Below are 230686 nucleotides of genomic sequence, written 5' to 3' on the forward strand. Positions count from 1 at the left end.
ATGACAATGGAACAGGATCGCTGGTCACGCGTGAAGGGTCGGCTGCGCTCGAGCGTTGGCGAAGACGTCTACACGAGCTGGTTTGCGCGCATGGATCTGGAAGGCGTGCAGGAGGAGAGCGTGCGGCTCTCGGTGCCGACGCGCTTCCTGAAGAGCTGGATCCAGGCCCATTATGCCGAGCGCGTGCTGTCGTGCTGGCAGGCCGAGATGCCGGAAGTGCATCGCATCGACCTCACGGTGCGTACGGCCGTGCGTCCGGTGGCGCAGAAGGAAGCCCCGGTGCCGGCCGAGACGCGGCGCACGCCGACCCCGGAGTTGCGCTCGACCGCGACTGCGCCGGTCTCGGCCAATCACGACGCGCTCGGCGGCTCGCCGCTCGATCCGCGCCTGACCTTCGCGAGCTTCGTCGTCGGCCGCTCCAACACGCTGGCACATGCGGCCGCGCGTCAGGTCGCGGAAGGTCGCCGCGGCGACCCCGTGATGTTCAACCCGCTCTACATCCATGCCGGTGTCGGCCTCGGCAAGACGCATCTCTTGCAGGCGGTGACCTGGGCCGGCAATTCCGGCAACGAGCGCAAGGTGCTGTATCTCACGGCTGAAAAGTTCATGTACGGCTTCGTCGCCGCGCTGAAGACGCAGACGGCGTTGGCCTTCAAGGAAGCGCTGCGCGGCATCGACGTGCTGGTGATCGACGACCTCCAGTTCCTGCAAGGCAAGTCGACCCAGGCCGAGTTCTGTCACACGCTGAACGCGCTGATCGACGCCGGCCGCCAGGTCGTGATCGCGGCCGACCGTCCGCCGTCCGATCTCGAAAGCCTCGACGACCGCGTGCGTTCGCGGCTCGCCGGCGGCCTCGTGGTCGAGATGGGCTCGCTCGGCGAGGAGCTGCGCCACGGCATCCTCAAGTCGCGCGTCGCCGCCGCCCGCACCCATCATGCGACGTTCGAGGTGCCGGAAGAGGTGCTGCATTATCTGGCGCGCACCATCACCCATAACGGCCGCGACCTCGAGGGCGCCATCAACCGCCTGCTGGCGCACTCCAAGCTCAACAACCGGCCGGTGACGCTGGAGATGGCCGAGCACGAGGTGCGCGACCTGGTCCGGCCGCAGGAGCCGAAGCGGATCAAGATCGAGGACATCCAGCGCGTGGTGGCGCGGCAGTATAATGTCAGCCGGTCCGACCTCTTGTCCTCGCGCCGCACCGCCAACGTGGTGCGCCCGCGCCAGGTGGCGATGTATCTCGCCAAGACGCTGACCCTGCGCTCGCTCCCCGAGATCGGCCGCCGCTTCGGCGGACGCGACCACACCACGGTGCTGCACGCCGTGCGCAAGATCGAGGCCCTGGTCTCCAAGGACACCGCGCTGTCGGAGGAAGTGGAGTCGCTGAAGCGCCAGCTTCAGGAATAAACGCCTAGGCGCTCCTGCCATTCTGCCGCCGCCCCGGCCTCGCCTGGGCGGCGGTTTTCGTTTTGGGCGGTAAATCGTGGGGAACTGCCTCCGATCTCTTGAATCCGGGGGCCATCCGAGCCACCTTGCGCGACCCTGACAGCTTTGGTCATATCGGCTGGATGATCCGGCTTTCCGGGGTCTTCGGTGCCGTGGCGCGCGTCCCGCCGCCCGGCGTTCTCAAATTTGTGTTTCCTTGGGGATCGGGCGAGTAGTGCAATGAAGGTTACGGTCGAACGCGCGCAACTCCTGAAGTCGCTGGGCCATGTCCACCGCGTGGTCGAGCGCCGCAACACGATTCCGATCCTGGGCAACGTGCTGGTCCGGGCCGAGAACGCCAAGCTGTCGCTGAAGGCGACCGACCTCGACCTCGAGGTCACCGAGACGTTGCCAGCGGAAACCGCGACCGCGGGCTCCACCACCGTGCCGGCGCACATGTTCTACGACATCGTTCGCAAGCTGCCGGATGGTTCGCAGATCGTGCTGGAGGCCGACGGTGACCGCGCGGTGCTGGCGATCCGCGCCGGCCGCTCGCGCTTCACCCTGCAGACCCTACCCGAGAACGACTTCCCGGATCTGGCCGCCGGCGACATGTCGCACTCCTTCTCGCTCGCCGCCAAGGACGTCAAGCGGCTGATCGACCGCACCCAGTTCGCGATCTCGACCGAAGAGACGCGCTATTACCTCAACGGCATCTATCTGCACGCGGCGGGCACGGCCAAGGCCGCAACGCTGCGCGGCGTCGCCACCGACGGCCACCGCCTCGCCCAGCTCGATCTGGTGCAGCCCAAGGGCGCCGAGGGCATGCCCGGCGTGATCGTGCCGCGCAAGACCGTCGGCGAGGTGCAGCGCCTGATCGAGGACACCGACGCCGAGATGACGATCGAGCTGTCGCAGGCCAAGATCCGCTTCACCATCGGCAACGTCGTGCTGACCTCGAAGCTGATCGACGGCACCTTCCCCGATTACGGCCGCGTCATCCCGCAAGGCAACGACAAGGAGCTCGTCGTCGACAAGAAGGACTTCGAGAACGCGGTCGACCGCGTTTCCACCATCTCCAGCGAACGCGGGCGCGCGGTCAAACTGTCGCTGTCGCCGGGCAAGCTGGTGCTGTCGGTGACCAATCCGGATTCCGGCAGCGCGACCGAAGAGCTCGAGGTGGAATACGCCTCCGACGCCCTCGATATCGGCTTCAACTCCCGCTATCTGCTCGACATCGCCGCCCAGATCGAAGGCGACGTCGCAACCCTCAAGCTCGCCGATCCCGGCTCGCCGACCCTCGTGCAAGACCGCGACGACAAGAGCGCGTTGTACGTGCTGATGCCGATGCGGGTGTGAGGGACGTGTTCCTCCTCTCGCGACACCTTCTGTGTGGAGACAATCCCTCACTCGGCTTCGCTGCGCGAAGCCACCCTCTCCCACAAGGGGAGAGGGTAAAGCTACAGTTTTCCCCGTCGAAACAAGCGCGATGCACGTTGCTGTGCCCTCTCCCCTTGTGGGAGAGGGCATCTCCGCAGGCGGATACACACTCAGTCGGGTGAGGGGTTCGTGCCGCAGGAGCCATCCCATCGGCCAGTCCCCAAACGTCTCCGCCAATTCGCGAAAAACATGCGGCACGAACCGACGGATGCGGAAGCAGCGATGTGGCGCCTGCTCAGAGACCGCCGCCTGTCGGCATACAAGTTCCGCCGACAGGTCCCATTCGGAAACTACATCCTCGACTTCGTCTGTTTCGACAAGCGTCTCGTGATCGAAATCGACGGAAGCCAGCATGCAGAATCGCGAAGCGATGCGGATCGTGACGCAGCTCTATTTACTGAAGGCTTTGCCATCGCGCGCTACTGGAACAATGACGTGCTTCAGCAGTCCACTTCCGTATTGGAGGATATCCTTGCAAAGCTTGCCGGGCGGTAAGATACCCCTCACCCGTCGCCTCACTGCGTGAGGCGCCACCCTCCCCCACAAGGGGGGAGGGAAGTAAAGCCCGGCAATGACGAGCTAGCATGACCCCCTCCCGCATTCATCGCCTGACGCTGACGCATTTTCGCAATTATCGGGCGGGGGGGCTCGAGACGGCGGCTGACCTGGTGGCGCTGGTCGGGCCAAATGGGGCGGGCAAGACCAATTGCATCGAGGCGATCTCGTTCCTGTCGCCGGGGCGCGGCCTGCGGCGCGCCACGCTGGAAGACGTCGCCGACAACCAGGGCGACGGCTCCTGGGCGGTGTCGGCGCAGGTCGAGGGCGCGCTGGGGCTGGCGACGCTCGGTACCGGCATCGATGCACCGCGCGCTGATGCCGCCGTCAGCCGGCGCTGCCGCATCGACCGCGAGCCGGTGGGGTCGGCGGCAGCCTTCGGCGACCACATCCGCATGGTCTGGCTGACGCCGGCCATGGACGGGCTGTTCATGGGCGCAGGCTCCGAGCGGCGGCGCTTCTTCGACCGCCTGGTGCTCGCCATCGACAGCGAGCATTCCAGCCGCATCAACGCGCTGGAGCGCTCCTTGCGCTCGCGCAACCGCCTGCTCGAGACCCGCAATTACGACGACCATTGGTGTGACGCCATCGAGCGCGAGACAGCCGAGCTCGCGGTCGCGGTCGCGGCCACGCGCGGCCAGACGGCGGCAAGGCTGACCGGCATGCTCAACGCGCGCGCGCAGGCGTCCGCGTTTCCGTCGGCGCAGATCGCGCTCGACGGCTGGATGGAGAATGCGCTGCTTCAGGAGACCGCGACCTCGGTCGAGGACCGCTACCGGCAGATCCTGCGCGACAACCGTCCGCGCGATGCCATCGCCGGCCGCACCACCGACGGCCCGCATCTCACCGACCTCCAGGTGATCTATGCGCCGAAGAGCATGCCGGCGCGCGACGCCTCGACCGGCGAGCAGAAGGCGCTGCTGATCGGCCTCGTGCTGGCGCATGCGAGCCTGGTGGCCGAGATGACCGGCATCGTGCCGCTGCTGCTGCTCGACGAGGTCGTCGCGCATCTCGATCCCAGCAGGCGCGCCGCGCTGTTCGACGAGCTGAAGAAGCTCGGCGCGCAGGTCTGGCTCACCGGCGCCGACCCGGCGGCCTTCGCCGAGATCGGCGCGGGAGGCGAAGTGTTTGACGTCGAGAGCGGACGAGTCTCCGCCCAAAGCTAAGCCGCCGCGTTGAACCCGCTCGTTTCCGCCGGCGACTAGCTGCTTGAGGCCGCGACACGCGGCCATCGCGCAAAGTATCTCGGACACGCGCGATATCTTTTGGAGCACAGGCATGGCGACGGTGGGGCATGGGGCGCGAGCTCCGGCACGATGGCAACCTATTGCGTGCGGCCTCGTTCTCCTCGCAAGCTGCCTGCTCGCCGCGAGTGCCGGCGCGTTCGTGTCGAATCTGCCGCCGTTGTTCTCGCCCGCGCTGACGCTGGACCCCGCCGCCAAACTGCCCGCGCCGGCCCGCTACAGCTTTCGCGGCACCCACACCACGGTGATGCCCGGCATCGAAGCCCCGCTCCGCACCAGGCTCGAAACCACGGTGCCTGCACAGCTCGGCGACGTCGTCAGCTTCTATCGCACCGAGCTCGGAAAGCTCGGCTGGCGGGAAAAGCCCGAAGGCGCGGTGATCGCAGCCGATCACGTCCAGCTCACCTTCGCTTCCCCGCTCGGGCCCGCCGCACTGCAGCTCGCCCGCAAGGACGGCAGCACCTCGATCCATATCGTGCAGAAGAACGCCGATGCGGCGAGCCGGGCGAATATCATGCCCGAGCCCGGCAAGGCGATGCTGGTGTTCAGCAATATCAGCGGGACGGATGCCACGCTCACGATCGACGCGAAAACCGTCAAGCGCGCTGCCGGCACAAACGCGGTCTCGCTGGATCTGGCGCCCGGCCGATATTCCTACGAGCTGCGCGTGCCGGACCGTTCGGCCACCACGAAGACCCTCGACATTGTGGCCGGCGATACCTGGGAGCTCACGGTCGGGCCCGACGGAGACGTCTGGCCGCCGCTCCAGCTGTATTGAGCGCTTCCGGAGCATCGGCGATCTTTGAACCTCACGGGTTCCTGTCGCGACTTCTGGTCAGAGGCCGCGCCGACGGTGCCGCAGCCTGCAATTGCGCGCGAGCCGATGCGCCGCGCCACGCCCCTTGGAGAAGTGACGATGTCGAGGATGACGCGCGGGACGAAGGTCCCGGCACGCTGGCGGCTGCTTGCATGCGGCCTCTTCCTGTTGGCGAGCAGCTCGGTTGCCGCCGCGGCCGATGCCGGCATCGTCGACGTCCACGCGCTGCCGCAGCTCGAGGGCGCGGTGGAAGACACTTCGCGCCCCGATCCCTACCGCGTCGAATATCGCGTGCCGACGCCGCCGGCCGTGACGTCACAGGCGGTGCGAAAACTCCTGAGTGCCGAGGGCTGGGTGCCCTATGTGCTGCCGCTGGAGGAGAAGAGCACCACGCTGAAATTCAAGAAGGGACGGCAGGGCCTTTCCGTTCACTTCACGCAGGCCGGCGGCCGGCCCGATCAGTCCGTGGTCTATTACACGACCGACCGGATCTATTCGAACGTACCGCTCCCCGACGGCGCGAGCGATCTCGTGTTCGACGGCACCAGGCCCTATCTCGGCTGCATCGCGCCGGGCGCGCTCGATGCGACGTCGGAATTCTACACTCGCCAGATGGAGGCGATCGGCTGGCGCAAGCTCACGGCTGAAACGGCGGCACGCTGGACGACGACGGGCCTCGACGAGGCCGTTCCGAACGGCATGCGCGCATTCTACGACCATCCCGAGGGCGACACGACGCAGTTCTACAAGCAGAAGCCGGTGATGCTGACGCTGACGAAGCGCAACGACGGCCGCACCGATGTCGATGTCCGGATCGCACCTTTCGTGCTGCCCGCCGACCTCACCGCCGATAGCGATGTTGCAGGCCTGCCGCGGCCGAATCCAACCAAGTCGGCCAGGGGCCTCGGCAGCGCGAGCTCCAACAAGCGCGAGATGAGCGCCGCCGCGATGGCCGAGCTGCCTGCCGTGCTCGCCTTCTATCATCGCGAGCTCGCTGCGCGAGGCTGGCAGGAGGATGGCAGCGCCCCGCTCATCCCCGGCGACGACGTTGCGCTCAAGATCTCCAACGCCGAGGAGACCGGCGTGCTGCGGCTTGGCCGCAAATATGACTTCACCATGGTCAGCCTGACCGCACAGGTGAAGGAATCCGCGCTTGCGGCCCGTGCCAAGGCGAAGAAGGAGGCCGACGAGAAATTCATGAAAGACGCCGAGGCGATGGCCAAGCAGGTCATCGCCGCCGACGAAGCGCGGCGCAAGGTGCAGGCGGCCGCGCTGTCCGATGCGCCGCTCGGTGCACTTGCCGACAGCAAGACGCCGGTGCCGCTGCCGGAGACCGCCGAAGACGTCAGATTCAAAGGCGACGACGGCAGCCTCGAATTCTCGTCCGGATCGAGCGTGAAGGCGCTGACCGCGTTCTACCGGGCCTCGCTGAAGCCGCTGGGCTGGAACGAGCGGCCTTCGGTCATCAACCAGCCCAACATGGCGATGCTGGAGTTTGCCAAGAGCGGCAAGTCGATCTCCTTCACCGTGATGCAGATGGGGCCGAAAGTGAGAGTCAGCGCCGAGGGATCGGGCCTCAAGGTGGCGACCGCCAAGCCCGTGGAAGCGCAGGCCAAATCGTCCGAGCCGCTCAAGCCCGACACCGAATCGCAGTTGCCCGTGCCGACGCAGCGGTCGTCGACCTCGCTCGCCACCACCAAGATGCCGGGCAGCGAAACGCCCTTCCGCCGCGAGCTCGAAGCCAGCATCCCGGCCCCGCTCGGCGACGTCCTGGCGTTTTACCGCACGGAGCTGTCCAAGCTCGGCTGGCAGGAAAAGGCCGACGGCGCCATCGTGTCGGCGGAGCGCGCGCAGATCGACTTCACTTCGCCGCAAGGCCCGGCGGTGCTGAAGCTCGGCCGTGCCAAGAGCGAGACCACGGTCAGTCTGGCGCAAAAGAATCCGGAAGCCGCCGTCAAGGCCGACATCATGCCGAAGGCGGGCCAGGCCAGGCTGATGCTCGGCAATATCGGATCGAAGGAAGCATCGCTCACCATCAACAAGCAGACCGTCAAGATCGCGGCCGGCGCCGGCGGCCCGCAATCGCCGAAAGGTCCGATGGTCGATCTGCCGCCCGGCAAGTACCAATACGCCCTGCGCGTGCCCGGACATCCCGCCCGCACCGAGAGCCTCACCGTTGCGGCCGGCGATGCCTGGGGCCTCGTGGTGGGCCCTGATGGCGCCGTGCTGCCGCTGCAGATGTATTGATCCCCTGTGCCTGTCCCGGCCGGTTGAACCCATCAGGTTCATGGGGCGACCAGTTGGTCGGAGGTGGCCGCGACAATGTCGCAGCCACCTTCATCGCGCGAAGATCGTGACGCGCGACCTTCCGGGAGAATGGACATGACGACGGCAAGACGCGGGACGAAGGTCCCGGCACGATGGCGACTGTTGGCGTGCAGCCTCACTCTGCTTGCGAGCTGCTCGCAGCAGCCGCTGACCGCAGCAGATGCCCACGCCGACATGCCCGTGCCGACGTGAGCCAGCCACTCGAGCTTCAGCCGCACCAGCGCGGACGGGGTCGAAGTCCCGCTCCGGCTCGAGCTCAAGGCCGAGGTGCCCGCCGAGCTCGGCGACGTCCTCGCCTTCTACCGCACGGAGCTTGGAAAGCGCGGCTGGCAGGAAAAGCCCGATGGCGCGGTGGTCACCGCCGATCGCGCCCTGCTCGTCTTCGCCTCTCCGAAGGGGCCGGGCACGCTGACGCTCGGCCGTGCCAAGGGCGAGACCACGGTCGGCCTGGTGCAGCGAAATACGGAGGCCGCGGCCAAGGCCAACTTCCTGCCAATGCCAGGACAAGCACGGCTGATCTTCGGCTATCTCGTGCCTGATGTGGCGTCGCTCGCGATCAACGATCAAATCGTCAAGATCGCGGGCGGCTTGAATCATCCGCAAACGCTGGATCTGCCGCCCGGCACATATTCCTACGCCCTGCACGTGTCGGGTCATCTGGTGCGCAGCGACACCATCACGCTGGCCGCGGACCAAGCGTGGTTCCTCAAGCTGCGTGACGGCGACGGCGAGTCCAACCAGATCTACTGAGCCGACGGCTGCTCCGCGGCGCCGAGGCGCCTTGGGAAGAGGCTCCGCGCCCCGCAAAATCCACGTCTTTGAGGACCCGGAACGGGGTCTCGAATCGGGCTTTTCACGGGCCCCGAAATCGGCCTCCAAAAACCTTGAAAACTCGCCAAAAAACCCTATCTCCTCAAAGGGTTGCGGCAGCATACTTTGCGCTAGGCGCAATCTCGCTTTCATGGCACAAATAGCCCGCAAATCAGCGCCTTTTGCGCCGCTGATTCGGGCGACATTTCGAAGGCCTCTCATGACAGAACCTGCTCGGCAGCCCGCTGCCGAAAACGAGCCGTCCAATCCGAGCGACTACGGCGCGGAATCGATCCGCGTGCTCAAGGGTCTCGATGCCGTCCGCAAGCGCCCGGGCATGTATATCGGCGACACCGACGACGGCTCGGGCCTGCACCACATGGTCTACGAGGTCGTCGACAACGCGATCGACGAAGCGCTGGCCGGCCACGCCACGCGTGTCGATGTCGTGCTCAACGCCGACAATTCCGTCACCGTGCGCGACGACGGCCGCGGCATTCCCGTCGACATCCACAAGGGCGAAGGCATCTCGGCGGCCGAGGTCATCATGACCCAGCTCCACGCCGGCGGTAAGTTCGACCAGAACTCCTACAAGGTTTCCGGCGGCCTGCACGGCGTCGGCGTCTCCGTCGTCAACGCGCTGTCGAGCAAGCTCGGCCTGCGCATCTGGCGCGACAACAAGGAGCACTATATCGAGTTCGCCCATGGCGATGCCGTCGCACCGCTGGTGGTCGTCGGCGACGCGCCGGGCAAGCGCGGCACCGAGGTGACGTTCCTCGCCTCGTCCGAGACCTTCAAGAACATCGAATATGATTTCGCGACGCTCGAGCATCGGCTGCGCGAGCTCGCCTTCCTCAATTCCGGGGTCAACATCGCGCTGTCCGACATGCGTCATGCGGTCGAGAAGCGCGAGGAGATGCACTATTCCGGCGGTGTCGAGGAATTCGTCAAATATCTCGACCGCAACAAGAAGGCGATCGTGCCGGCCCCGATCATGGTGCGCGCGGAAGCCAACGGCATCGGCGTCGAGGCGGCCTTGTGGTGGAACGACAGCTACCACGAGAACGTGCTGTGCTTCACCAACAACATCCCGCAGCGTGACGGCGGCACGCATCTGGCCGGCTTCCGCGGCGCGCTGACGCGCCAGGTCAACGGCTATGCCGAGGCCAACGCCAAGAAAGAGAAGATCGCGCTGACCGGCGACGACTGCCGCGAAGGTCTCACCGCCGTGCTGTCGGTGAAGGTGCCCGATCCGAAATTTTCCTCGCAGACCAAGGACAAGCTGGTGTCCTCGGAAGTGCGCCCCGTGGTCGAGAACGTGCTCAACGAGGCGCTGCAAGCCTGGTTCGAGGAGCACCCGTCCGAAGCCAAGATGATCGTCGGCAAGGTGATCCAGGCTGCCGCGGCGCGCGAGGCTGCGCGAAAGGCGCGCGAGCTGACGCGCAAGAGTCCCCTTTCGGTCTCCTCGCTGCCCGGCAAGCTCGCCGACTGCCAGGAGAAGGACCCGGCCAAGTCCGAGCTGTTCATCGTCGAGGGCGACTCCGCAGGCGGCAGCGCCAAGCAGGGCCGCAACCGCGAATTCCAGGCCGTCTTGCCGCTCCGCGGCAAGATCTTGAACGTCGAGCGCGTGCGCCCCGACAAGATGCTGGGAAGCGAGCAGATCGGCACGCTGATCACCGCGCTCGGCACCGGCATCAGCGACGAGTTCTCGATCGAGAAGCTGCGCTATCACAAGATCATCGTGATGACGGACGCCGACGTCGACGGCGCCCACATCCGCACGCTGCTGCTGACCTTCTTCTACCGGCAGATGCGCGACATCATCGACGGCGGCTATCTCTATATCGCCCAGCCGCCGCTCTATAAGGTCTCACGCGGCAAGTCGGAGCAGTATCTCAAGGACGAGCGGGCGCTGGAGGATTACCTGATCGACGCCGGCCTCGACGACTGCGTGTACATGCCCGGCAACGGCGGCGACCGCACCGGCCGCGACCTGCGCGCGCTGGTCGACGACGCTCGAATCGTCCGCAGCATCCTGCGCAACCTGCACAGCCGCTATAACCGCAAGGTGGTCGAGCAGGCCGCCATCACCGGCGTGCTGAACAAGTCGGTGTACGGCAACCCCGAGAACGCCGCAGCCGCGGCGCAGTACATCGCGACCCGGCTGGACAGCCAGGCCGAGGAGGTCGAGCGCGGCTGGGTCGGCCAATTCGTCGAGGGCCAGGGTTTTGTGTTCGAGCGCACGGTGCGCGGCGTCAAGGAAGCGGCCGTCATCGACGATGCGCTGCTCGGCTCCGCCGAAGCCCGCAAGCTCGACGAGTACGCGCCCAAGCTCCAGGACGTCTATGCCCGCTCCGGCAAGCTGCGGCGCAAGGACAGCGAGCACGTGGTCCACGGTCCGTCCGACCTGTTCGAGGCGGTCACCGACGCCGGCCGCAAGGGCATCTCGCTGCAGCGCTACAAAGGCCTGGGCGAGATGAACCCGGAGCAGCTCTGGGAGACGACGCTCGACACCGAAGCGCGCTCGCTGCTCCAGGTGAAGGTCAAGGAGGTCGACGAGGCCGACGACATCTTCACCAAGCTGATGGGCGACGTGGTCGAGCCGCGCCGCGACTTCATCCAAGAACATTCGCTGAGCGCGACGATCGATATCTGAGGCTTGTTTGGCCTCTCCCGCTTGCGGGAGAGGGGGCGCACCGCCCTCACGGCGGCTCCGCCGCCTGAACCTCATCCCCGGCCACCGCGACAAAATGGCGTAGCTGGCACTGGAAGAGGTCCAAGCGAATGTTGCCGATGTTAGCCGACCAGCACCGCATGTACGTGCAGCAGGTGTTCGAAATGGCCGAGCTGTTCGGCCTCGAAACCCGCAACAAATATCGCATTCGCGACGAAAATGGCCGCGATCTGCTCTATGCTGCCGAACAGCAAAAGGGAGTTCTCGGCTTCCTGTTTCGTCAGCTCTTCGGGCATTGGCGCTCCTTCGAGGTGCATTTCTTCGATGCCGCCCGACAGCCGGTCATGCGCGGCATTCATCCCTTCCGCTTTTTCTTTCAATGTCTGGAGCTGCGCTCGCGTGACGACCGCCTCATCGGAACCATCGAGCGTCAGTTTTCGATCTTCACCAAGCGCTTCCATGTGCACGATGCGCAGGGAAGAGTGGTGCTCGAAGTCACTTCGCCACTCTGGAAAGTATGGACCTTTCCGTTCATGCGTGGCGGGCGAGAGCAGGCGCGCATTGCGAAGAAATGGTCCGGCCTCGGATCCGAGCTGTTCACCGACCGTGATAATTTTCTGGTGGAATATCTGGAACGCAGCCTGACGGAAGACGAGCGCGCGCTGGTTCTCGCGGCTGCGATCTACGTCGATCTCATGTATTTCGAAGTCAAAGGCGAGGGCGGCGTCATCAATTTGCTCCGCAACTGAAGCACCGCGCCGTGACCGCATCCGCAACGACCAGCCCAGCCCTCCCCTCGCGCCGCCTTGGCGTGATCGGCAGCATCGTCGGGGTGCTGGCGTTGATCGCGGCCGTGCTGCCGCACTGGGTTGTACCGGTGCTGTATCCGCCGCCGCCGGCGGACAAGGTGATCGTCGACACTGGCCATCGCCTCAGGGATCGCCTGATCGCGCGGGTCAAGGGCGTCGAGTATCAGGCGCCGCCGCGGGAAAAGTCGACCGGAACCCAGCTGAGGGAGATGTCCTCGATCGGTGCGATCTCGCTCGGCCTGCTTGCCATCCTGTTCTCCGTGCTCGCGCTGGTGTTTCGCGAAGAGAGGCTTTTGGCGGGGGTCGCGGCCACGCTTGGCGCGGGCGCCATTGCCGTCGAAATCTCCTTTCTCGTCATGGGCGTCTTGATGCTGATCGTCATCCTTTATGTGGTGGCCAATATCATCGGCTTGTTCTAAACGCCTGGCGCAGCGGGCCTGTTCAGGGCCAATAAGCGGCTTCCGCCGCGACAAGTGCAGAATTGCTACCCTGCTCAATTCTCGGTAGTTTCCGCTCCCGAAGCAGCCCGCCCCAACGCAACAGGACAGCGAGAAACGCAAGTGGCGCCCATCCAATACATCGTCGAGGGCGGTCACCGGCTCTCGGGCTCGATCGAGCCGTCCGGCAACAAGAATTCGGCACTGCCGATCATCGCCGCCGCCCTGCTCACCTCGCATCCGGTGACGCTGGAGAACGTGCCGCGGATCCGCGACACCGAGACGCTGGTCGAACTGATCCGCTCGGTCGGTGCGTCCGCGGAATGGACCGCCCGTAACACGCTCCACATCCACGCCAAGAGCATCCGCGCCGCCGATCTCGACCCCGAGCTGTGCGTGCGGATCCGCGCCTCGATCCTGCTCGCCGGCCCCCTGCTCGCCCGCTGCGGCGAAGTGATGCTGCCGCCGCCCGGCGGCGACGTGATCGGCCGCCGCCGGCTCGACACCCATGTGCTGGCGCTGGAGCAGTTAGGGGCCAAGGTCACCGCGACCGACCGGCTCGAATTCCGCGCGCCCAGGCTGGCCGGCGCGGACGTGTTCCTGGACGAGCCCAGCGTCACCGCGACGGAGAACGCGCTGGTCGCGGCGGTCGCCGCCGACGGCGTCACCTATTTGCGCAACGCGGCCTCCGAACCGCACGTGCAGGACCTCGCCAACTTCCTGGTCGCGCTCGGCGCTCAGATCGAGGGCATCGGCACCAACACCATGATCGTCCACGGGCCGGCGACGCTGGGTGGGACGATTTACCGGATCCAGCCCGACCACATCGAGGTCGGCTCGCTGATCGGGCTTGCCGCGGTGACGCGCTCGCCCCTGCGCATCACGCGCGCCGGCGTCGAGCATCTGCGCTCGATCCGCATGGGGTTCGAGCGGCTCGGCATCGTCTGCCGCGTCGAGGGCGACGACCTGATCGTGCCGTCCAATCAAACATTGAAGATCCAGGACGATTTCGGCGGCCACGTGCCCAAGCTGGAGGACCAGCCCTGGCCGGCCTTCCCGGCCGATCTGATGTCGATCGCGATCGTCACCGCCACGCAATGCGAGGGCGTCATCCTGATGTTCGAGAAGATGTTCGAATCCAGGATGTTCTTCGTCGACAAGCTGATCGCGATGGGTGCGCGTATCGTGCTGTGCGACCCGCACCGCGCGATCATCGCCGGTCCCAGCCGCCTCCACGGCGCAACCATGACCTCGCCAGACATCCGCGCCGGCATGGCGATGCTGCTGGCGGCCGTGTGCGCCCAGGGCACCTCCACCATCAACAACGCCGACCAGATCGAGCGCGGCTACGAGCGCATCGAGGAACGGCTGAACGCACTGGGCGCGAAGATCAAGCGCGTGCCGGAGCGGAAGGGCTGAGGCGCTGCCTCTGCATCCGCGAATGGTCTCCTGCCCCGGACGCAGCGCAGCACGCGAGTGATGCGCTGCTGAGCCGGGGCCCATGTTGCCGAGATCTACGCCCGTGACTTCTGGGTCCCTGTGTATCGAAATTCTGTCATGGTGGAGTGGGCGGGAAGCCGTTGGGTCCTTGGCGCTTGACGCCGTGAGCCGGCTCGGTCTCCCGCCCGTTCCATCTATCAACCTGAACAGTTGCACGAGGCTGCGCCAACAGACCTCGCATCACAGGGACAGGCACCATGATCATACGCCCTCGTTACGTCGGAATCGACGTCTCCAAACGATATCTCGATATCTTCGATGAGAGCCTGGGCGTGCCGGAGCGCATCGCCAACGCGCCGCAGGCCATCACACAGATCGCGGCGCGTTGGCGATGCGATGTGCTGGTCGTCTTTGAAGCCACGGGCGTCTATGACCTTGAGCTTCGTGAGGCGCTCAGCCAGGCCGGCATCCGCTTTGCCCGGATCAACCCGGCCCGGGCCCGGGACTTTGCGCGCGCCAGCGGCCAGCTCGCCAAGACCGACCCGATCGATGCCCGGATGCTGGCGAGCTTTGCCCGGGCCATGCAGCCTGCCGCTGAGCAGGCTGCCAATCCTGCCCGCAATGCCCTGGCGGGGCTTGCAAAACGGCGGGATCAACTGGTTCTCATGCGTGCCCAGGAGAAGAACAGGCGCAGCGAGGCCGAGGACCGCGCCATGGCCGATCGCATCGGTCGGCTCATTGAAGTCCTCGACAATGAGATCGCCGAAATCGAGGCCGATATTAGCGCGCTGATCAAGACTGAGCCGGAGGTCTCCGATGATGCGCAGTTGATGCGGTCACTTCCCGGCGTGGGCCCCGTAACCTGCATGCAGCTGATCGCGCAGATGCCGGAACTCGGAAAAGTGGGACCGAAGCAGGTGGCCGCGCTCGCCGGCCTGGCTCCCTTCAACGTCGACAGCGGCGCTTACCGCGGCAAGCGGAAGATCGTCGGGGGCCGAAAGCGCGTCCGCGATGCCCTCTACATGGCCGCTCTCAATGCGGTCCGCCGGGCCGATCCATTCAAGGCCTTCTACGCTCGACTGCGACAGGCCGGTAAACCTGCCAAGCTCGCTCTCATTGCCGTTGCCAGGAAGCTGTTGACGGTCCTCAACGCCATCATGCGCGATCGAAAGCCGTACCTGTACACCAGACCAACATAACAGTTGCCGGCTCGCGCTTCGCGCGTCCGGGACACGAGAGCCATGTTTCCGTCGCCCGGCCATGCTATTGAGCCGCCATGCTCGACACCGTGCAACCTCGTCGGCAGCCGCAAGCCGGCGTGCCGCAAAACCATCTCGCGCAGGAATTTGTCGAGACGCTGCGGCTGGCCGTGCCGCTGATGCTGACGCAGCTCGGGCAGATCGCGATGATCACGACCGATCTGGCGCTGATCGGGCGGCTCGGCGAGGACGCGGTCGCCGCGGCGGCGCTGGCGCACACCGTCTATTTCGTCAGCTTCACCTTCGGCCTCGGCCTGATGTCCGCGGTATCGCCGCTGGCGGCGCAGGCCTTCGGTGCCGGCGACGTCAGGCTGATCCGGCGCTCCTTGCGCGTTGGACTGTGGGTCGCCTTCCTGATCTCGCTGCCGATGATGGCCTCGCCGCTCTATGGCGAGCAGATCCTGCTCGCGCTCGGCCAGGCGCCGCAATCGGCCGCGCTGGCGCAACGCTATCTCGACGGATTGGCCTTGGGCATCGCACCGGCGCTCGGCTTCATCGCGCTGCGCAGCATGATGAGCGCGGTGAACCGGCCGCAGCCGCCGCTATGGATCACGCTCGCGGCGATCCCGATCAATGCCGTGCTGGTCTACGCCCTGATCCACGGCCTGTTCGGCCTGCCCGAGCTCGGCCTGTTCGGCGCGGGACTTGGGACCACGCTCGTCAATCTCGGCACGTTCATCGCGACCCTCGCCATCGCGGGGCTGCGCAAGCCGTTTTCGGACTACCGCCCGCTCGCCCGGCTGTGGCGGATCGACTGGCCCCTGATGCGCCAGCTGATCGCGATCGGCGCGCCGATCTCGTTTTCCCTTCTGCTGGAATATGGCCTGTTCTCCTCGGCGGCGCTGCTGATGGGGTTGATCTCGACCACCGCGATTGCCGCGCATCAGATCGCGCTGCAGGTCACCGCGGTGCTGTTCATGGTGCCGCTCGGCATCGGCATGGCGGCGACGGTGCGGGTTGGCCACGCCTTCGGCCGGGGCGATCCGGCGGCGGTGAAGCGCGCGGGACTCGCCGCAGCCGTGCTCGGTATCGCGCTTGTCTCGGCCCTGACGCTCGCGATCATCCTCGCTCGCTATGAGCTGGGACGATTGTTCTTCGGCAGCAATGAAGCCAGCGCGCCTACGGTCGGGCTGACCGCCACGCTGCTGCTGGTCGGCGCCACCTTCTTCATCGCCGACGGCCTTCAGACCATCATGGGCGGTGCGCTGCGCGGCATCAACGACACCAGGATGACGCTGCTGTTTGCCGCGATCGGCTATTGGGGCATCGCCTTTCCCGTCGCCTGGGTGCTGGCCTTCCACACGGGGCTGGGCGCGGTCGGCATCTGGGTCGGGTTCTCGGTCGGGACGTTCGTGTATGCCGGGCTGCTGATCTTGCGCTTCCGGATGCTGACGCGCAGACTGGCGGGATGACGCCGACAGGTTACGAAGTCATGCTCTTCCAGAAACTCGTCCTCCGCGGCATGATGGGACCGATCGTGGAGCGGGCCCAATGACGCTGTCCGTCGACCTGTTCTTCTCCTTCCGCAGCCCCTTCAGCTACCTGGCGCTGCCCAAGACTCTGAAGCTCGTGGAGGACTATGATCTCGCCGTGAACCTGCGGCCGGTCTATCCGCTCGCGGTGCGCGTGCCCGGCTTCTTCAAGAAGGCCAGCCCGAATTTCATTCGCTATGTCGTGCTCGACAGCACGCGCGTCGCCCAGCACGAGGGCATTCCGTTCCGCTTTCCCCGGCCCGATCCGATCGTGCAGGACAAGACGAATTTCGATGTCGCGGCCGAGCAACCCTATATCCACCGCCTGACCCGGCTCGGCGCGATGGCGCAGCTCGAGGGACGCGCGCTCGCATTCACTCATGCGATCGCGCGCGTGCTGTGGGATGGTTCGGTCGCCGGATGGAACGAGGGCGACCATCTCGCGCGCGCGGCCGCGAACGCCGGCTTCGATCTCGCCGCGATGGACGCCGCGATCACCGCCGATCCGGATCGCTACGAGCAGGTGATTGCGGAGAACGAGAAGGACCACGCCGCGTCGGGCCATTGGGGCGTGCCGACCTTCGTGTTCGAGAACGAGCCGTTCTTCGGCCAGGACCGCATCGACCTCCTGGTCTGGCGCATGCAGGGCAAGGGCCTGGCGAAGCGCTAGGCCAGATTCCGCGCGATCTCGAAAAGCCGTCGCTTGACACGTCGGAGATACAAGCCGGCCACGCGTACCGACATAGGTCAACATGCCGCGGCCATCAGTGCGTCCCCGTTGACATCGGTCAAACGACTCATCTCAACGGCTGCATAGCGTCTGACATCCGGAAGGAGTCGCGATCATGCTGCCGTTCACGATCGAGCAATTCCTCGGCGTTTTTGCGAATTACAACCGGGCCATCTGGCCGGCGCAGGTTCTCGCATATCTGATGGGCGGGTTGGCCTTCTCGCTGGTTTTTCGCAAGGGCCGATGGTCCGATCAGATCATCGCCGGAATTCTCGCGTCGATGTGGGCGTGGACCGGGATCGTCTATCACCTGATCTTCTTCGCATCGATCAACAAGCTGGCCTATGTTTTCGGCGCGCTGTTTGCAATGCAGGCGGCGGCCTTCATTTATTTTGCCGCGTCTCGGAGCCACTTGAATTTCGGCTATGCGGGGAGACCGGCGGGATTCATCGGGGTCGCGTTGGTGGTCTACGCAGCGGCGATCTACCCGCTGTTCGGCCTCGAGATGGGTCAACTCCCCAACCAACTACCGATGTTTGGGGTCACGCCGTGTCCCGTCACCATCTTCAGTTTCGGGATGCTGTTGCTGACGAGAGCGCCGGTCTCGCGCTGGCTGCTTGTGATCCCATTCTTGTGGTCGCTTGTCGGAGGCAGCGCCGCGATATTTCTTCGCGTGCCACAAGACTGGGCGTTGCTGATGGCTGGAATTGTCTCTCTGGCACTGCTGATCGTGCGTGACCGGCGAATGGCACCGGCCGGATAGTTCCAGCACCAGCTCACTCCGCGAGCTTCGCCTGCCCACCTGCCGCCGCCTCCGACCATTCGCCGACGACACGATCGAGGTCGCAGAGATTCTGGTGCATCTGCTCCAGCGAGAAGCCGAGCGCGAAGAAGCGCTCGGCGGTGTCGCCGGGATGACCGCGAATCAAACCATCCTGGCGGACGGCGGCGACCGCCTCGGCATAGTGCTGGAGCGCGACGTGGACGGGGTGGATGGGCGGCGCGCCGGCGCCTTCGCGCAAGGCACTGGCTGCCGAACGCAGGAAGCGCGCGATCGCGGTCGACACTTCGGTCAGCGGAGCGGCAAGGCGCATCTGCACCTCGACCGGCAGCGGCACCACGGTGGCGCGGCCGATCATGACGACGTCGTGGCGCAGCCGCAGAACCGTTCGCAGCAGCGGGCCGGTGTCGGGCCCGCTCGACAGGCGGGCGGCGCGCTCGCGTTCGGCCTCCGCGCCGATGGCATTCATGCCCACCATCGCGGTGCCGATGCCGTCCTGGATCCGGTGCAGCGCGTCGTTGTCGCGGCCGCGCGTGAGGCCGGCGAGCAATTCCGTGAAGGCATCCGCGATCAGCTCGAGCAATTGTGCCGCAGCAGCACGAATCTGGCGCACCGCGCGCGAGGGCAGCACCAGGAACGAGACCAAGAGTCCCGTGACCGCGCCGACACCAACCTCGCTGACGCGGTCGATTGCCGACGTCATGGGATCGGAATGATGCATGGTCGGAACCAGCAGCACGATCACGGCGGTCACGGTGGCCGCGCTGAGGCTCGGATTGATCGCAGCGATGAAGGCGAGCGGGGCGACCGAGAGCACCAGGAGCCCGAGCAGGCCCACCTCGCTGGAATAGGGGATCAGGATCGCGATGGCGCCGCCATAGATCGCGCCGCCGATGGTGCCGAGCATGTAGTCGCGCGTTGCCTTCAGCGAGCGCCCGACGCTCATCTGGGTCACGATCAGCGAGGTCAGGACCGCCCAGAGCGGCAATAACAGATGCAGCGCGGTGGCGAGTGCATAGGCCGCGGTCGCCGCGACGGTGACCCGGATCGCCAATCCCAGTTGGGTCCGCCGCGACCTGATCCGGTCGAACAGCTCTTTTGCGAGTGCCATGGTCAGAAGTCCCGATCCTCTCGAGGCCAGGCAAAAGCATGGCTGCTGCCCGCGGCCGCAAGGCTGCTTGAAAGGCCAAATCAGCCCGCCTAACTTGCGCGCCAAAACGAGGAAACACGATGGCTCACGAAACCGCAACGCTCGCCGCCTATGTCTTCAATCTGAAATACGGGGATATTCCGGCAGAGGTGCTGGAGCGCGCCAAGGTGCTGACGCTGGACTTCCTCGGCAGCGCGATCCGGGCCCGCAGCGAAGCGGAATCGACCCCGTCGATCCTGAAGATGCTGGAGGCGCTGGCACTCGACACCAAGGGCGAATCCACCGTGTTCGGCGACAGCAAGACCTGGACACCGGCGGTCGCGGCCCTGCTCAACGGCGCGCTCGGCCATTCCCTCGATTTCGACGACACCCACGCTGATTCCTCGCTGCATCCGAGCGCGCCTGTAGTCCCGGCCGCCTTCGCCGTCGGCGAGATGGTCGGCGCGTCGGGGCGCGACGTGCTGACCGCGATCGTCGCGGGCTATGAGGTCTGCTGCCGGCTCGGCAATGCGCTCGACCCGACCTCGCATTACGCGCGCGGCTTCCACCCGACCGCGACCGCCGGCACCTATGGCGCCGCCGCGGCGGCCGGAAAACTGTTCGGCCTCAGCGAGAAGCAGCTGATCGCCGCCTTCGGCGTCTCCGGCAGCCAGGCCGCGGGCTCGCTGCAATTCCTGGTCAACGGCGCCTGGAACAAGCGCTATCAGGTCGGCGCGGCCGCGATGAACGGCGTGATCGCCGCGACGCTGGCGCGCAACGATTTTGTCGGCGCGACGGAATCGGTCGAGGGCAAGCACGGCCTGCTCGCCGGCTACACCGACGACGCGCATCCGGGCAAGGCGGTCGCCGAGCTCGGCAAGACCTATGAGACCATGAAGATCGGCGTCAAACCCTATCCGAGCTGCCGCTATACGCATGCAGCAATCGACGCGCTGATCGCGATGCGGCGTGAGCACAATCTGACGCCCGACCAGGTGAAGCGCGTCGAGATCGGCTTGCATCGCAACGGCATCACGCTCACCGGCGATGCCGCGACCAAGCGGCATCCGACCTCGATCGTCGGCGGCCAGTTCTCGATGTTCTTCACCGGCGCGCTTGCGCTCGACCAGGGTTCGTTCGGCTGGGACGATTACAACCGCCTCGGCGACGCCGCGATCGATGCGCTCGCCGACAAGTTCGACGTGGTGCAGGATGATCGGTTGGAGGTCGGCCGCACGCATCCGTTCGGCGCCCGGGTCAGCATCACCACGGACGACGGCGTGCACGAGCGGCTCTATGCCGATCCGTCCGGAGAGCCGAATTCGTTCCCGGATGCGCAGGCGATGCAGCAGAAGTTCCTGACGCTGGCGCGCCCGGTGCTGAACGCGCGTGCGGAGAAGTTTGCGGACGCGATCATGACGCTGGAGCGGTTCGATCGCGTGGCCAAGGCGACGGAGCTGGGGAGGTAGTCGTCATCTTTCCCTCTCCCCTTGTGGGAGAGGGTGGCTCGCCGCGCAGCGGCGAGACGGGTGAGGGGTATGCCTCAGCAGACGAATCTCTCTCATCTGTCGTGCGGATGGATACCCCTCATCCGGCGCTTCGCGCCACCTTCTCCCGCAAGGGGAGAAGGAAGAAGAAGCAACCCGCTCTTCTCAATCCGCCCCCGCCAGCTTTCCCTTCTCCCGCGTCGCGGCCACGACATCACGCACGAGCTCGAACACGCCGTCCGCTTCCGGCGGACCGTTCGGCGAGCGGCCAAGGCGGACGATCACCAATTGCTCCGACGGGATCACGATGGTGTATTGCCCGATGGTGCCCTTGGCGAAGAAGGCATCGCGCGGCCAGCCATGGGCGATGCGCAACTTCGCGCCAAAGCTGTCGCCCTGGTTGGTCCAGAAGCCGGCACCGATGCCGACCCACGCGTTCGGCGTTGCCGTCGCCGAATAGTTCGCCCATCCCTCAGGCAGAATGCGTCTGCCGCCGGCGATGCCGTCATTGAGATAGAGCTGGCCGAAGCGCGCCCAGTCGCGCGCGGGTGCGAGCATCTCGCTCGATCCTTCGATCGTGCCGGAGCCATCGAGCTGGAGGACGACACGGCGCATGCCGAGCGGGGCGAACAATTCGCGGCGCGCAAAGCGTAACGCGTCTTCGGGATTGCCGCCGGCCGCTTCGCGGATCAGATGCGAGAGGATGATGATGTTGCCGTCGTGATAATTCCAGGCAGCGCCTGGCGCGGTCTCGAGCGGGATGGTCTCGGCATAGGCGGCCATGTCCGATTCCATGAACTTCATCCGGTTGACCGGCTCGAAGGCTGAGCCGAGCGAGGCCTGCAGCGAGCTGCCGAGCGCAAGCCCTGCGGTATGGCGCAGAAGCTGGTCCACCGTGATGGCATGTCGGGGATCATCGGGGTCTTTCCAGGCCGCGACCGGCGCGGGCCCGTCGAGCTTCAGCTTGCCCTGGCGCACCAACACGCCGATCAGCGCCGAGATGATCGACTTCGTCATGGAGAAGCCGAGCAGCGGCGTCTCCGGTCCAATGCCCTCTGCATAACGCTCCGCGACGACGCGGCCCGACTTCATCACGACCACCGCGCGGGTGCGCCGGTAAGGCGGCTGCGTCGGCTCGGTGAAGGCGCGACCGAGCGCGGCTGCAAGTGAGGAGCTTTGCGGCGGCACGATCGCAGGGCCTGCGATCTCGGGCAGAAGCGCGGGCTGCCTGTCGTTCGCGGGCGGCTCGACAGCAGCAATCCCCGCGCCATGGTCGAGCGTGCAGCCGAGCCCCTCGCGATAGACGGCACGGCTGCGGCCGACGCCGAACAGCGTCACCGTGACGTCCTTGCGGACGCGATCGACCCGGGTGTCCATGGCCCAGGTGATCAGGCCCGTTCCGGGCATCGCATCGGTGGTCTCGGTGAAGTTGCGCTGCGGATCGAGGCCGGAGATGAACGTCTCCGAGCACAGGATGTCGGCGACGAAGCCGGTGGCGACCTTCGGCACATCGCGAGCGCGCGCGACGCCGAGCGCGAGGCCGGCAGCGGTGATGGTGGCGGTGAGGAGGACGATCTGGCGGCGGGTCACTGGCTTTCTCCGGCTTGGGGCGCGAGCCCGGGAGGAAGCCGGAGCGGGCAGAAGCATGCTCGCCGGATTTGGAAAATGGTCTGGTCAAAGTCGGAGAGGACTGGCTGATTCTGAAATCGCGTTGCGATTACAGCAGCTTAGGATTTAGGCCGCATTCACTTTCAGCCGGCGGTACTCCGTCGGTGTCACGCCCGTGACGGCCTTGAAGGCGCGGTTGAACGGGCCGAGCGACTGGAAGCCGGCGTCCATGGCGATGGTGATGACGGGGACCTCGGCCTGGGCGGGATCGGCCAGCGCGGCCTTGGCCTCCTCGATCCGGTGATTGTTCAGGAACACATTGAAGTTGCGATAGCCGAGGCGCTGGTTGATCAGCCGGCGCAGCCGGTATTCCGGGATCTTCAGCCGACCCGCCAGCACGCCGATGGTGATGTTCTCCTGGCGATAGACCCGCTCGTCCGCCATCAGCCGCATCAGGGCATCGATGAGCTTTTGATCGGCGGCGTCTTCAGCGGCTTGCGGAGCGAAAACGACCACCGGCGCGGCCTTCGCTTCGACCGGAAACAGATCGGCGGCATCGACGCGCATCATGGCGTAGGCGATGGCCGCGACGATACAGGCGAGCACGCCAGTATTGATCGCGTCGGCGACATCGCCGACTTTGCTGCCCGCGACGGCGATCTGGAGAGCCGCATTCACGCCGCCATAGAGCGCGCCCGCACAGACGATGAACACGCGAACGCGGCGGCGGCGCTCGACCAGATCGGCCGGCCACGAGGCGATCGTCTGCCCAATCGCAAGCGCGATGAAGCCAAGCACGATCAGATTGACCACCGTCACCGAGAATCGCACATGGCCGCCCGGCGCAATCCAGACGCAGCCGGCGAAGCTGAAAGCCGTCACCAGCGCCCAGACCCACCCGTGCCACCAGCGGAGGCGAAACTCGTCGTCGAACAGCGCGCGCGTGAACAGCCAGAATACCACGATGTTGCCGGTCGATAGCGCAACCAACGGCGCATGCGATACCGGGATCCGCGACGTGACACCCACTGAATAGCTCACCGCATGCGCGGCCAAGCCCAGTGCGAGAGCAGCACCGAGCCGCCCCGCCAGCACGTTGCGGAAATCGGCGATCAATGACGCCGCCAGCACCAGCAGCAGAGCGACGCTGGCGGCGCGAAAGGCGAGCTCGGTTGCGGCAAGGGTCATCGGCTGGGCGAACGGTCGCAGTTGAAAGCAGCCGAACATCGTTGGTTGCGCCGGCTTTTTCAAGGACGATCCGCATGCCACGCCTAGAGCCACTTCCACTTGTGCATTTGGCGCTGTTGCGGCCCGCGGCGTAGAGCGCCGCCTTTGCCGCGACGATGCTGCAAATTCCTGCTAGGCTCGCGTCCAAGAAAGTCAAAAAGGAGTCCCCTCATGAGCTGGCAGCCCTCGAACGATCCCGTGCTCGGCGATCCCATGTCCTGCGACGCGCTCGACCTCGTCATCGTGCCGCGCACGCGCGATCTCGGCGACGGATTCGCGGTGCGGCGCGCGCTGCCGCACGGCAAGCGGCAGATGGTCGGGCCGTTCATCTTCTTCGACCATTTCGGCCCGGTGCAGTTCGTCTCCGGCAAGGGCATGGATGTGCGGCCGCATCCGCATATCGGGCTTGCCACCGTGACCTATCTGTTCGACGGCGCGATCATGCATCGCGACAGCGAGGGCAACGTCCAGGAGATCGCGCCGGGCGCGATGAATTTGATGACGGCGGGGCGCGGCATCGCGCATTCCGAGCGGACGCCGGACGCGCAGCGCGCCTCGGGCCAGAAGATGCTGGGCCTGCAGAGCTGGATCGCGCTGCCGGCGGGATCGGAGGAGATCGCGCCGTCATTCCAGCATTACGCGGCCGGCGATCTGCCGATGATTTCCGAGCGCGATTTTACCGCGCGGGTGATCGCGGGTTCGGCGTTCGGCATCACCTCGCCGGTCACGATGGTGTCGCCCTGGTTCTACACCGAGGTCACGGCCGTCGCGGGCGCGAGCGTGCCGCTCGACCCTGACCATGAGGAGCGGGCGATCTACGTGGTGGAGGGCGAGGTCGAGATCGCGAACGAGCGCTATGAGGGGCCGCGGCTGCTGATCTTCCGCCCCGGCGACCGCATCACCGTGAAGGCAATCAAGGCGACGCGAATGATGTTTCTCGGCGGCGATGCACTGGAGGGGCCGCGCCACATCTGGTGGAATTTCGTCTCCTCCAGCAAGGAGCGGATCGAGCAGGCCAAGCAGGACTGGAAAACCGGCCGCTTCGCCGCAGTTCCGCAGGAACACGAGTTCATTCCGCTGCCGGAATAGGCTAATCCGGTGTCCGGCCGTACCATCAGGCGCGACCGGATTCCCCTGCCCTGCCCGCGAAAGCTCTGCCGATGACCACCATGCTCTCCAGCGACCTGCCCCTGCCCAAGATCGGACGCGGCAAGGTGCGCGACATCTACGCCGTCGACGACGACCGCCTGCTGCTGGTCACCACCGACCGCATCAGCGCCTTCGACGTGGTGATGGGCGAGACCATCCCGATGAAGGGCGCGGTGCTGACCCAGATCAGCGCGTTCTGGTTCAACGAGCTCGAAGGTGTGGTGCCGCATCACATGATCAGTGCCGACACCGACGAGATCATCGCCGCCGTGCCGGCGCTGAAGCCGCACCGCGCCGAGATCCTCGGCCGCGCCATGCTGTGCAAGCGCACCACCGTCTTCCCGATCGAATGCGTGATCCGCGGCTATCTCTCGGGCTCGGCCTGGAAGGAGTATGCCGCCTCAGGCACGCTCGCCGGCGAGACGCTGAAAGCGGGTCTCGTCGAGAGCGAAAAGCTGGAGCCTGCGATCTTCAGCCCGGCGACCAAGGCCGAGACCGGCCATGACGAGAACATCACCATCGCGAAGATGCGTGAAGTGGTCGGCGACGAGACCGCATACACGCTGGAGAGCATGACGCGCGCGATCTACACGCTCGGCGAGGAGCTGGCGCGTGAGCAGGGCATCATCATCGCCGACACCAAGTTCGAGTTCGGCCTCGACAAGGACGGCCGCATCATCCTGATCGACGAAGTCATGACGCCGGATTCCTCGCGCTTCTGGGCGGTCGATGCCTACAAGCCCGGCCAGCCGCAGGCGAGCTTCGACAAGCAGCCCCTGCGCGACTATCTCGACGTCGAGCGCCGCGCCGGCCGTTGGAACGGCGACGCTCCCCCGCCGCCGCTGCCGGCGAGCGTGGTGGAGGCGACCAGCAAGCGGTATCTGGAAGCGTATCGGCGGGTGACGGGAGCGGAGCTGAAGATCTAGCGCGCGGTTGCTGCCGCGCGATCTCGACTCATTGATCCAGATCAAGCCAGGCGCCCACGATCAAAGAAAGCTGATCCCCTCGGATTGGTACAACAACGAGGGAGATTGCCATGAGGCTGGTCGGCACGAAGCGAACGTTACTTTTTGCAGCCGCTCTGGGCTGCGGAATTTTTGGCTCGACCAACTGGTCAAACGACGCCGGCATCGCGTTCGGCGTTCCAAGCGCTGAAGCCAGAGTCGGCCGGCCGTTAACCCCCGTGAGCGTTGCCGGCGTCGCCCGTCGAACCACGCGCCGCGCGGTCGTAGGGGGCGCGGCTGCGGGTGCGGCAGCTGCCGGCACGGCGTGCGTCCGCGTCTATGTGAACGGCGCCTACGTCTGCCGCTGATGCCATTCGCGCCGGCGAACTCAAATCGCCGGCGCGCATCGTCGATCGTCGGGTTACACCCCCGCCATCATCACGTATTTGATCTCGACATATTCTTCCATGCCGTGGCGGGAGCCTTCACGGCCGAGGCCGCTTTCCTTGACACCGCCGAACGGCGCGACTTCCGTGGTGATCAGGCCGGTGTTGACGCCGACCATGCCTGACTCCAGCGCTTCGGCGACGCGCCAGACGCGGCCGAGATCGCGGGAGTAGAAATACGAAGCCAGGCCGAACGGCGAGGCGTTGCACATCGCGATGACGTCGGCCTCGTCCTTGAAGCGGATCACCGGCGCGAGCGGGCCGAAAGTTTCTTCCTGCGACACCAGCGAGTCCGACTTGACGTCGGCGAGCACCGTGGGCTCGAAGAACGAGCGGCCGAGCTCGCTGCGCTTGCCGCCGGTCACGACCTTGGCGCCGCGCTTGACGGCGTCGGCAATGTGGCGCTCGACCTTGTCGACCGCCTTCATGTTGATCAGCGGGCCCTGCGTGACGCCGGCTTCGGTGCCGTCGCCGATCTTCATCGCGGCGACTTTCTTCGAGAGCTTCTGCACGAACTCGTCGTAGATCTTGTCCTGGGCGTAGAGGCGGTTGGCGCAGACGCAGGTCTGGCCCATGTTGCGGTACTTCGAGACGATGGCGCCTTCGACCGCAGCGTCGATGTCGGCATCGTCGAACACCACGAAGGGCGCATTGCCGCCGAGCTCGAGGCCGAGCCGCTTCACGCCGACGGAGGCCTGCTGATAGAGGATCTTGCCGACCGCGGTCGAGCCGGTGAAGCCGACGAAGCGCACGGCCGGATGCTCGCACAGCACCTTGCCGATCGGCGGCGCGTCACCGGTGATGATGTTGAGCACGCCCTTGGGGATGCCCGCCTTCTCGGCGAGCACGGCCAGCGCCAGCGCCGACAGCGGGGTCTCGTTGGCGGGCTTCAGCACCACGGTGCAACCGGCGGCCAGTGCCGGCGACACTTTTCGCGTGATCATCGAGTTCGGGAAATTCCATGGCGTGATGGCGCCGCAGACGCCGATCGGCTGCTTGATCGCGAGCAGCCGCGCATCGGGCCGCTGCGTCGGGATGGTCTCGCCATAGACGCGCCTCGCTTCCTCGGCGAAGAATTCGATATAGGCCGCGCCAATATCGACCTCGCCGAGCGCCTCCGAGAGCGGCTTGCCCTGCTCCGAGGTGAGGATCAGTGCGAGGTCCTCGCGGTTGGCTGTGATCAGCTCGAACCATTTGCGCAGGATGTTGGAGCGCTGCTTGGCGGTGTGCTTGGCCCAGCCCGGAAAGGCGCGCTCGGCGGCTTCCACCGCCCTGGTGGTCTCGTCCGCGCCGAGCTGCGGAACTCTTGCCAGCTCGACGCCGGTCGCGGGATTGTTGACGGCGAACACCGGCGTGCCGACCCAGGCGCCGTCGATGTAGCAGGCCTCCTTCAGGAGCGAAGGGTCCTTCAACCGGTCGCGCAGGGTGGCGGTGGCTTGCGGGGCGCGTGCGGCGGCGGTCGGTGTCATGGCGTTACTCCCAGGGGCAATCGGACTTGGGCGATCGGATCGGCCCGGAATATAGGGGCAAGCGGTGCCCAATGCACCGCCCCGCAACGCACATCTGCCTGTAGCTTGGGAGAGAGCGGCCTTACGCCGCGCCGCTCATATAGGTCTCGCGGCGGCCAATCATGCGCTCGGCCGCGGCCTTAGCGTCGGCCTTCGAGGAGGTCGCGCAGGTCCGGTATTCGAGATCGGGCACGTCGGACGCGTTGCGGCGTCCGAACCACGACTTGGAGCCGACCGGCAGCAGCGCCAGGGATTGCGCCAGATTGTCGACCGCACCGAAGGAATAGAGCGCGCCGGTGCCGGCGACACGGACCTCGTAAATGCCGGGCGAGATCGGCGCCTCCAGGTTCTCGCCCCGTCCGGGACGGGGATAGCGCTTCCATTCACTCCAGGTCGAAATCATTTGAGGTCCCCTCGCGGCCGGTCAGCAGCCGCCAATTTGCATCAAGTCTTAACGTCGTCGGCCGATTGGCCGCGAGCTGAAACGCCGCAACGCACAAAATGTTTCAAGTGCTTTCAAACAGGTGAAACATATCGCCAGAGCCCATCCACGGTCACTGCGACGTGCGGCCATCCACCGCAGATTGTGACGGAGTGTTGCCGTTGAGCCCACCTGTCGTCCTGCGTGGCGCACGGACCGTCAAGTCACGACATCGCGACCGCAGCGGGCATCTGGACACGCTTGCCGCACAGAGCGTGCGGGAGGACAATCGATCACTGCCAACAATAATCAAACCCGAGGAAACGCCATGCAAAACAAAGCTGAGATCGACGAGATTTTGCGTCAGAAGAGCGAAGCCAAGGAGATTCCCGGCGTCGTCGCCATCGCCGCCAGCGGTAACGACGTGCTGTATCAGGGCGCGTTCGGCAAGCGCGACCTGTCGAAGCCCGATCCGATGACCGCTGACAGCGTGTTCTGGATCGCCTCGATGACCAAGGCGGTGACGACAGCGGGAGCGATGCAGCTGGTCGAGCAGGGCAAGCTGTCGCTGGATGCGCCGATCGGCGAGCTGTTGTCCGATCTCGCCAATCCGCAAGTGCTCGAAGGTTTTGACGCCAAGGGCGAGGCCAAGCTGCGGCCGGCCAAGCGGCCGATCACCCTGCGCCAGCTCATGACCCACACCGCCGGGTTCTGCTACAATATGTGGAACGGCGATCTCGCGGTCTATCTGGACAAGCACGGCATTCCCGCGATCACCACCTGCCAGAACGCGGCGCTGAAGACGCCCATCATGACCGACCCCGGCACGCGCTGGGAATACGGCACGAACATTGATTTCGTCGGCAAGGCGGTGGAGGCCGTCAGCGGCAAGCGGCTGGATGCCTACCTGCGCGACAACCTGTTCAACCCGCTCGGCATGAGCGACACGGCGTTCAAGATCACCGACAGCATGCGCAAGCGCCTCGTCGGCATGCATGCGCGCGGCGAGGACGGCCAGCTCGCAGCGATCCCGTTCGAGCTGGAGCAGGAGCCGGAATTCCACATGGGTGGCGGCGGCCTCTATTCGACCGCAGCCGATTACATCAAGTTCACCCAGATGATCCTGAACAAGGGCCGCGGCAACGGCAACCAGGTGCTGAAGGCCGAGACCGTGGCGACGATGGGCCAGAACCACATCGGCGATCTCGCCATGGGCAAGATGACGACATCGGCGCCGATGTACACCAACGACGTCGATCTCTATCCGGAGCAGGTGAAGAAGTGGGGCCTCAGCTTCATGATCAACACCGCCAAGACCGCCGAGGGCCGCAGCGCCGGCAGCCTCGCCTGGGCCGGCCTCGCCAACACCTATTACTGGATCGATCCCGCGCGCGACGTCACCGGCGTGATCCTGATGCAGCTGCTCCCGTTCGCCGACGGCAAGTGCCTGGAGGCGTTCGCAGGCTTCGAGCGCGGGGTCTATGCCGGGCTCGATGCGGGCAGCGGACAGAAGGCGGCCTAGCCACTTAGTATGAGGTGCGCGACGTCGCGCGCCTTCGCAGCAATCGATAACCTCGTGCCCAAAGCCATCGGCTTCAGGCACGAGGCACCAACTTTGAGGAGACGAACTTGGCGAGCGACCTGGCGGATAAAGCGGACAGCTACGTTTGCGGCATCTCGGACACGCCGCTGCTCGGCGACACCATCGGCCGCAGCCTCGACCACGCGGTGCGGCGCTGGGGGAAACGCGAGGCGCTGGTCTCGCCCAGCCACGGCGTCCGATGGACCTGGCGGGAATTCGCCGAGCGGGTCGACGCGCTCGCCGCGGGCTTTCTCGCACTCGGGCTCGAACGCGGGATGCGGATCGGCATCTGGTCGCTGAACCGGCCGGAATGGACGCTGACCCAGTTCGCCGCCGCCAAGGCCGGGCTGATTTTGGTGACGATCAACCCCGCCTACCGGCTCAGCGAGCTGGAGTTTGCGCTGAAGAAGGTCGGCTGCGCGGCGATCGTCACCGCCACCGCCTTCAAGACCAGCAATTACATGGAGATGCTCAACACGCTGTTGCCGGAGCTGGCAGGCTCAAAGCCCGGACAGTTGCACGCGGCACGCTTGCCGGCCTTGCGGATGGTGATTCAGATCGGCGGCCCCGCCGCGGCCGGCACGATCGCCTTCGACGAGGTTGCGCACATGGGCGGCGACCGGCATCGCCAGCAACTTGCCGCGCTCGGCGCTGCGCTTCAATTCGACGACCCCGTCAACATCCAGTTCACCAGCGGCACCACGGGATCGCCGAAGGGCGTCACGCTGACCCACCACAACATCCTCAACAACGGCTATTTCACGGGACGCGCGATGCGGCTGACGGAGCAGGATCGCATCTGCATTCCGGTGCCGCTGTATCATTGCTTCGGCATGGTGATGGGCAACCTCGCCTCGGTCACGCTCGGCACCACCATGGTTTACCCCGGCGAGGGTTTCGATCCGCTCGCGACGCTGCGTACGATCGAACAGGAGAAGTGCACGGCACTCTACGGCGTGCCGACCATGTTCATCGCGGAGCTCGATCATCCCGAGTTCAAGACTTTCAATCTGAAGTCATTGCGCACCGGCATCATGGCCGGCGCGCCCTGCCCGATCGAGGTGATGAAGCGCGTCAACACCGAGATGAACATGCGCGAGGTCACGATCGCCTATGGCATGACCGAGACCAGCCCGGTCAGCTTCCAGAGCGCAACCGACGATCCGCTGGAGCGGCGCGTCTCCACCGTCGGCCGCATTCACCCGCATGTCGAGGTCAAGGTCATCGATCTCGAGGGGCGGATCGTCAAGCGCGGCGAACGCGGCGAACTCTGCACCCGCGGCTACAGCGTCATGCTGGGCTATTGGGAGGAGACGGAGAAGACGGCCGACGTGCTCGACGCCAATGGCTGGATGCACACCGGCGACCTCGCCACCATCGACGACGAGGGTTATTGCAACATCGTCGGCCGCATCAAGGATCTGGTGATCCGCGGCGGCGAGAACCTCTACCCGCGCGAGATCGAGGAGTTCTTGTACCGTCACCCCAAGATCCAGGACGTGCAGATCTTTGGCGTCGCGGACACCCGCTACGGCGAGGAGCTCTGCGCCTGGATCCGCGTGAGGCCGGGCGAGACGCTGACCGCCGAGGAGGTCCGCGCCTTCTGCGACGGCCAGATCGCCCACAACAAGATCCCGCGCTACGTCGAGTTCGTCGACGAATTTCCGATGACGGTGACGGGCAAGATCCAGAAATTCGTGATGCGCGATGCGGTGGAGCAGCGGCTGGGGTTGAAGGCGGCGAAGACGGCGTGAGGGGCTTGCGCTGCCTCCCCAATCACGTGTCATTCCCCGCGAAAGCGGGGAAAGAGACGCGCTCTACGCCGTCAGCCCGCGCTGGCCGGCCAGCTCCTTCAGCGACACCAGCGGGCGGGCGCCGATGTGCTGGATGACTTCGGCGGCCGCGAGTGCGCCGAGTTCGCCGCACTGCTTGTAGGCAAGATTGCGCGCCAGGCCATACAGGAAGCCTGCGGCGAACAGGTCGCCGGCGCCGGTGGTGTCGATGACCTTGTCCACGGGGAAGGCCGGCGCAGCGACGGCATCTTCAGACGAGACCACCATGCAGCCCTTCTCGCTGCGGGTGACCACGCCGAGATTGACGTCGTTACGCAGCTGCTTCAGCGCCGTGTCGAAATCCGACGTCATGTAGAGCGAGTGCAGCTCGGACTCGTTGGCGAACACGATGTCGACGGTGCCGTTGCGCATCAGGGACAGGAACTCGTCGCGATAGCGATCGACGCAGAAGGAATCCGACAGCGTCAGCGCCACCTTGCGCTTGGCGTCATGGGCGATCTTGGCCGCCTTGACGAAGGCGTCCTTGGCGTTCTTGGGGTCCCAGAGATAACCCTCGAGGTAGACGATGCCGGCGCCGGCGATCTCGGCCGGATCGATATCGGCAGGCGACAGGTCCTGCGCCGCGCCGAGATAGGTGTTCATGGTGCGCTCGCCGTCATCCGTGACGAGGATGTAGGAGCAGCCGGTGGCGGGGCCGTCGGTCGCGGCCGGCGTGTTGAAGGCGACGCCGGCAGCGCGGATGTCGTGGACGTAGAGCTTGCCGATCTGGTCGTCCTTCACCTTGCCGACATAGGCCGCGCGGGCCCCGAGGCTGCCGATGCCGACGATGGTGTTGGCGGCAGATCCCCCCGAGACTTCCGTGGCCGGCCCCATGTCCTTGTAGATCGCGGCGGCCCGCGCCTCATCGATCAGGGACATGCTGCCCTTGGTCATGCCGTGCTTGGCCAGAAAGGCCTCATCGGTCCTGACCAGCACGTCGAACAGCGCGTTGCCGATGCCGAGAACGTCATATTTCACGTCAGCCATTCACCTTGATCCTGTTTGGCGGATTGCGAACCCTACGAAAATCCGCTTCCTGTCGGCCTGAAATCTGGCTCGCGGCCTATCACGACCGGCCCCAAGCGGGCAAGCAACGGTATTATAAAGAGCCGATGATCCGCTCCTTCCTGACAGTTTCGACGGGAACACTGGCCTCGCGGCTGCTGGGTTTTGCGCGCGATTCCCTGATCGCGGCGCTGCTCGGTACCGGCGCCGTGGCGGATGCGTTTCTGGCGGCGTTCCAGCTCGTCAATGTGGTGCGCCGCCTGCTCAGCGAGGGCGCGCTGAATGCGGCGCTGATCCCGGCCTGGCTGCGGGTCCGCGAGCGTGACGGCGAGAAGGCCGCCACCGCATTCTCAGGACGCGTGCTCGGCACGGTCAGCGCGGCCCTGGTCGCGATTTCGATCGTGATCGCGCTGGCGATGCCATTGATCATCACGGTCATCGCGCCGGGCTTTCTCGGCAGCGGCACGCTCGATCTTGCCGTCGCGAACGCGCGGCTGATGCTGCCTTATCTCGCCTTCGCCGGCCCGGTCACGGTGCTGATGGGCCTGCTGAACGCTCAAGGGCGCTTTGCGCTCACGGCATTTTCGCCACTGCTGTTCAATATTGCCTTGATCGCCGCGATCGCCGTACTGCTCGTCTGGCATGCCGATGCGACCTTCGCGGCGTGGCTGCTGGCGGCCACCGTCGGTATCGCCGGGCTGCTGCAATTGTTGATGCTGCTGTCGCAGCGAAGCGCGCGCCTCGCGACGCCGCTGCGCGTCAGCTTTGACAAGGAGATGCGCGGCTTCTTCGCCAAGGCCATCCCCGGCATGATCGCAAGCTCCGGGCCGCAATGGCTGATGGTGGCCGGCGCGATCATCGCCTCCGCGACGCCGTCCGCGGTGTCCTGGCTCTATTTCGCCAACCGCCTGATCGAGCTGCCGCTCGGCATCGTCGGCGTCGCGATGGGCACCGTGCTGGTGCCGGAGCTGACGCGCGCTGTCGGAAGCGGCGACCGCGAGGCGGTGGCGCATGCGGAGTCCCGCGCGCTGGAGCTGGCGGCCGGGCTGGCACTGCCGGCGACGCTCGGTCTCATCGTGCTGGCCGAGCCGATCGTGCGGCTGTTGTTCGAGCACGGCGCGTTCGGCGCGGATGACAGTGCGGCGACTGCACACGCGCTGATGTGGCTGGCGCTGGGCCTGCCGGCGCATGTATTGATCAAGGCGCTGTCGCCGGCCTTCTATGCCCGCAGCGACACGATGACGCCGCTTCTCGCCACCGCCAAAGGCTTTGGGGTCGCAATCGTGCTTGCCCTGCTGCTCGGCCATTTTTCCGGAGCGAGCGGGATCGCGGCGAGTATCGCGGCCGGCGCCTGGAGCAGCGCGCTCTCGCTGCTCCGCAAAGGCAAGGCCGAGTTCGGCTTCTCGGTCGATGCCGCCGCCCGCAAGCGATTGCCGCGCATCGTGCTGGCCGCAGCCGCCATGGGCGCCCTGCTCTGGCTCACCGCGCGCCTCTTGCCTTCCGAGGCGCACGGCCTCGTCCGCTTCATCGTGCTGGGCCTGCAGATCGGGGCCGGGATCGCGGTCTATGGCCTGCTGCTGCAAATCCTCGGCGCGGCCTCGTGGCGCGAGGCGGTTAACGCGTTGAAACGGTCCGCCTAAACCGCGAACGTGGAATTGCCCTTGACGGGGCAGCGCCGCTGTTGGAAACGACGGCCGAATACCTATGGGAAAGCTGACCATGCCATTCGTTGAACGGGTCTTTTCGGGCGTCCAGCCGACGGGCAATCTGCACCTCGGCAATTATCTCGGCGCGATCGTCAACTTCGTGAAGATGCAGGAAACCCACAATTGCATCTATTGCGTCGTCGACATGCACGCGATCACGCAGGGCATCGACGTCTGGGGCGGTCCGGCCGAGCTCACGCGCAACACCCGCGAGGTCACCGCGGCGTTCATCGCCGCCGGCATCGATCCCAAGAAGCACATCGTGTTCAACCAGAGCCAGGTCTCGGGCCATGCCGAGCTCGCCTGGATCTTCAATTGCGTCGCGCGCATGGGCTGGCTCGGCCGCATGACCCAGTTCAAGGAGAAGGCCGGCAAGGACCGCGAGAACGCCTCGGTCGGGCTGTTCGACTATCCCGTGCTGATGGCCGCCGACATCCTGCTGTACCGCGCCACGCACGTGCCGGTCGGCGAGGACCAGAAGCAGCATCTGGAACTCTCGCGCGACATCGCGCAGAAGTTCAACAACGACTTCGGCGATTCCATCCGCGCCCAGGGCGCCAATGACGGTCTGTTCTTCCCGCTGCCGGAGCCGCTGATCACCGGCCCTGCGACGCGCGTGATGAGCCTGCGCGACGGTACCAAGAAGATGTCGAAGTCCGACGCGTCGGACAATTCGCGCATCAATCTGACCGACGATGCCGACACCATCGCGCAGAAGATCCGCAAGGCGAAGACCGATCCGGAGCCGCTGCCGACGGAAGAAAAGGGCCTGGAAGCGCGCCCCGAGGCCGACAATCTGGTCGGCATCTTCGCCGCGCTCTCCGGCCGTGCCAAGGCCGACGTGCTGCGTGAATTCGGCGCCGGCCAGTTCTCCAGCTTCAAGAACGCGCTGGCGGAGCTGTGCGTGACCAAGCTCGCGCCGATCGCCGGCGAGATGAAGCGCCTCGTCGCCGACCCCGGCCATATCGACGCGATCCTGAACGACGGCTCCGACCGGGCCCGCGCGATTGCCGACGAGACGATGAAGCTCTCCAAGGACATCGTCGGCTTCATCCGCCCGCGCTGAAGACGGTCGGCGCTAGAAGCGCCGACCCGCTTCTCCCCTCCCCAAGCTTGCGGGAGTGTGGCAGCATGCCGTCCCTGCACATTCCGGGATAGGCATGACCAGCAAACGACTTTGCTACGAGCCGGGTCACAAGCCCAAATGCCTCGTCATCGTCGATGACACCGCCGAATGGGATCGCGCGGTCTATTATGCCAGCCGCTGGGCGATCCGTGCCGGCGGCGGCGTGGTGATGCTGCGCATCATCGAGCCCGAGCAGCAGAGCCAGGAATGGCTGGGGGTCGCCGACATCATGCGCGCCGAGGCGCAGGAAGCCGCCGAAGCCGCGCTCGACCGCGCCGCGGGCCGTGCCAACGGCATCGCCGCGATCACCCCGGAGCGGGTGATCCGGGAGGGCGTGCCGATGGAACAATTGCTCGCCGTGATCGACGAGGACCCCGACATCGCCATGCTGGTGCTCGCCGCCAATCCCGGCGCGGAAGGGCCGGGACCATTGGTCGCGCTGCTCGCGCATGCGGTGGGGACGTTCCCGATTCCCGTGACCATCATTTCCGGCGCGCTCAGCGACGAAAGCGTGGACTCGCTGTCGTAGGTACCCCTACTGGGATGCGGCCAGGTGTTTGCTCGTCAAGCTCGGCCACGACGCCGCGGAAATTTCGACACCCTAACCCACTGAAATAACAACGAAACGACCTCGTTTCCCCTTGATCGTGCGTTCCCCGTCGCCATCTGCTAGGGAATAGGGCAACGCGCCGGCCTTGAACCGGCGACGTCTGGAGAAAACCATGTTCATTCAAACCGAAGCCACCCCCAATCCCGCCACGCTGAAGTTCATTCCCGGCCGCGTCGTGACCGACGGCAACCCCATGGAATTTTCGAGCCGCGAAGCCGCTACGCGCTCGCCGCTGGCCGAAAAGCTGTTCGAGGTGCCCGGCGTCACCGGCGTGTTTTATGGATCGGATTTCATCACCGTGACCAAGGCGAGCGGTGAATGGCAGCAGCTCAAGCCCGCGATCCTCGGCGCCATCATGGAGCACTACATGTCCGGCGCGCCGCTGCTCGCCGACGGCGCGGCGGCCGATGATGCCGATCTCGACGACGAGGACGAGTTCTTCGACGAGGCCGATGCCGAGACGGTCGACATGATCAAGGATCTGATCGAGACCCGCGTGCGGCCGGCGGTCGCCAATGATGGCGGCGACATCACCTTCCGCGGCTTCAAGGACGGCATCGTCTATCTCAACATGAAGGGTGCCTGCTCCGGCTGCCCGTCATCGACCGCGACGCTGCAGCACGGCATCCAGAACCTGCTCAAGCACTTCGTGCCCGACGTGGTCGAAGTCCGGCCGATGTGATCGGTCCGCGAATGGCGAGTAGCGAATGGCGAATGGCATTCCGATCGGCTAGACTACTCGCTATTCGCCACTCGCCATTCGCTTTTCCATGCTGATCCTCGCCATCGATACTGCGCTCGACGCCTGCTCCGTGGCCGTGCTCGACACCGAAACGGCCGAGCTGCTTGCGCAAGAGCAGCTTCTGATGAAGCGCGGTCATGCCGAGGCCCTGATGCCGATGATTGCGCGCGTCATGCAGTCGGCCAGTCTCGCCTTCACCTCCCTCGACCGCATCGCGGTCACCGTCGGCCCAGGCAGTTTCACCGGCCTGCGCGTCGGCATTTCGGCGGCGCGCGGCCTGGCGCTTGCGGCCGGGCGCCCGGCGATCGGCCTCACCACCCTGTCGGCCTATGCCGCCACAATCGTCGGCCAGAGCAAATCGGCACCCGTGATCTCCGCGATCGACGCGCGGCACGACCACGTCTATTTCCAGATCGTCGCCGGCGACGGAAGTCAATTGGTCCGGCCGCGCGTCGCGCCGATCGACGAGGCGATCGCGGCCTCGCAGTTCGGCGCGCCGCATCTGGTCGGCAATGCCGCAAACATCCTCGCCGAGCGCTGGCCGAACGATGGCGAGCAGCCGGTCGCGGTCGACGCGCAAGCAGCGCCCGATATCGGCTGGGTCGCATGGCTCGGCGCGGCGGCCGATCCCGAGACAAATCCGGCGCGGCCGTTCTACCTGAAGGCACCCGACGCCAAGCCGGCCGCAACTCCGCCGCTCGCAGCACAAGCCGCAACCTCATGATGAGATGGCTGTCGCAATGGTGGCGCGGCGGCACCGCTGCCGTCGAGCCAGCCTCCGCGCGCGACGCCGCGCGGCTGGCGCAGATGCACGGCGCCTCCTTCGCACATGGCTGGGGCGAAGGCGAATTCGAGACGATGCTCAGTGAGCGCAACACGCTGGTGCACCGCTTGCGCCTCGGCCGCAAGACGATCGGCTTCGCGGTATCCCGGATCGGTGCGGACGAAGCGGAAATCCTCTCGATCGCGGTGGACGAGGCCTATCGCGGCCGCGGCCTCTCCCGCATGCTGCTGATGACCCATCTCGGCCACCTCGCCGGGCGCGGCGTGCGCAGAATATTTCTGGAGGTCGAGGAAAACAACCAGCCAGCGGGGCGGCTCTACGCCGGGTGCGGATTCGTGGTGGTCGGGCGCCGCGAACGCTACTATAAGCAGCCGAACGGGGAACAATTGAACGCCCTTCTGATGCGACGTGACTTGTCGTAACATTGGTGGCAGAAAGCGCCCCCGCCAGGCAGACAAACAATGACCGCTCTGAAACCTTCTTCCGCATCCAAGGCGTCCGGCATCGAGGCGCGCTGTGCCGCTACCGGCATGCGCATGACCGAGCAGCGCCGTGTCATCGCCCGCGTGCTTGCGGAAGCGATCGATCACCCCGATGTCGAAGAACTGTACCGGCGCTGCGTCGCCGTCGACGACAAGATCTCGATCTCGACCGTGTATCGCACCGTCAAGCTGTTCGAGGACGCCGGCATCATCGAGCGCCACGATTTTCGCGAAGGCCGCGCGCGCTACGAGACGATGCGCGACAGCCATCACGACCACCTGATCAATCTGCGCGACGGCAAGGTGATCGAGTTCACCTCCGAAGAGATCGAAAAGCTGCAGGCGGAGATCGCCCGCAAGCTCGGCTACAAGCTGGTCGACCACCGGCTCGAACTCTATTGCGTCCCGCTCGACGACGACAAGCCTACCAACTAAGTGCCCGTCGACCTCATCATCTTCGATTGCGACGGCGTGCTCGTGGACAGCGAGGTGATCTCCTGCCGCGCCCATGCCGACGTGCTGACGCGGCACGGCTATCCGATCAGCTCCGAGCAGGTGCTGGTCCGTTTCCTCGGCGTGTCCGAGAAAGACGCGCGGCGGATGGTGGAGCAGGAAATCGGCCGCAGCCTGCCCGACGATCTGGAGCAGCAGATCAATGCCGCCACACTGAAATTCTACGCCAGCGATCTGCAGCCGATCACCCATGTCGCCGCAGCGATCGCCGCGATCGATCTGCCCAAATGCGTTGCGTCCAGCGGGACGCCGGAGAAGATCCTTCATGGCCTGACCTGTGCCGGGCTGCATGACCTGCTCGCGCCGCACATCTTTTCGGCGAGCCAGGTCGCACGCGGCAAGCCCGCGCCCGACCTGTTCCTGTTTGCCGCCAAGCAGATGAATGTCGCGCCGGAGCGGTGCCTAGTGATCGAGGACAGCGTCCCCGGGGTCACGGGCGCGCACGCGGCCGGGATGACCGTGCTGGGCTTTCACGGCGGCAGCCACTGCCCGCCGGGCCATTCCGAAAGGCTGCGCGCCGCCGGGGCCGGATTGACGTTCGACGACATGCTGCAACTGCCGGAGCTGGTCCGGAAGGCTGGAGCAAAGGTCTTGACTGGCTGATTTCGTCTTTTTCGTCATTCCGGGGCACGCGCGATGCGCGTGAACCCGGAATCCAGAGGTTTTGGCGCGAGATTCCGGGTTCGTCCGCTTTGCGGGCGCCCCGGAATGACGGTCAGCGGCTCCATTCGCTGGCTTTTCGCCGCTCCAGCCTCTATTTGAAGGCCGTCCTCCACCGCCATTTTCGGGTTCCATGACGCCGCCGCGCAAGCTGCACATCAAATCATATGGCTGCCAGATGAACGTCTACGATGCCCAGCGCATGGTGGATACGCTGGCTCCGGAGGGATTCGTGGAGACGGCGAACGCCGAGGAGGCCGACCTCGTCATCCTCAACACCTGCCATATCCGCGAAAAGGCCTCCGAGAAGGTCTATTCCGAGCTCGGACGCTTGCGCGTCGCCAAGGACGAGGCCGCGCGCGGGGGACGCGCGATGCAGATCGCTGTCGCCGGCTGCGTGGCGCAGGCCGAGGGTGAGGAGATCGTGCGCCGCGCGCCTGCCGTGGATGTCGTGGTGGGACCACAGAGCTATCATCATCTGCCGGAGCTCCTGAAGCGCGCCGGCAACGAAGGCCGCGCGATCGAGACCGAATTCCCGGCCGCCGACAAGTTCGGCTTCCTCGCCCAGCCGAAGCCCGACGCGATCCGCGCGCGCGGCATTTCCGCGTTCGTCACGGTGCAGGAAGGTTGCGACAAGTTCTGCACCTTCTGCGTCGTGCCCTACACGCGGGGCTCGGAAGTCTCGCGCCCCGTGGCGAAGATCCTCGACGACGTGAAGCGGCTGGCCGACAACGGCGTGCGCGAGCTCACGCTGATCGGGCAGAACGTCAACGCCTATCACGGCGAGGGGCCCGACGGAAAAACCTGGCCGCTCGGCCGATTGCTCGAACATCTGGCGACGATCCCCGGCATCGCGCGGCTGCGCTATTCGACCAGCCATCCCCGCGACGTCGACGACAGCCTGATCGCAGCCCATCGCGATCTCGGTGCCCTGATGCCGTTCGTGCACCTGCCGGTGCAGTCGGGCTCGGACCGCATTCTGGCGGCCATGAACCGCAAACATACCGCCGATGATTACCGGCGGGTCATCGACCGTTTCCGCTCCGCGCGCCAAGACATTGCTTTTTCATCAGATTTTATCGTCGGCTTCCCCGGCGAGAGCGAGCAAGATTTTCTCGCCACCCTCGCGCTTGTCACGCAAATCGGCTACGCTGCGGCGTATTCGTTCAAATACTCCGCCCGGCCGGGAACGCCGGCCGCGGATATGCAGGAGACGGTATCCCCCGCCGAGATGGACCAGCGATTGGAGCGGCTCCAGGAACTGATCGACAGCCAGCAATCGGCCTTCAACAAGGCTGCGATTGGCTCAACGGTCGACGTGCTGTTCGAACGTCCGGCGCGCAAAGACGGCCAGATCGTCGGCCGCACCGCATTCCTTCAGCCCGCTCACGTGATGGCCTCGCCCGACATCATCGGGCAGATCCTGCCTGTCAGAATCGACAGCCTCGAGCGCTACAGCTTTCTCGGCGAGCTCGTGATGCCGCGTGGCGCGCGCGAGCCCGTTTTATCGCAAGCCACTGGAGCCTGAACCCTTGCCAAAAAGCGCATCGGATTCGTCTTCGTTCGCTCCCCGCAAATTTGACCGCGACATGCAAGTTCCGCCCGAGACCCAGGTCGTCATCGACTTCGACGACAATCGCGCCGCTTCGGCCCTGGTTGGCCCCTACGGCCAGCATCTGGCCCAGGTCGAGCGGCGGCTCGGCGTGGTCGTGGATTCCAAGGGCAACCACATCACGATCGGCGGCACGCGCGACGGCTGCGACGCCGCACGCCGCGTGCTGGAGATGCTCTACGCGCAAGCCGTGAAGGGACAGGATCTCGACCAGGGCGAGGTCGAAGGTGCGATCCGCGCCGTGATCGCCCAGGGCTCGCTGTTCGAGTTCGATGCCAAATCGACCAAATCGGCCTTCGACAGCATCAACCTGCGCAAGCGCCCGGTGCGCGCGCGCACCGCCGCGCAGGATTCCTACATCCGCGCGCTGAAGCGCCACGAGCTGGTGTTCGGCATCGGCCCGGCCGGCACCGGCAAGACCTGGCTCGCAGTCGCCCATGCCGCGCAGCTGTTCGAGCGCAAGGAGGTCGACAAGATCATCCTGTCGCGCCCGGCGGTGGAAGCCGGCGAGCGGCTCGGCTTCCTGCCCGGCGATCTCCGCGAGAAGGTCGATCCTTATCTTCGCCCGATCTACGACGCGCTCTACGACCTCATGGATGCGCGCATCGTCGAGCGCGCGCTGCAAACCGGCGAGATCGAGATCGCGCCGCTCGCCTTCATGCGCGGCCGCACCCTCACCAACGCCGCCATCATCCTGGACGAGGCACAGAACACGACCTCGATGCAGATGAAGATGTTCCTGACCCGTCTCGGCGAGAACAGCCGCATGATCGTGACGGGCGATCCCTCGCAGATCGACCTGCCGAACGGCCAGACCTCGGGCCTGGCCGAAGCGACCCGGCTCCTGGGTGGCGTCGAGGGCATTGCCCAAGTTCATTTCAAAGCCGAGGACGTGATCCGCCACGAACTCGTGGCGCGGATCGTTGCCGCCTACGAAGGTTCGCCGCAGCGGCCGGCCACCGGCCAATCCTGACGAGGCAACAGCTGGACCCCGGAGGGCGCGGACACGGCGCCTTGTCGTCCCAGACAACACAATGTCCCATCCGAACCTTCCCATGACCGAAGTCCTCGTCGTCGCCGATTGCTGGCAGCGCGAGCCCGATTCCGAAGCCGTGATCCAGCGCGCGGTGGCGGCTGCCGCCGAGAGCGTCGACGACGACGTTGCCGACGCCGAAGTGGCCGTGATGCTGACCGATGATGCCGGCATCCGCACCCTCAACAGCAACTGGCGCGGCATCGACAAGCCGACCAACGTGCTGTCGTTTCCCGCACTCCAGCCGGAAGGCGAGTGGAAGGAAGGTGATGCGCCGCGCATGCTCGGCGATATCGCGATCGCCTACGAGACCATGCGGCGCGAGGCGGACGAGGAACAAAAGCCGTTCGACCACCATTTGAGCCATCTCGCGGTGCATGGCTTCCTGCACCTGATCGGCTACGATCACGAGAACGACGGCGACGCCGAGGAGATGGAAGCGCTGGAGACGCAGATCCTGGCTCACCTTGGAATTCCCGATCCCTATGCAGACCGCGCAGGGACGCACTGAGATGCCTGACTCCGACCCCATCCAGGACAACCCGCGCAACACGGCCAATCTGCCGGCCGTGGTGACGCAAGGCGAGGTGATGCGCCCGACCGCGGACGGCTGGCTGTTGCGCGCCATCCGCACGCTGTTCGGCTGGAAGGCGGGATCGGTGCGCGACGACCTCCAGGTCGTGCTCGATGCGACGACGCCCGGCGATTCCGGCTTCTCGGCGGTCGAGCGCACCATGCTGCGCAACATCCTTGGCCTGCACGAGCGGCGCATCGCCGACGTCATGGTGCATCGCGCCGACGTCGTCGCGGTGAAGCGCGACATCCCGCTCGGCGAGTTGATGGACCGCTTCGAGAGCGCCGGCCATTCGCGCCTCGTGGTCTATAACGAGACGCTCGACGATCCCGTCGGCATCGTCCACATCCGCGACCTGCTCGCCTTCATGACCGCGCGTGCCCGCGTGTCGGAGGCCACCAAGACCAAGCGCAAGAAGCCGCTGCCGGCCGGGCTCGACCTGCGCGCCGTCGATCTCGCGCTGCCGCTCGAGGACGCACGGATCATCCGCAAGCTGCTCTACGTGCCGCCGTCGATGCGGGCGATCGACCTGCTCGCGCAGATGCAGGCCACGCGCATTCACCTCGCGCTGGTGGTCGACGAATATGGCGGCAGCGACGGGCTGGTTTCGCTCGAGGACATCGTCGAGCAGATCGTCGGCGAGATTGACGACGAGCACGACAGCGACGAGCCGCCGTCGATCGTGCGCCTGCCCGACAACGCCTTCATCGCCGACGCCCGCGCCAGCCTCGACGACGTCCGCACGGTGATCGGCGAGGATTTCGTCACCGGCGAAGCCGGCGAGGAGGTGGAGACGCTGGGCGGCTATCTCGTCAGCTTCGTCGGACGCCTGCCGGTGCGCGGCGAGGTGATCTCGGGCCCCGGCACTTACGAGGTCGAGGTGCTCGATGCCGATCCGCGCCGCGTCAAGCGGCTGCGCATCTCGACGCGGAAGGAGCGTCCCGCGCCGCGGACCCAGCGCGAAAGAAGCCGCCGCGAGGCCGCGCCGGATAGCAGCCAGCCGCCGGCCAACGATACGCCCAGCCCGCCGCCGAGCGACGGGACCAGCCAACAGTGAGTCCGTTCCAGCGACTTCGGCAGATCGCGCTTGCCATCATCCTCGCCTGGGGATGGAAGCGCGCCATCATCGCCATGGCGTGCGGCGCGCTGTCGGTGCTGGCGCTGGCGCCATTCAATGTCTTTCCAGTGCTGTTCATCACCTTTCCCGTGCTGGTCTGGCTGATCGACGGCGCCGGCGCCGGCCGATATGGCGGCGCTCCCGCTGCCGCGCTGACCGGCTACTGTTTCGGGCTCGGCTATTTCGTGCCCGGGCTTTACTGGATCGGCTACGCCTTCTTCGTCGACGCCGATGTGTTCGCCTGGCTGACGCCGTTCGCCGTGCTCGGCCTGCCGGCCTATCTCTCCCTCTTCACGGCCATCGGCTTCGCGCTGGCGCGCCTGCTCTGGACCAAGAACGCCACGCGCGTGCTCGCGCTCGCGGCAAGCCTCACCGTCAGCGAATGGCTGCGCGGCCACGCTCTGACCGGCTTCCCCTGGAACGCGTTCGGCTACGCGCTGTCCGAGCCGCTGCCGCTGGCGCAGACAGCCTCGCTGGTCGGCCTGTGGGGCATGACGTTCCTGACGGTTGCGATCTTCGCGAGCCCCGCGACGCTGATCGACCGCACGTCCGATCGCCGCCTGCCATGGCGCGTGCCGGCGACGGCCATTGCGCTCTTGATTGTCATGAGCATCTTCGGCGCGATCCGCCTGTCGCTGCACCCGACCACGATGGTGTCAGGCGCCAAGCTGCGCCTGATGCAGCCGAACCTCCAGCAGGACGCGAAATTCAACTACGCCGCCAAGCCCGAGGTGATGAAGAAATATTTGGCGCTGTCAGACCGCGCCTCCGGCCCGCAATCGACGGGCGTACGCGATGCCACCATCCTGATCTGGCCGGAATCCGCCTTTCCGTTCTTCCTGACCCGCGAAGCCGACGCGATGGCGCAAATCGCCGACCTCCTGCCGAAAGGCACCGTGCTGATCACGGGCTCGGTCCGCGCGCCCGATCTGCCGCGAGGCACGCCGATCACCCGTGCCTATAATTCGATCTACGTGATCGATCACGACGGCAGCGTGCTGGCCGTGTACGACAAGTTGCATCTGGTGCCGTTCGGAGAATTTCTGCCCTACCAGGGGCTGATGGAGAAGCTCGGCTTCGAGCAACTGACGCGTGTGCGCGGCGGCTTCATTCCCGGCACCGTGCGGCACGCGCTGCCGGTCCCCGGTGCACCACCCGCACTGCCGCTGATCTGTTATGAAGCCATTTTTCCCGGCGAAGTGGCCGGACGCGACGAACGTCCGGGCTGGATCGTGAACCTCACCAATGACGGTTGGTTCGGTATCTCGACCGGCCCCTACCAGCATCTGGAGCAGTCGCGAATGCGCGCGATCGAACTGGGATTGCCGCTGGTCCGCTCCGCTAATACCGGCATCTCCGCAGTGATCGATCCGGTCGGCCGTACCGTCGCGAGCCTCGGTCTCGGGATCGAAGGCATTTTGGATGCAAACCTGCCCGCGGCGATCCCGCCGACCGTTTATGCGCGGGTGGGCGATGCACCTGCGGCCATGTTCGTCGCGCTGGCGGTGATTTTGGCTGTCCGCCGACGTGTCACCAAGCGGCATGGCTGATTGCGCCGTCGCCGCGGAGGTAGCCGGAAACTTTTGACAACCGCGGTCCTACGGTTGACAGACTGCACACCGGCTCCCCATTCTGCACCGGCTGCAAAAGACAATGGTGCATTGCTAAATTTCTCCGCAATGTTTCCCAATAACAGGGTTTGATTTGACGTTGCTTGCACCTGAGGCACTCCGGTTGATTGCGCTGAAGGTGGTGTTTGGAGGGCTGAGGAAATGTCGAAAGCGCCCAACCCTGTTGACAAATATGTCGGCAGTCGCGTGCGTATGCGCCGCATCATGTTGGGCATGAGTCAGGAAAAGCTCGGTGAAGCTTTGGGCCTGACTTTCCAGCAGATTCAGAAGTACGAGAAGGGCACCAACCGGGTCGGCGCGAGCCGCATCCAGCAGATCGCCGAGATTCTGCAGGTGCCGGTGTCATTCCTGTTCGAGGGCGGTCCGAGCGGCGTGCCCGGGCCGGATGGCTTCGCCGAAGGCGCCTCGCCCTCTTACGTATCGGATTTTCTCGCGACCTCCGAAGGCCTGGCCCTGACCAAGGCGTTCACGCGAATCACCGATTCGAAGATGCGCCGCTCGATCGTCGATCTCGTCGAGCAGATTGCGGCTCGCGAAGGTCCCGACAAGCGCTGACGCGCCGCCTCAATGGCGATTTGAGACCGCGTCAAATCTGGCCTATGTCGTCATTTGTGGCCGCGCCTTGGCGTGCGTCCGCTTCGATGATGCGATTCAAAGGCACAGATGCGCCCATGACCAGCTCCAATTGGTTCGATACTCAAACTATTCTCGATGGCATCCGCCGCTGGGTGGAGATCGAGACACCGACGGAAGCGCCTGAACAGGTCAACAAGCTGATCTCCGTGGTCGCGGAGCAATATCGCGATTGGCCCGTCACGCTCGAGCGCATCGCCGGCACCGATGGCTGCGGTGATCATCTCCTGGCGCGCTCGAATTGGGGCCAGGACCAGCCCGGCATCCTGGTATTGAGCCACCTCGACACCGTCCATCCCATGGGATTCATCGAGCGCCTGCCGTTCAAGGTCGAAGGCGACGTCGCCTACGGTCCCGGCATCTACGACATGAAGGGCGGCGCCTACATCGCCCATCACGCGTTTGGCGCGCTGTGTACGACGGCCGATCGCTCGCCGCTCGGCATCACGCATCTGTTCACCTCCGACGAGGAGATCGGCAGCCCGACCTCGCGCGCGCTCATCGAGCGGGAGGGACGCAAGGCCAAATACGTGCTGGTGACGGAGCCGGCGCGGGACGGCGGCAAGATCGTCACCGGGCGCAAGGGCGTCGGACGCTTCCGCGTGTCCATCAAGGGCGTGCCGGCGCATGCCGGCTCGCGGCCCGAAGACGGCCGCAGCGCCGTTCGCGAGCTCGCCAACGTCATCCTGGTGCTGGAAGGGATGAACGACCTCGCGCGTGGCGTCTCTGTCAATGTCGGCGTGGTGCGCGGCGGCACGCGCCCCAATGTCACGCCTGAAGACGCCCATGCCGAAGTCGATCTGCGCGTTGTAAGCCTCAAGGACGCAGACGAGTTCGTCGGCAGGATTCTCGCTCTGACCTCGAAGACCGACGGCGTCACCGTCACCGTCACGGGCGAGCTCAACCGCCCGCCTTACGAGAAGAGCAATGCGGGCGCCTCGCTGTACGAGCATGCGAAGACGCTCGCCGGCGAGATCGGCTTCGAGCTGATCGACACCCACACCGGTGGCGGCTCGGACGGCAATTTCACCGCCCCGCATACCGCGACGCTCGACGGACTCGGCGTCGACGGCAAGGGCGCCCACACCCATTATGAGCAGCTCTATGTCTCCTCGCTCGCGCCGCGCGCGCGGCTGCTCCATCGCCTGTATCAGACGCTGCGATGAGCGAGCGCAAATCAGACCCCGATCGCGAGGACAGCGAGCGCGCCTTCTTCGGGCGCCGCAAGGGCCACAAGCTCAGACAGCACCAGGCCGAGCTGGTCGATCACCTGCTGCCGCATCTTGCGCTCGACATCCAAAGTGAGACGCCGGCAAACGCAAGCGAGATCTTTGGCCCCGAGACCGAAGATGTGCGGCTCGAGATCGGCTTCGGCGGCGGTGAGCATCTCGCAGCCGAGGCACAGAAATTCCCCACGACCGGCCTCATCGGCTGCGAGCCCTATGTCAACGGCATGGCGAAGATCCTCGCGCAGATCGAGGCCGCCAATATCGGCAACATCCGGCTGTTCGCGGGCGATGCCGCCGAGCTGCTGGCCTGGCTGCCCAAGGCATCGCTGTCGCGGATCGACCTGATCCATCCCGACCCCTGGCCGAAACGGCGGCACTGGAAACGGCGCTTCGTCCAGGACAGGACGATCGCCGCGATGGCGCGCGTGCTCAGGAGCGGCGGCGAATTCCGCTTCGTCTGCGATATCGACGATTACTGCGCCTGGACGCTGTCGCACCTTGCGCGTTCACAGGACTTCGTCTGGCTTGCCGAACGCGCCGACGATTTCAGGCAGCCATGGGCGGGCTACACCATGACGCGCTACGGCCGCAAGGCCGCGCGCGAAGGACGCAAGGCGGCTTATTTGCGGTTCAGGCGGGTGTAGACTTTTCGCGTGATCCTTCCGCTGTCGTCATGCCCGGGCTTGTCCCGGCCATGAGGAAGACTGTTCGGAATCTCAAATCGTCTGCCGGTTGCGCCAGAAATTCACGACGCGCTCGGCGGTCGTCGGCATCAGGCGCGTGAAGTTGACGCGCGCGGCCTCGATGTCGGCATCGGCCGGCGTGCGTTGCGGACCGTACCAGAGCAGGATGAGCGCGCGCACCGTGGGCCAGCCCAGATTCAGCACGCGGCCGACGATGAGGATCGGATCGTAGCGGTCGCCGGCGATCAGGCGGTCGAGAACCGAGAGGCGAACGCCGGACATCGCCGACAGCGAAGCGATCGATTCCTCGTATTTGTGCGCCTTGGCAAAGCCGAGCAGCGCGCTCTCGCCGAGATGGCCGTCACGATGCAAGGCGAGCACCGTGCGCTGGGCCGCAGAGAAATCGCGCCGCGGCCCCGGCGGCAGCTTGGCATCCTCGATCGCTGCCATCGCACGCTTGATCTCGACCTGGCGCGCGGGGTTGACCACGCTGGAGAGGCGCCGGCGGATGACATCGAGCGTGCCGTCGAGAAGCTCTTTCAGGTGCTCGCCCGAGAGGTCGTTGCGCTGGCCGATCTTGAGCGTCAGCACGCCGTCCTGCGACGCGCGCTTGATCATCTCGGAATAGCTGCTCGGCGAGAACACCGCACCGGCATTGCCGGCGGCGCGGCGCACCACGTCGCGATCACCGCGCTCGACCAGCACGTCGGTGATCTCGGCCGACAATACCGGGCGCTCCGTCATCGCCAGCAGATGGGCCTGGCCCTTCAGCCGCGCGATCTCGACCAGAGCGGAATCATCGAGCACCGGCGAGCGGCGCAGCACGGGGCCGGCCACCATGATCTCGTTTTCGCGCGCGAGTTGATTGACCAGATGCGGCGGCGCGTTGTTCAGGTGCGAGAAGCGCTCGGCGAGGTCGGCGCGCGAGGCAAGCTCCGCATGCGGGACGAGATCGATCAGCAGATTGTCGAACAGATCGATCAGCTCGGGACGAAGATTGGCGGAATCCTGGAAGAACAATTCGGAGATGGCGCGCGCGATTTCGCCGCGCCGCCGCGGATCGCCGCGTTTGACGATATCGTCCAGTCCGGGAATGAGCGACGTGGCAACGGTCATGAAACAACTCGATCAGGGCACGCCGCGGGTGCGCCCTTGGTCGAAGCCGCCCCACAATCAGGGAATTTAGCCGCCCGAGGTGAAAGAAGCGTTAGGCCCGGGACGGCGCGAACGACGGCGCGAATCGGGCGTAAAAAGCCTCGTCTGGCCCGCGATGGGCCTTGTCCGGGGGGATCAAAAGCGCTATATCAGCGCCAATTCATCTTCTCATACGATCCGCGTAGTGAGAGTGGGCCCGAAAGGACCCGCTCTTTTTTATTACCTGAACGCGGCTTGGCGGAAGATGCGGCCCGACGCGTGTCGGGAGAGTTCCGAAGCGGGCTTTGGAATCGTAACCAAGCCTTAACCATCGAGCGCCTGACCCTGGACATGACCGAACCGACCCCTGGTTCCACGGATGCCGAATTGCTGGCCGAGCCGAGACTCGTCGTCGAGCCCGGCGTGGCGGCACGGGTGTCCGCGGTCGCAGCACCGGTGCTCGAGGGCATGGGCTACCGCCTGGTGCGGATCCGAATTTCCGGCGAGGCCGGTTGCACCGTGCAGATCATGGCCGAGCGGCCGGACGGCTCGATGCAGCTCGAAGATTGCGAGGCGATCTCCCGGGCGCTGTCGCCCGTGCTCGATGTCGCCGACCCCATCGATCGCGCCTACCGGCTGGAAATCTCCTCGCCGGGGATCGACCGTCCGCTGGTCCGCCGCTCCGATTTCGAGCGCTATTCCGGCCATCTGGTGAAGATCGACATGGCGGTCGCGCATGAGGGACGCAAGCGGTTCCGCGGCACGCTCGGTGCCGTCGAAGGCGACCGCGTGCACCTGCGTCGCGACGACGTCAAGGCGGGCGCCGAGGCCGACGTGCTCCTGACCATGGAGGATATCGGCGAGGCCCGGCTGGTGCTGACCGACGAGTTGATTGCGGAATCGATGCGCCGTGGCAAGGCCGAGGAGCGCCAGATGCGCAGGAATCTCGGACTGGAGCCGCCGGCTGCGCCGCACGCGGAGATCAGCGCGAAGATCACCAAGAACACCAAGCCGAAAAAGAAACCGGCCCCGACCAACACCAAGAAACATCGCCTTGCCGCCGAACGCGCGCGGCGCGGCGAGATCGATCCTGACCAAGGAGACTAGCCATGGCAGTCAGCGCCAATCGACTTGAATTGCTCCAGATCGCCGACGCCGTTGCACGCGAGAAATCGATCGACCGCGGCATCGTCATCGCGGCGATGGAGGACGCCATCGCCAAGGCCGCGCGCGCACGTTACGGCAGCGAGACTGACGTTCACGCCGAAATCGACCCCAAGAAGGGCGAGCTGCGGCTGTCGCGCCACATGCTGGTGGTCGAGAAGGTCGAAAACCATTCCAACCAGATCTCGCTGGTGGACGCGCAGCGCGCCAATCCCGGCGCCCAGGTCGGCGACACCATCGCCGACACCCTGCCGCCGCTGGAATATGGCCGCATCGCCGCGCAATCGGCCAAGCAGGTCATCGTGCAGAAGGTGCGCGAGGCCGAGCGCGACCGGCAGTACCAGGAATTCAAGGACCGCATCGGCGACATCGTCAACGGCGTCGTCAAGCGCGTCGAATATGGCAGCGTGATCGTCGATCTCGGCCGCGGCGAGGCCATCATCCGCCGCGACGAGATGCTGCCGCGCGAAGTGTTCCGCAACGGCGACCGCGTCCGCGCCTACATCTTCGACGTCCGCCGCGAGACGAGAGGCCCGCAGATCTTCCTCTCGCGCACCCATCCGCAGTTCATGGCAAAGCTGTTCGCGCAGGAAGTGCCGGAGATCTATGACGGCATCGTCGAGATCAAGGCGGTGGCCCGCGATCCGGGCTCGCGCGCCAAAATCGGCGTGATTTCCCGCGATTCCTCGGTCGATCCGGTCGGCGCCTGCGTCGGCATGCGCGGCTCGCGCGTGCAGGCCGTGGTGAATGAATTGCAGGGCGAGAAGATCGACATCATTCCCTGGTCGCCCGACATCGCGACCTTCGTGGTCAACGCGCTGGCGCCGGCCGAAGTGTCCAAGGTCGTCATCGACGAAGATCGCGAGCGCATCGAGGTCGTCGTGCCCGATACCAACAACCAGCTTTCGCTGGCGATCGGCCGCCGCGGCCAGAACGTGCGTCTGGCCTCGCAGCTCACCGGCTGGGATATCGACATCCTGACCGAGCAGGAGGAATCGGAGCGCCGTCAGGCCGGCTTCGAGAACGCCACCCGCGTCTTCATGGAAACGCTCAACGTCGACGAGGTTGTCGGCCAGCTCTTGGCGACCGAAGGCTTCACCGCGGTCGAAGAAGTGGCCATGGTGGATCTCAGGGAACTCGCTAGCATCGAGGGTTTCGACGAGGAGACCGCGCAGGAGCTGCAGAGCCGCGCCCGCGAATATCTCGAACAGCAGGACGCCGAGATCGAGGCCAGGCGCAAGGAGCTCGGTGTCGAGGACGCGGTCAAGGACGTGCCCGGCGTCACCTCCAAGATGCTCGTGAAGTTCGGCGAGAACGACATCAAGACGGTCGAAGACCTCGCCGGTTGCGCGACCGACGATCTGGTCGGCTGGACCGAGCGCAAGGAAGGCGGCGAGCAGACCAAATTCCCGGGTGCCCTCGACGGCATCGATATCTCCCGCGACGATGCTGAAGCGATGATCATGCAGGCCCGCGTCAAGGCCGGCTGGATCACCGAGGCCGATCTCGCCAAGCCCGCTGAAGAGGCCGAGGCGACCGAAGATCAGCCGGCCTGAGGCGTTTTCGGCAAAAGTGGAGACCGGCCTTGCGTAAACACACGACTTAGAAGGCGAAGGAGGATGTCGCCCGGATGCTCGCCAATATTGACAGCGAACTCGACAATGGACCGCGGACCGAAAGGTCCGCGACCATGCGGATGTGCGCTGTCAGTCGGCAGGTCCGGCCGATCGACGAGCTGATCCGCTTCGTCGTTTCGCCGCAGGGCGACGTCGTTCCAGATCTCAAGCGCAAGCTGCCCGGACGCGGCATGTGGCTGACGGCCTCCCGCGGGGTGGTTGCGGAAGCGGTGCGGCGTCACCAATTTACCAAGGCCTTCAAGCGCGAGCTGCGCATCCCCCAGACGCTTCCTGCCGACATCGAGGCACTCCTGGTTCGGAGCGTGTCGGAAGCCCTTGGGATCGCCGCCAAGGCGGGCCAGGTCGTGGCCGGCTTCGGCAAGGTCGAAAGCGGCCTTCGGGAAGGCACGGTCGAGGTCCTGATCCACGCCAGCGACGGGGCCGCGGACGGAATCCGCAAATTAGACATGCTGGCACGTCAAAATGCCGGAAATCGCGGCTCCAAGCCGCCGATTCCCGTCGTCACCGCACTGAAATCGGTAGAATTGGATTTGGCACTGACCCGGTCAAATGTGATACATGCTGCCCTGCTCGCGGGCCCGGCGAGCAAGTCATTCCTGTCACGTAGCCAGATGCTGGTCCGATACCGGATGGCGGACGATGACAAGACTGCCGAAAAGCACGGCCAGGATTTCTGAGAGACAACGACGACCCGATTGGACGGTGCGGCAACGCACAACACTGATAAATCAGGATTAGGACTGCTGAATGGTTGATACCAAGACCCCTGGCGACAAGAAGCTGAGCGTTCCGAGCAAGACGCTATCGCTCAAGCCGCGCGTCGAAACGGGCACCGTGCGCCAGAGCTTCAGCCATGGCCGCAGCAAGCAGGTCGTGGTCGAGAAGCGCGGCAAGCGCCGTATCGACGGCACGCCCGAGCCGCAGGCTGCCGAGGTGGCGAAGCCCGCACCGGCCGCACCCGCGCCCGCTCCGTCGCGCCCTGCGCCGCCGCGCAACGCCGGCTCCGGCGTGGTGCTGCGCACGCTGACCGAGGACGAACGCTCCGCCCGCGCCAGCGCGCTGGCCGATGCCAAGGTGCGCGAAGTCGAAGAGCGCCGTCAGGCCGAGGAAGAGGCCCAGCGCCGCGCGGTCCGCGAGGCCGCCGAGCGCGCCGAGCGCGAGGCCGCCGAATCCCGCCGCAAGGCCGAGGAAGAGCGCCACCGTCACGAGGACGAGGCCAAACGCAAGGCCGAGACCGAGGCCAAGAAGCGCTTTGGCGAAGGCGAGCAACCCTCCGCTCCGCGCCCCGCAAGTGCGGCCCCGGCCGCTCCTGCGCCGCGTTCCGGCGCGCCCGCTTCACGTCCCGGCACCACGACCACGGCACGCCCGGGAACGACGACGGCTCGCCCCGGAACCAGCACGCAGCGGCCGGCTGGCGGACCTTTGGGTCGCGCGCCCGCGGTCGCGGCCGGACCCGACGAGGACGATGGTCCGCGCCAGATCCGTCGTGGTCCCGGCGGCGCCGCACGTCCCGTGGTGGCTCCCAAACCCACCCACAAGCCCGGCCCGCAGAAGGAGCGTGGCCGCCTCACCGTCGTCACGGCGCTCAATGCCGACGAAGTGCGCGAGCGTTCGATCGCCTCGTTCCGCCGCCGCACCCAGCGCCTGAAGGGCCACGCCTCGAACGAGCCCAAGGAAAAGCTCATTCGCGAGGTGACCATTCCGGAAGCGATCACCATCCAGGAACTCGCCAACCGCATGGCCGAGCGCGCGGTCGACGTCATCCGCATGCTGATGAAGCAGGGCGCGATGCACAAGATCACCGACGTGATCGATGCTGACACTGCGCAACTGATCGCCGAAGAGCTCGGCCACACCGTCAAGCGCGTCGCCGCGTCCGACGTCGAAGAGGGATTGTTCGACGTCACCGACGATTCCACCGACACCGAGACGCGCTCGCCCGTGGTGACCGTGATGGGTCACGTCGACCACGGCAAAACCTCGCTGCTCGATGCGCTCCGTCACGCCAACGTGGTCTCCGGCGAGGCCGGCGGCATCACCCAGCATATCGGCGCCTATCAGGTCACCTCGCCCGAGAGCGGCAAGAAGATCACCTTCATCGACACGCCCGGCCACGCCGCGTTCACCGCGATGCGCGCCCGCGGCGCCAAGGTCACCGACATCGTCGTGCTGGTGGTTGCGGCCGATGACGGCGTGATGCCGCAGACGGTCGAAGCCATCAACCACGCCAAGGCGGCGCGGGTGCCGATCATCGTTGCCATCAACAAGATCGACAAGCCCGACGCCAAGCCCGAGCGCGTGCGCACCGAGCTGCTGCAGCACGAGGTTCAGGTCGAATCGTTCGGCGGCGACGTCGTCGACGTCGAAGTGTCAGCCAAGAACAAGACCAATCTCGACAAGCTGCTCGAGATGATCGCGCTCCAGGCCGACATCCTCGACCTCAAGACCAATTCGGAACGTCCGGCCGAAGGCACCGTGATCGAAGCCAAGCTCGATCGCGGCCGTGGTCCGGTCGCCACCGTGCTGGTCCAGCGCGGCACGCTCCGGGTCGGCGACATCATCGTCGCGGGCGCGGAGATGGGCCGCGTCCGCGCGCTGATCTCGGATCAGGGCGAGACCGTCCAGGAAGCAGGTCCCTCGGTGCCGGTCGAAGTGCTCGGCTTCAACGGTCCGCCGGAAGCCGGCGATCGTCTCGCCGTGGTCGAGAACGAAGCCCGCGCCCGTCAGGTCACGAGCTACCGCGCGCACCAGAAGCGCGAGAACGCGGCTGCCTCGATCTCCGGCATGCGCGGCTCGCTCGAGCAGATGATGTCGCAATTGAAGACGGCGGGCCGCAAGGAATTCCCGCTGATCATCAAGGCCGACGTGCAGGGCTCGCTGGAAGCGATCCTCGGCTCGCTGGAGAAGCTCGGCACCGACGAAGTCGCAGCCCGCATCCTGCATGCCGGCGTCGGCGGCATCTCGGAATCCGACGTGACGCTGGCCGAAGGCTTCAACGCCGCGATCATCGGCTTCTCGGTTCGTGCCAACAAGGAAGCCGCCGCGGCCGCCAAGCGCAACGGCATCGAGATCCGCTACTACAACATCATCTACGATCTCGTGGACGACGTGAAAAAGGCGATGAGCGGACTGCTCGCGCCGACCTTGCGCGAAACCATGCTCGGCAACGCCTCGATCCTGGAGATCTTCAACATCTCCAAGGTCGGCAAGGTCGCCGGCTGCCGCGTCACCGACGGCACCGTGGAACGCGGCGCCAATGTGCGCCTGATCCGCGACAACGTCGTCGTGCACGAGGGCAAGCTGTCGACGCTGAAGCGCTTCAAGGACGAAGTGAAGGAAGTCCAGTCCGGTCAGGAATGCGGCATGGCCTTCGAGAACTACCACGACATGCGCGCAGGCGATGTCATCGAGTGTTATCGCGTGGAGACGATCCAGCGCTCCCTGTAAGTCCAAATCTTACCGAAGCGTTCGGATCATTTTGAACTGAAATTGCGGGAGTGCGATGGCCGGATTTTTTCCGGCCATCCACCCCTCTTCGTTTCAACAGGACAAATGGCAATGCCCGTGGCTCGAGCGCGGGCATGACGAGGTGATTTTCGACAATGCCACGCCATCATCAGAAAAAGAGTTCCGCACCCGGCGGAGGCTCGCAACGCCAGTTGCGCGTCGGCGAGCAGGTTCGCCACGCGATGGCCGATATTCTGGCGCAAGGCAATGTGCATGATGCCGACCTCGAAGGTCACATCATCACCGTGCCGGAGGTGCGGATGTCGCCCGATCTGAAGCTCGCGACCGTCTACGTGATGCCGCTCGGTGGCCGCGACACCGGGATCGTCATCGCTGCGCTCGAACGCAACAAGAAGTTCCTGCGCGGCGAAGTCGCGCGGCGCGTTAACCTGAAATTTGCACCCGACCTTCGCTTCCGCGTCGACGAGCGATTCGACGAAGCGGAACGGATCGAGAAGCTTTTGCGAACACCTGCGGTGCAGAAGGATCTCGAACAGGATTTGGAACAGGATCCGGAGACGGATCGGGAAGAAGAACGATGACGATGGACCCGGCTCACGACACGATCAGCGGCGAACAGGCCGATCAGCGCGACGTGCAGAAAAATAATTTCGCGGACAATAATTTCGCGGACATGGGCGGCAATTCGGAGCCGCATCAGGAGCCGCGCCGCGTCAACAACGATCCGCGCGCCAAGCAGCAGAAGGGCAACCAGTTTCGCCGCGACCGGCGTGACGTCCACGGCTGGGTCGTGCTCGACAAGCCGATCGGCATGACCTCGACGCAGGCGGTCGCAGTGCTCAAGCGCCTGTTCAACGCCAAGCGCGCCGGACATGCCGGCACGCTCGATCCGCTCGCTTCGGGGGGCTTGCCGATCGCGCTCGGTGAGGCCACCAAGACCGTTCCTTTCGTCATGGACGGCCGCAAGCGCTACCAGTTCACGGTGTGCTGGGGTGAGGAGCGCGACACTGACGACATCGAGGGCCGGGCGACCGCGACCTCCGACCAGCGTCCGACCCGGGAGGCCATCCTGGCCCTGCTGCCCCGATTCACCGGGGTGATCGAGCAGATCCCGCCGCGTTATTCCGCGATCAAGGTCCAGGGCGAGCGCGCCTACGACCTCGCCCGCGACGGCGAAGTCGTGGAGCTGGCTCCCCGCCCGGTCGAGATTCACCATTTAACCCTTTTGGATCAACCGGATAACGACCACGCCGTGTTCGAGGCCGAATGCGGCAAGGGCACCTATGTCCGCGCGCTGGCCCGCGATATGGGCCGGATTCTTGGCACTTACGGCCATATCTGCGCGCTCAGGCGGACCCTGGTCGGCCCATTTGGCGAAAACGACATGATTCCGCTGGATCAGTTGGAGGCTTTGTGCGATAGAGCCGCGTCCGGCGAGGGTAGCCTCGCGGACGCGCTTATGCCCGTTGAGACCGCGCTGGACGACATCCCGGCACTGGCCGTCACTCGGGCTGATGCGGCAAGGCTCCATCGGGGTCAGGCCGTTTTGTTGCGCGGACGGGATGCGCCCACTTGTAGCGGCACAGTCTATGTCACGGTGGCAGGCCGTCTTTTGGCGCTTGCTGAAGTTGGCAATGGCGAAATCATCCCCAAGCGTGTGTTCAACCTGACCGGCCTGACTGCCAGCCCCGGTCGCAACGAGAGAAATTGACGATGTCGATTGCCGCAGAACGCAAAGCGGAAGTCATCAAGACCAATGCCACCAAGGCCGGCGACACCGGCTCGCCCGAGGTTCAGGTCGCGATCCTGTCGGAACGCATCAACAACCTCACCAACCATTTCAAGACCCACGTGAAGGACAACCATTCGCGTCGTGGCCTCTTGAAGCTGGTCTCGACCCGCCGCTCGCTCCTCGACTATCTCAAGAAGAGGGACGAGGCGCGCTACAAGGCGCTGCTCGAGAAGCACAATATTCGTCGTTAAGAGTTCTTGCGCGCGCCCAACGGCGCGCGTTTTCGCGCGTGATTTCGACGAAAGCGTTTGTTTAAAGGTTTTTGATCGAGGCTGCGTGCACGTCGGATGCGGGCCGTTGATGGCCAGCATCCGGGGCATGATGGGCGAAGACCGAAGGTTCGGTGTTCGCATTCGTGCCGACTGACAGTCCAGCAGCAATCCGGCGGCTGGGCACAACGGGCAAGGCGCCCGTATGACCCGAAAGGATGGACGCCATCCGAAATCCGAAAACCATGGCAGGATCGCAGGACGCTGATCACCCGCTCCGATCAGCGTCCCGCAATCTTGCGCATGGTTTTTGTTTTTCGAGAGCCGTCCCCTCTTTCGAGAACCCATGAAAGAAGACCTCTATGTTCAATAAGCATTCAGTCGAGATCGACTGGGGCGGACGCCCTCTCAAGCTCGAAACCGGCAAGATCGCCCGCCAGGCCGACGGCGCCGTCGTCGCCACCTACGGCGAGACCGTGGTGCTCGCCACCGTCGTCGCGGCGAAGGCGCCGCGCGAAGGCGTCGACTTCCTGCCGCTGACCGTCGACTACCAGGAAAAGACCTACGCTGCGGGCCGCATTCCCGGTGGCTATTTCAAGCGTGAGGGTCGTCCGACCGAGAAGGAGACGCTGGTCTCCCGCCTGATCGACCGTCCGATCCGTCCGCTGTTCGTCGATGGCTGGCGCAACGAGACCCAGGTGATCGTCACCGTGCTGTCGCACGACATGGAGAACGACCCTGACATCGTCGCGCTGGTGGCCTCGTCCGCCGCGCTGACCCTGTCCGGCGCTCCGTTCAAGGGCCCGATCGGCGCGGCCCGCGTCGGCTTCGCCAATGACGAGTTCATCCTCAACCCGACCCTCGACGAGATGGTCGACACCCAGCTCGACCTGGTCGTCGCCGGCACCGCCGACGCCGTGCTGATGGTGGAATCGGAAGCCAAGGAGCTGAACGAAGACATCATGCTCGGCGCGGTGATGTTCGGTCATCGCCACTTCCAGCCGGTGATCAACGCGATCATCGAGCTTGCCGAGAAGGCCGCCAAGGAGCCGCGCGAAGTCACTGTGATCGACAATGCCGCGCTCGAGAAAGAGATGCTCGGCCTCGTCGAGCAGGAGCTGCGCGCCGCCTACGCCATTCCGGTCAAGCAGGATCGCTACGCCGCGGTCGGCAAGGTCAAGGAAAAGGTGATCGCCCACTACTTCCCCGAAGGGCAGGAACCGAAATACGACAAGCTGCGCATCAGCGCCGTGTTCAAGGAGCTCGAGGCGAAGATCGTTCGCTGGAACATCCTCGACACCGGCAAGCGCATCGACGGTCGCGACAGCAAGACCGTACGCAACATCGTCGCCGAAGTCGGCGTGCTGCCGCGCGCCCACGGCTCGGCGCTGTTCACCCGCGGCGAGACCCAGGGCCTGGTCGTCACCACGCTCGGCACCGGCGAAGACGAGCAGTACATCGACGCGCTGTCGGGAACGTACAAAGAGACGTTCCTGCTGCACTACAACTTCCCTCCCTACTCGGTTGGTGAGACCGGCCGCCTCGGCGGCACCAAGCGCCGCGAGATCGGCCACGGCAAGCTGGCCTGGCGCGCGATCCACCCGGTGCTGCCGCCGCATCACGAGTTCCCCTACACGATCCGCGTGGTCTCGGAGATCACCGAGTCCAACGGCTCCTCGTCGATGGCCTCGGTCTGCGGCGCCTCGCTCGCGCTGATGGACGCCGGCGTGCCGTTGAAGCGGCCGACCGCGGGCATCGCGATGGGCCTGATCCTCGAGGACAAGCGCTTCGCGGTCCTCTCGGACATCCTCGGTGACGAAGACCATCTCGGCGACATGGACTTCAAGGTGGCCGGCACCGAGCAAGGCATCACCTCGCTCCAGATGGACATCAAGATCGAGGGCATCACCGAAGAGATCATGAAGGTGGCGCTCGGCCAGGCCAAGGAAGGTCGTATCCACATCCTCGGCGAGATGGCGAAGGCGCTCACCAACGCCCGCGCCGAGCTCGGCGAATACGCGCCGCGCATCGAGACCTTCAAGATCGCCACCGACAAGATCCGCGAAGTGATCGGCACCGGCGGCAAGGTGATCCGCGAGATCGTCGAGAAGACCGGCGCCAAGGTCAACATCGAGGACGACGGCACCGTGAAGGTCGCCTCCAGCGACGGCGAAGCAATGAAGGCCGCGATCAAGTGGATCAAGTCGATCGCGTCCGATCCGGAAGTCGGCCAGATCTATGACGGCACCGTCGTCAAGGTGATGGAGTTCGGCGCCTTCGTGAACTTCTTCGGCTCCAAGGACGGCCTCGTCCACATCAGCCAGCTCGCGGCCAACCGCGTGCAGAAGACCTCCGACGTCGTCAAGGAAGGCGACAAGGTCAAGGTCAAGCTGCTCGGCTTCGACGACCGCGGCAAGACCCGCCTGTCGATGAAGGTGGTCGACCAGACCACCGGCGAAGACCTCGAAGGCAAGGGCGGCGAGGGCGAGAAGGCTCCGCGCGAAGCCGCTGGCGAGTAAGTCTCGCGACATCAGAAACACGAAGGGCGGCCGAAAGGCCGCCCTTTTTGCTTGTGTTCGCTCCGGGCGATCCGCGCTCCCCTCTCCCGCTTGCGGGAGAGGTTGCACCGACCACGCGGCGAAATCGCCTCACGCCACGATGTCGTAGCGGTCCAGGTTCATCACCTTGGTCCAGGCCTTGGCGAAGTCAGCCACGAACTTCTCCTTCGCATCCGAGGTCGCGTAGACTTCGGCGTAAGCGCGGAGCTGCGAGTGCGCGCCGAAGATCAGATCGACGCGCGTGCCGGTCCACTTCACTGCGTTGGTCTTGCGGTCGCGGGCCTCGTAGCTGCCGTCAGCCGCCGGCGTCCACTGCGTGCTCATGTCGAGCAGGTTGACGAAGAAGTCGTTGCTGAGCGTACCCACCTTCGCGGTGAAGACGCCGTGCTTCGACCCGTTCGCATTGGCGCCGAGCACACGCAGTCCGCCGACCAGTGCCGTCATCTCGGGGCCGGTCAGCCGCAGGAGCTGCGCACGATCGATCAGCGCCTCTTCCTGCTGCATGAACTGATGCCGCTTGCCGACATAGTTGCGGAAGCCATCAGCCCGCGGCTCAAGCGGTGCAAAGGACGCCGCGTCGGTCTGCTCCTGCGAAGCATCCATGCGGCCCGGCGTGAACGCAACCTTGACGTCGACGCCGGCATCCTTCGCGGCCTTCTCGACCGCGGCGGTGCCGCCGAGGACGATGAGGTCCGCGAGCGAGACCTTCTTCGCGCCTGATGAGGCGTTGAAGTCCTTCTGGATCGCTTCGAGCTTGCCGAGCACCTTGCTGAGCTGCGCCGGCTCGTTCACCTCCCAGTCCTTCTGCGGGGCAAGGCGAATGCGCGCGCCGTTGGCGCCGCCGCGCTTGTCCGAGCCGCGGAACGTCGAGGCCGACGCCCAGGCGGTCGAGACCAGCTCGGACACCGAAAGCCCCGAAGCCAGGATCTTGCTCTTCAGCGCAGCGATGTCCTGATCGCTGGCCAGCTCGTGGTTGACGGCCGGAATCGGATCCTGCCAGATCAGCGTCTCCTTCGGCACCAGCGGGCCGAGATAGCGCTGGATCGGACCCATGTCGCGATGGGTGAGCTTGAACCAGGCGCGGGCAAAGGCGTCCGCGAACTGAGCCGGGTTCTCCAGGAAGCGGCGCGAGATCTTCTCATAGGCCGGATCGAAGCGCAGCGAGAGGTCGGTCGTCAGCATCGTCGGCCGATGCTTCTTCGACTTGTCGAAGGCATCGGGAATGATCGCGTCGGCACCCTTGGCCGTCCATTGCTGCGCGCCGCCCGGGCTCTTGGTCAGCTCCCATTCGAAATTGAACAGGTTCTCGAAGAAGTTGTTGCTCCACTTCGTCGGCGTCGTCGTCCAGGTGACTTCGAGGCCGCTGGTGATGGCGTCGCCCGAGTGACCCGAGGCGTGCTTGCTCTTCCAGCCGAGGCCCTGATCCTCCAGAGCGCCCGCTTCCGGCTCCGGTCCAACCAGCGAGGGATCGCCCGCGCCATGGGTCTTGCCGAAGCTGTGGCCGCCGGCGATCAGCGCGACGGTCTCCTCGTCGTTCATCGCCATGCGGGCGAAGGTCTCGCGGATGTCCTTGGCCGCGGCGACCGGGTCCGGCTTGCCGTTGGGGCCTTCCGGATTGACGTAGATGAGGCCCATCTGCACCGCGCCGAGCGGCTCGGCGAGCTGGCGTTCGCCGCTGTAGCGCTCATCGCCGAGCCAGGTGCCCTCGGGGCCCCAATACAGCTCTTCCGGCTCCCACACGTCGGCGCGGCCGCCGGCAAAACCGAAGGTCTTGAAGCCCATCGATTCCAGCGCGACGTTGCCGGCGAGAACCATCAGATCGGCCCAGGAAATCTTGCGGCCGTATTTCTGCTTGATCGGCCACAGCAGGCGGCGCGCCTTGTCGAGATTGGCGTTGTCGGGCCAGCTGTTGAGCGGCGCGAAGCGCTGCTGTCCGGCGCCGGCGCCGCCGCGACCGTCGGTGGTGCGGTAGGTGCCCGCGCTGTGCCAGGCCATGCGGATCATCAGGCCGCCGTAATGACCGAAATCGGCCGGCCACCATTCCTGCGAATCCGTCATCAGGGCGGTCAGGTCCTTGATCACGGCGTTCAGGTCGAGCGTCTTGAATTCCTTGGCATAGTCGAAGCCTTGGCCCATCGGATCGGACTTGTCGGAATTCTTGTGCAGCACCTCGATATCGAGCTGCGTCGGCCACCAGTCGCGGTTCACGCGCGTGGGTTTTCCGCCCGAAAACGGGCACTTCGAAGTGTCGTCCATGAATACCTCCTCTGGTGGCGTCGAACTCGCGCCTTTGACCAGGTAGAACCACTCTAAGCGCCGCGTTCGATCAGGGGAAGTTGACTTTAGTGATCGCTGCAATAAGAATTCCTGATGCTCAACGTGACCCTGCGCCAACTCCGGTATTTCGATGCGCTGGCGCGTCACGGCCATTTCGGCCGCGCGGCCGAGTCCTGCTCCATCTCGCAGCCGGCCTTGTCGATGCAGATCAAGGAGTTGGAGGAGGCGCTGGGCGGGCTGCTGCTGGAGCGCAGCGCGCGCCAGGTGGCGCTGACCCGATTCGGCGAGGAGCTCGCACAGCGCGTCCGCGACATTTTGCGCTCGGTCGATGAGCTCGGCGATTTCGCCCGCGCCTCGCAGGATCGCTTCTCGGGCCGCTTACGCATCGGCATGATCCCGACCATCGCGCCTTATCTGCTGCCCACGATCACCAAGAATCTCACGCGCATGCATCCGGAACTCGACATCCGCGTCCGCGAGACCATGACGCCGCGGCTGATCCAGGAGCTGGTGGAGGGACGGCTCGACACCGCCATCGTGGCGCTGCCGGTGTCGGAGCCTTCGCTGACCGAGGTTGCGCTGTTCGAGGAGAAATTCCTGCTGGTCCGGCCGAGCACGGATGAGGGCACACCGGCGCCGTCGCGCGAGAGGATGCGCGAGATGCGGCTGTTGCTGCTCGAGGAAGGCCACTGCTTCCGCGATCAGGCGCTGTCGTTCTGCAACATGCAGTCAGCGCCGCCGCGCGAGATGCTGGATGCCAATTCGCTGTCGACGCTTGTGCAAATGGTCAGCGCCGGCATTGGCGTGACGCTGATCCCGGAAATGGCAGTGCCTGTGGAGACGCGATCGGCCTCGGTCTCGCTGGCACGCTTCCGCGACCCGCAGCCGTCCCGCACCATCGGCATGGTCTGGCGCAAGACCAGCCCGCTGGCCCGGCAGCTGCTGCAGATCTCCGAAGTGGTGTGCCTGTCGGCCGGCAAGGCGCGCCCGCGTTCGGCCGCGCGCGATCACCGCAGCTGAGCGCCAGATGTCGCATCCCGTCATTCGTCCCGCCCGCGCAAACGAATACGATGAGGTCGGCCGCGTCTGGATGGAAAGCTGGGTCTCGACCGGCCTCGGCGAGGCCAGCGACTTCCTGCTCGCCAACCTGCGCGCGCGCATCCGGCGCGAGATCGCGGACGGCTGGAGCCTGTTCGTTGCCGACGATCGCGGCACGATCGCCGCCATGCTCGCGCTGCATGTGCCGAAGCTCTATCTCGACATGCTGTTCGTCGCGCCCGCCTATCAGGGCCAATCGCTCGGACGACAATTGCTCGCCTTCACCCGCACGCAAATGCCGGATGAGATGCACCTGCGCTGCGTCCGCGAGAACGAAAAGGCCTGGCGCTGGTACGAGCGCGAAGGCTTTGTGTTCGAGAAGCAAGAGATCGAGCCGTCGAACGGCTTCGTGATGAAGTATTACCGGTGGAAGCGGCCCATCGGGTAGGCACCGAACTCCGCGCGCAGCTTGCGGTTGTCGCCTTGACAACCTAGTGTGACGCGTCCGCTGTCACGTTGCGTCTGATCCCACTTGGAATCCATGTTTCGACCTGCTGTCCCGGTGCTCATCCTGCTGTCCCTTCTGGGTCCGGCAGAGGCACAAACTACGCCTGCAACCAGTGCTCCCGCCGCTCAGTCCGCGCCACAGGCGAAGCCGGCTCCCAAGAAAGCGGCCGCGAAACCGAAGGCAGCAGCCAAGCCTGCGGACCCGGCGACGACCGGTCCTTGCGGCGTCGGCGTGATTGCGGGGACCGGCGACATCTTCGTCGTCCAGAGGATCGGCCTGACCGTGTTCGGCAACGACTATGCAGAAGTCCCGGTGTCCTGGGGCCTCGACGATCTCGTCTTTGCGCGGGCGCGGGCCGCGGCAGGCAACACGCCGGTACGACGTATCAGCTACGCCAAGGGCGCGCTCGATTCCTACTATCACCCCAAATCCGGCCTGTTCCGTAATCAGCGCCAGGAGTTGTCGAACCTGATCCGAAAGGTCGCGGGCAATGCCGGTTGCGAGCGTTATCTCGTCATCATGCGCAGCGAAGGACAGCTCGACGGGACCAATCAGTCGCTCAGCGGCGTCGGCATCTTCAGCCGGGGTGTCGGTCTCATCTCCTACGCCTACGTCTTCGCCTCTATCGGCGTGACATGGATCGACGGCCGCACCTTCGAAGTCATGAAAGGTCCGGCCGTGACGTTCGAAGGTGTCATGAAGCATATGGCGGACAACTTCACGTCGAACGAGCTGTTACAGAAGGTGGACAAGTCCATGTTTCCGGAGGCGGCCGCGGACTCCGCCAGCAACACCGCCCTGCGCGACACCACGCGCGACTTTCTGACAAAGCGGCTCGACAAGATCTTGCCGCAGTATTTCGCGCAGTGACGATGCTGAAGGGAAGTCGAGCTCGTAAGGAAACGACGGTCGGAACGATTCGGGCCTTTGCCATGATCGTCGCGACGCACCTGCTCTCGACGACCGGCGTCGAGGCTCAGGCTGCGCCAACGACGGGCATGGCCAATGGCAAGGTGACAACGCGGCGCGAAGCGACGGGCAGGCCCGTCTTCACTGGCGGCGGCTCGTGCGACTTTGGTGTCGTCGTCACCGCCGGCGATGAGTTCACCGTGCTGACGACTGGCCTGACCGTATTTCAAAACAAGAAGACGGTCATCCCGATCCCAGGCTGGGGACTCAACGATCTGATCTTCGCGCGGACTCGCGCCGCGATCCCTGCCGGCGTGTCCGTCCTGAGAATCCCCTATAACCCGGCGAAGTTTCCTCCCCGCGATGAGTCCAAGGACACCTTGAAGGACAGGTTGTTCCGCGATCTCAACGCGGAGCTGGCCGAATACATGCGCCAGGTCGCGAAAGGAACGAATTGCCGGCACTATATCCAGATCCTTAATTCAATCAGCCCTATCGGGTCATCCAATTACACGGTCCGCGGCTTCGGCATCCTCAACCAGGATGTGGTGCTTGGGCGGCGCATCTATCTTTACGCCCTGGCATTTATCCGCATCTTCGACGGCCGCGACTTCTCCGTCGTCAGACAGAGCTCTGCGTTGATCAACATGGATCATTCCCTGGCGGTGCAGAGGCTTCTGGGCAAGCACATCGGCGGCCCCTATCGCGAATTACCCGCAGAATCGTTCCCAACGCACCCTGAAGATGCCGCCGCCAATCCCGCATTGCGCGACGGCGTACGCTCCATGCTGGCGGAAAGCCTCGATAAGACGCTGCCTCTCCTGCTTGGACTTCGACCAGCAGCACGCCAAAGCGACACCAAACAACATTGACCCACATGTCGTTCAGGCTGGCCGGCTTCTACCCAGGCGTAGTGCGTTGCGAATGCGCTGCAAACGCGGCATGAATTGCGCGCCACCCGCCCCTCGCCGATGGAAGGTTCCGCGCATGATCAAGCTCTATTGGTCGCCCCGCTCGCGCTCGTTCACGACGCTTTGGCTGATGGAGGAGAGCGGCCTGCCCTATGAGCGCGTGCTGACCGACATCTCGACCGGCGCGCAGAAGGCGCCGGACTATCTGAAGATCAACCCTATGGGCAAGGTGCCGGCGCTGACCGACGGCGATGCCGCGCTCGGCGAAGCCGCCGCGATCTGCGCCTACATCGCCGACCGCTATCCCGAGACCAAGCTTGCGCCGGGGGTGACCGATCCACGCCGCGCGCGCTATCTGCAATGGTTGTTCTTCTCGCCGGGCTGCATCGAGCCCGCCATCATCCAGATCTTCACTAAGATCGAGATTCCGACCTCGACCGCGGCCTGGGGCAGCGCCACGCAGGTGTTCGACGTGCTGGAGACTGCGCTCGCCAAGGGACCGTGGATTCTCGGCGAGGAGTTTTCGGCCGCCGACGTCACGATCGGCTCGGGCCTGAATTTCGCGGTGCGCCAGTTCAAGATGGTGCCGACGCGTCCCGCCTTCGACGCTTATCTGGCGCGCTGCACAGCGCGGCCGGCGTTCCAGCGCGCGGAGAAGATCGCGGCGGGGTGAGACGGCGCGCTTACAATTTGATCTTGAGGACGGCGAGCCCGGACTGCTGCAGCAGTCCGGAGGACGTCATCGCAACATTGTAGCGGATACCGAGATCGAACCCCTTGCCGTCCGCCGCGACGAGGCCCAGCGCAGTCGAGTAGATCCATGGCGACAACGCAAGGCCGCCTGTCACGAAGCTATCGCCGCCGCCGGTAAACGCCGACTTGATCTGCAATCCCTGGTTCAACGTGTTGTAGCCGACACCGACATCGCCGGTGAGATAGACCTGCTTCGCGATCCGGTATGCGCTCTTCAGCCCTGCCGTCACTGTCAGCTCGCGATAGGTTTGTGAATCCACATGGAGGCTGAAGCCGCCCGCGCCGCCTTCCTGATAGGCGGGCGAGCGCACATGCCCATAGTCCAGCCGCAATGACGGAGCGATCGCAAGTCCGGGCTCAATCGGAATCAGCTTGCGAATGCCGGCGCCCGCATGACCGCTATAGGAGCGATAGCCGGCGCCAGCCGTGCCGTTGACGAAGGTCAGCGAACGGCTCTCGCTGCTGTCATTCAGCGCGCCGTCGAGCTGGCCGTCGAGCTGAACGCCATGGCCGAGGGCGTAGGCCCCGTAGAGACCCGCCTGATAGGAATCGATGGCGAGCCGGTTCGGGACGGCATCGTCGCTGCCGGTGATGGCTTGATGCGAATAGGCGAGCACGCCGCCGAGCATCGCGCGCGGCGAGATCGTCGCGTCGGCACCGAGGGCCATGCCGCCGCCGGTCGCGTTATAACCGGGCACGCCGTCGACGCTTGCCTGCCGAATGCTGCCGCCGATCGGCTTCATCCAAAGATTCCGTTCAGGCGCAACGCCCGTGTTCAGTCCGAGCACATCGTCCAGTCGCCCCGTCATCGCCTGCTGGAATACGCGCTGCGTGGCGTAGGTCGCCTGCGATGCCGCGCCCGTTATAACCGGCAAGGTCTGGTTGACCGCGTTGACGAGACCGGATCCGTTGAGATTGTCGAGCGCGGTGAAGCCGGTTGCCATGCTGCCGCTCCAGCCGAGCGATGTCGCCGACAGGCGATACAGCATGTCGGCCGCACCCAGGCCCACCCGGCTGTTCTGGGCCTGGAGCGTCTCGGCATAGGGGCGCACCAGGGAGAGATAGGCGACGCCGCCGGTCGGATTGCCCGAGAGATCGTAGGTGCTGACGAGCATCTGCGCGCCCGAGGCGTCGCCGCTGGCGGAGCCGTAGAGGCTGGCGAGCGTGCCGCGCGAGAGCGTGTTGAAGAGCACGTTGCCCTCCGGTGTCACGGATCCCAGCAGCGTGAAGTTGGCCGCATTGCTGCCCGCCGGCGCGACGCCCGCGCCCCAGAAATATCCGTTCTGGTAATTCGTGATGACGAAGCGGCCGGGCGCGGAGGTGCCGAACAACGAATTGCTGGTGATCCGCCACGGCGTGCCTGAGGTCCACGCCCATTGCGGGACCGAGTTGGCGGGAACGGGCTGCGAAGCCGGCGGCGTGAACGTAGTGGGATCGTAGGGCAGCATATAGGCCCAATGCGTCACCAGCAGGCTGTCGCCCGTGATCATCTGCATTTCCATCGCGGTCACGCCGTTGATGGTTCTCATATGACCGAGGCCGACCGTCACCGCGCCGCCCGATGTCGGCGTGAACTGCATCGTGATCTGGCCCGCGGTCGTGACGAAGCCCTGGATGGTCGAGGTGTCGGTCAGCAGCGCCGGCCCGAGCTTGAGCTGCGCCACGCTCGTTCCCGTGAACGAGCCGTTGGTCGCGGTCGCCAGCGGCCACAGGGTCTGGTCGCCGATCGGAATCGGATTGGAGAAGCCGGTCTTGGGCGCAGCATAGGCCAGCAGCTGCGCCGTCGGGACGTACCAATTCGTGTTGGAGAGGGTCGTGTCCCAGATCGTCGATTGTGCCAGCGCGTGCGAGCCGCCGCAAAGCAGCATCGCGCCGGCAACGGACGCCAGCGCGCTCGCGCGACACATCGCATGCAGCCTTATCGCATGCCGCCTTGGCACGATCACCCCTCCCGAACCGCAGGGAAAAACGACCCTGAAGCGCCACCGGGGAGCAGCAAGCATAATTCTGTGGGCGAGTCAGCCCCATGATCGTGGGGCGCGAAGCTACTCCGGAGACTTCAAATCGTCCGGCCGCGGCATCAGCACGATGTTGTAGCCGGAATCGACATAGTGGATCTCGCCGGTGACGCCGCCGGACAGATCAGACAAGAGATACAGCGCCGAACCGCCGAGCTCGTCGAGCGTGACGCCGCGGCGGAGCGGCGAATGCTTCTGCATGAAGGCGAACATCGCGCGCGCCTCGCCGATGCCGGAGCCGGCGAGCGTGCGGATCGGACCTGCGGAGATCGCGTTGACGCGGATGCCGCGCGGTCCGAAATCCGAGGCGAGATAACGCACCGAGGCTTCCAGCGCAGCCTTGGCGACGCCCATCACGTTGTAGTTCGGCATCGCGCGCTCCGAAGCGCCGAAGGTCAGCGTGATCATGCTGCCGCCCTCATTCATCAGCTCGGCGGCGCGCTTTGCGACTTCCGTGAAGGAGAAGCAGGAGATCACCATGGTGCGCGAGAAATTCTCGCGGCTGGTGTCGGCGTAGCGGCCTTTCAGCTCGTTCTTGTCGGCGAAGCCGATCGCGTGGATGACGAAGTCGAGCTTGCCCCATTTTTCGCGAAGCGCCGCGAAGGTGGCATCGACGCTGGCGATGTCCTCGACGTCGCAAGGCAGCACCAGATCGACACCAAGCTGCTCGGCCAGGGGCTTGACGCGCTTGCCGAGGGCCTCGCCCTGGAAGGTGAAGGCAAGCTCGGCACCGTGCGCATGCAACGTCTTCGCCATGCCCCAGGCGATCGAATGATCATTGGCGATGCCCATGATCAGACCGCGCTTGCCTTTCATCAAACCTTCCATCTCAAGACCACCTTCCGCTTTCGTCATGCCCGGGCTTGTCCCGGGCATCCACGCCCTTCGGAGCCTGAGGCCAAGACGTGGATGGCCGGGACGAGCCCGGCCATGACGAGAAAATCAACGGTGCACCAACAATGACGTCACACATCCATCCGGCTGAACACCAGCGTGGCGTTGGTGCCGCCGAAGCCGAAGGAGTTCGACAGCACGGTGCCGATTTTGACGTTGTCGATGCGCTTGCGCACGATCGGCATGTCGGCGAACACAGGATCGAGCTCCTGGATATGGGCGCTCTCGCAGATGAAGCCGTTGTTCATCATCAGCAGCGAGTAGATCGCCTCCTGCACGCCGGTGGCTCCCAGCGAGTGGCCGGTCAGCGCCTTGGTCGCCGAGATCGGCGGGCACTTCTCGCCGGCGCCGAACACCCGACGCAGCGCGTCGATCTCCGGCGGATCGCCGGCCGGCGTCGAGGTCGCGTGCGGATTGATGTAGTCCACCTTGGTCTTCACCGTCGACATCGCCATGCGCATGCAGCGCTCGGCGCCTTCACCCGATGGCGCGACCATGTCGTAGCCGTCCGAGGTTGCGCCATAGCCGACGATCTCGCCGTAAATGCGCGCGCCGCGCGCCTTGGCATGCTCGAGCTCCTCCAGCACGAGGACTCCCGCGCCACCGGCGATGACGAAGCCGTCGCGGTTGACGTCGTAGGGACGCGAGGCCGTGGCAGGCGTGTCGTTGTATTTCGAGGACATCGCGCCCATGGCGTCGAACAGCACGGACAGCGACCAGTCCAGCTCCTCGCAGCCGCCGGCGAAGATGACGTCCTGCTTGCCGATCTGGATCGTCTCATAGGCATTGCCGACGCAATGGTTCGACGTCGCGCAGGCCGAGGAGATCGAGTAGTTCACGCCCTTGATCTTGAACCAGGTCGCAAGCGTCGCGGAGGCCGTGGACGACATCGCCTTCGGCACCGCAAACGGTCCGACGCGCTTCGGCCCCTTGGTGCGGGTGATGTCGGCAGATTCGACGATGGTGCGGGCGGACGGACCGCCGGAGCCCATGATGATGCCGGTGCGGATGTTGGAGACTTCGTCAGGCGACAGACCGGAGTCCTGGATCGCCTGCTCCATCGCGACGTGATTCCACGCCGCGCCCTGACCGAGGAAACGCATGGCGCGGCGGTCGACCACAGTCGCGGGATCGAGCGTCGGCGCGCCTTGCACCTGCGAACGAAAGCCGAGCTCGGCATATTTCTCAGCCCGAGAAATGCCCGACTTCGCCTCGTGAAGGCTCGCAAGCACTTCCTGGGTGTTGTTTCCGATCGACGAGACGATGCCCATCCCGGTGACCACAACCCGCCTCATGACAGCCTCGCCCTGCTCGTTATCTTCTCGTTCTCTTCGTGGTGAATGCGCGTTAGCCCAGGCTCGTGCCCTGCTTGAACAGACCGACCTTCAGGTCCTTGGCGCGATAAATAATCTGGTCGTCGACCGAAAGCCACCCGTCGGCAATACCGAGCACCAGCTTTGAACGCATCACGCGTTTGATATCGACGTTGTACACAACCTTGCGTGCCTCGGGCAGCACCTGGCCGCTGAACTTCAGCTCGTTCAGGCCGAGCGCGCGACCACGACCTTCACCCCCGGTCCAGCCCAGGTAGAAGCCGACCATCTGCCACAGCGCGTCGAGGCCGAGGCAGCCGGGCATCACCGGATCGTTCTTGAAATGGCAGCCGAAGAACCAGAGGTCGGGCTTCACGTCGAGCTCGGCGCGCACCAGCCCCTTGCCGAACTCGCCGCCATTGTCGTTGATCTCGGTGATGCGATCGAACATCAGCATCGGCGGCAGCGGCAACTGGGCATTGCCCGGACCGAACATCTCGCCGCGGGCACAGGCCAGCAGATCTTCGTATTCGTAACCGTTGCGCCTGTTCAGCATGGACGAGCCTCTGTTTGAATTCCGGTTGAGCGGCGTTTTTTGGCGAAAATGGGCCCCGTCTCGGTCGGAGAGCAACGCCAATTGCCACCGTCAGGCGCAGCTCCCGCATGCCCCGGATGGACTGCCGGCCGGGCCTCCATGCCCGGCTGCGCCAAAATCGGCTAAGCGGAACCGCGGGCTCTCTAACACAGGCCATTTCCGGTGGCAAAGTGCATCCATGAAGGTAAAATGACGCGATGTCGGCCCGGTTCCAAGATTGATGAGAACCTTCAAGGCTGATTAGAACCTCTCTAGTTGCGAGAAACTTGCATCTGCATCTTTCTGTTCTTATATTGCAGAGAGATATTTGTTCACGCGTGCCCGAAATCTGGAAATGAGCGAGAATACTGCGCCCCATCACGACGACGACGTCCACGCTGCGGCCCTCTTGTCCGGCCGTCAGCCGGCTTTGACCGGCTGTCCCTGGCACGACGTCAACGAAATGCTCCAGTCCGCCGGGCTTCGTCCGACGCGCCAGCGCATGGCGCTCGGCTGGTTGTTGTTCGGCAAGGGTGCACGCCACCTGACGGCTGAAATGCTCTACGAGGAAGCGACCCTGGCCAAGGTCCCGGTGTCGCTGGCCACCGTCTACAACACGCTGAACCAGCTCACCGATGCCGGCCTGCTCCGGCAGGTCAGCGTCGACGGCACCAAGACCTATTTCGACACCAACGTCACCACCCACCACCACTACTACCTCGAGAACAGCCATGAGCTGGTCGACATCGAGGATCCGCATCTGGCGCTGTCCAAGATGCCGGAGGTGCCCGAGGGCTACGAGATTGCGCGCATCGACATGGTCGTGCGCCTGCGCAAGAAGCGCTGAGATCGATCCGAACTGCTGAATTCGTCGTCATGGCCGGGCTTGTCCCGGCCATCCATGTTTTTGGGCTGAACGTGGAAGTCCGTGGATGCCCGGGACAAGCCCGGGCATGACGGTGGAGCGGTAGCTCGCCCCGCCCTCGAACGTCAGTTCACCTGCTCGTCCGAATAGACGCCCCAGAGGCGCTCCTGCTGGATCCAGCCGTCGAAGCCGTTGCCGGTGACGCGGCACCAGTTTGCAGTGCACTTCTTCACCTGCGTGACGACGCCGGCCTGGAGCTTTGCTGCAACCGCGCTGTCGAGATCGGCACGATCGTAGATCGGGGCGAGATCGTCCTTGTGCTTCATGGTGACCACCGCGGTGCGGCGGCCCGACAGCAGCGAATGATAGACCCAGCCCTCGGCGCCCTCGGAATCGCGCACGCGGCGCCAATTCTCGAACTCGGCGGTAATTTCGACCGGCAGGCCGGCACGGGTGTAGACCCAGGCTACGTCATTGTCCTTGGTCGGGCCGGCGCGAACATTGACGTGATCCGACTTGAGGCTGACGTAACGCGGCACCGGCAGGCCGCTGGCGGTCTGCGGGGTATTATCCTTGGCCGAATGCGAGGGACCGACCGAGGCGCTCCACCAGGTGCAAACGAGCGCCATCACCGAACAAAAACGCCCCAACGCCATCAACCCGTCTCCTGTCGAAGACCCGGCCTTGCCGGACCCTCACCCCAAATCCAAATCCTGCCGCGTCAATCCCGACCCGCCCCACGCGGGTGTTCCCCAAGCCTGGCCCGTGGTTCTTGTCTTGGCCCGGCCTTCTGCTAGAGAGGACGGGCACTTGAACAACCAGTTTGCCCCGATTTTCCGGGCCGGAAATCTCGGGAGAGCTTGAAGGAAACGCCGGGGACGGACACGGCAAGGGCAGTGTCGAACAACCGGGTTAATGAGGCCTCAACGACCAGCCTTTGGCGACAGGGGCGGCCTGCGACGCCTCATGAGAGCAGGACATGTCGGTGAAGAAAAAGCCCCTCGTCGTGGTGACGCGCAAGCTGCCGGATTCGATCGAGACGCGGATGCGCGAATTGTTCGACGCGCGGATCAATCTCGAGGACACGCCGATGTCCGCCGAACAGATCGCCGAAGCCGCGCGCACCGCCGACGTGCTGGTTCCGACGGTGACCGACCATATCAGCGCCGACATCGTCAACCAGCCCGACTGCAAGCTGCGGCTGATCGCCAATTTCGGCAACGGCGTCGACAATATCGACGTCGAGGCCGCGCACGCGCGCGGCATCACCGTCACCAACACGCCGAAGGTTCTCACCGAGGACACCGCCGACATGACCATGGCGCTGATCCTCGCCGTGCCCAGGCGAATGATCGAAGGCGCCTCGATCCTGACCGAGGGAAAACCGTGGCCGGGCTGGTCGCCGACCTGGATGCTCGGCCACCGCATCGGCGGCAAGCGCCTCGGCATCATCGGCATGGGCCGCATCGGCCAGGCGGTGGCGCGCCGCGCCCGCGCCTTCGGCCTGCAGATCCACTATCACAACCGCCGTCCAGTCGCCCCGAAGATCGCCGAAGAACTCGGCGCGACCTATTGGGAAAGCCTCGACCAGATGCTGGCGCGGATGGACATCATCTCGGTGAACTGCCCGCACACGCCGGCGACCTATCATTTGCTCTCGGCGCGGCGGCTGAAGCTGATCCGCAAGGACGCCTATATCGTCAACACCGCGCGCGGCGAGGTCACCGACGAGGACACGCTGATCAAGCTGATCGAAGGCGGCGAGATCGCCGGCGCCGGCCTCGACGTCTACGAGCACGAGCCCGCGGTCAACCCGAAGCTGGTGCGGCTCGCCAAGGCCGGCAAGGTGACCTTGATGCCGCATATGGGCTCGGCCACGATCGAGGGCCGCGTCGAGATGGGCGAGAAGGTGATCATCAACATCCGCACCTTCCTCGACGCCCACAAGCCGCCGGATCGCGTGCTGCCGAGCATGCTGTGAGAGCCTATTTGCTTCGCGCTTCGCACTTGCGCCAGTCGGCGACGAAATCGATGAAGGCGCTGAGCGCCGGCGGCGTTTGTCGCCGGCTCGGGTAATACAGGAACGGGCCCGGGAACGGCTCGCACCAATCTTCCATCAAGCTGACCAGCGCGCCGGTTTTCAGGGCATCGCCGACATAGCCGTCGATCGTTGCCCAGATGCCGACGCCGTCGAGCACCGCGCGCATCGCAAGGTTCATGTTGGTCGAGATCAGCTTTGCGCGCGGATCGACCTTCACGACCTGGCCGGCCTTCTCGAACTCCAGATCGTGCATGACGCCGCTCGAGTAGCGCGCGCGGATGCAATCATGCTCGAGCAGATCCTTCGGATGTTTCGGCCGGCCGCGCCGCGCAAGATATGCAGGCGATGCGACGACGACGTAGCTCTGCGGTCCGCTCAGCGGGATCGCAACCATGTCCTGCGCGAGATGCTCGCCATAGCGCACGCCGGCATCGTAGCCGGCACTGACGATGTCGACGAAGCCGCTCTCCGAGACGATGTCGAGATCGACCTGCGGAAAGGCGCTCAGAAACGGCCCGACCATCGGCGCCAGCACGAGATCGACGGCCGGTGGCGGCGCGTTGATGCGCAGGCGTCCCGAGGCGACCTCGCGAAGGCCCCGGACCTGATCGAGCGCATCGCCGACATCGCGCAAGGCCGGCGCTACCCGCGACAGCAGCAACTCGCCCGCCTCGGTCAGGGCGACGCTGCGGGTGGTGCGGTTCATCAGGCGGACGCCAAGGCGTTCCTCCAGGTCCCGGAGCCGCTGGCTGAGGCTCGACACCGACACCCGCATTTCGACCGCCGCACGCCGGAAATTGCGGGTGCGGGCGACCGCCACGAAAACATCGAGATCGCGCAGATCAGGCTCAGGCATTGTTCGCTAATGTGAACAAGCTATTCTTGATTGTCCAGCTTATCGGCGCAATCGAACGGACGCATATCTCCCTCGTCACGCGGCGCAATCAACCGCCTTTTCGAGGAGAACCATCATGGAACAGCGCAAACTCGGTTCAGCCGGCCCCACCACCTCGGCCCTCGGCCTCGGCTGCATGGGCATGTCCGAGGTCTATGGCCCCGCCGACCGCGGCGAAGCCATCGCCACGGTGCATGCGGCGATCGACGCCGGCATCACGCTGCTGGACACCGGCGATTTCTACGCGATGGGTCACAACGAAATGCTGGTGCGCGAGGCACTGAAGGAGGTCGCCCGCGACAAGGTGCAGATCAGCGTCAAGTACGGCGCGCTGCGCGGTCCGGCCGGTGAGTTCGCCGGCATGGACACGAGGCCGGGCGCGACCAGGAACTTCCTCGCCTACTCGCTGCAACGTCTCGGCACCGATTATCTCGACATCTACCGTCCGGCGCGGCTCGATCCCAACGTCCCCATCGAGGAGACCATCGGCGGCCTCGCCGATCTCGTGAAGGCCGGATACATCAGGCATATCGGCCTGTCCGAGGTCGGCTCCGATACCATCCGCCGCGCGCATGCGGTGCATCCGATCGCAGACCTCCAGATCGAATATTCACTGATCGAGCGCGGCATCGAACGCGATATCCTCAAGACCTGCCGCGAGCTCGGCATCGGCATCACCGCTTACGGCGTGCTGGCGCGCGGACTGATCAGCGGCCATTGGACCAAGGACAGCGGCAAAGCCGGCAGAGACTACCGGCTGATGACGCCGCGCTTTCAGGGCGCCAACCTCGATGCCAATCTTGCGCTGGTGGAATCCCTCCGTGCGATCGCCACCGAGATCGGTGCAACGCCGGCGCAAGTCGCGATTGCCTGGGTGGCGGCGCAGGGCAAGGAGATCGTGCCGCTGGTTGGCGCACGAACCCGCAACCGTCTCACCGAAGCGCTCGGCGCGACCAGGCTCACGCTGACACAGGCGCATCTTGCGGCGCTGGCAAAAGCCTTCCCGCCGGATGTCGCTTCCGGCACGCGCTACGCCGCCGAGCAGATGGCGCATCTCGACAGCGAGAAATTGGCCACGGCGTAATCCCGGCGATCAGCTGCGATGGGCGCTGAGGTCGGCGACCACGGGCCCATCGCCGTTGAGCGGGTTGGCCGGATCGCGCCCATAGCGCAGCGTTTCGAAGCGCATCGCGCGCGCATCGATCATGAGGAGGCGGCCGACGAGGCCCTCGCCGAACCCGACGATCTCGCGGATCGCCTCCAGCGCCATCATCGAGCCGAGCACACCGGCGAGCGCCCCCATGACGCCGGCTTCCGCGCAGGCCGGCACGGTGCCGGGTGGCGGCGCCTCCGGAAACAGGCAGCGATAGGTCGGATTGAATTCGCCCTGCTCGTTCCTGTCATGCGCGCGGATGGTGGTGAGCGAGCCGTCAAAGGTGCCGAGCGCGGCAGTAATCAGCGGCCGCTTCGCGAAGAAGCACGCGTCCGAGACCAGATAGCGCGTCGAAAAATTGTCGGAGCCGTCGAGCACGAGATCGTAGTCGCCGATCAGGCTGAGCGCGTTGTCGGCATTGAGCCAGGTGGCATGGCCGACGAAGCGGACATGCGGATTGAGCGCCGCGATCCGCTCGGCGGCGCTCTCGACCTTGTGCCGGCCGATGTCGGGCGTGGTGTGAATGACCTGGCGCTGCAGATTGGACAGCGACACCACGTCGTCGTCGACCACGCCGAGCGTGCCCACGCCGGCCGCGGCCAGATACATCAGAACGGGCGCGCCGAGGCCGCCGGCGCCGACAACCAGCACGGAGGCCTTTTTCAGCGCGGCCTGGCCCGGGCCGCCGACGTCGCGCAGCACGATATGGCGGGCATAGCGTTCGAGTTCGTCCGGGCTCAGCATCGTCTTTCGTTCCTCTCACCCCTCATGGTGAGGAGGCGCGAAGCGCCATCTCGAACCATGCAGGCCCTGCTGCGGCAGCTCGGCCTTCATCCTTCGAGACGCCGCTTCCGCGGCTCCTCAGGATGAGGGTCAACAGCCTGAACCACCCCAACATTGTTCGCGACCAACGAGATGTGCTTCAATGGCATTGCGTTCAATGGGCTGGTTGGATTTGTCATGAGATCGATGCTTGCGGCAACCTTGATGTTTGCGGCTGCCACCGGCGCGCAGGCCCAGATGACGGCGCCGCAGATCCCCGGCACCAAGCCGAAGACGGTGCAGACCGTGCCGATCCAGCCTCCGGCCATGCAGACGCCGGCGGCGACGGCGGATGCCATGGCGAAGGCCGAGCGGCTGGCGCTGCAATCCGACCTCGCCTGGGTCGGCCAGTACAACGGCGCCATCACCGGCGACGTCAGTGAGCGCATGGTCAACGCCATCAAGGAATACCAGAAGGCCAAGGGCGGCAAGCCGACCGGCGTGCTCAATCCGCAGGAGCGTGCCGCGCTCGCCGAGACGGCGCGAAAGAAGCAGGACGGCGTCGGCTGGAAGATCGTGACGGAGCCGACCAGCGGCGCCCGGCTGGGCATCCCCTCGAAACTCGTGCCACAGCAGGCAAGCGACGCCAACGGCTCGAAATGGACCTCGCCGAGCGGAACCGTGCAGGTGCTGCTCAGCCGCCGCAAGGAGGCGAACCCGACCGCGGCAAAACTCGCGGAGCTGGAGAAGGAGCCGTCCGGACGCAAGGTCGATTACACCGTGGTGAAGCCCGACTTCTTCGTGCTGTCGGGCTTGCAAGGCCTGAAGAAGTTCTACGTGCGGGGCGCCTTCAAAGGAGACGAGGTCCGCACCATGACGATCCTCTACGACCAGGCGATGGAGAACACGGTCGAGCCGGTCGTGATCGCGATGTCGAGTGCGTTCAACGCGTTCCCGTCGGGACCGCAGGCCGGGCCGCCGCCGCGCAAGACCGTCGAATACGGCACCGGCATCGTCGTCAGCGACGACGGCGCGATTGTTGCCGACCGCCTCGTCACCGACAGCTGTCTCGCGATCACGATCGCCGGCCATGGCAGTGCCGACCGTCTGGCCGAAGACAAGGAGCGCGGCCTCGCGCTCCTGCACATCTACGGCGCCCGCGGCCTGAAGCCGTTGAGCCTTGCTGGCGGCGCAGCAAAGACCAATGTGGATGTCGTCGGCATCGCCGATCCGCAGAGCCAAGGCGGTGCCGGCGGCGTGTCAATCGTCAAGGCTGCGCTGGCGCCGGTCCCGAGCAGCGAGTCCATGCTGTCCCCGCCGCCGGCGGTCGGGTTTTCCGGTGCTCCGGCGATCGATGGCGATGGCAAGTTCGCCGGTATTACGCTGTTGAAGCCGGCCATGGTGGCGGGACCTGCGACATCGATTCCGGCCTCGCAGGCCGTGATGGTGTCCGCTGACGCGGTGCGCGATTTCCTGAAGGCGAACAATGTCGCAGCCAACGGCACCTCGACTGACGCAAAGGCCGCCGTCGTCCGCGTGATCTGCGTCAGGAAATAGAGCGAGAGATCATCATGCTCTCTCGTGTCCGATGCGGTGCGGCACGTGATGCGTTCCGCTCGGCCACGCCCATGCAGAGTCTCACGTGATATTTTGCGAAGTCCCGAGATTCTTAAGGGGCGCCGTCAGACGACATTTGAGCCCGGCCGAGCCGTAGGAAACATCGACGGAACCGCTGAAATCGTCTTTCAGCACGCGCGAAATAAGCCTGGAGCCGAAACCTGCGCCGACGGGCTCCGACACAAGCGGGCCGTCAATCTCCTCCCAGACAAAAACGAATTTGGACTCGCCATCCTCAGTCTCGACCGTCCATGTGATGGATACACAGCCTCCCGCCACGGTCAGAGCGCCGTATTTCAAAGCATTGGTCGCAAGCTCATGGAGCGCCAGGGACAGAGCAAGCGCTTGGCGAGACTTCACGACGAGTGGAGGACCCGACACCGTGAAGCGGCCTTCACCTGTCCGATAGGGTGCTAGAGCCGTGCGGATCACATCGTGGAGCGGCGCGGCCGCCCAGTTTGACGCGGTCAGCAGGTCCTGCGCGCGTCCAAAGGCGCCCAGCCGCGCCTGGTACTTTTCGAGGCTCGCTTTGCTCGTGGGATCGCGAAATGTCTGCGCAGCGACCGCGCTCAACACTGCAAGCGTATTCTTGACGCGGTGCTTCAGCTCCTCGTTGATGAGGTTGAGCGCTTCCCTTGCCATATGCTCGGACGTGACATCCCTGCAGACGACAAGCACGCCGCCAACCTCGCCTTCAAGATCGATGGGGCCGAAGCTATAGGTCCACCAAACGTCCTCGCGACGTCCGTGACGCGTGACCGGCACCAATTGGTCCTCATTCCAAGTCGCTCCCTTGCCGGACATGACGTACTCGATCTGAGGACCAATGATGTCCCAGATCTCAGCCCAGCACTCGCGGCCGCGGCTCCCCAAAGCGCTTGGGTGCCTTTCCGGCCCCATCGTCTCCCGGTATGCATCGTTGTAGAACTGGATGAGCTCCGGCCCCCACCAGATGAACATGGGGTGCCGCGAGGTCAGAACGAGCCGCACCGTCACCCTAAGACTTTGGGGCCAGCTTTCTGGAGCGCCCAGGGATGTGCTCGACCAGTCAAACGCTCGCGTCAAAGCGCCCAACTCGCCTCCGCCAGCCAAGAAGTCGCCGCCGATATCCCTGCCCATACGCACAGCCTTACTGAGACGTTGACAGACGCGCCTGCCGCCAGCCAGCCCCAGCATATACTGCCGGGCTCATGCCGTCATCCGCAGGGGATCGGGTCCGAGGTGACGTCGATGTGCACCGGCAAAGGCCATTGTTCGAATAATGCCGCGGCAGTCCGAGAACTGCCAAACGCTGGAACGAAGGCGATGCCGTCCGCAGGCGATTGGACGAGTTCAGTGGCCTCGACGGGCGAGCGAACCGGTCTTGTAATTTCCCGGTCAGCCCAACCTGAATCTGATTCCACTCCGCGCGAGACCACCCGATATCCCGACCGGCGTGCCGTCAGCACGCCAGCAGGCGGCCCCGGTCATGGTGCCGTCGTCGTCGAAAGCGATGCCGTTCATGCCGCCTGCGACCGTCGCAACGGGCTGGATCGTGTGGCCGAGGCTTTCGAGCTTGGTGCGCACGCTCTCCGGCACCGTCTGTTCGACCTCGAGCGCGTTGCCCTCGGTCCAGACCCTGGGCGCCTCGACGGCCTCCTGCAGGCTCATGCCGTGGTCGATCAGATTGACCAGGGCCTGCATCGCACTCGGAAAGATGCGCTTGCCGCCCGGCAACCCGAGCGCATAGCGGAGCTTGCCACCCTTCAGCGCCATCATCGGCGACATCGAGGTCGTGACACGCTTGCCCGGCGCCAGCGAGAGCGCGTGGCCCGGTCGCGGATCGAACAGGTTCATGTAGTTGTTGGCAATGGCCCCTAAGCCCGGGATCATGATCTTGGCGCCGAACAGATTGTTGATGGTCTGCGTTGTCGCGACCACGTTTCCGAAAGCGTCCGCCGCCGTCATGTGCGTGGTGTGGGCACCTTCGAGCTGCGACACGCCGGCGCCCCAATTCTGCGCCCGCACGGGGTCGATGGCGCGCCGGCGCTCTTCGGCATAGGCTTTGGAGGTCAGTTTCTCCACGGGGACGCCGACATAATCGGGATCGCCGCTGGCCGCAGCGCGGTCGGCAAAGGCGATCTTCAGCACCTCGGCGAGATAATGGATCGTCTCTGACGTGCCGAAGCCGAGGGCGCCGATGTCATAACCCTCCAGGATGTTGAGCATCTGCGCAATGTGCACGCCGGACGCGGCGGGCGGCGGAGGACCAAGGATGGTCCAGCCGCGATAATCGGCGAGGACCGGCTGCCGCTCGACGGTCTTGTAAGCCGTGAGGTCATTGCGGCGGATGAAGCCGCCGTTCTTCTCCATGTAGTTGGCGAGGATATCGCCAAGCGGCCCTTCGTAAAGAGCTTTTTCGCCATGATCGGCGATATAGCGCAAGGTCTCGGCATATTCGGCCTGCACCACGCGCTCGCCGACCTTCAGCGGCTCGCCATCGGGCAGATAGATCGCCGCAATCGGCTTGTCCTTGCGCATCTCGACGGCGCTCTCGCTGATGCATTCATGCAAGTAGGGCGTCGCCGCATAGCCGCGGGCCGCATGCTTGATCGCGGGCTGCATCACGTCGGCGAGGCTCATGGTGCCAAACCGACGCAGGGTCTCGCACCAGGCCTTGAGCGAGCCCGGCACCGCGACGGCCTTCGGCCCGTTGAGGTTCTCGTTGCCGACGGTGTCGAACACGTCGTGGGCCGAGCCCGGCTTGGACGTATAGGTCGTGTCGCGAACGGCCGACGGGACGGTGCTCTGGCCATCGATGAAGCGGTGGCTACCGTCGGCCAGCCGGATGTGTGCCATGCCGCCGCCGATGATGCCCACCATCATCGGCTCGACCACGGTCAGCGTGAACAAGGTCGCGATCGCGGCATCGATGGCGTTGCCGCCGGCGGCCAGCATCTCGGCGCCGGCGCTGGAGGCCAGGGGATGGTTGCTGACCACCATGCCGCGGCTCGAGACCGCCGGCATCTTCTGGCAGTCAAAGGTGGTTGTTGTCCGGTCGCGCCAGTTACCGCTCATCGCCTGCCCTTTCCATCACGGCAGCGAGCACATCACACGTACGAGTACTGGTCCAGTAATGGTACGGATTAGCTGGCATTCCCTATTCCGCCATCATCATGACTGCTGATTCGGACCTCCGCGATCCCCTTTGGATCGGGCCGGCACGTCCTGAGCGAGAAGAGCTCAGCATCGCAATTGATGCACGTTCGCGTGGCGTATTCCTGACCCAAGCACTCCAAAGGATTGACCTTCAAAATGCACACGATCGTACTGGCCACCCAAAAGGGTGGCAGCGGCAAGAGCACGCTCGCCGTCGGCCTCGCGCTCGCAGCCAAGCAGGCCGGCTTCACCGTCCGCCTGATCGAGACCGACCCGCAGGGTACCTTGTCCAACTGGCAGCGTCGCCGCACCGCCGACGATCTCGTCGTCGAGCCGATCTACCATGCCGCCGACATCGAGCCGCGCCTGAAGATGCTGGCTGACAGCGGCCTGCAGCTCGCGATCGTCGACACCGCCGCCGGTCTTTCCGCCGCCACCACCGCTGCGATCCGTCATTCCGACCTCTGTCTGATCCCGGCCCGCCCGAGCGTCGCCGACATCGAGGCGACCGTCTCCACCCTCAGCGTTGCCCGCGCCTGGAAGCGGCCCTACAGCTTCGTGCTCAACCAGACCCCGATCCGCGGCCAGCGCATCGACAACGCGGCCAACACGCTCGCCGAGGAAGCCGCACTCGATCTCGCTGACGTGCTGGCACGCCCACTGATCGTGATGCGCAATGATCACCAGGACTCGCTCGCGAGCGGCCTTGCGGTGAGCGAATTCGCGCCGAACGGCAAGTCCGCGGACGAGATCCGCAGCCTCTGGCGCTGGATCGAGACCCGGCTCGAGCTCGAAGCCACGACCAATGTCCTGATCGACCAGGTGATGTCGGCCGCAGACGGCATGCTGCACATCGCTGCCGAGCTCGCGTCGGACGAGACCACGACTCTGGCGTCCTGAGCGGGGCGATCGCTCAGACGACCGTCGGCCCTTCGCCATCCGGAAGGGCCGAAGCGACGAAGCAATCCGGCCACCAGCCCGGCCGGATTGCTTCGCTTCGCGTTTGTGGGAAGACGCCTTCGTGCCCGATCATCACTTCTGACATTTCGGACACCAGAAGGTCGACCGGCCATTCTGGGTGAAACGCTTGATCGTGCCGCCGCAGCGCGGCGTGGTGCATTTCTCGCCCTCGCGGTCGTAGACTTTAAACGAATGCTGGAAATAGCCGAGCTCGCCGGAGGTCTGGCGATGATCGCGCAGGCTGGAGCCGCCGGCCTTGATGGCGTCGTTCAGCACGGTGTGGATCGCACCGACCAGCCGCTTCGCATGATCGGTCGGCTCGCCCGCGCCGACGCCCTTGCGCCCCTTGGTCGCGAGCGTCGCCGCGATCCGGCGTGGCGACAGATGCGAGCGATGCAGGGCTTCGCAGACATAGATGTTGCCGAGGCCTGCGACCACGCGCTGGTCGAGCAGCGCCGCCTTCAGGCTCGTGAGCTTGCCCGCGCAGGCCCCCGCCAGCATCGCGGCATCGAATTCGTTGCCGAGCGGCTCGGGGCCGAGCCCACGCAACAACGGCTCCTCGTCGAGCGCACTGCGCGCGATCACTTTCATGTAACCGAAGCGGCGCGGATCGTTGAAGACGATGTCGGCGCCGGAGGACATCCGAAACAGCACGTGGTCGTGCGCCGAATCCTTGCCCTTCGGATAGTGAAACTCGCCCGGAGCGGCGTCGTTGTCCGGCTTGATGACGCGGAACGAGCCCGACATGCCCAGATGCATCAGGAGCACGTCACCGGAGGCGAGATCGGCCATGAGATATTTTGCGCGCCGGCCCAGCCCCGTGACGACCTGGCCCTGGAGCCGGGCCACGAAGTCCGGCTGGAACGGAAAGCGCAGGTCCGGCCGGCGAGCCTCCGCCTTGAGGATTTTCGCACCCTCCATGACGGGCTGAAGGCCGCGGCGGACGGTCTCGACTTCGGGCAATTCAGGCATGGTCAGGCATTCACCTTATGAGGGCGGTGTGATAGCGCCATTGCGGCGGGCGCGCTATGGTCCGCCCAGTGGAGTAGAGTAATGGATCGGCCGGGCGAAACCACGCATTTTGGCTTCAGGGACGTGCCCCTCGGGGACAAGCAGACGCTGGTGAACGACGTGTTTCACAGCGTGGCGTCGCGCTATGATTTGATGAACGATTTGATGTCCGGCGGCCTGCACCGGGTCTGGAAGGACATCATGATCACGGCGCTGGATCCGCCCCGGAGCGATCGGCCGTTCGCCTTGCTCGACGTGGCCGGCGGCACCGGCGACATCTCGTTCCGCGCCGCCAAGGCCGCAGGTGCGGGCTTCCATGCCACCGTCTGCGACATCAACACCGACATGCTGGCGGTAGGCCGCGAGCGCGCGGCCAAGCGGCATCTCGAAGCCAAAGTCGATTTCGTCGAAGGCAATGCCGAAGCGCTCGGCTTCGCGGACCGCAGCTTCGACGCCTATACGATCGCGTTCGGCATTCGCAACGTGCCCCGGATCGATCTGGCGCTGCACGAAGCCTATCGCGTGCTGAGGCCCGGCAGCCGCTTCCTCTGCCTTGAATTCTCCAGCGTCGAGATGCCCGGGCTCGATCGGCTTTATGACCTGTTCTCGTTCAAGGTGATCCCGCCGCTCGGCCGCATGATCACGGGCGATGCCGAATCCTATCAATATCTCGTCGAATCGATCCGCAAGTTTCCGAAGCCCAACGCCTTCGCCGACATGATCCGCGAAGCCGGCTTTTCCCGCGTCAGCTGGCAGACATTGTCCGGCGGCATCGTCGCACTGCATTCGGGCTGGCGTTTGTGATCTCTGCCTTCAACCACATTTCGCGCCTGATCCGCGCCGCGTTCGTCTTCGCGCGCGAGGGCGTGTTCGGCTCGGTCGATCCGAGCCTGGTGCCCCCGCCGGGACAGCTCGCGCTGAAGCTGGCGCGCCTCGTCGAACGCCGCGGCACCAAGCACGGTCCCCGGATCGCTCGCGCGCTGACACGGATGGGCCCCGCCTATCTCAAGCTCGGACAGTTCCTGGCGACGCGCCCCGACGTTGTCGGCGTCATCATGGCCCGCGACCTCGAAAGCCTGCAGGATCGCCTGCCGCCGTTTCCGCAGGACGAAGCCGAGGCCGCGATCGCGACGTCGCTGGAGCGGCCGCTGAAGGACGTGTTCGTGAGCTTCGGGCCGGCCGTCGCAGCCGCCTCGATCGCGCAGGTGCATCGCGGCGAAGTCCTGCACGACGGGATCCGCAAGTCGGTCGCGGTCAAGGTGCTCCGGCCGAACGTCGCCGCGCGTTTCCGCCGCGATCTCTCCGACTTCTTCTTCGTCGCACACAAGGCTGAGACCTACTCGGCGGAAGCGCGGCGGCTGCGCCTCATCGAAGTCATCAACACCATGTCGCGCTCGGTCGCCATGGAGATGGACCTGCGTCTCGAGGCAGCTGCGCTGTCGGAGATGGCGGAGAACACCCGCGACGACCCCGATTTCCGCGTGCCTGCAGTCGACTGGGACCGCACCACGCACAACGTGCTGACGATGGAGTGGATCGACGGCATCGCGCTGAACGATCACAAGCGCCTGGAAGAGGCGCAGGTCGACCTGCCAGATCTCGGCCGCAAGGTGATCCAGAGCTTCCTGCGCCACGCGCTGCGGGACGGCTTCTTCCATGCCGACATGCATCCGGGCAATCTGTTCCTCGACGACGCCGGCCGTCTCGTCGCGGTCGATTTCGGCATCATGGGCCGGCTTGGCATGAAGGAGCGGCGCTTCCTCGCCGAAATCCTGCTCGGCTTCATCACCCGCGACTATCGCCGCGTCGCCGAGGTGCATTTCGAGGCGGGCTACGTGCCCGCGCATCACTCGGTCGAGAATTTCGCGCAAGCCATCCGCGCCATCGGCGAGCCGATCCACAATCGCACGGCGGAAGAGATCTCGATGGCGCGGCTCTTGACGCTGCTGCTCGAGGTCACCGGCCTGTTCGACATGACGACGCGGCCCGAGCTGATCCTGCTGCAGAAGACCATGGTCGTGGTCGAAGGCGTGGCGCGCGGCTTCGATCCCCGGCTCGACATCTGGAAGGTCGCCGACCCCGTGGTGCGCGAATGGATCGAGCGCAATCTCGGTCCGATCGGCCGGGTGCAGGGCGCGCTCGCCGGAACCGGCGACATCGCGCGGGTGCTGATGCGGCTGCCAGAGATCGCCGAGCGGTCGGTGAAGGTGCTCGAGCAGCTCGAAACCATGACGCGGGAAGGGATCAGGCTATCGCCGGAGAGCATCGCCGCGATGGGACGGAGCGAAGGCCGCAAGAACCGCTGGCGCACCGTCGCGCTCTGGATCATTGCCGCGACCTTCATCGGAATCCTGATCGCCGTCCGGAATTTATGATTGCACTGCAATCATGCGAATGATAGCATCGCTATCATTTCGTGCTGGAGGGCGCCGTGGCAAGCCTCACCATCCGCAAGCTCGACGAACACGTTAAAACCTATCTGCGGCTGCGCTCGGCCAAAAACCACAGGTCGGTCGAGGAAGAGGTCCGGGTCATCCTGCGGGAGCTGATCGAGGGCCGCGAGGAGCCGCTGACGCCGTTTTCGGCACCGCCGGCCGCATCCACCACCCCGACGCCGCAGCGCACCGGCGCGGTCGCAGAGGCCAGCGTCACCCTGATCATCGGCGGCGGCATCGCGGCCTACAAATCGCTCGACCTGATCCGCAGGCTGAAGGAGCGCCGCATCGAGGTCCGCTGCGTGCTGACCAAGGCGGCCCAGCAATTCGTCACGCCGCTGGCGGTGAGCGCGCTGTCGCATGAGCGCGTCTACACCGACCTGTTCGACCCCCAGAGCGAGTTCGACGCCGGCCATATCCGCCTCGCGCGCGACTGCGACCTCATCGTGGTGGCGCCGGCCACCGCCGATCTGATGGCGAAGATGGCGAACGGCCATGCCGACGATCTCGCCAGCGCCATCCTGCTCGCAACCAACCGCAAGGTGCTGCTGGCACCGGCGATGAATCCGCTGATGTGGAGCAATGCGGCGACACGCCGCAACGTCACGCAGCTTCAGCGCGACGGCGTCGTCCTGTGTGGGCCCAATTCCGGCGAGATGGCGGAGGCGGGCGAGGCCGGCGTCGGCCGCATGTCGGAGGCGATCGAGATCGCCAATGCCGCCGAGCGCCTGCTGCGGCCCCCGATGCCAAAGCCGCTCGCCGGCAAGCGCGTGCTGATCACCGCAGGCCCCACGCACGAGCCAATCGATCCGGTGCGCTACATCGCCAACCGCTCCTCCGGGAAGCAGGGCTTTGCCATTGCCGCGGCCGCGCAGGCCGCCGGTGCCGAGGTGATCCTGGTGAGCGGTCCGGTCGATCTCAGCGATCCCCCGGGCGTGACGGTAAAGCATGTCGAATCGGCCCGGCAGATGCTGGAGCAGGTGCAGGCCGCGCTGCCCGCCGACATCGCGATCTTCGCTGCCGCCGTCGCCGATTGGCGCGTCGCCAATGAAGGCGAGCAGAAGCTGAAGAAGACGTCCGCCGGCATGCCGCCGCTGCAGCTGGTCGAGAATCCCGACATCCTCGCCACGATTTCAAAACTGACCGACAAGCGCCCGCCGCTGGTGATCGGCTTTGCCGCCGAGACCGAGCACCTCATCGACAACGCCAAGTCCAAGCTGGAGCGCAAGGGCTGCGACTGGATCGTCGCCAACGATGTCTCCCCCGCCACCGGCGTGATGGGCGGCGACCGCAACACCGTGCATCTGATCAGCCGCAAGAATGGTGAGAAGAACGGCGAGATGGCAGTTGATTCCTGGCCGGTGATGACCAAGGAACAGGTCGCCATCGAACTGGTCGCGCACATCGCAAAGAGCGCGACCGACAAATCCCTGGAGTCGGCGCCTTGAGCACGAAAGTCACTGTCGAACTGCAGCAACTGGCGCATGCCGACGGCCTGCCATTGCCGGCCTATCAGACCAGTGAGGCCGCCGGGCTCGATTTGATGGCCGCGGTTGCGGACAGCGAGCCGCTGACGCTCGCGCCCGGCCAATATGCGCTGGTGCCGACCGGGCTTGCGATCGCCTTGCCGCCCGGCTTTGAGGCCCAGGTGCGGCCGCGCTCGGGACTCGCGGCCAAGCACGGCGTCACCGTGCTGAACTCGCCGGGCACGATCGACGCCGACTACCGCGGCGAGATCAAGGTGATCCTGATCAATCACGGCACGGCCCCGTTCGTGATCAAGCGCGGCGAACGCATCGCCCAGATGGTGATCGCGCCCGTGGTGCAGGCGGCGCTGGTTCCAGTGGCGACGTTGTCGACGACCGATCGCGGCGCCGGCGGCTTCGGCTCGACCGGGCGCTAACGCACGGCAGATCCAGCCGAATCCTCCCGAAGAACTACGTGAGCTGGAACACCGCGCCCCGCATTTTTTTGGGGCCGCCTTTGCGTTCACGATCTGGACTCTTACCGGCGGAGTCACGGTGAGGGTATTGTCTTTTGATTCGCGCGCGACGGGGGTCGCCGCGCGTAGATTCGTGCGGTCTTGGGGCAACTATGTCAGGCGTGATCGTGTCGATGCGTCGGACGCTGCTGTCGTGCACATCACTTGCGCGCAACGGCTTGTTGGGAGGCGCTCTTGCAGCGCTGCTGCCGGCTGCGCCGGCCGAGGCCGCCGACCTCATCGACACCCTCTCCATCATGCTGGATTTCAACCGGCAGGAACTCGCGGTGCTCGCCACCGCGCTGGCCCTGCTCGGCTTCTCGGTAATGGCCGCGATCCTGTTGATGCGCACGCGCGTGCGCACGGCGAACAGCGAGGCGCGGCTGCGCGCCCGGATCGGGGAACTCCAGCTGCAGGCCGACCGCTTCGGCGCGCTGCTGTTCGCCGAGCCGCAGATCCTGATCTCCTGGCCGGCCGGCGACAATCGCGCGCAGATCTCCGGCGACGTCTCCATGGTGCTGCCGCGCGACTCCTCGCCGCAGCGCGTGCTCGCCTTCGGCACCTGGTTGCCGCCGGAACCCGCGCTGCAGATGGACCATGCGGTCGACGCACTGCGTGACCGCGGCGACGGGTTCCAGCTGACGCTGGGCACCGCACATGGCCATACGCTGGAAGCGATCGGCCGCGCCATCGGCGGCCAGGCCATCGTCCGGATTCGCGAACTCTCGGGCCTGCGCCGCGAGCTGGCCGAGACCCATCTGCGCTACAACGCGCTCTCCGACGAGACCGAGATGCTGCGCGGCTTTGCCGCCGCCGCACCCTGGCCGATCTGGGCCAAGAGCGAGAACGGTGCGCTGACCTACGCCAACCCGGCCTATGTCCGCGCGACCGAAGCGAACAGCGTCACCGACGCGCAGGAACGCAAGCTCGAGCTGCTGGACAGTGCCGACCGCACCGCGCTGGAGCGGGGCCTGAAGGACGCGGCCAGTTTCAACGCGCGGCTGCCGATCGTGATCGGCGGCGAGCGCCGCATCTACGACGTGCGCGCGGTCAATGTCGGCAGCGGCAGCGTCGGCGTCGCCATCGATGCCAGCGAGGCCGATGGCCTCAGCTCGGCGCTGGTGCGCATGGCCGAGGCGCATCGCCGCACCCTCGACCAGCTCTCCTCCGGCGTTGCCGTGTTCGACGGCCAGCGCCGCCTCGCCTTCTATAACGATTCCTACCGCCGGCTGTGGGACCTCGACCGCAGCTTCCTCGACGCCCATCCCGACGATTCCAGCGTGCTCGACCAGCTCCGCGCCGCGCGCAAGCTGCCGGAGCAGCCCGATTTCCGCGCCTGGAAAGCGAAACTGCACGAGGCCTACCGCGCGGTCGAGGCCGCGAAGGACACGTGGTATCTGCCCGACGGCCGCGCGCTCTCCGTCGTCACCACGCCGAACCCGGAAGGCGGCGTCACCTATCTGTTCGACGACGTCACCGAAAGCCTCGAGCTCGCCCGCCGCTTCGACGGCATGATCCGGGTCCAGCGCGAGACGCTGGACAGCCTCGCCGAGGGCGTCGCGGTGTTCGGCAGCAACGGCAAGGCGCAGCTGTTCAACCCCGCTTTCGTCCGGATGTGGAAGCTGTCGAGCGATGCCATGCGCGACGAGCCGCACATCCAGACGGTGGAGGGCTGGTGCCATCAGCTGTTCGACGACCCAGCGGTCTGGCGCCAGATCCGCGAGGCCGTCACCTCGATCGAGAGCCGCGCCGACGTGCCGCTGAAGCTCGAACGCAAGGACGGCAGCGTGCTCGACGGCATGATCCGCCCGCTGCATGACGGCGCAACCATGCTCACGTTCCAGGACATCACCGACACCGAGAATGTCGAGCGCGCGCTGCGCGAGCGCAACGAGGCGCTGGAGACGGCCGACCAGATGAAGGTGGATTTCGTCCACCACGTCTCCTACGAGCTGCGCTCGCCGCTCACCACCATCATCGGCTTCGCGCATTTCCTCAGCGATCCCTCGACCGGGCCGCTGACGCCGAAACAGGCCGAATATCTCGACTACGTCACCAAATCGACCAACGCGCTGCTGGCGCTGACCAACAACATCCTCGATCTCGCCACCATCGATGCCGGGGCGATGAAGCTGGAACTCGGGCCGGTCGACGTCAGCAAGACCATCGAGCTCGCCGCCGAAGGCATCCAGGACCGCCTCGCCACCGACCGCATCCGCCTCAAGGTCGAGATCGCGCCGGATGTCGGCAGCTTCGTCGGCGACGAGAAGCGCGTGGTGCAGGTGCTCTATAACCTCCTCGCCAACGCCGTCGGGTTTTCTCCACAGGATTCCACCGTCGGCATCAGCGCGCGGCGCACCGAGCGCAGCGTGGTCTTCACCGTGACAGATTCCGGGCCTGGAATACCTGCCGACATGAAGGACAAGGTGTTCAACTGGTTCGAAAGCCGCTCGCAGGGCTCGCGTCACCGCGGCGCCGGGCTCGGCCTGTCGCTGGTGCGCTCCTTCGTCGAGCTGCATGGCGGCAAGGTGCGGGTGGATTCGATCGTCGGCCGCGGCACGGTCGTGATCTGCGATTTCCCGACCGACCAGGCGGCGCATCGCGACGCCGCCGAATGACAGAACCCACCAAACTCTCCGTCGCGCTTCGCAACGAGACGGCCACTGCGCAATTGATGGCCGACCTCGCGCTGCTGGTCGGCCCTGGCGACGTCATCACCCTAACCGGCGATCTCGGCGCCGGCAAGACCGCAGCGGCACGCAGCCTGATCCGCTATCTCGCCGGCGACGAGGAGCTGGAGGTGCCGAGCCCGACCTTCACGCTGGTGCAGGGCTACGAGCTGCCGCCCTTCCCGGTGCTGCATGCCGATCTCTACCGCGTCGAGGACGAGAGCGAGCTCGAGGAGATCGGGCTGTCGCCACTGCCCGATGCCACGCTCGTCCTGATCGAATGGCCGGAGCGCGCGCCGTCGGCAATGCCGCAGGACCGCATCGACATCGCGCTGACGCATCGCCCGGCGCTGGGGTCGAATGCACGCGCAGCCGACATCACCGGGTATGGCAAGGGTGCTGCGACTGTGGCGCGATTGCAGGCGCTGCGCGAATTCCTCGATGCCTCCGGATACATCGACGCGACGCGCAAGCGGATGGCCGGCGATGCCTCGACACGGTCCTACGCGCGCCTGATCCGCGACGACGAGGTCGTCATCCTCATGAACTCGCCGCAGCGCCCCGATGGCGCGGCGCTCTACAACGGCAAGTCCTACAGCGCGGCGGTGCATCTCGCGGAAAACATCAAGCCGTTCGTTGCCCTCGACGAAGGCCTGTGCGAGGCAGGAATCTCCGCGCCGAAGATCCACCATTTCGATCTCGACCACGGTTTCCTGATCTCCGAGGATTTTGGCAGCGCAGGCGTCATCGAAGGCGATCCGCCGCGCCCGATCGCCGAGCGCTACGAGGCCGCAACCGATCTATTGGCCGCGCTGCACGGCAAGACGCTGCCGGAGACGTTGCCGCTGGACGGGCAGACCTATGCCATTCCCGTCTTCGACATCGAGGCGATGCTGATCGAAATCGGCTTGATGCCAGAATGGTATCTGCCCGACCGCAACGCGCCGCTGAGCGAGGCAGCGCGCGCAGAATTCTTCGCGATGTGGCGGGAGCTCTTGAAGAAGCCGCTGGCGGCACCGCGGACGTGGATCATCCGCGACTACCACTCGCCGAACTTGATCTGGCTCGCTGACCGCGACGGCATCCAACGCGTCGGCGTGATCGATTTCCAGGACACCGTGCTCGGTCCGCACTCCTACGACGTGGTGTCGCTGCTGCAGGACGCCCGCATCGACGTGCCCGAAAACATCGAGCTGACGCTGCTGTCGCGCTACATCAAGGCGCGGCGCGCGGCCGATGCCGGCTTCGAGGCGGCCGGCTTCGCCGAGCTCTACGCGATCATGTCGGCGCAGCGGAACACGCGGCTGCTCGGCACCTTCGCCCGCCTCAACCGCCGCGACGGCAAGCCGCATTATTTGCGTCACCAGCCGCGGATCTGGACCTATCTGCAGCGCTCGCTGGCCCATCCCGCGCTGAGTGCCTTGCGCGACTGGTATCTGGCCAACGTTCCGCCTCCTCAGGCCTGATTAATGGTCCGATTTACCGGCCGTTAGCCAAGATGTCGCTATTCTAACGGCGAGGGAGCCGGATGATTACGGGGCTGGAGCGGGGCAGATGGCGGCGAAAGCGGATCAGCGCGGAAATAGCAGGGTCGTTTTCGAGCGTGGGATTCCGGCCCAGATGATGGGTATCGACGGGACCTGGCGGCGCGAATGCACCATGGAGGATGTCTCCGATAGCGGCGCCAAGCTGACCATCGACGGTTCGGTCGAAGGCCTGCATCTGAAAGAGTTCTTTCTGCTGCTGTCGTCCACCGGACTGGCCTACCGGCGCTGCGAGCTTGCCTGGGTCAATGGCGACCAGATCGGCGTCAATTTCCTCAAAGTGGGCGACAAGAAGAAAAAGGCGCGTTCCACAGCCGTCGGGGCATGACGGCAACACCCGTCGTACAACCGTCACGGCGGGTGGCTAAGGCGGTTGAGATGCGGTGCGGCCAGTCGTGGCTCATGCTAGGATTGCCGCGAAAGCGAAATCAAGGGATTTGAGAAAGCGAAGGATGTCCGTCAAGCCGACCAAAGCCATGGTGCTCGCCGCAGGGTTCGGCCTGCGCATGCGTCCGCTGACGGACAAGATGCCGAAGCCGATGGTGCCGGTCGCCGGCCAGCCCCTGCTCGACCACGTGCTCGACAAGCTCGGCCAGGCCGGCGTGAGCGAGGCCGTGGTCAACGTGCATTACCTGCCGGATCAGATCATCGATCACACCGCCTCGCGCCAGCATCCGCGCGTCACCATCTCGGACGAGCGCGACCAGGTGCTGGGCACCGGAGGCGGCGTGGTCAAGGCGCTGCCGCTGCTCGGTGATGCGCCGTTCTACCATGTCAATTCCGACACGCTCTGGATCGACGGCGTGCGCTCCAATCTGACGCGGCTCGCTGAAAATTTCGACCCCGCGCGCATGGACATCCTGCTGCTGATGGCGCCGACCGCAACCAGCATCGGTTATAGCGGCCGCGGCGATTACGGCATGCTGCCCGACGGCGCCCTGCGCAAGCGCAAGGAAAAAGAGGTCGTCCCGTTCGTCTATGCCGGCGCGGCGATCCTGTCGCCCGCGATCTTCGCAGGCGCGCCGCAGGGTGAGTTCTCGCTGACCAAGATGTTCGACCGCGCCAACGAGCAGGAGCGGCTGTTCGGACTCCGCCTCGACGGCGTCTGGATGCATGTCGGCACGCCCGACGCGGTCCATGCCGCGGAAGAAGCGTTCCTGGAGAGCGTGGCGTAAGCGCGTCCGGGGCACGAGCGGTGGCTCGCACGAACAACGGGGACTATCTCCCCTCCGCCCATGACCATTTGACCCCGCCTCCCTATATTGGCGCCTGATCCACCGAATCAGGCAGCTCATGCGCGTCTTCAGCGTTCCCCTCTCAGTTCCGTTCCTGCGCACGGTCGTCACGGCCCTGCTCGAGGGGCGGCTGGTCGAGGGATTCGAGGCGCGCAAGGAACCGGCGCGGCTGGCGGACGCGACGCTGTATTTGCCGACCCGGCGCGCCATGCGCGTCGTGCGCGAGATCTTCCTCGACGAGATGAAGGCGGATGCGGTGGTGCTGCCGCGCATCGTCGCGCTCGGCGACATCGACGAGGACGAGCTGGCTTTCGCTGACGAGGGCGAGCAGTTCTCCGGCACGACGCCGCTCGAGATTCCGCCGCGGCTCGGCGAGCTCGAACGGCGGCTGACGCTGGCGCAGCTCGTCGCGGCCTGGGCCAAGGGCCCGGTGCTGGCGCCGTTGGTGGTCGGCGGACCCGCCTCGACGCTCGCGCTCGCCGGCGACCTCGCACGCCTGATCGACGACATGGTCACGCGCGGCGTCGACTGGAACGCGCTCGACGGCCTCGTGCCTGACAACCTCGATCGCTATTGGCAGCACTCGCTCGAATTCTTGCGCATCGCGCGCATCGCCTGGCCCGCTCATCTCGCCGAGATCAACCGGATCGAGCCCGCGGCGCGGCGCGATCTCCTGATCGCGGCGGAAGCCAAACGGCTGACCGCGCATCCGAGCGGGCCGGTGATCGCGGCAGGATCGACCGGCTCGATGCCGGCCACCGCGAAATTCCTGCACGCGGTCGCGCAGCTAGCCCATGGCGCCGTGGTGCTGCCGGGCCTCGACACCGATCTCGACGAGGACGCCTGGCGGACCATCGGTGGCGTGCGCGATGCGCTCGGCAAATTCGTGGAGCACCCGGCCTCGAACCATCCGCAATATGCCATGCACGCGCTGTTGCAGCGCTTCGGCATCAAGCGCAGTGACGTCGAGATCCTGCAGCCGCCGACTGAGGGCGGCCGCGACCTGCTCGCATCGGAATCGATGCGGCCGTCGGCCAAGACGGAAGTCTGGCACGACCGGCTGAAGCAGCCTGATGTCGCGGCGAAAATCACCGGCGGCATGAACAACCTTGCGGTCGTCGAGGCTCCCAATCCTGAAATGGAAGCGCTCGCCATTGCCATCGCGATGCGCGAGGCGCGACATCTCGACAAATCCGCCGCGCTGGTGACGCCCGACCGCGCGCTGGCGCGACGGGTGATGGCGGCGCTGACCCGGTGGGGGCTCAGTTTCGACGATTCCGGCGGCGATGTGCTGATGGAAACCTCGGCCGGAATCTTCGCGCGCCTTGCGGCAGAGGCGTCGACGAAGGGGTTGGAGCCACCGACGCTGCTGGCGCTGCTGAAGCATCCGCTGTGCCGGCTCGGACGCGCGGGCGGCGCATGGAAGGCGGCGATCGAAGACCTCGAACTCGCGGTCTTGCGTGGCACGCGTCCGCCTGCCGGCACCGCCGGCCTGCTGCGCGAATTCAACCGCTTTCGCGAGGAGCTTGCAAAACTAGGGCGCCGTGAGGTTTCCGCACTTCATAAATCCGAGCCCCGCGCGCGTCTCAAGGCCGAGGATCTCGATGGCATCCAGACGCTGATCGGTGTTTTGCAAAAGGTGCTGGCGCCGATCGAGAGCCTGGCCTCATCGAAACCATATGACTTTGCCGAACTGGCACACCGGCATCGCGAGATCATGATCGAGCTGTCGCGCGACGAGCAGGGCATCCCACTCGCTTTCGAGGACCGCGAGGGCCTCGCGCTCGCCAGCGCCTTCGACGATCTCCTACGCGGCGGCACGACCAGCGGATTGATGGTGCAGCTGCCCGACTATCCCGACGTCTTCCAGACCGCGTTCGGCGATCGCGCGGTGCGACGGCGCGACAAGCCCGGCGCGAGGCTGCAGATCTACGGCCCCCTGGAATCGCGCTTGATGCAGGCCGACCGCATCATCGTCGGCGGCCTGATCGAGGGCGTCTGGCCGCCGGCGCCGCGCATCGATCCCTGGCTGAGCCGGCCGATGCGGCACGAGCTCGGCCTCGATCTGCCGGAGCGCCGCATCGGCCTCTCCGCCCATGACTTCGCGCAACTGCTCGGCGGCGACGAGGTGATCCTCACCCATTCCGCCAAGGCCGGCGGCGCACCCGCGGTGGCCTCCCGCTTCCTGCACCGGCTCGAGGCGGTCGCAGGCGACGAGCTCTGGAAGGCCGCCATTCGCGCCGGTGAGACGTATGTGCGATTTGCAAACAGGCTGGATCAGCCCGACAAGGTCGAGCCGATCAAGCAGCCCGAGCCGCGGCCGCCGCGCGCGACGCGGCCGCTCAGAATGTCGGTCACCGCGATCGAGGACTGGCTGCGCGATCCCTACACGATCTACGCAAAGCACATCTTGCGGCTGGATGCGCTCGATCCCGTCGACATGCCGTTGTCGGCCGCCGACCGTGGCTCGGCGATCCACGAAGCGCTTGGTGAGTTCACCAAGTCCTATGCTTCGCGTCTGCCCGACGATCCCGCCCGCGTGCTGCGCGCGATCGGCGAAAAACACTTCGCACCCTTGATGGAACGTCCCGAGGCGCGAGCGTTGTGGTGGCCGCGCTTCCAGCGCATCGCGCGCTGGTTCGGTGAATGGGAGACCGCTCGCCGCGAGGCGATCGAGGCGGTCACCGCAGAAACCCGGGGCGAGATCTCGATCCCACTCGACAATGCGCGCACGTTCTATCTCTCCGCGCGCGCCGACCGCATCGAGCGGCGCCAGGGCGGCAGCTACGCCATCCTCGACTACAAGACCGGGCAGCCGCCGACCGGCAAGCAGGTGCGCATGGGCCTGTCGCCGCAGCTGACGCTGGAGGCCGCGATCCTGCACGAAGGCGGCTTCGCTGATATCGACGCGGGCTCGTCAGTGAGCCAGCTCGTCTATGTGCGCGTGAGCGGCAACAACCCGCCGGGCGAGGAGCGCATTCTCGAGCTCAGATATCGGCAGAGCGACGCACCGCAGCCGCCTGACACGGCGGCCGCGGAAGCGCGCGCCAAGCTGGAGGCGCTGATCCGGGCCTTTGAGGACGAGAACCAGCCCTACACCTCGCTGAACCTGCCGATGTGGACGAACCGCTACGGCGCCTATGACGACCTCGCCCGGATCAAGGAATGGTCGGCCGCCGGCGGATTGGGGATCGAGGAATGGTGAAGGCACCGCGCCCCATCCCCGACGAGGTACGTGCGCGGCAGGCGCGCGCGTCGGATCCGACCGCCTCGGCCTTCGTGTCGGCCAATGCCGGCTCGGGCAAGACCCATGTGCTGGTGCAGCGCGTGATCCGCCTCTTGCTGTCGGGCGTGCCGCCGGAAAAGATCCTCTGCATCACCTTCACCAAGGCCGCCGCCGCCAACATGGCCGAGCGCGTGTTCACCACGCTCGGCCATTGGGTGACGCTGGACGACCCCGCGCTCGACGCGGCGATCCGCGCGGTCGGCATCCCGCATCCCAATGCGAAGCTGCGCCGTGACGCACGAAAACTGTTCGCCTGCGCGCTGGAGACGCCGGGCGGCTTGAAGGTGCAGACCATCCACGCGCTGTGCACGCGCCTGCTGCAGCAATTCCCGTTCGAGGCCAACGTGCCTGCGCGCTTCTCCGTCATCGACGAGCGCGACCAGAACGACATGATGGAGCGCGCCAATCTGAAGGTGCTGCTGGAGGCCGCGCGCGATCCCGAGAGCGTCACCGGCCGCGCCTTGCTGACCGCGATGGCGAGCGCCGCCGACGTCACCTTCAAGGAGGTCGTGCGCGAGGCCTGTCTCAGCCGCGATCACTTCATGGCCTGGACCGACGGGGCCGGCAACGTGGAAGCTGCTGCCGCGCAGATGGCGGCGGCGCTGGGCGTCGACGCCGGGGACCGGATCGAGGATGTCGAGACGGAGATTCTCGACGGGCCCTATTTGCCGCGCTCGCGCTGGGACGACATCGCCTTTGCGCTGGAGGACGGCAGCAAGTCCGACAATGACCAGGCTGGCCGGCTCCGCGAAGCCAAGATATTTTCCGGCAGCGCGCAGGTTGACGCCTATCTCGGGGTCTTCCTCACCGACGAAAAGCTGCCGCGCAAGACGCTGCTGACCAAGAAATTTTGTGATCATAATCCCTCCGTCGCCCGCCTGTTCGAGGCGGAGGCGCAGCGCGTGAACGAATTGGTCGAGAAGCGCCGCGCCGTGACCATGCGCGACCGCACCGCGGCGCTGTTGCACATCGCGACCGCGGCCGCCGCGAACTATCGCCGCGAAAAGCAGGAGCGCGGCCTGCTCGACTACGACGATCTCATCGACAAGACGCTGGCGATGCTTGACCGCATCTCCTCGGGCTGGGTGCATTACAAGCTCGATCGCGGTGTCGACCACGTCCTGATCGACGAGGCCCAGGACACCAGCCCGCGGCAATGGGACATCGTGGCCCACATCATCTCCGAGTTCACCGCCGGCGAAGGCGCGCGCGAGGGACTGAACCGCACCATCTTCGCGGTCGGCGACGAGAAACAGTCGATCTTCTCGTTCCAGGGCGCCGCGCCGCACGAATTCGACGCGCGCCGGCGCGAGCTGCACCGCAAATTCACCGCCGCCGGACTGAAATTCGATCCCGTTGCTTTCACCTATTCGTTCCGCTCGGGCGCCACCATCCTGCACTCGGTCGACCACGTCTTCCGCGATCCCCAGATCTACAAGAGCATCCATTCGGTCGAGATCGGTCATCCCCTGCATAATGCACTCGCTGACGCCGGCCCCAGCGTGATCGAGCTGTGGGATCTTGCCGAGGCCGACGACCGGCAGGAGATCGAGGGCTGGCGCGCGCCGTTCGACGGCGTTGCCGCCACGAGCCCCGAGGTCAAGCTGGCGCGCCGCATCCAAGCCGAGATCAAGCGGCTGGTCGAGAGCGGCACGCTGACGGGGCACGAAGGCGAGCGCCGGCCTCTGCGTTACGGTGACATGCTGATCCTGGTTCGTCGGCGCGGCAATGCGTTCGACGCGGTGATCCAGGCGCTGAAGCACGCGGGCGTGCCCGTCGCCGGCGCCGACCGGCTCAAGCTCACCGAGCATATCGCGATCATCGATTTGATGAACCTCGCGGACGCGCTGCTGCTGCCGCAGGACGATCTCGCGCTGGCGGTAGCGCTGAAGAGCCCGTTGTTCGGGCTCGACGACGAGGACCTGTTCCAGCTGGCCCATGACCGCAAGGGGTCGCTGCGCCGCGCGCTCGGCGAGCGCGCAGTCGGCAACGAGAAATTCGCGACCGTGCTGCGTCGCCTGGAAGCCTGCGAGATGTGGGCGCGCGAGGAGACGCCGTTCGCCTTCTATGCCTGGCTGCTCGGCGGCGACGGTGGCCGCGCCCGCATCCTGCGCCGGCTCGGCCACGAAGCCAACGACGCGCTCGACGAGTTCCTGGAGCTGGCGCTGAACTACGAGCGCAAGGCGCCGGCCTCGCTGCAGGGCTTCATGGCGTGGCTGCGCTCGGCCGACACCGAGGTGAAGCGCGACATGGAGATCTCGCGCGACGAGGTGCGGGTGATGACCGTGCACGGCGCCAAGGGTCTCGAAGCCTCCGTCGTGTTCATGGTCGACACCACGTCATCGCCGGCGGACTCGCAGCGGGTCCGGTTGATCCACGTGCCGCGCGGCAATGGCGGCGAGGTCGTGGTCTGGGCCGGGCGCAAGGCGGATGATCCCAAGCCGGTCGCGGACGCGCGCAAGGCGATGATCGACGAGACCGAGGACGAATATCGCCGCCTGCTCTATGTCGCGATGACGCGCGCGGCAGACCGGCTGATTGTCGGTGGCTGCATGCCCGGCAACATGAAGACGGTCCGCAAGCTCAGTTGGTACGATTTGGTCGACACCGGGCTCGCCGGCTCCGGTCTGGACAAGCAGGTGATCGAGACGCCGCTCGGCAAGGTGACCCGATTCGCCCGGCCGGAGGATGTGGCGGCGCTCGGCACGCCGGCCATGTCCGTGGACCAGACCGTCGCCCTCCCCGATTGGCTGCGGGAGGCGGCGCCACGCGAGACCACCGACGATGACATGGTGCGCCCGTCGGGTCAGCCGGCCGAGGAAGGCCGCAGCGTGCGGTCCGGCGAATCGGTGCAGTCCCGCGCGCTCGCATTGCAACGCGGCACGCTGGTGCATCGGCTGTTGCAATCCCTCCCCAACATCGCCGTCGAGCGGCGTCGCGAGGCGGCACTCGGCTTCATGGCGCGCAATGCCGCGGACTGGACCGACGCCGATCGCACAGCACTGACCGGCAAGGTGCTCGCTTTGATCACCGAGCCGCGCTTTGCGCCTGTCTTTGCCCCCGGCAGCCGGGCGGAAGTCGCCATCGCCGGCCGGCTGGAGCGGCTGGGCCGCCCGCCGGCTTTGGTGTCGGGGCAGATCGATCGGCTGGTCGTGCGTTCGGATGAGGTTTTGATCGTCGATTTCAAGACCAATCAGGCGGCGCCTGCGAGCGCGGCTGAGGCGCCCGTCGCCTATGTCCGGCAACTTGCGCTGTACCGGGCGGTGCTGGCGCGGCTTTATCCCCAAAAGCCCATCCGGGCCGTCCTGCTCTGGACCGAGGCCCTTGAATATATGGAGATTTCAGCCCCCGCGCTGGACGCGGCGCTGGCATCCCTTCATCTCGGTGTGAGCGTCCTTGACCCGGCAAGAAGCCGTTCATAGGTTCACCCCATGATCCCGGGCGCGATTCCAGGTCGCGCCGATTCTTTCAACCCGTGTGAGGTACTCCCAATGGCCGTTAGCAAGGTTTCCGACGCCGATTTCGAAGCCGAAGTGCTCAAGGCGAACGGCCCCGTGGTCGTCGATTTCTGGGCCGAGTGGTGCGGCCCGTGCCGCATGATCGCACCCGCGCTCGACGAGATCGCCGGCGCGATGGGCGACAAGGTCAAGATCGTGAAGCTCAACGTCGACGAGAGCCCGAAGACCGCCTCGAAATACGGCGTGATGTCGATCCCCACCCTGATGATCTTCAAGGGCGGCGAGATGGCCTCCCGCCAGGTCGGCGCCGCGCCGAAGGCGAAGCTGCAGCAGTGGATCACCTCCGCGGTCTGATCAGTTTCGCGCAAGATTATTTTCGACAACGGCCGGCGAAAGCCGGCCGTTCTGCGTTGACGGGACGTGTTCAGCGTATGACGAGTCCCGTCCTTGCCAGCCCCTCCCCGAAAGCGCGCCCGAAGATCGACCTCGCTCGTCGCGATGGAGGCGCGCTCGGTCGACGAGATCCCGCGCGGCAAGGAGTGGCAGTACGAGCCGAAATGGGACGGCTTTCGCTGTCTCCTCTCGCGCGACGGCAGCCGGGTCGATCTGCGCTCGAAGTCAGGTGAGGACCTCGCGCGCTATTTTCCGGAAGTGGTGTCCGCTGCCCTGAAGCTCAAAGCGGATCGTTTCACGCTCGATGGCGAGCTCGTCGTGCCGCACGGCAGGGGCTTTTCCTTCGACGCGCTACTGCAACGGATCCATCCCGCCGCAAGCCGCGTGAAGAAGCTCTCGGAAGAAACCCCGGCGCTCTATCTCGCCTTCGATCTGCTCGCGACCACCAGAGACAAGCAGCTTGCTGAAAAGCCGCTGAGCGAACGGCGGCCGGCGCTGGAAGCATTTGCGAAAGCCAATCTGAAAGGCAGCATCTTTCGTCTCTCGCCGTCCACGACCAGCTATGCCACGGCCAAAAAGTGGCTGGCGCGATCCGGCGGCGGCTCGGACGGCGTCATCGCCAAGCGGATCGACCTGCCCTATCAGGCCGGAAATCGCGACGGCATGCAGAAGATCAAGAAATTCCGCAGCGCCGATTGCGTGGTCGGCGGCTTCCGCTATGCCACCAACAAGATCGCCGGCCGCAAGGTGGTGGGCTCGCTGCTGCTCGGGCTCTATGACGCGAAGGGACTATTGCACCATGTCGGCTTCACCTCGGCGATCAAGGCGGACGAGAAGCCCGAACTGACCGACCACCTGGAGGCGCTGATTGGCGAGCCCGGCTTTACCGGCAACGCACCGGGCGGACCGAGCCGCTGGTCGACCGAGCGCTCAGCAAAGTGGTGCCCGCTCAAGCCGAAGCTGGTGATCGAAGTCTGCTACGACCATTTCAGCGGCGAGCGCTTTCGCCACGGCACCTCGATCCTGCGCTGGCGCCCCGACAAGGCCCCGCGGCAATGCAGCTTCGATCAGCTGAAGCAGAAGGTCGCCGATCCGATGAAGCTGCTGAAGTGAGCGTAGTCCGGACAGCTACTTGATCCACCCCGTCGCGAGTGCATTCGCGAGCTCCGGCTGATTGTTGCGGCGCGCCAGCGCGGCCATCGCCTCGTGATCATACGCCACGTGGCGAAACGTCACCTGCCACGCATCGCCAGCGAGTTCGAGGATCGCATAGCGCGCGTGCGGCGTGCCGGCTTCGACGACATGCGGATACGGATGCTTGTCGCGAAAACCGGGGCAGCCGACGCTGCCGGGATTGACGATCAGCCGGCCGTCGCGCAGTCGCACGGCACGGGCGAGATGGGTGTGGGCGCAGAGGATCAGCGGTTGCGTAACACCTTGCGCGAGCTGCTCGATCCGATCGAGCGGTGATAGCGCGACCGTACCGTCGGGGTGCACGGTATCAAGCCAATAGACTTCATCGTTGTCCGGCGTCGCGTGGCACAGGAACACCTGGTCGCGATACACGCGCGTCATCGGCTGCGCACGCAGCCAGTCGAGTTGCGCGGCATTCAGCGCGTCATGGGCGGGACGGTCCCACGAGCCCATCTTCTCCGGCGGACGGTCGAGCAGATAGCGGTCGTGATTGCCGAGCACGTGCACGGCGTCGAGCGGCATCAGCATTTCGATCGTGCGGCGGGCATCGAGCGGGCCGCTCAGCATGTCGCCGAGATTGACGATGTCGGTGACGCCAAGCGCGCGGATGTCGGCGAGCACCGCCTCCAGCGCAAGGTAGTTTCCGTGGACGTCGGCGATGGCCGCAAAGCGCATTGTCGTGATCCCCTACTCTCGTGCCCCGGACGCGGCGCATCACGCAGTGGCGCGCTGCTGAGCCGAGGCCCATGGTGCGGTATTCCGAGTCCCGGCTCGCGCTTCGCGCGTCCGCGACACGCAACCTCATGCAGGAGGCGTGCCGTTGATCGCCAGCACGTGACCGGCCAGATACAGCGAGCCCGTGATCAGGATGCGCGGCGGCACCTCATAAGCGAGCTTCGACAGGGCCCGCAGCGCGGCCTCGACGTCGGGCGCGGGCTCCACGCGCATGCCGAGGCTGCGCGCGGCGTCGGCGAGGCGGTCGGCCGGCAACGCGTTCTCGGTGTCGGGGATCGGCACCGCGATGATGTGGCGGGTGAGGCCGGCGAAATTGGCAAGGAAGCCTTGCGCATCCTTGTTGGCCATCATGCCCGCAACGACGACCAGCGGCCGCGACACCCGCTCTTCGAGGTCGCCCAGCGCCGCGGCCGCGACACGCCCGCCTTCGGCATTGTGCCCGCCATCGAGCCAGATCTCCGAGCCCTGCGGACCCCAGGACAGCAGCTCGCCCGAGGTGATGCGCTGCATCCGCGCCGGCCATTCGGCACCCACGATGCCGGCCTCGAAGGCGGCCTGATTGATCTTGAAATCCGGAACCGCACGCAGTGTCGCGATCGCGAGCCCGGCATTGTCGAACTGATGGCGGCCGAACAGGCGCGGTGCCGGCAGATCCATCAGGCCACGATCGTCGGAATAGACCAGACGTCCGCGCTCGACATTGACGTGCCAGTTCTCGTTCGCGGCAAACAGCGGCGCACGCATGCGCCTCGCCTGCGCTTCGATCACCGCCATGGCGTCCGGCGATTGCTCCGCAGAGATCACGGGCACGCCGCGCTTGATGATCGCCGCCTTCTCGCCGGCAATCGATGTCAGGGTATCCCCGAGGAAATCCATGTGGTCCATGCTGACGGGGGTGATCACGCAGGCCGCAGGAGTATCGACCACATTGGTCGAGTCGAGCCGGCCGCCGAGGCCGACTTCGAGCAACACGACGTCAGCCGGATTCTGTGCAAACAGAAGGAACGCGGCTGCCGTCTTCAGCTCGAACAAGGTCGCGGCCTCGCCGGCATTGACGCGCTCGACCTCTTCCAGCGCCGCGCGCAATTCGTCGTCACCGACCAGCACGCCGCCGCCGGCGCGGCCGAGCCGGAAGCATTCGTTAATGCGGACGAGGTAGGGCGAGGTATAGGCGTGGACGCGCAAGCCCGCAGCCTCCAGCGTCGCGCGCAGATAAGCCAGCGTCGAGCCCTTGCCGTTGGTGCCGGCGATGTGGATCACCGGCGGCAGCTTGCGTTCGGGATGGCCGAGCCGCGCGAGCAGGCGGTGCATCCGCTCGAGGCCGAGATCGATGCGCTTCTGATGCAGGGCCGACAGCCGCCCGATCAATTCGCCGAGCGGCGTCTTCGTGCTGTCAGGGGACGCGTTCACGCGTGGGGCGCAGCCGGCGCCGTCTCAGCGGCCGATACGATCTGTGCCGGGCTCGTGACGGCCTGCGTCGGCTTCGATACGCCTTCCTGCGCCGGCGCCTTGGTCAGCAGGCGGCAGAGCCGCGCCAGCGTCGGGCGCAACTCATGACGATGCACGACCATGTCGACCATGCCGTGCTCCTTGAGATACTCGGCGCGCTGGAAGCCTTCAGGCAGCTTCTCGCGGATGGTCTGCTCGATCACGCGCGCGCCGGCAAAACCGATCAGCGCGCCGGGCTCGGCGATCTGCACGTCGCCCAGCATCGCGTAGGACGCCGTGACGCCGCCGGTGGTCGGATTGGTCAGCACCACGATGTAGGGCAGCTTGGCCTCGCGCAGCATCTGCACCGCGACCGTGGTCCGCGGCATCTGCATCAGCGACAGGATGCCTTCCTGCATGCGCGCGCCGCCGGAGGCGGCGAACACGATGAACGGAGACTTCTTCTCGACCGCGAGCTCGAGCCCGCGCACGATGGCTTCACCTGCGGCCATGCCGAGCGAACCGCCCATGAAGTCGAAATCCTGCACGGCGACGACGACGGCGGCGCCTTCGAGCTTGCCGTAGCCGACCTTGATCGCGTCATTGAGGTTGGTTCGCGCGCGGGCATCCTTGATGCGGTCGACGTATTTCTTCTCGTCGCGGAACTTGAGCGGATCGGGCGTCACGTCGGGCAGCGCCACGTCGTACCAGGTCTCGTTGTCGAAGATCGACTTCAAGCGCGCCACCGCGCCCATGCGCATGTGGTAGTTCGAGCCGGGGATGACGAACTGGTTGGCCTCGACGTCCTTGTAGAACACGAGCTGTCCGGAATCCGGGCACTTGATCCACAGATTCTCCGGCGTCTCCCGCCGCAGCATGTTGCGGATTTTCGGCCGGACCACATTGGTAAGCCAGTTCATGGTTTGCTCCGATGTGCGAGCCCCCGCTGGGGTTCGCCTGAAGGGATATATGGCCGCCGGACCTAGCCCCGGCAAGCCGTCGTCTCGGGCCTATTCGGCCGCCTGTTGCGCGCCCTTGACGCCCTGGGCCAGGGCTGCCGTCAACTCGGCGACGGCATTAACGGTCTTGGCCGTCGCGCGCCCTTCCGCATCGAGGCTGTTCTTGAGCGCATCCACCAGCGCGGTGCCGACCACCGAGCCATCGGCCTTCTCGGCAATGGCGCGTGCCGCCTCCGGCGTGCGGATGCCGAAACCGACGCATATCGGCAGCTTGGTGTGCCGCTTGATGCGCGCGACAGCGTCACCGACGACATTCGCGTCCGCCGCCGCTGCACCGGTGATGCCGGCGATCGAGACGTAATAGACAAAGCCAGACGTGTTCGCGAGCACCGCGGGCAGACGCTTGTCGTCGGTGGTCGGAGTCGCCAGCCGAATGAAGTTCAGGCCGGCCTTCAGCGCGGGAATGCAGAGCTCGTCGTCTTCCTCCGGCGGCAGATCGACGATGATGAGGCCGTCGACACCGACCGTCTTGGCATCGGCCAGGAACTTGTCGACGCCGTAAATGTAGATCGGATTGTAATAACCCATCAGCACCAGCGGCGTGACATTGTCGTCCTTGCGGAAGTCGCGCACCAATTCCAGCGTCTTCTTCAAGGTCATGCCGACCTTGAGCGCGCGCAGACCTGCAGCCTGAATCGAGGGACCATCCGCCATCGGATCGGTGAAGGGGATGCCGAGTTCGATGACGTCGGCGCCTGATTTCGAGAGCGCCTTGACGATCTCGAGCGACGTCGCCGGATCAGGGTCGCCGGCCATCACATAGGTGACGAAGGCCGCGCGGCCCTGCTTCTTCAGCTCGGCAAAACGGGTGTCGATACGCGTGGTCACTTCTTGCCCCTCAGGATGTCGCCGACCTGCGGGACGTCCTTGTCGCCGCGGCCGGAGAGATTGACGACCATCAGGTGGTCTTTCGGCCGCTTCGGTGCCAGCTCCATCACCTTGGCGATGGCGTGCGCGGGCTCGAGCGCGGGGATGATGCCCTCGAGCTTCGACAGCAGCTGGAACGCGGCGAGCGCCTCGTCATCGGTCGCCGAGAGATAGTTGACGCGGCCGACCTCGTGCAGCCAGGAATGCTCGGGCCCGATGCCGGGATAGTCGAGGCCAGCCGAGATCGAATGGGCGTCCTGGATCTGCCCGTCGGCGTCCATCAGGAGATAGGTGCGGTTGCCGTGGAGCACGCCGGGGCGGCCGCCCGCGATCGAGGCCGCGTGCAGTTGCGTCAGGCCGTGGCCTGCGGCCTCGACGCCAAAGATTTCCACGGAGGGATCGTCGAGGAACGGGTGGAACAGGCCCATCGCGTTGGAGCCGCCGCCGATGCAGGCAACCAGCGAATCCGGCAGGCGGCCCTCGATCTCCTGCATCTGCGCCTTGGTCTCGTTGCCGATGATCGACTGGAAGTCGCGCACCAGCATCGGATAGGGATGCGGGCCCGCCACCGTGCCGATGCAGTAGAAAGTATTGTGCACGTTGGTGACCCAATCGCGCAGCGCCTCGTTCATGGCGTCCTTCAGCGTGCGCGTGCCCGACTGCACCGGGACCACCGTCGCGCCCAGCATCTCCATGCGAATGACGTTGGGCTGCTGCCGCTCGACGTCGACCGCGCCCATATAGACCACGCATTCCAGGCCGAAGCGCGCACACAGCGTCGCGGTGGCGACACCGTGCTGGCCCGCGCCGGTCTCGGCGATGATGCGCTTCTTGCCCATGCGCCGCGCCAGCATGATCTGGCCGAGCACGTTGTTCACCTTGTGCGAGCCGGTGTGGTTCAGCTCTTCGCGCTTGAGGTAAATCTTTGCGCCGCCGAGATGCTCGGTCAGGCGTTCGGCGAAATACAGCGGCGAGGGCCGGCCGACATAGTTCTTGAGATAGCCGTTCATCTCGGCCTGGAACGCCGGATCGGCCTTGGCCGCTGTGTAGGCCTTCTCCAGGTCGAGGATCAGCGGCATCAGGGTTTCGGCGACGAAGCGTCCGCCGAAAATGCCGAAATGGCCGCGATCGTCGGGACCGCTGCGGTAGGAATTGGGTTTGGCGACGTTCATCGAACACTCAACTCTTGGCTGGCGCGCGCGGCGCGAATGAAGGCTTTGATCATCTCCGGGTCCTTCACGCCGGGAGCGCTCTCGACACCGGAGGAAACATCGACGCCGCCAGCGCGAGTGACGCGCAGGGCTTCGGCGACGTTCCCCGCATGCAGACCGCCCGAAACCATATACGGCAGCTTGAGCTCAAGGTTTCCGAGCAGGCGCCAGTCGAAGGGCATACCGAGGCCGCCGGGCCGCGTCGCGTCTTTCGGTGCTCGCGCGTCGAACAGGATGCGGTCGGCAACCGCCGTGTAGCCAGGCAGCACGGCAAGATCCGCAGCCACCTCGACCGGCACCACTTTCATCACGGGGCGGCCGAACCGCTGCTTGATGTCGCGCAGCCGCGCGACGCTTTCCTTGCCGTGGAGCTGGAAGATGTCCGGCGACAGCGCGTCCATGATGTTGTCGAACGTGGCATCGTCGGCATCGACGGTGAGCGCCACCTTGAGCGCGCGCCCCCTCACCTGGCGGCCGAGGTCGCGGCCGAGCTCCAGGGACAGGTGCCGCGGCGACGGCGGAAAGAACACGAACCCCACCATATCCGCACCCGCCTCAAGCGCCGTTTGAAGCGTCTCGGGCGTGGAAAGGCCGCAGATCTTGACGAGCAGGGACATGATCTCAATGCAAATGGAGGCCGCGGGTCCGCGGCCGGAAAACGGGGTTTTCGGTTGCGGCCGCTTCTACAACGTCGCGCGCTGCTTGTCTCGCCCGATGGGCCCGTAAAGCCCGACCCCGGAGGGAACGGGAAGGCGCTGGGGCTGTGGCCTTGCTGCAGCCGCCTGGGCCCGCAGATCGGCCAGTTCGCCCTTGGCGGCCCGGGCATCCGCCTCATGCCGGCGCGCGGAGCGCCGCCAGTGCCGCTGGCCGAACCAGACGGCGCAGCCGCCGGCGAAGACGCCGATAGCCGCCACCAGGATCAGCAGCAGGAACAGCGGCAAGGTGACCGACAAGGACGGGTCGTTCGCAATGAAGGGATCGAACGAGACCGTGACGAAATGCCGGTTGGCGACGGCGAAGGTCACCAGGATCAGGCCCAGCGGAATCACGATCAGCGCGGTCAGGAACTTTCGCATCTCGCTTTGCTCGCCTTGAATCAAGCTTGCGGCCGCATGCACGACCGCAAGACAAATCCCCATGCCAGCTCAGTCTGGGGCGCCCGGATCCGGATGATCGCGGTTCAGCCGCTCGCGCATTTCCTTGCCGGTCTTGAAGAACGGAACGCTCTTCTGATCGACGGGCACATGCGCGCCAGTCCGCGGATTGCGCCCTGCGCGTGCAGGGCGGTGCTTGACCGAGAAGGCACCGAAGCCGCGCAGCTCGACGCGGTCACCGCGTGCGAGGGCCGCTACGATCTCTTCGAGAATCGCATTCACAATGTTCTCGACATCCCGCTGGTACAGATGCGGGTTGTGCTCGGCGATACGCTGAACAAGTTCGGATTTGATCATCGAGAGATAGGACCCGGAAGCGTGCGGATGACCATTTCCGTGAAAATACCTTGATCTGTCAAGACGCTAAATGAAGGCTGAGCGTCGTGAAAATGCGTGACAAATGCCGAAAAAGCGGGCTGTCCCGATGCCCGTTAGACGAGAAAACCTTGGGAAGCTCGCCCGGCCCCTCAGTTTGAGGCGGCCGGTTGCCACAGAGCCAGCATTCCATCCATTCCAAACCGATCGACCGCCTGCGCGACGCCGGTTTGCCCGATTTGATGCGCAATCGAGCCTAAACCAAGCGCTTCCAGCGTGACGGCGGCCGCCGTCTTGAGGAACGGCAGATCGCCAAAGCGCGGCTCGAGCTTGTAGTTGCGTACCGGCAGACCCTTCTTGACGCTCTTGTTCTCGACGAGCCAGGTCACCGCCGTCTTCTCGTCGCCGATCTGGTCGATCAGCTTGAGATCGATCGCCTGGCGTCCGGTGAAGACGCGGCCGTCGGCCACTTTCTCGAGCTGCGTGTCATCCATGCCACGCCGTTCCTTCACCAGTCCCCTGAACCAGGCGTAGGAATCCTTCACCAGCGCGTCGAGGGCGGCGCGCGCCTCGGGACTGGTCGGCTCGAAACCATTGGGTGCGGCCTTCAGAGGCGACGACTTCACCTCCTCGACCTTGACGCCGATCGTCTTCAAGAGCTCGGAGACGTTGGGATATTGGAACAGCACGCCGATCGAACCGACCAGCGAGCTCTGCTGGGCGATGATGTGATCGCTGGCGATCGCCGTGATGTAGCCGCCGGAGGCCGCCAGGCCCTCGACCACAACCACCAGCGGCTTCTTCGCCTTCAGCCGGACCAGCGAATCGTAGAGCTGCTCGGAGCCGGCGGTGGTGCCGCCCGGCGAATTGATGTGAACGATGACGGCGGCGGCCTGCGAATTCTCGAGCCGCTCCAGCGCCTGCGTGCGATCGGAATCGCTGCGGATCAATCCCTCGATCTGGACCCGCGCGATCGAGCCGGCGGATGCGAAGGACCTCCGTGCGCCCGGTGTCGCAATCAACGCGACGCTTGCGATCGCCGCGATCGCGATCAGCGCGGCCATGACGCGCCAGAACGTCAGCTTGCGACGGATCCGCCGACGGTCGACGATGATGTCCGAATCGAGCGACATCGGAATATCTCCAAATGAAAGACTGGACGCGTTGTGCCGTCACGAGATGACCGACGGCTTATCTCGATACATCAATTGCGGCGCAATTTGAAGAAAACAAGGCTGTGAGTGGTAGCTGCGTAGCCCGGATGGAGCGCAAGCGTAATCCGGGGCCGTCACCGCGCCGAAGGACCTTCCCGGATTGCGCTTCGCTCCATCCGGGCTACGGGCAACAAGGCCAACAAAAAAGCCCCGGCTTGCGCCGGGGCTTCGATGTCAGCGAAAGCTGCGTTTCGCTTACTTGCTGTCGCGGTTCTTGAGCGCGGTGCCCAGGATGTCGCCGAGCGTCGCACCCGAATCGGAGGAGCCGTACTGCGCGATGGCTTCCTTCTCTTCGGCGACTTCGAGCGCCTTGATCGACACCTGGACCTTGCGGGCCTTCTTGTCGAACTGGATCACGCGGGCATCGACCTTCTCGCCGACGGCGAAGCGTTCGGCGCGCTGATCGTTGCGGTCACGGGCAAGCTCGGAGCGCTTGATGAAGGTCGAGAAGTCGGTCCCGGTGATCTTCACCTCGATACCGCTTTCCTTCACTTCGAGCACTTCGCAGGTCACGACCGCGCCCTTCTTGACATCGCCCGGCTCGGCGAAGGGGTCGCCTTCGAGCTGCTTGATGCCGAGCGAGATGCGCTCCTTCTCGACGTCCACATCGAGCACCACGGCCTTCACCATGTCGCCCTTCTTGTAGTTGTCGATCACCTGCTCGCCCGGAAGCTTCCAGTCGAGGTCGGAGAGATGGACCATGCCGTCGACGTCGCCCTCGAGGCCCAGGAACAGACCGAACTCGGTCTTGTTCTTGACTTCGCCCTCGACCACCGAACCGGTCGGGTGACCTTCGACGAAGACCTCCCACGGATTGCGCATGGTCTGCTTGAGGCCGAGCGAGATGCGGCGCTTGACGGAATCGACTTCCAGCACCTGCACTTCGACTTCCTGCGAGGTCGAAACGATCTTGCCGGGGTGCATGTTCTTCTTGGTCCACGACATCTCGGAGACGTGGATCAGGCCTTCGATGCCCGGCTCGAGCTCGACGAACGCACCGTAGTCGGTGATGTTGGTGACGCGGCCGGTGAAGCGAGCCTGCAGCGGGTACTTCGCCTCGATGCCCTGCCACGGATCGTCCAGCAGCTGCTTCATGCCCAGCGAGATGCGGTGCGTCTCGTGGTTGATCTTGATGATCTTGACCTTCACGGTCTGGCCGATCGAGAGCACCTCGGTCGGGTGGTTGACGCGGCGCCACGCGATGTCGGTGACGTGCAGCAGGCCGTCGATGCCGCCGAGGTCAACGAACGCACCGTAATCGGTGATGTTCTTGACCACGCCGTCGATGACCTGACCCTCTTCGAGGTTCTGCACCAGCTCCTGGCGCTGCTCGGCGCGGGTCTCTTCGAGAACCGTGCGGCGGGACACCACGATGTTGCCGCGGCGGCGGTCCATCTTGAGGATCTGGAACGGCTGCGAGTTGTTCATCAGCGGCGCAACGTCGCGGATCGGACGGATGTCGACCTGCGAGCGCGGCAGGAAGGCCACGGCACCGTCGAGGTCGACGGTGAAGCCGCCCTTGACCTGGTTGAAGATGACGCCGTTGACCTTCTCGTTGTTCTGGAACGCCTTCTCGAGCTTGCCCCAGCTCTCTTCGCGGCGCGCCTTGTCGCGCGACAGCACGGCTTCGCCGAGGGCGTTCTCGATGCGGTCGAGGAACACTTCAACCTCGTCGCCGACCTTCAGTTCACTGTCACGGCCGGGGCCGGAAAATTCGCGCAGGGCGACGCGGCCCTCGGTCTTCAGGCCGACGTCGATGACGGCCATGTCCTTTTCAATTGCAACCACCTTGCCCTTGACGACGGAGCTTTCCTGCAGGTTGCCGCCTGCGAAGGACTCGTCGAGCATCGCGGCGAAATCGTCGCGCGACGGGCTATAGGTATCAGCAGAAGTCGAAGCCATTTGTTCTCCAGTTGCGGATGTCGTGCCGGCCGTTGGGTTCATGGGCGCATCGCACGCGCAGTGTCGGAAGGTCCGCAGAACCTTCGAGCGACCGCTCGCTGCCCCGGCTTGACACCGGAACGGCGGAAGCGGGCCGGCTGAGGCCCGCGCGTTCGATACGTGGAAATCTTGTGTCCGGAGCCTGGATCGCGCTGGTCCCGAAACAGGGACCTGACGTATCGACCTCAAAGAGCGGGAGCGGGCACTTCCTCCAATGACGGCGGCGGCTTAACCCCGCGACCGGCCCGCTCGGACAGCCTCGATAATGTCGATGGCGGCCCGGACGCCGCCCTCTATATCCAGTTGGGAGTTATCTAGCAAGTAAGCATCCGGGGCAGGCTTTAAAGGCGCGATCGGCCGGTTCTTGTCGCGTTCGTCGCGCTGGATGATATCGGCGAGCACGGCGGCTTCGTCCGCCTCCTCGCCCCTCGCCTTGGCTTCCATGGTCCGGCGGCGGGCGCGGACCTTGGGGTCGGCGACGACGAAGATCTTCACGTCGGCATCGGGGCAGATCACGGTTCCAATGTCCCGGCCATCAAGCACGGCGCCGGGCGGATCGGCGGCGAATTGGCGCTGGAAATTGACCAGGACCTCGCGAACCCTGGGGATCGCCGAGACGATCGAGGCGCCCTCGCCGGCCTTCTGGGTCTTCAGGGCGGGATTGCCGAACTTTTCGGGATCGAGCTCCAGGGCGGCCTGCACCGCGGCCGCCTCGTCCCGGAGATCATGACCTGATTGCATCAGGGCATAGGCCACCGCGCGGTAGATCACGCCGGTATCGAGATGACGATAGCCGTAATGGTGCGCAAGACGCTTGCCGAGCGTCCCCTTGCCCGAGGCCGCGGGCCCGTCGATGGCGATGATCATGAAAACTCGGCCCCTAAAGAACGTATCATCGGAATGAAGTCCGGGAAACTCGTGGCGATGAAGGCTGTGTCGTCGACGGTCACGGGCTGATCGGAGGCGCAGCCCATCACCAGCGCCGACATCGCGATGCGATGGTCCATGTGGGTGGCGACGGTGCCGCCGCCGGGAACGTGGCCGCGCCCCTCGACGATGAGATCGTCGCCGGAAATGGTGACCTTCACGCCGTTGACGCGCAGCATGGCGGCGGTGGCCTCCAGCCGGTCGGATTCCTTGACGCGCAGCTCCTGGAGGCCGCGCATGATCGTCGTGCCTTCGGCGAAGGATGCCGCCACGGCCAGCACCAGATATTCGTCGATCATCGATGGAGCGCGTTCGGGCGGCACCTCGACCCCGCGCAGTTTCGAGGCGCGCACGCGCAATTGCGCCATCGGCTCGCCGGCGTCACATCGGACCTCGCTTTCCTCGATCGAGGCGCCCATTTCGCGCAGCGTCGTGAGAAGACCGGTGCGCAGCGGGTTGGTCATGACATCGGACAGGACGACATCCGAGCCCTCGACGATCAGCGCTGCGACGACCGGGAAGGCCGCCGAGGACGGATCGGCGGGCACCACGACGGTGGCGCCATGCAGTTCGGGCTGGCCCTTGAGCGTGATGCGGCGGCCGTGCTGGCCTTCCTGCGCCGAGGTGATGTCGGCGCCAAAATGCTTGAGCATCAGCTCGGTGTGGTCGCGGCTGGCCTCGCTCTCGATCACGGTCGTGGTGCCCGGTGCGGCGAGGCCGGCCAGCAGCACCGCCGACTTGATCTGGGCCGAGGCGACCGGGGTCGTGTAGGTGATCGGCAGCGGATCGCGCGCGCCCTGAAGGGTCAGGGGCAGACGACCACCCTCGCCACCGGAGATGACCTTCGCGCCCATCTTTTCCAAGGGATCGAGGATCCGGCGCATGGGGCGGCTGCGCAGCGAGGCATCGCCGTCGAAAACTGCCGAGATCGGGCAGCCGGCGACGGCGCCCATGACCAGCCGGCAACCGGTGCCGGAGTTGCCGAAATCCAGGGGGGCCTTGGGCGTGGCGAAGCCCGCGACGCCCACGCCGTTGACCTTCCAGGCAAAATCCCCGGTGCGCTCGACCCTGGCGCCCAGCGCCTGCATCGATTTGGCAGTGTTGAGGACGTCCTCACCCTCGAGCAGGCCCGAAATCCTGGTCTCGCCGACCGCGAGCGCGCCCAGGATCAGCGCGCGGTGGGAGATCGACTTGTCGCCGGGCACCCGTACTTTCCCGGTCAGGGGACCGCTGGCGCGAGACTGAAGCGGCCTCGGTTGGTCGGAATGAGTCAAGATTGTGTCCTTGGATGAGCCCTGAGGGGACTGCGGCGCAGGTACCACATGGTCCGCGCCCCGTCACGGGCATGTCGTTCTCCCGTAATGCGCTATTGACAGCGGGCCGCCAACTAGCCAAGTGAAACACCGCTTTTCAGACATTCCCAGGATTCCTGCCGTGGCCAAGTCCGAACTCGGAACCAAACGTATTTGCCCGACCACGGGCAAGAAGTTCTATGACCTCAACAAGAATCCGGTGATCTCGCCCTATACCGGCGAAGTCGTGCCGATCGCCCCGGTGGCGCCGGCGCGTATGCCCCGTGGCGCCGAAGCCCGACACGCGGCGACGGCGGATGCTACGCCCGAGCCCGCAGAGGTCGAAGAGGTCTCGCTCGAGGAGGCTGATGCCGAGGAGAACACCGGCAAGGTCAAGGCCGTGGTGCCCGAATCCGAGGACGATATCGAGGTCGACGAGACCCTCGACGACGACGATGACGATGATTCGACCTTTATTGCCGACGAAGAAGAGGGCGATGAGGACGTAACCGACATCATTGGTGATGTCGGAGGTGATGAAGAGACTTGAGATCAGTCCTGATCTGTGAAAAAGGGTGCACCGCGCGAGTCGCCAGGACTCGCCGGTTGGGGTGATCCACCAGATTTCACCCCGTTAAGGACTAAGGGGCCATAGCTCAGCTGGGAGAGCGCTTGCATGGCATGCAAGAGGTCGGCGGTTCGATCCCGCCTGGCTCCACCAGCCCTTCGCTCGCTTCGAAGGGCAAAGCCGGCTCTGGCGAAACGCTACTCCCCGATCACCGCATTCAGCCGATCCCTGAGCGCCACGATCTCGTCCTTCATCGCCACCAGCTCCGACACCGAGCAATCCGACGCCGCCAGGATCGATTGCGGCACGGCACGCGCCTTCTCCTTCAGGGCATGGCCTTGCGCCGTCAGCGCGATCAGGACCTGGCGCTCGTCCTCGCTGGAGCGGGTGCGCTTCACGAGATGCGCCGCTTCCAGCCGTTTCAGCAGCGGGGTCAGCGTGCCCGAATCCAAGAACAGCCGCTCGCCGATGTCCTTGACCGGCACGTCGTCGCGCTCCCACAGCACAAGCATCACAAGATATTGCGGATAGGTCAGGCCGAGCCGGTCCAGCAGCGGCTTGTAGACGCGGTTGAAGGCGTGCGCGGCCGAATAGACCGCGAAGCAGATCTGGTTGTCGAGCCGCAGCGGCGCGTCCGCTGCCGATGATTTTCGGGGCATGGGAATCTCTTTGGGACTTGTCTCATTCTGGCGCCGCGCGCCGGCACATTCAATTGCGAACAATTAAATGTGAGACGGCGAAATTTCAATTGCGCACAATCTAATTGTCTGCGATATAGATCACACCCCCACCCCAAGACACCAGGAAGACGACAATGTCCGTGAACGTCCTCTACAAGACCAGCGCCAAGGCCACCGGCGGCCGCGACGGCCATGCTGCAACCCTCGACGGCGCGCTCGACGTCAAACTCACCACGCCGAAGGAGCTCGGCGGCGGCGGCGGCGCCGGCAACAATCCCGAGCAGCTGTTTGCGGCCGGCTATGCCGCCTGCTTCATCGGCGCGATGAAGTTCGTGGCCTCGCAGGGCGGCCCGAAGGTTCCCGCCGACGCCTCCGTCACCTCGACCGTCGGTATCGGCCCGCGCTCCGAGGGCGGCTTCGGCCTCGATATCGACCTCGCGGTCTCGCTGCCGGGCCTCGCCCGCGCGGAGGCCGAAGCGCTGGTCGAAAAGGCCCACCAGGTGTGCCCCTATTCCAACGCCACGCGCGGCAATGTCGACGTTCGCCTGACGGTCGTCTGATCGGAACGGCGGATTGGCCGGCCCGAGATCCCCCTCGGGCCGGCCACTTGCGTTGATTTGCCACGCCGCGGGACTGACGCTCGGCGGCGCATACGGCCCTACGCGAGGGCCCATTGCTGGCGCAAACAAACCTCGCTAGGCCTGTGACCAAAGGTCGACACAGGGGAAGCGAAGGCAATGAGTTCTGAAGCCGCCACAGGTGCCATGAGCGGACTGCGCGTCATCGATCTCACGCGCGTGCTCGGCGGTCCCTATTGCACCCAGATCCTCGCCGACCATGGCGCCGACGTGATCAAGGTCGAGCCGCCCGCCGGCGACGAGGTGCGCGAATGGGGCCCTCCTTTCCACGAGGAGGACGCGGCTTATTTCGTCGGCATCAACCGCAACAAGCGCTCGATCGGCCTCGACCTCGCCTCCGAGGGCGGCCGCATCGTGCTGCTCAAGATGCTGGAGACGGCCGACGTCCTGATCGAGAATTTCAAGCCGGGCACGCTGGAGAAATGGGGCATCGGCAACGACGTCCTCAGTAGGAAATTCCCGCGTCTCGTGCATTGCCGGATCTGCGGCTTCGGCGCCGACGGTCCGCGCGGCGGCAATCCCGGCTATGACGCCATCATCCAGGCCATGACCGGCATGATCGCTGCGACCGGCTCGCCCGAGAGCGGGCCGATGCGGATCGGCGTGCCCTTGGTCGACATCACCACCGGCCTTTATGCGGCGATCGGCATCCTGATGGCGCTGTCGGAGCGGCAGCGTTCGGGCCAGGGCCAATTCCTCGAGACCACGCTGTACGAGACCGGCCTTGCCATCATGCATCCGCACACCGCGAATTATTTCATGCATGGCAAGCCGCCCTCGCTCACCGGCAACGAGCACCCGAACCTCGTGCCTTACGCGATCTTCCCGACGAAAACCGACAACATCTTCATCGGCGTCGGCAATGACGGCACCTTCCGCAAGCTCGCCAAGGAGATCGGCAAGCCCGAGCTGGGCACCGATCCGCGCTTTGCCCGCAACAAGGACCGCATCGCCAACCGCGAGGCGCTGCGCGCCGAGCTTGCTGCCGTGTTCCGCCAGCACGAGGCCGAGCCGCTGTGCAATCGCCTGCTCGCCGCGGGCCTGCCCGCGGGGCCCGTGCAGAAGATCGACCAGGCTCTGACCAATCCGCACACGATCGCGCGCGGCGATATCATCGAGAAGGACTGGTACAAGGGCGTCGCCTCCCCGATCCGGCTCGACCGCAGCAAGCCGAGCCTGCGCCGGCTGCCGCCGAAATTCAGCCAGCACGCAGCCGAGGTGCTGGGCGAGTTCGGCTACTCCAGGGCGGAGATCGACGCGATGGTCGAAAAGGGCACGGTCTGCGGCCCCGAGCGCAAGCGGTAGAGGCCACCTCCGTCCAACGAATGATGCCGCACTGCGGCGCGGGCACGATAGTGCACCGCGAACGGAGGAGGCTGGCTGTGGCGTCTTCGCCTATTTGACGACTTCCCATTTAGCAGCGCTTGCTGCTTTCGTTTCTCCCGCTTACACAGTCATGTGAACGTCATATGGCACTGCTAGCGCAAGCGCTTCTTTAGTGACGGGCAAGGGAGGTTTTCTTGATGGCTCTTCGACATTTTGGCACGGCTGCTGCTGTTGCACTCACGGTTGGTCTCGGCGCCTCGCCGGCATTGGCCGTGACCGAAATCCAGTGGTGGCACGCGATGACCGGCGCCAACAACGACGTCATCGTCAAGCTCGCCAACGACTTCAACGCATCGCAGAGCGATTACAAGGTGATCCCGACCTACAAGGGCAACTACGCCGATACGATGAATGCCGGCATCGCGGCGTTCCGCGCCGGCAACGCGCCGCACATCATGCAGGTGTTCGAGGTCGGCACCGCCACGATGATGGCCGCGACCGGCGCCGTGAAGCCCGTCTACAAGCTGATGGCCGAGGCCGGCGAAAAGTTCGATCCCAAGATCTACCTGCCCGCCATCACCGGCTACTACTCCACCTCGAAGGGCGAGATGCTCTCGTTCCCCTTCAACTCGTCATCGACCGTCATGTGGGTCAATCTCGACGAGCTGAAGAAGGCCAATGTCGCGATCCCAAAGACCTGGCCCGAAACGTTTGAGGCCGCCAAGAAGCTCCATGACAACGGTCATGCGACCTGCGGGTTCTCCAATTCCTGGGTCACCTGGGTCAATCTCGAGCAGCTCTCCGCCTGGCACAACGTGCCGCTGGCGAGCAAGGCCAACGGCCTCGACGGCTTCGACACCAAGCTCGAGTTCAATGGTCCGCTCCAGGTCAAGCATCTCGAGAAGCTGGTCGAGCTGCAGAAGGACAAGACCTACGATTATGCCGGCCGCACCAACACCGGCGAGGGCCGCTTCACCTCGGGCGAATGTCCGCTCTATCTGACCTCGTCGGCATTCTTCGGCAACGTCAAGGCGCAGGCCAAGTTCGCCTTCACCGCGGTGCCGATGCCTTATTACCCCGACGCGAAGGGCGCCCCGCAGAACTCCATCATCGGCGGCGCTTCGCTCTGGGTCATGGGCGGCAAGCCGGCCGAGGAGTACAAGGGCGTTGCAAAATTCCTGACGTTCCTCTCGGACACCGATCGCCAGGTCTATATCCACAAGGCCTCGGGCTACCTGCCGATCACCAAGGCGGCTTACGAGAAGGCCAAGGCGGAAGGGTTCTACAAGGACCAGCCATATCTCGAGACCCCGCTGCTCGAGCTGACCAACAAGGAGCCGACCGAGAACTCCCGCGGCCTTCGCCTCGGCAACATGGTTCAGCTGCGTGACGTCTGGGCGGAAGAGATCGAGCAGGCGCTCGCCGGCAAGAAGACCGCCAAGCAGGCGCTGGACGCGGCCGTCGAGCGCGGCAATACCATGCTGCGTCAGTTCGAAAAGACCGCCGTCAAGTAAGGTCACGGATGGCAGGCCGGGCAACCCGGCCTGCCACTCCTGCGGGCATCATGCAAAAGCAAGCCATTTTCCAATCAAAGCTGTTGCCGTATGCGCTCGTTGCGCCGCAGCTCGCGATCGTCCTGATTTTCTTCTACTGGCCGGCCCTGCAGGCCGTGATCCAGTCCTTCCTGCAGCAGGACGCCTTCGGTCTGTCGACCACCTTCGTCTGGTTCGAAAATTACGTCGAGCTGTTCGGGGATTCCGCCTATTTCGAATCGATCCTCCGCACCTTCTTCTTCTCGTTCGCCATCGCGGTCTCGTCGCTGTCGTTCGCGCTGCTGCTCGCGGTCATGGCCGACAAGCCGCTGCGCGGCTCGATGCTGTACCGCACGCTGCTGATCTGGCCCTATGCGGTGGCGCCGCCGGTCGTCGGCGTGCTCTGGATCTTCATGCTGCATCCCTCGCTCGGCGTGATCGCGCGTTATCTGCGCGCCCTGGGCATCGACTGGAATCCGCTGCTCGACGGCGACCAGGCCGCAACGCTGATCATCCTCGCCGCCGCCTGGAAGCAGATCTCCTACAATTTCCTGTTCTTCCTCGCCGGCCTGCAGAGCATCCCGCGCAGCGTGCTCGAAGCCGCCGCGATCGACGGTGCCCGCCCGATGCGAAGGTTCTGGACCGTGACCTTCCCGCTGCTGTCGCCGACCATCTTCTTCCTCCTGGTCGTCAACATCGTCTACGCCTTCTTCGACACCTTCGGCATCATCGACACCATGACCCGCGGCGGCCCCGGCAAGTCGACTGAAACGCTGGTCTACAAGGTCTATTCCGACGGCCTGCTCGGCGGCAATCTCGGCAGCTCCGCGGCGCAATCGGTGGTCCTGATGATCATGGTCATCGTGCTCACCGGCATCCAGTTCCGCTTCGTCGAACGCAAGGTGACGTACTGATGGTCGAGGAAGAGGGCTTTCGGCGCTATGTCGCCCACGTCATCCTCTGGATCGGGATCGCGATCGTCGCGTTCCCGGTCTACATCGCGATCATCGCCTCGACGCAGGAGAACGCGCTGATCGCGAACGGCCAGATGTCGCTGCTGCCGGGCGGCCATTTCTTCGAGACCTACTACCAGACCATCTTCGTCGGCACGAGCGGCTCGACCCGCGAGCCGGTCGGCCACATGATGCTGAACTCGCTGGTGATGGCGCTGATGATCGCGGTCGGCAAGATCGCGATTTCGATCATCTCGGCCTATGCGATCGTGTATTTCCGCTTTCCGCTCCGCATGCCGATCTTCTGGCTGATCTTCATCACCCTGATGCTGCCGGTCGAGGTGCGCATCTATCCGACCTACAAGATCGTCGCCGACCTGCACATGCTCGACAGCTATGCGGGCCTCGCGCTGCCGCTGATCGCCTCGGCCACGGCGACGCTGCTGTTCCGCCAGTTCTTCATGACCGTGCCGGACGAACTCCTGGAGGCCTCGCGCATCGACGGCGCCGGCCCCTTGCGCTTCTTCTGGGATACGCTGCTGCCGCTGTCGCGCACCAACATGGCGGCGCTGTTCGTGATCCTGTTCATCCTCGGCTGGAATCAATATCTCTGGCCGCTGCTCATCACCACCCGCGACGACATGCAGACCATCCAGGTCGGCATCCGCAAGATGATCACCACCACCGACGCGCTGACCGAATGGCCGATTGTGATGGCGACCGCCGTGCTGGCCATGCTGCCGCCGGTGTTCGTCGTCGTCGTGATGCAAAAATTGTTCGTGCGCGGGCTGGTCGAGACGGAAAAGTAAGAAGCGAGTTTTCATGGCTAACGTCACCCTGCGCAACGTCCGCAAGACCTATCCCGGCGGCTTCGAGGCCATCAAGGGCGTCAACGTCGATGTCGGCGACGGACAGTTCTGCGTGCTGGTCGGACCGAGCGGCTGCGGCAAGTCGACCTTGCTGCGCATGGTCGCAGGCCTGGAGACCGTCACCGGCGGCGAGATCGACATCGGCGGCAAGGTCGTCAACCAGGTCGAGCCCGCCGATCGCGACATCGCGATGGTGTTCCAGAACTACGCGCTCTATCCGCATATGAGCGTCTACAACAACATGGCGTACGGCCTGCGCAACCGCGGCATGGCGGAGGCCGAGATCAAGACCCGCGTCGAGGAAGCCGCGCGCGTGCTCGAGCTGTCGCCGATGCTGGAGCGCAAGCCGCGCCAGCTCTCCGGCGGCCAGCGTCAGCGCGTCGCCATGGGCCGCGCCATCGTGCGCCAGCCGAAGGTATTCCTGTTCGACGAGCCGCTGTCGAATCTCGACGCAAAACTGCGCATCGCGATGCGGGTGGAGATCCGCAAATTGCAGCGCCGGCTCAACACGACGTCGATCTACGTCACCCACGACCAGCTGGAGGCGATGACGCTCGCCGACATTCTCGTCGTGATGAATGGCGGCCAGGTCGAGCAGGTCGGCAATCCCCTGGCGATCTACGAGAAGCCGGCGACCACCTTCGTCGCCTCCTTCATCGGCGCGCCGCCGATGAATCTGATGTCGACGCGGCCCGAGGAAATCCGCGCGCAGCTCGCCGGCAGCAGTGCTGCCGATGCCGGCATTCTCGGCATCCGTCCGGAAGACTTCGTCATTACCGACCAGACCCCGGCCGGCGGCGTCGCCTTGCCGCTGACCGTGGAAGCGATCGAGCGCGTCGGCGCGGAAACTTTCGTCTATGGCTCCCGCGAGCAGGAAGAGCAGCACCTCGCGGCCACGCCCGGGGAGCTGCCGCCCGGCGAGATCATCGTCCGCATTCCCGGAACCGATGCCCCCGCCATCGGCGCGAAAATCCGAGTCGCTGCAGTACGCAGCAAGCTGCATTTGTTCACCGGCGATGGCCGGACGCGGCTCGAGGCCTGAGGGTTCCGAGGCCTCCCAACTCAAAAACGCGAAAACAACCCCATGCACAGTAGAGGGGGCTTTGTTTTCGTTGGGAAAAATCCGCGACGGAAAGCCATCACGCCGGGGCTTGTCGGCTCAGCCCGTACGACATCGCGGACAGGCGTTCGGAGACATGGCTGACACATGGGTGACAGCAGAATGGACGGGCGGCCGACATGCCCCCAATCCACAGCATCCCGGCTACCTGCTTGAACCAACACGGGAACGTGCCCATATTGCGTCTCAAGGGGCGCCTCTATGGGCCCCGACACACCAAAGTCGCTTCCGCGAGGACTTTGTAAACTATGTCTCGTGTTCCCACGTTATCCAGTCCGTTCCTTCTGGGCTTCGACGAGATTGAGCGCGTGCTCGATCGCGTCGTCAAAGGCGCCGACGGCTACCCTCCCTACAATATCGAGAGGTGCGACCGATCGGACGGCCAGCCCGAGCGCTTGCGCATCACGCTGGCGGTCGCCGGATTTACGCGCGACCAACTCGATGTAACCATTGAGGAAAACCAGCTCGTGATCCGCGGACGGCAGCAGGATGACAAGTCCCGGCAATACATCCATCGCGGCATCGCCGCGCGCCACTTCCAGCGCACCTTCGTGCTGGCGGAGGGGATGCTGGTGCTGGGTGCGGATCTGAAGAACGGGCTGTTGTCGATCGATCTGGCCCGGCCTGAACCGGAGAGGATCGTTAAGACAATCGCTATCAATGAGCACGAATAATGGAACGAGTAGCGGACTCGACCGCTTAGTGTTGCAGAGGAGTCGAGACCATGAGTGAAGGTCACGTTGCGTTCGAATACGAAGCCAAGAACGTCTCGCCCGAGACGCTGGCAACCCTCGGCGAAGGCCATATCGCCTATGTGAAGCAGATCCGCTCGGAAGACGTGCCGGGCCTGTTTCCCGAAGCGCCGAAAATCGCGCCGGGCCTCAAGCTCTTCGCGCTCCACGCCGCCGACGGCACGCCGATCATGCTGACCGACAGCCGCGAAGCCGCGGTCGCCAACGCCTGGAGCAACGAGCTGCAAGCGGTGAGCGTGCACTGAGCGCGCGAACGTCGCACGAAGATTAGGATTTTGAGCGGGCATGCCTTTTTGCGAAGGCGTGCCCGTTTTTATTTTGAGTCATGAAGTTTTCCGTTCGTCATTGCAAAGAACACTTGCGACGAAGCAATCCAGAATCCCTCCGCGGAAAGACTCTGGATTGCTTCTGCGCTCGCAATGACGGCGTATAAGTATCGCACGCTCAGCTCTCGTGCCCCGGACGCAGCGCAGCGTCCCTTCGACGGTGCGCTGCAGAGCCGGGGCCCATGCGGTTGACTGCAATCCGTGAGGCGCTGGGTCCCGGCTCTGCGCAGCAACGCTTAAGCGTTGCTGCTTGTCCGGGACACGCGCCACTCTCATTCACTTCAGAAGACCAAGCCCTTCGCGCGCGGTGTCGACCGCCCATTTGTCGTTCGGCGGCAGCGCGAGCACGTTGTTGAAATCGGCGCGCGCGTGCTTTGGATCCGACATCATCATGTAGAGGAGGCCGCGATTGGCCAGGGCGGCCTGGTTCTTCGGATCGAGCCGGACTGCGTCGTTGTAGTCGGCGAGCGCACGCGTGTGCTCTCCCATGTCGCGAAGCAAGGCGGCACGGTTATTGTAGGCCGCCGAATTTGCCGGCTCCAATCGAACCGCTTCGTCGCAATCGGCGAGGGCGCGCTTGTCGTCACCCTTCCTGTGCCAGGCGAGGGCACGAGCGAGATAGGCTCTCGCGAAAGCCGGGGTCATCCGCGTGACCTCGTCAAACTCCCGGATGGCCCCGTCGGCATCGTCCTTTTTCAGGAGGATGACCGCCCGGCAATAATGGCCGCCGGCTTTGCCCGGCTCGAGGCGAACGGCGCTGTTGCAATCGTCGAGCGCCGCGTCGATTTCGCCCTTCCCGACATGGATCGTGCTGCGCAGCTCGTAGGGCCAAGCGGCGGCGGGATTACGCCGCATCGCCTCGTTGTAATCGGCGACGGCGTGGTCGGTGTCGCCCTTCGCGGCGTAGGCTTCACCTCTCATGACGGTGGCAAAATAGGCCTGCTTGGGATTGCGTTCGATCGCCTCGGTGAAGCCGACGATCGCACCCTCGAAGTCGCGCTTGTTGAAATATTCCTGGGCACGCGAGGTGTAGGATGGCCCATAGCCGGGATCGAGACGAATGGCTTCGTTGTAGTCGGCCATGGCGTGATCACGATCGCCTTTGGCGGAATAAGCGCGGCCGCGGCAATTATAGGCCCGCCCGAAATTCGGATCGATCCGGATCGCGGCGCTGCAATCCTCGAAGGCGTGATTCCAATCGTGCTTGAGGTAGTAGGCTTCGCCACGCAGTTCGTAGGCGACCGCGTTGGACGGGTCGGCCGCGATGATCTCGGACTTCTCCGCGATGACGCGGTCGTTGGAGGCCTCGTCAGCATGCGCTGCGGCCGTGGTGATCACGGACACGGAGCAAAGCAGACCAAAAACCCGGCCGATCGAACCGCACATCATCTCTAAAAATTCCCGCGCCAAATCGGCGCCGGGACGCACAACGATCAGAGCTGACGGAGACATGTCATGGCGCCCGGCCTCGACATTAGGTCGCAGCCGGCGCGGCTCGGGTTCGAACCGGAAGACTTACGCCGCGGTCGCCGGCGGCAGGGCCAGCACCGAGTAGATCGCCTGGGCATCGCGCGAGGCGCGGAGCTTCTTGGCGATGTCCTGGTCGCGCAGGAGGCGGGCGATGCGGGCGAGGGCCTTGAGGTGATCGGCGCCGGCGCCTTCGGGCGCGAGCAGCAGGAAGACCAGATCGACCGGCTGGCCGTCCATGGCCTCGAAATCGATCGGGCGGTCGAGCCGCGCGAACAGGCCAAAGATCTTTTCGAGCTTGGGCAGCTTGCCGTGCGGAATGGCGACGCCATAGCCGACAGCGGTGGTGCCGAGCTTCTCACGCTGCAGCAGAACCTCGAAGACCGAGCGCTCGTTCTGCCCGGTCAGCTCGGCGGCCTTGGCCGCGAGCTCCTGCAAGGCCTGCTTCTTGCTGTTGACCTTCAATGCCGGGAGAATCGCCTCGGGTGCGACCAGATCGGTAATCGGCATGGAGGCTTTCCGAGGTGAATTAAACCGTCAGGTTCCGAATTGGCCAGCTTGATAGACCAAGCCGAGCCAGCGTCAATAACGTGAAGCAGGAAGGGGACTTAGCCCAAAGTCCTGCCAAGTCCAGATGTGGGGGGCTTCTACTCCAACGCAATCCCGGTGCCAACTCCCGCGTGCGGCTTTGCCACGGTCATTGTTAAGGGCCGGGATCGTACGGAGCCCCGCCCCGCCTAACCGCCCGCCTTGCCATCGACCTTGCCGTCCACCTTGGCCCCCGGCGGATCGATCCAGCCGACATTGCCGTCCGCCCGGCGGTAAATGATGTTCACCCGGCCCGAAGAGCCATGCTGGAAGACCAGGCACGGGGCACCGCTGAGGTCGAGTTCCATGACCGCCTCGCTGACCGAGAGCTGCTTCAACGATGTGGTCTGCTCCGCGATGATCACGGGACTGTAGCCGGTGACGTCCTCCTCGCCCTCGCCGGGCGCCTCCAGCACGTAGGCTGTCGCGTCGAGCGCAGCCATGGCCTCGGAGGCGACATGGGCCTTGCGGGCGGAGCGGTCCTTGAGCCGGTTCTTGTAGCGGCGCAGCCGCTTCTCGATCATCAGCAGCGCCTGGTCGGCACTGGCATAGGCATCCGGCGCGTTCGAATCGGCCTCGAGCGTGATCCCCGAATCGAGGTGCAGGGCGCAATCGGTGCGGAAGCCGAAGCCGTCCTTGCTGAGCGTGATGTGGCCGGAATAATTGCCGTCGAAATATTTGCGCAGCACCTCGTCGGTGCGGTCGGCGACGCGGCCGCGCAGGGCCTCGCCGACGCTGATGCTCTTGCCCGAAATCCGAAGAGTCATGGGATGCCTCGCTTGATTTGCTCATCAGCCGCGACGACGCGTCACCGCGGCTGAAGTCGTTCCCTGCGCATGATCTCCCCACGAACCCGTTCCGCGTTGGTCGCGAGAGGAGACCGCTGTGCACTTTTTCGAATCATGCGCGTGCTTGGATCGGTTGCAAAGGGGAGCCGAGAGTAGCGCGATTTCGCGCCAGTGCAATCAGGCCGGTTCGGGATTGCGCGAGCGATCGGACAAGGCGGTGGAGAGGACGTTACCAAGGGCGCTCTGCTTGTCGCGGCGGCGTTGCACCGAGGAAGGAATGCGCATGGCTTCGCGGTACTTCGCGACCGTGCGGCGGGCAATATCAATGCCCGAAGCGCGCAAGCGTTCCACGATGGTGTCGTCCGACAGGATCGCGCTCGGCTCCTCCGAATCGATCAGCTGCTTGATGTGATGGCGCACCGCTTCGGCGGAATGCGCCTCGCCGCCGTCGGCCGAGGCGATCGAGGCCGTGAAGAAATATTTCAGCTCGAACGTGCCGCGGTTGGTCGCCATGTATTTGTTGGCGGTGACGCGGGACACCGTGGATTCATGCATCTGGATGGCGTCGGCGACGGCCTTCAGATTCAGCGGCCGCAGATGCGCCACGCCATGGGTGAAGAAGCCGTCCTGCTGGCGCACGATCTCGGTTGCTACTTTCAGGATGGTGCGGGCGCGCTGGTCGAGCGCGCGCACCAGCCAGGTCGCGTTCTGCAGCGCGTCGGTGAAATAGGACTTGTCGCCGTCCTTGCCGATCTTCTTCGACAGCTGCGAATAGTAGGTCTGGTTGACCAGCACGCGCGGCAAGGTGTCGCTGTTGAGCTCGACATGCCAGCCGCCGTCGGGACCCGGGCGGACATAGACGTCGGGCACCATGGTCTGCAGGCGCGCCGAACCGAACTTCATGCCGGGCTTGGGATTGAGGCGGCGGATCTCGCCGATCATGTCGGCGATGTCCTCGTCGTCGACGCCGCAGAGCTTGCGCAAGGCGGCGATGTCGCGTTTGGCGAGGAGGTCGAGATGCTCGACCAGGGCCTGCATCGCGGGGTCGTAGCGGTCGAGCTCGCGGAGTTGGATCGCCAGGCATTCGCTCAAATTGCGCGCACAGACGCCGGGCGGATCGAACTTTTGCAGCACGGCAAGGACGCCCTCGACGTCGGCTTGCGATGCGCCGAGGCGCTCCGCGGCCTGGCCGAGATCGGGCGGCAGATAGCCAGCCTCGTCGACGAGGTCGATCAGGTATTGGCCGATCATGCGCTGCGCGGGCGCGGTGAAAGCCACCGAGAGCTGTTCGGCGAGGTGGTCGCCGAGTGTCATCTCGGCCGCGACGAAAGCTTCGAGATTGTAGTCCTCGTCACCGGAGGCGCCGCCGCCCCATTCGGTGTAGGTGGTCGGCGCGGCGTCCTGGGCGTTGCGTGCCGCGGCCTCGGCCGGCTCCTCGGAGAAGACGTTGTCCAGGCCCGTGTCCAGGGTCTGCTCGATCTCGGCGCGGGTGCCGAGATCCTTGCTCATCCACTCTTCCTGGCCCGGCTCGAACGCCTCGCCCGGACCGCCGCCGGGCTCGTCCGCGTTGCCGCCGCCGAAATCGTCGTTGTCGCTGAACTGGCCCGCATCCGTGGGGGTCTCACCCGCGGGGGCCTCGTCATTGGCCCGTTCCAGCAGGGGATTCCGCTCGAGTTCCTCTTCCACGAAGGTCGTGAGATCGAGATTGGACAATTGCAGCAGCTTGATCGCCTGCATCAGCTGCGGCGTCATGACCAGCGACTGCGACTGCCGGAACTCTAATCTCTGCGTGAGCGCCATGAAGCTAGAACCGATCCCAAAAAGTTGGTCCGATTTTTGCTTATCCTAGTCCGGGCCCGATGTACACGTCTTGACGAAACGCAAAAACGGGCTAGAGGCGGAATTCCTCGCCAAGGTAAAGGCGGCGCACGTCCGGATCGGCCACGATCTCATCCGGGCTCCCCTCGGTCAGGATTTCCCCGGCATAGACGATATAGGCGCGATCGGTGAGGCCGAGCGTCTCGCGCACATTGTGGTCTGTGATGAGCACGCCGATGCCGCGATTGGTGAGATGGCGGACGAGGTCCTGGATGTCGCCGACCGCGATCGGGTCGATGCCGGCGAACGGCTCGTCGAGCAGCATGTAGTTCGGCCGCGTCGCCAGCGCGCGCGCGATCTCGACGCGGCGGCGCTCGCCGCCGGACAGCGCGATCGACGGCGATTTGCGCAGCCGCGTGATGTTGAATTCGTCGAGCAGCGAGTCGAGCTGCTGCTCGCGCTTCTTGCGCGAGGGCTCGACCACTTCGAGCACGGCGCGGATGTTCTGCTCGACGGTGAGGCCGCGGAAGATCGAGGCTTCCTGCGGCAGATAGCCGATGCCGAGCCGCGCGCGCTGATACATCGGCAGTTTCGTGACGTCGTGGCCGTCCAGCTCGATCGCGCCGCGATCGGCCTTGATCAGGCCCGTGATCATGTAGAACACGGTGGTCTTGCCGGCGCCGTTCGGACCGAGCAGGCCGACGGCTTCGCCGCGGCGCACATAGATGCTGACGCCGCGCACCACCTGGCGGCTGCCGAAGGCCTTTTCCACGCTATGCACAGCCAGGAAACCCGGCCGCTTCAGGAGCTGAGGCGCGGTCGCGCCATTGGACCTGCCGGCAGCCCTGACCGGGTGAACCGCCTGTGGGCTAGGCTCGGCTTGATAATCGGCTTCGTAGCCGTCCTGATAGTCAGCCTGGAACTGATCGGGCGCACGCGCCGGGTCGCGGGCGAGCGGCGGCGCATCGCGGATCGGGCTGGCCACGAGCCCGCCGACACTGTCACCGAGCGCGGTGATGTCCTGGCGCGCAAATCCTGGCCGGCCGCGCTTGGCGGGGCCCCGACGGAACATGCTGAAGAGATCGACCATCCCCGCCTTCTAAGCCTTTCGCGACGATCCTGCGCGACGATCCCGCGCGAAGTTGCGCGATCTGCCGCATCGGGCTTTCGATTCGCCGATGCAGCATGAGTGAAGGGATGTCTCATGCCCAGTGAAACACGCCCGAAAAGCGGCGGACCCCGCTTCGAAAGCCCTGGGCGCTAGATACAGTCTCGCCCGCCAAGCTTCAACCTCGGTTCGGCTGCATCCGAACCAAGTCTTTGAATTTATTTCGGTTTACTTGCGCCAGGCAATTGCAGAGGCGCTGCTCCGCCGCCCTTGCCCGAACCGCAATCATTGCCGGCGCCCTGGGGCAGCAAGACCTGAACCCTCCCGCTATCAGATTCCACCCGCGACACGCCGGTCGTCATGTCGACCTTCAGCCGATCGCCACGCATCACGTTCTTGCACTGCGTCATGACCACCTGCCCAGCGCCGCCGCCGAACATGGTGATGAGATTGGTCTTGGTGTCGAATATGGCGGTCTCGCCCGTCACCACCTGGTCTTTCTGGGTGACGACGACATTGCCGTGCGCCTCCAGCCGCTTGATCGAGGAACTGCCGCCCGGGCCTGGCTGCGCCGACTGCATCGGCGCCGTCGACTTCGCGCCCTTCGCGGGCTGCGGCGGCGTGGCCGGCTTGTCGCCGCCGCCCGATTCGTAAAACACCACCAGCGTCTTCGAGGTCATGGTGGTGTCGCCCTGGATGACCTTCACATTTCCGGCGAAGGTCGCCTCCTTCTTCTTGTCGCGCATCTCGAGCGAAGCGGCCTCGATCTGAATCGGCTGATCGCGGTTCTGCGAGAAGCCCTGCATCGCGTTGGGCACGCCCTGCATGGTGTTCTGCGCGATGGCCGCACCTGTGGCGACCAGAACGATGCCGACCGCAAGTGCAGCCGCGCTGATGATGGCGCGCCGCTGGTCGTCGCTGCGCGAAAAGATCTTGGTCATGAAAATCATCTTGAGTTGGCAGACTTGTTCTGAGGCGGACGTGTCTTTGCCGGCGGCGCGGGCTCGACCGGCGCAGGCTGTGCGGCGGCGGGGTCATCCAGCTTGTCCAGATGCATCACCACATTGCCTTCGAATCGGATGACGTTGCCGCCTTCCGTAATTCGCAGGCGATCCGCGGTCAGCGTGCCGTTGGTCAGCTTGACGTCGACACGCTCGTCCGAGGAGACCGTGCCCTTGTTCATGTCGACGAAGGCGGAGTTCAGCCGCGCCTCGTAGCCGGTGGAGGTGCGCAGGAAAATGTCCTTGTGCAGATCGAGCTGCTGCTGCTTGTTGTCGAAGCGGCCGGTGCGGGCATCGAGGAACAGGGTGGATTGATCCTCCATCAGCACTTTCGCACGGAGGTCGTTGAGATCGACATGATCAGGATCGGTGATGTCCTGCGTCGCGGTCTTGGCCCAGAGCTCGTAGGGCCGCTGATCCGGCGTGAAGCCGGACAGATGCGGCGATTCCATCGTGATCTTGGTGCCCGACACCACCATGTTCTCGACGGTGAGCGGCAGCTCGGGAATCCGGAATTTGTTGAAGAACGCGATGTAGATGATCACGGCCATGGCCACGACCACCGTCGCGGGGACCCAAACCCTGAGAATCCGCACCAGGCGGCTGTGGCGCGCCGCGCTGGCAAACTTCGCCGCAAGCGCGGCGTCGTAGGTGGGATTATGGGCCGAATTCACCTGAGCTCCTGAGGTGTCGCTCGCCAAGCCGGATCGAGGGTCGTCCCATTGTACCCCTCACCGCCCCAATATGCAGCCTTGGACGTCGCTGGCTGGCGTTGCAGGCTTGGCGTGGCCTGGACAGACCGCGCGAAAGTGTCCGAAACGGGGCGCGGTCCAGAGTCTAACCGGGGACCGGGGGCTCAGGAATGCGCGAAAATGTCCTCCTCCGCCCAGCCCTGGAGGTCGAGCAGGGCACGGGTCGGCAGGAAGTCGAAACAGGCCTTGGCGAGCGCCGTGCGGCCTTCCCGGACCAGCATGGCATCGAGCCGTTCGCGCAAGCCATGCAGATGCAGCACGTCCGAGGCAGCGTAGGCGAGCTGCGGCTCGGTCAGGCTGTCGGAACCCCAATCGCTGGACTGCTGCTGCTTGGAGAGGTCGACATTGAGCACCTCGCGGACGAGGTCTTTCAGGCCGTGGCGGTCGGTGTAGGTACGGGTCAGGCGCGAGGCAATCTTGGTGCAATAAATCGGCCCGGTCATGACGCCGAAGGTCTGGTACAGCACCGCGACGTCGAACCGCGCGAAGTGGAAGATCTTCGTGATGGCGGGATTGGCCAGCAGGGCCTTCAGGTTCGGCGCGTCGGTGTGCCCCTTCGGGATCTGCACCACGTCGGCGCTGCCGTCGCCGGGCGAGAGCTGCACCACGCAGAGCCGGTCGCGGTGCGGGTTGAGCCCCATGGTCTCGGTGTCGATCGCCACCGCTGTGGTGTAGCGCGTGAGGTCGGGCAGGTCACCGCGATGCAGGCGTACGGTCATGGCGTTTCAAAACCTCGGGTCGAATCGGTTGCGTCGGGCACAATAGCTAATTCGGATTGCCCGCGATGTAGCCATTGCCGGCGGGCCGCGCAAGCACGCGGTTCGGTCAGATCGCCGCCAGCATGATGCAGATCATCGCCGCGACCGTGATGCGCCGCGCCCGTGCAACCCCCCTCAGGGCGTCTTCTTCTGCGCAGGCGCGGCCGGCTTGGCAGGCGTCGCCTGGGCATGCGGCTGTGCCGATGCAGCTTCCGGCGTCGCGATCGCGATCGCGAACAGGCGCCATTGCCCGGCCACGATCTGAAACGTCAGATCGAACTGGATCTGCTGCGGCCGGGTCGGAATGTAACCTGCGAGGCGCAGCATCCCGCGCTGATCGAGCGCGGGCGCTTCGCTGAATTGCGGCGCCAGCAATGCCGCAGCATAGAGATCGAAATTGCGGCGCCGCAGGTCGAGAAAATTCAGGGCGAGGTCTGCGGCGGTGTTGCGCGCCTGGAAGTCGGGCGCCGCGAGGTCGCGCAACACCGTGTAATTGCCGGTGCGGTTGGCATCATTGAGCGTGAGCAGCGTCGAGCGGATCAGATAGAGCGCCTTCTCGAGCGTGACGGGCAGCGACGGCTGCGCCGGGGCCGGTCCGGGCGTCTTCTGCTGCGCCATCGCCCCGCTGCCGCAGGACAGCAGCAGCGCCAGTGCAATCACGGCTCGCACGATCAATCGCATGGCACGGCCCTTTGCATGCAATGGCCCTGCGGCCTTCACCAGCCGACGCGCATGCCGACGCGACCGCCCAAGCCGCCGCCGTTCGTGCCATAGGTCAGCCCGCCGCTGGCCTGCACGTGCTCGCTGACACGCAGCGCCGCACTCATGGAGAGCGCATTGGTGTTCTGGAACGTGCCCCAGTTCATGCTCATCGCGATCTTCTCGGACGGCATCAGCCAGGGCGAGCCGGACATCGCGAAGGCCATCGCGACACCGTTGACCGCCTTGCCGGTCCTGCCGTCGAGGTCGTTGAGCCGGGCATTGATGCCTGCGAGCTGGCTGTTAATGCCTGCGATATCCGCGGGGCTCGCAAACCCGAGCGCGCTGAGCGAGGTGGCGGCGAGATTGCCGGCAGCGTCAGTGGTGACGAGCTGCACGGGCCCTGATTGCGCGGCCGTGCTCGCGGCCGAGGTGACGCCTGACATCGTGTAGGTATTGCTCGCCGTCCCGTAAACCTGCTGGTTCGCGCGCGTCGCGGTGGCGCCATTGCCGATCGCGGTCGAGTTCGCGAAGGTTGCCGATGTGCCATTGCCGAAGGCCGACGAGTTTGCGCCGGTGGCATTGGCGCCGTTGCCTACGGCGGTGTTTGCGACACCGTTTCCGCTCGCATTGGCGCCGTTTCCGATGGCGGTGTTGAAGCTGCCGGTGCCGCTGGCATCAGATTGCGCACCGTTCGCGACGTTCCCCGAATTGGTGCCATGGGCATGCGCCAGATAGCCGGTCGCCGTGTTGAAGCTGTTGCTGCCGTAGGCGACGGCGGCGTTGCCGGTGGCGACGTTGTTGCTTCCGGACCCGCTCGCGTTGGTGTTCACGCCGGTCGCGATATTGAAGCTGTTGTCGCCGGTCGCGTTGGAGTTGGGGCCTGTCGCGATGTTGCCGCTGCCGTTGCCGTAGGCGTTGGCGTTGGTCCCCGTCGCGGTGTTGGCGCTGCCGTCCCCGTAAGCCCTGGCGACAAACCCGGTCGCAACATTTCTGCTGTTGTTGCCGGAGGCATTGGAACTGCGCCCGGTCGCAACGTTCCTGCTGTTGTCGCCGTTGGCCAGGGCGGTGAGCCCGGACGCGAGATTACCGCTGTTGTTGCCGCTGGCGTTGGCTCCGGCGCCGGCCGCGATATTGTTGCTGTTGTCACCGCTGGCCTGCGCGTTGTTTCCGGACGCCATGTTTTTGCTGCCGTCACCGCTGGCGATGGCTCCCGCTCCGGTCGCGCTGTTGAAGCTGTTGTTGCCGCTGGCGTTGGCATTGTTTCCGGTCGCAATATTGGAGCTGGTGTGGCCGCTGGCATTGGCGGAACCGACGGCAATATTGCTGCTGGCATTTCCGTCAGCGTAAGCGCCGCTCCCGATCGCGGAGTTGTTGCTGCCCGCACCCGGAGCGGAGGCGGAGGGCCCGCAGGCAAAATTGCCCCCTGAGCCGGCCGCACTGGCGCCTTGATCGGACAAGGTACCATCCACGCAGATGAACTGGGCCCGGGCTTGCGGCGCGCCGGCACAGGCCGCGATCGCGGCAAGCAATGCCGTCGCGAGACAGGCAGCGATTCGCGCGCGCGATGAAATCATCATGTTGGTCCCCACCCCGTCCTCCAACCATGCGACCGGCAAATGGCGCACGAAGAACGAAGACCGCCGTCACTTCCAGCCCCAGGCCGCCGCCGCGTCAAAACGATTGACGCTTGCGTGGCACGGCGACACTCAAAGCACGCAGTCCATGGCTTTGGAAGACGCCGGATGCGCGAGGGACCGCGCGGCATTGCGTCCTCCCATATTCATGGGGTGCGGGGCCGGCGCCCGGCTTCTCAGCCCGCGCACGCCTTTCGCGAAGCCGCCGAACGGTTGGTCGGATCGCGGGCTGTTGCACGGATCCCACAACCCGGCGCGAGCTTCGGATTCCGTCAGGAATGAGGGCCGTGCGCCCGTGAAAATCATGCGGGCCCACCCCATCTTCCGCTTTCTCTCCCCGCCCCCCGACGAAATCGAGATCCATGACCGAACAGACGCTCGCTGCGCCTATCGACGCCCCATCGGAACAGCCGCGCGGCTTTTCGCGCTACCAGGCGCTCCTCATCGCGCTGCTCGCGTTCACGCAGTTCACCATCATCCTCGACTTCATCATCATGTCACCGCTCGGCGCCATCCTGATGCCCGCGCTCGACATCACGGCCACCCAATTCGGCGTCGCGGTGTCGGCCTACGCGTTCAGTGCGGGCATTTCGGGCGTGCTGGCCGCCGGCTTTGCCGATCGCTTCGACCGCAAGCGCCTGCTGCTGTTCTTCTATGTCGGCTTCACGCTCGGCACCGCGCTCTGCGCGGCGGCGCCGAACTACCACGTGCTGCTGATGGGCCGGATCGTGACCGGATTGTTCGGCGGCGTGATCGGCTCGGTGGTGCTCGCCATCATCACCGACCTGTTCCCGCTGCAGATGCGCGGCCGCGTGATGGGGATCATCCAGACGGCGTTCGCGGCGAGCCAGGTGCTCGGCATTCCCGCCGGGCTGTTTCTCGCCAATCACTGGAGCTGGCATGTCTGCTTCATCGCGATCGTCGTGGTGTCGATCGCCGCGATCGCCATCATCGCCTTCGCCATGGAGCCGGTCGATGCGCATCTGAAGCTGAGGCAGGACAGAAACCCGTTCCACCATCTGATCGCGACGCTCGCGCAGCCGCGCTACACGCTGGCCTTCGCGGTCACGACGCTGCTGGCGACCGGCGGCTACATGCTGATGCCGTTCTCCAGCGCCTTCACCGTGCACAATCTCGGCATCGACATCACGCATCTGCCGACGATCTATCTCGTCTCCGGCCTGTTCAGTATAGTCACGGGGCCGCTGGTCGGCCGAGCCAGCGACGCGTTCGGCAAATACCCGACCTTCGTGTTCGGCTGCGTGATGACCGTGATCATGGTGCTGATCTACACCCATCTCGGCCACGTCTCGCTGGTGACTGCGATCGTCGTCAACGTGCTGATGTTCATCGGCATCTTCTCGCGCATGATCCCATCGCAGGCGCTGATGTCGGCGATCCCCGATCCGACCCAGCGCGGCTCGTTCAGCGCGGTCAGCGCCTCGCTGCAGCAGCTCTCCGGCGGCCTCGGCTCGGTGCTCGCCGGCACGATCATCGCGCAGGCGCCCGACGGGGCGCTGCTTCATTTCGACCGGATCGGCTACGTCGTCGTCGCCACGACGATCATCACGCTGGTGATGATGTATTTCGTGCAGAAGGCGGTGGCGGAGCGGGCGGGAAAGCGGGTGGTGTGAGGACGGATTGCCCGGTTGGCGACTATGCCGCGCCTGTCCAATAATAGTTATTGGGAGCGGCATTGGTGGAGCGAATTATCATGGCTGTGAGCGCGGATCTTGGCGAAGCCCTTGAAAAATTTGTAAAAAATCTAGTCGCGTCGGGTCGTTATCACTCCAAGAGCGAGGTGCTGCGGGAGGGCGTGCGGCTTATCCAGGAGCGTGAAGCCCGTCTGGCCGCGTTGGACGGTGCAATCGCGCGTGGGCTTGAGGACGCCAGTGCAGGGCGGGTCAAATCGAGCTCTGAGGTGTTTGACCGGCTGGAGGTGAGATTGGCCGCCAAGGCCGACCCCGCGTGATCGTCGTCATCACCGCGGAAGCGGAAGCCGACCTCGAAGAGATTGCGTGATATGTCGCTGGGCAGAGCCCGCGGAGCGCGCTCACGCTTATCCGCGCACTGCGCGAAAAGTGCGAATCCCTTGCTGACGCACCACGCGGCTACCCTTGGTCCCGCGCTACGAGCACAACGGTATTCGACGGCGACCGTTCGGAAGCTTTTTGATTTTCTACCGTGTCGGAATCGATGCGATCGAGGTGATCCACATCCTCCACCGCGCACGTGACTACGAGCCGCTACTCTTCCCGGAGGACTAGGGTGTCACGATCGACCGCTATGTGCAGCTCGCACAAGCACAAAATGGTGCCCAGGAAAGGACTCGAACCTTCACGGCCGTTAAGCCACTGGCACCTGAAGCCAGCGCGTCTACCAATTCCACCACCTGGGCATGCCGTTTGGGGCACGGAGGCGGTTACTACGGTTCGGTGACGCCGTTGTCAATTCATGCTTGCGGCCCGGTCGGGATGCCGATTGCGCATCGCAAACCGGCCCGATACAAGCCTGACAAGACGCACTCTTTTCCGCAGGATTGGCTCCCATGGCATCGAATCTGGAAACTCTCGTCACGGTTTTCGGCGGATCGGGGTTTTTGGGCCGGAATGTCGTCCGTGCCCTGTGCAAGCGCGATTATCGGGTCCGGGTCGCGGTGCGGCGGCCGGAACTGGCGGGCTTCCTCCAGCCCTCCGGCAGGGTCGGGCAGGTCCACACCGTGCAGGCCAATCTGCGCTATCCGGCCTCGGTCGAGGCGGCGCTGCGTGATTCGCATGTCGTGATCAATCTGGTCGGCGTCCTCACTGAAGCCGGCGAGCAGACCTTCGACGCGGTCCAGGCCAGGGGTGCCGAGACGGTCGCCAAGGCCGCGGCCGCGGCAGGGGCCCGGCTGGTGCATGTCTCCGCGATCGGGGCCGACGCCGAATCGCCCTCGCGCTACGCCAGGGCCAAGGCGGCCGGCGAAGCCGCGGTCTTGGCGGCGGTGCCCTCGGCCACGATCTTCCGCCCGTCCATGATGTTCGGCCCCGAGGACCAGTTCACCAACCGCTTCGCCGCGCTGGCCCGGATCTCGCCGGTGCTGCCACTGATCGGCGGCGAGACGAAGATGCAGCCGGCCTATGTCGGCGACGTCGCCACCGCGATCGCGGACGCCGTCGACGGTAAGGCCAAGGCGGGCGCCACCTACGAGCTCGGCGGGCCTGAAGTGCTGACCATGCGCGAGATCATCGAGGCCATCCTCGCCATCACCGATCGCGAGCGGATGCTGGTGCCGCTGCCGTTCGGCCTCGCCCGCTTCAAGGCCGCCTTCCTGCAATTCGCGCCGGGCGCGTTCAAGCTGACGCCGGACCAGGTCACGCTGCTCGAGCGCGACAATGTCGTGTCGGACGCGGCGAAGGCCGCCGGCCTGACGCTCGAAGGGCTCGGCATCCAAGCCGATTCGCTGGAAGCGATCGCCCCGCAATATCTCTGGCGTTTCCGCGCCGCCGGCCAGTTCCAGCGCAAGAGCGCGTGAGGAGCCGCCAAGAACGTGGTTGCCCGGCACAAGGCCGGGCATGACGAGCTTCGACGTCGCGACTGCTGTTACCTGAACTTCGCGCCTACCGGCCGAGCGCCAGCGCGATCAGGCCGAGCGTGCCGACGATGACGCGCCACCAGGCGAACACCACGAAGCCGTGCCGGGTGACGTATTCCAGGAACGTCTTGACCACGATGATCGCGGTGATGAACGACACCACGAAACCGATCGCGACGATGCCCATATGGTCCATCGTCATCTCGGAGCGGTTCTTGTAGAAGTCGTAGGCGAACGCGCCGATCATGGTGGGGATGGCGAGGAAGAACGAGAACTCCGCCGCCGCGCGCTTGTCGGCGCCCAAAAACATCGCGGCGACGATGCTGGCGCCGGATCGCGACACGCCCGGGATCATCGCCACACACTGCGCGATGCCGATATAGAGATACATCAGCAGTGGAAACCTCGTGGCGTCATGCTCGCGCGGCTTGAGATCGAGCTTGTCGACCCAGAGCAGGATGGCGCCGCCGACGATCAGCGTGAAGCAGACGACCCAGGGATTGAACAGCACGCTCTTGATGTATTTGCCGGCGACGAGGCCGACGATCACAGCGGGCAGGAATGCCACCAGCACGCCGATCACGAAGCGGCGCGAATAGGTGTCGCCCGTGAAGAAGCCGATCACGACGTCCCAGAGCTTCTTGAAATAGAGGCCGACGATGGCGAGGATCGCGCCGAGCTGGATCAGAACCGTAAACGAATCCCAGAACGCGCCTTCGCCGAGATGGAAGAAGCGCTCCGCGAGCAGCAGATGGCCGGTCGAGGATACGGGAAGGAACTCGGTCACGCCCTCGATGATGCCGAGGATCACTGCCCGTATTGCGTCTGACATATTTACGGTCCATTTCGGCTTGAAAAGCGGGGCTCTTCTCGCCTATTCGCCCCTATGCCGCAATCGCAAAATGCGACATCACGCCCTTGCCTCGCGGTTTTGAAGGACTAGTGTGGCACCGCACAAACATTGATGGATTCTTAAGCACCATCAAATAGTCAAAGGCTTCATGTTTACGCTGTTTCATCATCCGTTCTGTCCGCATTCGCGCTTCATCCGCTTGATCGCGGGCGAGTACGGGCTCGACCTGAAGCTGGTCGAAGAGCGCAGCTGGGAACGGCGCGAGGCATTTCTGCTGCTCAACGCGGCGGGGACGACGCCCGTCATGGTCGACGACGAGCAGCCACCCGTCCCGGGCGCGGCGATCATCGCGGAATATGTCGACGAAGCCTATGGCGCCGAGATGGGACCCAAGCGCCTGATGCCGGAGACGATTTCCGAGCGCGTCGAGGTGCGCCGGCTGATGGCCTGGTTCAACGAGAAGTTCTTCGAGGAGGTCTCGCATCCCCTCGTCACCGAGCGCATCTACAAGCGCTTCATGAGCGAGGAGAACGGCGGCGGTGCGCCTTCCGCCGACGTGATGCGCGCCGCCAAGGCCAATGTGCGCTATCATCTGGCCTATATAGGCTGGCTGGCGCAGACGCGCAATTTCCTCGCCGGCGACCGGCTCACTTACGCGGACCTCGCCGCCGCGGCGCATCTTTCGGCGATCGACTATCTGGGCGACGTGCCATGGAGCGAGGACGATTCAGCAAAGGCGTGGTACGCGCGGGTGAAGTCCCGCCCGTCGTTCCGTCCGCTGCTGAGCGAATGGCTGGCCGGCGTGCCGGCATCGCGGACCTACGTGGACCTGGATTTCTGAGTTCCGATCCGACTGAACTGAAAACGGCGCTCGCACGCGAAGCGCGTGCGCTCGGCTTCGACTGCATCGGCGTTACCGCACCCGGCACGATCGAGAACGCCGGAAGATACTTCCTCGAGTTCATCGCATCCGGCGGCCATGGCGACATGGACTGGCTGGCGGCACAGCCGGAGCGCCGCGTCGATCCACGCGGGCTGTGGAGCGACGTGCGCAGCGTGATCATGCTCGGCGTCAATTACGGCCCCGACTCCGATCCGCTCGCGGTTCTCACGCAGCGCACGCGCGCAGCGATCTCGGTCTATGCGCAAGGCGACGATTATCACGACCTCATCAAGAAACGGCTGAAGGCGCTGGCGCGCTGGCTGGTTGCGACCGCGCCGTCGGACGTGAAAGTGTTCGTCGACACCGCGGCGGTGATGGAGAAGCCGCTGGCGCAGACCGCGGGTCTCGGCTGGCAGGGCAAGCACACCAACCTCGTCTCGCGCGGGTTCGGCTCATGGCTGTTTCTCGGGGCGATCTACACAACGCTGGAGTTGCCGAGCGACGCCGCGGAGATCGATCATTGCGGCTCGTGCCAGGCCTGCCTCGACATCTGCCCGACCGCGGCATTCCCCGCGCCCTACAAGCTCGATGCGCGGCGCTGCATCTCCTATCTCACCATCGAGAACAAGGGGCCGATCCCGCGCGAATTCCGTAAAGCCATCGGCAATCGCATCTATGGCTGCGACGACTGTCTCGCCGCCTGTCCCTGGAACAAGTTCGCGCAGGAGGGACGCGAAGCGAAGCTCGCGGCGCGCGATGAGTTGCGCGCGCCGTCACTTTCCGAGCTGGCGCGGCTCGACGACGCCGCGTTTCGCGCGCTGTTCACAAAATCCCCGGTGAAACGCATCGGCCGCGACCGCTTCTTGCGCAACGTGCTGATTGCGATCGGCAACTCCGGGGAGGTCGCGCTGGCGGGCGAGGCGCGGCGATTGCTGGATGATGCCAGTCCGCTGGTGCGTGGGGCTGCGGTGTGGGCGTTGGGGCAGCTGGTGGAGCGGGAGGCGTTTGCGGCGCTGAGCCTGCATGCTCTCGATCGCGAGCCCGACGAGAGCGTTCGTGAGGAGTGGCAAGCCGCTTCCTAGCTCTCCGCTGTCATTCCCCGCGGAAGCGAGGAATCCAGTACGCCGCAGCTTCTCGATTCATCACGGCCGTCACGGAGTACTGGATCGCCCGCCCCAGTCGCAATTGCGCACAAGGCGGGCGATGACACCGTTGTTGAGGCCAATGTGTGCGCCTCCCACCCTTGATTTCTCCGCTCATTCCCGCAATCTCGCGCGCATGACAAACATGCCTTTCTTCACGCGCGACGGCGACACATTTCATCCGACGGAAGTCGCAAACGGTCCATGGGATCCGAAATCGCTGCATGGTCGCGTCATCGTCGGCCTGCTGGGCTTCGCCATCGAGGAGCGCCATTCCGGTCCCGACTTGGTGCCGGCGCGGCTCACCGTCGACATGTTTCGGCTGCCGACCATCGACAAGCCGATCGAGGTGACGACGCGCCTGGTGCGCGACGGGCTGCGCATCCGCGTGGTCGAGGCGGAATTCGTCTCCGGCGGAGTCAGCATGGCGCGCGCCTCCTGCCAGCTGCTGCGCAAGACGCAAAATCCGGACGGCAATGTCTGGTCGCCGCCGAACTGGGACGTGCCGAAGCCGTCAGACATTCCAAAACCTGCCGATCCCAGGCTCGGCATGAACGGCAAATGGACGACGCGCCCGATCGTCGGCCACATGGGCTCACTCGGACCGCGCCGGCTCTGGATGAGCGAGGTGCGCGAGCTCGTCGCCGGCGTGCCGATGACGCCGTTCGTCCACGTCGCCACCGGCGCCGATTTCGCCAGCCCCTTTGCCAATGCCGGCGACAAAGGTCTCGGCTACATCAACAGCGACGTGACGATCTATCTGCATCGCCTGCCGGTGACGCAGTGGATCGGTTTCGAGGTGGTGAACCACCACGCCACGGATGGCGTCGCGATCGGCGAATGCTGGCTCTATGACGAAGCGGGCCCGATCGGCACCGCAACGGTCGCAGCGCTGGCGCAGCGCAAGCCGATGGCGAATCCGTCGAAGCGGTAGGGAGCGCGCGCCTTTCTCCGCTTGTCATTCCGGGTTCGCGCTTCGCGCGCCCCGGAATGACGGTCAGGCAAGATGCCGCTGCATCTCCGGCCGCTGCTTCAATTCCATGCCCTGCTTGGCGACGATCTTCGCGATTCTTGCCGGCGCGAACTTCAGATCGACGAACGCCGGCGCCGTGTTGGCGACCTCGTGATAGCTGACGATCTGCCCCTCACGAAGCGTCATGATCGCCACGCCCTCGAACATCGCACGCGCACCATTCGCCTCCGGCAGCGTCGAGCGATAGCTGAAAGTGTAGCGCGCATAGAGCGTGGTGCCGTCGGTGACGGGGTCATGCATGTCCCAGCGAAAATCGGTCGCCGTGCGATAGAACCAGTCGTCGATCATCGCGGCGATCTTTTCGCGGCCTGCGAAGGCGCCGTAGAAGACGTCGTGATAGACGCCGTCCTCGGTGAAGAGCTCGGCAAAGGCGCGGCCGTTGCGTTGCTCGACGGCGTCGCAGAAAGCGCGCAGCATGGCGATGGTGGTCATCGTGTTATCCTCCCGGCGCTCTTCTTTCCCTCTCCCCTTGTGGGACAGGGGGAACAGTTTCACCCGATCTCGGCCACCGCGGCAAGAATCCGCGCGATGTCTTGCGGGCGGGAGAGGCGGTGGTCGCCGTCCTGGATCATGGTCAGCACGACGTCGTCGGCCGGCAGACGGTGCGTCAGCGCGAAGGCGTGCTGCCAGGGCACATCCGGGTCCTGGGCGCCCTGCAGGATGCGAACCGGGCAGCCGAGATCGATGGCGCTGCCGAGCACGAGATGGTTGCGCCCCTCCTCGATCAGCTTCCGCGTGATCGGATAGGGCGAGCCGTCGCCATAGTCCGACGGCCGCATCCAGACGCCCTTGGTCTCGATCTCCTGCTTCACAGCAGGCGAAAAATTCTTCCACATCAGCTCTTCGGTGAAATCGGGCGCCGGCGCGATCAGCACGAGCCCAGCAAGCGAGGCCTTGGCTTGTTGTTTCTCTTGCCGCTTCTTGATCTCGCGCGCGAGCAACAGCGCCATCCAGCCGCCCATGGAGGAGCCGATCAGAACCTGCGGCCCCTCGCAAAAGCGCTCGAACACCGCGACGCTATCCTCGAGCCAGCTGCCGATGGTTCCATCGGCGAAATCGCCGCCGGATTCGCCGTGACCGGAATAATCGAACCGGACGATGGCGCGGCCGTGATCCCGGGCCCAGGCGTCCAGCGCCAAGGCCTTGCCGCCCTGCATGTCCGACTTGAATCCGCCCAGCCAGACCAGGCCAGGCCCCGAGACATGGTCCTTCCCGGCACGGCGGCGCACCGCGATCCTGCGTGCGGACGGCCCCTCGCCAACGTTGATGAAGTCGGGCACGGCATCGGGAATTGCTGAAGTCATGGAACGTTTACTCTGGATGTGCGGTTTGAGCTGTCCGGGGTGCCTCCTGCGACGCGACCGGGATGCGGCTGCGCCCTTTGGGACGCTTGCGGAACAGACGCAAGGTGTCTATGTCGGTCAGCGTGCCCGGGCGTGGCCAAAATACCTCGCATTTGAGGGTTTTTCGCGTCCCGCACGAGCGACTTGCTTGCCGGCAACCGCAACTTCCTTCAAGATAGCCGCTTCTTTCACAACTTTGGAGAACCACCCATTCGCCGTCCTAATAAAGCTCCGCCCGCTGCCAGCAAAGACGGGCCGCGCATCAATGATGATATCCGCAATGCGCAGATCCAGCTGATCGACGCGGCCGGTGACAACAAAGGCACCGTCGAGACAGTTATGGCAATCCGCATGGCTCAGGAAGCCGGCATGGATCTTGTCGAGATCTCGCCGAACGTCAGCCCTCCCGTCTGCAAAATTATGGACTACGGGAAGTACAAGTATTCGGCACAGAAGAAAGCCGCCGAAGCCCGCAAGCGGCAGAAGACCGTCGAGATCAAGGAGATCAAGCTCCGCCCGATGATCGACGATCACGATTACGACGTGAAGATGCGCGCGATGCAGCGGTTCTTCGAAGAGGGCGACAAGGTCAAGATCACGCTGCGCTATCGCGGCCGCGAAATGGCGCACCAGGAGATCGGCACCAAGTTGCTGGACAAGATCAAGACCGACGTGGCCGAACTCGCCAAGGTCGAGCAGGACGCGCGCTTCGAGGGCCGCCAGGTCGTCATGGTGCTGGCGCCGCGCTGATTCCAGCACGTTAGGACGTTAAGAGGTTCAACGGCCCGTCCGGATTTCCGGCGGGCCGTTTTGTTTTAGCAAAGGTGCAACCCGCAAGCGCTGCTGCAACTCGCCCGCTTGCGGGAGAGAGAGCGCACCGAGCGCCTGGCGACAGTTACGTCCGTGTCGCCTGCCAGGTGCCGCTGCAGGCGTCGCCGGAAATGACGCCCTTCCACGAGCCGGCGCCGTTGACCCCAGCGAGCCGGCCGCCACCGTTGGCATGGGACGCGCCGACCGAGACCTGGACCGCGACCGCGCCGCCGCGCCTGACCGTGCCGGAGACCCGGCCGCCGCCGGCGGACGAGACCCGGCTACCCGTGACGGTGAAGGGCACGCTGTAGCCCGAGCTGCAATTGCCCCTTGTGGTGGCGAAGGTGACATTCCAGATGCCGTCATAGCCGCCGGCACGGGCATCGGCGGTCGATGGCAGCGCGGCCGTGGCCAGCACGGCGAACAGCGCCAGATGGCGCGGGCGGGCGAAACCGGTCAGAGACGAAAGCAATTGGGAAAAATCGGCCATTGTGGTCCTGCTCCAGGCGACAAACTTGGACATGAGGGCAGCATTTCCGGATAGTCGCGGGGCGGGTTCCGGTGGTTCATCGTTGCCAATTGGCTTGTCCTCTGCCATAAGCCCAGCCTTCATCGCCCGGCTGATTAAGGGCTGCCGTGGCGGTGTTTCGTGCGGGTTTCGCGCTTGTTCGTAAAACCTGAGCACAATCAACGCTCTAACGAGCATTTTTGACGGCCAGCCGCCTTCGCGGGCGGAACTCTGTGGCCATTAGGAGAGCCAAATGCCCAAGCTGAAGACCAAATCGGGCGCTAAAAAGCGCTTCAAGGTGACTGCCACCGGCAAAGTGATGCACGCCCAGCGCGGCAAGCGTCACGGCATGATCAAGCGGACGAAGAAGCAGATCCGTCAGCTCCGCGGCACCCGCGTGCTGTTCAAGACCGACGGCGACAACGTCAAGAAGTACTTCTTGCCGAACGCCTGATCGCGTCCCCGATCATTGCCAACCGTGCCGCGTGTTGCGCGGCAATCCGATAACCAAAGTCATCTCTGAAGGATTTCGTCATGTCTCGCGTCAAACGCGGTGTGACCGCCCACGCCAAGCACAAGAAAGTCTACAAGGCCGCCAAGGGCTTCTACGGCCGCCGCAAGAACACCATCCGCGCCGCCAAGCCGGCCGTCGAGAAGGCGATGCAGTACGCCTTCCGTGACCGCAAGCGCAAGAAGCGGACGTTCCGCGCGCTCTGGATCCAGCGCATCAACGCTGCCGTCCGTCCGTTCGGCATGACCTACAGCCGGTTTATCGACGGCATGGCCAAGTCCGGGATCACCGTGGACCGCAAGGTGCTGTCGGATCTGGCGGTCAACGAGCCCGCCGCGTTCCAGGCGATCGCCGAGAAGGCCAAAGCCGCGCTGGCGGCCTGATACCGGCGCAAGCCGTCCTCCACTGTGCTCTGCGCAGCATTCAGCTTGTGATGGCCCCGGGCAGCGGCGCTTCTTGCGCCTTGATGCCCCGGCCGTCTCTCGCGCAAACACTTCTCCGACGTGGAAGCCCGGCGCATTTACGCGAAGACGCGCTTCGCGCTTCTGGGCCGGGCGTAACGGGCTAGGATCATCGGCTCAGCATCCTGGCCAAAAGGGATTGCCATGACCGATCTTGCCCAGCTCCAAGCCCAGATCATCGCCGACATCGCCGCCGCCGCCGACGAGGGCGCGCTCGAAGCCGTGCGCGTCGCAGCCCTCGGCAAGAAGGGCTCGATCTCCGCGCTGCTCGCAACGCTCGGCAAGATGTCGCCGGACGAGCGCAAGTCGCAAGGCGCCGCGATCAACCAGGCCAAGGACGAAGTCACCCAGGCGCTCGCGGCAAGGCGCGACGTCCTGAAATCGGCGGCGCTCGATGCGCGGCTGGCGTCCGAGACCGTCGACGTCACGCTGCCGCTGCGCGAGGCTCAGGCCGAAGCCGGCCGCATCCATCCGCTGAGCCAGGTCTGGGACGAGCTGACCACGATCTTCGCCGACATGGGATTCTCGGTGGCCGAAGGTCCCGACATCGAGACCGACGATTACAACTTCACCAAGCTGAACTTCCCGGAAGGCCATCCCGCGCGCGAGATGCACGACACGTTCTTCTTCCATCCGAAGGAGGACGGCTCGCGCATGCTGCTGCGGACCCACACCTCGCCGGTGCAGGTGCGCACCATGCTGAGCCAGAAGCCGCCGATCCGCGTGATCTGCCCGGGCCGTACCTACCGCATCGATTCGGACGCGACCCACACGCCGCAATTCCACCAGGTCGAAGGCCTCGTCATCGACAAGACCTCGCATCTCGGCCACCTCAAATGGATCCTGCACGAGTTCTGCAAGGCGTTCTTCGAGGTCGACCACATCAACATGCGCTTCCGGCCCTCGTTCTTCCCATTCACCGAGCCGTCGCTGGAAGTCGACATCCAGTGCCGCCGCGACAAGGGCGAAATCCGCTTCGGCGAGGGCGAGGACTGGCTCGAGATCCTCGGCTGCGGCATGGTGCATCCGAACGTGCTGCGCGCCTGCGGCATCGATCCCGACGAGTACCAGGGCTTCGCCTGGGGCATGGGCATCGACCGCATCGCCATGCTGAAATACGGCATCGCCGATTTGCGCCAGCTGTTCGACAGCGACGTCCGCTGGCTGAGCCATTACGGCTTCAAGCCGCTCGAAATACCAACGCTTGCCGGAGGGCTGAGCTCGTGATGGCCGGCTGGGATACTATCGCTCCAGCCGCAAGCACGTTCGGACTCCCTCTCCCGCTTGCGGGGGAGGGTTGGGGTGGGGGTCTCTCCGCGATGGGGTTGCCAATGGTCGATCCTGAACATCCAGACTGGAAGGTCTCGAGCAAGCTGCGAGGCAATGCTCGCGCACTCAGGCGCGACTCAACTGATGCAGAGCGGATCCTCTGGTCGGAACTGCGCGGCCATCTATTGAACGGCGCGAGCTTCCGCCGCCAAGTGCCGATCGAACGCTACGTTGCTGATTTCATCTGCCACGCTGCCAAGCTCGTCGTCGAGCTCGATGGCGGCCAGCATTTTTCTGATGAAGGCGAGCGCGCCGACGCACGCCGCTCTGCCGCCATCGAAGCAAAGGGCTTCAAAATACTTCGCTTCAGCAATATCGATGTCATGACCAATCGTGGCGGCGTTCTCGAAACAATCGCGACTACCGTCGCGGAGAGAGCCCCCACCCCAGCCCTCCCCCGCAAGCGGGAGAGGGAGCAGACCGTCTCCGTGGAGAAGAAGCAGCCATGAAATTCACCCTCTCCTGGCTGAAGGATCATCTCGAGACTGACGAGCCGCTCGACAGGCTCGCCGAGAAGCTCACCATGATCGGGCTCGAGGTCGAGAGCATCGAGGACAAGGCGAAGGCGCTCAAGCCCTTCACCATTGCGAAGGTGATTTCCGCCGAGCAGCATCCGAATGCGGATCGTTTGCGCGTCTGCATGGTCGACACCGGCGACGGTGGCGCGCCGGTGCAGGTCGTGTGCGGCGCGCCGAATGCGCGTGCGGGTCTGGTCAGCGTGTTCTCGCCGCCCGGCACCTACATCCCCGGCAAGGACATCACGCTGGGCGTCGGCACCATCAGAGGCGTCGAGAGCCGCGGCATGCTGTGCTCGGCGGCCGAGCTGCAGATCTCCAACGATCATGACGGCATCATGGAATTGCCGGCGGACGCGCCCATTGGCGCTGGCTACGCCGAATGGGCCGCGCTCGGCGATCCCGTTGTCGAGATCAATTTGACGCCGAACCGGCAGGACTGCACCGGCGTGCACGGCATCGCGCGCGACCTCGCCGCCGCCGACATGGGCAAGTTCAAGGACCCGACCATCAAGCCGATCAAGGGCGAATTCCCCTGCCCGGTGAAGGTCACGGTCGAGGACACCTCGCTCTGTCCGGGCTTCGCGCTTCGCCTCGTGCGCGGGGTCAAGAACGGGCCGTCGCCGGAATGGCTGCAGAAGCGGCTGACCGCGATCGGCCTGCGCCCGATCAACGCGCTGGTCGACATCACCAACTTCATGACCTACGACCGCGCGCGTCCGCTGCACGTGTTCGACGCCAAGATGGTGAAGGGCGATCTCGTCGTACGCCGCGCGCGCGACGGCGAGAGCCTGCTGGCGCTCGACGGCCGCACCTACAATCTCGATCCCGCGATTTGCGTGATCGCGGACGAGCATGGCGTCGAATCGCTCGCCGGCATCATGGGCGGCGAGGCCTCGGGCTGCGACGAGACCACCACCGACGTGCTGATCGAATCGGCGCTGTGGAACGAGATCAACATCGCGCAGACCGGCCGCAAGCTCGGCATCAATTCCGATGCGCGCTACCGTTTCGAGCGCGGCGTCGATCCGGCCTTCATGGTGCCCGGCCTGGAGCTTGCGACGAAACTCGTGATGGAGATGTGCGGCGGCGCGCCGTCCGAGACCGTCGTGGTCGGCAAATCCTTCGGCGACGACCGCGTGATCGATTTCCCGGTCACCGAAGTGAAGCGCCTGTCCGGCATCGACGTGCCGCAAGCAGAGATGAAGCGCATCCTGACCCATCTCGGCTTCATGATGGCCGGCCCGGGGCCGGTCGTGAAGGTCGCTGTGCCGTCCTGGCGCTCCGACGTGCACGGCAAGGCCGACATCGTCGAGGAGATCGTCCGCATCTTCGGCGTCGACAAGGTTCCGATGACGCCGTTCGAGCGCGGCGAGGACGCGCGCAAGCCGGTGCTGACGCCGCTCCAGCTGCGCACGCGCCGGGCCAAGCGCGCGCTCGCGGGCCGCGGCATGGTGGAGGCGGTGACCTGGTCCTTCATCACCAAGAGCGCGGCACAGTTGTTCGGCGGCGGCCAGCGCGAACTCGAAGTCGCCAACCCGATCGCGTCAGATCTCTCCGACATGCGCCCGACGCTGCTTGCGGGCCTGATCGCGGCGGCTCAGGCGAACGCCAACCGCGGCGTGAACGATGTCGCGCTGTTCGAGGTTGGCCAGGTGTTCAAGGGCGATCGCCCGCAGGACCAGTTCATGGCCGCGAGCGGCGTCCGCCACGGCATTGCTTCGTCCGAAGGCCTGGGACGGCACTGGACCGGCTCGGCGCAGGCCGATGTTTTCGACGCCAAGGCTGATGCGCTGGCGGTGCTGGCAGCAAGCGGCGCGCCGATGCAGGCGCTGCAGATCGTGTCCGGTGGACCGTCCTGGCTGCATCCGGGCCGCTCCGGCACGATCCAGATCGGACCGCAGAACGTGCTCGGTTACTTCGGCGAGGTGCATCCGCGCGCGCTTGAAGCACTCGGCGCCGACGGCCCGCTTGTCGTATTCGAGGTGATCCTGGACCGTATCCCGGAGGCGAAGAAGAAGCCGACCCGCGCCAAGCCGCTGATCGAACTCTCGGCGTTCCAGCCCGTGTCGCGCGACTTCGCGTTCATCGTCGATCGCACCGTGAAGACGGGCGACATCGTGCGCGCCGCGCAAGGTGTCGACAAGAAGCTCATCACCGGCGTCAACGTCTTCGACGTCTATGAGGGCAAGGGCATCGACGAGGCCAAGAAATCGATCGCGATCGCGGTGACGCTCCAGCCGCGCGAGAAGACCCTGACCGATCAGGAGATCGACGCCGTGGCGGCGAAGATCGTCGCCGAGGTCACGAAGAAGACCGGCGGCACGCTCCGCGGATGACGCTCGCTGATTTCCTCCCCAAGGACGTCAGCCTCACCATCGCGATGGCGCTCTGCGCCGTCGCTTTCGTTTCGGGCACCGCCCGCGGCTTCTCCGGCTTCGGTTCGGCCCTGATCTTCATGCCGCTCGCGAGCAGCATCGCGGCGCCGCGACTCGTTGCGGCGCTCCTGCTCGTCATCGATTTCGTCTCGGCGGCGCCGCTGCTGCCGGACGCGTGGCGGAAGGCTGACCGCAAGGCCACCGCCGTGATCGTGCTGGGCGCGCTGGTCGGCGTCCCCGTCGGCACCTATTTCCTCAGCGTGCTCGAGCCCGTCACCACGCGCTGGATCATCTCCTGCTTCGTCACCGCGCTCCTGCTTCTGCTGCTGTCGGGCTGGCGCTATCGCGGCAAGGACCATTCCTGGCTCTCGGTCGGCATCGGCGGGCTCTCCGGCTTCTGCAGCGGCCTCGCGCAGACCGGCGGCCCGCCGATCGTCGGCTATTGGCTCGGCCGACCGATCGCGCCGATCGTCGCGCGCGCCAACATCGTGCTGTTCTTCGGCGCCTCTGATTTCTTCTCGATGATCAGTTACGCGACCACGGGCCTGATCAGCCGCGAATCGCTGGTGCTGTCGCTGATCGTTGGACCGGTCTATGCGATCGGCGTCGCCTTCGGCGCCTCGCTGTTCGGACGCGCGAGCGAAAAGGTGTTTCGCGGGATTTGCTACGGACTGATTGCGTTGGCGGTGATTTTTGGATTACCGGCGCTGGACGGGGTGTTGCGCCGATAATCTCCGCTGTTTTGAGGCGGAGTGCCCTACTGCCGCGGCACGCGCCGCTTCTTGGTCGATTGCGTCGGCACATCCGCCGGGTCGTCCTTGAGCGCGCCGATCTTGCGCAGGGCGGCATCCGCGGCCCGCTCGCCGCTTTCCCAGGCGCCGTCGACGGTGCCCCACAGCGTCTCATGGGTGGCTTCGCCGGCGAGGAACACATTGCCGATCGGCTCGGTCAGAATCTTTCGCGAGAGCTGACCGCCGGGTGACGCCGCCGACATCGCGCCCATCACGTAGGGCGAGGCGTTCCAGCGCGTGACGCTGGTCTTCTGCACGGCGGCCGCCGCCTCGCTGCCGAACAGCTTTGTGATCCATTCCCTGGCAAAGGCGACCATGGCCTTCTCGCCCTGCTCGGACAGCTCGCGGCCGAACGCGCCGCCGACATCGATGGAGCAGAGCGAGGATCCCCCGATATTGGCGAACATCAGCGCCGTGCGCGTCGAATTGCTCTGCTCGATCAGGCTGTCGTCGCGCGACAGGCCGAGCGGATTGCCCGGCAATTGCAGCATGATGCGATCGTAGCTGCCGAGGCCGAGTTTCGACGCCGCGTCCAGCGTGCGCTTGGGAATGTCGGGCGTGAACTTGATCGCGCCAGATGTCAGCACGTTGGTCGAGACCGTGACGATGACGGCACGCGCGGCGATCTTGCCCGCTTGCGTCTCCACACCGACGTCGCGGCTGCTCCAGGCTATGCGGCTCACCGGGCTCGACAGCACCACTGGCGCCTGCTCGCCGAGCTTGGTGATCAGCGTGCCCAAGCCCTGACGGCAGGCGATCGCCGCGTTGCGGTCCTGCGCGCGGCCCTTGTCGATCGCGGACAGTTCCTTCAGATCCTTGCCGGCGAAGCTCGCGCCCAGCATGAACTCGGCCGCGCCCGCCCAGTCGCCGAGATCCTTCGGCAGCACGGACGCGCAGGAAGTATCGAGCTTGCCCCGCGCCGCCTCGTCGATGGCGCGGTTGGCGCGCACCAGCGCCGCCAGGAACTGCTCGGTCTCGCCCGCACGCGCGTTGCGGCGGCCGATACGCATCTTCTGGCCGGACGGCGCCGGCAGCACGTCGAGCCCGGCGCTGCGCGCCAGCCGGATCATCGGATTGGTGTCGGGATTGTGCATCCAGCGCGCACCGCGGTCGAACGGCGTGTCGAAGGTCGTGCTGTCGGTGATACAGCGGCCGCCAATTTGCGATGCCGCTTCCACCACGACGACCTTGCGGCCCGTCGCCATGATGCGCCGCGCCGCGGCGATGCCCGCAGCCCCCGCCCCGACCACGACGATGTCGGCCTCGCGCGGCAAGGGCGCGGCGCTTGCGCGCAGGACCGGCATCGCGGCAAGGCCCGCCGACGCGACAAGGAAACCGCGGCGCGTGATTGTCATGTCATGGTTTCCGAGGACTTGCGGCAAACGGGAACAGTCAGCGAACCTTGCCGCATCTGATGTTGCACGGCAACCATCATGGTGAATCAATCGTGCTTGACCTCACGGTTTGATGAACCGAATGGCAACACGTTTCGACCATGATAGAGAAGGGAAAAAGACGGTCGGAAAAGGCCGTGGGGGGAGTTTGAAATGGGGACGGTCCTAGATTCAGTCGGCAAGTTGATTGCCGCGTACCTCTCCAAGGAGGTGCCCGGCTACGAGCCGTTCACGCCAAGCGACCCCGAGCACCTGCGCGGCGTCATCGAGCCCGGCGACGTGCTGCTGGTCGAGGGCAACAACCGCATCTCCGGCATCATCAAATATCTGACCCAGTCGACCTGGTCGCATGCCGCGCTCTATGTCGGTCCGGTCGAAGGCGCCGCGGAGCCCGATGGCGAGCCGCACGTGCTGATCGAGGCCAATATCGGCGAAGGCGTCACCTCGGCGCCGCTGTCGAAATATTTCCCGTATCATACCCGCGTCTGCCGCCCGGTCGGGCTGTCCTATGAGGATCGCACCACGGTCTGCCGCTATGCGATCAACCGCATCGGCTTCGGCTACGACACCAAGAACATCGTCGACCTCATGCGCTTCCTGTTTCCGCTGCCGGTGCCGCAGCGCTGGCGGCGACGCATGATCGCGATCGGCTCGGGCGATCCGACCAAGATCATCTGTTCGGCGCTGATCGCGCAGGCCTTCGACGCCGTGCGCTACCCGATCCTGCCGAAGATCACCAAGGCCGGAAGCCGCGCCGCCCGCCGCGAGATCCTGCACATCCGCGATTCCTCGCTCTACATGCCCCGCGACTTCGACATCTCGCCCTATTTCGAAGTCGTCAAACCCACCATCGTGCACGGGTTCGACTACACCGCTCTGCACTGGGCCGACAAGCAGAAGCCGCTCGAGGAGGTAGCGGGCACATTCAGTGTGTTTCCAGAAACGATCAGTGCGCCGCCGCTCGTTCCTGAAGCGGTTGACCAAGAGGCGCCGGATGAGATTCCGGCTGAGCAAGTGAGTGCGGATGTTGCAGTGGCCGGAAGCATCACTGCTTCCGAGCATGTCCCGCTGCTGAAGAAGCTGACGATGTACCGCCCGCGTCGGCGTGGCCGCGCAAGAGAGAAAGCGGCATAACCACTGCGGTCCCTCCGTTCGCAGGCACGACACCGAGTGTGTTGCGGGACTTCTCCTCACGAACCGTCATTGCGATGGGCGTAGCGACGAAGCTGCGCTCGCGACAGCGGTGAAAACCTACCGCTCCGCCCGTCCGATCACCGCCATCAGCTCCGCGATCTTCTCGCGCTGGTCGGCCTTGTCGCCGCTCGCGATGGCGTGCTCGACGCAATGGGCGACGTGATCCTTCAGGACTTCCTCCTCGACCCGGCGCAGCGCGGCACGCACCGCCGAAATCTGCGTCACGATGTCGATGCAGTAGCGGTCCTTCTCTACCATTTTCGAGAGACCGCGAACCTGGCCCTCGATCCGGCCCAGGCGTTTTCCGACAGATGCCTTGATGTCCTTGCGCATGAGGTCTATATACCCCTACCGGGTATGGGTTGCAAGGCCCGATACAAACCAGGCACAAGGGCCGGAGCATGGCAATGAACAACAACGAGCACGGGCATCATCACGACACGGACAAGCCTTCCGGATGCGGTTGTTCGAGCAAGGCGGCGCCGGCCGCCAAGCCCGCGACCTCCTCGTGCTGCGGGGGTCACGGCGATCATTCCGGCCATGCCCATCATCACACCCATGACCGCGGTGACGCCTTGACTGGAGTCAAGGACCCCGTCTGCGGCATGAGCGTCGATCCCGCGACCTCGAAGCACCGCTTTGACCATCACGGCGAGACCTTTCATTTCTGCTCGGCCGGCTGCCGCACCAAGTTCGCCGCCGATCCCGCCAAATATCTCGCCAAGGAGAAGGCGCCCGAACCCGAGATGCCCGCGGGCACGATCTACACCTGCCCGATGCACCCCGAGATCCGCCAGGTCGGTCCCGGCAGTTGCCCGATCTGCGGCATGGCGCTGGAGCCGGAAGTCGCGAGCCTGGAGAGCGGACCCAACCCCGAGCTCGCCGACATGACACGGCGGTTCTGGATCGGCGGCGCGCTGGCGCTGCCGGCCGTGGTGCTGGAGATGGGAGGCCATCTCGCGGGTCCCCACAACTGGATCGACGCGACGCTCTCGAACTGGATTCAGCTCGTCTTCGCCACGCCGGTGGTGCTGTGGGCCGGCTGGCCGTTCTTCGTCCGCGGCTGGCAATCGCTGCTGACGCGCAACCTCAACATGTTCACGCTGATCGCGATGGGCACGGGCGTTGCCTATGTCTACAGCGTCCTCGGCACCGTCACGCCGCAGATCTTCCCTGCGACGTTCCGTGGCCATGAAGGCGCGGTTGCCGTCTATTTCGAGGCGGCCGCCGTCATCACCGTGCTGGTGCTGCTCGGCCAGGTGCTGGAGCTGCGCGCGCGTGACGCGACCTCGGGCGCGATCAAGGCGCTGCTGCAGCTCGCGCCGAAGACCGCGCGCCGCGTCGATGCCGATGGCAGCGAGCACGAGGTCGAGATCGATACGCTTCATGCCGGCGACCGCTTGCGCGTTCGTCCCGGCGAGAAGGTGCCGGTCGACGGCATCATCCTGGAGGGGCGCTCCTCGCTCGACGAATCCCTGGTGACGGGCGAGTCCATGCCGGTCACCAAGGAAGCCGGCGCCAAGGTCATTGCAGGCACGCTGAACCAGTCGGGCAGCTTCGTGATGCGCGCCGACAAGGTCGGCCGCGAGACGCTGCTGTCGCAGATCGTGCAGATGGTCGCGGACGCGCAGCGCTCGCGCGCGCCGATCCAGCGCCTCGCCGATCAGGTCGCCGGCTGGTTCGTGCCCACCGTGATCGTCGTCGCTCTCGTCGCGTTCGGCGCATGGGCCTGGTTCGGACCGGAGCCGCGGCTGGCCTTCGGCCTCGTTGCCGCCGTCAGCGTGCTGATCATCGCCTGCCCCTGCGCGCTGGGGCTCGCGACCCCGATGTCGATCATGGTCGGGGTCGGCCGCGGTGCGCAGGGCGGCGTGCTGATCAAGAACGCCGAGGCACTGGAGCGGATGGAGAAGATCGACACGCTGGTGGTCGACAAGACGGGCACGCTGACCGAGGGCAAGCCCAAGGTTGTCGCGATCGTGCCGGCCGCCGGCTTTGCGGAAGATGACATCGTGCGGCTCGCGGCTAGCGTCGAGCGCGCCAGCGAGCATCCTTTGGCTGACGCGATCATGCGCGCGGCCAAGGAGAAGCAGCTCGCGCTCGGCCAGGTCGAGCACTTCGACTCGCCGACCGGCAAGGGCGCCACCGGCAAGGTCGACGGCAAGACCATCGCGCTCGGCAACGCCAGATATCTCGCCTCGATCGGAATCGACACGACAGCGCTCGACGCCGAGGCCGAGCGGCTGCGGCAGGACGGCGCGACCGTGATCAACATGGCCGTCGACGGTGCGCTTGCCGGCCTGTTCGCGATCGCTGATCCGGTCAAGGCCTCGACCCCGGAGGCGCTGAAGGCGCTGGCGGCCGAAGGCATCAAGGTGATCATGCTGACCGGCGACAACCGCACCACGGCGGAAGCGGTGGCGCGCCGGCTCGGCATCGCCGAGGTCGAGGCCGAGGTGCTGCCCGACCAGAAGAGCGCCGTGGTGACCAAGCTGCAAAAGGCCGGCCGCGTCGTCGCGATGGCCGGCGACGGCGTCAACGACGCGCCGGCGCTGGCCGCCGCTGAAGTCGGCATCGCCATGGGCACCGGCACGGATGTCGCGATGGAGAGCGCCGGCGTCACACTGCTCAAGGGCGATCTCACCGGCATCGTCCGCGCGCGAAAACTGTCGCAGGCGACCATGAGCAACATCCGGCAAAACCTGTTCTTCGCCTTCATCTACAATGCCGCCGGCATCCCGATCGCGGCCGGCATCCTCTATCCCGCCTTCGGCCTGTTGCTCTCGCCGATCATCGCCGCGGCGGCGATGGCGCTGTCCTCGGTGAGCGTGGTCGGCAATGCGCTGCGCCTGCGTGCGACGCGGCTGTAGGGATGGCTGCGTAGCCTGGATGGAGCGCAAGCGAAATCCGGGGGCCTGCCCTCATATTGGCACCGCCCCGGATTGCGCTTCGCTCCATCCGGGCTACGGTTCAGGGGACACAGGCGGGAGCAGCATCTGATGCAGCGAATTACGATCACGATCGAGGACGATCTGCTGGCGGAGATCGACGCGGCGGCGGAGGCGCGCGGCTACCAGAATCGCTCCGAGATCATCCGCGACCTCGCCCGCGCCGGCCTGCAGCAGAGCACCGAGGACACCGCGCAAACAGGCCAATGCGTCGCCGGCCTCGTCTATGTCTACGACCACGCCGCCCGCGATCTGTCGAAACGTCTGGTGCAGGAATTCCACGGCCATCACGACCTCGCGCTGGCGACCCTGCACGTCCATCTCGACGACAACAATTGCATGGAGATGACGGCGCTGAAGGGCGCTGCCGACGAGGTCAAGCATTTCGCCGACCACATCATCGCCGAACGCGGCGTGCGCTACGGCCGCGTCGTGATGATCCCGACCGGGGAGCGGAAGCCGGCGAAGGCGCGGAAACACGGGCACCGGCATGAATAGGCCGGAACGAGTGTGCGGGCAGTGCAAACCCTCTCCCCCTTGTGGGAGAAGGGAAGACAGCCGCTCTCCCTTGCCGAAGCCGCAATCGGTGTCTACCTCTCGCGGGTGATTTCGTGAAAGGGTCTCCCATGCTGGATGCCGCCGTGAAGGCGCTGTCGCAAATGATGTCGCCGCCGATGCGCTCGATCCTGTGGCGGTCGATTGGGCTCGCGCTGGTGCTGATCATCGTGCTGGCGATCGGCCTGCAGCGGCTGCTCAGCTGGTTCGCGACCTCCGGCGAGGCCTGGCTGGAAGGCCTGCTCGGGCCGGGCTGGCATACGTCACTCGACGTCCTGTCCTGGATCGTCTCGATCGCGGCGGGCCTCGGCGTCGTGTTCGGCGGCATCTTCCTGATGCCCGCGATCACCTCGCTGGTGGCGAGCCTGTTCGTCGACGACGTCGCCGATGTCGTGGAGCGCGAGCATTATCCGGCCGAGCAGCCGGGCCTCGCGCTACCCTTCAACCAGGCGATCTTCGAAGGCATCAAGACCGCGCTGCTGACGATCTTGGTCTACCTGATCGCGCTGCCGCTGGTGCTGTTCGCCGGCGCCGGCTTTCTGATCTTCTTCCTCGCCGCGGCCTGGCTGCTCGGCCGCGAATATTTCGAGCTCGCGGCGATGCGCTTCCGCTCGCCGGAGGAAGCCAAGGCGATGCGGCGCGACAATGCCGCGACCATCTTCACCGCCGGCCTGTTCATCGCCGCCTTCGTCTCGATCCCGATCGTCAATCTGGCGACGCCGATCTTCGGCATGGCCTTCATGGTCCACATGCACAAGCGGCTGTCAGGCCCGCGGCCGGAGCTGATCGAACCGGCGCGGCAGATGCGCTAACGGCGCCGTCTCACACCGTCTTCTCCGGCCACCGGCACAGATCGTTGATCAGGCAGACCTCGCAGCGCGGCTTGCGCGCGAGGCAGGTATAGCGGCCGTGCAGGATCAGCCAATGATGGGCATGCAGCATGAACTCGGCCGGGATGACCTTCTGGAGACCGAGCTCGACCTCCAGCGGCGTCTTGCCGGGCGCCAGCGCCGTGCGGTTGCCGACGCGGAAGACATGCGTGTCGACCGCCATGGTGTGCTCGCCGAAGGCCATGTTGAGCACGACGTTGGCGGTCTTGCGGCCGGCGCCGGGCAGCGACTCGATCTCGGCGCGGGTGCGCGGCACTTCGCCGCCGAACTCGCTGAGCAGCTTTGCCGACAGCGCGATCACGTTTTTCGCCTTGGTGCGGTAGAGGCCGATGGTCTTGATGTAGTCGCGCAGGCGTTCCTCGCCGAGATCGAGCATCTTCTGCGGAGTGTCGGCGATTTCGAACAAGGCGCGCGTCGCCTTGTTGACGCCGGCATCGGTCGCCTGCGCCGACAGCACCACGGCGACCAGCAGCGTGAACGGATTGACGTGCTCGAGCTCGCCCTTCGGTTCCGGGTTGGCCTTGCGGAAACGGCTGAAGACCTCGCGGACCTCGGCGGGCGTCCAGGGTCTGATCGCTTTGAGTGATTTTTTCGCTGGAGCCGATCTCTCGGCGGGCTTGGGCTTCGCGACGGCGGCCTTTGCCTTTTTCGGCGCGGCGGCCTTGCGCGGGACCGGCTTGCGGGTGATTTTCGCCATGATCGGGATATACTGACGGACGATGAGCACAGGCAACGAAATTGAGCGCAGCGATCCTGATCCGCGCGACGTGCAGATCTTCTCCGCGCTGCTGACGCCGCACCGCTCGCTGAACCGCACCGGCTTCCTCGCCGTAATGCTGTTCGTGAGCGCGGTCAGCTTCGTCACCGGCCTCGTCTTCCTGATGATGGGCGCCTGGCCGGTGTTCGGTTTCTTCGGCCTCGACGTTCTCGTGATCTGGTGGGCCTTCAAGGCCAATTTCCGCGCCGCGCGGGCCAGCGAGCAGATCGTGATCACGCCCTCGGAGCTGCGCGTGCGCCGCGTCAGTCACCGCGGTCAGGTTGCCGAATGGACGTTCAACCCGCTCTGGGTCCGGCTCGACCAGGAGATCGACGAGGAATACGGCATCGAGCACCTCTATCTGATCTCTCGCGGCAGCCGGCTGCGCATCGCCGGCTTTCTCGGGCCGGAGGAAAAGGCAAGTTTTTACAATGCCTTGGTCGGCGCCCTGAATGCCGCCCGACGCGGCCCGACCTACAATCCGGTGACCTGAAGCGCAGTCAGAAATCGGGTGGTTTCCGACCCGTCCCTCTCCTACATTTCCGGCCATGATGACACTCGCCATACATGACCAGCGCCTGACCAAGCCGGGCCCCCAGCACGCCGCGTTGCGCGACTATGATTCGGTGCGCCGGGCGATCGCCTTCATCTCGGAGAACTGGCGCGCACAGCCGACCATCGAGGCGATGGCCGATGCGGCCGGCGTCACGCCGGATGAGCTGCACCATCTGTTCCGCCGCTGGGCCTCGATCACACCAAAGGCCTTCATGCAGGCGCTGACGCTCGACCACGCCAAGGGCCTGCTGCGGGACTCCGCGAGCATTCTCGACGCCGCGCTCGATTCCGGCCTGTCGGGCCCGGGCCGGCTGCACGATCTCTTCGTCACGCACGAAGCGATGTCGCCGGGCGAGTGGAAGAACGGCGGCGCCGGCCTCACCCTGCGCTACGGCTTCCATCCCTCGCCGTTCGGCACGGCGATCGTGATCGCCACCGATCGCGGCCTGTCGGGCCTTGCCTTCGCCGACCACGGCGACGAGAAGATCGCGCTCGCCGACATGACGCGGCGCTGGCCGAATGCCACCTATGTCGAAGACCACGAAGGCACCGCGCCGCTTGCGGCACGCATCTTCGACACCAGGCTGTGGCGGCCGGACCAGCCGCTGCGCGTGGTGATGATCGGCACCGACTTCGAGGTGCGGGTATGGGAGACGCTCTTGAAGATCCCGATGGGCCGCGCGGTGTCCTATTCGGACATCGCGTGCAACATCAACAGCCCCAAGGCCTCGCGCGCCGTTGGTGCTGCGGTCGGCAAGAACCCGGTCTCGTTCGTCGTGCCCTGCCACCGCGCGCTCGGCAAGAGCGGCACGCTCACCGGCTATCATTGGGGCATCACGCGCAAGCAGGCGATGCTGGGCTGGGAAGCCGGGCAGCTCGGGATGCAGTAGCGGAATTCGTAGGGTGGGTTAGCCGTAGGCGTAACCCACCTCTTATGCTTCCGCGGCGGCAGAGATGGTCGGTTACGCCAGCGACTGCGCTTCGCGCAGCCACTGTCTAACCCACCCTACGGGACTGTTCTCAGCCCGCCAGATCCAGCTTCGACGCCACGGTCGAATCCGCGTTGAGCCGATAGATGATCGGCACGCCGGTCGCGAGCTCACGCTTCAAGATGCCTTCGGGCGAGAGCTTCTCCAGCACCATGATCAGCGCGCGCAGCGAATTGCCGTGGGCGGCGACCAGGGTGCGCTTGCCGTTGAGCACGCCGGGCAGGATCTCCTGCACGTAATAGGGCAGCGCGCGCGCGAGCGTGTCCTTCAGGCTTTCGCCGCCGGGCGGCGGCACGTCGTAGGAGCGGCGCCAGATCAGCACCTGATCCTCACCCCATTTCTTGCGGGCGTCGTCCTTGTTGAGGCCGGAGAGATCGCCGTAGTCGCGCTCGTTCAGCGCGAGGTTCTTCGAAGTCGGCAAGCCCTTCTGGCCGAGCTCGCCGAGGATGATATCGAGCGTGTGTTGCGCGCGCGTCAGCACCGAGGTGAAGGCCACGTCGAACACGAGACCCTGCGCCTTCAGCTTGCGGCCGGCTTCGGTGGCTTCCTTCACGCCGAGCTCGGTGAGGTCAGGATCCTTCCAGCCGGTGAACAGGTTCTTCAGATTCCATTCGCTCTGGCCGTGGCGCACGAGCACGAGAAGACGTTCGCTCATTGACTGCTTTCCGTTGCTGATTGTCGACTAGATATCGGCAAGGCCGAGCACGTCGGCCATGGAGTAATGCCCCGGCGCCTTGCCATGCGCCCACAGCGCCGCCTTCAGCGCGCCATGGGCGAACAGCATGCGGTCCTCGGCCTGATGCGTCAGCGTCAGTCGCTCGAACGGACCGAGGAAGGTCACGCTGTGGTCGCCGGCGACGGTGCCGCCGCGTAATGAGGCGAAACCGATATTGCCAGGCCTGCGCGCGCCGGTGATGCCGTCGCGGCCACGCTCGGAATGCTCATCGAGCGTGACGCCGCGGCCGCTGGCGGCGGCCTGGCCCAGCATCAGCGCCGTGCCGGAGGGTGCATCGACCTTCATGCGGTGATGGGTCTCGACGATCTCGATGTCGAAACCCTGGTCGAGCGCCTTGGCGACGCGCTTGACCACGGCGGCGAGCAGGTTGACGCCAAGGCTCATATTGCCCGACTGCACCACGACGGCACGGTTGGTGACGCTCTTGATCACGGCGTTGTCGGAGCCCGACAGCCCGGTGGTGCCGACGACATGGACGATGCCGCGCTCGGCGGCGATTGCGACATTGGCGATGGTGGCGGCAGGGACGGTAAAATCGAGGATACCGTCGGCCTCCTTCGACATTGCCCAGAGATCGGCCGAGAGCTTGATGCCGTTAGCGGGCAGCCCTGCGAGCACCCCGGCATCCTTGCCGAGCAGCTCCGAGCCCGGGGCCTCCAGCGCGCCGGCCAGCACCGCGCCTTTGCTCTCGGCAATCGCCCGCACCAGCGCGCGGCCCATCCGGCCGCCGGCTCCAGCAACAATCAAGCGCATGTCGGACATGGTGTGATCCTCTTCGCCGCCGTTGTAGCGGGGGGAGGCAGTTCCGGCAACCGAGGGGCTTGGGAGGCACGCGCTCGCTTACCCTCCCCTGGAGGGGAGGGTAAGTGAGATCGCGCCTCAGCCGTCCTGCGGCTGCGGGCCGTCATAGCCCTCGATGATGATGAGATCGGCGACCGAGTGCGGCTGGCGCACCTTGATGTTGGCCTGGTATTCCGGCGAATTGTAGCAGGCGATCGCGGTCTCGTAGTCCGGGAATTCGATCACGACGTTGCGGGTGCGGCTGGCGCCTTCGACGGTGGTGAACTTGCCGCCGCGGACGACGAAGCGGCCGCCCCATTTCTTGAAGATCGGACCGTTGGCGACGGCGTAGGGCTTGTAGCCCTCGTCACTGCTCACGTCGACGCGCCCGATCCAGTAGCCCTTTGCCATTGTTCTTCTCCCTGTGTTGTTGATCAGCCCAGCGCCTGCGCGATCTCGGCCTGAATGGCGTCTGCGACGGCCCTGGGATCAGCGGCTTCCACGACCGGACGCCCGACGACGAGATAATCGGCGCCGGCGGCGATCGCGCGGCCCGGCGTCATGATGCGCTTCTGGTCGCCGGTCGACGAGCCGGCGGGCCGGATGCCCGGTGTGACGAGGCACATCTGGTGGCCGACGATCTTGCGGAGCGCTGCAGCTTCCTCCGGCGAGGACACCAGCCCGTCGACGCCAAGCACCTGCGCCTGCTGCGCGCGCGCCTCGACCAGCTCGGACACGCCGAGCCGGAAACCTGCCGCATGCAGATCGTCGTCGTTGTAGGAGGTCAGCACCGTGACCGCGAGGATCTTCAGGCTCGAATTGCCGCGGCCTTCGACCGCGCCCTTCATGGTCTGCGGATAGGCGTGCACGGTCAGGAAGGTGGCGCCGAGCCTGGTGATGCTCTCGACGCCTTGCGTCACGGTGTTCCCGATGTCGTGCAGCTTGAGATCGAGAAAGACCTTCTTGCCCTTGTCGGTGAGCTTGCCGACCAGCGGCAATCCGCCGGCATAAGCGAGGCGATAGCCGATCTTGTAGAAGGTGACGCTGTCGCCGAGACGGTTGATCGTCGCCTCCGCGGCATCGACGCTGGGCAGATCGAGCGCGACGATCAGGCGGTCTTTTGGAGCGATCTCGGCTGGCGTCATGTCACCTCACATCATGCGTTGGGAAATGTCGATCAATTGCGCGACGAGCTCCTTCAACGCGGCGATGTCGCCCTCGTTCTTGAGCCTGTCCATATCGTCATAGGCCTGGTCGGCAAAGCCGAGCGTGAGCTGACTGGCAATCACATTGGCGTGGCAGGAGGTCAGGATCAGCCGCAGCGCCTGCAGTGCGCGCGCCGCGCCGAGCCGGCTCTGTGACGCCCCGGCAAGCGCGAAGGCGCGGTTGCGAAACACGTCGCCGCGCGCCTCATTCAGCTCGTGCACGCGGCTGACCCAGTCGATCGCGTTCTTGAGCAGCGGCGGCACCGAGGCGTTGTATTCGGGCGTGACGAACAGCACGCCATGATGAGCGCCGATCATGCGTTTGAGGTTGATCGCGTGCTTGGGCACGCCGGATTTGGCCTGGAGATCGCCGTCATAGATCGGCAGCGGAAAATCGGCGAGCGAGATGCGGGTGACGTCGACGCCGGCCCGGGCAAATTCATAGGCGATGACCGCCGCCAGCTTCGCATTGTGCGAGCCGGTGCGCAGCGAGCCGGGAATGACCAGGATTTTCGGTGCAGACATCCACTTCCATACGTTCGGCGAAACGAGCCCGCCGCGCATAGAAGGAAGCCGGCGGAATTAGTCCTTGCGATACACCCAGACGCGGGCCGGCGGAAGGTTCATCCAGATCCGTTCCGAAGCCTCTGTGGACACGCCGGGCAGCGATTTCGGGATCGGCGGCACCACCGCATAGGTGAACTGGACGAAGGGCGCGCCGGGCGCCAGCGCCGTGAAGGCATCGCGGATCAGCCGCAGCCGCGTCAGCATCGGCTTTGTCACGAGCGGCAGGCCGGAGACGACCGCGCTGGCTGGCGCGCTCAGCACGTTCCAGAGCGTGTCGCGCAGGCGATAGGCATCGCCCTGCACCACCTTGGCCTGCGGATAGCGGTCGCGCAGCAGCGCGCAGAAGCCGGGATTGTATTCGACGAGAACGAGGCGCTTCTGGTCGACGCCGCGCTCGACCAGCGCGGATGTGATGGCACCGGTGCCGGGCCCGAGCTCGACCACGGGCGCGTCCGAATCGACATCGACGTAATGGGCCATGGTCCGGGCCAACAGCTTGCCCGACGGCATCACCGCACCCATGTGCAGCGGCTTTTCGATCCACGATCTGAGAAAGCGCACCTCGTCGTCAAGACGAGGCTTCTTCAACGCACGCGCGGACGATGGCAATGGCATGTCTGGACCGGACGGGACCGCAGGACCGCGGCGTGTCAGAAAATGGTCATAAAGACGTATAGGCCGAAGGCGGTACGGTCAAGCCGAGTCAACTCGCCCGATTACCGAAGAAATCCTTGACCTTGGCGAAGAAACCCTCGGATTCCGGCTGGGTGTTGCCGCTTGACAGCTTTTCGAACTCGGCCAGCAATTCCTGCTGCTTCTTGGTGAGGTTCTGCGGGGTCTCGACCACGACCTGAACATACATGTCGCCCATCTGGCGCGACCGCAGCACCGGCATGCCTTTTGATGCAATGCGGAATCGGCGGTTGGACTGGGTCCCGGCCGGCACCTTCACCTTGGCCTTGCTGTTCTCGATGGTCGGCACCTCGAATTCGCCGCCGAGGGCGGCCGTCACCATCGAGATCGGCACACGGCAATGCAGATCGGCGCCGTCGCGCTGGAAGAACTGGTGCTGGGCCAGCGACAGGAAGATGTAGAGGTCGCCGGGCGGACCGCCGCGGACTCCCGCTTCGCCTTCGCCGGCGAGCCTGATCCTGGTGCCGTCCTCGACACCGGGAGGAATGTTGACCGACAGATTGCGCTCGCGGGTGACGCGGCCCTGGCCCGAGCAGGACGGGCAGGCATCCTCGATCATCTGGCCGCGGCCCTGGCAGCCCGGACAGGTCCGCTCCAGCGTGAAGAAGCCCTGCGACTGCCGCACGCGGCCGGCGCCGCCGCAGGTCGAGCAGGTCTTCGGCTTGGTTCCGGCCTTGGCGCCGATGCCCGAGCAGGCCTCGCAGGTGACCGAGACCGGAATCTCGATCTGCGCGGTCTTGCCGCCAAAGGCTTCCTCGAGCGTGATTTCCATGTTGTAGCGCAGGTCGGCGCCGCGCTCGCGGCCACCGCGGCCGCGCTGCCCGGCCATGCCGAACAAATCTTCGAAAATGTCGGAGAAGGACGACGCGAAGCCCGCACCGAACCCGGCGCCGCCACCGCCCTGCTCGAAAGCGGCATGACCGTAGCGGTCATAGGCGGCGCGCTTGTCCTTGTCTTTCAGGACCTCGTAGGCCTCGTTGATTTCCTTGAACTTGACTTCGCTGGTGTCGTCCCCGGGATTACGGTCGGGGTGGAACTTCATCGCCAGCTTGCGAAACGACGATTTCAGCTTGCCTTCGTCGGCATCACGTTCGACTTCGAGAGTCTCGTAGTAACAGCGCTTGGTGGACGTGGACATGATGAGCTCGGTCTATCCAATCGCGAATCAAGTCGGAGCGAAACGATGCCGCTGCGCGACGACATAAGCGCCCTTCCGCCTCGCGACGGAAGCCGGCACGGCGGCGTTCAGCATAACAGCTGGGAATTGATCGATCGTTGCGGGTATCGGTCCCGCTGAGCCCGACACCGTGGCCTCCCCCGCGAGGGAGGAGGCCTTTGGTGCGTGTGGGGTCCAAGCCGTCCGCATCATCACCCTCTTGGGGCTTAAGCGGACTTCTTGTTGTTCTTGTCGTCGTCGACCTCGGTGAATTCCGCGTCGACGACGTCGTCCTTGGCCGCGTCCTTCTTGGCGTCGGCCTCGGCCTGCTGCTTGTACATGGCCTCGCCGAGCTTCATCGAAGCCTGGGCCAGCGTCTGGGTCTTGGCCTTGATCGCCTCGGCATCGTCGCCCTTCAGCGCTTCCTTGAGGTCGCCGACGGCGTCCTCGATCGCGCGGCGCTCGGTCTCGCCGACCTTCGAGCCGTGCTCGGCCAAAGCCTTCTCGGTCGAATGCACCAGACCATCCGCCTCGTTCTTGGCAGTGACGGCCTCGCGGCGCTTCTTGTCCGCCTCGGCATTGGCCTCGGCGTCCTTGACCATCTTCTCGATGTCGGCTTCCGACAGGCCGCCGGAGGCCTGGATGCGGATCTGCTGCTCCTTGCCGGTGGCCTTGTCCTTGGCCGACACGTTGACGATGCCGTTGGCGTCGATGTCGAAGGTCACCTCGATCTGCGGCATGCCGCGCGGAGCCGGCGGAATGCCCATCAGATCGAACTGACCGAGCATCTTGTTGTCGGCCGCCATTTCACGCTCGCCCTGGAAGACGCGGATGGTGACCGCGTTCTGGTTGTCCTCGGCGGTCGAGAACACCTGGCTCTTCTTGGTCGGGATCGTGGTGTTGCGGTCGATGATGCGGGTGAACACGCCACCCAGCGTCTCGATGCCCAGGGACAGCGGGGTCACGTCGAGCAGCAGCACGTCCTTGACGTCGCCCTGAAGCACGCCGGCCTGGATCGCAGCGCCGATCGCCACGACTTCGTCCGGGTTGACGCCCTTGTGCGGCTCCTTGCCGAACAGCTGCTTGACGACTTCCTGGACCTTCGGCATGCGCGACATGCCGCCGACCAGAACGACTTCGCCGATCTCACCGGCAGTGACGCCGGCATCCTTCAGCGCCTTGCGGCAGGGCTCGACCGTCTTCTGGACGAGGTCGTCGACCAGCGCCTCGAACTTGGCGCGGGTGAGCTTCATCGTCAGATGCTTCGGACCGGTCTGGTCTGCGGTGATGAACGGCAGGTTGATCTCGGTCTGCGTCGTCGAGGACAGCTCGATCTTGGCCTTTTCAGCGGCTTCCTTCAGGCGCTGCAACGCGAGCTTGTCGTTGCGCAGGTTGATGCCCTGCTCCTTCTGGAATTCGTCGGCGAGATAGCCGACCAGGCGCATGTCGAAGTCTTCGCCGCCGAGGAAGGTGTCGCCGTTGGTCGACTTCACCTCGAACACGCCGTCGCCGATCTCGAGGATCGAGATATCGAACGTGCCGCCGCCGAGATCGTACACCGCGATCGTGCCGGTCTTGGTCTTGTCGAGACCGTAGGCGAGCGCGGCCGCAGTCGGCTCGTTGATGATGCGCAGCACTTCGAGGCCCGCGATCTTGCCGGCGTCCTTGGTCGCCTGACGCTGGGCGTCGTTGAAGTAGGCGGGAACGGTGATGACGGCCTGATCGACCTTCTGGCCGAGATGGGCTTCCGCGGTCTCCTTCATCTTCTGCAAGATGAACGCCGAGACCTGTGAGGGCGAGTAGGTCTGGCCGTCGGCCTCGACCCAGGCATCGCCGTTGGACGCCTTCACGATCTTGTAGGGGACGAGCTTCTTGTCCTTCTCGACCATCGGGTCGTCGTAGCGGCGGCCGATGAGGCGCTTCACTGCGAAGAAGGTGCGCTCGGGATTGGTGACGGCCTGGCGCTTGGCCGGCTGGCCGACGAGGCGCTCACCGTCGTCCGTGACGGCGACGATCGAAGGCGTCGTGCGCATGCCTTCGGAATTCTCGATGACTTTGGCGTTTTTGCCATCCATCACGGCGACGCACGAATTCGTGGTGCCGAGGTCGATCCCAATGACCTTTCCCATGGTCCTGATATCCTTCTTTTTGCGGCAGGTTGGCTGGGCCCAGAAGGCACCCGAACCGAAACCCCCTAAGATCAAACATTCGCGATATTGCGATGGTTGAGGCTCATATAGGAGGGGGGGAGGGGCCCGCAAGGACCGAACGCAAGTTTGAGCCGTGAAAACATTGCGTTTTGGAAGATCATATCCGGGCTCCACCGCCCTTGCGGGTGAGGAATTATTAACAGGTTCAGGCATCAGCAAGCCCCCGCTACCGCGAGCCCCGCCCGCCCTGTTGCCTCGGGCCCAAACCCGGTAAAAGGCGGGCCGGCCGGGCAGCCGCCACAGCTGCTCCGCGCGACAAAGCGGCCCGGTGGCCGACCATCGAACGGCCTCAATGTGAACCAATCAGAGTGCCCATGAAGCTGATCCGCCCCCTCGCCGCGCTCGCCCTTCTCGCCGCCTCCGCGCTTCCGGCCCTCGCCGCCGACGCCGTGTTTCCACCCGGCCTGCGCCTCGGCATGGTGCCGCTGGTCGGCCTCAACACCGCAAAGACCTTTCCGGGCTTCGAGAGCGAGGATGGCAGCGTCAAGGTGCTGATCACCGAGCTGCCGCCGGCGGCCTATGGCGAGGTCGTGAGCGCCTTCAATGCCAATCCGGCCGGCACGAACGGCGTCAAGCAGGACAAGGTCGAGACCCCCGCGGGTCTGGCCTATTTCACCACCGAAAGCGGCAAGGCCGGCGACACCCCGGTTAAGCGCTATTCGATGATCGTGCCGGGCGCCGGCTTCTCCGGTTATGTCGCGGTGCAGGTCCCCGAGAACGCGACCAAGATCTACACCGACGAGGCGGTGCGCCAGATGTTCGCGAGCGCCACCACGCGCAAACAGGTCTCGGCCGAAGAGCAGATCGCGCTGATGCCGTTCAAGATCACCGATCTCGCCGACTTCAAGGACATCCGCACGCTGGCGCCGGGCAGCAGCATCATCCTGGCCGACGGCGACGAGAGCACCGGCTATGAGTCGAAGCCGTTCATGATCCTCGGCGTGATCGGCGCCACCCCGCAAGCCGCCGACGATCGCGCCCGCTTCGCCCAGGAGGCTGCGCTCCAGATCCCCGGCGTGCGCGAATCCCGGGTCACGATGTCGGAGCCGATCCGCATCAACGGCCAGCAGGGCTTCGAGACCCGGATCGACGGCGTCAGCGGCAAGGACAAGACGCAGGTGACCGTGGTGCAGTGGATCCGCTTCTCGAGCGGCGGCGCTTCGCTGCGCATCATCGCCAGCGCTCCCCGCGACCAGTGGCAAGCTGCCTTCACCCGCTTCCGCGCCGTGCGCGACGGGATCCAGCCGAAGGGCTGAAGCGCGAAGGCCGCGCAAAACACTCGCTGTCATCCCCCGCATTCGCAGGGTCGACAGCGAGGTTGGGGCTGGCAGCCCAACCCCTCACCAACACCGGCTGCATTTTCGGGCTTCTGTTCGCTGCCGCGCAGAACTAGGCTTCGCTCCGTTGGATCATCCTGAGGGGAGGCGAACAATGCTGGATCGACGACAAGTTTTGGCAATGCTTGGAACGACGGCGCTGGCGACTCTCGCGCCGACCGCACTGCTTGCAGCGGCATCGATCAAACCGGACGATGGCTCCGCGCTGCTCGTGATCGACGTGCAGAACTGCTTCCTGCCGGGCGGCAGCCTCGCCGTGAAGGAGGGCGAGCAGGTGGTGCCCGTCATCAACAAGATCTCGAAGGCGTTTGCGAACGTGGTGATGACGCAGGACTGGCACACGCCGGGCCACGTCTCGTTTGCCTCAGTCCACTCCGGCAAGAAGCCGTTCGAGACCGTCGACCTTCCCTACGGCAAGCAGGTGCTGTGGCCTGATCATTGCGTGCAGGGCACCGACGGCGCGGCGCTGTCCAAGGACCTTGCGATCCCGCACGCCGAGCTCATCATCCGCAAGGGCTTTCACAAGGACGTCGACAGCTATTCGGCCTTCCTCGAAGCCGACGGCAAGACCTCGACCGGCCTCGCCGGATATTTGAAGGGGCGCAAGATCAAGCGCGTCTTCGTCGCTGGCCTGGCGACGGATTTCTGCGTGGCCTGGACGGCGCTCGACGCGCGCAAGGCGGGCTTCGAGGTCTATGTGGTTGAAGATGCCTGCCGCGGCATCGACACGCAGGGCTCGCTCGCGAAGGCCTGGGCCGACATGGCCAAGGCCGGCGTGAAGCGGATTCAGTCTGCGGATATCGCGATGGGAGCGTAGGCGTTTCGCGTCGTCATTCCGGGGCGGCTCGAAGAGCCGAACCCGGAATCTCGAGATCCTCCGGTGCGCAGTGCGCACCGGAGTTCGATGCTGCGCATCGCCCCGGAATGACAACCCAACTCAGTTCGGCGCGCCGCTCGATTCGTTGTTGTTCGCGGCGGGCGCGGGCTTCGCACCGCCTTTGGCGACGCCGACCAAGGCCGGACGCAGCACGCGATCGCCGATGGTGTAGCCGGCCTGCATGATCTGGACCACGGTGCCAGAGGGCACCGACGGATCGGGCACTTCGTACATCGCCTGGTGGAAATTCGGGTCGAACTTCTGGCCCTGCGGATCGAGCTTCTTCACGCCGTGCTTTTCCAGCGCGTTGAGCAGCGACCGCTCGGTGAGCTCGACGCCCTCGATCAGCGAGATCAGGCCGGGATCGGCGGCGGCGCGAGCCTCGGGTGGAACGGCATCGAGCGCGCGCTGGAGATTGTCGGCGATGTCGAGCACATCGCGGGCAAAGCCGGTAATGCCGTAGAGGCGGGCGTCGGCGACTTCCTTGGTGGTGCGCTTGCGCAAATTCTCCATCTCGGCCAGCGTCCGCAGCGTGCGATCGCGCGCCTCGGCGACTTCCTTCTGCAAGGTCTCGACCGAGCCTGGCTCGGGATCGTCGGGCATGATGTAGGGCTTCGACACCACGGGCTCGCCAGTCGGCGCGGCCGCGTCTTCGGGTTGCCGGTCTCGATCGGTCATCGGCTCTTATCTCGAACTCGTTTCCAGGGATTGTTGGCCCGGATATCGTGCTTTGAGCCGCGAAAATCAAGCGGCCGTGATCGGATCGAACCCGATCAGCCCCCCAATAGGCGGCTGACGATGCGAGCGGCGTAGTCCACGGTCGGGATCACGCGGGCATAATTCAGCCGCGTCGGCCCGATCACGCCCAGGACACCGACGATGTGGCCGGCGGCATCCCGATAGGGCGAGATGATGGTGGAAGACCCCGACAGCGAAAACAGCTTGTTCTCGCTGCCGATGAAGATGCGCACGCCCTCGGCCGTCTCGGCCCGGCCGAGCAGATCGATCACGCCGCGCTTGGTCTCGAGGTCGTCGAACAGCAGGCGGACCCGCTCCAGATCCTCCAGCGCGTGCAAATCCTCCAGCAGATTGGCGTGGCCGCGCACGATGAGCTGGCGGTCCTCGTTCTCGCCGCCGGACCAGCTGGCGATCCCGGCGGAAATCACCTTCTGTGCCAGCTGATCGAGCTCGGCGCGGGCCTCGCCCAAGGCCGTCTCGAGCTCAAGCCGCGCTTCCGCCAGGGTCCGGCCGCGGATTCGCGCATTGAGGAAATTGCCGGCTTCGGTGATCGCCGAGGAGGGAACTCCGGGCGGCAGCGTCAGCACGCGGTTCTCGACCTGGCCGTCCTCACCGACGAGGATGACCAGCGCTTTCTCCGGTTCCAGACGGACGAATTCGATGTGCTTCAGCCGCGCATTGGATTTTGGCGTCAGCACCACCGCGGCGGCCCGGGTCAAGCCGGACAGCCGCGTCAGCGCCTGGTCCAGCGCGGCCTCGACCGAGTGGGCCTGGCCGACGGATGTGAGCTGGCTCTGGATCGACTGCCGTTCGGCCTCGTTGAGGTCGCCGACCTGCATCAGGGCGTCGACGAAGAAACGCAGGCCGAGTTCCGTCGGCAGCCGGCCGGCGGAGGTGTGCGGCGCATAGATCAGGCCGAGCTGTTCCAGGTCGGCCATGACGTTGCGGACCGAGGCCGGCGACAGCGGCATCGCGATCAGGCGCGAGATATTGCGCGAGCCCACGGGCTCACCGGTCGCGAGATAACTTTCGACAATTTGACGAAAAATGTCGCGGGAACGCTCGTTGAGCTGGGCAAGGCCTGCGCGCGGCGCGATCAGATGGATCGGATCGTGATGGGCCACAGACGGTAACTCCTCTCAGATACTCATAATTTGTCTATCCCCGAGGCGTCTGACAAGCGTGGCGTTTGCGGACCCGGAATCAGGGCAGGAATCGAGAGAGGAATCGAGGGAGAAATCGGGGGATGAATAAGCCCTTGCCGCCCACCCTCACCCCACCTACAAGCACCGCCAACAGCCTTATCCCGTGAGTTTTGGAGGATTTCCCATGCGGCCAAGCCGCCGTGCGCCCGACGAATTGCGCCCCGTGACGCTGGAGCGCGGCGTGGTCAAATATGCGGAAGGCTCGTGCCTGGTGAAGTTCGGCGACACCCATGTGCTCGTCACCGCCACGCTGGAAGACCGCCTGCCGCCGTGGCTGAAGGGCCAGGGCCGCGGCTGGGTCACCGCCGAATACGGCATGCTGCCGCGCGCAACCTCCGAACGCACCCGCCGCGAGGCCGCCGCCGGCAAGCAGAGCGGCCGTACCGTCGAGATCCAGCGCCTGATCGGCCGCTCGCTCCGCACCATCGTCGACCTCGAAGCACTCGGCGAGCGCCAGATCACGGTCGATTGCGACGTGCTGCAGGCCGACGGCGGCACGCGCACCGCCTCGATCACCGGCGCCTGGGTCGCCCTCGCCGATTGCATCAACTGGATGAAGGCGCGCAACATGATCAAGGCCAATGTCATGCGCGACAACGTCGCCGCGATCTCCTGCGGTATCTATAACGGCACGCCGGTGCTTGATCTCGACTATGCCGAGGATTCGGAAGCCCAGACCGACGCCAATTTCGTCATGACCGGCGATGGCCGCATCATCGAGGTGCAGGGCACCGCGGAACGCGAACCGTTCACGCAGGACGAGTTCCTGAAGCTGATGGCCCTGGCGCAGAAAGGCATCGCGCGTCTGGTGGACTTGCAGAAACTGGCCGTGGCGTAGTCAATAAGCCATGCACCGCCGAATCACCGGAAAGCTGGTCATCGCCACCCACAATCCCGGCAAGCTTGCCGAGATGCGGGAGCTGCTCGCGCCCCACGGCGTCGAGGCGGTGTCGGCCGGTGAGCTCGGCCTCGCCGAGCCGGAGGAGACCGGCAACGATTTCCGCAGCAATGCCGCGATCAAGGCGATCGCGGCGGCGCAGGCGACCAGGCTTCCCGCTTTCGCCGACGATTCCGGCATCGTGGTCGACGCGCTCGACGGTGCGCCCGGCATCTACAGCGCGCGCTGGGCCGGTCCCTCCAAGGACTTCAACGCCGCGATGGCGCAGATCGAGCGCCTGCTGCAGGAGCGCGGCGCCACCACACCGGACACGCGCAAGGCACATTTCGTCTCGGCACTCTGCGTGGCCTGGCCGGACGATCATCTCGAAGAGGTCGAGGCGCGCGTCGACGGCACGCTGGTCTGGCCGCCGCGGGGCACCGCCGGCTTCGGCTACGATCCGATGTTCTTGCCCGACGGCCACGACCGCACCTTCGGCGAGATGGAGAGCATCGAGAAGCACGGCCTGCCGCCGCTCGGTCTCGGCCTGTCGCACCGTGCCCGCGCTTTCGTGAAACTGGCGGAGATCTGCCTTGAGCCGCGCTAAAGAAGCTTTTGGCGTCTACGTGCACTGGCCGTTCTGCCTGTCGAAATGTCCTTATTGCGACTTCAACAGTCATGTCCGCCACGCCCCGATCGACGAAGCGCGCTTCGCTTCCGCCTTCGCGCGCGAAATCGCAGCGACCGCCGAGCGCGCGCCTGGCCGCGAGGTCACCTCGATCTTCCTTGGCGGCGGCACACCGTCGCTGATGCAGCCCGCGACCGTCGGCGCGGTGCTCGACGCGATCGGCAAGCACTGGAGCGTGGCAGGCGACGTCGAAGTCACGCTCGAAGCCAATCCCACCAGCGTCGAAGCCACGCGCTTTGCCGGCTATCGCACCGCCGGCGTGAACCGTGTTTCGCTCGGCGTGCAGGCGCTCGACGATGCCTCGCTCAAGGCGCTGGGCCGCCTGCACAGCGCGCGCGAGGCGCTCGATGCCGTCGCCATCGCGCGACGCTCGTTTGACCGTTACTCATTCGACCTGATCTATGCCCGCCCCGACCAGACGCCGGCGATGTGGGCCGATGAACTGCGTCTCGCCATCGATGAAGCGGCCGAGCATCTGTCGCTCTATCAACTGACGATCGAGGAAGGCACGCCGTTCTTCGGCCTGCACCAGGCCGGCAAATTGAAGACGCCGGATGAAGCGGTCGCGCGCGCGCTCTACGACGTCACGCAGGAAACCTGCGACAAGCTCGGCCTGCCCGCCTACGAGATTTCAAATCACGCGCGGCGCGGCGCCGAGTGCCGGCACAATCTCGTGTATTGGCGCGGCGAGGAATATGCCGGCATCGGCCCCGGCGCGCACGGCCGCCTCGACATCGACGGTGTCAGGCATGCGACCGCCACCGAGAAGCGTCCCGAAGCCTGGCTGATGCGGGTCGAGACCAACGGCCATGGCGTCGTCACCGACGATCTCCTCAACAGCGAGGAGCGCGCCGACGAATTTTTGCTGATGGGATTGCGGCTTGCCGAAGGCATCGATCCCGAGCGCTACAGAACACTTTCCGGCCGCCAGCTCGATCCCAAACGCATCGCGCTGCTGCGCGAGGAAGGCGCGATCATTGTGGATCCGACGGGACGGCTGCGCGTGACCAGCAGCGGATTTCCGGTGCTGGATGCGGTGGTCGCGGATCTCGCGGCGTAGCGAGCTACGCTCCAAAGCTCTTCGGCGAACCCGCGACAGCAACGCCGCCGCCTTGCGTCACCTTCATTACCGCGAGCCCGCGCTCATTGGTGCCGTCGGCGCGGAAACGGAACAGGCCGTCGATGCCGGCGAAACCCGAGGGGTTGGTGAGCACGTCGGGCGAGAAGCGCGTGGTGCCCTGCGTGCGCGCGAGCGCGGCAACGAGGGCGACGGCGTCATAGGCCAGCGTCGCGGTGCGGATCGGCTCGGCGCCGTATTTGGTGCGGTAGCGGCCCGAGAAGGCGCGAAAACCGGCCGGATCGGGCGCGGCGTAGAGGCCGCCTTGCAGGCTCGCATTGGCATAGACCCGCGGATTGTCCCACAGGCCGGTGCCGAGCAGCTGGATGTTGCGCAGGTTCGCGCCCGCGGCGGTCATCGCATCGGCGACCGTCACCACGGCATCGCCGTCATCGGCGATGAACAGCGCGTCCGCACTGCCGAGCTGCTGCGCCACGGTGCGCGCCGGCGTGGCGCGATCGGCGCCGTATTTCTCGAACGCGACGATGCGCCCGCCGCGGCGCGGCACCGCCGCCTTCACCGCGGCCTCGACGACATTGCCATAGGCGTTGTCGGGCACCAGCACGGCGACGGAGCGCTTTCCGATGCCGGCGGAATATTCAACGATGCGGTTGACGTCGGATTCCGGCAGGAAGGAGAGCAGATAGACGCCGCGGCCGGCGATGCTGGAATCGGTCGAGAACGCGATCACCGAGATGCCGCGCGTGCGCGCGATCTGCGCCACCGCCGGCACCGACTGCGCGAACAGCGGTCCGAGGATGATCTCGGCGCCCTCGTCGACGGCCTGCTGCGCACTCGCCTGTGCGCCTTGCGGGCTGCCATTGTCGTCCTTGATCAGGAGCTGGATGTTCGGGTTCTGGAACTCGGCCAGCGCCATCTCGGCGGCGTTGCGCATGGATTGCGCGGCAAGGCCCGCATTGCCGGCCGCCGACAGCGGCAGGATCACGGCGACCTTCACGCCGCCGGTGCCGGCGGTGGTCGCCTGCTGCGGGGGACCTGCCGGCTGGGCCGGCGGTGCCGAGCTCGAGAACGGGTTGGAGAACTGGCTGAGACTCTGCTGCACGCCGGCGCAGGCCGACAGCAGGGGCGCGCCAAGCAACAGGCCGAGCGCGCTCCGGCGGGTCGCCCCTGACATCGGGGGCCCCTGGACGGGAGACTTCAAATCGCGCGGGCCCACCATGGCAGCTTCTCTTCTGACCAGCGATCGCCAGCCGGTCACAACACTCGTCCCGCGACTAAGGCCGCGGATTCAGGCATATTGTCGGCAAATAGTTAACTAAAACAAAAGGATAATGATCGCTTAACGCGGCCGCACCCCAAAGTCCTGGCTAGCTGTCCACCGTCCGTCATCCAGCATCAAGGCGGCGTTTTCGCCGTGAATATGACGCTGATGCTTCATTCCCTTCGAATGTGATGCTTGTCGGATCACATTCCAGTCCTTCCTCACCCCTCACCTCGGCACGATCTTTTTCCAGGAGCTGGTTCCAAGCCCTGCGGATCGTGCCTAAGTTGACTTCATTATGCGCGCAAAGCCGGCCCCGATAAATACGCCTGAAGCCCAAGACGCCGCCTCGCGCGGCTTCTCCATTGACGCCCATCGGCTCCCGGCGCCGAAGGCCGCACCGGGCCTCCATCTGGTCGCAACCCCGATCGGCAATCTCGGCGACATCACGCTGCGGGCGCTGCAGACGCTGGCCGGCGTCGATGTCATCGCCTGCGAGGACACCCGCATCACCCGGCGCCTCACCGAGCGCTACGCCATCACCGCGCAGCTCAAGCAATATCACGAGCACAACGCCGAGGCCGCCCGTCCCAAAATCCTGGAGGCGCTTGCGGCCGGCGGCTCGGTCGCACTGGTCTCGGACGCCGGCACGCCACTGATTTCGGATCCCGGCTTCAAGCTGGTGCGCGAGGTCTGCGCCGCGGGCCACGCCGTCTATGCGCTGCCCGGGCCGTCCTCGGTGCTGGCGGCGCTGTCGGTCGCGGCGCTGCCGACCGATCGGTTCTTCTTCGAGGGTTTTCTGCCGGCGAAATCCGCCGCGCGCCGCGCGCGCCTGACCGAGCTCGCCCGCATCGACGCGACGCTGGTGATGTTCGACTCCGGCAACCGGGTGCAGGACACGCTCGCCGAGCTCGCCGAGATCATGGGCACGCGCGAGGCCGCGATCTGCCGCGAGCTGACCAAGCTGCATGAGGAGGTCTCGCGGGGAAAGCTGACCGAGTTGGTCCGCGATGCCGATGGGCTGGAGACGCGCGGCGAGTTCGTGCTGGTGATCGCGCCGCCGGCTGATGACGCCGGGGTGCTGACACCGGATGCGCTCGACGAGCTCCTGCGCGAGCAGCTGGCCGCGCACAGCGTCAAGGATGCCGTCGCGCATGCGGTCGCGCTCTCGGGCCGGCCGCGCCGCGAGGTCTATGCCCGCGCGCTCGAGCTCGCAAAAGATTTGCGGGGCGGCGATGGCGAAGGCTGAGACGCCGAGGGAACCCAAGGTCGCCTCGCCCGAGCGCGTCGCCGCGTTCCGCACCGGCATCTCCGCGGAAAGCCGCGCCGCCGCCTATCTCATGGCCAAGGGCTACCGCATCCTCGCCAAGCGCTACCGCACGCCGCATGGCGAGATCGACATCGTCGCGCGCCGCCGCAACTTGATCGCTTTCGTCGAGGTCAAGGCACGCGCCACGCTGGACGATGCCGCCTTCGCCGTGACGCCGCGCCAGCAGCAGCGCATCATCGACGCCGCGCAAGGCTGGCTCGTGGCGCATCCCGAGCATGCCGAATTCGAATTGCGATTCGACGCCATGCTGATTGCACCGCGCTCACTTCCGCGCCATGTGTTGGCGGCATTCGACGCCTCGACCTGAAAGGCAGACCATGAAACTGAACGTCGCCGTCCAGATGGACCCCATCGCCCGCATCAACATCAAGGGCGATTCCACCTTCGCGCTGCTCCTGGAGGCGCAGAAGCGCGGCCATGGCCTGTCCTATTACACGCCGGACAAGCTCTCGATGGTCGGCGAGGAGATCGTCGCGCCGGTTCAGCTCCTGACCGTGCGCGACGAGCCCGGCGATCATTTCACCCTCGGCGAGCCCCGGCGCGAAGCGCTCAACGGTTTCGACGTGGTACTGCTGCGCCAGGATCCGCCGTTCGACCTCGCCTACATCACCTCCACGCACATGCTCGAGCGCATCCATCCGAAGACGCTTGTCGTCAACGATCCCGCCTCGGTGCGCAACGCGCCGGAAAAGCTGTTCGTGATGAACTTCCCGCAGCTGATGCCGCCGACGCTGATCTCGCGCGACTTAGATGAGATCAACGCGTTTCGCGACAAGCATGGTGCCGTCGTGATGAAGCCGCTGCACGGCCATGGCGGCGCGGCGGTGTTCCGCGTGATGCCGCAGGACATGAATTTCGGCTCGCTGTTCGACATGTTCTCGGTGACGTTCAGGGAGCCGTGGGTGATCCAGCAGTTCATCCCCGAGGTGAAGCACGGCGACAAGCGCATCATCCTGGTCAATGGTGAATTCGCGGGCGCGGTGAACCGCGTGCCGGCCGCCGATGACCTCCGCTCCAACATGGTGCGCGGCGGCGCGGCGCAGGAGACCGAGCTCACCCCGCGCGAACGCGAGATCTGCGCCACGGTCGGCCCGGCCTTGCGCGAGCGCGGCCTGTTGTTCGTCGGCATCGACGTCATCAATGGCAACCTCACCGAGATCAACGTGACTTCGCCGACGGGTATCCGCGCGATTGCACGGCTCGGCGGCCCGGATGTCGCGGCGAAGATCTGGGACGTGATCGAAGAGAAGCGGAAGAAGTGATTCTTACTGGAGAGCCCGCACTCTCTCTCCACGCCGTCCCCTCACTAACCACCCGTTCACCATGACGCGCTCGGGCTCGTGCGAACGCACGAGCGCGCTTACGTGAATCTACGGGGCCGCCGGCCGACCGGCTAACGGGACGTTCACCATCTGCCGAAAGACCCCGGCGTGACCGGCGGGCGCGTTCGGCCTCGCAAGACCCCTTATACTTTTACTCCCTACTCATCGACACGGGGGGACCCGCCAGGTGCGGTTCGAGTGCCCCGCGTATGAGTAAAGCGTATGAACACCGCACGCATTGTCGTTCTCGTCATCGCGTTGGCTGCCGGCGGCGTCGCTGCCTATCTGGCGAGCGGCTATCAGAATGCCCCCGCGCCCGTTGTGGCCGTCGCCGAGAAACTGCCGACGGTCGAAGTCCTCATCGCCAAGAACGACATCCAGCTCGGCCAGGCACTCAAGCCCGACGATCTGCAATGGCAGACCTGGCCGGCGGCGACTGCGAGCAGCGCCTTCATCCGCCGTGACAGCAGGCCCGAGGCCGCGAGCCAGATCGCCGGCTCGATCGCGCGCGTCCCGCTGATGCAGGGCGAGCCGATCCGCGAGCAGAAGCTGGTCAAGGCCGAAGGCTCCGGCTTCATGGCCGCGATCCTGCCCTCCGGCATGCGCGCCGTTTCAACCGAGATTTCAGCCGAAACCGGCGCCGGCGGCTTCATCCTGCCGAACGACCGCGTCGACATCGTGCTGACCCGCCGCCTGAAGAATCCCGATACCAACGGCCCGACCGGCGGCAACGACCTCATCCTGTCCGAGGTCATCCTGACCAATATCCGCGTGCTCGCGATCGACCAGGCGCCGAAGGAGAAGGACGGTCAGAACGCCGTGGTCGGCAAGACCGTCACGCTCGAGCTCAAGCCCGACCAGGTCGCCACGCTGTCGGCCGCGCGCCAGGGCGGCACGCTGCAGCTTGCGCTGCGGAGCATCGTCGATGCCAACGCGACGGAAGTCACGGTCGAGGACCAGGGAGCCAAGCGCTCCGGAGGCGTCAACGTCATCCGCTACGGCGTGCAGACGCGGCAACTGACGTCACAGAAGTGATGGGGACATGATGAAGTACGGGGACAATCGGACGGGCGCGCGCATTCGGGGGAAGCGCGCACGCTCGTTCTGGACGGGGGCGATGCTGGTGCTGGGGCTGCTCGCAGCCTCCGACTGCGTCAGGGCAGCGGACGCGCCGGTCGGCGACCAGGCGCCGATGCAGGCGCCGGATCTCGGCGTGTCGCCGGTCGCGACGATGGCGTCGGCGCGGACGCGTTTTCTCTCGCTCGGTATCGGCAAATCCGTCGTCATCGACCTGCCCCGCGAGGTCAAGGACGTGCTGGTTGCCGATCCCAAGATCGCCAACGCGGTCATCCGCTCGGCTCAGCGCGCCTATATCATCGGCGGTCAGGTCGGCCAGACCAACGTCGTGTTCTTCGCCGCCGACGGCCAGCAGGTCGCCTCCTACGACATCGCGGTGAAACGCGATCTCAACGGCATGCGCGCGGCCCTGCGCCAGTCGCTGCCGGGCGTGCAGATCGAAGGCGTCGGCGACAGCGTGATGCTGACCGGTTCGGTGTCGAGCCCGGTCGAGGCGCAGCAGGCCGGCGACGTCGCCGCAAAGCTGGTCGGCGGATCGGACAAGGTCGTCAACAACATCGTCGTGCGCGGCCGCGACCAGGTGATGCTCAAGGTCGTCGTCGGCGAAGTGCGCCGCGACATCGTCAAGCAGCTCGGCGTCGATCTCAGCGCCAGCCTGAACGCCGGCACCGCGGTGGTGAACTTCAACAATTCCAACCCGTTCTCGGTCTCGGGCGGGCCGATCGTCGGCAGCAACGGGCTTGGCGTCGCCGGGCTCGCCAAGGGCATCGCCACCGTCAGCGCCACCATGCGCGCGATGGAAAGTGCCGGTGTCATGCGCACGCTGGCCGAACCGAGCCTGACGGCGATCTCGGGCGAATCCGCCACTTTCGTTGCCGGCGGCGAATTCCCGATTCCCGGAGGCTATGCCTGCGATCCGGTCACTCACGTCTGCACCACCCAGGTCACCTACAAGAAGTTCGGCATCTCGCTGAACTTCACCCCGGTCGTGCTCAGCGAAGGCCGTATCAGCCTGCGCGTGATGACCGAGGTCTCGGAGCTGTCGAACACCAACTCGATCACCTTGACCCAGGCGGTGTCCTCGACCTCGAGCAACTCGATCACCATTCCCTCGATCCAGACCCGCCGCGCCGAGACCACCCTGGAAATTCCCTCGGGCGGCTCGATGGCGATGGCCGGCCTGATCCAGCAGCAGACCAAGCAGGCAATCAACGGACTGCCTGGCGTCGACCAGGTACCGATCATCGGCGCGCTGTTCCGCAGCCAGGACTTCGTCAACAACGAGACCGAGCTGATGGTGATCGTGACGCCCTATGTGGTGCGCGCCGTCGCCCAGAAGGAATTGTCACGGCCCGACGACGGCTTTGCGCCTGCCTCGGACGCACAAAGGGCGCTGCTCGGCCGGGTCAATCGCCTCTACGGCGTCGCGGGCCCTGTCGATCCGGTCGCCGGCACGCCCGGAGATTTCGGGTTCATCATCGACTGAGACGAACGGTCTGGGGATCGGGGCAAGGAACGGGGCAAGAGGGGACCAGGCGATGACGACAACATCAGCCGATCGACGTCGCGGCTTTGGGATCGCGCTGGCACTGACGGGCCTGTCCGTCATGCTCGGTGCCTGCAACACCACCGGCGACATCGTCACCCAGACGGTCCCGACCGATTACCGCCAGCGTCACCCGATCGCGGTGCAGGAGGGCAAGAAGTCGATCGTGATCTTCGTCGGCAAGGCGCGGGGCGGCCTCTCTGCTGCGCAGCATTCGGATGTCGCGGGCGTTGCGCGGGACTGGGTGCGGGAAGGCACCGGCTCCGTCGTCGTCGACGTTCCCGTCGACAGCGCGAATTCGCGCGCGGCGGCCGCGACCTATCAGGAGATCCGCTCTGTGCTCGCATCCGGCGGCGTGCCGTCGCGTGCCATCGTGCAGCATCCCTATCGCCCTGAAGATCCCGGGCTGCTGCCCACGATTCGCCTGAGCTATTCCAGGATGGCCGCGGTGGCCGGTCCCTGCGGTCTGTGGCCGGAAGACGTCGGGCCCAACATCCTCGACCCCGGCTACAACGAGAACCGGCCCTTTTTCAATCTCGGCTGCGCCAGCCAGCGCAACCTCGCGGCAATGATCGACAACCCCGCCGATCTCGAGCAGCCACGATCCGAGACGCCGGCCTATACCGCGCGGCGCGACATCGCGTTCGAGCGCTATCGCAAGGGCACGGCGATCTCGACTCCCAATCCCGACGCCGACAAGGCCAAGCTGAGCGACACAGGCAAATGACGGGCATCCACGACGAAGAAGCGGACGATTCGCTACATCCCGAGGAACACATCGCGCCGGTTCCTCGCATCTCGGTGCAGGCCTTTTGCGAGACCGAGCAGACGCTCAAAGCGGTGACCGCGGCCGGTCAGGACCGCCGGCTTGCCAAGGCGCATCTCACCGCCAAGGACGGCGGCCTTGCCGCGGCCATCGAAGTCTATGAGTCGATGCCGACGCCGAACGTGATCGTGATCGAATCCGACGGCACGCGCGACATTCTCGAGGGATTGGACGACCTCGCCGGCGTCTGCGACCCCGGCACCCGCGTGGTGGTGATCGGCAATCCCAACGACACGGCGCCCTATCGCGAGCTGGTGCGCCGCGGCGTCAACGACTATGTGGTCGGACCGGTCGAGACCCTCGACGTCGTCCGCTCGATCTGCAGCCTGTTCTCGGCCTCCGAGACCATCATCACCGGCCGCGTCATCGCAGTGGTCGGCGCCAAGGGCGGCGTCGGCGCCTCCACCGTTGCGCATAACGTGGCCTGGACCATCGCCCGTGACCTGTCGCTCGATTCGGTCGTGATCGACCTCGATCTCGCCTTTGGCACCGCGGGCCTCGATTACAACCAGGATCCGGTGCAGGGCATCGCCAATGCGGTGCTGTCGCAGGACCGGCCGGATACGGCGCTGATGGAGCGCCTGCTCGCCAAATGCACCGAGCGCCTCAGCCTGCTCGCTGCGCCCGCCACCCTCGACCGCGTCTACGATTTCGGCGCCGAAGCCTTCGACGCCGTGTTCGACACGCTGCGCATGACCACGCCCTGCATCGTGCTCGACGTTCCCCATCAATGGTCCGGCTGGACGCGGCGCGCGCTGGTGAACGCCGACGACATCGTGATCGTGGCCGAGCCCGATCTTGCGAACCTGCGCAACACCAAGAACATGCTGAGCGTGCTGAAAGCGGCGCGACCGAACGACCGGCCGCCGCTGTACTGCCTCAACCAGGTCGGCATGCACAAGCGCGCGGAGATCGACGTCAAGGCCTTCGCCAAGACCATGGAGAGCCAGCCGATCGCGGTGATCCCGTTCGATTCGAAGCTGTTCTCGACCGCGGCCAATAACGGCCAGATGATCGCGGAAGTCTCCAAGAACCACCGCACCACCGAGCTGTTTCAGAACATGGCGAACCGCCTCGCCGGCCGCGGCGAGGTGAAGAAGCCGAAGCGCTCGTTGCTCGAGCCGCTGCTGAAGAAGCTGAAGGGCCGGTCGGGCCGCCCATCGGCCCCGCATCGCAAGGCCTCGTAGGCAAGAAGGCCGGGCTACTTCTCGGCCCGCTGCTGCTGCTTCTTCGCCAGCAGCTGGCGCAGCGCCGTGACCTTTTCCGCCGCCTGATCCGGCGGCAAATCCGCCTTGACGAGGATTTCGGCCTCGGCCTGGCGTCCCTGCAATCCCAGCACGAGGGCGAGGTTGGCACGGATCCGCACGTCTTTCTGATTGCGCTGATGGGCGCGGCCGAGCACCTGTTCGGCCCGCGGCAACTTGTTCTGCAGCATGTAGGACAGGCCGAGATTGGACAGAACCTGCGGCTCATCAGGCACGATCTTCAGCGCGCTTGCGTAATATTGCTGCGCCTCTTCATTGCGGCCGAGCTGATCGAGCGCGGCGCCCTGCGCCGATAATATCCGCCAGTCGGGATCTTCAGGCGTATGCGCGCGGCTGAGCACGTCGAAGGCCTGCTGAAAATTGCCGCTGTCGGCAAGCGCACGGCCATAGCCGGCAAGCAGCGCCTTGTTGCTGGGATGGGCGAGCACGGCCTGCTCCAGCACCGCGACCGCCTGCGCGCGCTGGCCGGTATCGCGCAGCGCCTTGCCGTATTCGAGCGCAATGGCGGGATCGCTGGGCTTGGCGCGGTAACGCTCGCGAAGCGCGTCCATCTCCGGCCTGGCGTCGGCTTTGGCGGCGGACTCCTGCTTGCCGCCGAGCGCCCCGGTGACATCCTCGATGCCAGTGGTCTGACAGCCGCCGAGGCCGAGCACCAGGAGGGCGGGAAGCAGCAATCTCGCCGGGGGGAAGGCGAGGGACGAACGCTTGGACATACTCTGATCACTCGGCAACTGATCAGAGATGCTTACCGATTAACGCTAAAGTCCCGTTAAGGACGAAGGGCCCTTGCGTCTCAATCGGTGAATTCAGCGCCGAACTCGCAACCGATGCGCCAGCGCAGGCGGCACTGCCGGGAATAGTCGGGCGCGAAGATGATGGTGAATTGCGGCGGCACTTCCAGAAACTCCGCCACGACCTTCACGCCGCCATCCGAGATATCCGTGATCGTGCAGTCCCGCGGCAGCGAGCCCGCGCCAAAATGGATCTTGGCGAGCCGGCTGCACACCCGACGTTCGCTTCTCCGGCGATTTGCAAGCATTTGAATTGTTCACCCGTTAGACCACGGCCCATCCCGCAGCCCTAGGAGTAACGGACATTCGTTGGAATGTGCTGAGGGGAGAAGCTCGCATTTGAGGTGGTGTGTCGGCTTGGCGTTTACGATCGGTTAGGGGTTGCTCGCCCTCCGCGAATGTTCCTGTATTGTTCTTGCGGAGAGGACCAAGCTCTGCTACCCCTAATTGTGCGAGAGGGGCAGGCTGGTTTGAGCATGGTTCAGCGGGTTTCCACCGTCGCCTTTGAGGGGATCGAGGCCCGCGCGGTCGACGTGCAGGTCCAGGTCGCGCCTGGATTGCCGGCCTTCGCCATCGTCGGTCTGCCGGACAAGGCGGTATCGGAGGCGCGCGAGCGGGTGCGCTCGGCGCTGATCGCCTCGGGGCTGGCGCTGCCGGCGCGGCGGATCATCGTCAATCTGGCGCCGGCCGACCTTCCCAAGGAAGGCAGCCATTACGACCTTCCGATCGCGCTCGGCCTGATGGCGGCGATCGGGGCGATCCCGCCGGATGCGCTGACGGGCTTCACCGTGCTCGGCGAGCTCGGCCTCGACGGCTCGATCGCACCCGTGGCCGGCGTTCTGCCCGCCGCGATCGGCGCCAATATGCGCGAGGAAGGGCTGATCTGTCCGGCCTCCTGCGGCTCCGAAGCGGCGTGGGCGAGCCCGGACATCCAGATCATCGCAGCCCACTCGCTGATCCAGATCGCCAACCATTTCAAGGGCACGCAGGTGCTGTCGCGGCCCTTGCCGAAGGTGCACGAGCCTGCTGCGTCCACGCTCGACCTGCGCGACATCAAGGGTCAGGAAAGCGCCAAGCGGGCGCTGGAGATCGCGGCGGCCGGCGGGCATCACCTGCTCATGATCGGCGCGCCCGGCGCCGGCAAGTCGATGCTGGCCGCGCGCCTGCCCTCGATCCTGCCGCCGCTGTCGCCGGGCGAGCTGCTCGAGGTCTCGATGATCGCCTCCGTTGCCGGCGAGATCGAAGGCGGCGCGCTGACGGCGCGGCGGCCGTTCCGCTCGCCGCATCATTCCGCCAGCATGGCCGCGCTTACCGGCGGCGGCATGCGCGCCAAGCCCGGCGAGATCTCGCTGGCGCATCAGGGCGTGCTGTTCCTCGACGAGCTGCCCGAATTCGATCCGCGCGTGCTGGATTCGCTGCGCCAGCCGCTGGAGAACGGCGAGGTCGCGGTGTCGCGCGCCAATCACCGCGTCACCTACCCTGCCCGCTTCATGCTGGTCGCGGCGATGAATCCGTGCCGCTGCGGCAACGCGTTCGAGCCCGGCTATGCCTGCAAGCGCGGCCGCATCGACCGCTGCACCGGCGACTACCAGGCGCGCATCTCGGGCCCGCTGATGGACCGCATCGACCTGCGCATCGAAGTGCCGGCCGTGACCGCGGCCGATCTGATCCTGCCGCCGCCGGCGGAGGGCTCCGCCGAGGTCGCGGCGCGCGTGGCGGCGGCGCGCGACATCCAGCTCGCGCGTTACGCGGATGCCGGCCTGCCCCATGTTCGCACCAACGCCGAGGCGCCCGCCTCGGTGCTGGAGGAGATCGCCAAGCCGGATGCGCAAGGCGCAAAACTGCTACGCGACGCCGCCGAGACGATGCGGCTGTCGGCGCGCGGCTATCACCGCGTGCTGCGGGTGGCGCGCACGCTGGCCGACCTCGATCATGCCGACAAGATCGGCCGACTGCATCTCGCCGAAGCGCTGTCCTATCGCGCACTCGCGGAGGATGTGCGGCAGCTGGCTTGATCATTCCGCGCATCAACCCGGCGGTAACGAGTTTCCTTTACGCTCTGCAAACCATAAGGCCCAATGAGTTCCCGAGGGCCCGGCGAGTAGAGTGTCATGTTGCGTTTCAAGATCCTGGCCTCGGTTGTTCCCCTGTTGGCGGCGGCGGTGTTTGCCCGCGCCGAGATCGGATCGGTCTCGCATCCCTGCATCGCCCTCGGCGACACCTCGGTCGAGCTGACGTCGCTGTTCTGGACCGCCGGCGTGCATGTCGCCTTCACCGATGATCCGGAACGGGCCACGGTGCGGGTGCAAGTCACCGACGATGCCGACGCGGCGGACTTCACCGTGGTGGACGACGGCCTCGGTTCCGAGCCGGATTCCTGCCAGGCCAATCCCTCCACGCGCCTGGTCTCGATTGCCGCGCAGCCCGTCGATGGCGGCCAGGTGATCTATCTCTCCAGCGAAGGGCCGGCGGACTACCGCATCTATGTGCGTTCGAAGTCGTTCTCGCAGCGCGAGGCGGCGGCGCTGATCGTCGGCGCCCGCGGCAGCCATCGCCATCTCCAGGCCGCCTCGCTCTGAGGGGTTAACACCCCATCAACCCTGTTTGGAGGCAGCACCAAAGCCTCAAACTGTTCGCAAGGTCGAGGCGACATCGTCGCACGCGGCGGCGGGTTTGAGACAAAGGTCGGTTGGCGATGGGTCGGACGTTCCGGATCAAGGTGCGCATGCGCCGTTTCAGGCGGCAGCACCCCCGCATCGCCTTCGCGATCCGCTCCTTCATGATCTTCTCGGCGACCTTCGGCGGCGCCTATGGTTTCGTCTCCGGCAGCCGGTCGGAAAACTCCGGCTACGATCCCCATGCCTTTGCGATCGGCGCGAGCCTGCTGTTCGCGATCGCCTGCCTCGGCCTTGCGACGCTCAGCATGCGCCTGCGCTTCGTGGCCAAACGGCTGCGGACGCTCGCCGCCCACAACGAAACCCTAATCGACCGCAATTGGGAGCTGAAGGAAGCGGAAGAACGCGCCCGCAGCCTGTTCGAGCAGCAGGGCGATCTCATCGTGCTGCGCGCGACCGACGGCCGCATCACCTTTGCCAACGAGGCCTATTGCGCGCTCGCGGGACAAAAGCGCAGCGCGCTGGTCGGCACGCGTTTTAATTTCGACGTGCTGGAGCAGGGCGACAGCGCGCGCGAGAGCAACGGCACGCGCATCCATGACCAGAAGATCGCAACCCCGCTCGGCGCGCGCTGGATCGCCTGGCGCGAGGGTTATGTCCGCCTCGATGCCGGCCAGCCCGCCGAATTGCAGAGCGTGGGGCGCGACGTCACCGACCGCACCGAAACCGAGCGCGCCTTGTCCGACGCGCGCGACCAGGCCGACGCCGCCAACCGCGCCAAATCGCGCTTCCTCGCGATGGCCTCGCACGAGATCCGCACGCCGCTCAACGGCATCATCGGCATGGGCGGGCTCCTGCTCGACACCAATCTGACGCCGGAGCAGGCGACCTATGCCAAAGCGGTCAAGACCTCGGGCGAGGCCTTGATGGCGCTGATCGAGGAATTGCTCGACTATTCCAAGATCGAAGCGGGCAAGCTCGATCTCGAGCAGCGTCCCTTCGCGCTCTCGGTTCTGGTCGAGGAGATCACCGAGCTGCTGGCGCCGCGCGCGCAGGCAAAGTCGCTCGAGATCGCGGCCTATGTCGACGAGCGGCTGCCGCTGGAAGTGGTCGGCGACGCCGCGCGGCTGCGCCAGGTGCTGCTCAACCTCGCCGGCAACGCCATCAAGTTCACGGGCAGCGGCGGCGTCGCGCTGATCGTCGAGCCCGGCATCTGGCCGAACGAGATCAGCTTCCTGGTCCGCGACACCGGCATCGGCATTGCGCCGGCAGCGCAGCAGCGCATCTTCCGCGAATTCGAGCAGGCCGACGAGCGCATCGCCCGCACCTATGGCGGCACCGGGCTCGGGCTTGCCATCAGCGAACGCATCGTCAGGCGCATGGGCGGCCGGATTACGCTCGAAAGCGAGCCGGGCAAGGGCTCGACCTTCGAGATCGCGGTGCCGCTTCCGTCGTCGCAAGCCAGCGCGGGACAGACGGCCTTTCCGAGCCCCGACCTCGCCGGCAAGTCGATCCTCCTTGTCGCCGACGGCATCGAAGCCTCGCTGATTGCGCGGCGCCTGGAGCGCTGGGGCGGCCAGACCTGCATGGTTGCGGACGCCGCCGTCGCCGAAGCGCTGCTGCCCGAGCGCTCATGGCACGTCGTGCTGATCGATCGCGCGATCGGCCCTGAATTGGCCGACCAGCTGGGCGACATGGCCCGCGCGCATGCGCCGCAGCGCCTCGTCCTGCTGACGTCGAGCTCGCGCCATGAAAAGTTGTCGCCGGCCTTCACCGGCTTTCTGGTGAAGCCGCTGCGGGCGGCCTCGCTCGCCGCGCGCCTTTCGCTGACGCCGGAGGTCGCCTCGCCCGATCTCGCGCCGGAACCACCGGCTGAAGCTAAGGGCGGGCCACAAGCAAAGGGCCTGTCGATCCTCGTCGCAGAGGACAACGAGATCAACGCGCTGTTGATGCGCTCGCTGCTGACGAAGCTCGGCCATCGCGTCGTGATCGCCGTGCACGGCGAGGCCGCGCTGGAATCCTGGCTCGCAGCGTCATCGGCCGGTACGCCCTATGATCTCGTGCTGATGGATATCCAGATGCCGCAGCTCGACGGCATCGAGGCGACGAAGCGGATCCGCGCGCATGAGGCCGCCACGGGCAGCCACCACACGCCGATCCTCGCGCTCACCGCCAATACGCTGGTGGAGGATCGCTATGCCTGCTTCGAAGCCGGCATGACTGGCTTTCTGATCAAGCCGCTCGATCGCGACAAGCTCGACGAAGCGCTGGCGGGGCTCGCGGCCGCGCGGCGGCTGGCCGTCTGATCGGGAACTTCGCGGGAACCCGGGCCGGTCAGCATTCCATAATTGAAGTCGAGCGGTTTGCGCGTCACCATCCTCGGGGGGCATTTGCAATCGAGGATTTTGCGCATGAACGTGCTTTGCCGCCTCACATTGATTGTCCTGCTCGCCGGCTTCTCCCGACACGCCGCGGCCGATACGCCTGATCTCATCGCCTCGCTCAAGCAAGGCGGCTACGTGCTGATCTTCCGGCACACCGCCACCGACGACAGCCAAAAGGACGTCTATCCCTTCAAGTTCGACGATATGAGCGCGCAGCGCCAGCTCAGCGACAAGGGCAGGGACATGGCGCGCCAGATCGGGGCGGCAATCAAGGAGCTCGCGATCCCGATCGGCGATGTCTACACCAGCCGGCTGAACCGCGCGATCGAGGCCGGCAAGCTGATCTCCGGCCACGAGGTCAAGCCGGTCGATGCGCTGACGGACAGCAGCAATGCCAGCGCGTCGGGAATGGCAAACCCGACCGGCGCCAATGCCAAGGCGGGACAGGCCGTGCGTCAACTCGTCGATACGCCGCCGAAAGCCGGCACCAACACGTTCCTCATTACCCACAAGACAAACATCGCCGATGCCTTCGGCAAGGAGGCCGGCGACGTGCAGGAAGGCGAAGCCTTCGTTTACAAGGCCGGTGGCTCCGGCCCCGCCACCTTTGCGGGGCGCATCAAGATCGCGGATTGGACCGCGAAGACCCGCAAGTGACAGGCCGCATCCATCCGGCCGGCGGCGCGACGGAGGCGGGGCGTGACTTGCGACCGTGACTTGCCGCTCCGCCTCGGTCCTGTGCTAGCAAAGTCCGGTAAGGTGCGACTGGAGGCCGGCGACACGTGAGAACATCGGAAGACCGCTCATTCCTCGTCTGGCTCGGCGCGATCACCCTCGTGTTCGGCTGGCTGCTTTGGCCGTTCTCCGGCGCGGTGTTGTGGGCCACGCTGCTGGCGATCATCTTCGCGCCGGTCTATCGACGCTGCCTGGAAATGTTTCCGGAATGGCGCAACCTTGCTGCGCTCTCCACCGTCATCGTGGTGGTCGTCATGGTCCTGATCCCCGTCGGGATCGTGATCGCGTCGCTCATCGACCAGGGCGGCGAGCTCTACCAGCGCGTTCAGACCGGCGAGATCAATCTGGCTCATCCCCTGCAGCAGCTGAAAGCCGCGCTGCCGGATTGGGCCGCCTCCATATCGGATCGCCTGGCCGGCATCGATCTGACCGCACTGAAGGAACGCCTGTCGAGCCTGGTGGTCCCGGCCGGCCAGCAGCTCGCCGGGCATGCGATCAACCTCGGCCAATTGACGCTGGAGTTCGTCGCGAGCCTGCTCGTGATGCTGTACCTGCTGTTCTTCTTCCTGCGCGACGGCGACGAGCTGAACCTGCGCATTCGCGACGCGCTGCCGCTGCGCGCGAGCCAAACCGCCGAGATCCTGGACGCGTTCACGCTGGCGGTTCGCGGGACGATCAAGGGCATCATCCTGGTTGCGATGATCCAGGGTGCGCTTGGCGGGCTGATCTTCTGGCTGCTCGGCCTGACCGCGCCGCTGCTGGCGGGCGCCATCATGGCACTGCTTTCGCTTCTGCCCGTGCTCGGCTCCGCCCTGGTCTGGGCGCCAGCCGGACTCTATTTGCTTGTGGCCGGCTCGGTCACGAAGGGGCTCATCCTGCTCGCTTTCGGAACCTTCGTGATCGGTCTTGCCGACAATTTTCTGCGTCCTGTCCTGGTCGGCCAGTCGATCCGGATGCCCAGCTACGTCGTGCTGCTGGCCACGCTCGGCGGCCTTGCGACCTTTGGCGCGAACGGCTTCGTCATCGGCCCGCTTGTCGCCGCGATGTTCCTGACGGCATGGCAAATCTTCATCGGTTCAAAAGAGCGGCAGCAGATCCGCAAGTGACCCGTTAGGCGGCGTGCGCCATAAAACGCGGCGCGGAGAGCCTCTCGGGCGGCCCCGGAGTTCCCTTGAAGATGGTGTCCGCCTGCGCGGCGCGCTTGCAATGTGGGCAGACGAAGAGGTGCGCGATGATCGGAACCGGCTCGTCCGCGAGCAATTCGGATCGCCACCATCTCATCTCGATATGGCAATCCGGGCAGGTCGGTGCTTCCAGATGCTCGGCGGCGCTTCTGAGACGATCAACCATGGAGCCCTCGCATTTCGAAGGTCATAGCCGAATACCGCTTGCCGGTCTGCAACAAAAGACACTTTTTGCCCGAACAGACCAGCGCCTGCTCAACCGATGCGATCACAGCCGCCTGAGCGCCACGCTCTCCACCGTGTGGTCGGCGCCCTTTTTCAGGATCAGCGTCGCGCGGGGGCGGGTCGGCAGGATGTTGTCCTCGAGATTGGCGAGGTTGGTGCGCTCCCAGATCGCGATCGCGGTGGCGGTGGCTTCATCGTCCGACAGCAGCGCATAGCGGTTGAAGTAGGATTTGGGATTGGTGAACGCGGTGTCGCGCAGCGCCAGGAAGCGCTTGATGTACCATTGCCGCAGCGCCGCCTCGTCGGCGTCGATATAGACCGAGAAATCGAAGAAGTCGGAGACCACGGGCACCGCCTTGCCGTCCCGCGGCAGCTTGCCGGTCTGCAGCACGTTGACGCCCTCGACGATCAGGATGTCGGGCTGGTCTATCTCGGCCCACTGGTTCGGCACGATGTCGTAGGTCAGATGCGAATAGACCGGCGCGCGCACATGACGCCGGCCGGACTTGATATCGGAGAGGAAGCTGAGCAGCAGCGGCAGGTCGTAGCTTTCAGGGAAACCCTTCTTCTGCATGATGCCCTGCCGATCGAGCACCGCGTTGGGATAGAGGAATCCGTCGGTGGTGATCAGCTCGACCTTCGGACGCGGCGACCAGCGCGCCAGCAGCGCCTGGAGCACGCGGGCCGTGGTGGATTTCCCGACGGCGACCGATCCGGCGACGCCGATGATGTAGGGCACCTTGCGGTCGCGGATGTTGAGGAACTGGCGCTCGGCGTAATACAGGCGCTGCATCGCATCGACGTAGATCGAGAGCAGGCGCGACAGTGGAAGGTAGATGTCCTCGACCTCCTGAAGGTCGAGGCGGTCGTGCAGTGAGCGCAGCCGGTCGAACTCGCCCGGCTCCAGCGTCATCGGCGTGTCGTCGCGCAGTCGCGACCACTCTTCGCGCGTATAAACGCGGTACGGATTATACTGCTGCTCGGGTGCGCGGATATCCATGACGCGACCTTTCCGTTGAGAGCCTGACTAGCTGCCGCTCTTGCGTGACGCTTTCTCTTCCAACCCGGACATGTTCGTCCGCTTGTCCAGCGCCGCCTCGACCTCCTCCAGCTTTACGCCGCGGGCCTTGAGCAAGACAAGGAAGTGATAGAGCAGGTCGGCACTTTCAGCGATCAGATGCGCGCGATCGTTTTCGACTGCTGCGATTACGGTTTCGACTGCTTCCTCACCGAACTTCTTTGCGCAATGCTCGGCGCCCTTGTCGAGGAGCTTGCGGGTATAGGACGCCTCGCCGCCGGCCGCCGCGCGGGCGTCGATGGTCTCGGCCAGATCATGGATCGTGAAACGCGGCATCGGACTTACTCGGAAACACGCTAGGCAGCGGACTTGGCTACGGAGGCCATCCCCGCTACCTCATGTAGCACTTTTACGAACGGGAGTCGTCAGGCATCGAGGCGCATCGCCAGTCCGCGGCGGGCCATGTGCTCCTTGGCTTCGCGGATGGTGAATTCCCCGAAATGGAAGATCGAGGCCGCCAGCACAGCCGTGGCGTGTCCATCGCGGATGCCGTCGACGAGATGGTCGAGATTGCCGACGCCGCCCGAGGCGATCACCGGGACGGGCACGCTGTCGGCGATCGCCCGGGTCAGCGGGATGTCGAATCCTTGCCTCGTGCCATCGCGGTCCATCGAGGTGAGCAGGATTTCGCCGGCGCCGAGCGAGACCACTTCCTGGGCATATTCGATCGCATCGATGCCGGTCGAGTTGCGGCCGCCATGGGTAAAGATCTCCCAGCGGTCACCGCCCGGGCGCTTGACCCGCTTGGCGTCGATCGCGACCACGACGCACTGCTCGCCGAATTTCTCGGCCGCTTCCTTGACGAACTCGCGCCGCGACACCGCGGCGCTGTTGATCGAGACCTTGTCGGCCCCCGCGCGCAGCAGCGTCTTGATGTCGTTGACCTCACGCACGCCGCCACCGACGGTGACAGGCATGAAACAGGCTTCCGCGGTGCGGCGGACCACGTCGAGCATGATGCCGCGGTTTTCATGAGTGGCGGTGATGTCGAGGAAGGTGAGCTCGTCGGCGCCGGCGGCGTCATAGGCAATGGCGGCCTCGACGGGATCGCCGGCATCGCGTAGGTCAACGAAGTTGACGCCCTTGACGACGCGGCCGTCCTTGACGTCGAGGCAGGGGATCACGCGCACCTTGAACATGTGTCGGCTCCTAGGCGGTGCGCGCGTTGCGGATCAAGGTGAGGGCAGCCGCGGGATCGAGCCGGCCGTCGTAAAGCGCGCGGCCCGCAATCGCGCCGGCGAGCTTTTTCGCGCGCGGCGTCAGCATCGCCTTGACGTCCTCGATCGAGGCGAGGCCGCCCGAGGCGATCACGGGAATCGAGATGGCATCGGCGAGCGCAATGGTCGCGTCGAGGTTCAAGCCCTTGAGCAGGCCGTCGCGCGCGATGTCGGTGAAGATGATCGCGGCGACGCCGGCATCTTCGAAACGCTTGGCGATTTCGAGCACCGTGACCTGCGAAGTCTCGGCCCAGCCTTCGACCGCGACCTTGCCGTCGCGCGCATCGAGCCCGACCGCGACGCGGCCGGGGAATGTCTTCGCGGCAGATTTCACCAACTCCGGATCACGCACCGCGGCAGTACCGATGATGACGCGGGTGATGCCCTTGTCGAGCCAGGCTTCGACGGTCTTGAGATCGCGAATGCCGCCGCCGAGCTGCACCGGAATCTTGATCGTCTTCAGCATCGCCTCGACGGCCTCGGCATTCACCGGCTTGCCGGCGAAGGCGCCGTCGAGGTCGACGACGTGCAGATATTCAAAGCCCTGCTCGACAAAGCTCTGCGCCTGCGCGGCCGGATTGAGGTTGAACACGGTCGCGCGCGCCATGTCGCCTTGCTCGAGGCGCACGCATTGGCCGTTCTTGAGGTCGATCGCGGGGAAGAGAATCACGGTTTCCATCGCAAGAAGTTCGAGATCAGAGCAAGGCCGAAGCGCTGGCTCTTCTCGGGGTGAAACTGCGTGCCGATGGCGGTATCCTTGCCGACGATCGCGGTGACAGGCCCGCCGTAATCGGCGCGCGCGAGCACGTCCGCCTCGTTGGCGGCGTTGAGGTGATAGGAGTGTACGAAGTAAGCGTGCTGGCCCTTGGGGCCGAGCGGCAGCTTGTTCAGCACCGGATGCTCCCTGAGCACCTCCAGCGTATTCCAGCCCATGTGCGGGATCTTCAGGCTCTCGTCGCGCGGCGTGATCTTCTCGACGTCGCCGCCGATCCAGTTCAGGCCTTCGGTGATGACATGCTCCTTGCCGCGGCTCGCCATCAGCTGCATGCCGACGCAGATGCCGAAGAACGGCCGCGCCTTCACGCGCACCGCTTCGGTGATCGCCTCGACCATGCCGTTGACGGCGTCGAGCCCGCGCCGGCAATCGGCGAAGGCGCCGACCCCGGGCAGCACCAGGCGGTCGGCTTCGTAAGCTTGGTCCGGATCGCTGGTAACAAAGACCTTTTGCGGGTTCTCCAGGCTGCGCGCGGCGCGCTCGAAGGCCTTCGCGGCGGAATGCAGATTGCCGGAACCGTAATCGATGATGGCGACGCTCATCTTGACCCTCCCGGTTCTGGAAACAATCCAATGATGCCGCCGGCCGGAATCGGCGGCGGGTTCGAGAATGGCTGACCCGGCACGCTGCGGGTCGGCGGCGGGCCGCCGCGATCGACGGCCCATTGATCATTGACGATGCCGTGCTGGGACTTGCTCCAGCGCTCGAAGAAGCGGCGCTCGGCCGTGTCCTCGTCGTCGGCAACCACCACGTCGAGTTGCCGCCAATTGCCGCGCGACAGCGTCCAGCGGCGCAGGCTCGCAGCCTCGAGACCCATCAAGAGGGCGACGATGAGGTCGGCGAAGAAGATCGACGGGCGTCCGACGCCGAGGCTCGACAGCCCCGCATTGAACGCGGCGACGAAGATCAGATAGCCGATCAGCGCCAGCCACAGCCTGTTCCACAGCAGCCAGAGCGGTCCGAAGATCATCGCCCAGAAATGAAAGCCGTCGCGCACGAACACGAATTTGTCGGTCGCGCGCAGATCGGCTCCGGCAGGAGAGGGAGCGTGAACTGTGTAGACAGGCATGGTGATGCCCCGTTCCTCGGAATTCAGTGATAGGCGGCGTGTGCCGCCGGCCGAATGTCAGCCGCCGAGCGAGCCCTTGGTGGACGGGATCTCGCCCACAGCCTTCGGATCGATCGCGACCGCCGTGCGCAGCGCCCGCGCCAGACCCTTGAAGCAGGACTCGGCGATATGGTGGCTGTTATCGCCATATAGGGTCTCGACGTGGAGAGTCACGCCGGCGTTCATGGCGAAGGCCTGGAACCACTCGCGCACCAGCTCGGTGTCGAACTCACCGATCTTGTCGCGGGGGAAGTCGGCCTTGAACACCAGGAACGGGCGGCCCGAGATGTCGATGACCACGCGCGACAGCGTCTCGTCCATGGGCATGTGCACGCCGGCATAGCGGGTGATGCCCGCCATGTTGCCGAGCGCTTGCCTGACCGCCTGGCCGAGCGCGATGCCGGTGTCTTCGGTGGTATGGTGATAATCAATGTGCAGGTCGCCCACCGCCTTGACCGTGAGGTCGATGCGGGAATGGCGGGCGAGGAGATCGAGCATATGGTCGAAAAAGCCGATGCCGGTCGCGATATTGGCCACGCCGGTGCCATCGAGGTTCACGGTGACCTCGATGTCGGTTTCCTTGGTCTTGCGCTTGATCGTCGCGGTGCGCATTGAAAACTGGCTTTCATCCTAGCTAGGGAGCCGAAAACGCCAGTCTATTAACAGCCAAATGCCCCCTTCGCTACTGCGGGAACGGCCGGCCGGCCCTCTACTTCTGCCTATGGTGAGCGAAATTCGGCCCGGAACGGGCCGTTGTGCCCCGGTTGTCGACCGCCTAAATCAGGCCGGACAACGAGGATCATTCATGCAGGATTCCCAGAACAGCTCCCCGGGCTGGCACGGCACCACGATTTTGACGGTCCGCAAGCGCGGCAAGGTGGTGGTCGGCGGCGACGGCCAGGTCTCGATCGGCCAGACCGTGATCAAGTCCAACGCCAAGAAGGTCCGAAAGCTCGGCAAGGGCGACGTGATCGGCGGCTTTGCCGGCGCGACCGCCGACGCCTTCACCCTGTTCGAGCGGCTGGAGGCCAAGCTCGAGCAATATCCGGGGCAGCTGACCCGGGCCGCGGTGGAGCTGGCCAAGGACTGGCGCACCGACCGCTATTTGCGGCGGCTGGAGGCCATGATGATCGTGGCCGACAAGGACGTCTCCCTGGTGCTCACAGGCACCGGCGACGTGCTGGAGCCCGAAGCCGGCGTGATGGCGATCGGCTCCGGCGGCAATTACGCGCTGGCGGCGGCACGGGCCCTGCTCGACACCGACAAGGACGCCGAAACCATCGTCCGCCGCTCCATGGACATCGCCGCGGATATTTGCGTCTACACCAACCGCAATCTGACCATCGAGAGCCTGGCGACAGGGTAGGGCGGAGGGTCATTTGTCCGAAAGCCTATCCACATGCACGGTGCAACCTCTCCCGCTTGCGGAGGAGGTCGTCGCGAAGCGCCGGGTGGGGGCTTTCTCCCCTTGGGGGCTATCCCATTGCGGAGATACCCTCCCCCCAGCCCTCTCCCGCAAGCGGGAGAGGGAGCGCACCGCCATCGGCGCGCGATGACGCCCACCTACACCTTCCGCCCAATGACAGCGGCCGACCTGCCGCTGATCCGGCGGTGGCTGGGCGAGGCCCATGTGGGGGAATGGTGGGGCGATCCGGACGAGCAGCTTGCGCTTGTCAGCGGCGACCTCGACGAGCCCGCGATGGACCAGTTCATCGTGTTGGCCGACGACAAGCCCTTCGGCTATCTTCAGTGCTACCGCCTGACCGCCTGGAATACGGGCTTCGGGCCGCAACCGGAGGGCACGCGTGGGATCGACCAGTTCATCGGCGAAAGCGACATGATCGGACGCGGTCACGGCTCGGCGTTGATCCGGCAGTTTGTCGATGAGCAGTTTCGCAGCGGCCTGCCGCGCATTGTCACCGATCCCGATCCGCTCAATGCGCGCGCCCTGCGCGCCTATGAGAAGGCAGGCTTCGTCCGCGACCGCATGGTCGAGACGCCGGACGGAGCGGCGCTGCTGATGGTGCGCGAAGCATGACGCTGGTTCACGCGCGCGCAAGCAAGACCGCGTTTTCACCACTTGCCTGGGCCGGCATCGCGCTATCGCTGTTGGCTCTGCAGGCCGCGATCCTGCTTGCGATGGGGCGGGTGCCGATCTGCACCTGCGGCACTGTCAAGCTGTGGCACGGCGTGGTGAACAGCTCGGAGAATTCCCAGCACATCGCCGACTGGTACACCTTCTCGCACGTCCTGCACGGCTTCCTGTTCTATGGCCTGACCTGGCTGCTGTTCGCGCGCCTGCCGTTCCTCAGCTTGTCCTGGCCTGCTCGGCTGATCATCGCGATGCTGATCGAAGGTGCCTGGGAGATCGTCGAGAACTCGCCCTTCATCATAGAGCGCTACCGCGCCGGCACGATCTCGCTGGATTATTTCGGCGACAGCATCGTCAACTCGGTCTCCGACAATCTGGCCATGGTGCTCGGGTTCCTCGTCGCGCGCGCACTGCCGGTCTCGATGACCGTCCTGATCGGCCTCGCCTTCGAGATCATGCTGGCGCTGCACATTCGCGACAATCTGACGCTCAACATCCTGATGCTGATCCATCCGATCGAGGCGGTGAAGCAATGGCAATCCGGCCCGCCGATCATCTGACGGCCGAAAAAAGCGGCTTGTCCTCCTCCGCAACTGACCCTAGCTAAGGTCCCATGACAGACTTCTCTCCGCGTGAAATCGTTTCCGAACTCGACCGTTTCATCGTCGGCCAGGCCGATGCCAAGCGCGCCGTCTCGATCGCGCTGCGCAATCGCTGGCGGCGACAGCAGCTCGAAGGCTCCTTGCGCGAGGAGGTGCTGCCGAAGAACATCCTGATGATCGGCCCCACCGGCGTCGGCAAGACCGAAATCGCGCGGCGATTGGCAAAACTCGCGAACGCGCCCTTCCTGAAGGTGGAGGCGACCAAATTCACCGAGGTCGGATATGTCGGCCGCGACGTCGAGCAGATCGTGCGCGACCTCGTCGAGGTCGCGATCGCCCAGGTCCGCGAGAAGAAGCGCAAGGACGTGCACGCCCGGGCCCAGCTCGCCGCCGAGGAGCGCGTGCTCGATGCGCTGGTCGGCGCCAATGCCTCTTCCACAACGCGGGAATCCTTCCGCAAGAAGCTGCGCGCCGGCGAGCTCAACGACAAGGAAATCGAGGTCGAGACGCAATCCTCCGGCGGCGGCATGCCGATGTTCGAGATCCCGGGAATGCCGGGCGCGCAGATGGGCGCGATCTCGATCGGCGACATTTTCGGCAAGTTAGGGGGCCGCAGCAAGACGCGGCGCCTGACCGTGGAAGGCTCGCACGAGATCCTCGTCAACGAGGAATCCGACAAGCTGCTGGATAATGATCAGCTGACGCTGGAGGCGATCAGCGCGGTCGAGAACAACGGCATCGTGTTCCTCGACGAGATCGACAAGATCTGCGCCCGTGACGGCCGCGTCGGCGGCGACGTCTCGCGCGAGGGCGTGCAGCGCGATCTCTTGCCGCTGATCGAAGGCACCACGGTCTCGACCAAGCATGGCGCGGTCAAGACCGACCACATCCTGTTCATCGCGTCCGGCGCGTTCCACGTCGCAAAGCCGTCCGACCTGTTGCCGGAATTGCAGGGCCGCCTGCCGATCCGCGTCGAATTGCAGGCGCTGACCCGCGACGACATGCGCCGCATCCTGACCGAGCCCGAGGCCTCGCTGATCAAGCAATATGTCGCCTTGATGCAGACCGAGGGCGTGACGCTCGACATCACCGACAGCGCCATCGACGCGCTCGCCGACGTCGCGGTCGCCGTGAACTCGACCGTCGAGAACATCGGCGCGCGGCGGCTGCAGACCGTGATGGAGCGGGTGCTGGACGAGATCTCCTTCACCGCCCCCGACCGCAGCGGCGAGACCGTCAAGGTCGACGCCGATTTCGTGCAGAAGCACGTCGGTGATCTCGCCAAGAACGCGGATCTGAGCCGGTTTATTTTGTAATTCGGGGCGGTCACGCTATGGATGCGGCGTGACCGTACGCATCCTGCAAAATCCCTGGCGCCTGCTGCTCGCGATCAACGCGGCGGTGATCGTCGGCGTGTTCGTGCACAAGATCCAGCTGCCGCCTTACGTCCCCTACATCCACCTCCTGGTCGATTACCATTTCGGCTTCATCAAGCGCGCGCTGATCGGGGCAGCCGTCGCGCTTTTCACCGACAAGGTGCCGGTCTGGCTGGTATTCGCGCTGGGCGGGGTGACGTGGCTGGCGACGCTGGGGCTCTATGCCAGAGTTTTCCAAAGGACCTTCGGCTTCACCGCGAAGACGCTGCCGCTGTTCGTCTTCATCGCGGGCTCGCCGTTCTTCCTGAAGAATTTCATGCACACGCTCGGCCATTTCGACATCTATGGCTGTGCGCTGGCCATGATTCTGCTGCTGATGCCCGCGCGCTCGCTGCTGTTCGTCGCCACGGCAGCGCTGTTCTCGGTCATCCTCGTGCTGATCCACCACATTCATCTCTTGATGTATGTGCCGACGATCGTCACCATCGTCGTGATCAGGCACTATCTCGCTTACGGGCTTGATCGCGGCAATGTCGCGTTCGGTATCGTCGCCCTCGCGATCGTCTCCGCGCTGTTCTTCGCCGCGCAATTCTGGGGAACGATGCCGATCCCGGAGGCGGACTTCGTCGCCTATCTGAAAACGCGCATGGCCGATCCCTCGCGCACCGATCTCTTGCAATTCGCCTATATCTGGTACCAGCCGCTGGCGAAGGAAGTTTCCGACACCTGGGGCCGCCTGCCGCACAACAGCCTCGGCATACCCGTATTCGTGTTGCTGATCTGGCTGCACACGCCGCTATGGCGTTTCCTCGCGAAGCTGATCGGCACGCTCGCGAGCGAGATGCACCGCCGCCTCGTCATCGCGGCGCTGATCGGCATCAGCCTCGCCTATCTCGTGATGTTCGCGATGGTGTTCGACTATTCGCGCTGGATCTCGAACTGGGCGGTGTGCATGTTCCTGATCCTGCATGCGGTGAAGATGCTGCCGGCGGCGCACGAGACTGCGCTGATTCCGCCTGACGACCGGAAGACAAACATCTTCGGCCTGATCATCACCCTGATCCCGCGCGTCGGAATCATCCGGCCGTTCTAGAGTCTGGCCCGCCTGATCCGCACATACAGCGCGCCCTCGCCGCCATGGCCGATATGCGCCGTCTCGAATCCCACGACGAAGGCGCGGAATTCCGGCAGGCTCAGCCATTCCGGCACCTGGCGGCGCAGCACGCCGCTTTCGCCGCCACTGCGGCCCTTGCCGGTGATGACGAGCACGAAGGTCAGTCCGTCATGATGGGCACGGTGCAGGAAGCCGGTCAGCGCGCGATGGGCGCGCGTCTGGGTCATGCCGTGCAGGTCGAGCCGCGCCTCGATCTCGCTGCGGCCACGCGACAGCTTTGTGCGCTCGCGCTTGCCAAGCGGGGCCAAGGGCGGGACTTGCGGCTTCGCGATTCGCGGCGCCGGGGCCTCAGCCACCGGCCGCGGCGGTGGCGAGGTCCGCAGCGCCGGGCCTACCAGTGAAGGTCCAGCGATCGGCGCGGCGTGCGCCTTGACCCCCGCCTTGACTACCGCCTTGGCCACGCGGTGCTTCCGCAGCGGCTTGACCTGTTTGGCGACCGTCTCCCACAGCTCGCGCTCCTCCTCGCTCAGCGCGCGACGACGCGGCGAGGGGCGAGGCTCCAGCACGGGCGGACGGGACGATCGCTTCATTGCTGCCGATGGGGACGCTTCTTCACCGGCCGCTGCGGTTCGGGAGCGGGCTCGATCGCGGGGCGCGGCACCGGTAGCGGGACCGGACCTGCGGTGGCAATTGTTTCGGTCTTGTTGTCCGCTGAAGCGGCCGCCGCTGCCGGCTTCGTCGTCCCCTTGCCCTGATCGGTCTGCGGAAACAGCTTTGCGATCTTCTCCGAGGGACGCGGATCAGGCACCGGCAGGCGCGCGGCACGAACCGAGGGATCGAGGCCCTTCGGCACCAACATGACAAAGTGCATGGGATGGCGCAGCCGGCCGGAGACGCGGCCGGCTTCCTGCCCGGCGCCGAAAAACAGATCGGCGCGGGCCGGTCCAATGATGGCCGAGCCGGTGTCCTGCGCGATCATCAGCCGATGGAATGGTGTCTTCGCGCGGTCGGATTCGATCGGCAGCTCGCCCTCGATGAAGAACGGCGTGCCGTAGACATGCAGCGATTTGTCGACCGCGATCGAGCGTCCCGCCGTCAGCGGAATGCCTTGCGCACCCACCGCCTCGTCCTTGTCGGACAAATTGACCTCGCGAAAGAAGATGTAGGCCCGGTTCGCGCGGCGCAGCTCCTTGGCGCCGTCAGGGTTTTGCGTCATCCACTCCCTGATCTTCTGCATCGACATCTCTTCCCTGGGGATGATGCCGCGCTCGATCAGGATGCGCCCGACGGCGGTGTAGGGATAGCCGTTATAGGCGTCGTAGTTGAGGCGGACCGAGCTGCCGTCGTCGAACTTGATGCGCGCCGAACCCTGGATCTGCGCGAACAACAGATCCGTGGGATCCTTCAGCCAGGCGATCTCCAGTCCGCGGCCGGCGATCTTGCCGTCCTCGATCTCGCCGCGGTCGTAATAGGGCACCAGCTTGCGGCGGCCGATCTTGCGATAGACCGGGCCCTTGTTGGGCAGGCTCACCGAATCCTGCTTGTAGCCGCGCACGAACAGATTCGAAGGGCGGCGGTAGACAGGAACGTTGTAGATGTCGGTCTGTGTGCGCGATCCCTCCAGCACCGGCTCGTAATAGCCGGTGACGAAACCATCGGGCTCGCCGAGCCGCGAGATGCGCAGCGGCGCAAAATTCTCCTCGAAGAAGGTCTTTGCTTTCGCGTCGTCGCTGAGCTCGAGCGTCTTCGCGACCTTGCAAGGCTCGTTCAGCGAACCTGCCAGCGCTTTCGGTTCAGTCGCGCCGGTCTGCGCATTGATCGACTTGCAGCTCGCACGGAACGTCTTGAACGCGGCGAGATGATTGTCGTCGCCCCAGCCCTTCACGTCCGCCCAGGCCAGCGGCATGTATTGCGCGCCTGATATTTCGAGCGGCAGGGGGAGTTGCGGATAGGGCAAGGCCCGCGGCGGAGCAGCGGGCAAGTGCGGGAGATGATGGTGATGGTTGCGGTAGTGGCGCCGCGCCGCCTCGGCGCCGAGCGAAAACGACGACAGCACGACGACGCCTGCGCAAAGCGCGGTCGCGCTGTTCTTCAATAGGATCTTAATTCGCGCTTCCGGTGCCAACCAGCTTCCAGTTCGGATCGCGAGAGGTGATGTCGCGGGCGAAAGTCCAGATGTCGGTGATGTCGGCAACCGTGTCGGCACTGCCGTCGACGATGTTGCCGGCCTTGTCCCGGGTGGCCGAGATCATCTGCGAGACGAAACGGATCGTGAGCTGGGCGGTCCGGTCGCGCAGCTCGGCGCCGACCAGCTCGGCCTTGTCGATCGAGACGAAGCGGGTCTCGGTCTTCTGCTCGTTCTTCTCGCGTTCCTTGATCGCCGCGTCGAAGCTGTCATAGACGTCCGGCGACAACAGGTCGCGCAGCGCGCGGCGGTCGCCGTTGGCGAAGGCCAGCACGATCATCTCATAGGCGCCGCGGGCGCCCGAGATGAAATGACGCGGGTCAAAGGTGGAATCCTTCTCGACGATGGCATCCAGGCCCTGCGCCAGCGTGGTCCCGGGTTCGGCGAGGCCCTTCCAGCGGTCGGAGGGCGGGGTTGGGTCGGCGGTCGGCGCCAGCGGGGCCTGGTCGATCACCTTGCCCGGCATGGTCACGACGTTGTTGTCCTGGGCACCCCCCAGCGCATTGCGGGCGGCGGTCCGATCGAAAGGCGGCCGTTCGTTGCCGGTGCGCTGCCCCAGCACGCTGCGCAGCCGCAGAAAGATGAAGACCGCCAGCGCCAGGAAGATGATGGTGTAGATGTCCACGTCGTATTCGCTTTCTGGCCGATGCCTGGGTCTTCGCTTTTGGGGTCGTCGCCGGGAAAATCAATCCGGCCAGTAGACCGTTCCACACGGGAACGGCAAGTCTACATCACCATTTTAGGTCCACGTCAGGTCCTGGGGATGTAGGCACGAAATCTTGCCCGGCCAATGGCGCCTTTTGGCACAGCACCGAGTGTAGCGCGTTTTATGCTTAAGGGGAAACCCGATCCTGCCCGGAAATCGCGCATCTTCAATCGTTTAAGGCGCTATTTTGCGGAAAAGGCCGGATGACCGCCGCAAGGCTTGGCGCGGCCGGAAATCCCACCCCGGGACCGTTCGTCCTTGTGGAACGAGGCAGCCCTATGTTAGCCAACCGCCGCGAAATTCAGCCCAAATCGGGTAAGGAGAGACTCTCATGACCAACGGTAACGGCACCCCTCCCGAGGCGGCCCAGGCTCCCCAGCTCAACGTGCTGGCGCAATATACCAAGGACCTGTCGTTCGAAAATCCGAACGCGCCCAGCTCGCTCCAGCAGCAGAGCCAGCCGCCCCAGATCAACATCCAGATCAACGTCAGCGCCAACAATCTCAGCGAACAGGAGTTCGAGGTGACGCTGTCGGTCGAGGGCAAGGCCGAGACCGCGGGCAAGATCATGTTCTCGTTCGAGCTCGCCTATGCCGGCGTGTTCCGCATCGCCAACGTGCCGAAGGAGAATCTGCATCCGCTGGTCATGATCGAGTGCCCGCGCCTGCTGTTCCCGTTCGCACGCGAGATCATTGCCACCGCAGTGCGCGACGGCGGGTTCCCGCCCTTGATGCTGGATCCGGTCGACTTCGTCGGTCTCTATCGCCAGAACATGGAGCGGCAAATGGCCTCCCAGGGCGGCGGCCAGACCGGTCAGGCCTAACTCAACCTTAACCAGCCGGAGAGGCGACTGGAGCAACGAGATACTCGTTCCAGATCGCCTTTTCGCCCATCGTTGCGATGAAGGCCCGGTGGGCCTCCCGCTCGGCATCAGAAACCCGCGGCGCAAGCGGCACCAGGCGCTGCCGCCGCGGCGTATCACCCGCAGCATTGATGCGAATCTCTTCGCTCTCCGACGCCAGAAGCAGCTGCGACTGCCGTGCCCCGACCAGATCGACATAGACCTCGGCCAGCAGCTCGGCATCCAGCAGCGCGCCGTGCTTGGTGCGGTGTGAATTGTCGATCGCATAGCGCGAGCAGAGATCGTCGAGCCGGTTCGACACGCCGGGATGCTTGCGTCGCGCCAGCAGCAGCGTGTCGACCAGCCGCTCACGCGGGATCGCTGCGCGCTTGATCCTGTCGAGCTCGGCGTTGATGAAGCCGATGTCGAACGAGGCATTGTGGATCACCAGCGGCGCATCGCCGATGAACTCCAGAAACGCATCGGCGACTTCGTGGAACAGCGGCTTGGTCGACAGGAATTCCGCCGACAGCCCGTGCACCGCGAAGGCTTCCGCCGGCATGTCCCGCTCAGGATTGATATAGACGTGATAGGTCTGGCCAGTCGGCATGCGGTTGAAGACCTCGACGCAGCCGATTTCGACCAGACGATCGCCGCGGAGCGGATCGAAGCCGGTGGTTTCGGTGTCGAGGACGATTTCGCGCATGACTAGAGATCAGTAAGTTGAGATCGGAGTGCTGAACGCCGGCGAGGCGGCGAATCAGGCTCGCCGCTGCGGCATCTTAACGACCTCGGCGAGGATGTGCGCGATTTGCGCCCGCACCGGCTCGAGTCCGTGCGAGGTATCCACCACGAAATCGGCCCGCTTGCGCTTCTCGGCATCGGGCGTCTGCTTGGCGATGATGGCGTCCAGCTTGGCCTCGTCCATCGTGCCGCGCGCCAGCACCCGCTCGCGCTGGAGTTCCGGCGAGGTCGAGACCACGACCACCGCATCGACCCGCTTCTCGCCGCCGGTCTCGAACAGCAGCGGGATATCCAGCACCACGACCGGCGCCTTGGCAGCCTCGGCCTCGGCAAAGAACTTTTGCCGGGAGGCGCCGAGCATCGGATGCACGATCTGCTCGAGCTGCTTGATGGCGGCGGGATCGTGTACCACGCGCGCCGACAATTTTGGCCGGTCCACCTTGCCGTTCACGGTGGTGCCGGGAAAGGCGGCCTCGATCGCCGGCGCCGCTTCACCTTCATAGAGCTGATGCACGGCTGCATCGGCGTCGTAGACGGGCACGCCGGCCTCCGCGAACAGCTTTGCGGTGGTCGATTTGCCCATCCCGATCGAGCCGGTCAGTCCGAGGATCCGCATCAGCCTACAGCCATGTCTGTCATTCACACGGCAACTAGCCGTTCGCTTCGCAGGAACGCAAGCAGCGGCAGCAACGGCAGACCGAGAATGGTGAAATGATCGCCCTCGATGCGCTCGAACAGATGGATGCCCAACCCCTCCAGCTGATAGGCGCCGACGCTGGTCGTAACGGCGTCGCCGGCAACATCCAGATACGCTGAAAGCTCGCCCTCGGTCATCTCACGCATCGTCATGCGGGCGATCGAGACGTCTTCGAAAACAATCTTGCCGTCATGCGCCACGGCGACTGCGGAGTTCAGCTCATGGCTGTTGCCGGCGAGCTCGCGCAATTGCGCCAAGGCCTGCGGGCGGCCCGCGGGCTTGTTGAAGAGACGGTTGCCAAGAGCCAGCGTCTGATCGGCGCCGATCACGTAGCTCCCGGGATAACGGGCGCAGACCGCCTTGGCCTTTTCGCGCGCCAGCAGCAAAGCGATCTCGCGCGGATTTGAAAGCTGTGAAGCGCCTTGAATACCGCGTTCGTCGATATCAGCGGTCACAGCCCTGAACTCCAGCCCGGCATTGGCCAGCAGCATTTTTCGCGCGCTGCTCTGCGACGCCAGGATCAACGGAGATGTGCCGAGCCACAGACCCATCGCGAAAACTATTCGGAAGGCCGGTTGCGTTGGCGATCGCTGTAGAGCTTCATGATCGCCGCCGCGGTTTCCTCGATCGAGCGGCGCGTGACGTCGAGCAGCGGCCAATCGTGCTTGGCGCTGAGCTTGCGCGCAAACGCGACCTCCTCGGTGACCGATTGCTTGTCGGTGTAAGTGTCGCTGCCGGACTCGGCTCCCATGGAGAGCAGGCGATTCTGACGGATCTGGATCAGCCGTTCCGGCGTCGCGTGCAGGCTGACCACCAATGGCCGCGTCAGCGTCTCCAATTGCGAGGGCACCGGAATGCCCGGAACCAACGGCACGTTGGCGGTCCGGATGCCGCGGTTCGCGAGATAAATCGACGTCGGTGTTTTCGAGGTGCGGGACACGCCGACCAGGACGACGTCGGCATCGTCGAGGCCTTCGACATGCTGGCCGTCGTCGTGGATCATCGTGTAGTTCAGCGCGTCGATGCGCTTGAAATATTCCGCGTTGAGGACGTGCTGGGCGCCGACGCGGCCGGTGGTTGCCGCGCCAAGATAGGCTTCGAACAGCTGCATCACCGGGCCGATGATCGACAGGCTCGGAACGTTGATCCCCTTGCACTTGTCCTCAAGCCTGGAGACGAGATCCTTCTCGAGCAGCGTGAACAGCACGATTCCCGGCGCCTCCTCGATCTCGTCGAGGACCCGATCGAGCTGCTTCTGGCTGCGCACCAGCGGATAGACGTGCTCGACCGGCGTCACGTTGGCGTATTGAGCCGCAACCGCGCGAGCCACGGTGATCAGCGTCTCGCCGGTGGAGTCGGAGACGAGGTGCAGATGGAAATAATTGTTCGAGGTCGGCACAAAAACTCTTTGTATGAGGGCGGTGTGGTTTGTGGATTTCTGTGGACCTTAACCCCTCGGAAAGGGTTGCGCGACACCAGGGGCGGGACAAGTGCCAATTTTCTTCACACCGCTGCCCGTCTGAACAAGTTCGCCGGCCTGCCGGGCGGGAAACGGGATTATGCGGACAACCCCCTTGATAAGCTGCCGACAGAAAGGCGCAAGCCTTTGAGGCTGGCCGACTTATCGCGGAGCGCCAGGAACGATAGGGGATATGTTGATGGGTGTGAACAAGCGCGCGCGAACCCGCGGATGGAATTGCATGAGTCCAATCCACGGTCACATAGACTCAAACCTTAAGAATCTAAGATTCTAGATTTGAGGAAGGCACACCGGACGGATATGTGTGCACGGTGAGACCTTAACGAGTTCTTACTATCCCCAGTTCCATTCGCTGGGCAGCAATCCGGGGCCGAAAATGTTCGAAGACGTCTATCTCTGGATCAAGGCCCTGCACGTGATCGCCGTCATCGCCTGGATGGCGGGCATGCTCTATCTGCCGCGGCTGTTCGTCTATCATTCCGAGGCCGAGATCGGCTCGAAGCAGTCGGAAACGTTCAAGGTGATGGAGCGTCGGCTGCTCAAGGCCATCATCAATCCCGCCATGATGGTCACCTGGCTCGCCGGGCTCTATCTCGCCTGGTCCGGCCATTGGTTCTCGTTCGGCTGGCTGCACGTAAAACTGGCACTGGTCCTGGCGATGTCGGCGGTCCACGGCTTTTTTTCCCGCTGGCTGAAGGATTTCGCTGCCGACCGGCGCCCGCGCACCCAGAAATTCTATCGCATTATCAACGAGGTGCCGACTGTCCTGATGATTTTCATCGTCATCATGGTGATCGTGAAGCCGTTCTAGGCAAGGCCCCTCGCGAATAGCTCAGCGCTTCTTCTTGCGGAGCTGGAAGCGATTTTCTATATTGTCGACATCCCACCCAACGCAGGCGGATGTGGTTGTGTCTGAGCTTTCCAGAGGCCGGACACCGCATCAGGTTTGAAGCCTCATCGGCACTTAACCTTGCCAGACCTGCGGACCTTCTCTTCTCACGTCCGCATTTCAGAGCCTCCTCGCACCCCCCCTCCCCAGGTTACCCCACAGGACCACCCCAATGCGGGAAATTAAACTCGAAGACCTCAAGTCCAAAACGCCGGCCGAGCTCGTCTCGTTTGCGGAGGAGAATGGGGTCGAGAACGCCAGCACGATGCGCAAGCAGGAGCTGCTGTTCGCCATCCTCAAGCAGCTCGCACTCGCTGAGACCGACATCGTCGGCCAGGGCGTCGTCGAAGTGCTTTCCGATGGCTTCGGCTTCCTCCGTTCGCCCGATGCGAATTATCTGCCGGGCCCCGACGACATCTACGTTTCGCCGTCGCAGATCCGCCGTTTCGGCCTGCGCACCGGCGACACCATCGAAGGCCACATCCGCAGCCCGAAAGAGGGCGAGCGCTATTTCGCGCTGCTGAAGGTCAACACGCTCAACTTCGAGGATCCGGAAAAGGCCAAGCACAAGGTCAATTTCGACAACCTCACGCCGCTGTTTCCGAATCAGCGCTTCCGCATGGAAATCGACGATCCGACGCGGAAAGACCTGTCTGCACGCGTGATCGACATCGTCGCTCCCATCGGCAAGGGCCAGCGCGCATTGATCGTTGCGCCGCCGCGCACGGGTAAGACCGTGCTGATGCAGAACATCGCGCACTCGATCACGCACAATCATCCCGAATGCTACCTGATTGTGCTCTTGATCGACGAGCGTCCGGAAGAAGTCACGGACATGCAGCGTTCGGTGAAGGGCGAGGTCGTCTCCTCGACCTTCGACGAGCCGGCGGTGCGTCACGTCCAGGTCGCCGAGATGGTGATCGAGAAGGCCAAGCGTCTCGTCGAGCATGGCCGCGACGTCGTCATCCTGCTCGATTCGATCACGCGCCTCGGCCGCGCCTACAACACCGTCGTGCCGTCATCCGGCAAGGTGCTGACCGGCGGTGTCGACGCCAACGCGCTGCAGCGCCCGAAGCGCTTCTTCGGTGCCGCCCGCAACATCGAGGAGGGCGGCTCGCTGACCATCATCGCGACCGCACTGGTCGATACCGGCAGCCGCATGGACGAAGTCATCTTCGAAGAGTTCAAGGGCACCGGTAACTCGGAACTGATCCTAGACCGCAAGGTCTCGGACAAGCGCACCTTCCCGGCGATCGACATCTCGCGCTCCGGCACCCGCAAGGAAGAGCTCATCACCGACCCGCAGGTGCTCAAGAAGATGTACGTGCTCCGCCGCATCCTCAATCCGATGGGGACGATGGACGCGATCGACTTCCTGCTCGACAAGCTGCGTTCGACCAAGAGCAATTCGGAGTTCTTCGACTCCATGAATACTTGAGTGCAGTGCAGCATAAGATCAGAGGGCGCCTTCGGGCGCCCTTTTGTTGTGCGCTGTTGCTGCGGAAGAGCTGCAGCATAACCGATGTCGGGACGACCAATTCCTGCCTTCGATTAATCTGTTGATATATCTAGAAAATGCTTGAATTCGGCTCGGCCGAACTGCTGCCTGAGAAGGTGTTTCTGCAGCAAAATCTGGCGGATATACTGCAGTGCAATAGAAAATTGCTGCGGGATTTGTGCAGCAAAATGTGCCGCGGACGGAGCTGAAGCCGACATTTGCTTTTTCGCCGGCAGCCGGACAAATGGGCCATGCATCCGCGAGACCAGACCATTTTTGCGCTGTCATCCGGCCGGGCGCCCAGCGCGATCGCGGTGGTGCGCGTGTCGGGCTCGCAGGCCGGCAAGGTGCTGACGATGCTTGCCGGCAAGCTGCCGGCCCCGCGGCAGGCCAGCCGCCGCGTGCTCCGGGATAGGGCCGGGGAGCCGATCGATGATGCGATGGTGCTCTGGTTTCCAGGACCTGCCAGTGCGACCGGCGAGGACGTCGCCGAGTTCCACACTCATGGCGGCCGCGCGGTGCTGGCGACGCTGCTCACCTCTGTTTCTTTTATTCCGAATACACGGGCGGCCGAACCGGGTGAGTTCACGCGGCGGGCATTCGAGAACGGCAAGCTCGACCTGACCGAGGCCGAGGGTCTCGACGATCTCATTCACGCCGATACCGACCGGCAGCGGCGCCAGGCGCTGCGCCAGTTGCAGGGCCTGCTCGGCGACCGCGCGCGCGACTGGCGCGAGCGCATCATTGAGGCGTCGGCGCTGATCGAAGCCGGCATCGATTTTTCCGATGAAGGCGACGTGCCCGCGGAATTGATGGCGCCGGCGATCAGCGCCATCAAGGCGCTGCATGACGAAATTGCAAAAGTCCTTGCGACACAGGCACATTCTGAACGTCTGCGCGACGGGCTGGTGGTTGCGATCGCCGGCGAGCCGAATGTCGGCAAGTCGACGCTGATGAATCAGCTCGCGCGCCGCGAGGTCGCGATCGTCTCGCCGCATGCCGGTACGACGCGCGACGTGATCGAGGTGCAGCTCGACCTCGACGGTTATCCGGTCACGGTGATCGACACCGCCGGCATTCGCGAGACCGACGATCCGGTCGAGCAGGAGGGCGTGCGCCGCGCCCGCGCGCGGGCCGAAGACGCCGACCTCGTGTTATGGCTGGTCGAACCCGAGCAAGCCGTTGATCCGGTGCCGTTGCAGTCGCTTCAAAATTCCGGCACGGAGAGCGATCGGTCCGGCGGCCCGGTGTGGATCGTCCGAAACAAGATTGACCTGCGTAGAGCCGGAGGTTCCGCCGCGCCGGGCGAGTTTGCGATCTCGGCGCGAAAAGGCGATGGCGTCCCCGAGCTGGTCGAGGCGCTCGTCAAATTCGCAGCCGAGTTCTTCGGAGCCAGCGAGGGCGCCGTTGTGACCCGGGCGCGCCAACGCGACTTGTTGAGCCGTGCGTCGGACAGCTTGCGCCGGAGCCTCGAGCTTGTAGAAGAAGGCGAAGAGCTGGCCGCCGAGGAATTGCGTGCCGCCGCTTATGCCTTGGGCCGGTTGCTGGGTCGGGTGGACGTCGAGGACGTCCTGGGTGCCATTTTTCAGAAATTCTGCATCGGAAAGTAGCGCTAGTTCTTCATTGTAGAACTAGCGCTTGTTCCATTTCTTGTGTTTCACGTGAAACGCGCTCCATCTTTCAGGCCTCGTAGCCCGGATGGAGCGTAGCGCAATCCGGGGCGGTCATAGCCGGGCCAGTGAGTTTCCCCGGGCGCTTCATCCGGCCGGGTTCCGGTCGTTTCACGTGAAACAGGCGACCGCCGGGCTGGTCTCGTCTCCCCATTGCCGCTAGCCAGCCGGAAAGCGCAACTGTCGAGATGATTGGTGTGCTCCCGATCCCGTCATTAAGAGGCGCTCCTAAAACGAAGCAATCCAGACCGCCATCAGGGGAGACAGGGGCTAGCTTGCTTCGCTGCGCTCCCAACGACCGGGCCCGTCGCCGCCGGGCTTTGGCCCCGGCGCTTCAGGCATGGGCATTCCGTTTCACGTGAAACAGCATCCCTCCCAAGGTTTCCTACTTTGCATGGGGTTGTTTTCGCAAAATCGTTTTTACCGTCCCGCTCGGCACATGTTTCACGTGAAACACCGTGCGCCCCAGTTTCCGCTTCCGGCTTTCCCGCCCCTGAGCTAGAAGTCCGCCCATGCGAACAGAGCGAGAGAGCTTCGACGTCATCGTGATTGGCGGCGGCCACGCCGGCTGTGAAGCCGCGGCTGCGTCTGCCCGGATGGGCGCCGCGACCGCCCTGGTCACGCACCGTTTCTCGACCGTCGGCGCGATGTCCTGCAATCCCGCTATCGGGGGTCTCGGCAAGGGCCATCTCGTCCGAGAAGTCGACGCTCTCGATGGTCTGATGGGTCGGGTCGGCGATGCCGGCGGGATCCAGTTTCGCGTCCTCAATCGCCGCAAGGGTCCTGCTGTCCGCGGTCCCCGGGCCCAGGCGGACCGGAAGCTCTATGCCGCTGCGATGCAGGCCGCGATCCAGGAGACCGAGGGCCTTTTCATCATTGAAGGCGAAGCCGACGAGCTGATCGTGACCGATGGCCGAGTGACTGGATTGCGCCTGGCTGACGGCCGGGAGCTCCGGGCAGGGGCCGTTGTCGTCACCACCGGCACCTTTCTCCGTGGTTTGATCCATCTCGGTGAGAAGAATTGGCCGGCCGGCCGGGTCGGCGAGGCCCCCGCGATGGGTCTGTCGGCCTCCTTCGAGCGAGCCGGCTTCACCTTGGGACGGCTCAAGACCGGCACTCCGCCGCGTTTGGATGGCACCACGATCGACTGGTCCGCGGTCGAGATGCAGCCCGGTGACGAGCCGCCGGAGCCCTTCTCGGTCATGACCGAGCGGATCACGACACCGCAGATCCAGTGCGGGATCACCCGGACCACCGCGGCAACGCATGAAGTGATCCGGGTCAATGTCCATCGCTCCCCGATGTACTCCGGCCAGATCAAGAGCTCCGGACCGCGCTATTGTCCCTCGATCGAGGACAAGATCGTCCGCTTCGGCGACCGTGACGGTCACCAGATCTTCCTGGAGCCGGAAGGGCTCGACGACAGCACGATCTATCCCAACGGCATCTCGACGTCGCTGCCCGAGGAGGTCCAGCTCGCGATCCTCGCCAGCATCCCGGGTCTGGAGCGGGTGAAGATGGTCCGTCCCGGCTACGCCATCGAATACGACCATATCGATCCCCGGGAGCTCGATCCGACCCTGCAGACCAAGCGTCTGCGCGGGCTGTTCCTGGCCGGGCAGATCAATGGCACCACCGGGTACGAAGAAGCGGCCGGGCAGGGCATCGTGGCCGGTCTGAATGCGGCGCTTGCCGCGAGCGGAGCAGCACTGACGGTGTTCGATCGTGCTGATGGCTATCTCGGGGTGATGATCGACGACCTCGTCACCCGCGGCATCAGCGAACCCTATCGGATGTTCACCTCGCGGGCCGAGTACCGGCTGACGCTGCGGGCGGACAATGCCGATCAGCGTCTGACGGAGAAGGGCATCGCCCTGGGGTGTGTTGGAAGCGCCCGAACCCTGCACCATCGCGCCAAGATGGACGCCCTGAACGCAGCCCGGACGCTCTCGAAGTCGCTGACCGTCACCCCGAACGAGGCGATCAAGCACGGATTGTCCCTGAACCGCGATGGCCAGCGCCGGTCGGCCTTTGAGCTGATCGCTTATCCGGAGATCGGTTGGAGCCAGGTCCGGGCGATCTGGCCGGAGCTATCAGCCATCGATCCCGTCATCGCGACCCATCTCGAGATCGACGCCAAGTACGATGTCTATCTCGAGCGCCAGAGTGCAGACGTCGAGGCTTTTCGGCGCGACGAGGGGATGGTGCTGTCGGAGGTCGACTACAGCCTCGTGCCCGGTCTCTCCAACGAGGTCCGCGCCAAGCTGGAGAAGGCGCGGCCGTTCACGGTCGGCCAGGCCGGCCGGATCGACGGCATGACACCAGCGGCGCTCGGCATCCTCGCGGCCTATCTTCGTCGCGAGGCACGGAAGACTTCCAAGGCAATCGCATAAGCCAATTGCAATAGGCGTTTCACGTGAAACAGCGCGGACCGGGCGGAGACAGACCGCTATCGCGACGACCCGGCACAGGTGAGGGCGCGGGTCATCGATCTGATCCGGGGCCCGCCAAGCCGAAGATCGACAAAGCCAGCGCGAACGATCCCGCACTCGATTCCATCATCGCCGCGGACAAGCGGGCGGCGTTGAAGCTCGCGCCCGTTTCACGTGAAACCGAGGACCGGCTTGATCGCTACATCGCGCTGCTCCGGGAGTGGCAGGCCAAGACCAATCTGGTCGCACCTTCGACCCTGCCACAGCTTTGGACCCGGCACATTGCCGACTCGCTCCAGCTGGTCGAGCTCGCGCCTACGGCAAAACGCTGGGCCGACCTCGGCAGCGGCGGCGGCTTTCCCGGCGTGGTGCTCGCCTGCGCCATGGCCGGCACGCCGGATGCGAGGGTTCATCTCGTCGAGCGAATCGCCAAGAAGGCCGCCTTTTTGCGCGAAGCGATCCGCGTCACCACATCTCCGGGAGTCGTACATCTCGCTGAGATCGGGGATAATGTGGATAGAATCACCGGCCCCGTCGATTGCGTCACCGCGCGTGCGCTGGCTCCGCTACATCAACTCATCGGCTTTGCGGAGCCGCTGATGCGCCAGGGCGCAAAGGCGTTGTTTCTCAAGGGTCAAGATGTAGAGGCTGAATTGACCGAAGCCGCTAAATATTGGAATATTGCGCCTCAGCTCCACCACAGCCGCACGGGTGACGGCTGGATCGTGGAGCTGAATGCGGCCGAACGGCGCGGGTGAGGCGTTCAGGGGACTGGGGAATTTTCGATGACCGTGATTGACGAGCCGCAGCAGACGCAAGAACCGACCAGCGAGGTCCCGCACGGTCACCCGCGCATCCTGGCGCTGGCGAATCAAAAGGGCGGTGTGGGAAAAACAACCACAGCGATCAATCTCGGCACGGCGCTCGCCGCGATTGGCGAACGTGTCCTGATCGTCGATCTCGATCCCCAGGGCAACGCCTCGACCGGCCTCGGCATCGACCGCCGCAGCCGCTCCTGCTCGACCTATGACGTGCTGATCGGTGAAGCGCCCCTGCGCGAAGCCGTGGTCTCGACCGCGGTGCCGCGGCTGCACATCGCGCCGTCGACCATGGATCTCTCCGGTCTCGAGCTCGAGCTCGGCACCACGCCCGGCCGCGCCTTCAAGCTGCGCGACGCCATCGGTGCGCTCAACAACAACGTCTCGCCGGATGCCGACTACACCTATGTGCTGATCGACTGTCCGCCCTCGCTCAACCTGCTGACGGTGAACGCGATGGCGGCTTCCGACGCGATCCTGGTCCCGTTGCAGTGCGAGTTCTTCGCGCTCGAAGGTCTGTCGCAATTGCTGCAGACGGTGGAGCAGGTGCGTTCGACGCTCAATCCGAACCTGTCGATCCACGGCATCGTGCTGACCATGTTCGACTCGCGCAACAACCTGTCGAACCAGGTCGTCGCGGACGTCCGGCAGTTCATGGGCGAGAAGGTCTACAAGACCATGATCCCGCGCAACGTGCGCATCTCGGAGGCGCCGTCCTACGGCAAGCCGGTGCTGGTCTACGATCTCAAATGCGTCGGCAGCGAAGCCTATTTGCGGCTCGCCACCGAGGTGATCCAGCGCGAGCGCGAGCTGCGCGTTACGCATTGACGTGAGATCCGCAGGGCGGGTTGGCGCAGCGCAACCCGCCGATCTCTCGCCGCGAACGAACCTGTTGCGGATTACGCTGCGCTGATCCGCCCTACGACCTACGATTTGAAATTCAGTTCTGGAGTGCTGCACCGTGAATCCAAGGGAGCTGGCGATGGCCGATGAAGCGCGTTCGCGACTGGGCCGGGGACTTGCAAGTCTGATCGGTGATGTCGGCGGCGAGGCTCAGCACGTCGATCGTCCGCGCGCGCAGCGCAAGGTGCCGATCGAATTCATCAAGGCCAACCCGCGCAATCCGCGCCGCACCTTTTCCGACACCGAGCTGAAGGAGCTCAGCGAGTCAATCAAGCAGCATGGCGTGATCCAGCCGATCGTGGTGCGTCCCGTGAAGGGCGCGCAGGATCGCTTCGAGATCATCGCCGGCGAGCGGCGCTGGCGCGCTTCGCAAATGGCCGGCCTGCACGAAGTGCCGATCGTGCCGGTCGACATCAGCGACAGCGATGCGCTGGAGTTCGCGATCGTCGAGAACGTGCAGCGCGAAGATCTCAACCCGATGGAAGAGGCGCAGGGCTATCACGCGCTGGCCAACGAGTTCAAACGCAGCCAGGACGACATCGCGAAGGTCGTCGGCAAGAGCCGCAGCCACGTCGCGAACATGATGCGGCTGACCAAGCTGCCGGCGGAGGTGCAGGCCTTCATCGCAACCGGCGAGCTGACGGCCGGTCACGCCCGCGCACTGATCGGCGTGCCGGATCCGCTCGCCGCCGCCAAGCGCATCGTCGAGGAGGGACTCAACGTCCGGCAGGCCGAAGCGCTCGCGCATGAAGAGGGCGTGCCGGAGCGCAAGCCGCAAAAGGCGCGCAGCACGGGGGGCAAGGAAAAGGACCCCGACACGATCGATCTGGAGAAGCGCGTCAGCGATGCGCTCGGCCTCAAGGTCACCGTCAATCACCGCGACCCCGGCGGCTCGGTGCAGATCAACTACCGCAACCTCGATCAGCTCGACGAGGTCATGAAGCGTCTGGCCAAGGGTGCGCTGTAGGCCACGACCTGCCCTGGCGTTGTGAGCCGGGCGATTGGCCACACCTTCAGTGTCGTCCTGGCGTTCGCCAGGACGATGTTGGGGAGGCCGTGTGCTTCAACATCGTCATCGCGAGGAGCACTTGCGACGAAGCAATCCAGAATCTTTCCGCGGAGGGATTCTGGATTGCTTCGCCGCGCTCGCAATGACGCGGAGAGAGTTCGGGCTCAGCCCCGCCGCTTCGCATTTGCGGCGATCGCCATCAGCGTGCGCTGGGCGATGGCGGCGGCGAGGGTGGATTGCTTGCGGGTGTCGAGCGCCGCGGCCGCGAGCTGCTCGATCACGGCGGCGAGCTTCGCCACGCTGAAATTGCGCAGTGCGGTTTCGACCGCGGGCTTCCGGGAAAAATGCAGGCGCGGATAGCCGCCGTCGAGCACGGCGGAGGCAGGCTGGCCGTCGGCGATGGCGAGCGCGGATTTGTGCAGCCACGCCGCCTGGCGCTGCGCGGCGGAGATGATCACGCCGGGATAGGTGCCGGCGATCATGGCTTTTGCGAATTCGGTCTCGACGATATCGGGCCGCCCGGCAAAGGCGCCGTCGACGATCGGGTCCAGCTTCAGCTCGGACGCGTCCGCGACCACCGCCATCACGTCGTCCAGCGTGACCTCGCCCTTGCCGTGGGAATAGAGCGTCAGCTTGCGCAGCTCGTTGCGCGAGGCCTGGCGGTCACCGCCGAGGAACGACATCAGCGCGGCACGGGCGTCCTGTGCGATACGCAGATTCGCGATACGCAGCTCGTCGTCCATCAGCTTGGCGAGATCGCGCTCGGTGTCGGGATAGCAGCCGATCGCCACAGCCGTCTTGGCTTTCTCGCACGCCTTGCGCAGCGGCGATTCCGGGCGGAGCTCGCCGGCCTCGATCACGATGCGGCAATCCCTGACGTTCATCTCGGCCAGGGTGTCGATCCCGCTGGCAAAGCTGCGCGAGCCTGCGCGGATGCGGATGGCGCGGCGGCCGCCGAACAGCGGCACCGTCATGGCTTCGTCGACCAGCCGCGATGGCTCGGCGGACAACTCGTCGCCGTCGAGCTTCACCATTGCAAAGGGATCGTTGGGATCATCGACGGCCGAGGCGATCAACGCATCGGCGCGCTCGCGCACGAGACCGGCGTCGGGACCGTAAAGCAGGATGATCGGACGGCCCGCATCGGGGCGGGCGAGGAAGCTGTCGATCTCTTTTCCACGCAGCGCGACCATGGCCTAGATCGTCATTCCGGTGCGCGCGAAGCGCCAACTACGGTGCGCATTGCGCACCTGATAATCCAGAGATTGTTGATCGCGATTCCGGGTTCACGCTGTGCGTGCCCCGGAATGACGGGAGTAGTTCAGGTCCCCGCGGTAAAGAACGAGGCGAGCCGGGTCGTGATGTTGTCGGCAATCTCGCTGGCGGCACGATCCTCCGCGTCGCGCACGGCGCGGTTGCGGGAGAAGCGCTGATAGGACCCCGGCATGTCGTAGGACACGCGCGAGAAGGTCGAGCCGGACATGACGGATTTGCCGGTCGCGACGTCGATCAGATTGTACTGGGCGTCGATGCCGAGATTTTCGTTGGTCGGCAGTCCCGTCGCGGTGCTGACGATCAACGAGGAACGGTTGGTGGTGAAGCGGATGTCCAGCCGGTGGGTCGGCGGCATGCCCGTCGCCGAGCCGTAAAGCTTGAAGGCGAGGGCGTTGCGGATCTCGACGCCGACGCGAGCCTCGCGGGAGGCGTTGGGCTTGCTGATCGGGGGCAGCTCGACCCCCATCAGCTTCTCGCGCAGGCCGGGGGTGCCGTCGTTTCGCTCGGCATACATCGGCTGGAAGCAGCCGGCGGTCAACGCGGCCAGGGCGGCGACCGCCAGCAAGCGGGCTGCGATGCGGATCCTAGCCGACAACATTTACGATCCTCTTGGGGACGATGATCACCTTGCGGACGGGCTTGCCGTCCAGGGCCAGCTTTACCGCATCGAGGGCCAAAACGGCAGCCTCGATTTCCGGATTCTGGGCCGCTGTTGCAACTGTGACCTCACCCCGCTTCTTGCCATTGACCTGGACCACCAGGGTCACGCTGTCTTCAATCAGCAGATCGCGTTCGATTTGGGGCCAATTGGCCTCGGAAACCAGCCCGCTCTGGCCCATAGCCTGCCAGCACTCCTCGGCGAGGTGCGGCATCATCGGGGAGAACAGCTGGACCAGGATCTGGCTGGCCTCCCGGATCGCCCAAGCCAAATCTGGAGCGAGATCGGACGACGGCTGGCCGGGGCGCTGCAGGATTTCCGAGAAGCTGTTGGCGAATTCGCGGATATGGGCGAGGCAGACGTTGAAGTGCAGCCGCTCGATCCCGGTGGTCACCTTGTCCAGCGCGCCATGGGCGGCCTTGCGCAGGGCGGTGGCGTCGGGGCCGAAGCTGGCCGGCCGGGCCGCGGGCGCTGCCTTGCCGAGCTCCACGGAATCGTTCACCAGCCGCCACAGCCGCTGCACGAAGCGCGAGGCGCCCTGGACGCGCTCGTCGCTCCAGATCACGTCGCGGTCGGGCGGGGAGTCCGACAGCATGAACCAGCGGGCGACGTCGGCGCCGTAGGTCTCGATGATGTCGTCGGGGTCGACCGTGTTCTTCTTCGACTTCGACATCTTCTCGATCGGGCCGATCTGGATGTCTTCGCCCGTGCTGAGCAGCGTCGCGCGGCGCCCGTTGCCGCCAACCTCAACCTTGACCTCGGCCGGCTGCACATAGGTACCGTCGGCCCGCTGGTAGGTCTCGTGTACCACCATGCCTTGCGTGAACATGCCGGCGAACGGCTCGTCCAGCGCAATGTGCCCGGTCGCCTTCATCGCGCGGGTGAAGAAGCGGCTGTAGAGCAGATGCAGGATCGCGTGCTCGACGCCGCCGATATACTGGTCGACCGGCAGCATCCGGTTGGCGACCGCGGGCGTCGTCGGTGCGGTCTCATTCCAGGGATCGGTGAAGCGCGCAAAATACCAGGACGAATCCACGAAGGTGTCCATGGTGTCGGTTTCGCGGTTGGCGCTGCCACCGCATTTCGGGCAGGTGACGTGCTTCCACGTCGGATGATGGTCCAGCGCGTTGCCCGGCTTGTCGAAGCTCACATCCTCCGGCAGCACCACCGGCAGGTCGGCATCCGGCACCGGGACCACGTCGCATTTCGGACAATGGATGACCGGGATCGGGCAGCCCCAATAGCGCTGGCGCGAAATGCCCCAATCGCGCAGGCGGAAATTGACCTGCCGCTCGCCGACCGGCGCGTTGCCGCGCAGCTCGGTCTCCAGCCGCTTTGCGACCTCGTCCTTGGCCTGATCGATCGTCATGCCGTCGAGGAAACGCGAATTGATCATGCGGCCGTCACCATCGTAGGCGGTGTCGGTGATCACGAACGTCTTCGGATCCTGGCCCTCCGGGCACACGACGGGCGTATTGCCGAGATTGTACTTGTTGACGAAGTCGAGGTCGCGCTGGTCGTGTGCCGGACAGCCGAAGATGGCGCCGGTGCCGTATTCCATCAGCACGAAATTGGCGACATAGACCGGCAGCTTCCAGCTCGGGTCGAACGGATGCACCGCGCGGATGCCGGTGTCGAAACCCTGCTTCTCCGCGGTGTCGATGATCGACTGTGCGGTGCCGATCTTCTTGATGTCGGCGATGAATTCCGCGAGCTTCGGGTTCTTCGCGGCTGCTGCCTGCGCCAGCGGATGATCCGCCGAGATCGCCATGAACTTCGCGCCGAACAACGTGTCGGGGCGCGTCGTGAAGATCTTCAGCTCGTTCTCGCCAGCCGGCGTCGTCGCCGCATCCAGCGCGAAACGGATCAACAGGCCCTCGGAGCGCCCGATCCAGTTGCGCTGCATCAGGCGCACCTTGTCGGGCCAGCGGTCCAGACCATCCAGCGCCGACAGCAATTCCTGCGAGTACTTCGTGATCTTGAAGACCCACTGGCTCATTTCCCGTTGTTCGACAATTGCGCCGGAGCGCCAGCCGCGGCCGTCGATGACCTGCTCGTTGGCGAGCACGGTCATGTCGACCGGGTCCCAGTTCAGCTTGCGCTTCTCGCGCTCGGCGAGACCTGCGGCGAGCATGTCCAGGAACATCTTCTGCTGGTGCTTGTAGTAGCTGGGATCGCAGGTCGCGAATTCGCGGCTCCAGTCCAGCGACAGCCCGATCGAGCGGAGCTGCTTCTTCATCGCGGCGATGTTGTCGTAGGTCCAGGCCTTCGGCGCGACCTTGCGCTCGATCGCGGCATTCTCGGCCGGCAGGCCGAACGCGTCCCAGCCCATCGGGTGCAGCACGTTGAACCCCTTGGCGCGCATGAAGCGGGCCAGCACGTCGCCGAGCGTGTAATTCCTGACGTGACCGATATGGATGCGCCCGGACGGATAGGGGAACATCTCGAGTACATAGTATTTCGGCCGCGAATCGTTGTTCTTGGAGACGAAGATCGCCTGTTCGTCCCAGAGGCGTTGCCACCGCGGTTCGGCGTCGCGGGCGTTATAGCGTTCGGAGGTCATGGAATCGTTGGGGTTTTCATGGGTTCGGCCGTCTCAAGACGGCGGACTAGGCCATAGAAGTCCTCAAGGGGTCAATGGGTTGCCGCGATTTGGAACTTTGCGCGCGGCTCCGCATAACTACGAGGGCCTGCGTTGGCGTGTGATTAAGGGGTCGATGCCAATTTGCGGCCCAATAAGACCGCATGAGCGCAATGGATTCCAGCTTCGACGATCCCGATTATGATTATGCCGCCTCCATCGCCGGACGGGCGATGCGCAGCATGGCCGAACAGCGGATTGCGCCGACGCCGGCCAATTTCGCGGTCTGGTACCAATATTTCGCGGGCAGCCACGACGATTTGCGCAACGCGATCGATCTCTTGATCGACCACAATCGTCCGTTCGACGCCCGTACCAATCAGGATCTGTTCGAGACCTATGTCGCGCCCCAGGTCAGCGCCATCGTGGTCGACACGTCCGAGCGGCTGCAGGCCCTGATGGGTGCGGCCAAGGAATTTCTGGCGACCGCGATCGCTGACAACCATTCGCAGATGCAGGCCATCAGCCAGGTGGCCGACCAGAGCAAGGCCGGCGTCGATCCGAAGGCGCTGGTCGCCCAGCTCATGAACGAGCTGGCCCGGGCCGCCACACGCGCGACGCGGCTGGAAGCGGGCTTTGCGGAAAAGACCCGCGAGCTGGATGTCATCAGGGATTCGCTCTCGCGGTCCGAGGAGCGCGCGCGGACCGACACCCTGACGGGCCTTGCAAACCGGCGGGCGCTCGACGAATTCCTGCGCAAGGCGCAGGGGACTGCGGATTGGGGCGAGCCGCTCAGCGTGCTGATGCTCGACATCGATCACTTCAAGACCTTCAACGACAATTTCGGCCACGGCGTCGGCGACCAGGTGCTGCGCCTGATGGCGAAGGTGCTGCGGGAAAAGGTCCGGACGCAGGATCTGCCGGCCCGCTATGGCGGGGAGGAGCTGATCGCGGTGCTGCCGGACGCCGATCTCGCCACTTGCGCCGAGATTGCCGAACGCATCAGGCGTGCGCTCGCCGAATGCACGATCACGCGCCGCTCGACCGGCGAGACCCTGCCTAATATCAGCGTGTCGATCGGCGTGGCACAGTACCGGCCCGGCGAAGCGATCACCGATCTCATCGAGCGCTGCGATCGCGCGCTCTATCTCGCCAAGGGCAGCGGCCGCAATCGCGTGGTGACGGAGATCGAGCTCGATCGTGGCAGGGCTGCGGACTAAGTTTCGCGCGGGAAGAGGGAAAGGCAGCGGCTCCTGACTAGGCGCTGGCCGCCATCATCATATCAGCCGCGCCGCTCTCGATCGCCTGGATGCCGTGCTCGACGACATTGTTGCGGCCGCGGTGCTTGGCGGCGTAGAGCGCGGCGTCGGCGGCTTCGATCAAATCGCCGGGACGTAAGGCCTCGTTGGGCTTCGTCGCGGCAACGCCGATCGAGACGGTGACGATCATATGGGCCGAGGTGATGTGCGGCAGGCACAGCTTCAGCACCGCCGCGCGCACCTGTTCGCCGATTTTCACGGCGCTGTTCACATCGGTGTTCGGCAGCAGCAGGCAGAACTCCTCACCGCCATAGCGCGCCGCAAAGCCCATCGTGTCGGCGGCGATGCCGGACAGCGATTCGCCGAGCCTGGTCAGGCAGGAATCGCCTTCGAGATGACCATAGGTGTCGTTGAACAGCTTGAAATGGTCGACGTCGATCATCAGCAGCGCGAGGTCGCTGCCATATTGCTGCGCGCGCATCCATTCGAAGTCGAGCCGGCTCTGGAAGCCGCGGCGGTTGGCAAGGCCCGAGAGCATGTCGATCGAGGCCATCACCGTCAGCCGGTCGTTGCTCGCGATCAGCTCGCGTTCGCGCTGGCTCAGTTGCGCGGCCATCGCATTGAACGCGCGGGCCAGCGGCACGAACTCTGCCGGCAGGCGATTGCGCGCCGCGCGGGCCGACAGATCGCCCTCGCCGAGGCGCTTGGCCATGTCGACCAGCATCTCGATCGGCTTGATGACGAGCTTCTCGGCAGCGATCAGCGCGCCGAGCAGGACGAACACCACGACGAAAGCGAGCTGGAGATAGGCGGTGCGGATGTCGCGGCTGACCGCCGCGGACACCTTGTCCTCGTCGATGCTGGCGATCAGGCGGGCATTGGTGCCCGCGATGCGGATGTAGCTGACCGCGCGGCGCGAGCCGTCGGCGGCGAGGAAAGACAGCGCGCCCTCGTCCTGGTCGGAGCGCAGCGCCCGGTCGGCGATGGCCGACATCAGCGGCATGTTGTCGAGCGGACGGCCGACCGCGCTGTGCTGGTCGGCCGGCGCGGCCAGCACGGTGCCTGCGCTGTCGACCAGCACGGCGGTGATGCCGGCGCGGCCGCCCAGATTGCTCATCACCTTCGACATCCAATCGAGGTTGACCGTGGCGAGCACGACGGCATCGGCGACGCCGCTGAAGGCGGATACCGGGTAGACCGCCATGACGGTCGGCGTCTGCACCGGGCGCGACAGGATGAAATCGCTCAGCACGAAGCGGCCGGTTTCCTGGGCCTGCCGAAAATACGGCCGGTCGCTGAGGTCGAGGCCGACATACATGTTGTTGGTGGCGCATTGGATGCGTCCGTCCTGGCCTGCGATCAGAAGCGTACGGATCCAGGGCAGGTTCGACGGCAGGCTCGCGCGCAGCACGTCGCAGCTCTTGCTGACGCCGCCGGCGGAGGCGCGGATGAAGGCTTCCGACTTCAGGATGGTCTCGACCGAGGAGATCACCTCGCGCTGCGCATCGGCGCTGTGCCTTGCGACGGTGGTGAATTCAATCGTGGCCTGCGCGATCTGCCGGGCGCGGGTGTCTTCGAGCGAACGAATGCGCTCGAGCATCAAGGGCGCCACCAGGATCACCGCGAGCAACGCAAGCCGCGCCCGGATCCCGAGAACCTGCTTGAGTTTCGCTCGCTTGCGGTTGAGACTGATGCTTGCCATCTTCGCTACCCACCCCGATGGGCCAAGGTAAAGCGAAGGGTTCAAAAACTCTTTCTTGAACTCGGTAAAATTGGACTTACCCCAGTTACGTCCTTAATTAGTCGACGTCATGACAGATGAAAACGCCGCGCCGGTAACCGGCCATTCACCAAACGCGCTTGCCGCGGTCGAAGCCGAAATTGCACGCGCCTGCAAGGATGCGCGGCGCGATCGCGCCTCCGTGACGCTGATCGCGGTGTCCAAGACGTTCGCCGCGGACGCCATTATCCCGATCATCGACGCCGGACAGCGCGTATTCGGCGAGAATCGGGTGCAGGAGGCCAAAGGCAAGTGGCCCGCGTTAACGTCTGTTTACCCCGGCATCGCGCTGCATCTGATCGGACCGTTGCAATCCAACAAGGCGAAAGAGGCGGTCGCGCTGTTCGATGCCATCCACTCGGTGGACCGTCCGAGCATTTGCCAAGCGTTAGCCAAGGAAATCGAATCCCAGAACAAGCACCCGCAGCTCTTCGTCCAGATCAACACCGGCGAAGAGCCGCAGAAGGCCGGCATCGCGCCCGGAGAGGCGGACGCCTTCCTCGCCAGCTGCCGCGACACCTATGGGCTGACGATATCGGGCTTGATGTGCATCCCGCCGGTGGACGAACCGCCGGCGGCGCATTTCGCGCTGACCGCCAAGATCGCCGCGCGCAATGGATTGACCAATCTCTCGATGGGCATGAGCGCGGATTTCGCCACCGCAATCATGCTGGGTGCCACCCATGTACGCGTGGGCAGTGCGATCTTCGGGCACAGGTGATTGCTGTCGTCCCTGCGAAGGCAGGGACGACAGGAGAGCGTGAATTGCCTACACGAACCCCACCGCCACCGTCCCCAACACCCCAAAGTCCACCGTCATGTGATCGCCGGCCGCAATCGGCAGCGGTGGATGGCACGTGCCTGTCGTCACCACCTGCCCTGCCCGCAAGGTGATGCCGAGCCCGGAGAGCTCATTGGCAAGCCAGGCGAGCGCGACGCGGGGATCGCCGAGCACGTTCTTGCCGTGGCCGACATAACGCTCGCCGCGCAGCGTGATCTGCGGCCGCTCCTCGACGAGATCCATCGCACGCCAGTTCGCAGCCGTCGCCTCGCCCAGCACGAACAGATGCGCGCAGGCATTGTCGGCGATGAGCTGCGCCTCGCCGGCGCTGGCAAAATCGCGAAAGCGCGAATCGGGAATCTCGATCGCGGGATGGAAGCTGTCGACGGCGGACAGCACCTCGTCGATGGTGTACGACGCTGCGCGCGGCGGCAGGTCGCGTCCCATGCGGAAGGCGAATTCAGGCTCGCCCACGCGCATCTCGTTGCCCTTCATCGACGCAGTTCCTCCGTTGGCGATGACCGTGTCGCTCATGATGCGACCGGCCAGCGGTCCGGTGACATTGATGTGCTGCTGTCCTGACACGCTGGTGGCTGCGATCTTCCAGCCGAACAATTCTCCCAGAGACTGGGTTTCGAGCGCAGCCTGGATGGCGTAGCCCTCGATGCGGCTCTGCGGCCGCACCGGAGCCTCCAGCGTGTCAAGCTTGGAGCCGTCGCGCCAATGTTGAACGAGCACGCGCGATGCGGCCGCGATCTGATCCTTGTCGAGCATTGATCTCACCCGATGATGATTCTTGTTCGTGGGCCCAGGCGACGCAGCAATTGCAGCATGGCAGATTTCGTCATCGAGACGCAGCCCGCGGTCGGGCCGAAATTGTCGCGGGCCAGGTGCAAAAATACCGCGCTGCCGCGGCCGGCAATCCGCGGCCTGGTATTGTGGTCGATCTCGATGATGAAGTCATAGAGATGATCTGTGCGCTTGAGGCGGTCGCCCCCCTGCCCCTCGCTCAGCCGGATTCCCTGGTTGTAATGGCGGTCCTTGGGATCCTCGCACCAGGCGTCGGCTGCGGTGATGGTCCGGGCCGGCAAGAAGCTCTGCGGACGGCTGTGCCGGTCGCCCCGCCACCACAATCGCCGGGGACGGAAGCTGCCTCGGGGGGTGCCGCCGTCGCCCTCGCGCTTGTTGGCCAGGATGCCGCCCCGCCCCAGCGCGACCGGAATGGTCAGCGAGCCCGCGATCAGCCAGCCTCGCCGCGGATTGCCGGCGGCAGGCTTAACGCGGATCGTTCGAAGCGGTCCGGCACTTCGATTCATGGTGTAACCGATTGAAGCAGCTCTATTTTTCATGTGAACGTGCAATGTCGAATTCATTACAGGACATTCATCGAAACGCCCTGCTATTCTGAGTTAGAGTGGTTCTGGCTTGTGAATCGGTGACAGCCCACTACTTCAACACGAACAACAATAACAACAGCGACCCCTAAACTTCCCCTCACGGCTGGGTGCGGCATTGGATGCGCGCCGAGCCGGACCCCAAAAGGATGACCCCCTATGGCCAATGCCCGCAAGATCCTGATCGTGGATGACGATACCGATCTGCGCGATACGTTGGTGGAGCAATTATCGCTACACGAAGAATTTGAGGCCTCCGCCGTCGATACCGGCGCCAAGGGCGCGAGCGCCGCCAAGGCCAATGCCCCCGATCTCGTTCTGATGGATGTCGGCCTGCCCGACACAGACGGCCGTGAGGTGGTCCGCTCCCTGCGCAAGGGTGGCTTCAAGGCTCCGATCATCATGCTGACCGGTCACGACACCGATTCCGATACGATTTTGGGGCTGGAATCCGGCGCCAACGACTATGTGGCAAAGCCCTTCCGCTTCGCCGTCCTGCTGGCCCGCATCCGCGCCCAGCTCCGCCAGCACGAGGCCAGCGAGGACGCGGTGTTCTCGGTCGGCCCCTACTCCTTCCGTCCCGGCTCGAAAATGCTCACCGCGGCCAATGCCCGCAAGGTGCGCCTGACGGAGAAGGAAACCGCCATCCTCCGCTTCCTCTACCGCGCCGGCCAGATGCCGGTCTCGCGCGAGACCCTGCTCCAGGAGGTCTGGGGCTATAATTCCGGGGTCACCACCCACACGCTGGAAACCCACATCTACCGCCTGCGCCAGAAGATCGAGAAGGACGCCGCCAACCCGGAAATCCTGGTCACGGAAGCCGGTGGCTACAAGCTGGTGCCGTGATACGCTTGAAGGGCGTGCGAATCGTTTTAGATCGCATGCCCTTGAGCCTCGGATCTGAATGTCAATCGACGACGACGTAGCGCTTCTCGAGCGAGTCCCGACACTGCGCCTGTTGGGCGACGCCTCGTTGCGCATGCTGGCGATCGGGTCTGAGCAGCGCGACTTCGTCCGCGGCGACACCCTGTTCAATCTCGGCGACGACGCCGATGCCGGCTTCGTGGTCCAGCGCGGCGCCTTCCGGGTCGACGACGGCGCCGGCGCCGAAATGATCGCCGGTCCCGGCGCGCTGATCGGCGAGCTCGCGCTGGTGGTGCCGATGAAGCGTCCGTCGAGCGCGATCGCTCTGGAGCACTCCTCCGTCATCCGCGTCGCCCGCAGCCTGTTCCAGCGCGTGCTCGAAAGCGACCCTGCCGCCGCGGTCCGTCTTCGTGACGAATTCGCGGTGCGCTCGAGCCAGATCGCGAGCGACATCTTGATGGCGGGCGCGAAGCTGACGTCCTGATTACCGCTCCATCCGGGCTACGAACTTATACGTCCAGCGTCACCGTCACGGGCACATGGTCCGACGGCCGCTCCCAGCTCCGCGCATCGCGCAGGATTTTGAAATCGCTGACGGCATCCTTCAATGCGCGCGACACCCAGATGTGGTCGAGCCTGCGGCCGCGGTCGCCCACGGTCCAGTCGGCGGAGCGGTAGCTCCACCACGTGTAGACCTTCTCGGACATCGGAATGCGGTCGCGTGCGACGTCGACCCATTCGCCGGCCTCGAGCGCGGCTTGCAGCTTTTCCGTTTCGACAGGCGTGTGCGAGACGACCTTCAGCAGCTGCTTGTGCGACCACACGTCGTTCTCGTGCGGGGCGACGTTGAGATCGCCGACCAGGATGTGGCGATCCTCTCCGCGCGGATGCAGCGGCTCGCACGCCTTCATCTCGTCGAGGAAGCGAAGCTTGTGGTCGAACTTCTCGTTCACCGCGGGATCAGGAATGTCGCCGCCGGCGGGCACGTAGAAATTATGCAGCACCAGCGGCTTTGCGATGTTGGCCTTCTCGCCGAACGACACGGAGATGTGGCGCGAATCCACCTTGTCGCAGAAGGTACGGATGTCCTTTGACTCGAACGGAATCTTCGAGACGATGGCGACGCCGTGATAGCCCTTCTGCCCGTTCAGCGCGACGTGCTCATAGCCGAGCCGCTTGAAGCGCTTCAGCGGGAAGGCGTCGTCGATGCACTTGGTCTCCTGCAGGCACAGCACGTCCGGCCGCGCGCTCTTGAGGAATTTCGCGACCAGATCGATGCGCAGCCGCACCGAATTGATGTTCCAGGTTGTCAGGGAAAAACGCATGGGAAATGCGTCTTAGCATGGATTGGCGCGGGGAAAGCACCCGTGCGCGATAGACCGATTATGGCCATCCACGACAATCTCTCGTGCCCCGGACGCTGCGCGGCACGAAGTGACGCGCTGCCGAGCCGGCCCACTGCGCTGCATTCTGGGTCCCGGCTGTGCGCCGCACCGCTACGCGCTGCGTCGCGTCCGGGGACACGAGACGGGACTAGCCCGGCGCCGGGCCGTAATTGGTGAAATCGATCTTGAACATCCCGGGATCGAGCTTCTTGCTCGAATCCAGATTGTAGACCGCGATCGTGGTGTCGTAGCCCTGCGGATCGGTGACGGTCCACTGCTTGAGCTGGCCGTCCTTGGCGCCGAACATCAAGAGCAGGCGGCTGGTGCCGACCAGCGCCTGCTTCTCCTCGATGGTGACGCTGACGAAGACGTCGTCGGCCGAGACGCCAACGACATTGGTGTCCTTCATCAGGTCGATGCGGTCGGACAACAGGAAGCGCAGCGGCGTCTGCGACAGCGGATAGACATCCTGGGTCGCGAGCTTGCGGTCGCGCACCACCAGGGACGATCCATCTGCGACGATGTCGATCGGGCTCGGCGCGTCATATTCGAAGCGCACCTTGCCCGGCTTCTGGATGTAGAAATCGCCCTGCGTCTTGCTGCCGTCGGGGCCGACCTGGACGAAGTTTCCGACCAGCGTCGAAAGCGACGAGAGATAGGCGCTGACCTTGGCCGCCTGCGCCTTCTGGTTGGCATCGAAGGTCTGGAAGATGCTGCTCGGCACGTTGCGGCGTGGATCGGGGATCACCGGATTCGGCGGCGTCTGCGTCGCGCCGGTGACAGCGGGTCCACCGCCTCCGGATTGAGCACCGTCACGGCCCTTCGGCGCGGGCTTCGGCACCGGCACGGTCTGCGCGAACGACGTCGCGGTCACCATCGCGGCAGTGACGAGCAGCACGCCGGCCACGCGCGCGCTTCGCGCAGCAATATTGGCAGCGAATCGAATGTCCGGATGTCTGATCAACGCGTCGTCCTGTATGTCTAGGCGCCTTTTAGCGTGATTTCGGGCAAAAGCAGATATCGATTTTGCGTGAAATGATGTCTCGTCGAGGCTCCTCGCCTCACATATGGCTGTCTTCTTCCTCGACCAGAATCTCGCGCTTGCCGGCGTGGTTGGCGGGTCCGACGATGCCTTCCAGTTCCATGCGTTCCATCAGCGATGCGGCGCGGTTATAGCCGATTTGCAGGCGGCGCTGGATATAGCTGGTCGAAGCCTTGCGGTCGCGTTTGACGATCGCAACGGCCTGCTGGAAGAGATCGCCGCCGCCGTCCGCGCCCATGCCGCTGGCGTCGAACACGGCGCCGCCATCCTCGTCCTCGGTCGGCTCTTCGGCGGTCACCGCCTCGAGATATTCCGGCTGTCCCTGCGTCTTGAGGTGACGCACCACCTTCTCGACTTCGTCGTCGGACGCAAAGGGCCCGTGCACGCGGCTGATGCGGCCGCCGCCGGCCATGTAGAGCATGTCGCCCTGGCCGAGCAATTGCTCGGCGCCCATCTCGCCGAGAATGGTGCGGCTGTCGATCTTGGACGTCACCTGGAAGGCGATGCGGGTCGGGAAGTTCGCCTTGATGGTGCCGGTGATGACGTCGACCGACGGACGCTGCGTCGCCAGGATCACATGCAGGCCGGCGGCGCGCGCCATCTGCGCGAGGCGCTGCACCGCGCCTTCGATGTCCTTGCCGGCGACCATCATCAGGTCGGCCATTTCGTCGACGATGATGACGATGTAGGGCAGCGGGTCGAGCGAGAGCTTCTCTTCCTCGTAGATCGCCTTGCCGGTCTCCTTGTCGAAGCCGGTATGCACCGTGCGCGTCGGCTCCTCGCCCTTGGCCTTCAATTCGAGCAGGCGCGTGTTGTAGCCGTCGATGTTGCGCACACCGAGCTTGGCCATGTTCTTGTAGCGCTCTTCCATCTCGCGCACGGCCCATTTCAGCGCGACCACCGCCTTCTTCGGGTCGGTCACGACGGGCGTGAGCAGATGGGGAATGCCGTCATAGACGGAGAGTTCGAGCATCTTCGGATCGACCATGATCAGGCGGCACTGGTCCGGGCGCAGCCGGTAGACCAGGCTGAGGATCATGGTGTTGATGGCGACCGATTTGCCGGAGCCGGTGGTGCCGGCGATCAGCATGTGCGGCGTGCGCGCGAGGTCGATGATGACGGGGTCGCCGCCGATGGTCTTGCCGAGGCAGAGCGGCAGCTTGGCCACCGTGTCGGTTGCTTCCTTGGCGATCAGCAATTCGCGCAAATAGACCTTTTCGCGATGCGCGTTCGGCAGCTCGATGCCGATGGCGTTGCGGCCCGGCACGACGGCGACGCGCGCCGACAGCGCGCTCATCGAGCGGGCGATGTCGTCTGCAAGCCCGATCACGCGCGAGGATTTGATGCCGGGCGCAGGCTCCAGCTCGTACAGCGTGACCACGGGGCCTGGATTGGCCTTCACGATCTCGCCGCGGACGCCGAAATCCTGCAACACGCCTTCGAGCGAGCGCGAATTGGCTTCCAGCTCGGCCTTGCTGAGCGGCTGGCGATCGCCGGCCTTGGGCGCGGCCAGCACGGACACGGACGGAAGCTCGAATTTGTCGGAGGATTTCTTGGCGGGGGCCTTCGGCGAAGCCTTCTTGCGCGGTGCGCGCGCGACGGGCTCCTCCTCTTCTTCCTCCTCGTCTTCCTCTTCCTCGTGCTGATCCTCGTCGTCTTCGTCTTCCGACTGCGGCGAGATCGACGGCGCGGAGCGCCCGCCCCCGAGATTCGGCTCCTGCCGGCTGAACGCCACGGCCTTGGTCTTCGGTCCGCTCGAGACCAGCGAACGGTAGGCGGCGCCACACAGCCAGATCAGCCGCGCCTTCGTGCTCATCAGCGCATGGAACAGCCAGCCCAGCGACACCGACCCGCGATCGCTCTCATCGTCTTCGTCGAGCGGCTTGTCGTCATCCTCGATCTCCGCGAGCTCGTCGTCATGCTCGCGGGCGCCAAGGCCGCAGGCGATCAGGAAGGTCGCGGCCATTGCGGCGAACAGGATCGTGCCGAGCACGATGCGATAGATCGTGCCCGGCGGTCCGAAAATCACCGCGGGCGCGCGCACCAGGGCATCGCCGACGACGCCGCCGAGGCCGGTTGGCAGTGGCCATGCGCCGCCATGCGGCCAGCAGCTGACGAAGCCCGCCGCGATGACCGTGCAGAGAATCCAGGAGCCGAGCCGCAGCGCTTCGCGGTCGAACGGGCGATGCGTCATCATGCGCCAGCCCCAGACCGCGACGGTCAGGACCAGCATGATCGCGCCGAGCCCGAGGATCTGCATCGCAAGATCGGCGCCGATCGCGCCGGCATAGCCGAGGATATTGCGGATCGGCCGCGAGGTGGCGTGGCTGAGGCTGGGATCCTGCACCGACCAGGTCATCAGCGCGGCCGAGGCGACGCCCGCCAGCCCGATCAGGCCGAGGCCGGAGAGCTCGCGCATGCGCCGCGCCAGACCCTCACGGATCGATGGCGGCAGATGGCCGACCAGTGGAATGACACGTTCGATTGCCGACATGCTCACGGGCCCGCCTAACCCAGAGTCTCGACCAGGCGATGCAATGCCTGCGCCGTGGTCTCACCATCCTGCACCAGCGCGAGACGAATGTAGCCCGCGCCGGGATTGAATCCGTCAGGTTGCTGCCGCGCCAGGAAGCTGCCGGGCACCACGCGCACGCCTGCTTCCCTGAAGAGCTTGAGCGTTACGGACACGTCGTCGCCGATCCCCGACGTATTGAGCCAGACGCAGAAGCCGGCATCGGGCCGGCGATAGCCGTAACGGTTGCCGATGATCTGGTCGGCGAGGTCGAACTTGATCCGGTAGAGCCTGCGGTTCTCCTCGACATGCGCTTCGTCGCCATAGGCGAAGGTCGCGACATGCTGCAGCGGCACCGGCACCTGGGGCGCTGCGATGTTGCGCAGCTCCAGGAACATGCCGATGAATGTCTTGTCGCCGGCGGCGAAGCCGACGCGCAGGCCCGGCAGGTTCGAGCGCTTCGACAGCGACTGGAACGCGGCCACGCGGGTGAAATCCCCGCCCGCGCATTCGAGCGCGCTGCCCGGCGCTTCGCGGGTGTAGATCTCCGAATAGCATTCGTCGCTGAGGATCATGAAGCCGTAGCGATCGGCGAGGCGCTTCAGGCGCGTGAAGTAATCGCGCGAGGCGACCGAGCCTTGCGGGTTGGCAGGCGAGGCCAGATAGAACGCCACGGTGCGCGCCAGCGTCGCCTCGTCGATGGCGTCGAGATCAGGCAGGAAGCCGTTTTCGACCGTGGTCGGCAGATAGACCGGCTCGCAGGCGGCAGCGAGAGCGCCGGCGCCATAGACCGGATAGAACGGGTTCGGCATCAGGATGGCGGGCTTGCCGG

At 65.2% G+C, this 230686-nt stretch carries 215 protein-coding genes, 2 tRNA genes and 1 pseudogene (1 of these 218 cut by a window edge); 131 read left to right on the forward strand and 87 right to left on the reverse strand.

Annotated elements, in window-relative coordinates:
- The 15 genes from dnaA to ML401_RS00075 all read left to right on the forward strand — a co-directional run bounded on the left by dnaA (position 1) and on the right by ML401_RS00075 (position 18203).
- Positions 1-1407: a chromosomal replication initiator protein DnaA gene (dnaA, locus tag ML401_RS00005; RefSeq protein WP_285808854.1), complete on the forward strand. Its 1407-nt coding sequence runs from the start codon at positions 1-3 to the stop codon at positions 1405-1407.
- A gap of 258 nt (positions 1408-1665) precedes the next feature.
- On the forward strand, positions 1666-2784 hold the full coding sequence (gene dnaN, locus ML401_RS00010) for a DNA polymerase III subunit beta (RefSeq protein WP_128922726.1): 1119 nt from the start codon (positions 1666-1668) through the stop codon (positions 2782-2784).
- Positions 2785-2994: 210 nt separating this feature from the next.
- Complete coding sequence (locus tag ML401_RS00015) at positions 2995-3360, forward strand: endonuclease domain-containing protein (RefSeq protein ID WP_211415353.1); 366 nt, start codon at positions 2995-2997, stop codon at positions 3358-3360.
- A gap of 89 nt (positions 3361-3449) precedes the next feature.
- The gene (gene recF, locus ML401_RS00020; RefSeq protein ID WP_285808855.1) at positions 3450-4586 is read left to right on the forward strand and encodes a DNA replication/repair protein RecF; all 1137 of its coding nucleotides are present in this window, start codon (positions 3450-3452) and stop codon (positions 4584-4586) included.
- Between the two features lie 112 nt (positions 4587-4698).
- On the forward strand, positions 4699-5442 hold the full coding sequence (locus ML401_RS00025; RefSeq protein ID WP_285808856.1) for a hypothetical protein: 744 nt from the start codon (positions 4699-4701) through the stop codon (positions 5440-5442).
- A gap of 138 nt (positions 5443-5580) precedes the next feature.
- A complete protein-coding gene (locus ML401_RS00030) occupies positions 5581-7728 on the forward strand; it encodes a hypothetical protein (protein ID WP_285808857.1) in 2148 nt (715 codons plus the stop codon).
- A 348-nt stretch (positions 7729-8076) separates the two neighbouring features.
- Positions 8077-8559, forward strand: a complete 483-nt coding sequence (locus ML401_RS00035) for a hypothetical protein (protein WP_376717332.1) — start codon at positions 8077-8079, stop codon at positions 8557-8559.
- Positions 8560-8839: 280 nt separating this feature from the next.
- On the forward strand, positions 8840-11275 hold the full coding sequence (gyrB, locus tag ML401_RS00040; RefSeq protein ID WP_194405106.1) for a DNA topoisomerase (ATP-hydrolyzing) subunit B: 2436 nt from the start codon (positions 8840-8842) through the stop codon (positions 11273-11275).
- Between the two features lie 128 nt (positions 11276-11403).
- The gene (locus ML401_RS00045; protein WP_285808858.1) at positions 11404-12042 is read left to right on the forward strand and encodes a phospholipid scramblase-related protein; all 639 of its coding nucleotides are present in this window, start codon (positions 11404-11406) and stop codon (positions 12040-12042) included.
- A gap of 11 nt (positions 12043-12053) precedes the next feature.
- The gene (locus ML401_RS00050; RefSeq protein WP_285808859.1) at positions 12054-12521 is read left to right on the forward strand and encodes a hypothetical protein; all 468 of its coding nucleotides are present in this window, start codon (positions 12054-12056) and stop codon (positions 12519-12521) included.
- A 141-nt stretch (positions 12522-12662) separates the two neighbouring features.
- Positions 12663-13958, forward strand: a complete 1296-nt coding sequence (gene murA, locus ML401_RS00055) for a UDP-N-acetylglucosamine 1-carboxyvinyltransferase (RefSeq protein ID WP_285808860.1) — start codon at positions 12663-12665, stop codon at positions 13956-13958.
- Between the two features lie 353 nt (positions 13959-14311).
- On the forward strand, positions 14312-15178 hold the full coding sequence (locus ML401_RS00060; RefSeq protein WP_376717324.1) for an IS110 family transposase: 867 nt from the start codon (positions 14312-14314) through the stop codon (positions 15176-15178).
- A gap of 77 nt (positions 15179-15255) precedes the next feature.
- Positions 15256-16650, forward strand: coding sequence for an MATE family efflux transporter (locus ML401_RS00065; protein WP_285808861.1), 1395 nt, complete (start codon positions 15256-15258; stop codon positions 16648-16650).
- Between the two features lie 79 nt (positions 16651-16729).
- Positions 16730-17380 (forward strand): 2-hydroxychromene-2-carboxylate isomerase, encoded by a 651-nt coding sequence (locus ML401_RS00070; protein ID WP_194405110.1) that lies wholly within the window; start codon positions 16730-16732, stop codon positions 17378-17380.
- A 175-nt stretch (positions 17381-17555) separates the two neighbouring features.
- On the forward strand, positions 17556-18203 hold the full coding sequence (locus ML401_RS00075; RefSeq protein ID WP_211415344.1) for a DUF6064 family protein: 648 nt from the start codon (positions 17556-17558) through the stop codon (positions 18201-18203).
- Positions 18204-18216: 13 nt separating this feature from the next.
- Here ML401_RS00075 and ML401_RS00080 read toward each other — a convergent pair whose 3' ends face one another.
- Positions 18217-19332, reverse strand: a complete 1116-nt coding sequence (locus ML401_RS00080) for an aromatic acid exporter family protein (RefSeq protein ID WP_211415343.1) — start codon at positions 19330-19332, stop codon at positions 18217-18219.
- 119 nt (positions 19333-19451) lie between these two features.
- Here ML401_RS00080 and ML401_RS00085 point away from each other — a divergent pair, with 119 nt between their 5' ends.
- Positions 19452-20819: an MmgE/PrpD family protein gene (locus ML401_RS00085; protein WP_285808862.1), complete on the forward strand. Its 1368-nt coding sequence runs from the start codon at positions 19452-19454 to the stop codon at positions 20817-20819.
- A gap of 183 nt (positions 20820-21002) precedes the next feature.
- Here ML401_RS00085 and ML401_RS00090 read toward each other — a convergent pair whose 3' ends face one another.
- Both ML401_RS00090 and ML401_RS00095 read right to left on the reverse strand, forming a co-directional pair.
- Positions 21003-22427 carry a serine hydrolase gene (locus ML401_RS00090; protein WP_285808863.1) on the reverse strand — a complete coding sequence of 475 codons (1425 nt, stop codon included), beginning with the start codon at positions 22425-22427 and terminating at the stop codon, positions 21003-21005.
- A gap of 144 nt (positions 22428-22571) precedes the next feature.
- Entirely contained in the window at positions 22572-23633 is a 1062-nt protein-coding gene (locus ML401_RS00095; protein ID WP_212064908.1) for a helix-turn-helix domain-containing protein, read from the reverse strand.
- Positions 23634-23843: 210 nt separating this feature from the next.
- Between ML401_RS00095 and ML401_RS00100 the strand changes: the two genes are divergently transcribed.
- The 3 genes from ML401_RS00100 to ML401_RS00110 all read left to right on the forward strand — a co-directional run bounded on the left by ML401_RS00100 (position 23844) and on the right by ML401_RS00110 (position 26133).
- The gene (locus tag ML401_RS00100; RefSeq protein WP_211415339.1) at positions 23844-24761 is read left to right on the forward strand and encodes a pirin family protein; all 918 of its coding nucleotides are present in this window, start codon (positions 23844-23846) and stop codon (positions 24759-24761) included.
- Between the two features lie 71 nt (positions 24762-24832).
- Positions 24833-25747, forward strand: coding sequence for a phosphoribosylaminoimidazolesuccinocarboxamide synthase (locus ML401_RS00105; RefSeq protein ID WP_285808864.1), 915 nt, complete (start codon positions 24833-24835; stop codon positions 25745-25747).
- Positions 25748-25857: 110 nt separating this feature from the next.
- Positions 25858-26133 (forward strand): hypothetical protein, encoded by a 276-nt coding sequence (locus ML401_RS00110; RefSeq protein WP_211415337.1) that lies wholly within the window; start codon positions 25858-25860, stop codon positions 26131-26133.
- A gap of 53 nt (positions 26134-26186) precedes the next feature.
- Here the strand turns inward: ML401_RS00110 and ML401_RS00115 are convergent, their stop codons facing one another.
- Positions 26187-27680, reverse strand: a complete 1494-nt coding sequence (locus tag ML401_RS00115) for an NAD-dependent succinate-semialdehyde dehydrogenase (protein ID WP_285808865.1) — start codon at positions 27678-27680, stop codon at positions 26187-26189.
- A gap of 121 nt (positions 27681-27801) precedes the next feature.
- Positions 27802-28122, reverse strand: a complete 321-nt coding sequence (locus ML401_RS00120; protein WP_128922711.1) for a hypothetical protein — start codon at positions 28120-28122, stop codon at positions 27802-27804.
- A 346-nt stretch (positions 28123-28468) separates the two neighbouring features.
- Here ML401_RS00120 and ML401_RS00125 point away from each other — a divergent pair, with 346 nt between their 5' ends.
- Both ML401_RS00125 and ML401_RS00130 read left to right on the forward strand, forming a co-directional pair.
- Complete coding sequence (locus ML401_RS00125; RefSeq protein ID WP_285808866.1) at positions 28469-29662, forward strand: serine hydrolase; 1194 nt, start codon at positions 28469-28471, stop codon at positions 29660-29662.
- A gap of 119 nt (positions 29663-29781) precedes the next feature.
- On the forward strand, positions 29782-31476 hold the full coding sequence (locus ML401_RS00130) for an AMP-binding protein (RefSeq protein WP_211416569.1): 1695 nt from the start codon (positions 29782-29784) through the stop codon (positions 31474-31476).
- A gap of 63 nt (positions 31477-31539) precedes the next feature.
- Here ML401_RS00130 and ML401_RS00135 read toward each other — a convergent pair whose 3' ends face one another.
- Entirely contained in the window at positions 31540-32541 is a 1002-nt protein-coding gene (locus ML401_RS00135) for an adenosine kinase (RefSeq protein WP_212064905.1), read from the reverse strand.
- 125 nt (positions 32542-32666) lie between these two features.
- Between ML401_RS00135 and murJ the strand changes: the two genes are divergently transcribed.
- The 16 genes from murJ to trmB all read left to right on the forward strand — a co-directional run bounded on the left by murJ (position 32667) and on the right by trmB (position 47655).
- Positions 32667-34199 (forward strand): murein biosynthesis integral membrane protein MurJ, encoded by a 1533-nt coding sequence (gene murJ, locus ML401_RS00140; protein ID WP_285808867.1) that lies wholly within the window; start codon positions 32667-32669, stop codon positions 34197-34199.
- Between the two features lie 79 nt (positions 34200-34278).
- The gene (gene trpS / locus ML401_RS00145; protein WP_194405123.1) at positions 34279-35331 is read left to right on the forward strand and encodes a tryptophan--tRNA ligase; all 1053 of its coding nucleotides are present in this window, start codon (positions 34279-34281) and stop codon (positions 35329-35331) included.
- A gap of 94 nt (positions 35332-35425) precedes the next feature.
- Positions 35426-35920, forward strand: coding sequence for a universal stress protein (locus ML401_RS00150; protein ID WP_194405124.1), 495 nt, complete (start codon positions 35426-35428; stop codon positions 35918-35920).
- A gap of 193 nt (positions 35921-36113) precedes the next feature.
- Positions 36114-36683 carry a NifU family protein gene (locus tag ML401_RS00155; RefSeq protein ID WP_194405125.1) on the forward strand — a complete coding sequence of 190 codons (570 nt, stop codon included), beginning with the start codon at positions 36114-36116 and terminating at the stop codon, positions 36681-36683.
- A gap of 88 nt (positions 36684-36771) precedes the next feature.
- Positions 36772-37467, forward strand: a complete 696-nt coding sequence (gene tsaB, locus ML401_RS00160; RefSeq protein WP_259218192.1) for a tRNA (adenosine(37)-N6)-threonylcarbamoyltransferase complex dimerization subunit type 1 TsaB — start codon at positions 36772-36774, stop codon at positions 37465-37467.
- Positions 37464-37949: a ribosomal protein S18-alanine N-acetyltransferase gene (gene rimI, locus ML401_RS00165; RefSeq protein WP_194405127.1), complete on the forward strand. Its 486-nt coding sequence runs from the start codon at positions 37464-37466 to the stop codon at positions 37947-37949. Before tsaB ends, rimI begins: the two co-directional genes overlap by 4 nt.
- 39 nt (positions 37950-37988) lie before the next feature.
- Complete coding sequence (locus ML401_RS00170) at positions 37989-38444, forward strand: Fur family transcriptional regulator (RefSeq protein ID WP_028133658.1); 456 nt, start codon at positions 37989-37991, stop codon at positions 38442-38444.
- The gene (locus ML401_RS00175) at positions 38445-39125 is read left to right on the forward strand and encodes an HAD family hydrolase (RefSeq protein ID WP_211415328.1); all 681 of its coding nucleotides are present in this window, start codon (positions 38445-38447) and stop codon (positions 39123-39125) included.
- A 190-nt stretch (positions 39126-39315) separates the two neighbouring features.
- On the forward strand, positions 39316-40710 hold the full coding sequence (gene miaB / locus ML401_RS00180) for a tRNA (N6-isopentenyl adenosine(37)-C2)-methylthiotransferase MiaB (RefSeq protein WP_285808872.1): 1395 nt from the start codon (positions 39316-39318) through the stop codon (positions 40708-40710).
- Between the two features lie 61 nt (positions 40711-40771).
- A complete protein-coding gene (locus ML401_RS00185; protein WP_194405130.1) occupies positions 40772-41767 on the forward strand; it encodes a PhoH family protein in 996 nt (331 codons plus the stop codon).
- Between the two features lie 82 nt (positions 41768-41849).
- On the forward strand, positions 41850-42338 hold the full coding sequence (gene ybeY / locus ML401_RS00190) for an rRNA maturation RNase YbeY (protein WP_285808875.1): 489 nt from the start codon (positions 41850-41852) through the stop codon (positions 42336-42338).
- Position 42339: 1 nt separating this feature from the next.
- On the forward strand, positions 42340-43458 hold the full coding sequence (locus tag ML401_RS00195) for a hemolysin family protein (RefSeq protein WP_249131360.1): 1119 nt from the start codon (positions 42340-42342) through the stop codon (positions 43456-43458).
- On the forward strand, positions 43455-45068 hold the full coding sequence (gene lnt, locus ML401_RS00200) for an apolipoprotein N-acyltransferase (RefSeq protein WP_285808876.1): 1614 nt from the start codon (positions 43455-43457) through the stop codon (positions 45066-45068). Before ML401_RS00195 ends, lnt begins: the two co-directional genes overlap by 4 nt.
- A 222-nt stretch (positions 45069-45290) precedes the next feature.
- A complete protein-coding gene (locus ML401_RS00205; protein ID WP_028139513.1) occupies positions 45291-45704 on the forward strand; it encodes a helix-turn-helix domain-containing protein in 414 nt (137 codons plus the stop codon).
- A gap of 86 nt (positions 45705-45790) precedes the next feature.
- Positions 45791-46948: a M20 family metallopeptidase gene (locus ML401_RS00210; RefSeq protein ID WP_285808881.1), complete on the forward strand. Its 1158-nt coding sequence runs from the start codon at positions 45791-45793 to the stop codon at positions 46946-46948.
- Positions 46945-47655, forward strand: coding sequence for a tRNA (guanosine(46)-N7)-methyltransferase TrmB (trmB, locus tag ML401_RS00215; protein ID WP_285808883.1), 711 nt, complete (start codon positions 46945-46947; stop codon positions 47653-47655). The genes ML401_RS00210 and trmB overlap by 4 nt, the downstream gene beginning before the upstream one ends.
- 72 nt (positions 47656-47727) lie before the next feature.
- Here trmB and ML401_RS00220 read toward each other — a convergent pair whose 3' ends face one another.
- On the reverse strand, positions 47728-48810 hold the full coding sequence (locus tag ML401_RS00220) for a DUF2336 domain-containing protein (protein ID WP_259218201.1): 1083 nt from the start codon (positions 48808-48810) through the stop codon (positions 47728-47730).
- Positions 48811-49179: 369 nt separating this feature from the next.
- Here ML401_RS00220 and rimP point away from each other — a divergent pair, with 369 nt between their 5' ends.
- The 8 genes from rimP to pnp all read left to right on the forward strand — a co-directional run bounded on the left by rimP (position 49180) and on the right by pnp (position 59617).
- On the forward strand, positions 49180-49935 hold the full coding sequence (gene rimP, locus ML401_RS00225) for a ribosome maturation factor RimP (RefSeq protein WP_285812785.1): 756 nt from the start codon (positions 49180-49182) through the stop codon (positions 49933-49935).
- Positions 49936-49937: 2 nt separating this feature from the next.
- Positions 49938-51548, forward strand: a complete 1611-nt coding sequence (nusA, locus tag ML401_RS00230) for a transcription termination factor NusA (RefSeq protein WP_194405138.1) — start codon at positions 49938-49940, stop codon at positions 51546-51548.
- Positions 51549-51622: 74 nt separating this feature from the next.
- Positions 51623-52306, forward strand: a complete 684-nt coding sequence (locus ML401_RS00235; protein WP_211415318.1) for an RNA-binding protein — start codon at positions 51623-51625, stop codon at positions 52304-52306.
- Between the two features lie 70 nt (positions 52307-52376).
- The gene (gene infB / locus ML401_RS00240; RefSeq protein ID WP_194405140.1) at positions 52377-55076 is read left to right on the forward strand and encodes a translation initiation factor IF-2; all 2700 of its coding nucleotides are present in this window, start codon (positions 52377-52379) and stop codon (positions 55074-55076) included.
- Positions 55077-55231: 155 nt separating this feature from the next.
- Positions 55232-55678, forward strand: a complete 447-nt coding sequence (rbfA, locus tag ML401_RS00245; protein ID WP_194405141.1) for a 30S ribosome-binding factor RbfA — start codon at positions 55232-55234, stop codon at positions 55676-55678.
- Positions 55675-56808: a tRNA pseudouridine(55) synthase TruB gene (gene truB / locus ML401_RS00250; protein ID WP_285808886.1), complete on the forward strand. Its 1134-nt coding sequence runs from the start codon at positions 55675-55677 to the stop codon at positions 56806-56808. The genes rbfA and truB overlap by 4 nt, the downstream gene beginning before the upstream one ends.
- Positions 56809-56810: 2 nt before the next feature.
- Positions 56811-57080 (forward strand): 30S ribosomal protein S15, encoded by a 270-nt coding sequence (rpsO, locus tag ML401_RS00255; RefSeq protein WP_018644188.1) that lies wholly within the window; start codon positions 56811-56813, stop codon positions 57078-57080.
- Positions 57081-57460: 380 nt separating this feature from the next.
- Complete coding sequence (gene pnp, locus ML401_RS00260; protein WP_194405143.1) at positions 57461-59617, forward strand: polyribonucleotide nucleotidyltransferase; 2157 nt, start codon at positions 57461-57463, stop codon at positions 59615-59617.
- Positions 59618-59746: 129 nt separating this feature from the next.
- Here the strand turns inward: pnp and katG are convergent, their stop codons facing one another.
- A complete protein-coding gene (katG, locus tag ML401_RS00265) occupies positions 59747-61912 on the reverse strand; it encodes a catalase/peroxidase HPI (protein WP_285808892.1) in 2166 nt (721 codons plus the stop codon).
- Positions 61913-62026: 114 nt separating this feature from the next.
- On the opposite strand from katG, the gene ML401_RS00270 reads away from it, so the two are divergent.
- The 5 genes from ML401_RS00270 (at position 62027) to ML401_RS00290 (ending at position 65972) form a co-directional block, all read left to right on the forward strand.
- Positions 62027-62953, forward strand: coding sequence for a hydrogen peroxide-inducible genes activator (locus ML401_RS00270; protein WP_259218212.1), 927 nt, complete (start codon positions 62027-62029; stop codon positions 62951-62953).
- Positions 62954-62960: 7 nt separating this feature from the next.
- The gene (locus ML401_RS00275; protein ID WP_285808893.1) at positions 62961-63419 is read left to right on the forward strand and encodes a GNAT family N-acetyltransferase; all 459 of its coding nucleotides are present in this window, start codon (positions 62961-62963) and stop codon (positions 63417-63419) included.
- A 93-nt stretch (positions 63420-63512) separates the two neighbouring features.
- Positions 63513-64349, forward strand: a complete 837-nt coding sequence (locus tag ML401_RS00280) for a hypothetical protein (RefSeq protein WP_285808894.1) — start codon at positions 63513-63515, stop codon at positions 64347-64349.
- 2 nt (positions 64350-64351) lie between these two features.
- Positions 64352-65260 (forward strand): hypothetical protein, encoded by a 909-nt coding sequence (locus tag ML401_RS00285; protein WP_249131359.1) that lies wholly within the window; start codon positions 64352-64354, stop codon positions 65258-65260.
- A gap of 115 nt (positions 65261-65375) precedes the next feature.
- The gene (locus ML401_RS00290) at positions 65376-65972 is read left to right on the forward strand and encodes a glutathione S-transferase family protein (RefSeq protein WP_211415312.1); all 597 of its coding nucleotides are present in this window, start codon (positions 65376-65378) and stop codon (positions 65970-65972) included.
- 10 nt (positions 65973-65982) lie between these two features.
- On the opposite strand, the gene ML401_RS00295 is transcribed toward ML401_RS00290, so the two are convergent.
- From ML401_RS00295 to fabA, 4 genes are all read right to left on the reverse strand, one after another.
- Positions 65983-67959, reverse strand: a complete 1977-nt coding sequence (locus tag ML401_RS00295) for an autotransporter outer membrane beta-barrel domain-containing protein (protein ID WP_285808896.1) — start codon at positions 67957-67959, stop codon at positions 65983-65985.
- A 138-nt stretch (positions 67960-68097) separates the two neighbouring features.
- Positions 68098-68898: an enoyl-ACP reductase FabI gene (gene fabI / locus ML401_RS00300; RefSeq protein WP_194408112.1), complete on the reverse strand. Its 801-nt coding sequence runs from the start codon at positions 68896-68898 to the stop codon at positions 68098-68100.
- Positions 68899-69035: 137 nt separating this feature from the next.
- Positions 69036-70259: a beta-ketoacyl-ACP synthase I gene (gene fabB, locus ML401_RS00305; RefSeq protein ID WP_211415310.1), complete on the reverse strand. Its 1224-nt coding sequence runs from the start codon at positions 70257-70259 to the stop codon at positions 69036-69038.
- 52 nt (positions 70260-70311) lie between these two features.
- Entirely contained in the window at positions 70312-70833 is a 522-nt protein-coding gene (gene fabA / locus ML401_RS00310) for a bifunctional 3-hydroxydecanoyl-ACP dehydratase/trans-2-decenoyl-ACP isomerase (protein WP_092289360.1), read from the reverse strand.
- A 373-nt stretch (positions 70834-71206) separates the two neighbouring features.
- On the opposite strand from fabA, the gene irrA reads away from it, so the two are divergent.
- Positions 71207-71698: an iron response transcriptional regulator IrrA gene (irrA, locus tag ML401_RS00315; RefSeq protein WP_008131763.1), complete on the forward strand. Its 492-nt coding sequence runs from the start codon at positions 71207-71209 to the stop codon at positions 71696-71698.
- A 143-nt stretch (positions 71699-71841) separates the two neighbouring features.
- Here irrA and ML401_RS00320 read toward each other — a convergent pair whose 3' ends face one another.
- Entirely contained in the window at positions 71842-72372 is a 531-nt protein-coding gene (locus ML401_RS00320; RefSeq protein WP_211415309.1) for an SH3 domain-containing protein, read from the reverse strand.
- Between the two features lie 323 nt (positions 72373-72695).
- On the opposite strand from ML401_RS00320, the gene ML401_RS00325 reads away from it, so the two are divergent.
- A complete protein-coding gene (locus ML401_RS00325; RefSeq protein WP_194405153.1) occupies positions 72696-73697 on the forward strand; it encodes a D-glycerate dehydrogenase in 1002 nt (333 codons plus the stop codon).
- A 4-nt stretch (positions 73698-73701) separates the two neighbouring features.
- Here ML401_RS00325 and ML401_RS00330 read toward each other — a convergent pair whose 3' ends face one another.
- Entirely contained in the window at positions 73702-74613 is a 912-nt protein-coding gene (locus ML401_RS00330) for a LysR family transcriptional regulator (RefSeq protein ID WP_285808911.1), read from the reverse strand.
- Between the two features lie 115 nt (positions 74614-74728).
- On the opposite strand from ML401_RS00330, the gene ML401_RS00335 reads away from it, so the two are divergent.
- A complete protein-coding gene (locus ML401_RS00335; protein WP_259218224.1) occupies positions 74729-75736 on the forward strand; it encodes an aldo/keto reductase in 1008 nt (335 codons plus the stop codon).
- Between the two features lie 9 nt (positions 75737-75745).
- Here ML401_RS00335 and ML401_RS00340 read toward each other — a convergent pair whose 3' ends face one another.
- Positions 75746-76549 (reverse strand): molybdopterin-synthase adenylyltransferase MoeB, encoded by an 804-nt coding sequence (locus ML401_RS00340; RefSeq protein ID WP_285808914.1) that lies wholly within the window; start codon positions 76547-76549, stop codon positions 75746-75748.
- Between the two features lie 216 nt (positions 76550-76765).
- Here ML401_RS00340 and ML401_RS00345 point away from each other — a divergent pair, with 216 nt between their 5' ends.
- Positions 76766-78124 carry a peptidoglycan-binding protein gene (locus tag ML401_RS00345; protein ID WP_285808916.1) on the forward strand — a complete coding sequence of 453 codons (1359 nt, stop codon included), beginning with the start codon at positions 76766-76768 and terminating at the stop codon, positions 78122-78124.
- Positions 78125-78205: 81 nt separating this feature from the next.
- Here ML401_RS00345 and ML401_RS00350 read toward each other — a convergent pair whose 3' ends face one another.
- Positions 78206-79303 (reverse strand): sensor histidine kinase, encoded by a 1098-nt coding sequence (locus ML401_RS00350; RefSeq protein WP_285808918.1) that lies wholly within the window; start codon positions 79301-79303, stop codon positions 78206-78208.
- Between the two features lie 258 nt (positions 79304-79561).
- Positions 79562-81241, reverse strand: a complete 1680-nt coding sequence (gene ggt / locus ML401_RS00355) for a gamma-glutamyltransferase (protein ID WP_285808920.1) — start codon at positions 81239-81241, stop codon at positions 79562-79564.
- Positions 81242-81478: 237 nt separating this feature from the next.
- Between ggt and ML401_RS00360 the strand changes: the two genes are divergently transcribed.
- On the forward strand, positions 81479-82222 hold the full coding sequence (locus ML401_RS00360; protein ID WP_285808922.1) for a ParA family protein: 744 nt from the start codon (positions 81479-81481) through the stop codon (positions 82220-82222).
- A gap of 132 nt (positions 82223-82354) precedes the next feature.
- Here ML401_RS00360 and mutM read toward each other — a convergent pair whose 3' ends face one another.
- Positions 82355-83254 carry a bifunctional DNA-formamidopyrimidine glycosylase/DNA-(apurinic or apyrimidinic site) lyase gene (gene mutM / locus ML401_RS00365; protein WP_211415298.1) on the reverse strand — a complete coding sequence of 300 codons (900 nt, stop codon included), beginning with the start codon at positions 83252-83254 and terminating at the stop codon, positions 82355-82357.
- A gap of 81 nt (positions 83255-83335) precedes the next feature.
- Here mutM and ubiE point away from each other — a divergent pair, with 81 nt between their 5' ends.
- The 12 genes from ubiE to ML401_RS00425 all read left to right on the forward strand — a co-directional run bounded on the left by ubiE (position 83336) and on the right by ML401_RS00425 (position 101407).
- Positions 83336-84097 carry a bifunctional demethylmenaquinone methyltransferase/2-methoxy-6-polyprenyl-1,4-benzoquinol methylase UbiE gene (ubiE, locus tag ML401_RS00370; protein ID WP_194405162.1) on the forward strand — a complete coding sequence of 254 codons (762 nt, stop codon included), beginning with the start codon at positions 83336-83338 and terminating at the stop codon, positions 84095-84097.
- Complete coding sequence (gene ubiB, locus ML401_RS00375; RefSeq protein WP_211415297.1) at positions 84094-85668, forward strand: 2-polyprenylphenol 6-hydroxylase; 1575 nt, start codon at positions 84094-84096, stop codon at positions 85666-85668. Before ubiE ends, ubiB begins: the two co-directional genes overlap by 4 nt.
- A gap of 56 nt (positions 85669-85724) precedes the next feature.
- The gene (coaBC, locus tag ML401_RS00380) at positions 85725-87176 is read left to right on the forward strand and encodes a bifunctional phosphopantothenoylcysteine decarboxylase/phosphopantothenate--cysteine ligase CoaBC (protein WP_285808924.1); all 1452 of its coding nucleotides are present in this window, start codon (positions 85725-85727) and stop codon (positions 87174-87176) included.
- The gene (dut, locus tag ML401_RS00385; RefSeq protein ID WP_211415294.1) at positions 87173-87631 is read left to right on the forward strand and encodes a dUTP diphosphatase; all 459 of its coding nucleotides are present in this window, start codon (positions 87173-87175) and stop codon (positions 87629-87631) included. The genes coaBC and dut overlap by 4 nt, the downstream gene beginning before the upstream one ends.
- Positions 87632-87822: 191 nt before the next feature.
- Positions 87823-90327 carry a PAS domain-containing sensor histidine kinase gene (locus ML401_RS00390; protein WP_285808927.1) on the forward strand — a complete coding sequence of 835 codons (2505 nt, stop codon included), beginning with the start codon at positions 87823-87825 and terminating at the stop codon, positions 90325-90327.
- A complete protein-coding gene (tsaE, locus tag ML401_RS00395; protein WP_285808929.1) occupies positions 90324-91844 on the forward strand; it encodes a tRNA (adenosine(37)-N6)-threonylcarbamoyltransferase complex ATPase subunit type 1 TsaE in 1521 nt (506 codons plus the stop codon). The genes ML401_RS00390 and tsaE overlap by 4 nt, the downstream gene beginning before the upstream one ends.
- An 88-nt stretch (positions 91845-91932) precedes the next feature.
- Positions 91933-92250 (forward strand): PilZ domain-containing protein, encoded by a 318-nt coding sequence (locus ML401_RS00400; RefSeq protein WP_211415287.1) that lies wholly within the window; start codon positions 91933-91935, stop codon positions 92248-92250.
- 124 nt (positions 92251-92374) lie between these two features.
- Entirely contained in the window at positions 92375-93097 is a 723-nt protein-coding gene (locus ML401_RS00405; RefSeq protein ID WP_194405169.1) for a nucleotidyltransferase family protein, read from the forward strand.
- Between the two features lie 118 nt (positions 93098-93215).
- Positions 93216-96362, forward strand: coding sequence for a double-strand break repair protein AddB (gene addB, locus ML401_RS00410; protein ID WP_285808933.1), 3147 nt, complete (start codon positions 93216-93218; stop codon positions 96360-96362).
- Positions 96356-99865, forward strand: a complete 3510-nt coding sequence (gene addA, locus ML401_RS00415) for a double-strand break repair helicase AddA (protein ID WP_285808935.1) — start codon at positions 96356-96358, stop codon at positions 99863-99865. Before addB ends, addA begins: the two co-directional genes overlap by 7 nt.
- Positions 99866-99934: 69 nt before the next feature.
- The gene (gene trxA, locus ML401_RS00420) at positions 99935-100255 is read left to right on the forward strand and encodes a thioredoxin (protein ID WP_008540017.1); all 321 of its coding nucleotides are present in this window, start codon (positions 99935-99937) and stop codon (positions 100253-100255) included.
- 144 nt (positions 100256-100399) lie between these two features.
- Positions 100400-101407, forward strand: coding sequence for an ATP-dependent DNA ligase (locus ML401_RS00425; protein ID WP_285812786.1), 1008 nt, complete (start codon positions 100400-100402; stop codon positions 101405-101407).
- Positions 101408-101422: 15 nt separating this feature from the next.
- On the opposite strand, the gene ML401_RS00430 is transcribed toward ML401_RS00425, so the two are convergent.
- From ML401_RS00430 to aroA, 12 genes are all read right to left on the reverse strand, one after another.
- A complete protein-coding gene (locus tag ML401_RS00430) occupies positions 101423-102163 on the reverse strand; it encodes a metallophosphoesterase (RefSeq protein WP_285808959.1) in 741 nt (246 codons plus the stop codon).
- A gap of 126 nt (positions 102164-102289) precedes the next feature.
- Complete coding sequence (locus tag ML401_RS00435; RefSeq protein ID WP_285808960.1) at positions 102290-103633, reverse strand: folylpolyglutamate synthase/dihydrofolate synthase family protein; 1344 nt, start codon at positions 103631-103633, stop codon at positions 102290-102292.
- Entirely contained in the window at positions 103630-104571 is a 942-nt protein-coding gene (accD, locus tag ML401_RS00440) for an acetyl-CoA carboxylase, carboxyltransferase subunit beta (protein WP_194405174.1), read from the reverse strand. The genes ML401_RS00435 and accD overlap by 4 nt, the downstream gene beginning before the upstream one ends.
- A 90-nt stretch (positions 104572-104661) precedes the next feature.
- On the reverse strand, positions 104662-105498 hold the full coding sequence (gene trpA / locus ML401_RS00445) for a tryptophan synthase subunit alpha (RefSeq protein WP_285808961.1): 837 nt from the start codon (positions 105496-105498) through the stop codon (positions 104662-104664).
- Positions 105495-106709 carry a tryptophan synthase subunit beta gene (trpB, locus tag ML401_RS00450; RefSeq protein ID WP_211415276.1) on the reverse strand — a complete coding sequence of 405 codons (1215 nt, stop codon included), beginning with the start codon at positions 106707-106709 and terminating at the stop codon, positions 105495-105497. The genes trpA and trpB overlap by 4 nt, the downstream gene beginning before the upstream one ends.
- The gene (locus tag ML401_RS00455) at positions 106706-107365 is read right to left on the reverse strand and encodes a phosphoribosylanthranilate isomerase (protein WP_285808963.1); all 660 of its coding nucleotides are present in this window, start codon (positions 107363-107365) and stop codon (positions 106706-106708) included. Before ML401_RS00455 ends, trpB begins: the two co-directional genes overlap by 4 nt.
- Before the next feature lie 66 nt (positions 107366-107431).
- Complete coding sequence (locus ML401_RS00460) at positions 107432-107824, reverse strand: lipopolysaccharide assembly protein LapA domain-containing protein (protein ID WP_211415273.1); 393 nt, start codon at positions 107822-107824, stop codon at positions 107432-107434.
- Between the two features lie 69 nt (positions 107825-107893).
- A complete protein-coding gene (locus ML401_RS00465) occupies positions 107894-108199 on the reverse strand; it encodes an integration host factor subunit beta (protein ID WP_007598410.1) in 306 nt (101 codons plus the stop codon).
- A gap of 170 nt (positions 108200-108369) precedes the next feature.
- Positions 108370-109350 carry a signal peptide peptidase SppA gene (sppA, locus tag ML401_RS00470; protein ID WP_285808984.1) on the reverse strand — a complete coding sequence of 327 codons (981 nt, stop codon included), beginning with the start codon at positions 109348-109350 and terminating at the stop codon, positions 108370-108372.
- Positions 109351-109626: 276 nt separating this feature from the next.
- A complete protein-coding gene (gene rpsA / locus ML401_RS00475; RefSeq protein WP_194405180.1) occupies positions 109627-111333 on the reverse strand; it encodes a 30S ribosomal protein S1 in 1707 nt (568 codons plus the stop codon).
- 267 nt (positions 111334-111600) lie between these two features.
- Positions 111601-112239, reverse strand: coding sequence for a (d)CMP kinase (cmk, locus tag ML401_RS00480; protein WP_211415271.1), 639 nt, complete (start codon positions 112237-112239; stop codon positions 111601-111603).
- Complete coding sequence (aroA, locus tag ML401_RS00485) at positions 112236-113573, reverse strand: 3-phosphoshikimate 1-carboxyvinyltransferase (protein ID WP_285808987.1); 1338 nt, start codon at positions 113571-113573, stop codon at positions 112236-112238. Before aroA ends, cmk begins: the two co-directional genes overlap by 4 nt.
- A gap of 160 nt (positions 113574-113733) precedes the next feature.
- Between aroA and ML401_RS00490 the strand changes: the two genes are divergently transcribed.
- Both ML401_RS00490 and ML401_RS00495 read left to right on the forward strand, forming a co-directional pair.
- Positions 113734-114141 (forward strand): TIGR02300 family protein, encoded by a 408-nt coding sequence (locus ML401_RS00490; protein WP_126256965.1) that lies wholly within the window; start codon positions 113734-113736, stop codon positions 114139-114141.
- Between the two features lie 95 nt (positions 114142-114236).
- A tRNA-Ala gene (locus tag ML401_RS00495) sits at positions 114237-114312 on the forward strand.
- A 44-nt stretch (positions 114313-114356) separates the two neighbouring features.
- Here ML401_RS00495 and ML401_RS00500 read toward each other — a convergent pair.
- Positions 114357-114818, reverse strand: coding sequence for a MarR family winged helix-turn-helix transcriptional regulator (locus tag ML401_RS00500; RefSeq protein ID WP_194405183.1), 462 nt, complete (start codon positions 114816-114818; stop codon positions 114357-114359).
- A gap of 155 nt (positions 114819-114973) precedes the next feature.
- Between ML401_RS00500 and ML401_RS00505 the strand changes: the two genes are divergently transcribed.
- The 8 genes from ML401_RS00505 to ML401_RS00540 all read left to right on the forward strand — a co-directional run bounded on the left by ML401_RS00505 (position 114974) and on the right by ML401_RS00540 (position 122274).
- A complete protein-coding gene (locus ML401_RS00505; RefSeq protein ID WP_061023501.1) occupies positions 114974-115399 on the forward strand; it encodes an organic hydroperoxide resistance protein in 426 nt (141 codons plus the stop codon).
- A 177-nt stretch (positions 115400-115576) separates the two neighbouring features.
- Entirely contained in the window at positions 115577-116782 is a 1206-nt protein-coding gene (locus ML401_RS00510; protein WP_249131356.1) for a CaiB/BaiF CoA-transferase family protein, read from the forward strand.
- A gap of 218 nt (positions 116783-117000) precedes the next feature.
- Positions 117001-118317 (forward strand): sn-glycerol-3-phosphate ABC transporter substrate-binding protein UgpB, encoded by a 1317-nt coding sequence (ugpB, locus tag ML401_RS00515; RefSeq protein WP_211415266.1) that lies wholly within the window; start codon positions 117001-117003, stop codon positions 118315-118317.
- Between the two features lie 50 nt (positions 118318-118367).
- The gene (ugpA, locus tag ML401_RS00520) at positions 118368-119249 is read left to right on the forward strand and encodes a sn-glycerol-3-phosphate ABC transporter permease UgpA (RefSeq protein ID WP_194405185.1); all 882 of its coding nucleotides are present in this window, start codon (positions 118368-118370) and stop codon (positions 119247-119249) included.
- Positions 119249-120097: a sn-glycerol-3-phosphate ABC transporter permease UgpE gene (ugpE, locus tag ML401_RS00525; protein ID WP_194405186.1), complete on the forward strand. Its 849-nt coding sequence runs from the start codon at positions 119249-119251 to the stop codon at positions 120095-120097. Before ugpA ends, ugpE begins: the two co-directional genes overlap by 1 nt.
- A 13-nt stretch (positions 120098-120110) precedes the next feature.
- A complete protein-coding gene (locus ML401_RS00530) occupies positions 120111-121199 on the forward strand; it encodes a sn-glycerol-3-phosphate import ATP-binding protein UgpC (RefSeq protein ID WP_285808995.1) in 1089 nt (362 codons plus the stop codon).
- Positions 121200-121525: 326 nt separating this feature from the next.
- The gene (locus ML401_RS00535) at positions 121526-121951 is read left to right on the forward strand and encodes an Hsp20 family protein (protein ID WP_028133593.1); all 426 of its coding nucleotides are present in this window, start codon (positions 121526-121528) and stop codon (positions 121949-121951) included.
- A 50-nt stretch (positions 121952-122001) separates the two neighbouring features.
- On the forward strand, positions 122002-122274 hold the full coding sequence (locus ML401_RS00540) for a DUF1150 domain-containing protein (RefSeq protein WP_011083553.1): 273 nt from the start codon (positions 122002-122004) through the stop codon (positions 122272-122274).
- 357 nt (positions 122275-122631) lie between these two features.
- On the opposite strand, the gene ML401_RS00545 is transcribed toward ML401_RS00540, so the two are convergent.
- From ML401_RS00545 to ML401_RS00590, 10 genes are all read right to left on the reverse strand, one after another.
- The gene (locus ML401_RS00545; RefSeq protein WP_313754071.1) at positions 122632-123807 is read right to left on the reverse strand and encodes a tetratricopeptide repeat protein; all 1176 of its coding nucleotides are present in this window, start codon (positions 123805-123807) and stop codon (positions 122632-122634) included.
- A 63-nt stretch (positions 123808-123870) separates the two neighbouring features.
- A complete protein-coding gene (ptsN, locus tag ML401_RS00550; RefSeq protein ID WP_008141251.1) occupies positions 123871-124332 on the reverse strand; it encodes a PTS IIA-like nitrogen regulatory protein PtsN in 462 nt (153 codons plus the stop codon).
- Between the two features lie 227 nt (positions 124333-124559).
- Entirely contained in the window at positions 124560-125177 is a 618-nt protein-coding gene (gene hpf, locus ML401_RS00555; protein ID WP_211415263.1) for a ribosome hibernation-promoting factor, HPF/YfiA family, read from the reverse strand.
- Between the two features lie 198 nt (positions 125178-125375).
- Positions 125376-126998, reverse strand: a complete 1623-nt coding sequence (rpoN, locus tag ML401_RS00560) for an RNA polymerase factor sigma-54 (protein WP_212064865.1) — start codon at positions 126996-126998, stop codon at positions 125376-125378.
- A 91-nt stretch (positions 126999-127089) separates the two neighbouring features.
- Positions 127090-128106, reverse strand: a complete 1017-nt coding sequence (gene lptB, locus ML401_RS00565) for an LPS export ABC transporter ATP-binding protein (protein ID WP_285809012.1) — start codon at positions 128104-128106, stop codon at positions 127090-127092.
- 236 nt (positions 128107-128342) lie between these two features.
- Positions 128343-129074, reverse strand: coding sequence for an LptA/OstA family protein (locus ML401_RS00570; RefSeq protein WP_376717333.1), 732 nt, complete (start codon positions 129072-129074; stop codon positions 128343-128345).
- On the reverse strand, positions 129071-129799 hold the full coding sequence (lptC, locus tag ML401_RS00575; protein ID WP_285809014.1) for an LPS export ABC transporter periplasmic protein LptC: 729 nt from the start codon (positions 129797-129799) through the stop codon (positions 129071-129073). The genes ML401_RS00570 and lptC overlap by 4 nt, the downstream gene beginning before the upstream one ends.
- Positions 129800-129981: 182 nt before the next feature.
- Positions 129982-130596 carry a ribonuclease D gene (locus tag ML401_RS00580; RefSeq protein ID WP_194405193.1) on the reverse strand — a complete coding sequence of 205 codons (615 nt, stop codon included), beginning with the start codon at positions 130594-130596 and terminating at the stop codon, positions 129982-129984.
- 174 nt (positions 130597-130770) lie between these two features.
- Positions 130771-131316: a hypothetical protein gene (locus ML401_RS00585; protein WP_285809016.1), complete on the reverse strand. Its 546-nt coding sequence runs from the start codon at positions 131314-131316 to the stop codon at positions 130771-130773.
- Positions 131317-131351: 35 nt separating this feature from the next.
- A complete protein-coding gene (locus ML401_RS00590; protein ID WP_285809018.1) occupies positions 131352-132914 on the reverse strand; it encodes a hypothetical protein in 1563 nt (520 codons plus the stop codon).
- Positions 132915-133333: 419 nt separating this feature from the next.
- Between ML401_RS00590 and ML401_RS00595 the strand changes: the two genes are divergently transcribed.
- The 3 genes and pseudogenes from ML401_RS00595 (at position 133334) to ML401_RS00605 (ending at position 135238) form a co-directional block, all read left to right on the forward strand.
- Positions 133334-134605, forward strand: coding sequence for an MFS transporter (locus ML401_RS00595; protein WP_285809020.1), 1272 nt, complete (start codon positions 133334-133336; stop codon positions 134603-134605).
- 80 nt (positions 134606-134685) lie between these two features.
- A complete protein-coding gene (locus ML401_RS00600; protein WP_285809022.1) occupies positions 134686-134943 on the forward strand; it encodes a type II toxin-antitoxin system ParD family antitoxin in 258 nt (85 codons plus the stop codon).
- A pseudogene (locus tag ML401_RS00605) lies at positions 134940-135238 on the forward strand (type II toxin-antitoxin system RelE/ParE family toxin). The gene ML401_RS00600 and the pseudogene ML401_RS00605 overlap by 4 nt, the downstream one beginning before the upstream one ends.
- 44 nt (positions 135239-135282) lie before the next feature.
- Here the strand turns inward: ML401_RS00605 and ML401_RS00610 are convergent.
- A tRNA-Leu gene (locus ML401_RS00610) sits at positions 135283-135369 on the reverse strand.
- 150 nt (positions 135370-135519) lie between these two features.
- Between ML401_RS00610 and ML401_RS00615 the strand changes: the two genes are divergently transcribed.
- The gene (locus tag ML401_RS00615; RefSeq protein ID WP_285809024.1) at positions 135520-136485 is read left to right on the forward strand and encodes a complex I NDUFA9 subunit family protein; all 966 of its coding nucleotides are present in this window, start codon (positions 135520-135522) and stop codon (positions 136483-136485) included.
- An 85-nt stretch (positions 136486-136570) separates the two neighbouring features.
- Here the strand turns inward: ML401_RS00615 and ML401_RS00620 are convergent, their stop codons facing one another.
- The gene (locus ML401_RS00620) at positions 136571-137377 is read right to left on the reverse strand and encodes an undecaprenyl-diphosphate phosphatase (RefSeq protein WP_211415254.1); all 807 of its coding nucleotides are present in this window, start codon (positions 137375-137377) and stop codon (positions 136571-136573) included.
- Positions 137378-137546: 169 nt separating this feature from the next.
- Here ML401_RS00620 and ML401_RS00625 point away from each other — a divergent pair, with 169 nt between their 5' ends.
- The 3 genes from ML401_RS00625 to ML401_RS00635 all read left to right on the forward strand — a co-directional run bounded on the left by ML401_RS00625 (position 137547) and on the right by ML401_RS00635 (position 140357).
- On the forward strand, positions 137547-138239 hold the full coding sequence (locus ML401_RS00625) for a glutathione S-transferase family protein (RefSeq protein ID WP_211415253.1): 693 nt from the start codon (positions 137547-137549) through the stop codon (positions 138237-138239).
- Positions 138188-139363: a tRNA epoxyqueuosine(34) reductase QueG gene (gene queG, locus ML401_RS00630; RefSeq protein ID WP_212064859.1), complete on the forward strand. Its 1176-nt coding sequence runs from the start codon at positions 138188-138190 to the stop codon at positions 139361-139363. Before ML401_RS00625 ends, queG begins: the two co-directional genes overlap by 52 nt.
- Before the next feature lie 196 nt (positions 139364-139559).
- Positions 139560-140357, forward strand: coding sequence for a thioesterase family protein (locus ML401_RS00635; RefSeq protein ID WP_259218274.1), 798 nt, complete (start codon positions 139560-139562; stop codon positions 140355-140357).
- Between the two features lie 63 nt (positions 140358-140420).
- Here ML401_RS00635 and ML401_RS00640 read toward each other — a convergent pair whose 3' ends face one another.
- A complete protein-coding gene (locus ML401_RS00640) occupies positions 140421-140888 on the reverse strand; it encodes a nuclear transport factor 2 family protein (protein ID WP_212064857.1) in 468 nt (155 codons plus the stop codon).
- Between the two features lie 59 nt (positions 140889-140947).
- On the reverse strand, positions 140948-141760 hold the full coding sequence (locus ML401_RS00645; RefSeq protein WP_212064856.1) for a carboxylesterase: 813 nt from the start codon (positions 141758-141760) through the stop codon (positions 140948-140950).
- Positions 141761-142009: 249 nt separating this feature from the next.
- Here ML401_RS00645 and infC point away from each other — a divergent pair, with 249 nt between their 5' ends.
- Positions 142010-142549 carry a translation initiation factor IF-3 gene (gene infC / locus ML401_RS00650; RefSeq protein ID WP_080672213.1) on the forward strand — a complete coding sequence of 180 codons (540 nt, stop codon included), beginning with the start codon at positions 142010-142012 and terminating at the stop codon, positions 142547-142549.
- Positions 142550-142694: 145 nt separating this feature from the next.
- Here the strand turns inward: infC and ML401_RS00655 are convergent, their stop codons facing one another.
- The gene (locus ML401_RS00655; RefSeq protein WP_211415249.1) at positions 142695-143099 is read right to left on the reverse strand and encodes a hypothetical protein; all 405 of its coding nucleotides are present in this window, start codon (positions 143097-143099) and stop codon (positions 142695-142697) included.
- A 271-nt stretch (positions 143100-143370) separates the two neighbouring features.
- Here ML401_RS00655 and rpmI point away from each other — a divergent pair, with 271 nt between their 5' ends.
- The 6 genes from rpmI to ML401_RS00685 all read left to right on the forward strand — a co-directional run bounded on the left by rpmI (position 143371) and on the right by ML401_RS00685 (position 149042).
- Positions 143371-143571, forward strand: a complete 201-nt coding sequence (rpmI, locus tag ML401_RS00660; RefSeq protein WP_008539890.1) for a 50S ribosomal protein L35 — start codon at positions 143371-143373, stop codon at positions 143569-143571.
- A gap of 80 nt (positions 143572-143651) precedes the next feature.
- Complete coding sequence (rplT, locus tag ML401_RS00665; protein WP_194405215.1) at positions 143652-144011, forward strand: 50S ribosomal protein L20; 360 nt, start codon at positions 143652-143654, stop codon at positions 144009-144011.
- 222 nt (positions 144012-144233) lie between these two features.
- A complete protein-coding gene (gene pheS, locus ML401_RS00670) occupies positions 144234-145316 on the forward strand; it encodes a phenylalanine--tRNA ligase subunit alpha (RefSeq protein WP_285809082.1) in 1083 nt (360 codons plus the stop codon).
- 104 nt (positions 145317-145420) lie between these two features.
- Entirely contained in the window at positions 145421-145867 is a 447-nt protein-coding gene (locus ML401_RS00675) for an endonuclease domain-containing protein (RefSeq protein ID WP_285809084.1), read from the forward strand.
- Entirely contained in the window at positions 145864-148272 is a 2409-nt protein-coding gene (pheT, locus tag ML401_RS00680) for a phenylalanine--tRNA ligase subunit beta (RefSeq protein ID WP_285809085.1), read from the forward strand. The genes ML401_RS00675 and pheT overlap by 4 nt, the downstream gene beginning before the upstream one ends.
- On the forward strand, positions 148269-149042 hold the full coding sequence (locus ML401_RS00685; RefSeq protein WP_194405219.1) for a sulfite exporter TauE/SafE family protein: 774 nt from the start codon (positions 148269-148271) through the stop codon (positions 149040-149042). Before pheT ends, ML401_RS00685 begins: the two co-directional genes overlap by 4 nt.
- A gap of 26 nt (positions 149043-149068) precedes the next feature.
- Here the strand turns inward: ML401_RS00685 and ML401_RS00690 are convergent, their stop codons facing one another.
- Positions 149069-150457 (reverse strand): NAD(P)/FAD-dependent oxidoreductase, encoded by a 1389-nt coding sequence (locus tag ML401_RS00690; protein ID WP_285809087.1) that lies wholly within the window; start codon positions 150455-150457, stop codon positions 149069-149071.
- Positions 150458-150649: 192 nt separating this feature from the next.
- Between ML401_RS00690 and ML401_RS00695 the strand changes: the two genes are divergently transcribed.
- Complete coding sequence (locus ML401_RS00695; RefSeq protein ID WP_259218280.1) at positions 150650-151630, forward strand: YiiX/YebB-like N1pC/P60 family cysteine hydrolase; 981 nt, start codon at positions 150650-150652, stop codon at positions 151628-151630.
- Positions 151631-151747: 117 nt separating this feature from the next.
- Here the strand turns inward: ML401_RS00695 and ML401_RS00700 are convergent, their stop codons facing one another.
- Positions 151748-152023, reverse strand: a complete 276-nt coding sequence (locus tag ML401_RS00700; protein ID WP_285809090.1) for a metal-sensitive transcriptional regulator — start codon at positions 152021-152023, stop codon at positions 151748-151750.
- A 74-nt stretch (positions 152024-152097) separates the two neighbouring features.
- On the opposite strand from ML401_RS00700, the gene ML401_RS00705 reads away from it, so the two are divergent.
- The 3 genes from ML401_RS00705 (at position 152098) to ML401_RS00715 (ending at position 156002) form a co-directional block, all read left to right on the forward strand.
- Positions 152098-154557: a heavy metal translocating P-type ATPase gene (locus ML401_RS00705; RefSeq protein ID WP_285809092.1), complete on the forward strand. Its 2460-nt coding sequence runs from the start codon at positions 152098-152100 to the stop codon at positions 154555-154557.
- 129 nt (positions 154558-154686) lie between these two features.
- A complete protein-coding gene (nikR, locus tag ML401_RS00710) occupies positions 154687-155133 on the forward strand; it encodes a nickel-responsive transcriptional regulator NikR (protein ID WP_211415242.1) in 447 nt (148 codons plus the stop codon).
- Positions 155134-155261: 128 nt separating this feature from the next.
- The gene (locus ML401_RS00715) at positions 155262-156002 is read left to right on the forward strand and encodes a sulfate transporter family protein (RefSeq protein WP_285809093.1); all 741 of its coding nucleotides are present in this window, start codon (positions 155262-155264) and stop codon (positions 156000-156002) included.
- A gap of 10 nt (positions 156003-156012) precedes the next feature.
- Here the strand turns inward: ML401_RS00715 and nth are convergent, their stop codons facing one another.
- Complete coding sequence (gene nth / locus ML401_RS00720; protein WP_259218283.1) at positions 156013-156777, reverse strand: endonuclease III; 765 nt, start codon at positions 156775-156777, stop codon at positions 156013-156015.
- A gap of 22 nt (positions 156778-156799) precedes the next feature.
- On the opposite strand from nth, the gene ML401_RS00725 reads away from it, so the two are divergent.
- Together ML401_RS00725 and ML401_RS00730 are read left to right on the forward strand one after the other, a co-directional pair.
- The gene (locus ML401_RS00725) at positions 156800-157330 is read left to right on the forward strand and encodes a DUF2244 domain-containing protein (RefSeq protein ID WP_259218284.1); all 531 of its coding nucleotides are present in this window, start codon (positions 156800-156802) and stop codon (positions 157328-157330) included.
- A 55-nt stretch (positions 157331-157385) separates the two neighbouring features.
- Positions 157386-158282 carry a bifunctional helix-turn-helix domain-containing protein/methylated-DNA--[protein]-cysteine S-methyltransferase gene (locus ML401_RS00730; RefSeq protein ID WP_211415238.1) on the forward strand — a complete coding sequence of 299 codons (897 nt, stop codon included), beginning with the start codon at positions 157386-157388 and terminating at the stop codon, positions 158280-158282.
- A gap of 130 nt (positions 158283-158412) precedes the next feature.
- Here ML401_RS00730 and ML401_RS00735 read toward each other — a convergent pair whose 3' ends face one another.
- From ML401_RS00735 to dnaK, 8 genes are all read right to left on the reverse strand, one after another.
- Positions 158413-159036, reverse strand: coding sequence for a 2,3-bisphosphoglycerate-dependent phosphoglycerate mutase (locus tag ML401_RS00735; protein WP_194405228.1), 624 nt, complete (start codon positions 159034-159036; stop codon positions 158413-158415).
- A 27-nt stretch (positions 159037-159063) separates the two neighbouring features.
- Positions 159064-159879, reverse strand: a complete 816-nt coding sequence (dapB, locus tag ML401_RS00740; protein ID WP_211415236.1) for a 4-hydroxy-tetrahydrodipicolinate reductase — start codon at positions 159877-159879, stop codon at positions 159064-159066.
- A gap of 117 nt (positions 159880-159996) precedes the next feature.
- Positions 159997-160308, reverse strand: coding sequence for a DUF1330 domain-containing protein (locus tag ML401_RS00745; RefSeq protein ID WP_194405230.1), 312 nt, complete (start codon positions 160306-160308; stop codon positions 159997-159999).
- Positions 160309-160331: 23 nt separating this feature from the next.
- Positions 160332-161042 carry an orotidine-5'-phosphate decarboxylase gene (gene pyrF, locus ML401_RS00750; protein ID WP_285809096.1) on the reverse strand — a complete coding sequence of 237 codons (711 nt, stop codon included), beginning with the start codon at positions 161040-161042 and terminating at the stop codon, positions 160332-160334.
- A 6-nt stretch (positions 161043-161048) separates the two neighbouring features.
- Entirely contained in the window at positions 161049-161627 is a 579-nt protein-coding gene (locus tag ML401_RS00755) for an NADPH-dependent FMN reductase (RefSeq protein WP_194405232.1), read from the reverse strand.
- Between the two features lie 57 nt (positions 161628-161684).
- Complete coding sequence (locus ML401_RS00760; RefSeq protein ID WP_027534962.1) at positions 161685-162284, reverse strand: class I SAM-dependent methyltransferase; 600 nt, start codon at positions 162282-162284, stop codon at positions 161685-161687.
- Positions 162285-162372: 88 nt separating this feature from the next.
- Positions 162373-163500, reverse strand: coding sequence for a molecular chaperone DnaJ (gene dnaJ, locus ML401_RS00765; protein ID WP_211415232.1), 1128 nt, complete (start codon positions 163498-163500; stop codon positions 162373-162375).
- Between the two features lie 245 nt (positions 163501-163745).
- Positions 163746-165647 (reverse strand): molecular chaperone DnaK, encoded by a 1902-nt coding sequence (dnaK, locus tag ML401_RS00770; protein WP_092251376.1) that lies wholly within the window; start codon positions 165645-165647, stop codon positions 163746-163748.
- 395 nt (positions 165648-166042) lie between these two features.
- Between dnaK and ML401_RS00775 the strand changes: the two genes are divergently transcribed.
- Both ML401_RS00775 and pncA read left to right on the forward strand, forming a co-directional pair.
- Complete coding sequence (locus ML401_RS00775) at positions 166043-166984, forward strand: hypothetical protein (protein WP_211415231.1); 942 nt, start codon at positions 166043-166045, stop codon at positions 166982-166984.
- A gap of 175 nt (positions 166985-167159) precedes the next feature.
- Complete coding sequence (gene pncA, locus ML401_RS00780) at positions 167160-167882, forward strand: bifunctional nicotinamidase/pyrazinamidase (protein ID WP_211415230.1); 723 nt, start codon at positions 167160-167162, stop codon at positions 167880-167882.
- A 120-nt stretch (positions 167883-168002) separates the two neighbouring features.
- Here pncA and grpE read toward each other — a convergent pair whose 3' ends face one another.
- On the reverse strand, positions 168003-168620 hold the full coding sequence (gene grpE, locus ML401_RS00785) for a nucleotide exchange factor GrpE (protein ID WP_285809123.1): 618 nt from the start codon (positions 168618-168620) through the stop codon (positions 168003-168005).
- Positions 168621-168715: 95 nt separating this feature from the next.
- On the reverse strand, positions 168716-169804 hold the full coding sequence (gene hrcA, locus ML401_RS00790) for a heat-inducible transcriptional repressor HrcA (RefSeq protein ID WP_063198796.1): 1089 nt from the start codon (positions 169802-169804) through the stop codon (positions 168716-168718).
- Between the two features lie 205 nt (positions 169805-170009).
- On the opposite strand from hrcA, the gene rph reads away from it, so the two are divergent.
- Genes rph through hemW form a run of 3 tightly spaced genes read left to right on the forward strand, consistent with a single transcriptional unit; the run spans position 170010 to position 172510 of the window.
- Positions 170010-170723 (forward strand): ribonuclease PH, encoded by a 714-nt coding sequence (rph, locus tag ML401_RS00795; protein WP_211415229.1) that lies wholly within the window; start codon positions 170010-170012, stop codon positions 170721-170723.
- Between the two features lie 10 nt (positions 170724-170733).
- Entirely contained in the window at positions 170734-171369 is a 636-nt protein-coding gene (gene rdgB / locus ML401_RS00800; RefSeq protein ID WP_285809128.1) for an RdgB/HAM1 family non-canonical purine NTP pyrophosphatase, read from the forward strand.
- Positions 171356-172510 carry a radical SAM family heme chaperone HemW gene (gene hemW, locus ML401_RS00805; protein WP_211415227.1) on the forward strand — a complete coding sequence of 385 codons (1155 nt, stop codon included), beginning with the start codon at positions 171356-171358 and terminating at the stop codon, positions 172508-172510. Before rdgB ends, hemW begins: the two co-directional genes overlap by 14 nt.
- A 4-nt stretch (positions 172511-172514) precedes the next feature.
- Here the strand turns inward: hemW and ML401_RS00810 are convergent, their stop codons facing one another.
- A complete protein-coding gene (locus tag ML401_RS00810) occupies positions 172515-173747 on the reverse strand; it encodes a penicillin-binding protein activator (RefSeq protein WP_194405240.1) in 1233 nt (410 codons plus the stop codon).
- Between the two features lie 340 nt (positions 173748-174087).
- Here ML401_RS00810 and rsmI point away from each other — a divergent pair, with 340 nt between their 5' ends.
- The 7 genes from rsmI to ML401_RS00845 all read left to right on the forward strand — a co-directional run bounded on the left by rsmI (position 174088) and on the right by ML401_RS00845 (position 181077).
- Positions 174088-175038, forward strand: a complete 951-nt coding sequence (rsmI, locus tag ML401_RS00815; protein ID WP_259218292.1) for a 16S rRNA (cytidine(1402)-2'-O)-methyltransferase — start codon at positions 174088-174090, stop codon at positions 175036-175038.
- Entirely contained in the window at positions 175025-175426 is a 402-nt protein-coding gene (locus ML401_RS00820; protein ID WP_259218293.1) for a YraN family protein, read from the forward strand. The genes rsmI and ML401_RS00820 overlap by 14 nt, the downstream gene beginning before the upstream one ends.
- 10 nt (positions 175427-175436) lie before the next feature.
- Positions 175437-176381, forward strand: a complete 945-nt coding sequence (gene gshB / locus ML401_RS00825) for a glutathione synthase (RefSeq protein WP_194405243.1) — start codon at positions 175437-175439, stop codon at positions 176379-176381.
- A gap of 282 nt (positions 176382-176663) precedes the next feature.
- Positions 176664-177476 carry a Flp pilus assembly protein CpaB gene (gene cpaB, locus ML401_RS00830; protein WP_211415222.1) on the forward strand — a complete coding sequence of 271 codons (813 nt, stop codon included), beginning with the start codon at positions 176664-176666 and terminating at the stop codon, positions 177474-177476.
- A 10-nt stretch (positions 177477-177486) separates the two neighbouring features.
- Positions 177487-179004: a type II and III secretion system protein family protein gene (locus ML401_RS00835; protein ID WP_285812787.1), complete on the forward strand. Its 1518-nt coding sequence runs from the start codon at positions 177487-177489 to the stop codon at positions 179002-179004.
- Between the two features lie 52 nt (positions 179005-179056).
- Entirely contained in the window at positions 179057-179791 is a 735-nt protein-coding gene (locus ML401_RS00840; protein WP_212064844.1) for a CpaD family pilus assembly protein, read from the forward strand.
- Entirely contained in the window at positions 179788-181077 is a 1290-nt protein-coding gene (locus ML401_RS00845) for an AAA family ATPase (RefSeq protein ID WP_194405246.1), read from the forward strand. Before ML401_RS00840 ends, ML401_RS00845 begins: the two co-directional genes overlap by 4 nt.
- A gap of 14 nt (positions 181078-181091) precedes the next feature.
- Here ML401_RS00845 and ML401_RS00850 read toward each other — a convergent pair whose 3' ends face one another.
- Entirely contained in the window at positions 181092-181868 is a 777-nt protein-coding gene (locus tag ML401_RS00850) for a tetratricopeptide repeat protein (RefSeq protein ID WP_211415219.1), read from the reverse strand.
- A gap of 80 nt (positions 181869-181948) precedes the next feature.
- The gene (locus ML401_RS00855; RefSeq protein ID WP_011083489.1) at positions 181949-182194 is read right to left on the reverse strand and encodes a PilZ domain-containing protein; all 246 of its coding nucleotides are present in this window, start codon (positions 182192-182194) and stop codon (positions 181949-181951) included.
- 228 nt (positions 182195-182422) lie between these two features.
- Between ML401_RS00855 and ML401_RS00860 the strand changes: the two genes are divergently transcribed.
- The 5 genes from ML401_RS00860 (at position 182423) to ML401_RS00880 (ending at position 188786) form a co-directional block, all read left to right on the forward strand.
- Positions 182423-183961, forward strand: a complete 1539-nt coding sequence (locus ML401_RS00860) for a YifB family Mg chelatase-like AAA ATPase (protein ID WP_285809143.1) — start codon at positions 182423-182425, stop codon at positions 183959-183961.
- Positions 183962-184057: 96 nt separating this feature from the next.
- Positions 184058-184525 carry a hypothetical protein gene (locus ML401_RS00865; RefSeq protein ID WP_285809144.1) on the forward strand — a complete coding sequence of 156 codons (468 nt, stop codon included), beginning with the start codon at positions 184058-184060 and terminating at the stop codon, positions 184523-184525.
- 116 nt (positions 184526-184641) lie between these two features.
- Positions 184642-186867, forward strand: coding sequence for an ATP-binding protein (locus ML401_RS00870; RefSeq protein WP_285809145.1), 2226 nt, complete (start codon positions 184642-184644; stop codon positions 186865-186867).
- 105 nt (positions 186868-186972) lie between these two features.
- Positions 186973-187602, forward strand: a complete 630-nt coding sequence (locus ML401_RS00875) for a histidine phosphatase family protein (RefSeq protein ID WP_285809147.1) — start codon at positions 186973-186975, stop codon at positions 187600-187602.
- A gap of 125 nt (positions 187603-187727) precedes the next feature.
- Positions 187728-188786, forward strand: coding sequence for an AI-2E family transporter (locus ML401_RS00880; protein ID WP_285809149.1), 1059 nt, complete (start codon positions 187728-187730; stop codon positions 188784-188786).
- Positions 188787-188790: 4 nt separating this feature from the next.
- On the opposite strand, the gene ML401_RS00885 is transcribed toward ML401_RS00880, so the two are convergent.
- The 8 genes from ML401_RS00885 to hisB all read right to left on the reverse strand — a co-directional run bounded on the left by ML401_RS00885 (position 188791) and on the right by hisB (position 193879).
- The gene (locus ML401_RS00885; RefSeq protein ID WP_211415214.1) at positions 188791-189030 is read right to left on the reverse strand and encodes a hypothetical protein; all 240 of its coding nucleotides are present in this window, start codon (positions 189028-189030) and stop codon (positions 188791-188793) included.
- Between the two features lie 102 nt (positions 189031-189132).
- Positions 189133-190089, reverse strand: a complete 957-nt coding sequence (coaA, locus tag ML401_RS00890; RefSeq protein WP_211415213.1) for a type I pantothenate kinase — start codon at positions 190087-190089, stop codon at positions 189133-189135.
- A gap of 27 nt (positions 190090-190116) precedes the next feature.
- The gene (locus ML401_RS00895; protein ID WP_194405254.1) at positions 190117-190443 is read right to left on the reverse strand and encodes a phosphoribosyl-ATP diphosphatase; all 327 of its coding nucleotides are present in this window, start codon (positions 190441-190443) and stop codon (positions 190117-190119) included.
- Between the two features lie 89 nt (positions 190444-190532).
- Complete coding sequence (gene hisF, locus ML401_RS00900) at positions 190533-191306, reverse strand: imidazole glycerol phosphate synthase subunit HisF (RefSeq protein WP_027561669.1); 774 nt, start codon at positions 191304-191306, stop codon at positions 190533-190535.
- A gap of 10 nt (positions 191307-191316) precedes the next feature.
- The gene (gene hisA / locus ML401_RS00905; RefSeq protein WP_212064735.1) at positions 191317-192054 is read right to left on the reverse strand and encodes a 1-(5-phosphoribosyl)-5-[(5-phosphoribosylamino)methylideneamino]imidazole-4-carboxamide isomerase; all 738 of its coding nucleotides are present in this window, start codon (positions 192052-192054) and stop codon (positions 191317-191319) included.
- Entirely contained in the window at positions 192051-192701 is a 651-nt protein-coding gene (gene hisH / locus ML401_RS00910) for an imidazole glycerol phosphate synthase subunit HisH (RefSeq protein WP_285809154.1), read from the reverse strand. Before hisH ends, hisA begins: the two co-directional genes overlap by 4 nt.
- Entirely contained in the window at positions 192698-193228 is a 531-nt protein-coding gene (locus tag ML401_RS00915) for a DUF2628 domain-containing protein (protein ID WP_285809155.1), read from the reverse strand. The genes hisH and ML401_RS00915 overlap by 4 nt, the downstream gene beginning before the upstream one ends.
- A gap of 57 nt (positions 193229-193285) precedes the next feature.
- Positions 193286-193879 (reverse strand): imidazoleglycerol-phosphate dehydratase HisB, encoded by a 594-nt coding sequence (gene hisB / locus ML401_RS00920; protein WP_211415210.1) that lies wholly within the window; start codon positions 193877-193879, stop codon positions 193286-193288.
- A 193-nt stretch (positions 193880-194072) separates the two neighbouring features.
- Here hisB and hslV point away from each other — a divergent pair, with 193 nt between their 5' ends.
- From hslV to ML401_RS00945, 5 genes are all read left to right on the forward strand, one after another.
- Positions 194073-194633, forward strand: a complete 561-nt coding sequence (hslV, locus tag ML401_RS00925; protein ID WP_285809156.1) for an ATP-dependent protease subunit HslV — start codon at positions 194073-194075, stop codon at positions 194631-194633.
- 186 nt (positions 194634-194819) lie between these two features.
- Positions 194820-195305 (forward strand): GNAT family N-acetyltransferase, encoded by a 486-nt coding sequence (locus ML401_RS00930; protein ID WP_285809157.1) that lies wholly within the window; start codon positions 194820-194822, stop codon positions 195303-195305.
- Positions 195302-195919, forward strand: coding sequence for a DUF2585 domain-containing protein (locus ML401_RS00935; protein WP_211415209.1), 618 nt, complete (start codon positions 195302-195304; stop codon positions 195917-195919). The genes ML401_RS00930 and ML401_RS00935 overlap by 4 nt, the downstream gene beginning before the upstream one ends.
- Before the next feature lie 53 nt (positions 195920-195972).
- Entirely contained in the window at positions 195973-197277 is a 1305-nt protein-coding gene (gene hslU, locus ML401_RS00940) for an ATP-dependent protease ATPase subunit HslU (protein WP_285809158.1), read from the forward strand.
- Positions 197278-197305: 28 nt separating this feature from the next.
- Positions 197306-198430, forward strand: a complete 1125-nt coding sequence (locus ML401_RS00945; protein ID WP_285809159.1) for a hypothetical protein — start codon at positions 197306-197308, stop codon at positions 198428-198430.
- On the opposite strand, the gene ML401_RS00950 is transcribed toward ML401_RS00945, so the two are convergent.
- Genes ML401_RS00950 through ML401_RS00960 form a run of 3 tightly spaced genes read right to left on the reverse strand, consistent with a single transcriptional unit; the run spans position 198427 to position 201261 of the window.
- Positions 198427-199041, reverse strand: coding sequence for a Smr/MutS family protein (locus ML401_RS00950; protein WP_285809160.1), 615 nt, complete (start codon positions 199039-199041; stop codon positions 198427-198429). The genes ML401_RS00945 and ML401_RS00950 overlap by 4 nt on opposite strands.
- Complete coding sequence (locus tag ML401_RS00955) at positions 199038-200576, reverse strand: murein transglycosylase A (RefSeq protein ID WP_285809161.1); 1539 nt, start codon at positions 200574-200576, stop codon at positions 199038-199040. Before ML401_RS00955 ends, ML401_RS00950 begins: the two co-directional genes overlap by 4 nt.
- The gene (locus ML401_RS00960) at positions 200554-201261 is read right to left on the reverse strand and encodes a Tim44/TimA family putative adaptor protein (protein WP_194405266.1); all 708 of its coding nucleotides are present in this window, start codon (positions 201259-201261) and stop codon (positions 200554-200556) included. Before ML401_RS00960 ends, ML401_RS00955 begins: the two co-directional genes overlap by 23 nt.
- Positions 201262-201673: 412 nt before the next feature.
- Between ML401_RS00960 and secB the strand changes: the two genes are divergently transcribed.
- Positions 201674-202165 (forward strand): protein-export chaperone SecB, encoded by a 492-nt coding sequence (gene secB, locus ML401_RS00965; protein ID WP_194405267.1) that lies wholly within the window; start codon positions 201674-201676, stop codon positions 202163-202165.
- 7 nt (positions 202166-202172) lie between these two features.
- On the opposite strand, the gene dnaQ is transcribed toward secB, so the two are convergent.
- Genes dnaQ through ML401_RS00985 form a run of 4 tightly spaced genes read right to left on the reverse strand, consistent with a single transcriptional unit; the run spans position 202173 to position 205023 of the window.
- Positions 202173-202889: a DNA polymerase III subunit epsilon gene (gene dnaQ, locus ML401_RS00970; protein ID WP_285809162.1), complete on the reverse strand. Its 717-nt coding sequence runs from the start codon at positions 202887-202889 to the stop codon at positions 202173-202175.
- A 54-nt stretch (positions 202890-202943) separates the two neighbouring features.
- Complete coding sequence (gene coaE / locus ML401_RS00975; protein WP_211415204.1) at positions 202944-203543, reverse strand: dephospho-CoA kinase; 600 nt, start codon at positions 203541-203543, stop codon at positions 202944-202946.
- A gap of 23 nt (positions 203544-203566) precedes the next feature.
- A complete protein-coding gene (locus tag ML401_RS00980; protein ID WP_285812788.1) occupies positions 203567-204175 on the reverse strand; it encodes a Maf family nucleotide pyrophosphatase in 609 nt (202 codons plus the stop codon).
- A gap of 8 nt (positions 204176-204183) precedes the next feature.
- A complete protein-coding gene (locus ML401_RS00985; RefSeq protein ID WP_194405270.1) occupies positions 204184-205023 on the reverse strand; it encodes a pyruvate, water dikinase regulatory protein in 840 nt (279 codons plus the stop codon).
- A gap of 457 nt (positions 205024-205480) precedes the next feature.
- On the opposite strand from ML401_RS00985, the gene hemJ reads away from it, so the two are divergent.
- The 7 genes from hemJ to ML401_RS01020 all read left to right on the forward strand — a co-directional run bounded on the left by hemJ (position 205481) and on the right by ML401_RS01020 (position 214281).
- Complete coding sequence (hemJ, locus tag ML401_RS00990) at positions 205481-205915, forward strand: protoporphyrinogen oxidase HemJ (protein ID WP_285809163.1); 435 nt, start codon at positions 205481-205483, stop codon at positions 205913-205915.
- 250 nt (positions 205916-206165) lie between these two features.
- Positions 206166-207431: a transcription termination factor Rho gene (gene rho / locus ML401_RS00995; RefSeq protein ID WP_008133567.1), complete on the forward strand. Its 1266-nt coding sequence runs from the start codon at positions 206166-206168 to the stop codon at positions 207429-207431.
- 311 nt (positions 207432-207742) lie between these two features.
- On the forward strand, positions 207743-209101 hold the full coding sequence (gene mnmE / locus ML401_RS01000) for a tRNA uridine-5-carboxymethylaminomethyl(34) synthesis GTPase MnmE (RefSeq protein WP_285809168.1): 1359 nt from the start codon (positions 207743-207745) through the stop codon (positions 209099-209101).
- A 572-nt stretch (positions 209102-209673) separates the two neighbouring features.
- Entirely contained in the window at positions 209674-211554 is a 1881-nt protein-coding gene (mnmG, locus tag ML401_RS01005; RefSeq protein WP_285809170.1) for a tRNA uridine-5-carboxymethylaminomethyl(34) synthesis enzyme MnmG, read from the forward strand.
- Between the two features lie 23 nt (positions 211555-211577).
- Positions 211578-212351 (forward strand): 16S rRNA (guanine(527)-N(7))-methyltransferase RsmG, encoded by a 774-nt coding sequence (gene rsmG / locus ML401_RS01010; RefSeq protein ID WP_376717334.1) that lies wholly within the window; start codon positions 211578-211580, stop codon positions 212349-212351.
- A gap of 27 nt (positions 212352-212378) precedes the next feature.
- Positions 212379-213239, forward strand: a complete 861-nt coding sequence (locus tag ML401_RS01015) for a ParA family protein (RefSeq protein ID WP_194405274.1) — start codon at positions 212379-212381, stop codon at positions 213237-213239.
- Positions 213240-213393: 154 nt separating this feature from the next.
- Entirely contained in the window at positions 213394-214281 is an 888-nt protein-coding gene (locus tag ML401_RS01020; RefSeq protein WP_026312464.1) for a ParB/RepB/Spo0J family partition protein, read from the forward strand.
- Between the two features lie 206 nt (positions 214282-214487).
- Here ML401_RS01020 and holA read toward each other — a convergent pair whose 3' ends face one another.
- The 3 genes from holA to leuS form a co-directional block, all read right to left on the reverse strand.
- Complete coding sequence (gene holA / locus ML401_RS01025) at positions 214488-215516, reverse strand: DNA polymerase III subunit delta (RefSeq protein WP_194405275.1); 1029 nt, start codon at positions 215514-215516, stop codon at positions 214488-214490.
- A 128-nt stretch (positions 215517-215644) separates the two neighbouring features.
- Complete coding sequence (lptE, locus tag ML401_RS01030) at positions 215645-216196, reverse strand: LPS assembly lipoprotein LptE (protein ID WP_211415199.1); 552 nt, start codon at positions 216194-216196, stop codon at positions 215645-215647.
- Complete coding sequence (leuS, locus tag ML401_RS01035) at positions 216183-218819, reverse strand: leucine--tRNA ligase (protein ID WP_285809173.1); 2637 nt, start codon at positions 218817-218819, stop codon at positions 216183-216185. The genes lptE and leuS overlap by 14 nt, the downstream gene beginning before the upstream one ends.
- A gap of 191 nt (positions 218820-219010) precedes the next feature.
- Between leuS and ML401_RS01040 the strand changes: the two genes are divergently transcribed.
- The gene (locus ML401_RS01040; protein WP_211416560.1) at positions 219011-220057 is read left to right on the forward strand and encodes a GGDEF domain-containing protein; all 1047 of its coding nucleotides are present in this window, start codon (positions 219011-219013) and stop codon (positions 220055-220057) included.
- Between the two features lie 37 nt (positions 220058-220094).
- On the opposite strand, the gene ML401_RS01045 is transcribed toward ML401_RS01040, so the two are convergent.
- The gene (locus ML401_RS01045) at positions 220095-221798 is read right to left on the reverse strand and encodes a diguanylate cyclase domain-containing protein (RefSeq protein WP_212064716.1); all 1704 of its coding nucleotides are present in this window, start codon (positions 221796-221798) and stop codon (positions 220095-220097) included.
- A gap of 109 nt (positions 221799-221907) precedes the next feature.
- Here ML401_RS01045 and ML401_RS01050 point away from each other — a divergent pair, with 109 nt between their 5' ends.
- A complete protein-coding gene (locus ML401_RS01050) occupies positions 221908-222597 on the forward strand; it encodes a YggS family pyridoxal phosphate-dependent enzyme (protein WP_211415196.1) in 690 nt (229 codons plus the stop codon).
- Positions 222598-222645: 48 nt separating this feature from the next.
- Here the strand turns inward: ML401_RS01050 and ML401_RS01055 are convergent, their stop codons facing one another.
- Positions 222646-223431, reverse strand: a complete 786-nt coding sequence (locus tag ML401_RS01055) for a 2-keto-4-pentenoate hydratase (protein WP_285809174.1) — start codon at positions 223429-223431, stop codon at positions 222646-222648.
- A 5-nt stretch (positions 223432-223436) separates the two neighbouring features.
- A complete protein-coding gene (locus ML401_RS01060) occupies positions 223437-224006 on the reverse strand; it encodes a L,D-transpeptidase (RefSeq protein WP_376717335.1) in 570 nt (189 codons plus the stop codon).
- Positions 224007-224210: 204 nt separating this feature from the next.
- Between ML401_RS01060 and ML401_RS01065 the strand changes: the two genes are divergently transcribed.
- The gene (locus ML401_RS01065) at positions 224211-224897 is read left to right on the forward strand and encodes a response regulator transcription factor (RefSeq protein ID WP_007598630.1); all 687 of its coding nucleotides are present in this window, start codon (positions 224211-224213) and stop codon (positions 224895-224897) included.
- Between the two features lie 58 nt (positions 224898-224955).
- A complete protein-coding gene (locus ML401_RS01070) occupies positions 224956-225399 on the forward strand; it encodes a cyclic nucleotide-binding domain-containing protein (RefSeq protein WP_194405284.1) in 444 nt (147 codons plus the stop codon).
- Between the two features lie 25 nt (positions 225400-225424).
- Here ML401_RS01070 and xth read toward each other — a convergent pair whose 3' ends face one another.
- The 4 genes from xth to ML401_RS01090 form a co-directional block, all read right to left on the reverse strand.
- Entirely contained in the window at positions 225425-226240 is an 816-nt protein-coding gene (gene xth / locus ML401_RS01075; RefSeq protein ID WP_194405285.1) for an exodeoxyribonuclease III, read from the reverse strand.
- A gap of 208 nt (positions 226241-226448) precedes the next feature.
- Positions 226449-227207 carry an outer membrane lipoprotein carrier protein LolA gene (locus ML401_RS01080; RefSeq protein ID WP_211415192.1) on the reverse strand — a complete coding sequence of 253 codons (759 nt, stop codon included), beginning with the start codon at positions 227205-227207 and terminating at the stop codon, positions 226449-226451.
- Between the two features lie 154 nt (positions 227208-227361).
- Positions 227362-229842, reverse strand: coding sequence for a DNA translocase FtsK (locus ML401_RS01085; protein ID WP_212064707.1), 2481 nt, complete (start codon positions 229840-229842; stop codon positions 227362-227364).
- Positions 229843-229850: 8 nt separating this feature from the next.
- A protein-coding gene (locus ML401_RS01090) for an aminotransferase class I/II-fold pyridoxal phosphate-dependent enzyme (protein WP_212064703.1) crosses the window boundary here: on the reverse strand, positions 229851-230686 show its 3' portion. The gene runs 379 nt beyond the window's last position; only the last 836 of its 1215 coding nucleotides appear in the window; its start codon lies off the right edge, out of view — the gene reads right to left on this strand; the stop codon is at positions 229851-229853.

Origin of the sequence: Bradyrhizobium sp. 62B (assembly GCF_030272265.2) — a bacterium.
GTDB lineage: Bacteria > Pseudomonadota > Alphaproteobacteria > Rhizobiales > Xanthobacteraceae > Bradyrhizobium.

Bases quoted from the DNA above. Each gene is read 5' to 3' on its own strand.
- ML401_RS00070 (WP_194405110.1), top strand. From the start codon at position 16,730: ATGACGCTGTCCGTCGACCTGTTCTTCTCCTTCCGCAGCCCCTTCAGC.
- ML401_RS00430 (WP_285808959.1), bottom strand. From the start codon at position 102,163: ATGCGCTTTGCGGCCATCGCCGACGTCCACGGAAACTACCTTGCGCTG.
- ML401_RS00460 (WP_211415273.1), bottom strand. From the start codon at position 107,824: ATGCGAAAGTTCCTGACCGCGCTGATCGTGATTCCGCTGGGCCTGATC.
- hemJ (WP_285809163.1), top strand. From the start codon at position 205,481: ATGTTCGAAGACGTCTATCTCTGGATCAAGGCCCTGCACGTGATCGCC.
- coaA (WP_211415213.1), bottom strand. From the start codon at position 190,089: ATGGATATCCGCGCACCCGAGCAGCAGTATAATCCGTACCGCGTTTAT.
- pncA (WP_211415230.1), top strand. From the start codon at position 167,160: ATGCTGGATCGACGACAAGTTTTGGCAATGCTTGGAACGACGGCGCTG.
- ML401_RS00345 (WP_285808916.1), top strand. From the start codon at position 76,766: ATGAGATCGATGCTTGCGGCAACCTTGATGTTTGCGGCTGCCACCGGC.
- ggt (WP_285808920.1), bottom strand. From the start codon at position 81,241: ATGAGCGGTAACTGGCGCGACCGGACAACAACCACCTTTGACTGCCAG.
- ML401_RS00350 (WP_285808918.1), bottom strand. From the start codon at position 79,303: ATGGGCAGGGATATCGGCGGCGACTTCTTGGCTGGCGGAGGCGAGTTG.
- ML401_RS00845 (WP_194405246.1), top strand. From the start codon at position 179,788: ATGACGGGCATCCACGACGAAGAAGCGGACGATTCGCTACATCCCGAG.
- pheT (WP_285809085.1), top strand. From the start codon at position 145,864: ATGAAATTCACCCTCTCCTGGCTGAAGGATCATCTCGAGACTGACGAG.
- ML401_RS00330 (WP_285808911.1), bottom strand. From the start codon at position 74,613: ATGCCTGAGCCTGATCTGCGCGATCTCGATGTTTTCGTGGCGGTCGCC.
- addB (WP_285808933.1), top strand. From the start codon at position 93,216: ATGCGCGTCTTCAGCGTTCCCCTCTCAGTTCCGTTCCTGCGCACGGTC.
- ML401_RS00935 (WP_211415209.1), top strand. From the start codon at position 195,302: ATGACGCTGGTTCACGCGCGCGCAAGCAAGACCGCGTTTTCACCACTT.
- ML401_RS00705 (WP_285809092.1), top strand. From the start codon at position 152,098: ATGAACAACAACGAGCACGGGCATCATCACGACACGGACAAGCCTTCC.
- dnaA (WP_285808854.1), top strand. From the start codon at position 1: ATGACAATGGAACAGGATCGCTGGTCACGCGTGAAGGGTCGGCTGCGC.
- leuS (WP_285809173.1), bottom strand. From the start codon at position 218,819: ATGACCTCCGAACGCTATAACGCCCGCGACGCCGAACCGCGGTGGCAA.
- fabB (WP_211415310.1), bottom strand. From the start codon at position 70,259: ATGAGGCGGGTTGTGGTCACCGGGATGGGCATCGTCTCGTCGATCGGA.
- ML401_RS00545 (WP_313754071.1), bottom strand. From the start codon at position 123,807: ATGTCTCCGTCAGCTCTGATCGTTGTGCGTCCCGGCGCCGATTTGGCG.
- ML401_RS00275 (WP_285808893.1), top strand. From the start codon at position 62,961: ATGTCGCATCCCGTCATTCGTCCCGCCCGCGCAAACGAATACGATGAG.
- ML401_RS00335 (WP_259218224.1), top strand. From the start codon at position 74,729: ATGGAACAGCGCAAACTCGGTTCAGCCGGCCCCACCACCTCGGCCCTC.
- ML401_RS00590 (WP_285809018.1), bottom strand. From the start codon at position 132,914: ATGATGATTTCATCGCGCGCGCGAATCGCTGCCTGTCTCGCGACGGCA.
- ML401_RS00725 (WP_259218284.1), top strand. From the start codon at position 156,800: ATGAGCACAGGCAACGAAATTGAGCGCAGCGATCCTGATCCGCGCGAC.
- ML401_RS00405 (WP_194405169.1), top strand. From the start codon at position 92,375: ATGTCCGTCAAGCCGACCAAAGCCATGGTGCTCGCCGCAGGGTTCGGC.
- ML401_RS00580 (WP_194405193.1), bottom strand. From the start codon at position 130,596: ATGACCGTACGCCTGCATCGCGGTGACCTGCCCGACCTCACGCGCTAC.
- infB (WP_194405140.1), top strand. From the start codon at position 52,377: ATGGTTGATACCAAGACCCCTGGCGACAAGAAGCTGAGCGTTCCGAGC.
- rho (WP_008133567.1), top strand. From the start codon at position 206,166: ATGCGGGAAATTAAACTCGAAGACCTCAAGTCCAAAACGCCGGCCGAG.
- ML401_RS00505 (WP_061023501.1), top strand. From the start codon at position 114,974: ATGTCCGTGAACGTCCTCTACAAGACCAGCGCCAAGGCCACCGGCGGC.
- ML401_RS00425 (WP_285812786.1), top strand. From the start codon at position 100,400: ATGGAGGCGCGCTCGGTCGACGAGATCCCGCGCGGCAAGGAGTGGCAG.
- ML401_RS00220 (WP_259218201.1), bottom strand. From the start codon at position 48,810: ATGACCGTTGCCACGTCGCTCATTCCCGGACTGGACGATATCGTCAAA.
- ubiE (WP_194405162.1), top strand. From the start codon at position 83,336: ATGGATCGGCCGGGCGAAACCACGCATTTTGGCTTCAGGGACGTGCCC.
- recF (WP_285808855.1), top strand. From the start codon at position 3,450: ATGACCCCCTCCCGCATTCATCGCCTGACGCTGACGCATTTTCGCAAT.
- ML401_RS00210 (WP_285808881.1), top strand. From the start codon at position 45,791: ATGATGCGATTCAAAGGCACAGATGCGCCCATGACCAGCTCCAATTGG.
- ML401_RS00120 (WP_128922711.1), bottom strand. From the start codon at position 28,122: ATGATTTCGACCTGGAGTGAATGGAAGCGCTATCCCCGTCCCGGACGG.
- ML401_RS01055 (WP_285809174.1), bottom strand. From the start codon at position 223,431: ATGCTCGACAAGGATCAGATCGCGGCCGCATCGCGCGTGCTCGTTCAA.
- trpB (WP_211415276.1), bottom strand. From the start codon at position 106,709: ATGAACGTCGCCAAACCCAATTCCTACCGCAGCGGTCCCGACGATCGC.
- ML401_RS00500 (WP_194405183.1), bottom strand. From the start codon at position 114,818: ATGCCCCGAAAATCATCGGCAGCGGACGCGCCGCTGCGGCTCGACAAC.
- ML401_RS00820 (WP_259218293.1), top strand. From the start codon at position 175,025: ATGGCGAAGGCTGAGACGCCGAGGGAACCCAAGGTCGCCTCGCCCGAG.
- ML401_RS00870 (WP_285809145.1), top strand. From the start codon at position 184,642: ATGGGTCGGACGTTCCGGATCAAGGTGCGCATGCGCCGTTTCAGGCGG.
- ML401_RS00915 (WP_285809155.1), bottom strand. From the start codon at position 193,228: ATGCCTGTCTACACAGTTCACGCTCCCTCTCCTGCCGGAGCCGATCTG.
- ML401_RS00625 (WP_211415253.1), top strand. From the start codon at position 137,547: ATGTTTACGCTGTTTCATCATCCGTTCTGTCCGCATTCGCGCTTCATC.
- ML401_RS00080 (WP_211415343.1), bottom strand. From the start codon at position 19,332: ATGGCACTCGCAAAAGAGCTGTTCGACCGGATCAGGTCGCGGCGGACC.
- pyrF (WP_285809096.1), bottom strand. From the start codon at position 161,042: ATGACGCCAGCCGAGATCGCTCCAAAAGACCGCCTGATCGTCGCGCTC.
- ML401_RS00835 (WP_285812787.1), top strand. From the start codon at position 177,487: ATGAAGTACGGGGACAATCGGACGGGCGCGCGCATTCGGGGGAAGCGC.
- ML401_RS00085 (WP_285808862.1), top strand. From the start codon at position 19,452: ATGGCTCACGAAACCGCAACGCTCGCCGCCTATGTCTTCAATCTGAAA.
- rbfA (WP_194405141.1), top strand. From the start codon at position 55,232: ATGCCACGCCATCATCAGAAAAAGAGTTCCGCACCCGGCGGAGGCTCG.
- ML401_RS00775 (WP_211415231.1), top strand. From the start codon at position 166,043: ATGAAGCTGATCCGCCCCCTCGCCGCGCTCGCCCTTCTCGCCGCCTCC.
- ML401_RS00685 (WP_194405219.1), top strand. From the start codon at position 148,269: ATGACGCTCGCTGATTTCCTCCCCAAGGACGTCAGCCTCACCATCGCG.
- ML401_RS00360 (WP_285808922.1), top strand. From the start codon at position 81,479: ATGCACACGATCGTACTGGCCACCCAAAAGGGTGGCAGCGGCAAGAGC.
- mnmG (WP_285809170.1), top strand. From the start codon at position 209,674: ATGCGAACAGAGCGAGAGAGCTTCGACGTCATCGTGATTGGCGGCGGC.
- ML401_RS00730 (WP_211415238.1), top strand. From the start codon at position 157,386: ATGATGACACTCGCCATACATGACCAGCGCCTGACCAAGCCGGGCCCC.
- rpoN (WP_212064865.1), bottom strand. From the start codon at position 126,998: ATGGCGCTCACGCAGAGATTAGAGTTCCGGCAGTCGCAGTCGCTGGTC.
- ML401_RS00025 (WP_285808856.1), top strand. From the start codon at position 4,699: ATGGCGACGGTGGGGCATGGGGCGCGAGCTCCGGCACGATGGCAACCT.
- ML401_RS00270 (WP_259218212.1), top strand. From the start codon at position 62,027: ATGCTCAACGTGACCCTGCGCCAACTCCGGTATTTCGATGCGCTGGCG.
- ML401_RS01050 (WP_211415196.1), top strand. From the start codon at position 221,908: ATGACAGATGAAAACGCCGCGCCGGTAACCGGCCATTCACCAAACGCG.
- grpE (WP_285809123.1), bottom strand. From the start codon at position 168,620: ATGACCGATCGAGACCGGCAACCCGAAGACGCGGCCGCGCCGACTGGC.
- ML401_RS00840 (WP_212064844.1), top strand. From the start codon at position 179,057: ATGACGACAACATCAGCCGATCGACGTCGCGGCTTTGGGATCGCGCTG.
- dnaK (WP_092251376.1), bottom strand. From the start codon at position 165,647: ATGGGAAAGGTCATTGGGATCGACCTCGGCACCACGAATTCGTGCGTC.
- hpf (WP_211415263.1), bottom strand. From the start codon at position 125,177: ATGACTCTTCGGATTTCGGGCAAGAGCATCAGCGTCGGCGAGGCCCTG.
- ML401_RS00930 (WP_285809157.1), top strand. From the start codon at position 194,820: ATGACGCCCACCTACACCTTCCGCCCAATGACAGCGGCCGACCTGCCG.
- ML401_RS01045 (WP_212064716.1), bottom strand. From the start codon at position 221,798: ATGGCAAGCATCAGTCTCAACCGCAAGCGAGCGAAACTCAAGCAGGTT.
- ML401_RS00675 (WP_285809084.1), top strand. From the start codon at position 145,421: ATGGTCGATCCTGAACATCCAGACTGGAAGGTCTCGAGCAAGCTGCGA.
- ML401_RS00570 (WP_376717333.1), bottom strand. From the start codon at position 129,074: ATGATTTTCATGACCAAGATCTTTTCGCGCAGCGACGACCAGCGGCGC.
- ML401_RS00755 (WP_194405232.1), bottom strand. From the start codon at position 161,627: ATGTCTGCACCGAAAATCCTGGTCATTCCCGGCTCGCTGCGCACCGGC.
- ML401_RS00185 (WP_194405130.1), top strand. From the start codon at position 40,772: ATGCAAGTTCCGCCCGAGACCCAGGTCGTCATCGACTTCGACGACAAT.
- rpmI (WP_008539890.1), top strand. From the start codon at position 143,371: ATGCCCAAGCTGAAGACCAAATCGGGCGCTAAAAAGCGCTTCAAGGTG.
- xth (WP_194405285.1), bottom strand. From the start codon at position 226,240: ATGCGTTTTTCCCTGACAACCTGGAACATCAATTCGGTGCGGCTGCGC.
- nusA (WP_194405138.1), top strand. From the start codon at position 49,938: ATGGCAGTCAGCGCCAATCGACTTGAATTGCTCCAGATCGCCGACGCC.
- tsaB (WP_259218192.1), top strand. From the start codon at position 36,772: ATGCTGATCCTCGCCATCGATACTGCGCTCGACGCCTGCTCCGTGGCC.
- hisF (WP_027561669.1), bottom strand. From the start codon at position 191,306: ATGTTCAAGGTGCGCGTGATCCCCTGCCTCGACGTCAAGGACGGCCGC.
- mutM (WP_211415298.1), bottom strand. From the start codon at position 83,254: ATGCCTGAATTGCCCGAAGTCGAGACCGTCCGCCGCGGCCTTCAGCCC.
- pnp (WP_194405143.1), top strand. From the start codon at position 57,461: ATGTTCAATAAGCATTCAGTCGAGATCGACTGGGGCGGACGCCCTCTC.
- ML401_RS00860 (WP_285809143.1), top strand. From the start codon at position 182,423: ATGGTTCAGCGGGTTTCCACCGTCGCCTTTGAGGGGATCGAGGCCCGC.
- gshB (WP_194405243.1), top strand. From the start codon at position 175,437: ATGAAACTGAACGTCGCCGTCCAGATGGACCCCATCGCCCGCATCAAC.
- ML401_RS00125 (WP_285808866.1), top strand. From the start codon at position 28,469: ATGCAAAACAAAGCTGAGATCGACGAGATTTTGCGTCAGAAGAGCGAA.
- ML401_RS00320 (WP_211415309.1), bottom strand. From the start codon at position 72,372: ATGGCGTTGGGGCGTTTTTGTTCGGTGATGGCGCTCGTTTGCACCTGG.
- ML401_RS00640 (WP_212064857.1), bottom strand. From the start codon at position 140,888: ATGACCACCATCGCCATGCTGCGCGCTTTCTGCGACGCCGTCGAGCAA.
- rplT (WP_194405215.1), top strand. From the start codon at position 143,652: ATGTCTCGCGTCAAACGCGGTGTGACCGCCCACGCCAAGCACAAGAAA.
- ML401_RS00855 (WP_011083489.1), bottom strand. From the start codon at position 182,194: ATGCTTGCAAATCGCCGGAGAAGCGAACGTCGGGTGTGCAGCCGGCTC.
- ML401_RS00390 (WP_285808927.1), top strand. From the start codon at position 87,823: ATGTCAGGCGTGATCGTGTCGATGCGTCGGACGCTGCTGTCGTGCACA.
- ML401_RS01015 (WP_194405274.1), top strand. From the start codon at position 212,379: ATGACCGTGATTGACGAGCCGCAGCAGACGCAAGAACCGACCAGCGAG.
- lptB (WP_285809012.1), bottom strand. From the start codon at position 128,106: ATGGTCGATCTCTTCAGCATGTTCCGTCGGGGCCCCGCCAAGCGCGGC.
- rimP (WP_285812785.1), top strand. From the start codon at position 49,180: ATGACCGAACCGACCCCTGGTTCCACGGATGCCGAATTGCTGGCCGAG.
- holA (WP_194405275.1), bottom strand. From the start codon at position 215,516: ATGGTCGCGCTGCGTGGAAAAGAGATCGACAGCTTCCTCGCCCGCCCC.
- trpS (WP_194405123.1), top strand. From the start codon at position 34,279: ATGCCATTCGTTGAACGGGTCTTTTCGGGCGTCCAGCCGACGGGCAAT.
- ML401_RS00615 (WP_285809024.1), top strand. From the start codon at position 135,520: ATGGCATCGAATCTGGAAACTCTCGTCACGGTTTTCGGCGGATCGGGG.
- ML401_RS00100 (WP_211415339.1), top strand. From the start codon at position 23,844: ATGAGCTGGCAGCCCTCGAACGATCCCGTGCTCGGCGATCCCATGTCC.
- hisB (WP_211415210.1), bottom strand. From the start codon at position 193,879: ATGCGCACCGCGACGATCAAGCGCAAGACCAAGGAAACCGACATCGAG.
- cmk (WP_211415271.1), bottom strand. From the start codon at position 112,239: ATGATCATCGCCATCGACGGGCCCGCGGCCTCGGGCAAGGGGACGCTC.
- ML401_RS00690 (WP_285809087.1), bottom strand. From the start codon at position 150,457: ATGACAATCACGCGCCGCGGTTTCCTTGTCGCGTCGGCGGGCCTTGCC.
- ML401_RS01040 (WP_211416560.1), top strand. From the start codon at position 219,011: ATGGATTCCAGCTTCGACGATCCCGATTATGATTATGCCGCCTCCATC.
- ML401_RS00600 (WP_285809022.1), top strand. From the start codon at position 134,686: ATGGCTGTGAGCGCGGATCTTGGCGAAGCCCTTGAAAAATTTGTAAAA.
- ML401_RS00745 (WP_194405230.1), bottom strand. From the start codon at position 160,308: ATGGCAAAGGGCTACTGGATCGGGCGCGTCGACGTGAGCAGTGACGAG.
- gyrB (WP_194405106.1), top strand. From the start codon at position 8,840: ATGACAGAACCTGCTCGGCAGCCCGCTGCCGAAAACGAGCCGTCCAAT.
- ML401_RS00645 (WP_212064856.1), bottom strand. From the start codon at position 141,760: ATGACTTCAGCAATTCCCGATGCCGTGCCCGACTTCATCAACGTTGGC.
- ML401_RS00115 (WP_285808865.1), bottom strand. From the start codon at position 27,680: ATGACACCGACCGCCGCCGCACGCGCCCCGCAAGCCACCGCCACCCTG.
- ML401_RS00540 (WP_011083553.1), top strand. From the start codon at position 122,002: ATGAGTGAAGGTCACGTTGCGTTCGAATACGAAGCCAAGAACGTCTCG.
- ptsN (WP_008141251.1), bottom strand. From the start codon at position 124,332: ATGCCGATTACCGATCTGGTCGCACCCGAGGCGATTCTCCCGGCATTG.
- ML401_RS00620 (WP_211415254.1), bottom strand. From the start codon at position 137,377: ATGTCAGACGCAATACGGGCAGTGATCCTCGGCATCATCGAGGGCGTG.
- trxA (WP_008540017.1), top strand. From the start codon at position 99,935: ATGGCCGTTAGCAAGGTTTCCGACGCCGATTTCGAAGCCGAAGTGCTC.
- ML401_RS00885 (WP_211415214.1), bottom strand. From the start codon at position 189,030: ATGGTTGATCGTCTCAGAAGCGCCGCCGAGCATCTGGAAGCACCGACC.
- ML401_RS00280 (WP_285808894.1), top strand. From the start codon at position 63,513: ATGTTTCGACCTGCTGTCCCGGTGCTCATCCTGCTGTCCCTTCTGGGT.
- ML401_RS00205 (WP_028139513.1), top strand. From the start codon at position 45,291: ATGTCGAAAGCGCCCAACCCTGTTGACAAATATGTCGGCAGTCGCGTG.
- ugpB (WP_211415266.1), top strand. From the start codon at position 117,001: ATGGCTCTTCGACATTTTGGCACGGCTGCTGCTGTTGCACTCACGGTT.
- tsaE (WP_285808929.1), top strand. From the start codon at position 90,324: ATGACAGAACCCACCAAACTCTCCGTCGCGCTTCGCAACGAGACGGCC.
- ML401_RS00760 (WP_027534962.1), bottom strand. From the start codon at position 162,284: ATGCCATTGCCATCGTCCGCGCGTGCGTTGAAGAAGCCTCGTCTTGAC.
- ML401_RS00030 (WP_285808857.1), top strand. From the start codon at position 5,581: ATGTCGAGGATGACGCGCGGGACGAAGGTCCCGGCACGCTGGCGGCTG.
- hisH (WP_285809154.1), bottom strand. From the start codon at position 192,701: ATGAGCGTCGCCATCATCGATTACGGTTCCGGCAATCTGCATTCCGCC.
- ybeY (WP_285808875.1), top strand. From the start codon at position 41,850: ATGACCGAAGTCCTCGTCGTCGCCGATTGCTGGCAGCGCGAGCCCGAT.
- ML401_RS00400 (WP_211415287.1), top strand. From the start codon at position 91,933: ATGGCGGCGAAAGCGGATCAGCGCGGAAATAGCAGGGTCGTTTTCGAG.
- coaE (WP_211415204.1), bottom strand. From the start codon at position 203,543: ATGCGGATCCTCGGACTGACCGGCTCGATCGGGATGGGCAAATCGACC.
- fabA (WP_092289360.1), bottom strand. From the start codon at position 70,833: ATGCTGAACAGGCGCAACGGTTACGAATACGAAGATCTGCTGGCCTGT.
- dapB (WP_211415236.1), bottom strand. From the start codon at position 159,879: ATGTCCGACATGCGCTTGATTGTTGCTGGAGCCGGCGGCCGGATGGGC.
- secB (WP_194405267.1), top strand. From the start codon at position 201,674: ATGACCAACGGTAACGGCACCCCTCCCGAGGCGGCCCAGGCTCCCCAG.
- sppA (WP_285808984.1), bottom strand. From the start codon at position 109,350: ATGTCGCTCGATTCGGACATCATCGTCGACCGTCGGCGGATCCGTCGC.
- rimI (WP_194405127.1), top strand. From the start codon at position 37,464: ATGATGAGATGGCTGTCGCAATGGTGGCGCGGCGGCACCGCTGCCGTC.
- ML401_RS00865 (WP_285809144.1), top strand. From the start codon at position 184,058: ATGTTGCGTTTCAAGATCCTGGCCTCGGTTGTTCCCCTGTTGGCGGCG.
- rdgB (WP_285809128.1), top strand. From the start codon at position 170,734: ATGCACCGCCGAATCACCGGAAAGCTGGTCATCGCCACCCACAATCCC.
- ML401_RS00150 (WP_194405124.1), top strand. From the start codon at position 35,426: ATGACCAGCAAACGACTTTGCTACGAGCCGGGTCACAAGCCCAAATGC.
- irrA (WP_008131763.1), top strand. From the start codon at position 71,207: ATGAGCGAGAATACTGCGCCCCATCACGACGACGACGTCCACGCTGCG.
- mnmE (WP_285809168.1), top strand. From the start codon at position 207,743: ATGCATCCGCGAGACCAGACCATTTTTGCGCTGTCATCCGGCCGGGCG.
- ML401_RS00110 (WP_211415337.1), top strand. From the start codon at position 25,858: ATGAGGCTGGTCGGCACGAAGCGAACGTTACTTTTTGCAGCCGCTCTG.
- rsmI (WP_259218292.1), top strand. From the start codon at position 174,088: ATGCGCGCAAAGCCGGCCCCGATAAATACGCCTGAAGCCCAAGACGCC.
- ML401_RS00325 (WP_194405153.1), top strand. From the start codon at position 72,696: ATGTCGGTGAAGAAAAAGCCCCTCGTCGTGGTGACGCGCAAGCTGCCG.
- ugpA (WP_194405185.1), top strand. From the start codon at position 118,368: ATGCAAAAGCAAGCCATTTTCCAATCAAAGCTGTTGCCGTATGCGCTC.
- ML401_RS01020 (WP_026312464.1), top strand. From the start codon at position 213,394: ATGGCCGATGAAGCGCGTTCGCGACTGGGCCGGGGACTTGCAAGTCTG.
- nikR (WP_211415242.1), top strand. From the start codon at position 154,687: ATGCAGCGAATTACGATCACGATCGAGGACGATCTGCTGGCGGAGATC.
- ML401_RS00195 (WP_249131360.1), top strand. From the start codon at position 42,340: ATGCCTGACTCCGACCCCATCCAGGACAACCCGCGCAACACGGCCAAT.
- ML401_RS00700 (WP_285809090.1), bottom strand. From the start codon at position 152,023: ATGCGCAAGGACATCAAGGCATCTGTCGGAAAACGCCTGGGCCGGATC.
- nth (WP_259218283.1), bottom strand. From the start codon at position 156,777: ATGGCGAAAATCACCCGCAAGCCGGTCCCGCGCAAGGCCGCCGCGCCG.
- ML401_RS00585 (WP_285809016.1), bottom strand. From the start codon at position 131,316: ATGCGATTGATCGTGCGAGCCGTGATTGCACTGGCGCTGCTGCTGTCC.
- rph (WP_211415229.1), top strand. From the start codon at position 170,010: ATGCGGCCAAGCCGCCGTGCGCCCGACGAATTGCGCCCCGTGACGCTG.
- ML401_RS00510 (WP_249131356.1), top strand. From the start codon at position 115,577: ATGAGTTCTGAAGCCGCCACAGGTGCCATGAGCGGACTGCGCGTCATC.
- ML401_RS00735 (WP_194405228.1), bottom strand. From the start codon at position 159,036: ATGAGCGAACGTCTTCTCGTGCTCGTGCGCCACGGCCAGAGCGAATGG.
- ugpE (WP_194405186.1), top strand. From the start codon at position 119,249: ATGGTCGAGGAAGAGGGCTTTCGGCGCTATGTCGCCCACGTCATCCTC.
- dnaQ (WP_285809162.1), bottom strand. From the start codon at position 202,889: ATGCGCGAAATCGTCCTCGACACCGAAACCACCGGCTTCGATCCGCTC.
- ML401_RS00065 (WP_285808861.1), top strand. From the start codon at position 15,256: ATGCTCGACACCGTGCAACCTCGTCGGCAGCCGCAAGCCGGCGTGCCG.
- ML401_RS00875 (WP_285809147.1), top strand. From the start codon at position 186,973: ATGAACGTGCTTTGCCGCCTCACATTGATTGTCCTGCTCGCCGGCTTC.
- ML401_RS00465 (WP_007598410.1), bottom strand. From the start codon at position 108,199: ATGATCAAATCCGAACTTGTTCAGCGTATCGCCGAGCACAACCCGCAT.
- ML401_RS01065 (WP_007598630.1), top strand. From the start codon at position 224,211: ATGGCCAATGCCCGCAAGATCCTGATCGTGGATGACGATACCGATCTG.
- rpsO (WP_018644188.1), top strand. From the start codon at position 56,811: ATGTCGATTGCCGCAGAACGCAAAGCGGAAGTCATCAAGACCAATGCC.
- ML401_RS00535 (WP_028133593.1), top strand. From the start codon at position 121,526: ATGTCTCGTGTTCCCACGTTATCCAGTCCGTTCCTTCTGGGCTTCGAC.
- ML401_RS00235 (WP_211415318.1), top strand. From the start codon at position 51,623: ATGCTCGCCAATATTGACAGCGAACTCGACAATGGACCGCGGACCGAA.
- ML401_RS01070 (WP_194405284.1), top strand. From the start codon at position 224,956: ATGTCAATCGACGACGACGTAGCGCTTCTCGAGCGAGTCCCGACACTG.
- ML401_RS00895 (WP_194405254.1), bottom strand. From the start codon at position 190,443: ATGCCGCGTTTCACGATCCATGATCTGGCCGAGACCATCGACGCCCGC.
- hslV (WP_285809156.1), top strand. From the start codon at position 194,073: ATGCAGGATTCCCAGAACAGCTCCCCGGGCTGGCACGGCACCACGATT.
- ML401_RS00290 (WP_211415312.1), top strand. From the start codon at position 65,376: ATGATCAAGCTCTATTGGTCGCCCCGCTCGCGCTCGTTCACGACGCTT.
- ML401_RS00045 (WP_285808858.1), top strand. From the start codon at position 11,404: ATGTTGCCGATGTTAGCCGACCAGCACCGCATGTACGTGCAGCAGGTG.
- trmB (WP_285808883.1), top strand. From the start codon at position 46,945: ATGAGCGAGCGCAAATCAGACCCCGATCGCGAGGACAGCGAGCGCGCC.
- accD (WP_194405174.1), bottom strand. From the start codon at position 104,571: ATGAACTGGCTTACCAATGTGGTCCGGCCGAAAATCCGCAACATGCTG.
- katG (WP_285808892.1), bottom strand. From the start codon at position 61,912: ATGGACGACACTTCGAAGTGCCCGTTTTCGGGCGGAAAACCCACGCGC.
- queG (WP_212064859.1), top strand. From the start codon at position 138,188: ATGGCTGGCCGGCGTGCCGGCATCGCGGACCTACGTGGACCTGGATTT.
- ML401_RS00530 (WP_285808995.1), top strand. From the start codon at position 120,111: ATGGCTAACGTCACCCTGCGCAACGTCCGCAAGACCTATCCCGGCGGC.
- rpsA (WP_194405180.1), bottom strand. From the start codon at position 111,333: ATGGCTTCGACTTCTGCTGATACCTATAGCCCGTCGCGCGACGATTTC.
- ML401_RS00285 (WP_249131359.1), top strand. From the start codon at position 64,352: ATGCTGAAGGGAAGTCGAGCTCGTAAGGAAACGACGGTCGGAACGATT.
- dnaN (WP_128922726.1), top strand. From the start codon at position 1,666: ATGAAGGTTACGGTCGAACGCGCGCAACTCCTGAAGTCGCTGGGCCAT.
- ML401_RS00695 (WP_259218280.1), top strand. From the start codon at position 150,650: ATGGGGACGGTCCTAGATTCAGTCGGCAAGTTGATTGCCGCGTACCTC.
- ML401_RS00095 (WP_212064908.1), bottom strand. From the start codon at position 23,633: ATGACCCTTGCCGCAACCGAGCTCGCCTTTCGCGCCGCCAGCGTCGCT.
- ML401_RS00455 (WP_285808963.1), bottom strand. From the start codon at position 107,365: ATGTCCCTGCTCGTCAAGATCTGCGGCCTTTCCACGCCCGAGACGCTT.
- ML401_RS00295 (WP_285808896.1), bottom strand. From the start codon at position 67,959: ATGTGTCGCGCGAGCGCGCTGGCGTCCGTTGCCGGCGCGATGCTGCTT.
- ML401_RS00105 (WP_285808864.1), top strand. From the start codon at position 24,833: ATGACCACCATGCTCTCCAGCGACCTGCCCCTGCCCAAGATCGGACGC.
- pheS (WP_285809082.1), top strand. From the start codon at position 144,234: ATGACCGATCTTGCCCAGCTCCAAGCCCAGATCATCGCCGACATCGCC.
- murJ (WP_285808867.1), top strand. From the start codon at position 32,667: ATGATCCGCTCCTTCCTGACAGTTTCGACGGGAACACTGGCCTCGCGG.
- ML401_RS00980 (WP_285812788.1), bottom strand. From the start codon at position 204,175: ATGGGTCTGTGGCTCGGCACATCTCCGTTGATCCTGGCGTCGCAGAGC.
- lptE (WP_211415199.1), bottom strand. From the start codon at position 216,196: ATGTTGTCGGCTAGGATCCGCATCGCAGCCCGCTTGCTGGCGGTCGCC.
- ML401_RS00135 (WP_212064905.1), bottom strand. From the start codon at position 32,541: ATGGCTGACGTGAAATATGACGTTCTCGGCATCGGCAACGCGCTGTTC.
- ML401_RS00950 (WP_285809160.1), bottom strand. From the start codon at position 199,041: ATGAAGCGATCGTCCCGTCCGCCCGTGCTGGAGCCTCGCCCCTCGCCG.
- ML401_RS00595 (WP_285809020.1), top strand. From the start codon at position 133,334: ATGACCGAACAGACGCTCGCTGCGCCTATCGACGCCCCATCGGAACAG.
- truB (WP_285808886.1), top strand. From the start codon at position 55,675: ATGACGATGGACCCGGCTCACGACACGATCAGCGGCGAACAGGCCGAT.
- ML401_RS00850 (WP_211415219.1), bottom strand. From the start codon at position 181,868: ATGTCCAAGCGTTCGTCCCTCGCCTTCCCCCCGGCGAGATTGCTGCTT.
- ML401_RS00655 (WP_211415249.1), bottom strand. From the start codon at position 143,099: ATGGCCGATTTTTCCCAATTGCTTTCGTCTCTGACCGGTTTCGCCCGC.
- ML401_RS00170 (WP_028133658.1), top strand. From the start codon at position 37,989: ATGACCGCTCTGAAACCTTCTTCCGCATCCAAGGCGTCCGGCATCGAG.
- addA (WP_285808935.1), top strand. From the start codon at position 96,356: ATGGTGAAGGCACCGCGCCCCATCCCCGACGAGGTACGTGCGCGGCAG.
- fabI (WP_194408112.1), bottom strand. From the start codon at position 68,898: ATGGAAGGTTTGATGAAAGGCAAGCGCGGTCTGATCATGGGCATCGCC.
- ML401_RS00715 (WP_285809093.1), top strand. From the start codon at position 155,262: ATGCTGGATGCCGCCGTGAAGGCGCTGTCGCAAATGATGTCGCCGCCG.
- ML401_RS01060 (WP_376717335.1), bottom strand. From the start codon at position 224,006: ATGAAAAATAGAGCTGCTTCAATCGGTTACACCATGAATCGAAGTGCC.
- ML401_RS00810 (WP_194405240.1), bottom strand. From the start codon at position 173,747: ATGGTGGGCCCGCGCGATTTGAAGTCTCCCGTCCAGGGGCCCCCGATG.
- cpaB (WP_211415222.1), top strand. From the start codon at position 176,664: ATGAACACCGCACGCATTGTCGTTCTCGTCATCGCGTTGGCTGCCGGC.
- miaB (WP_285808872.1), top strand. From the start codon at position 39,316: ATGACGCCGCCGCGCAAGCTGCACATCAAATCATATGGCTGCCAGATG.
- ML401_RS00635 (WP_259218274.1), top strand. From the start codon at position 139,560: ATGACAAACATGCCTTTCTTCACGCGCGACGGCGACACATTTCATCCG.
- hslU (WP_285809158.1), top strand. From the start codon at position 195,973: ATGACAGACTTCTCTCCGCGTGAAATCGTTTCCGAACTCGACCGTTTC.
- ML401_RS00340 (WP_285808914.1), bottom strand. From the start codon at position 76,549: ATGCTGAGCCCGGACGAACTCGAACGCTATGCCCGCCATATCGTGCTG.
- ML401_RS00155 (WP_194405125.1), top strand. From the start codon at position 36,114: ATGTTCATTCAAACCGAAGCCACCCCCAATCCCGCCACGCTGAAGTTC.
- ML401_RS00075 (WP_211415344.1), top strand. From the start codon at position 17,556: ATGCTGCCGTTCACGATCGAGCAATTCCTCGGCGTTTTTGCGAATTAC.
- dnaJ (WP_211415232.1), bottom strand. From the start codon at position 163,500: ATGTCCACGTCCACCAAGCGCTGTTACTACGAGACTCTCGAAGTCGAA.